Below are 226,778 nucleotides of genomic sequence, written 5' to 3'. Positions count from 1 at the left end.
ATTACCCCCTCGCAGAAATGCCGCTCAAACTCCTTCGGGAAGCCGGAATTAAAATTCGACAGATTTAATCACAGACCTGTTCCACTGAGTTGACTTCCTTTTTAACCTATTATAGCGTCCCCTGGACGAAAAGGAGGTTTCCCCCATGCCGTATGTGATTAATCAGGAGTGTCTCGGTGAACGGTACGCCGACTGTGTGGATGTCTGTCCGGTCAATTGCATCTACCCCGGAGATTATAAAGGTCAGGCCTTCATGGTGATCGACCCGGAGGTCTGCATCGATTGCGGGGCCTGTCTGCCGGAGTGTCCCGTGGAGGCGATCGTCGCCTCGGTTGATGAGGCCCCCGAATGGGCCAAGATGAATGCGGAGTATTCCCCTCAATACAAGGATAATGCCGCTATCACTCCCCGTCCACCCAATGATCCACCCAAGTTAAAACACCCTAATCCTGATCTGAAACCTTGAGCAAGACCACACCGAACCGTCTCCAAACCGATTGGGAAAGCGTCCAACGCTTTGTAAAGACCGAGTGGCCCCTCCTTACCGATTTTGATTTAAAAGAGATCGACGGGGAGTACGATCGCCTCGTCTTGAAAATTAAAGAACTCTACCACGGTCCCGCCTGGATTACCCAAGAAGCGGGGATTAAAGACAAGCTCCAGAATTTTTTAAATAGTTTATCATCCTGACTCTTATGGCGTTAATCACCAAAAATCCTTGCAAACTCAAGTTTGGGGATTCGGCCCCCGATTTTTCACTCCCCGGTGTCGATGACAAAACTTATTCCCTCGCCTCCTTCAAAGACAAAAAAATCCTCGTGGTGATGTTTACCTGCAATCATTGCCCCTACGTTCAGGCGTATGAGGAAAGGATTATCGCGGTACAACGAGATTATACCACCAAAGGGGTGCAATTGGTTGCGATTAACGCGAACGAGACCAAAAACTACCCGGAAGATAATTTTGAGAACATGGTGATCCGGACCAAAGAGAAAAGATACAACTTCCCCTACCTCCGTGATGAGACACAAAAAACGGCCAAGGCCTATGATGCCGCCTGCACGCCGGAAATTTATGCCTTTGATGAAAAGCGGCTTTTGCGCTTTCATGGAAGATTAGATGACAACTATGAAGAACCCGAAAAGGTCACGAAACAATTCTTGCGCCAAGCCTTGGACGAAATGCTCACCGGAAAACCGGTTTCGATACCGGAATCCCACCCGATCGGCTGTTCCATCAAGTGGGAGGGTTGACAGACCTTCCCCGTTTGTTTTAGGCTTCTCCCCTATCCGACGAAAGGGAAACAGACCATGACTAAGATTCAACTTGCCGAAAAATTAGACGATTTTGAGGGAAAAACCGCCGAGGAGGTTCTTGCCTGGGCCCTGAAAAAGTTTGGGGACAAGGTGGCGCTCGCCTGTAGCTTTGGGGCGGAGGATGTCGCCCTGGTCGATATGATGGTGAAGATTGACCCCAGGGCTCGAATCTTCTGTCTGGAGACAGGCCGTCTGAACCCTGAGACCTACGACGTGATGGACAAGATCCGCGACAAGTACAATATCACCATCGAGGTGATGTTCCCCAACACAACGGCGGTTGAAAAGATGGTCCGGGCCAAGGGGATGAATCTTTTTTATGACTCGATTGAAAACCGCAAGGAGTGCTGTGGCGTCAGAAAGGTGGAGCCGCTCAATCGGGCGCTGGCCACTGTCGATGCCTGGATTACCGGCCTGCGCCGTCAACAGTCGGTTACCCGAACAGCGGTCCCCAAGGTGGAGATCGACAGCGCCCATAACAATATTTACAAGATCAACCCGCTGGCGGAGTGGACGAGCGAGCAGGTCTGGCAATATATCAAGAAAAACGGCGTGCCGTACAATATCCTGCATGACAAAGGGTACCCCTCAATCGGCTGTGCCCCCTGTACCCGGGCGGTAAAACCGGGAGAAGATGAACGGGCAGGACGATGGTGGTGGGAAAACCCGGAAACAAAAGAATGTGGCCTGCATGTTAAAAAGTAATTTTAAGGAGGTAAAAATGAAAGCGGTTGTCCTTTCTGCAGTCGTCGTTGCCTTGAGTTTCTCGCCGACCCTCTTTGCCAAAGGCAAAACCGGGCACCCCGCCGGTTATCCAAAGATTTTCTCCGGAGGGGGGGCCAAGGCGGTTGGTCACAGCACCTTTAAATGGGAAAACCCTTCTGACGAGTTGATTGCCAAGGCGATGCACCAGCTGACGGCCAAACCACTGTTTGTGATTTACAACGAAAGGGTGACCAACCATCAGGACTGGGGCTCCATCTGCGAAAAGTTCAATGTCACCTATGAAAACCTCGAGGAAACCTTCAAAAATTTCCAGAAAACCTTTAGGGAAGAGGTGAAGGAGAAGGAAAAAAAGTTTGACGAGGCCTCTTCCACCCTCAAACAGGATAGAAAGGCCTGGAAGAAAAACCGCAAGAAGGCATGATCCCCGCCCCTACCGGCCTTTTCGATCCCGCCGCCCAGCATGATTCGTGCGGGACCGGGTTTGTCGCCAACATCCTGGGGTACAAGAGCCACGACATCCTGGAAAAAGGGCTGACGGCGGTCACTAATCTCACCCACCGTGGGGCAGTCTCTTCCGATGGCAAGACGGGGGATGGCGCTGGAATCCTGGCCCAGATCCCGACCAAGATTTTTAAGAGAGAAGTCAAACGTCTCGGTTACGAGTCTCCGGATGACGAAGATCTGGCAATCGGGATGATCTTTTTTCCCCGAAATGACCTGACCCGTGAGAGGTGCCGGCAAATCATCGAGGAGATTGTTGGAAAATACCAACTCACCCTCTTTGGTTGGCGACCGGTCCCGACGAACCCGGAGGCGCTTGGAGAAAAAGCGGCAAAAGTCCAGCCGGCGATTGAACAGATCCTGATCGGCCGTTCAGGTCCCGTTCCCAAAGCCAGCTTTGAACAGGTCCTTTTCACCATCCGCAAGGAGATTGAGGCCCACGTTCTGGAACTGTCAATCGACGATTTTTACATCCCCTCTTTCTCTTCCCGCGTCATCATCTACAAGGCCCTTTGCATCGCCCCTCAGCTTGCCGAATTTTATCTGGACCTCAAAAACCCTGACTTCGAAACCGCCCTTGTCCTCTACCACCAGCGGTTTTCGACAAATACCTTTCCGACCTGGGCGCTGGCCCAACCGTTCCGGTACTGCGCCCATAATGGAGAGATTAACACCATCGCCGGAAACCGAAACTGGATGAAGGCCCGTGAACCGGAGCTCTCTGTTTTTGAATGGTCCAAGACCCCAAAAACACTCCGGCCGATCATCCAGCCCAGGGGGAGTGATTCCGCCTCTTTCGACAATGCCCTGGAAACACTGATCATGGGGGGACGCAACATCCTCCATACCGCAGCCATGTTGATCCCCGAGGCCTGGGAAAACAAGACAGAGATGGATCCGGACCTGAGGGCCTTTTATGAATACCACGCCCTCTTTACTGAGGCCTGGGACGGCCCTGCCGCCATCGCCTTCTCCGACGGCCAGATCGTCGGAGCCCTCCTTGACCGAAATGGACTCCGCCCGGCCCGCTACATCGTCACCGATGACAATCTGATCATTATGGGTTCCGAGGTCGGTACGATTGAACTGGATGAACGCCGGATTATCAAGAAGGGAAGGTTGGGACCCGGAAAGATGATCGCCGTGGATACCGTCAGGGGGAAACTGCTCACCAATGAAGAGATCAAAAAACAGCTCTCTTCCTTCAAACCATACCGTCAATGGCTTGAGGAAAATCTCCTCGTACTCAAATCGAACGAGGAGACCTCAGCTCCCCCAAAAAAAGAACCGGCCGATCCCCTGACCCGCCGGCAGAAGATGTTTGGTTACTCGGAAGAAGAGATTCAATTGGTGGTCCGGGCGATGGCCATGGAGGCGAAGGACCCGGTCTTCTCTATGGGGGATGACACTCCTCTCGCGGTCCTTTCCGGTCGACCGCGCCTGCTCTACAGCTATTTCAAACAACTCTTTGCCCAAGTGACTAACCCGGCAATCGATCCGATCCGCGAGGCGATGGTGATGAGCCTCAACACCTACCTCGCCCCGCGCAAAAATATTTTTGCCGAGACACCGGAACATGCCCGGCGCCTGAAACTTTCTTCCCCAATCCTTCTGCCCCACCAGTTCGAGGAATTAAAAAATCGAAAGGAGACCGGGTTTGAGTCGGTCACCTTGCAGGCCCTCTTTCCTGTTTCAGACGGCCCGGAGGGGTTGGAAGAAACCCTCTTCGACCTCTGTGGCGCTGCCTCCCACGCCATTGAAGAAGGAAAAAGGATTCTCATCATTTCAGATCGTGACGCTGATGAACGAAGGGCCCCGATCCCGATGCTTCTCGCCGTGTCGGCGGTTCATCATCACCTGATCCGCGAAGGGCAAAGGATGATTGCAACGTTGGTCACTGAAACCGGCGATGCCCGTGACATCCATCATTTTGGCTGTCTGATCGGTTACGGGACGGCGGCAATCTACCCGTACCTCGCCTATGAAACACTCACCCATGAAATTGAAAGGGGGTTTTTACCCAATCTCGACCTGGCAACGGCCCAGCGGCGATTTCAAAAAGCGGTGGAAACAGGACTTTTGAAAATCATCTCCAAGATGGGGATCTCTACAATCAGCTCCTACCGGTCGGCCCAAATTTTTGAAGCGATCGGCTTACAGCGATCGGTTATAAACCGATACTTTACTGGAACCCCCTCCAGGGTCGGAGGGATCGGTCTGGAAGAGATCGCACGTGACACTTTGACTTGGCACAATCAGGCTTTTTCTTCTGACATTGTCCTTTCACTCGGCGGTTATTATCGTTTTCGCAGGGGCGAGGAGTACCATGCCTTCAATCCTGACGTGGTCAAGGCGATTCATGCCTCCGCCAAAAGCGGAGTCTATGAGGATTATAAAAAATACGCCAATCTGGTCCATGAAAGACCCCCTACCACCCTTCGTGACCTCCTCGAATTTAAGATCAGAGAACCGATTCCTTTAGAAGAGGTGGAACCGGTCGAAGAGATCCGAAAGAGGTTTACCACTTCTTCGATCTCCTATGGAGCCCTTTCGATCGAGGCCCACCGCGACCTGGCGATCGCGATGAACCGGATTGGAGCCAAAAGCGGGAGTGGTGAAGGGGGTGAAGACCCGGCCCGTTACAAACCGTTGCCGAATGGAGATTCCGCAAACAGCGCGATCAAACAGGTCGCCTCGGCCCGCTTTGGGGTCACGACCGAATACCTCCTCAATGCCAAAGAACTCGAAATTAAGATGGCGCAGGGGTCCAAACCGGGCGAGGGGGGACAACTCCCCGGGCACAAGGTCTCCGATGAAATCGCCCGCGTCCGGCACGCCCAACCGGGGGTAACGCTGATCTCCCCGCCACCGCACCATGACATCTATTCGATCGAAGATTTGAAACAGTTGATCTACGATCTCAAACAGGTTAGTCCCGAGGCCCGTATCGGGGTCAAGCTGGTCTCTGAAAACGGGGTCGGCACCATTGCGGCTGGCGTCGCCAAGGCCCACGCCGACGTCATTCTGATTTCCGGACATGAGGGGGGGACCGGGGCCTCTCCCGCCTCTTCCATCAAAAACGCCGGTTCCGCCTGGGAACTGGGGCTTGCCGAGGCCCAGCAAACACTCGTGATGAATGACCTGCGTGGAAAGGTACTGCTCCGTGTCGATGGCGGGATGAAGACCGGACGGGATGTCGTTGTGGCCGCCCTCCTGGGGGCCGAGGAATACGGTTTCGGTACCGCCCCGTTGATCGCTGAGGGGTGCGTGATGGCCCGCCAGTGTCACCTCAACACCTGTCCCGTGGGGGTTACCACCCATGATGAACAGTTACGAAAAAAATATGTCGGTACGCCGGAACGGATTATCCATTTTATGAACGGTGTGGCTGGCGAGGTTCGCGAGATTCTCGCCTCTTTGGGTTTTCGGTCTCTGGATGAGGTTATCGGCCGGGTCGATCTCCTCCAACCAAAAAAACGGGTCGAACAGGACAAGATCAAGCACCTCGATCTGTCGCCAATCCTGACCGATATCGACCCTGAAGGGAAAAGGGCCAAAAAGAGAAATACCCCCCGCAATAATTTCCCAATAGAACCGTCGCTCGATCAGAAGATCCTGCAGGATGGGCGGGCCGCCATTGAAGGCAAGGGTGATTCACCCAAGGGTGATCCACCCAAGGGTGTGTCACCCAGACGTTCCGTCAAGCTCTCGTACCCGATCCGTAATATCCACCGGACCGTCGGGGCCCGCGTTGCCGGAGAGGTCGCTAAACGATATGGAGACAAAGGCCTGCCCGATGGCATTTTGCTGGAATGTTCCTTTAAGGGAACTGCCGGTCAAAGCTTTGGGGCCTTTGCCGTCCCCGGTCTCCGGTGGATCCTGATCGGTCAGGCAAATGACTACGTCGGCAAAGGGATGACCGGCGGCGAGATTGTGATCCGGCCGCACCCGAAGGCCCGATACGCCTCCCACGAAAACGTGATTATGGGGAATACCGTCCTTTACGGGGCAACCGGTGGTTCCCTCTTCGCCTCGGGACAGGCGGGGGAGCGTTTCTGCGTCAGAAACTCCGGGGCCGTGGCCGTCGTTGAGGGGGTGGGTGATCATGGTTGTGAATATATGACGGGTGGGGTTGTGGTCGTTCTTGGGGAGGTTGGCCAGAATTTCGGGGCCGGCATGACCGGAGGGGAAGTCTACCTCTTTGACGAGCTGAAGAGTTTCGAATCCCGTTACAATCAGGAACTGATTGAACTCTCGCGCCTGGAAAACACCGAGGATGCCGACAAACTGCACCAACTTGTCCTGAAACATTTCGAATTCACCCAAAGCCCTCATGCCGAACGGATTTTAAAAAAATGGAACCGATTCCTCCCCCTCTTCTGGAAGGTTTCACCAAAAAACCTAAAACAGATCCAGAATCTTACCGCGGCTGTTGGGGAAACCGACCAACCGAAAGATTTTCAGCAAAATTTACGCGCCTGAAGACAAGGACCGATTCCACCGTCACCCCGAGGGCCAAAAACAAGAGGAGGAGTGCCACCACCCCGTTGATGATAGGGAGGACCCCAGCCGTTGCCTCACGAACCAGAACCTGCTGGTAGGCGACATCGATCTGTTTCAAGAGAGACCAGAAGGTGATGATCATCACAAAAACCATCGGAATCAGGGTGAACCAGTATCGCTTGCCGACCCGGTGGAGCCAGACGGTAATCGCCAGAAGGGTCAGGGAGGCGAGTAGTTGGTTGGAAGTTCCAAAAAGAATCCAGAAGAGTTTCCATCCCCCCTCCTGGGCATTCATAATAAAGAGGGCCGGGACCCCAACCGTCGCCAGTGTCGCCAGTGCCCCCGTTAACCGGTCAGTCCGACCGGTCTGACCGGTTCGACCGAAAAGCTCCTGCAGAATGTAGCGCCCCAAACGGGTCGTGACATCCAGTGTGTCGAAGACAAAAGTTGAGAACGCCATCGCCCCGAAGGTAATGGCAAACAGTAGATTTTCCTTACCGATCAATAGAGTCAGGAACTGACCGAGACCGGCCCCATAAATCGCACCGGGAGAACCTTTCACATCCCCCGGCGCCATGATCATAATGGTTGCCAGGGCGATCACCGCAACAAACCCCTCAAGCAACATCCCCCCATAACCGACCGGTTTGCAGTCCGATTCCCTGGCAATCTGCTTGGAGGTTGTTCCGGAACAAACGAGTCCATGGAAACCGGAGCAGGCCCCGCAGGCAATGGTGACAAAAAGAAAGGGAAAGAGAGATCCCGTCAACCCCGGGGCAGACCAGGTCTTGAACGATTCCTGCTGGATCTCATAACCGCCAAAGAAGATCCCGATCACCCCTAGAATCAGCGCCATATAAAGGATGAAACCACCCAAATAGCCGCGCGGTTGCAGGAGCATCCAGACCGGAAGGAGAGACGCAATAAAACAATAGACAAGGATGATCAGTCCCCAGGTCTGCTGGGAAAAGAGGAGCCAGGTAGAAATCTGGGTCCCAAACCAGACCACCGACAGGGTGGCCGGGACAAAGACGACCGTCAAGAGCCAGAGGGGGGGATTCCACCTCTTCTGGACCACCCCCATGAGGATCGCCAGCAGAAGATACATCGTGCTGGCCGCCGCCACCGCCCCTCCCCTTTCGAAACCGACCTGAACCCCTTCCAACTCCTCCACCCGGCCGACAAAGGTGCCCGCGGTGATGTCGGTGAAGGCGATAATGACATAGATGAGGGCAATCCATAAAAAAATCATCATCGCCAGCCAGGCCCTCTTGCCGATGTTCTGCTTGACAATCTCGGCGATGGAGTGGCCTCCATGACGGATACTCACCACCAGTGACGAAAAATCGTGGACCGCCCCGATGAAAACAACGCCGATGACGATCCACAACAGACAGGGGAGCCAACCAAACTGCTGGCAGGCAAGGATCGGCCCGGCAATCGGTCCGGCGGCGGCAATGGCGCTAAAATGCTGCCCTAAAAGATAAAACTTTTTTGTCGGTACAAAATCAACACCGTCATTCTGGAGGTGGGCCGGTGTCGGTGTAGCATCATTCAGGGCGTACTGGCGCGCGACAAACCGGCCGTACAAGGTGTAACCGACAAAAAGAAAAATGATAACCGCCCCGGCCAGAAGCGGAAGACTCAGCATAAAACCAACTTAGTAAAAAACAGTTTGCAAGAAAAGCCTTTTTTACCTTAAAAGGAGAGTCATGGGTTCCAGAAAACCATTGATCGGCATCATCGGGGCCTCCAAACCGAAAAATAATGACCTGAGTTATGCCCTTGAGGTCGGCCAGCGGGTCGCTTCCAACGGGTGGATCGTCATCTGCGGGGGACTCGAAGGGGTGATGGAAGCGGTCTCTCGCGGGGCCTCTGAAAAAGGGGGGGTCGTTGTCGGGATTCTCCCGCGGGGGAAGGCTTCTGAAGCCAACCGTTATGTCACTATTCCGATTGCCACCAACATGGGGTATGCCCGGAACGCCATTATCGCCCAGGCCTCTGATACCCTGATCGCGATCGGCGGCGGTCCCGGAACGCTCTCCGAGATCGGTCATTCCCTCGCCTTTAAGAAATTAGTCGTTGGGCTGGAAACCTGGCAAATCCCTGGTGTCATTCAATGCAGAACCCCTGCGGAAGCGGTCTCCCTCATTGAAAAACATCTGAAAAAGTCCGGTTTAATCTGATATAATCAGCAGGATGAAGCCTCTGATCGGTCTCGTCTTGTCCGGTGGCGGTGCCCGTGGCGCCTACGAGGCGGGCGTTGTCCACTTCATCCGAACGGCACTCCCCCAAAAAGATATCCGTTTCGACATTATCACCGGCACCAGTGTCGGCGCGATCAATGCCTGTTTCCTGGCGGCGACAGCCGATGATCCCCAATTACAGGGACGCGAGATCCGTCGGCTCTGGGAAACACTCTCCCCTTCCCGTATCTACAAGACGGGGGCCCTCTCTATTGGCAAGGCGCTCCTCCAGACCATCAAACATGACCTGTTGGGATGGATCAAGGAACGGCGTCGTGATGAAGCGGTCCCTTTCACCTTTTACAAATCGTTGCAAGATACTTCTCCCCTCCATGAGTTTCTGGGTCGTGAGATCCCCTGGCAAAATATCCCGCAAAATATGAAAAAAGGGGTCCTCGGGGCCCTGGCCCTTTCCACAACCGACATCCGGACCGGCCAACTGGTTATTTTTTTAGAAAAAACCTCTCCCCTGGCGTACATCGGGACACCGGATGCGGTGAAAACAACAATCACCGAGACCCATGCGATGGCCTCGGCCGCTATCCCGATTCTTTTTCCGCCGATCGAGGTCGATGGGGCCTATTATTGTGATGGGGGTCTCCGGCAAACAACGCCGATCTCGCCGGCCGTCGCCCTGGGGGCAGAAAAGGTGCTGATCATCGCGCTTCGCTATTCTCCGCTCCAACAAAAACCGGTAAAAAAAGCGGTTCCCCCTTCACTCGGGCATATTGTCGGCAAGGTTTTTAACTCCATTTTTCTGGACCATCTTGAATACGACCTGACGATGATGAAGAGGATGAACCGGATCATCGACTGGTCAACAAAATTGTACGGCCCCCAATACTTGGAGGAATTGAACAAGGCGATCGCCCAGGATGACATTCTGAAACATATCCCCCGCCGGGGAATCCGAAAGATCGAAGAGCTGACGCTCTACCCATCGGCCGATATCGGTTCAATGGCGGCCGACTTTGTCAGAAGAAACGGCTTCAAGATGGAGCTGGCCCTCTGGCACCGGATGTTTTTCAAGGCCACGCAAGCGGGTCAGGAAACCGAATCCGATCTGCTCTCCTACCTCCTCTTTGACCCGGCCTATCTCAAGGAATTGTTCGAACTGGGTTACGAAGATGCCCGGAGACAAAAAGACAAATTGATCCAGTTTTTTGAAGAAGAGGTTTTGGTTGGCAAGATCCGACGAGGTGAGACTGTTTTATAACAACCCCAATACCTTTCGATTAATGGAAGAGGAGGGGTAGTTGGCCAGTTGCCCGGGGGCGATCCAGCGAAAATCGGTATAAATGTTTTTCTGGGGCGTCCCGCCTTGAACCTCTCCCTTTACGACCGGAACTACGAACCGTTCGTTCATAATGGCATGGGAAACCTTGCCCATCAGAACGGTGTTCCGGATCCGGATCCCTAAAACCTTTTCGGTGATTGTGGAGAGCGAACCGGGGATCTCCTCATTTTTAAGATCAAAATTAGGAAACTCCCACAACCCTCCCATCCGTTTTTTTTGAGGCCTTTGGGCTAGAAGAAATTTTCCCTGCTTTTCGATCAAGGCTACCAAACGATACCGTTTTACATAAACAGTTTTCCATTTTTTTTCAGGAAGTTCTGCTTCGATTCCCAACCTTCTCGCTTCACAAAAGGATTGAAGAGGGCAAAAAAGACAGAGCGGCTCCTTCGGGAGACAAACGGTCGCCCCCAGTTCCATGAGGGACTGGTTGTGATCACCACACCGTTCCTGCGGCAGGAGAGAGCTCGCCCTGGTCCATAATTCTTCCAAAAGCGGCGTTTTTCGTGGATCCCCGCGGAGGGCAAAGAAGCGGGTCAAGACCCGAACCAGATTCCCATCCAGAACCGGAACTTTTTCATCGAAGGCGATTGAGGCGATGGCACCGGCGGTGTAACGACCGATCCCCGGAAGTTTCTGCAGCCCCTCCGTACCCTTTGGAAATTTCCCCCGATACTTTTTCACAAGGATACCGGCCGCCTTGTGCAGATTCCTCGCCCTGGAATAATAACCAAGACCGGACCAGGCGGTGAGGACCTTGTCCAATGGACTCTTCGCCAAGACCAGCAAGGTCGGAAATTTTTGCAAGAAGCGCTCATAGTACGGCAATACCGTCTTGACGGTTGTCTGCTGGAGCATGATTTCAGAAATCCAGATCCGGTAAGGATCCTTATTGGCGCGCCATGGGAGAACCCGCTGGGATCGGTCAAACCATTCCAGTAATTTTTTGGAAATATTAAAGGCCACTCGCTTGGGTATTGGAATCACGGCAGATCGAGGCAAATCCTGTCACAATCTTCCTGGCCATCTTTTGCAAACTGGAAAGATGAACCGGTGTCTCTTCCAAAATCCGCTCCACCTCGGTGGGAGTCAACTCTCCGTGCGACTCACCCACCCAGGTCCGGATCATCGCCTCGGTCATCTCTGGATGAAACTGGAGCCCATGAGCGTTCCCGTTAAAACAAAAAGCCTGACAGGGATAATGTTCGGATTTTGCCAGGCGATACCCTTCGACAGGGACATCAAAGGTCTCTTGATGCCACTGAAAAACAACCAATGGCTCTTTCAATTGGAAAAAGAGCGGGTTTCTCTTGGCAAACCAATCATCCAGGTGCACTTCATGCCAGCCGATTTCTTTTTTGGGCCCTTTGTAGACCTTCATCCCACAAGCCCTGGCAAGCATCTGGGCGCCAAGACAGATTCCCAGGATCGGCCTCTTTCGTTCCAGTGCCGCGACGATCAATTTTTCCTCGTTGGCAAGAAAGGGGTGCCTTTTCTGGTCATTGACGCTCATCGGCCCCCCCATTGAAACAATCCCGACGTAATTTTTGAAAAACTCCTCCTCCCCCGGAAGGGGGTCTCCCTTGTAAAGGTGCCGGACATCCAACTCAAATTTTTTCTCCTTCAACTCCGATTCAAGGGTCCCTAACCCTTCCGCGGAGGCATGTTGGAGGACAAGGAGTTTGGGCATCAAGGCTTCCCTCGATAAGCAGCGAAGGAGGTGTGCGTCTCCCAAACGCGGATTTCGGCCACAGGCAACCCTTGAGACTTGGCCTGGTCGTAAATTAGTTTCGCAATCGCCTCTGCGGTCGGATTCGTATCAAAAAGATAGACCGGTTCATCCAGTTTTTTAAGGGCTGGGACTAAAGGATCATCCTTGTGTAGGAGCATTTTGTGATCCAGTTCCCGGTCAATCCATCCTTTGACAATCTCCTTCAGGTCACCAAACTCGTAGAGGATGTGCCGTTTATCCAGTGTCTCGCTTTCAAGCTCGATATCGACCTTCGCATTATGCCCGTGGGGGTGCATACAGGGCCCGTTGTAGTTCATCAAACGGTGCCCGTAGCAAAAATGGATCTCTTTGGTGACCCTGTACATGAAGGTTTTTCTACCGTACCTTCCCCTGAATCGTCAACAGTCCTTTGAGCCTGGCATAGATAGTTGGATCGGGAATGCCCGCCTTGAGGAAATAGCGGTGTCGTTCTTCGCACCGATTGCAACCACCACAGTGTTTGCCTTTCCGCGGTTGGATGCAACTGAGTGTTAGGCCTAAAGGAAAATGCTGGCCCCGCCTGATAACAGCTTCTTTTGTCAAATGGGCGAAAGGACGTCGGATACCGATTTTACGGAGGAAGGCGATAGAGGCCAGACGTTCCAGTTGTTCAAAAAAAGAGTTTTGACTATCCGGATAGGGGTTGTTGGCAAGATGCCCCAGCATCACCAACGGGATCCCCTCCCGGGCCGCAAAGACTAAAACGGGAGGGACGAGTAACAGATTCCAACCCGGCAGGTAGACCGATTCATCAGAACTTTTGGCCAGAGGCACTCTCCAGCCGGACAAGGCCCAGTGGGTTGAGGGAAGAATTGTCGAGACAGGTAGCCGTAACTGGGTCAACGGTTTAATATTCTTATAAGGAAGGTGTCTTAAAAAATTTTGCAGGGCCTGAAACTGGGCCTTTTCGAACGAAACACAGGTTCTGACACAAACAGGATAAACCGTTTTCCCCTTCGCCGCCAACTCAGCAACGAGTACGGCGCTATCCAAGCCGCCGCTTGCCATGACAATAACAGTGTTGGGCCGCTGCCGTTTGAGCGCCTTCGATAAAACCCGTGCCATCAGTGGAGTTGCTGCCTTCATTTTCCTTTTGATTTTTCGGCCGCTCCCCTCTATAGCCTGAGAGAGAATGGATGTTCAAGATAAAATTGTTCTTGTGACAGGGGGGGCTCGAAGGCTGGGGCGCGAACTCACCATCGCCTTGGCGAGAGCAGGAGCCAAAGTGGCGCTACACTATCGTTCTTCTTTTAAGGAAGCCCAAGAGACGGCATCTCTCATCCGTCGGAAAGGAGGCACCGTTGAAATCTTTCAAGCCGACCTTTCCCAGAAAAGTTCTCTAGAAAAAATGGTTCGTGCCGTTGAAAAAAAACTGGGAGGAATTAGCATCCTCGTCAATAATGCCTCTATCTTTGAAAGAACTCCTTTTGAAAAAATTACGGAAAAGGATTGGGAAAAAAATTATAGGACCCACCTCCTGGCCCCCTTTTGGCTCAGCTATTTGGTTGCGCCTGGAATGAAAAAAAGAAAAGAGGGAAAGATTATCAACATTGCCGATCGTACTGTTTTTCGAACCTATAAAAATTACCTTCCCTACGTGGTTACCAAGGCAGCCATTGCCTCTTTGACCAAAACGCTCGCCCTTGAACTGGCCCCGGAGATTCAGGTTAATGCCATCGCCCCCGGTCTTCTTCTCTGGCCTGAAGAAAAACAGGAACTTTCCAAGAAACGTTATGTCAAAAACGTCCCCCTTCGTCGCATTGGCTCAGCCGACGATTTCGTAAAAGCTATCTTGGCACTGATTGAACTTGATTTTGCGACCGGTGCGATTCTGCCGCTAGACGGAGGAATCAGTCTTTAATATCCCTACCTGCTAGCTTCTGCTTATAATACTCCGCCTTTTCAGGCATCTTCCAATCATTATAAATATCGGCCAGACGGGCGACGACTTCCTGATTATCACCACTCTTCTCTAGGACCTTCTCCAGATAACGGGTCGCCTGGGCGTAATCCCCAACCTGCTGGGAGAGACGGCCGACCATCAGGAGGGAATGGGCATCGGTCGGGTTCCTCTCCGCCTTCCTTTTATAAAGTTCAATCAGTCGGCTCCGGCGTCCGTAATCTTCCGGCATGCCATGGGAGGTCAACCGTTCCACCTCTTCATCAAGGGGATCCTTGGGTAAAACCACTCCTTTGGAGATCTTGGAAAGAGAGGCCTCAACATTTTTTGGCTTTTCAATGTTAACTTTCTTCGGTTGTTCCACCGGTTTCGGCTCCGGCGTTTTCACCATTTCCGACTTCAGTTGTTCCAGCTCTTCAATCTTTCTCTGGTTTTCCTCCAGTGCCACGTTGACCTGCTGGAGAATTTCAGAGGTTTGCGAGGTCAGTTCTCCCAGCGACCGACTGCTCTCTTCCAGTTTCTGCTGGTAGCCCGCCAACAGGTGCTGGAACCCGTTGTAAGCCAGGACCACAAGACCGGCAATAAAGATCCCCAACACGAAGGAGGTCACCACCATCAAAAAGGAGGGCATCGCCCCTTTCTGGTTGGAAAGTGACGTCTTGATCTCTGCAGTCACCTCAGGTCTTTTGGGTTTCCACGGAACACCAGTGAGTGTCATACTTCAGGCGTCTCTATCGCCTACCAGCATTGTTTGTCAACATCGTTGACAATAGGGTGCGATCATTTATAGGAACGGGTCCTGTGAGAACAACAGAATCCGAACGGCTCTTTTCACAGGCAACTCAACTGATGCCCGGCGGGGTCTCCAGTCCCGTCCGTGCTTTTAAAGGGGTCGGCGGAACGCCACTCTTTATCAAAAAGGCCAAAGGCCCCCATCTCTGGGATACCGATGGCAACCGATATATCGATTATGTCGGCAGTTGGGGGCCGATGATTCTCGGGCATAATCACCCCTTCGTGATTAAAAAAGTAAAACAGGCGCTCAAACGGGGGACTAGTTTTGGAACTCCCACAGAATCGGAAATAACCCTCGCCACTTTGGTTCAAGAAGCCTTTCCCTCAATACAGAAAATCCGTTTTGTTAATTCCGGAACGGAGGCGGTGATGGGGGCCTTGCGTGTCGCCCGCGCCTTCACCAAGAGAAAAAAAATAATCAAGTTTGACGGTTGTTACCATGGCCATGCGGACACCCTTCTGGTCAAGGCCGGTTCCGGTGCCGCAACACTGGGGATTCCCAACAGCGCCGGTGTACCGGAAGAGTTTGTGCAAAACACATTGATCGCCCGTTACAACGACATCGCGGGGGTTGAAGAACTCTTTCAAAAAAATCCTGGGGCGATTGCGGCGGTTATTATCGAACCGATTGTCGGCAACATGGGAGTCATCCTCCCCCGCCTCGATTTTTTGAAAAAACTCCGGGAACTCTGCGACCGCGAGAAAAACCTTCTCATTTTTGACGAGGTGATGACCGGTTTCCGCGTGGCCTTCGGCGGAGTTCAACAGCTCTATAATATCCGGCCGGATCTGACAACATTAGGAAAGATTATCGGCGGTGGTTTTCCGGTTGGGGCCTACGGCGGCAAAAAAGAAATTATGCAACTCGTCGCCCCCGAAGGGCCGGTCTACCAGGCAGGAACTCTTTCGGGAAACCCGATCGCCATGGCCGCCGGGATTGCCACACTGGAGGCGCTGAAAAAACTCAACCCTTATGAGTCCCTCAGTCAAAAGACCCAAATACTGACCAAAGGATTCAAAGAAGCAGCCAGCCGATATGGAATCCCGGTTACCGTGGAACGGGCTGGCTCCATGTTTACCATTTTCTTTTCCGCAGGACCAATCACCAATGCTGAGGAGGTTCGAAGAAGTGATACCCAAAAGTTTTCAAGATTTTTCCATGCTATGTTAGATCAAGGGGTCTACCTCCCCCCCTCCCCGTTTGAGGCGGCGTTTGTCTCCATCAGTCACTCTGAATGGGAAATCAGCAAGACACTGGACAGCGCAGAAAAGGCCTTTCAGGCACTCTAGCGGCCGATGTACCATTCCATAAAAATACTGGCCCTGATCCTGGAAAGGGCGTAGAATAAGGTATGTGTTTTCTTCTCTTCGGCAAATCAAGACTATTGCTGGCCGGTGGCTTCTCGTAGGTCTCCTTTTCTTCTCGTTTGGTCTTTGGTTCCTCCCGTTTGGTTTTTGGGGGTGTGGTGGTTCAACCGAAGATTCGGAGGACGGGAGTACCTCCCCAGAAAAAGATGCTACCGCACCAACCCTTTCTACCCTCAAGGATTCCTCCGGTAACACCCTGGCCAGCACCGGCTCCACGGTCAGGGTTAGTTCCTCCTTTTTGTTCACATTCACCGAGGCGATGGACACCACTTCGCTCTCTACAAACACCGTCACCCTCTCCTGCAACGGAACCGCCGTGACTGGTAAGGTCGCCGCCTCTACCGACTCGGATGGGATTGCCGACAACGAATTCACCTTTGACCCCGATGCCAACATCTCCCAGCGACGTTCCTGTACCTTGACGGTTGTCGGAGGGTCGGACGGCGTCAAGGATGCCACAGGGAACCCTTTGGCGGAAAATCTTGCCTATACCATGACCAGTGGTTGCGGCAGTTCCGATGATTTTAGCAATGCAGAAACGCTGGCGAACTGTTTTGTCTTCAGCAATAGCTCCAACCAGAAGAATGCCGCCGGCGGTAGCTCCGGAGCAGCGATCACCCTGGCCAGTGAGCGTGTCAAGCTGGACCACTCCACCGATTTCATAAGTGTGGAAAACGGCTTCAACACGGTCCCCTCGCTCGCCAAGGAGGTTTCCGGTGATTTCAGTGCCGAGATTACCTTTACTTCGATGTTTCTGGAAGCAACAACTACCATCGTCGGCATCGGTGTGGCCCCAACAATGGGTGAGGGAACAAGCAATCTCCTCCTCTGCGGGCAGGTCGCCACCGGTTGTTCCACAACAACCTACACCAGTGGTACCCTTGCCGCCCAGGGAGGGAGTTCCTGCGCCCTCACTGAAGTTGCCATGGCTGGATCCATTAACCTTACCGTCTCGACCAGCATCACCTTGAGGGTCGTCCGGAGCGGGACAACTTTTAGTTGCTTCCGAAAGGCGGAGGGGCAATCTTCATTTACCCAGATCGGCAATAACATCACTCAGCCCAATCTCTCCGGCAATCTCTTCCTAGCCATCTATGGGGCTTCCTACGGCATGGGCGGAACCACAGAATTCACCGCTGATAATCTCACCTTTAATTCCGGAAGCGCCGTGGAGCAGGATTAAAACCTTTTTTTATTCAGTTCTTCCTCAAAATACTTCTTGTAGAGGATCTCCCACTCACGGCTCCCTTCAGCGATCCCTCGTCGCTGAGAGGTAATCTTGGCCCGGACAGTCTCGTCGATCGCTTCATCCAGGTGGAGATACTCCATCAACACCTTCTTGATTTCTCTCAAGGCCTTGTCCTCATCGGGATAGTCAACCAGGTCATCCTTGTAGAGGCCATCATGGATCAGATGGGCGAGATGCGTTAATCTGTCTTCGGAAAAGTGCATCGTGTCTTACGTAAGGGCGAGGTCACCTCGCCCCTACAGGATAAAATTCTTTTCTTTGGCGATCTGTTTCTTGATCATCAAAAACATTTTTTGGGGATCAACCTGTCCCCGGCTGATTTCGGTCTGGTACTTCTCCAGATATTTCCGGACCTGCTGGTCAATCGCCTCTTCCTCATCCATGTTTTTCAGGACCACCGCATCGGCCTTGGCCAGGATCTTTTCCTCAGAAACCTTGAAGACAACCCCCTTTTCCTTCAGGCGTCGTGTCACCAACGCGGCAATCCTGTGGATCTGTTCTTTTTTGAGTTTCATCAATCCTCCGATTAACACGGGATTTGCCGCTTGACAAGGAGCTTATCAACAGAAGAAAGAGAGATTGTGATCATCGTCATGAAAATCGGCGCCGGCAAGGAGTCGCTGGACGCCGTTGTTAAAAAGGTCGAAGAGCTCGGTTTCAAGCCGCATATCATCCATGGCGAGGAGCGAAATGTCGTTGCGGCGGTCGGGCATGACAAGAAAAAAACTGACCTCCTGGACCTCCAGAGTTTTGAGGGGGTGGAGGCAGTGGTGCCGATTTCCAAGCCGTACAAGCTCGCCTCGAGCGAGATCAAAAAAGAAAAAACGGTTATCAAGGTAGGGGAGGCCCGGATCGGCGGCAAGGGGATCTGTGTGATGGCCGGTCCCTGTTCCGTCGAGAGTGAAAGGCAGATTTTGGAAACCGCCCGGGCCATCAAAAAGATGGGGGGCCAGATCCTCCGCGGGGGGGCCTTCAAACCGAGGACCTCTCCCTATGACTTTCAGGGGTTGGAGGAAAAGGGGTTAAAACTGCTGGCCAAGGCCCGTGAGGAAACCGGGCTCCCGGTCATTACGGAGGTCCTCAATCAAAAAGATGTGTCGTTGGTCGCTAAATATGCCGATATCCTGCAGGTTGGGGCGAGGAATGTCCAAAACTTTTCCCTCCTTAAAGAACTGGGGGGGTGTGAAAAACCGGTCTTCCTCAAACGGGGGATGTCCACCACCATCAAGGAATGGCTCCTCTCCGCCGAATATATCATCACCGGCGGCAACCCGAATGTCATTCTTTGCGAACGAGGGATCCGGACTTTCGAAACAGCGACGCGCAATACCCTCGACCTGAATGCCATCCCGGTCCTCCGGAAGGAAACACACCTCCCGGTGATCGTCGATCCTTCCCACGGGACAGGTCATTGGGCTTATGTCATCCCGATGGCGATGGCCGGCATCGCCGCAGGGGCCGATGGGGTAATGGTGGAGGTCCACCCCTGCCCTGAAGAGGCGCTCTCCGATGGGGGACAATCCTTGACGTTTGCCCGTTTCGAAGAGTTGATGAGTAAACTTAAAACCCTCGCCCCCGTCATGGGACGAATTCTCTGATGGCCCTTAATGACAAAAAAAAACCAGACTCTTCTCTTATCGCCTTTGGTATTTACGGCGCAGTTGGTTTTCAGCTTGCCATCACGGTCGTTGCCGGTTTGATGATCGGGGCCTACTTCGATAAAAAATGGGGTAGTTCCCCCTGGCTCACCCTGACCGGTCTGCTGATCGGTTCGATCGGCGGCTTCTACAACCTGATCCGTCTCTTGACATGGAAGAACAACCGAAAGAAATAGGACTCGGTCGCCTCCTGATTGGTGTCAGTGGCCTCATGATCCTTGGAAGCCTCTGGACCCGATCGGTGGAGACCGTTGTCAGTCTGACAATTGGAGTCTTTGTTGGTTTGGCCAATTATTTTTTGATCCGGCAGATCGTCCGTAGTCTTTTGGGGCTCTCAACAGCAGGAAAGAGGCGGCTGGTGGTCACCTTTATCCTGAAATTCCTCTTCGTTTTCGTGATTATCGGCTTGATTCTTCTCAAGACCCATGTTACGGCAGTCCCGCTTTTGGTGGGGCTTTCCAACATCTTTATAGCCGCCCTCCTCATAGCTGTTAAGGATATACTTCATGCATGATTTTACCTGGTTTTCCCTGATTTCATCGGCGATTGGTCACCACAACATCCATATGTTCTCGGCCGGATTGGTGGTGTTGGTTATTCTCATCACCGCCTTTCTGGTCTCCGGGAAATTAAGACAGGTTGAAAAGAGGCTGGTGCCGGAAGGAGGGCTGAGTCTGGTCAACCTCTACGAGGTGGCTGTCGAAAATATCCTCTCACTGATGGAAGGGGTCATGGGGTCTCAAGCCCCAAAATATTTTCCCCTGATCGGCACCCTCTTCATCTATATTTTCTTGTGCAATCTCCTGTCGGTCATCCCCGGCTTTCTCCCCCCGACGGACAACATTAATACCAACCTGGCCTGCGCGATCACGGTGTTTCTCTATTATAATTACCAGGGAATCCGGGCCCACGGGTTTAAAAATTACATGAGGCACTTTATGGGGCCAATCGTCTGGCTCGCCCCGTTGATGTTTGTGATCGAGATGATCGGCCACCTGGTCAGGCCTGTTTCCCTGTCACTGCGTCTCTTTGGTAATATCACGGGGGATCATCTTGTCTTGGGGATCTTTTCCCATCTGGTCCCCTTTTTGCTCCCTGTCGTTTTTATGGCCCTCGCGGTTTTCGTGGCCTTCATTCAGGCGTTTGTCTTCAGCCTCCTGTCGATCATCTACGTTGGCTTGGCCACCGCCCATGAGGAACATCACTAAATTTTAAAGAAAGGAGGAAAGTCATGAAACGGTTTTTGATTGCTCTCACAACATCAGTAGGGAGTTTTCTGATCACAGCCGTAGCGTTTGCCGCAGAACATGAGGCTGCCGTTGCTGACGGAGGCAGTTTAAAATCAGCCCTGGCGATTGCCGCCGGTTTTGGCATCGCCATCGCCGCCTTCGGCGGTGCCTTGGGTCAGTCGCGTGCCGCCGCAGCGGCTCTGGAAGGGATTGCCCGCAATCCCGGTGCCGCGGCCAAGGTGCAGACGTCGATGATCATTGCCCTGGCGCTGATCGAGTCACTGGTCATCTACGCCCTGGTTATTGCGTTCTTGCTACAAGGCAAGATCTAGTAGTCCTGTTTGACTTTGAGAGAAGACCCGGCTATTCCTAGCCGGGTCTTTTTGCGCAAAGCACCTGTCCCCAAACTAGGGACAAGCGCTCGTAATCGCACCGGCCGCCTACGCGACCGCTGCTCAACAAGCGCCTGTAGCTCAGTGGATTAGAGCACTTGCCTACGAAGCAAGGGGTCGCGTGTTCGAATCACGCCAGGCGCGCATTTTTACTACTTCGGGCTGATTGTTATTTCCTGAATGCCCGAAGGGTGATCCACCCGAGGGAGATTTTTCAACTCCACGGTAACTCTGTCGGCCAGGCTGGACTGGAGTGTTGCCACTAGATCAGCAGGTTTTCCGGTAGAAGTCACTTCAAATTCAATCAACTGCGGTGTCTCAGAAACCGGGACCATTTTTACATTGGTCGCCGACTGCCGGATCTTCTGCCGGATTTCCCTGAAAAGACCATAATCGGAAATCCTGGAGATCACGACACGAAAGGGTGATTCACCCAAGGGTGTTTTTTCTTCGACAGGCAAACCGTAGGCCGCCCGAGAGAGAAGGAAAAACAGGCCCCAAAAAAAGAGTTTTCTCATCATCCTCACCCCTCCAGAATCTTAAAAGAGGTAATCCGTTCGATCTCCAAAACCGCCTTGTCCTCCCGATCCACCACCTGGATCGTCCCCTTCTCCCAATCGACCCCCTTCAAGAGACCGGTGTAGGAAAGGGAAAAGGCGATCACCTCCACCCTCTTGCCACAAGCCCGCTCCAGTTCCTTCAGGTCAATCTCCCTATCCATAAAAAAGATCTGCCGATCTAACTCTGTTTAAAAATGGTGTCAAGAATTTAGGGTTTCTAGCCTCCCCATTTATGGTACAATCATAATGAGAGATATATGGGTATAATTAGACTCACTAATTTGGGACGACTCGTCCTATTGGCCCCCCTCTTTTTCTTGCCGGGGCCGCTTTTTACCGGAGGGGTCTTGGGTGAACCACCCTTGGGTGAACCACCCTTGGCGAATTACTATGAACAGGGGCTTTTCGAGGAGCGGGAGGGGTGGAACCTCCTCGATTCGGAGCAACTCTTCTCCCCCCTCTTGGTAAAAGATCCCAACGCTGCCCCTCCGGTCAGGATTGTGATCAACATCCCTGCCGGAAGGCTTCATTTCGATGACGGGGAGGGGGGGATCAAGGATTACCCGATCTCCGTCGGGACCGTCGGTTACAAAACCCCTACCGGCAGTCGGGAAATTGACACCATTGTCTGGAACCCCTGGTGGCTCCCCCCGGATAGCCCTTGGGCCGCCGGGGAAAAACCGACACCGCCGGGTCCAAACAACCCGCTCGGACCGGCCAAGATGCCGCTCGGCGAATCGCTCCTCCTGCATGGCACCAACAAGGAGCAGTTCATCGGGCAGGCCGCCTCCCACGGCTGTGTCCGGATGAAAAAGAAGGATGTGATCGAGCTCGCCTGGTTCCTGCAAACCCATTTCTCGGAAAAAAAAGAGGCCTCCTACCTGGATCTCTACTCGCGAAACAGGACACAGACCTTTGTCACCAGACTGGCCAAGCCTGTCCCTGTGGAGGTGATCTACGACCCTGTCCGTGTGGTGGATGATTCCCTGGTAGTCTATCCGGACATCTATGGCCGAAGGCCCCCGTTATTCCCCATGATTTTGGAGAAACTCCTCTCCCTGGGGATCGACTCAAGGGATATCAATATGGAGAAGTTGGGCCCTACATTGACCCCCGCGAAGAAGGTAGAAATCCCCCTCGAAGAACTTCTTTTATAGATTACCAATAACGGACAGGGCCAACATCCACATGGACAAAGTGTCTCTGTGGGTAGTAACCAACGCCGCCGCTTTGAAGGCTCTTGGCGTAGTCTCGGAGTCGGCGGGCTGGGACACCGGGGAGTTGGATATCCATCGCCATCCCCTGCATATGAAGACTATGGCGGGCCACCCGGCGGCCACGCCTCCAGAGACTCTCATTTAAGGTCGGACTCCGGTAGCCCGAAAGGACGTGGACCTCACTCGCACGAAAATGATCCTGGATCCGGTCGACCAGTTCGATCAGCGCCAGCGGGATTTCGGCCTCCGTCCCGGTCAGGCGGCACCGGAGGAGGTGACGGATCTCCGCAATCTTCGCCAGATCATAGCGGCCATTCTCATCCCGGTAGCGGATATCCAGCTCTTCATGATTTTTCGGGTTGACGAGGTGAAGGTGCCCATCCCCCTCAAAATGCCGGGCGCTATTTTCTCTCCCCTGTTCCAGTTCAAACAGCAAAAATGGGTCTTTCAGGGCCAAGGCCCTGATCCCCCCAAAGCTCGGCTGTCGCGCTGACTCCTGGGCTATCGCCAGAGGGGTCAACAAAAGAAGGAGGGATGCAAAAACGGTCTTCATTGATCTCACGCGGAAAATCCTCCTTAAATATCTATTTATCTTGAGGAACGGGCCTATTATCGGCACCTGGCAACGGGGGTTGCTTCCTTTCTTTGACAAGATCATCGGTTTGTCAATATCAAAGAGCGGGGTGGACATCGGGATAAGGCGGCAGGCCTTCTAGCTAAATTCCTTTTCCACCGAGACAAAATTGACACAAGACCCCAAAATTTTTCCCAAAATTGAGGCAAAAATGGACCAGTTGCGGCTTTGCCGCGAGCCCGATCTGCCAAGAGGGAACCGGTTTCTTGACACACTATATCTTGTGGTTGTATATGCTTAAGCATACAATATAGAGTGTTTTTAAAGGGGGGGTCATGAAGCCAGCCGTTCAAGTAAAAAGAGAAGAAGTCGCTGGAACTGTCGGGAAAGGGGGGGTCCTCCAAGGGTGTGCCACCCAAGGGGCGAAATCCCTCCAAACCGTTGGGGAGGGGATGCGTTTTTCCCGGAAATTCAGCCAGCCTGGCTTGTCTCCCTTCGACCAGATCGAGTGGGAAAAGCGGTCTTCCGTTATTACTGAACCGGATGGAAAGGTTGTCTTCGAAATGCACAACCTGGAGATCCCCAAATCATGGTCGCAACTAGCCACTGATATTGCCGCCTCAAAATACTTTCGAAAAGCTGGGGTACCGGGGATGGAACGGGAAACTTCTGCACGACAGTTGGTCTATCGTGTAGCCCATACGATTCGTGAAGCGGGAGAGGGCCAGGGGATCTTTGCGAATGCCGAGGATGCTGAAACTTTTGAGATGGAACTGACCTCCCTGCTCATTAATCAGAAAGGGGCATTCAACTCCCCGGTCTGGTTTAACTGCGGTCTTTATCATGAGTATAAAATTGGTGGAAGCGGTGGCAACTTTCACTGGGATCCGATTTCTCAGACGATCCGTGAAACGACCGACGCCTATTCGCACCCCCAGTGTTCCGCCTGTTTCATCCAGGCGGTGGATGACGACCTGATGAGCCTCTTCGACCTCGCCAAAAATGAGGCAAAGCTTTTTAAGTACGGTTCCGGAACCGGGACTAATTTTTCAAAAATACGAGGCCATCAGGAAAAACTCTCCGGCGGCGGGACTTCCTCCGGCCTGATGAGTTTTCTCGAAGTCCTTGACAAGGGGGCCGGGGCCACCAAATCAGGTGGCACGACCAGGCGGGCCGCCAAGATGGTGGTCCTGGACATTGATCATCCCGAGATCACCGGCTTCATCAACTGGAAGGTCCGGGAGGAAAAGAAGGCAAAGGCCTTGATCGATGCCGGGTTCCCCGCCGATTTTAACGGCGAGGCGTATCATACCGTCTCCGGACAAAATTCCAACAACTCGGTCCGGGTCACTGATGAATTCATGAATGCCGTTCTTCGCGGTGACAAGTGGCAAACCACCTTCCGAACCACCGGCGAGGTCTGCGACACCCATGATGCCCGCTGGCTCATGCGTCAAATTTCGGAAGCGGCCTGGCACTGCGCCGATCCCGGTCTGCAGTTCGACACCACCATCAACGACTGGCATACCTCCTCCAATACTGATCGGATCCATGCCAGTAATCCGTGTAGCGAGTACATGTTCCTCGACAACAGCGCTTGCAACCTGGCCTCGCTCAACCTGATGAAGTTCCTGGATGACCAGGGACGTTTTCAGATCGACGACTTTCGTGACGCCTGCCGGATCTTTATCACGGCCCAGGAGATCCTTGTTGATTTCTCCTCTTACCCTACAAAAACCATCGCCCAGAATAGTCATGACTATCGCCCCTTGGGTCTCGGTTACGCCAACCTTGGGACACTTCTGATGTTCTGGGGGATTCCCTACGACAGTCCGAAGGGGCGGGCGATCGCCGGTGCGCTAACAGCGATTATGTGCGGTCATGCCTACCGGACCAGTGCCGAAACAGCCAAAACAACAGGTCCCTTCCCCGGTTTTGATAAAAACCGGGAGCCGACACTCCGGGTTATGAAGAAACACCGGGATGCGGCCTACCAGATTGATGCCCGTCTCTGCCCGTCTGATCTCCTCAAGGCGGCCAGGGAAGATTGGGACGAAGCGGTCCGGATGGGGGAAAATCACGGATATCGGAACGCCCAGACGACCGTCCTTGCCCCAACGGGAACAATCGGTCTCTTGATGGACTGCGATACCACTGGTGTCGAGCCGGAATTCTCTCTGGTCAAGTGGAAGAAGCTGGCCGGTGGTGGTCACTTCAAGATCATCAACCAGTCCGTTATCAAGGCCTTGGGTCAGCTCGGCTACGTAGCCAAAGAATGCCAGACGATTCAGGACCATATCCTGGAAAAAGGGACGATCGAAGGGGCCCCCGGACTCAAGGAGGAACACCTTCCGATCTTTGATTGCGCCAACAAAAGCGGTGACGGGGTCCGGTTTATCGAGCCGATGGGGCATGTCCGGATGATGGCGGCGGCCCAGCCATTTATCAGCGGCGCTATCTCAAAGACGGTGAACCTGCCGAATCATGTCACCATCGATGATATTGAAAGGATCTACATGGAGTCCTGGCGGCTGGGGCTCAAGGCGATCGCCCTCTACCGCGATGGCTCCAAACATTCGCAACCGCTCAATACCGGCACCAACAAGGCCCAGTCCAAGGGAGGAGAGATCAAAGAAGAGAAGATGGAACTGGTCCGTGGGGAAAGACGGGGTCTGCCACAAATCCGGAAGGGGTTCACCCTCGAATCGTCGATCCGCGGCCACAAACTCTTCCTTCGCACCGGTGAATATGGAGACGGCGCCTTGGGTGAAATTTTTATCGATATGTACAAGGAGGGGGCGGCTTACCGAAGCATCATCAACTGTCTCGCCATTGCTGTCTCGATTGGTCTCCAGTACGGCGTCCCTCTTGAAAAATTCGTCAACTCCTTCACCTTCACCCGGTTTGACCCACAAGGGATGACCGATCACCCGAATATCAAGATGTGCACCTCGCTCGTTGACTTTGTCTTCAGGGTTCTGGGGATGCACTATCTGGGGCGGACCGATTTTGTCCATCTCAAACCGAAGACGGTTGATGAAATCCCGGTGACAAATGGGAACGGACATTTACCAACGACGCCCGCACCTGCGGGAAAATTAACCGGTCCTGGAGATGAAGTGACTCAAGAGAGTGGTCCCTCAGAGATGGACACCGCGCTGGCCGAACTGATGGGGGATGCCCCGATTTGCGACATCTGCGGTCATGTCACCGTCAGAAACGGTTCCTGTTACAAATGCCTCTCTTGTGGAAATAGTGTGGGGTGTTCGTAAAGAAGCCGACCGAATAAATTCGGCGGCTCGAAGCGGTCCCCAAAGAGAAGTCCTTAGGTAAATTCCTCCCGGAATTTCGTAAGAGGGTTTTTTAGAGTCAGAGTCCTATGGGTTTTGATGATTTTTCTCTTGTATTTCCTATAGAACTACCCAAGATCACCCTGTGAAGTTAAACTTGACTCGATCCTACCATCGCCTTTTCTATCATCTCGTTTGGTCCACCAAAAACAGAGAACCATTCATTCAACCTGAGGTTGAAAAACGACTCTATCCGTTTCTCAGGAAAAAAACGGTTGAGCTCAATGGTGTCTTTCTAGAAATGAATGGGATCGAAGATCACCTTCATCTCCTTGTCCAGCTTCCCCCGACTCAAAACCTTGCTCGCTTTATGAAGGATCTAAAAGGGAGCAGTTCCCACTATCTGACAAACACATCTGGCTTGGGAGTAGATTTTAAATGGCAAGTCGGTTATGGAGTTTTTACTGTTTCAGAAGATGTTATTCCAAGGATTCGGCAATATATTAGGAACCAAAAGGAACACCACAGGGAAGGATCCACCCTTGGGGAATGGGAGAGAGACAACGAGATTGCGAAAGTAATCCACACCGCCGACCAAATAAATTCTGCTGGCTAAAATTAAAGGAGTCCAAAAATGATCGTCATTACTGCCGCTTGGAAGGCCAAAGAAGGAAAAGAAAAAGAACTCGCCGGTCATCTAAAAAAGATGGTGTCGGCTGTCAAAAAGAATGAGCCGAAGTGTCTTCAATACACGCTGCACCAAGGTCTCGAGGATAAAACTCTCCTCTATTTCTATGAGCGGTATACCGATAAGGTAGCCGTTGAATACCACAAAAACACGCCACATTTCAGAGAATTGATAGCTTCTACAGAAAAGTTGATTGCTAGACCTGTTGAAGTCGGCTTCTACGAAATCCTCGAGTAAGGAACAATTCCGGAAGGAATTAAAAAATCATTTAATGGTAAAAAATTAGCCGCGGAATTCATTCCGTCGGCAAAGGGCGATTCGCCCTAGGCAAAAGTTAGACCTTTGGATTGCCGATATCGCCGGGGTTGGAACGTCGGGATGAATGCCCCGCACGGATCCCCTCCAGACGGGTGAGATCCGTGGCATACCGGGCGCGGATTTCATCGGGGTTCCGGTCAGCGGTCACAGCCACTGGTTTCCCTGAAATGAGCGAAACCCCGCTTTCCTGATAAACAGGGGCTGGCTTTGGGTCGGTTGTGCGAATTGTAACCATAGCTACCTCTATTATCGCCCCTGTGAGAGGGCCCAGTTGCGTCCCTGTCTCACTTTTTCTAAGTCCTTGAAATCGTTTCCCCTTGAACTCCCTCCAAGGATAACATATACCCCCCCAAAATGAAAGGGGTGATTTACCCAGGGGTTTTTATCACCTTAGAGGGGGGAGAGGGATCGGGTAAGTCGGTCCTCTGCCAACGCCTCGCAAGACTATTCAAAAGGAGGGCCCTGGTTACCCGAGAACCGGGGGGAACCGCTGTCGCCGACAAGATCCGAAAGATCCTCCTGGTTCCCTCTTCCGAAAAGATCGCCCCGCTGACGGAACTCCTCCTTTACAGCGCCGCACGAGCCCAACATCTCCAACAAAAAATTATCCCTGCCCTGAAAAAAGGCAAAATTGTCTTTTGTGACCGTTTTACCGACGCAACCGTCGCCTATCAGGCGTATGGTCGGGGACTTGGCCTTTCTTTGATTCAGCAATGCAATCAGATAGCTACCCTCGGACTAAAACCGGACCTGACTTTTCTTCTGGACTGCCCGCCTGAAGTCGGACTCAAGAGGGCCCGTCGGAGATTCCAGAGACAGCGAGGGAAAAAAGAGGACCGGCTCGAGAGGGAAAAAATCTCTTTTCACCGAAGGGTGCGCCAGGGTTACCTGAAACTGGCGCGTGCCGAAAAAAAACGATTTCAGATCGTGGATGCACAGCAGGAAGAAACTGTTGTTTTTAAAAAAATCGTCGAGGGACTCAAGGCCTATGAAATTCTCTGACCTCATCGGCCAGGAAAAGGCATTGAACCGGCTGACTCTCTTGGTGACGCAGAACAAGGTTCCTTCGACCCTTCTCTTCCACGGGCCGGAGGGTGTCGGGAAAAAAACGGCGGCCCTCCTTTTGGCCCAAACAATCCTTTGCGAACAACACCCAAGGGAGGCCCGGGGGGCCTCCCAGGCCTGTGGTGTTTGTCCCTCCTGCCTTCGGACTGACAGGGGAAACCACCCGAACCTCCGCCTCCTCCTCCCCGAGGGGACAAGCCACAAGATCGAAACCGTCCGGGAGATTCTCCGTCAGATTTCTCTCAAACCGTATGGGGAAGGCTGTCTGATCATCATCATCGACCAGGCAGAAAAGCTGACGGAGGCAGCCGCCAACGCCCTCCTCAAAACCCTCGAGGAGCCTCCACCGGCCGTCCTCTTCATCCTCGTCACGGCGGCCCCCGGTTTGTTGCCGGCAACTATCCTCTCCCGTTGCCAAAAAGTCCCCTTTCAACCGCTCTCTGAAGACTGGGTTCAGAAAAAATTAACCGATGACGGGCTCCCGCAAGAAGAGGCCTCGCTGATAGCCAAGGCAAGTCATGGAAGCCTCGGCACCGCCCAGAATCTTGCCGTGACTCTCCATGACCAGGAGCTTTCTCTCGGCCAGTTTTTCTCCCGATTCCCCCATTTCACGGCTCGTGAAGTGACACAATGGACCGAAAAAATCGCCAAGGACCCAGAAACAACCAACACCTTTCTCCTCCTCCTCCGTCATTGTCTCCGGGAAAAGCTGCTTGAGGGAAAATCCCGTTTTTCGGTCTGGAACGCCGTTGATGAGGCGGAACGGGCGATCCAGGGACACTCTCCACGAAACCTCACCCTCGAGGTTCTTCTCCACAGGATCACCAGATGAGACAGCTCTACATCACCACCGCCATCGATTACGTCAACAACCTCCCCCATCTGGGAACCGCCTATGAAAAGATTGGTGCCGACGCGATCGCCCGTTTCCGGCGGATGGAGGGAGACAAGGTCCATTTTCAGATGGGGAATGATGAGCACTCCGCGGGTGTCAAGAAGGCGGCTGAGAAAGAGGGACTTCCCTCAAAAAAATACTGCGACGGGATGAAGGAAAAATTCACCTCAATCTGGGCCTCCCTTGGGATTTCCTACGACGATTTCATCCAGACGAGCGAAAAACGACACTATACCGCCGTTACCACCTTCATTGGAAAAATGAAGAAGGAAGACCTCTACAAAAAACGATACGAGGGATGGTACTGTGAACCCTGCGAGGCCTTTACCCTTGAAAAAGACTTAGTCGACGGGAATTGCGCGACCCACAAGAGCAAACCAAGGTGGCTTTCCGAAGAAAACTACTTCTTTAAACTTTCTGCCTACCAGGACAAGCTGCTCCAGCATTATAAAGAGCACCCTCGGTTTATCCTTCCGGAGATCCGTCGGAATGAGGTGAGAAACTTCGTCAAGGCGGGGCTTCAGGATATCAGTATTTCACGGGCGGGGCTCGATTGGGGGATCCCGTTTCCGGGAGATTCCTCCCACACGGTTTACGTCTGGTTCGATGCCTTGATTAATTACTTAACGGCAACCGGCTACGGATCGAAAACTGTTAACAAAAAAATAGGGAGGCTGAGCCTCTGGCCGGCGGAGTTGCATCTGGTGGGGAAGGATATCACAAGATTTCATTGTGTCATTTGGCCAGCAATGTTGATGAGTGCCGGTTTAGCGTTGCCCAAAACTGTTTTCGGGCACGGCTTTGTTTTTCTTAAAGGGGAAAAGATGAGCAAGACCTTGGGGAATATCGTGACACCTCTGGACATTATCCCCCGCTACGGGGCCGACGCCTTGAGGTATTATCTCCTGAGAGAATCCAGTTTTGGGGCTGATGGTGATTTCACCTGGGACAATTTTACAAAGCGCTACAATGGGGATTTGGCAAACGATATCGGCAATCTTCTGAACCGGACACTGGGTATGGCCAACAAATACCTGGAGGGTCATCTTGTGCCACTGAAGAAGACCAAGCCACTACCTGAGGATACTGTTTTAAAGGATAAAATAACCGGCGTCTTGAAGATTGTGCGTGAGGAAGTGGACTGGCAAAAATCAGGAGATATTAATTTTCACAAGGCCTTGGCGGCCATCTGGGAGGTTATCGGGGCCACCGATAAATATATCGATAGTTCTGCCCCCTGGCGACTCGTCAAAGAGGAGAAAACTGAAGAATTAAAAAAAACACTTTACAACGTCGCCGATTCACTTCGAAATATTGCCCTACTGATCGCCCCGTTTCTCCCCAAAACCTCGCGGGAGATCTGGTCACAGTTGGGATTGGAAAAGAAATTAAAATGGGAAAAACAGGTTTTCAAAAATATCGGCTGGGGGAAGACACCCGCAACTCAGGTCACTGCGGGAAAACCGATATTTCCGAGGATTGATATCTCCCCCTCCCTTCCCTCTGTCCCAACCAACAAGGAGAACAAGATGGAAAATCAAATTGAATTTTCTGAATTTCAAAAGTTGGAACTGAGGATCGCCGAGGTCAAACAGGCCGCCAAGGTGGAAAAGGCAGATAAACTTCTCGTCCTTCAGATCGATATCGGCGGTGATGAGCGACAGATCGTTGCCGGTATTGCCCAACATTACACGCCCGAAGAATTGATCGGGAAAAAAGTCGTTGTGGTCACCAATCTTAAACCGGCTGTCATCCGGGGAATTGAATCGAACGGGATGTTGCTCGCCGCCACCGATACCGCCACCGGCAAGGTCATCGTTCTGACGCCGGAAAAAGAGGCTGTTGCAGGGAGCAAAGTCAAATAAGCTAGCGAGGGAGCGGTTGTCTGCCCTGGGTCTTTCGCGGGGAGGGTTGTGTCGGCTTTTTGAAACCGTACCGATAGACCGGCAGGCCGCCGTTGGAATCGACCACCTCAATCATTCGCCCGGTCTGCTGTTCCCATTTTCTTAAACCTTTTTCCAAAAGCGGTTGGTTCATCGACCAAAGCTCCGTCCCTTCTTCCTCGAGCGTCTGTGAAGAAAAGAAGGTATACCCGATGGAAAAAGACTGAAACCCGGTCTCATCCGGTCCTCCCCAGATAATGAGAGAGGCCGGTTCCTGGATATGGATCCGGATCGGGTTGGACGGGTCCCAGGACTTCCGCAGGAACCCGATAATCCCCAGATTCAAACGGAGTGTCCAGATCGGTTCTTTCAATTTTTTCATCATCAGCATTAATTCATCCAGAAAGGTCTGCTGATCCAGATTTTTCTTCACCACCTTTTGGGTCGCATTGTAGGTGATGATCTCCAGATTGTCCGGGGCTACAAGACCAAAAAAGGCGCGCAAGAAATTAAATGTCTGCTCGAAAAACCAGACGTTATTCTCCTCCGGTTTCATCCGGGTAAAATTCAGGTTGGAATTGAAACCCCAGGAACCGACGACCTCGCCGCGATCGTAGCTGTCGGCGAGAAAATCGTCGAGCCCTTTGAGCATAGATTAGTAATCCAGAATAAACTGAAGCAGGGTCCGGACCATCGAACCGGTCCCCCCTTTGGGGCAATAATCAAGATCCTTTTCCGTCCAGGAGGGGCCGGCGATATCAATATGGGCCCAGTGTTTGTGGTCCCCGATAAATTCCTGGAGGAACAGCGCCCCGTTGATAGTCCCTCCCCATCGACCCCCAACATTTTTGACATCGGCGATTGGTGTCTTGAGTTCCTCCTTGTACTCCTCGATCAGGGGGAGTTGCCAGACCTTCTCACCCGTTTTTTCCCCGGCGGCAATGATCTTCCGGATCAGTGTGTCGTCATTTCCCAGAATGCCGGCACAAAGTTCCCCGAGGGCAATAACGCAGGCACCGGTTAATGTAGCGATATCAATCAGGAGATCCGGTTTTTGTTTGAGGGCAAAGGTCAGCGCATCGGCAAGGATTAACCGTCCTTCCGCATCCGTGTTAAGAATTTCAACGGTCTTCCCGGAGAGACTTCTGGCGATATCCCCAGGTTTGTCGGCAGTCCCGGAAGGCATGTTTTCCGTGGCCGGGATAAAACCATGGACGGTGACCGAGGGGTTCAGTTCAGAGAGGGCCCTGAAAACCGCGAGCACGGCGGCGGCACCGCTCATGTCATCTTTCATCGTCTCCATCGACTGCGCCGTTTTGAGGGAGAGCCCTCCCGAATCAAACGTGACCCCCTTGCCAACGAGGGCAACGATCCCGCTACTTTTTCCCTTCGGTCTGTATTGGAGATGAACGAAGACGGGCGGTTCGGCGCTCCCCTTAGCCACGGCGAGGAAGGAACCCATCCCGATCTTTTCAATATCGGCCTTCCCATAAACCTTCGCCGAAATCCGCGGGAGTTTTCCAATCTTTTCCGCTTCACGGCCAATAACCCGCGGGGTCATATCGGAGGCCGGCGTGTTGATCAGGTCCCTCGCAAAGTTGGTGGCTGTGGCCAATTTCTCTCCCTGACGAATCGCCCCATTAAAAGCGGCTGGTGCCATCCTCTGGCGGGAGGTGAACACCACTTTTTCAAGTGGGGAAACATGATTTTCTGATTTGTAACGACCAAAACGATAAGTCCCCAGAAGGACCCCTTCCACCGCCGCCTGGACGACGGCCGTCGATCTTTCCCGTGTCAGGGACGGCAATTCCAGGGCGAGGGTCTTCGCCTTGAGCCGCGTAGCCTCCTTGGCGGCACGGGCAACCCCCTTTCGAACGGTATCCAATGTCCCCTTTTTCGCCTCACCAGCACCGATGAGGAGCAGGTAGTTAAGAGGTTTACGATCGTAAGTTGGAAAGAGCTTGGTCTCCCCTATTTTTCCTTTAAATTCTTCTTGATGAAGAAGGCGGGAAAGCGCCCCTTTGAGATGCTGGTCCAGGCGTGCCACGGCACCACCCAAGGGTAAACCACCCTTGGGTCCTGAACTGAAATGAAAGACACCCAGGAGTTCGGCGGTTTCTTCAATCGGTCGGGTTGTCTGTTCCCACTGGATAGACATCAGAAGGGCCCACCCTAGCGTACCGGTCCAAAAGAAGTCAAGTCCGGCGTGTGAATCGGCGTGTGAATCACACTTGTGACTTTACCGGAATTATTGTAGAAATGAGACTGATGTCTTTTTTGAAGAAAATCTTTTCCACAAAGGCCCCTTCACCGGCCTCTTCAAAACCAGTCTTACCGAAGGTCAACCTCACTTTTGTGGATAAACTCCAAGAGATGATGACGGTTGCTGAAGAAAGAGAAATCCATCCGCGCATCCCGCTCCTCAAGGGAGAGCGGGTCTTGCATATGGCCGAGAACACCGGAACCCTCAATCCCCTTTTTCTTGAAAAGGGGGCCGAACTCATTTTTAATGCCTCACTGCAATCTTCTTCTGTTAAATCGAGCGATGACAAAATAATCCTGATCAAGATTGATAGCCGACGTCTCCCATTTCAGCAGGAATCAATCGGTTTCATCCTGGCCTCTCTGGATTCTCAACCGGCGGATCGTCTTCCCATGATGATTAAGGAAATGGGACGTGTTTTAAAAAAAGGAGGGAGGGCGATTGTCACTGACTGGCACCCCTTCAATCCGATGGCCAAGAAGGGACGTCCATCCTCTGACGGAACCGGGGGCTTGGATGAGGGGCCGATCGGTTTTGAAAAATACTTTAAACTCTTTCGTGAACAATCACTTGTAATTGGCAACTTGAAGGAAATCTTTATTGACGGGGCATTCCGTTCTCTGATGAAGAGTGAGGCCGACAAGAAATTTTTTCAGCAATACCATTCTAATCCCCTTGCACTCTTTTTCTTTTTGTCTAAGGGTGGCGCCCGTCATGGCGCCACCCCTCTCGATCGATCAACGACTTCTGGAACTGCAGATCACACTCCCTGAAGTTCAGTCGGCTGGTCTTTATCAACCAGCTGTCCGGTCCGGAAATCTCCTTTTTGTCTCAGGCCAGCTACCTCGCAGCGAAGGAAAGATCGCCTTCAAGGGGAAACTGGGTCAGGAGGTCAATCTGGAATCGGGGAGGAGGGGGGCACGGGTTGCCATGATCAATGCCTTGGCGGTCATCAAGGGAGAACTGGGGACGCTGGACAAGGTCAAACAGGTCCTCCGGCTGACCGGCTATGTGGCATCGGCCACCGGTTTTACGGATCAACCCAAGGTTATGGATGGGGCCAGTGAATTGCTGGTGGAGCTCTTTGGAAACGCCGGAAGGCACTCCCGGGCCGCCGTCGGGGTTGCCGAATTGCCCCTGGGGGCCTGCGTGGAGGTCGACCTGATCCTTGAGATCAAATAGAGTGATAATTAATATTAATTATGTTTAATAAACAACTTGACTTTAAAGGGACTTTTCGTTATAAGGGGCCTCAAGTTTGTAGAAAGCTAACTTTGTTCATCAAGTTTAAGGCGGCAATCAAGTTTCGGAAAGGGGGTGCTCTCCAAGAAACCGGCTCGCTTTAAGTAGCATCAAGCAGTTATTTTCAAATCCAAGGAGAGGAAAACTATGAAGAAACTACTTTCGTTAATCGTTGTTCTCCTTTCTGCCATTACCTTCTCCACTGTTTGGGCCCAAGAGGGTTCCGAACTGGAGATCTCTGGAAACGTAGATGTCGTCTCCGGGTGGCAGAGGGGTCTCAAGAATGCCAACTACGTCAGCACCGGGTTGCTGGGTGACGGCCTCCAAGCCGCTGCCGCCGCCAAAGGGACTGACCAGTTTGGTTTTTATGTCGATCAGGTCGAGTTGGACCTTGCCAAGAGCTTTGGCGAGAATATCCGTGCCCGCGCTGACCTCGACTTCAGTCCGCACCGATGGTCCGGGGATGGGACAACCTTTGTCAACATCGTTGGAACCACCGCCAATTTTGTGGGCGGCGGTGTCGGTGGCGTTTACGTCGAACAGGGGTATGTGACAGCCAATGTCCCGGCAGGAAATGGGATCGAGTTCCTTGTCGGTCGTTTCAATTCCGGTATCGGTTTTGATCCGATCGATAGAAATGAGTTGAAGACGGTATCGTTCTCAACGATCCATCGGACACTCGTCCCCCACAACATGACCGGTGCCCGCCTGGGGTATCAGGCGAGTGATGCCATCTGGTTTGACCTTTATGTGGTCAACAACCTGGTGGATTCGTTCCCAGCCAATACGGATCTCCCTTCAACGGGGGCCAATTTCAAGTATAGCTGGGGTGATGAAGGAGAGAAGAGCTGGGCGAAGATTTCAGCCGCCTTCGGTCCGGAACAGGCGACCAACACCAACTTCAGCTACTTCGGTGATCTCGCCGCCAACGTGGCGGTCTCCGACGGTTTCTGGCTCGGTGGTGAAGGAATCTTCCGTATCGATAATGGTGCCGCAGGGGCCAACAGCCAGTTGATCGGCGGTACGCTCCAGACCACCTATGCCTTCTCCGATATCTGGGATGGAACCCTCCGTTATGGTTTCACCTGGGATCGTAAAGGAACCATGAACGTGAATGCCAATGGCTTGGGAAGCTTCTTCAGCGCAGCATCCGCTGGAGCCGCCGCCCCGGCAGCGTTCACTGGCATTGGTGCCAAGGGCTCGTTGCATGACATCGCCCTGGCCACCAGCTACTCAATCACGGATGGAGCCAAGTTCATCCTCGAGGCTCGGGTTGATCTATCCCGTCCCTCCGGTGGATCGACAGGCTTCCACACCGGATTCGGTGGGCAGTTTGCCTATAGCTTCTAATTTAAAGAGGCTACGTTTTTAAGAAAAGGCCCCGGTTGATGGTTTAAACCGGGGCCTTTTTCTTTCCTTCTTTTTGTCCTTGTGTTAAAATCAGTCGTTGGCAGAAAGGGGGTCTCCTATGCCGTTGGGATTCAGACCGGTGGATGATGACGACGATGAAAAGGAGGAGGGTTGGGAAGAAGAGGAGGAGGAAGAAAATAACGATGAGCTAGAGGAAGAGGAAGAAGAATCTGAAGAAGAAGAGGAGGAGGAAGAGGAAGTCAAATACTATCAGAAGGGGTACCCAAACGAGAAGTGGAAGTGACCCCTCCCTTCACCATCGCGCTTGTCCAACTTGAATCCATAGTCAAAACGGAGTGGTCCCACAGGGGTCACGTAACGAAGGCCGAGGCCCGCCGAGTGTCTGAGACTTGACAGGTCAATCTCAGCAAAGCGATTGGTCAGACTCCCGCTATCCAGAAAGACGACCGCCTTGACGTTTTTGACCAGTTTTGTCTGGATCTCAAAATTATGGAGGAGAAGAATCCTTCCCCCTTCCGGCGTCCCATCAGCCGCAACCGGCCCCGCGGCATCCTGTGAAAAACCGCGGAGGGTATAATCACCCCCGGCAAAAAGCAGCTCCTGGATCGGGACCGCCTCACTCCCGAGGTTCCTGATTCCCTCCATCCGGAAACTGTTGGCAAAGGTCAGACGGCCGGCAAAGGTCTTGTAATGACCAAACCAGCCCCGCAGTTTCAGGAAACTGCTACCACCGCCAAGCATTGTGGCGGCGACATCCGCGCTATTCATCAAAAATAGACCGCGGGTCGGATCGGCAAAATAATCCCGGGTGTCATAGGTGAAGGAAAAACCAACTTTGGAGGTGGTATTATCCCTTTTTGTTTCATTATCCGCCGGGTCCTTGTCAGTAATGTAGGACCTTTTAAATTCGTAACGGCCCAGAAGACTTATCTCGGGATCAAATTCCTTTAATACAGAAAGGATACCGCCGCTCTCGAAGGCATCAAACGCCGGTTTGTTCTCATACTGTGAAAAACCGGTTCCGATGACCTGGAGATTGTAACCGGCAAAGTGGGGGTCGATCAGGTTGAACTCTCCCCTTTGCAGCTTTTCCCCCCCTTTGAATCGGAAGTTGCCCTGCTTCGCGAGGCCAAAGAGGTTGCGATGCGTCAGGGTAAGTTCACCGGAAAACCGTTCATAAGTATCAAAGGAGGTCGCCAAATCGGCAACCAACGTCTTGGACTCCTCGAGTTTGACCAGGAGATGAACGACAGATTCCTTTTCTACAAGGCCGATAACCTCGATATTCACAGTATTGTACGCCCCGACCCTTCTCAGATTGGCGGCGCTTTCCAGAACCTGGCTCTGGCTAAAGGGGTCTCCTTCCTTGAGAGAAAGAATTTTGCGAATGGTCTTCTCCCTCGTCAACTGATTCCCCAGGACAAGTATTTTCCCAACAGTGACCGGTACCCCCTCATCAATCTTGTAATGAATTGAAACCCTTCCCGTTTCCTCATGAACCACAGGAACCGCCTGTACCGTGGCGTAAGGAAAACCGTTATCGGTATAAAGAACCGAAATTTTTTCACGATCCTCTTCGAGACGACGGCGTTGAAAGACCTTTCCTACCCTTAAGGTTGTCTTCTTGAGTAATTTCTTTTCGGTAAAAAACCGATTCCCTTCAAAGAGCACTTCCTGCACGAGGCTCTTTTCTCCCTCAGCAATGCTGAGTGACACAAAAACCCTTTCCTTGTCCCGACTCCATCCCAACTCATCAGCAGTCACCTTGGCCTTGAGGTAACCTCGGTCCTGATAAACCTCAGGGAGGCGGTCCAGATCCTTTTTGTAGGAATCGGGGTTGAAAGGGGCCCAATGGAAAAAACCGGCTTCTCGAGTCTCCATTTTTTTCTTGAGTGCCCCTGGGGATAACTGCTCGTTCCCCCGGAAGCGAATCGAATGAACCTGGGTCCTGGGGCCCTCGTTGATCCTGAAGATCAAGACCGTTTCACCAGGACGAGGGGTTTGGCGGATCGGTTCGATCTCTGTTTCCAGAAACCCCTGCCTTCTATAAAAAGAAAGGAGCGACCTGCGGGACTGTTCGACCTCGTAACGATCGTAATCCCCTTCCTGTTCAAAGGTCAGGGACTTTCGCAAGGTCCGGTCCGACAGACGCCGGTTTCCTTGAAAACGGACTGCGACCCGGTCATGTTGATCGACCCTGATCCAGAGATCAACCTTGCCCCTCTCGGTGTCAAACTCAGTCTTTACCAGCTTGGCGTGGGCCTTGTAAAAACTGTTTTGCTGATAATCATGCCTCATCTTCTCCATCGCCTCTTTGACCCGCGGAGGCTGATAAGGGATCAAGGGATTGATCTGCGAGACAAAATAACCGTCAGGGAAATAGGTATTCCCCTCCACAAAGATCCTGTTGATTCTGTACCTCCTCCCCTTCTTGATCCTGAAAAGAAGCTGGAGATGCCCTTTTTTGCCTTTCTTTTCCTCGACAAAAACCTGCGTCCCGGCATACCCCTGCCCTTCAAAAAAACGCACAATCCTCCCCGTCTGCTCTTGAACCGTCTCTGGATGATAGATTTCTCCAACGTGTAGATTAATGACTGTCATGATCCGCCGCGTGAGGAAGGGATAATGCCCTTTAAGATGGATACGGGAGATCACGAGCCCCGCCTGGAGGTGGAAAATTAAAACGACACCCTCTTTTTCAACCTTTTTTTCGACATTCACCGTTTCAAACCGGCCCCACTGTTTCAAATAAGTGAGCGCCTGATCGAGCCGCCCCTGATCAAAAAGATCCCCCTCCTTGAATGGGAGGACCTGGCGCACCGTTTCTGCAGAGACCGTGGGACCCGGATCGACCACAATCTGATGAATGACAGGCTCCTTGCCAAAAAGGGAAGGCATCCATAGAATGGACACAATAAGAAATTTGATAATTTTTTTCTTCATCATCTTCCCTCAAAACGGAAGATCAGGTTAAACCGATAACGATTATTCACCTCGGCCGTCCGTGTCCGCCGGGCCGACAAAAGAATATGATCCGTCAGAAAATAGTTTGTCTTCACAGTCCGTTCAGCCGTTTCAGGCGCAAAATCGGTGGTGAATTCCAGATTCAAGCGGTCCGTTAAGGTCTTGCCAACAGTCACCTTTGAAACGGTCGCCTGATCAGCCCCCCCTGTTTCCAGTCTGAAGATATCCAGTCTGGCAGGACCTGTGAGTGACTCATCCACCAATGATGAAATCTGTTCCCCTACCAAAGAGGAGGCGATGGTCCCTCCGGACCTCTTGCTCCCGCCTTGTTGGGCCTCGCGACAAGTCACCCCGTAGAAGATAAGACAAGAAAAATCCCGTTGATCCGCGGTTGTTGTCAAGGGAACCAGTTTCAGATTGTCCATGGGGCCCGTTATCTTCAGACCCACCCTGGCCCTGTTGGCTGAAGTGATGTCATCAAGGTACTGCTGGGCCGTAATTTCCAGACGGGGGTTGATCCGGTAGGGATCGGAAAAATCGATCCGACCCTCGGTCACCTGAAAACGGGTCCCGAGGAGCCGGATGATCCCTTCCTCTCTTCCGAAGGCCTGAACGACATTAATGGAACCGGTCAGGACCGGATTTTTCAGGATTCCATGAAGATGAAGGTCACTCAAAAGCGACAGACGATTGACCAGATTGTTTTGTATCTTCAGATCACCGCTGTTTTTGACCTCAATGTCCAAACGGGAGGATTCAAGCCAGGAAGGCCAGGGGAAAACCTCTTCCCGTGAGGAACGGACCGGTTTGATCACTAGTTCACTGATGGTAAATTTTTTGGAATATTTCCCCTCTGTCAGATCAATGGACCCGCGAATCGTCGGGCTGGGCGTGGACCCTTTGACAGACAAGGTCGTTGTCAGTTCAAGCTTGAGCTCTCCAGGGATGACGAAATTGATATCCCTGGCCTTGAGATCAAGATCAAACCGGGTGGGAGAAAGTTCCTGCAGACCCACCTTGCCGGAGGCCGAAAAATCCCCTTCATCCAGCTCCCCCTGAACCCCTTGCAAAGTAACCTCTGAGCCATTCATCAAAAGCCGTCCTGTGAGGTTGGAAAACCGGCCTCGCAAGTTTCTAAAACCAAGGGAGGTTTTTTGAAATTCCAGAGAACCTTGGGCCGCCAGATGCGGAAAAGACCCCTTCAGACGAAAATCGAGGAGCAGGGCCCCTTCCCCTTCCTTAAACACCGATTCAAAAACGCCGAGATCGGCGGCCGGCAAGGGCCCTTTGAAAGAGGCCTCAACCAGTGCCGGGGATTGTATCGAACCAGAAGCCTTGAGAGAACCGTAAGGATTCCCGTAATCCAGGGAAGTCACCACCAGTTTCTTTTGATCAATCAGGTAATCACCAACAAAACTAAAAGAGGCCTTGGGCCTCGCTGTGATATGGACCTTTTCATCACCGACTTCAAGATGAACAGGATTTTCAAAGAGCCACTTTCTCTCCTCGGAGTGAATAACTTCCACCGAATCAAGGAGCCAGCTCCTTTCCTGTAGTTGGAGTGACGCGGTAATCTTCTGAATGGGGAAATGGGCTATCGTGACATTCTCCACAATACCATGTCCCGTCCCTTTCAAGAGGGCCCCCTGGTCAGCCAGGACCAAAGAGCCGCTCAAGGCCCCTGCCAGTTTGCCCTCCGGCAAGATTTTCTCCAAGGAGGCCTTGGAAAAGTGGACATCAATTTTCTCAACATGGCATTTGAGACGACCTGTTTTCGGGTTTTTCCCTTTGAAAAGAAGATGTCCCGTGGAGCCCCAGGCGGCTGATCCCCCCTGGTCCACCTTGGCCTCGTAGGAGAGGCGTGGCCAGTCTACAGCCACCTCGCCCGTTGCCTTTTCAGCGGCAATCGCCAGATGGCGAAAGTCGAGCAGAGTGACATTGGCCTTGGCCCTCAACTGGGGGAGTCGACCGGAGGCCTCTCCTTCGACAGTATCCGCCATGGCTACCGAGTGGTGAAGAATCGGGCTGGAGGATTTGCCAAAGATCGCCTGAAGCGGAAGATGCCGGGCGGTAAAGGGGAGACGATACTCTTTTTTGGCCAGATCGAAAAAACCCCTCCCTTCCAAGAAAGCCCCCCCCATCTGGGCCTTCAACTCCTGGATGAGAAATAACGAGGGTGGTTCACCCGAGGGTGATTCACCCTTGGGTGAACCACCCAGGGATGATGGTTCGGAAGAGGCCTTGAGACTGATCTTGAGAGGTTCCTGCAACACATTCGGGATCTCCAGACCGATCCGGAACTCCAGCTTCACCTTTTTTAAATCCCTAAAACGGGCCTCTCCTTCGAGATGACCAGCGAGTCCTTCCCTCGCCACCTTCAACGAGTCAACACGGAATCGATCCTTATCCAGTGAAACCGCGGTTTCGAAGAGTTTCAGGATCTCTTTCCCCTCTCTACCTATTTCATCCACGCGCAGGGTCAGATCCCACCCAAACTCGGTGAGGAGATGAGGACTGAGTGACAGCTCAATCGCGGCAATAGAAACAGGGGCTTGATCCTGAGAGGATAGGGTCAGGTTTCGGATCCTGGCATGATCTACAATAAGCGACCGCAAAAAACCAAGTTGTTCCAATTGCGAACGAAGAGAGGCCAGGGTGATTGGCCCAAGATCTCTCTTCGTTGCGGAACGGTTTTCGGGTAGCTGGAGACGAACCCCTTCCAGATCCAGTTTAGAAACAAGAAACTTTCCACGGAGGAGTGACAGCGGGCTCAATCGCAGGATAAGAGAGTCAACCTCAGCGTGAAGGCCCTGAGGGTTGGAGACCACTACTTTTTTAAGTGAAATCTCGCCACGGGCAATTTTAAACCGCAAGCGCTCAAAATCAATCGTGGGTGAACCACCCTTGGGTGAACCACCCTCGGGTGAATCACCCTTGAGTGGAACTGTGCGGCTAAAACTGTGGAGGAGCAGTTTTTGGAAGTGGGTCGAATTAACGAGCCCCTGGACGCCAAACACAAAAATGAAAAAGATCAGAAAAACAATAATGAGCTTGAGGTGTCTCTCCAAGGCCTTCACTGGAATCGTTCCTTCAAGGTTTCCAAAAGTTTGCTGTGAATCCCCCCGAACCCGCCGTTGGACATCACCAAAAGGACCGCAGGGGGAACAACCTCCCGAACAACCGTGGAGACGATTTCCGGAACAGCGGGGATAAACCGGGCCCTTGTTCCCCCCTGGGTGATATCGCCGGCCAGTTTTTGGGGATCCAGTCGTTCTCCTGCCGGAATTTTTTCGGGTTGGTACAGATCGGCAATAACCACCTCATCGGCGCCGGCCAACGATTGGACAAACTCCCCTTGAAAGATGTTCCGGCGGCTGGTATTCGACCGTGGTTCAAAAAGGGCCCAGAGAAAATGTCCGGGGTATCGACTGCGAATCGCCGTTATCGTTTCCGCAATCGCTGTTGGGTGGTGGGCAAAGTCATCGACCACAATAACATCGTGAACGGTTCCCCTCACCTCCTGACGCCGTTTCACCGACTCAAACCGGGCTAAGGCCCTGTTGATCTCCTCAAGGCAGAACCCGATGTTTGTTGTCAGGGCAATCACACCAAGCAAATTCTGGATATTATGCCGACCGGCCAGGGGGGACCGGACCGATCCGAGCCGTTTTCCTCTATAAACAACCTGAAAATTAGCCTCTTCTGCCGTGAAGGTAATCTGTTCGGCACGCCACTCGGCCTGAAGAGAGAAACCATAGGTGGTCTTGCGCCCGGAAAACAGGGAGGCCAACTTGAGGGTCTGCGGACTATCGGCACAGGCCACCAAAAATCCGTTTGGGGGGATCACAGGGATTAATTTCTCAAAGGCCCCCATGACGTCGTTCAAATCTTTGTAAATATCGGCATGATCGAACTCCACAGGTCCCAAAAGAACCATCTGGGGGGCATAATGAACAAACTTGGGCCCCTTATCAAAAAAAGCGGTATCGTACTCATCCCCCTCCACGACAAAGTACGGGCCTCCTCCGAGATGATACGATTTTTTAAAATTCTTCAAGATGCCACCAATCAGGAAGCCGGCGTCCCGCCCGGCATGATTCAGGATCCAGGCCAGGAGCGAGGCTGTCGTCGTTTTCCCATGGGTGCCAGCAACCACAAGCGGCGTTTTTTCTTTCAGAAAAAATTCAAACAACGCCTGCGGCATGGAAAGGGTTGGTATTTTCTTTTGGGCGAGTCGCCCCCCTTCGAGCAGGGCCGTCACCTCCGGGTTTGTCCTGGAGACCGCATTGCCGACAATGACCAGATCCAGGTTTGAAGAAAGGTTTTCAGGCCGGTACCCCTGATAGAGGGGGATCCCGAGAGATTCAAGCTGAGTACTCATGGGCGGGTAGATATTGTCATCCGAACCGGTTACCTCAAACCCTTTTTCCTTGAGGAGACCAGCCAGGGACCCCATCCCCATCCCGCAGATAGCAATCAGATGAACCTTTTTAACTCTTCCTAATGATTGTTTCGTAGGCGATATCATGGAAGAGCGGCCTCCACTCTTTGATCTTTTCATTGTTTCGTGACGGGTGAATCCGGTTGGTAAAAAGAATAATGTGAAAATTCTGCCCCAAATCAATCCAGAGGGAACAACCGGTGAATCCGAGGTGGCCAATCGATTGGGGTGAAAAATACCGCCCCGCCTGTGAATTTTCAGGGGATGGCGTGTCCCACCCCCCTTTGATCTTGTGTCTTGGGCCGATGAGATCCATCAGAAGATCGGGTGAGAAAAAGGAGCCTTCTCCCCGCAAAGCCTTTAAAAGGGCCCCAACAAAAAGATGACAATCCCGGGCCGTCTGAAAGAGGCCGGCGTGTCCAGCGACCCCCCCCATCGCATAGGCATTGTCGTCATCCACCTCCCCTACAAGAACCTTCTCTCTCCAAGGACAATCTTCAGTGGCGGCAAAAACTGCCCCTTCAGCCTCTGGAGCCTGATCCCCCAGCGGGTTGAAAAAACTGCCCCTCAAACCCAAAGGTTGGCAGACCTCGTTTGCAAAAAAGCGGTCCAGCCTTATGCCACTTATTCTTTCAACAAGTTCTCCCAAAAGCATAAATCCGAGATCGCTGTAGAGACGACGATACCCTGTAGGGATTTCCAGTTCTTCCTGACAGATCCTGGAAAGAACCCATCCCCGCGCGGCAGAGGTCCCAACGATTTCTGGCTGGCTCCGTCTCATCTCTTCAAAATAGGGACGCCACGCGGCAAGTCCTGAGGTATGTTTCAAGAGATGACGAAGGGTAATTTTATTTTTCCCTCCTTCATCAAAATCGGGGAGGAAATCAACAACGCGGGCATCCAGCCTTATTTTTTCTCGGTGCATCAGGAGAAGAAGAGCACTGGTGGTGACAATCGGTTTGGTCAACGAGGCCACATCAAAAAACGTCGCCGGGGTCACCTCGGCGGCCCCTCGTTCTGAAGAAGTCCTCCCCTGGGATGATTCAAAAAGGACCTCCTCCCCTGAGGCGACAAGACACTGGGCCCCAGGAAAAACCCCTTGACCAATGGCCTGTTGGATCTTTTCTTCAATCGCCGTTGTCATGAAAATGGATTTTTGAAAACCAAGCGAGAGGTTTTTGAATCCAGGGAAGCCATCACCCCGACCGGAAGCAAAACGGGATGGGAGGCATGGCCAAAGGGAAGACCAAAGACAACAGGTCCCTTGACCTCTTTGAAATACCCTTTAAAAACCTTCAAGAAGGGAGGAGGAAAACAACCGATGAGGAGTCCTTTCAGTTTCTTGAATTTGCCGGCATTCTTCAGGTGAGACAACATCCTGTCAACAGCATAAGGCTTCTCCCCCGTATCCTCAAAGAAAAGAATCGCCCCATCCGTATCAATCTCGAAAGGGGTCCCCAAGGTCCCGACAATCAATGAAAGACAACCCCCGATTAAAAGCCCCTTGGCCTTCCCACGCTGGAGAAATTGACCCTTCTTTAAAGGGATCACCAACCGCTCTCCTCTGAGAAAAGAGGCGACCCTTTTCAGATAAAAACCAGAGTTCCTGGCGCAGAAGTGGGGAAGAAGCATCGGACCATGCAGGCTTGGCAGGCCAAACCGTTTCCAAAGGTAGAGTTGGAGAAGGGTCATGTCACTATAACCGATCAATAACTTGGGATTATTGCGAATCACCTTTTCATCCAAGTAGGGGATGATCCGCGAGGAACCGTACCCCCCGCGAACAGCCAGGATTGCCTTGACTTTGGGATCCGCAAAGAGGCGGTTTAATTCCCCGGCCCGGCGCCGGTCGGGGCCGGCAAGATACCCTTGACGTGAAAAGATATCTTGTCTATAACGCGCCGCAAAGCCGATCCTCTGGATATTTTTGACACCTTGCCGAAAGAGGTCTTTATCGAACGGGCTCGCAGGGGCTGCAAGACCGATCAAGTCTCCATCACGGAGGGAAGGAAGGCGACGTCGCATCCCGGTCATTATAGTGTTATTTTCCTTGAGCGCAATTGGAAATTGCCTTAAAGGAGTCTTCCCTGTGCCAACTGAAGCTTGGCTTCAGTGCGCAGTCCGCCACAGGCGGACGAAGCAAATGCGGAGTTAAAAATGGCCCGTCACCTCAAGGTAGCAACAACCGAAACCAAAGAGACCAGCGCTATCCCGCGGGAGAAGCTCCTTTCGATGTATTATTACCTCCTCCTGACCCGGGAATTGGAAAACCGGGTTCTGACACTTTATCAGAACCAGAACCCTATGGATCCGTTGATCGTTGGGAAGGGGTATCTCTCGACGGGTCAGGAGGCGATCTCTGTCGGGAGTGCCTCGACACTGGAAACCGAAGACTGGTACTGCGCCTCACACCGGGATATGGGGGCCCATCTGGTCCGTGGATTCACCCCCAGGGAAATTTTCCTTCAATACGGATGCCGGGAAGGGTCCCCCACAAACGGCAAGGATGGCAATGTCCACTTCGGCGATACCAAACGGCATATGATCAGCTTTATCTCTCATATGGGTTCCAATCTGCCCGTCGGCAACGGGGTTGCCGCGGCCGCCCTTTATAAGGGAGAAAAAAGCGTGGTCATCGCCCCCTTTGGGGACGGGGCCTCTTCTCAGGGAGTCATCCATGAAACGATGAATTACGCCGGTGTCTTCAGGCTCCCTGTTGTCTTCGTCCTGAATAACAATCAGTGGGCGATTTCTACCCCCTTGAGCCAGCAGACAGCGGCCAAGAATCTTTATGACAGGGCGATCGGCTATGGATTTGCCGGCAAGGCGGTCGATGGCAATAATATTATCGAGGTCTATCGCGCCGTCAAGGAGGGGGTGGACAGGGCACGGAGTGGTGCGGGGCCAACCCTGATCGAGTGCCGAACGATGCGTCTCGCCGGTCACGGAACTCATGACCCGGCCACCTATATTCCCAAAGAGCAGCTGGAGGCCTGGAAGAAAAAAGACCCGATCCCCACTTTCAGAAACTACCTGACAGAAAATAATATCCTCTCCAATGAGGCAGATAGAAAAGTCCAGGAGAGGGTTCAGACGGAGATTGATGATGCGGTTGAGTATGCCCGGTGCCGGCCGATGATCGGCCCGTCTCCGGAACTGTATCAAGTTTTTTCGAAACCTTAACCTTCCTATGAGACAACTTTTTTACGGAGAAGCGATCCGGGAGGCGGTCCGTCAGGAGATGCGGGCCGATGAAAGGGTCTACATCCTTGGCGAAGATGTCGCTGTTTATGGCGGTGTTTATGGAATTTCCAAGGGGTTATTTGAAGAGTTCGGACCAAAGCGGGTGAAAAACACGCCGCTTTCTGAAACGGCGATTATCGGAGAGGCCATCGGGGCTTCGATTAACGGTCTTCGACCGGTTGCCGAGATGCAATTTTCCGATTTTATCACCACGGCCCTCTCCACCCTCCTGGATGTAGCCGCCCCTTTCTACTTCCGTCTGGGGACAAACCTTCCGTTCGTCCTCCGGTGCCCTTTTGGCGGGGGACAGAGGATCGGACCCTATCATTCCAAATGCCCCGAGGCCTGGCTTTTCCATACGCCGGGGCTCAAAATCGTTACCCCCTCGACCCCCTATGACGCCAAAGGGATGTTGATCGCCGCGATCCGCGACCCTGACCCGGTCGTCTACTTTGAACACAAGAAACTCTATTATGAACTCAAAGGGGAAGTACCTGAGGAGAGTTACGAAGTCCCCCTGGGAAAGGCGGCCGTTATCCGTGAAGGAAGGGATATCAGCCTTATCAGTTACGGAGGAATGATCCACACCGCCTTGAAGGCGGCGGGGTTTTTGGAAAAGGAGGGGATCTCCCTGGAGGTGGTGGACCTCCGATCTCTCTGCCCCCTGGACGAAGAGACAATGATCCGCTCCTTCAAGAAAACCAATAAAATAATCTTCCTCCACGAAGCCTGGATGCGAGGGGGTGTTGGGGCCGAACTACTCTCTATTATCTGCGAAAAGGCATTTGACCATCTGGCGGCCGCTCCTGTGCGGATTGCCGCAAAGGATACCCCTGTCCCCTACTCCCCGCTCCTGGAGGATGACTACCTTCCTTCTGTCGATAAGATTATCGACGCGGCGAGAAAGTTGAAGAGGTCCTGACATGCTCCTGGCCCTGCCAATGCCAGCGATGGGGGAATCGATCCGCGAAGGACTCCTGGTCCGGTGGATCAAGAAGGAAGGCCAGAGGGTGGCCGAAAAGGAACCGATCGTTGAGTTGGAAACGGAGAAGGCGGTCTCCGAGTATGAGTCCCCTTTTGAAGGGAAACTGATTGAATGTCTCGTTTCAGAAAGCCAGAAGGTCCCGATTGGGACCTCCTTGGCAGTCTTTGAGGTCACCGAAGAGAAGGCCAAAAAATACCTTTCTCTGGGTATCGGTATCCGATACGATACTAAAATAGTACCTGCTTCATCCGCGATACCTGCAGAATCTGGCATGAGACTTCCTCCTCTTCTCCGGAAAATTATTGAAGAGCACAAACTCTCGGATGACGAGGTAAAAACCCTGACAGACGGCGGCCGGCTCACCAAGGAAGATCTCCTTCACTATATTGAGACCCGAAAAAAAGGACCGCCCCTCTCTGAAATGATCACTCTCAGTCCGGTCCGTTTGAGAATTGCCGAAAACATGAGCCAAAGCAAAAGAACCATCCCCCACGCCGGGGCCATGGTCGAGGTGGACCTGACCCCCCTGGAAGAATGGCGCCGGGCAAACAAAGAGGCCTTCAAGAAGAAAACCGGTTCTTCCATCGGCTACCTGCCTTTCGTCATGATCGCCGCCATCAAGGCCTTAAAAAAGTTTCCTGTCTTTAATGGCTCTTTTAAGGAAGAAGCTGGGAAAAAGTGGCTGGAGATCTATAAACAACACAACATCGCCTTTGCCCTTTCGACCCCCCAAGGGTTGTTTGCCCCGGTGATCCATAACGCCGGCGCGATCGGTTTTATTGCACTTTCCAAAAAGATCGAAGAGCTCAAAAAGAAGGGGCCAGAGGGGAAGTTTGCCGTTGGGGAGCTGACGGGGGCAACATTTACCGTCAATAACCCGGGGGCCCTCGGCAGTGTCCGCTCCAATCAGATCATTGCCTACCCCCAAACGGGGATCCTTGCGATCGGTAAACTGGTCCGACGCCCATGGGTCGTGAACAATACCATCGTTATTCGACAAATCGCCTGTCTGGACTTTTCGTTTGATCACCGCGCCGCCGACGGGAACGAGGCGGTACAGTTCCTCGAAGAGGTCCGCAAGAACCTGGAACAGTTCAATTTGAGAGAGATTTTCTAAAAGCCAAAGATAAGATTCCAGGCAATCCGCCGGGATTCCTTTTGATGGGTCGTCGCCCCTACTTCCTGACCATAGGTCGCAAATTCCAGTTTGCCGTATTTGAGATCCGCCGTCAAACCACCGGTAACATACCCCTGATAGGCCCCGGCGCGAACAGCGGTATGGAAGAAACCGAGCGGGGGTAATTCAACCTCGTAACCAACCGCCAGTTTTGTCAGGAATTCGGACGACTGGTTGAGTTCCCGGAAATCAACCGCAAAATGACTGCCAAGACCGTCACCAAGGGGCAATGTCGGGTGGAGGGCAAAGCCGGTGCTGACCGATTGTTGCGTGTTGGAGACATTCCCTGAGAATCGGGTGTTGCCGATATCCTGATAGGTCAGACCAACGGTCGGCTTCAAATAGTCCAGGATCTTGTTTTCCATCGTCGGAATCTTTCCCTTTAACCCGAGATCAACACCAACCCCTGTCCCGCGCTCAAGGGTAACACCCAGGTCATTGGTATTCAGGATATCGTCCGAGGTGACCACCTCGCTAATTTCAAGACGGTGCAAAACTTTAAGATTGAGCCCTACCTGAAGCTGGTCATCCAAGAAGCCGTAGGCCCCTCCGATCACCCCTCCCCCATCGGAGCGGGAGAAGATCTCAAAATTGGTGAAGGCGGCATTCCGAAACGAGATCGTCGTCCGGGTATCCACAATCATCGCAACGCTAAACCACTGGTGATTGACCATCGCCGGGATGACACGGGCATTGACGGAATCAAAATCCCCGATCCGGGTCTGGACAAAGGTGTTAAAGGCGTTAATCTTCCCCTCTGTTGTCGCCGCCGCCTTGATATCGTCCTTGAGTTGGAGGACATCAAAGATCAACGGGATGGCGCCGGCAGAGATATCCCCTTGAACCCCCAAGAGATTATACCGCATCTTCTTTTCATAATCATGGATGGCCGCCGGGTTATAAAACCACTCGGATTCATCGCGAATCATCGCCGTCTGTGCCGGCAGGGCGATACCGGTATTCCCCATCCCCAACTGCCGGATCCCCTTGGCCAAGCTTGGATTTTCGGAGGCGATCGTTGTTGTTTCCGCCCAGAGACGGGGACTGATCAGAGTTAGAAGAAGGGACAAAAAGAGACCTGCAAAATAGAATAAATGTTTCATAGGACTTTTCCTCTTCCTTTGTCTATAAAAGGTCATTTGGTATCCTGTCCGCCACAGGTAGAAAGTGCTGTAGGGGTTCTCAATGTTGTGCAATCACCGAGCGAAAGCGCCCCATCACCGTTGTAATCCTGCTCCGGCATCGCGGTCCCTGAAAGGGTGCACCGCATCAGGTCTCGCAAACAAGGGGCCGTATACCCTGCCGTCGCCCCCAGGGGCGTCTGAAGGGAACAACGGCAGTAATTTTCACGGAGCGGCCTCAAGATATCATCTTTCGTGGTCCCACTGGCAATCATGTTGTTATCGGCATTGAGGAAGTCCTCTTTGACAGTGGTGGTGGTGGTAGCATCAATTTTGGCGACGTTCATGGCCCCAACGCCGGCAATCTTGACCGGCCGGATGAACGAATCAACCCCCTGAAGCATCCCCAGCTGAAAAAAAGCGGCCTTGTTGGTTTCATCCGGTGTGATACCCGTCAGCACGTCGGTGAGAGGTTTCTTCGAGGCATCGAGCTCTGCCAAGTCAATCTCTCGCCCGTTCTCGATTTCTGTATCTGTGACCAAAAGACGAAACTCCAAAAAGTCATCCTGATTGTCGTTCGTCAGGCCGGTCAGTCGTGCCCCCAGTTTGAGTGAGTTAAAACCGGCAAGACCCAAGTGGGCCGAAGACTCCAGGACAGCGGCATCGATATTGTTAGGATCCGTCGTCTGAATCTCGTCCATCTTTTCTAAGGTGGTCCGGCAACCATCAAGCGTGGTCGCATCCGTCGGCTTGCAACTGTCCATCAGGAATTTTCCCTCTTCGATCAAGGTGCCGTTCCCGCTGGCGCAGGCATAAACCAGCCCCAGGCTGACCAACAGGCCTACGATCACCCTTGTTTTTTTTCTCATAAGTCCCCTCTCGTCTTTCTCCTGCTACAATGTAAGCCAGCTACATAGCTGGCTTTTTTGACAAGGGCAAGGGTTTTTTGGTTTTTTGGTTTTTTTTACTTTTTGGGGGGTAAAGAAATATTTGACTCCGAAGAGGTTTTTAGTGGTAGAATAAGGTTCATTAAGGAGGGGGGGTTACTTATGAGAAACCAAAAGATGACCTTGAGGGCCTTGGGGGCGGTTCTGGTTGTCCTCTTGGTCGGTTGCGGTTCTTCGAGTGACACGACAACGGACGCCAATACCACGGCCAAAAATGATGCCTCCAGTGCGGAAACCAACTCCTTGACCGTTGTTTCAGACGCCATCAATACGGCCCTTAAGGCTGAGGGGAGTGCCTTGGTCAGTGCCTACACGGTGGATCAAAACAAGGCGGCCACACGTACCGTCAACAAGGATGTCGGCTGTCCCGGAAACAAGGAAGGAAGTTCAGTCACCGTAACAGGGACCGTCATTACTGATGACGATGCGGATGGAGGGGGTTCCTTTGACCTCTCGGCCGTCATCACCAACTGTCTCAGTATCAATGGAACGCCTACCGCGGTGGGCAGTTATACAGAAAGCAATGGCGTCAAGACGGCCACAGGGACACTCAACGGGACAATAACTGTCGGTGGTTGTGATACCACCTTCAGCGGCACAACGCTCTTGGTAACCGTTGATGCGACCAATACCGTGACCAGCGCACAGGTCAGCGGGTCTGCCTCGGCGACATGCGATGGGATACCAGTCAGTTGCAGCTACGCAACCCCCACTGATGTTACCAACCAGGTGGCTATCAATGCCGGTTGTAGCACTTAAAGTAAATTGAAAGATTGTTTGAAAACGCCAGCCTTTTTGGCTGGCGTTTTTGTTTGGATGAATCACCCTTTTTAAGATTTGCCTTTTGGGACCACCTTTGTTAGCAGGGTGGGTCCACAGATTATGTCAAAAAAACCCAAAAGACTGCGTTTGGGCCTCCCGAAAGGGAGCCTGCAGGAGTCGACGTTCCGGCTTTTTAAGAAGGCCGGTTTTAATATTACCGTCGGTTCGCGGGCCTATATCCCGACCATGGATGACCCTGAGATTGAGTGTCTCCTGATTCGAGCCCAAGAGATGGCCCGCTACGTCCAGGATGATCTTCTCGATATCGGATTGACCGGCCACGATTGGGTGATGGAACAGGAGGCCACTGTAGAGATCGTCAAAGAACTCCGTTACGCCAAGGCGGGACTTCGACCAATCCGTTGGGTTGTCGCTGTTCCCAATGATTCACCAATACAAACGATTCAGGATCTTCAGGGAAAAAGGATCGCCACCGAACTGGTTGGCTTTACCCAGCGTTACCTCAAAAAGAAGGGGGTGACCGCCAAGGTTGAGTTTTCCTGGGGGGCGACAGAAGTAAAACCTCCCCTTCTGGCCGATGCCATCGTCGAGTTGACGGAAACCGGCAGCTCCCTCCGGGCCAATAATTTGAGGATTGTGGAGACACTCCTTGAATCGGTCACCGTTCTTGTCGCCAACAAAAAGAGTTTTCAGGAGTCCTGGAAAAGGAGAAAGATAGAAAATATCGCGATGCTTTTGGAAGGGGCGATCATCGCGGAAGAAAAAGTTGGTTTAAAAATGAATGTCCCCAACGCCAAGCTGGATGCCGTTTTGGCCCAATTGCCGGCGCTACACACACCAACTATTTCTCCACAGTCCGACAAAAAATGGGTGGCGGTTGAAGTGATGATTGATGAAAAAAAGGTCCGTAACCTGATCCCGGAACTCAAGCGGGCCGGCGCCGAAGGAATTGTGGAGTATCCCCTGAATAAGGTAATCTACTAGTGATGAGCGAAGTTTCTTCACAAAAACCAAAAAATAAGGCCTTGGTCGAAAAAGATTCCTGTGTCGGTTGTGAATATTGCGTCCACTGGTGTCCCGTCCCGGAATGTCTCTGGATGGAGGGAGGAGAACAAGTTCAAGGAAGTCTGCCGTTGGTCCATGTGAATCTGGAGACCTGTATCGGCTGCAAATTGTGTGAACAGAATTGTCCCTATGACGCCATCCATGTCTACAAGCTGGTGCCTGATGAAATCGAGCGATTCAAGCCGGATGACGGGATCATCCCACTCCCCTATCATAAAATATAAAAAATAATTTATATTCAGTAGGTTATATTAAATAGATAAACCTAAAAATAGGTTTATAGTCTAATTGGCTTAAATATAGTCTCTATCTACCGCGTCTGAAAAATCAAAAATCTTTTGAATTTTCAAATAATTAGGCCTTATTTTCCCTTGACAGGACGCTCCTCTTTCATTTAGTATCCCACAAAGTGGTATAAAGTGGCATAAATTGGAGTAATTATGTTCCGCGGACGGTTCGAACACACCATCGATCCCAAGGGGAGGCTTTCCATCCCCTCTCGCTTTCGGGAAACCCTTGTCACCCATTATGAGGAAGAGAGACTGATCTTGACCAACTTTGATGCCTCACTCTGGGCCTACCCGCTCAAAGAATGGAAGCTGGTCGAAGAAAAAGTGGCGGCACTCCCCCAGTTCAAGAGCGAGGTCAAAACATTACAGCGTTTTTTCATCTCCGCCGCCTGTGAATGCCCCCTGGATAAACAGGGAAGAATCCTGATTCCACCAACACTCCGCGATTATTCCGGACTCTCTAAAGATGTTGTGATCGTTGGCATGACACGCCGGATTGAAATCTGGTCCAGAGAGCGATGGCAGAAAATCTTCTCCGACGCCGAACGAGATATCGAAAAAATGGGGGACAACCTTGCCAATCTCGGACTTTAAGAATTATTCTGATATTTCTGTTATTGAACCCACCGGAGAATTAGGCCGAAGAGAGATTGCCGAACTTTGCCAAACCATTGATTCCCTCCTGCAGAGCGATTGGGTTCGTATCGTTCTCAATCTTTCTCAGGTCACTCACCTCCACTATGCCGCCATCGGGCATTTGGTAAACTCCCTTCTCCATTTGAGACTGGCCGATGGTGATTTGAAATTAGCACATCTGGATCCCTACAATAAAAAAATTTTCCAGTTTGCGGGGATTCATAATTACTTCGAGACGTATGATTCTCTGGCCGAGGCCGTTTTAAGTTTTGAGAGGCCTCTTGAGGGATGAGCCTCTGTTTCAAACGAAGCACCAGCCTGTCCTCTGCGAGGAGGTTGTTTCCTATTTGAGGGTTTCCGGCGGCCAGGGTGGTTCGCCCAAGATTTATGTCGACGGGACGGTAGGAGAGGGAGGGCATGCCGCCCGGATTCTGGAGGCCAGTTTCCCCTCCGGAATCTTGATTGGTCTGGACAGAGATGAAGAGGCTATCCGTCGTGTCAGGGAGAGGTTGAACGACCTCGACAAAGAGCGCTCAAGACAAAGGATTATCCTGATGGCAGAAAGTTACTCTTCACTCCCTCTTCTCTTGGAGAAAATCGGTTTTACCAGTGTGGACGGTGTTGTTCTGGATCTCGGCCTCTCCTCCCGACAGTTGGGGGAGGCCAATCGGGGGTTCAGTTTCCAAAAAGAGGGACCCTTGGACATGAGATTTGACAACAAGACAAGACTCACTGCTGAACAGATCATCAACCGCTGGCCTGAAAACAAGATTGCTGAATGTCTCAACGAATTTGGTGAGGAAAGCTGGTCCAAGAAAATCGCCTCTGTCATCTGTCAGAGACGAAAAAAACAAAAAATCCAGACAACAACGGAGTTGGCCTCACTGGTTCGCTCAGCCATCCCCAGACAATTCCGATCCCGGAGAATTGATCCAGCCACAAAGACTTTTCAGGCTCTGCGTATCACTGTGAATCAGGAACTGAACGAATTAAAGCTGTTTCTCAATTCGCTCGAAACAGTTCTCAATGATGAAGGACGCGCCGCGGTGATCTCCTATCATTCCCTGGAAGATCGTCTGGTGAAAAATGCGTTTCGGGCCGGCGCCCAAAGAGGATTATTCTCCCTCATCACCAAAAAACCGGTGCTTCCTTCGGAACAGGAAAGGAACAGCAACCCAAGGGCCCGTTCAGCAAAACTCCGTGTCGTGGAAAAAAGGGAAAGCTTGAAATGATACAATCTCGCACAATCTTTCAGACACTCCACCATCCCATCCGTCGGGGCAACGAGTGGGGTCTCTCTCTCTTCCAGAAAAAACGGCTATTGAAAGATTTCACGGTTCTCATTGTTTCTCTCATGGTCTGCTCTCTTTTTTATGTCTGGTCACGAATCCAAACCCTTGAAAAGGGATACCGTCTTGGAGAGCTAAGAAAGACCCATGATGAATTAAAGGAAATTTATCACAGTCTCTCCCTGGAAGCCGCCACCCTCAAATCACCACAACGGCTGGAGACGATCGGCCGGGAACGTTTCGGTCTTGTTCCTCCACGAGAGAGTCAGTTGATCTTTCTTTCAGAAACCACCGGGCTTGGGGGAGATCCAAAACGATGACGAAGGAAAGGATCTTTATTCATGAAGTGGGACGTCAAGGGATCAAAAAACGGCTCCTGTTTGTCGGATTGGTCCTGACGCTGGGATTTGGCATTGTCCTTTACCGTTCCTACTCGCTCCAGGTGAGACCCCAACAGAAATTGGGTCGTCTCGCGGAACAGCAATATCAGAAAAAAGTCTCCAATGTCGTCGATCGGGGTTCAATTTATGATCGGAAAGGGGAAGAAATGGCAATTAGCGTCCCCAGTTACTCGGTGGGAGTACACCCCCGCCAGGTCAGGGAACCAGCCAAGATCGCCCAACAGCTCCAATCCCAATTGAAACTTCCCAAAAGAATCCTTTCTGGGTTGTTGAACAGTCCCCAAAAATTTGTCTGGCTCAAAAGACGCCTCTCCCCCAACGAAGCGTCCATCCTCCAAAACCCGCCAACGGATGGACTTCGTCTGATCAAGGAATCACAACGGTTTTATCCCAACAGGGAACTGGCCAGTCCCCTCCTTGGGGCTGTCGGGTACGACAACCAGGGGCTTTCCGGTCTGGAACTCTACTACGACAAGGTGCTGAAGGGAACTCCCGTACAGGAGGTCGCCTACCGGGACGCCCGTGGAGAGATCTTTGATTCACCAAAGGGTGATTCACCCAAGGGCGGGGCACCCAATGGGGTGTCGCCCAGGGCCCACCTCACCTTGACCCTGGACCAACAGATTCAGTTCGTCACAGAGAGGGAATTGCAGGCGACCGCCTCGCGATTGAAGGCCAAGGCCGGGGCCGCCGTTATCATGGACCCGACCAATGGGGCGATCCTGGCCATGGCTTCTTACCCCTCCTTTAACCCCAACAGCTACTCCTCCTATGACCTCTCCCTTTGGAAAAACAAGGCGGTGAGTGAGCTCTTTGAACCTGGCTCCACCTTCAAGACAATCGGAGCGGCGGCTGCCCTGGAATATGGCGTTGCCCGCCTTGAGGATCGTTTTTTCTGTGAAAATGGTTCGCTGAAGATCGGCAAGAACATCATCCATGATCACAATCCGTACGGCCACCTTTCCTTTCTCGAAATCCTCAAGGTCTCCTCTAATATCGGGATCTACAAGGTGGGGCAAAAGGTAGGTAGAGAACGATTCTACACAATGATCCGGGATTTTGGTTTTGGTGAAAGAACAGGAATCGATTTCCCCGGTGAGATTCAGGGAAAAATCTCCCCCCCGACAACTTGGAGCGATATTGACATGGCTGCTATTTCATTTGGGCAAGGGATCGGTGTGACAGGACTTCAAATCACCAATTCTTTTGCCACCATCGCCTCCGGTGGTCTTCGCTGGCGCCCCTACTTGGTGCAAAAGATTGTCGACGAACATGGAAAAGTGCTTCAAAACACGACGCCTCAAATCGTCAAGAGGGTTTTGAAGGAAGAGACGGCCAAGAACCTGACAGAAGTCTTAAAGAGTGTTGTTTCAGAAGAAGGGACGGGAAAGTTGGCACTCCTCCCCGGCTATACGATTGCCGGAAAAACAGGAACGGCACAAAAACTGGATCCAAAAACGAGGCGTTACTCCCACACCAAATTTTTGAGCTCGTTCGTCGGTTACCTGCCTGCCGAGGCACCACGCCTCGTAATCTTTGTAGCCATCGATGAACCGGTGGGGATCACCTATGGAGGGCAGGTCGCGGCCCCCATTTTCAAAAATATCGCCCTGGCCGCTGTCCAACATTTCGGGATCCCGCCGGATCAGGCTAAAGCCCCTATCGTAACCGATTCTGCCTCTCCTTCATCCGGTAAAATGGAATTGTTGAACAGAAGTCCTGTTGAAGAGGGGTCGCTGGCCACTATACCTGACCTGCATGGGCTTTCGATGAGGGAAGTTGTGACTCTTCTTGGAGAGCGGGGCATCAAGACGGAGATCCATGGGACTGGATTTGCCGTTAACCAGAGTTTAACGCCCGGCAAAACGGTACCCAGGGGGACGCTGTGTCAGATCACATTTCAGCCCAATTATTAGAGGATTATTCTTTGATAACCTTTGAGACCCTTATCGATCCATTACCTAAAAAAACAGCGGGAAATCTGTCTATTCCAGTTTGCGGGATTACCTGCCACTCTAAAAAGGTGCGGCCCGGTTTTATCTTTGCCGCGCTACCTGGATTAAAAACGGAAGGCAAACTCTTCATCGAGGAAGCCATTGATCGGGGTGCTGTCGGAATCTTGTCTCAGGACCCGCCTCCATCCCCCTGGAATACCCAGTTAGGTTGGGCCCAGGTCAAGGAACCGCGAAAGGCGCTCGCCCGGCTCTCTTCCAATTTCTATGGAGAACCCAGCCGCGCCCTAAAATTAATCGGCATTACCGGGACCAATGGCAAGACGACATTGACCTACCTTCTGGAATCAATCTTTGCTGCCGGCCATCAATCTTCCGGCATTATCGGAACTATTAACTACCGGTACGGGAAAAACCGCTTCACAGCCCCGACAACCACACCTGAATCGGCCGACCTCCAGGAACTCCTCGCCACCATGAAATCAGACGGCGTGCAGTATGTAGCCATGGAGGTCTCTTCCCATGCCCTTTCCCTCGACCGGGTCTCTGCCTGCCACTTTGATGTCGCCTGCTTCACCAATCTTTCACAGGACCATCTCGATTTTCATAAGGACCTCAATGACTACTTCGAGGCGAAGTGCCGTCTGTTCACCGACGTCCTGCAACAGAGCGAAAAAAAGACCCGGTTTGCCGTCCTCCCCGCCCCTGACCCCTGGGGAGAAAAGATTCAAAAAAGGATGCCGTCATCGGTCAAGGTTCTCACCTACGGCCTGGAGGCCCCTGCTCAAATCCTGGCAGAAAAAACCTCCCTCTCCAGCCGGGGGATCCGGGGCGTCATCAAAACACCTCGTGGCGAGGTGAAACTCGTCTCCCCACTCATCGGTGAACATAATCTCAAAAACATGCTGGCCGCTACCGCCTGTGCCGTTGCCCTTGAAGTCCCTTTAGAGCAGATTCAAAAAGGGCTTGAGGCCCTTTCCCTGATTCCAGGACGTCTCGAAAAAATCCAGAATAATAAAGGAATACACCTTTTTGTCGACTATGCCCACACACCAGAGGCCCTCCAAAAGGCCCTCGAGACACTCCGTTCGATCACTCATGGGCGTCTTATCGTCGTCTTCGGGTGCGGCGGTGACCGGGACGCCAAAAAGAGACCACTCATGGGGGAAGTAGCCGCCCAAGGGGCGGACCTTATCCTCCTGACCTCCGATAACCCGCGCACCGAAGACCCACAGAGTATTGTCAGGCAGATCCTCGCCGGAGTGACCAAAGCGGAAAAGGAGGCGCTTGTCATCGTCGACCGTCAGGAGGCGTTAAAAAGAGCCGTCGTTGTCGCAGAACCGGGAGATGCCGTTCTGGTCGCCGGCAAGGGGCATGAAGATTATCAGATTATCGGCACAGAAAAGAGACATTTTTCAGATCAAGAAGAATTAAGAAAAATTCTGGGGTGAACGAAAATAAGAATTGTGAATCATGAATCTTACCCAAAACGACATTTTAAAAGCTGTAAAGGGGAAATTTCTTTTTTCCGAAACAGGGAAAAGGGTCGCCGGAATCTCCACGGATACACGAACAGTCCGCAGGGGGGATCTGTTTATCCCTCTGAAGGGGGTTCACTATGAGGCCCATTCCTTTCTGGCGGAAGCATTTAAAAAGGGGGCAGTCGGGGCTCTTGTTGAAAAAAATAGCGGGAATCACCTTCGGTTCAGACACCGAGGCATTTTTCTTATCCAAGTGGTCTCGACACTCGAGGCGCTGGGGGATCTGGCCGCTTTTTGGCGAAGGCGGTTTAAGATTGCGGTCGTCGCCATTACAGGGAGCAATGGAAAGACAACAACCAAAGATATGACCTCTGCCATTCTTGGAGAAAAATACAGCGTCTTAAAAACGGAAGGGAACTTGAACAACCTGATCGGTCTGCCACAGACCCTCTTTCGCCTCACACAAAAACATGACGTGGCGGTGGTCGAAATGGGGATGAACGCCCCCGGTGAAATCGACCGTCTGGCCGAGATCGCGGCGCCCCAGATCGGTGTCATCACCAGTGTTGGGAGGGCCCATCTTCAAGGACTAGGAACCCTCCGCGCCGTGGCAAGGGCCAAAGGGGAACTCCTCCGCCATCTTCCCAAGACAGGAACTGCTGTTCTGAATGCCGATGATTCCGAGACTATTTTCCTTCAATCCCTCTGTCGTTCACGGCGGGTAACCTTTGGTTTCAAGAAAAAACCCACTTACAGGGCAAAAAAAATAAATTTCTTGGAGGACCAACTTCAATTCTCCCTGGAAAAGGGACAAAAAAAACAGGTCGTAAAACTCGCCTGTATCAGCGAGGCGGCGATCAGCAATGCCCTGGCAGCCTTGGCCGTGGGTGATCTTTTATCGGTCCCCTGGTCCCGAATGGCCAGGGCGCTTCACCGTTTTCATCCGGCCTCAAACCGGATGGAGCTCCTGTCGATCGGGTCTCAACGGGTCCTCAACGACACCTACAATGCCAATCCTGATTCGATGATCATCGCCCTTCAAACCCTCCACCGGCTTGCCTCAAAAATGGGGAGACGAAGGGTGATTCACCCAAAAGTCGCCATCCTTGGAGAAATGCTGGAATTGGGAAAATTCGAAAAAGAGGGGCACCTGGAAGTCGGCAGGATGGCCGCCCTTTGTGGTCTCGACCTACTCATCACCGTGGGCCGAAAGGCGCGGCTCATTGCTGAAGGGGCCCGAAGAGGGGGGCTTCCTCCGGAAAAAATCCACTCCTTTGATGACTATGAGGAGGCCGCCCAAGAGGTGCCCCAGCTTTTGGGCCCGAAGGATCTTATCCTCCTCAAAGGATCACGGGGGACCCGGATGGAACGATTTTTAGAACTGATCCCAAGAAAGAAGGCGACCTCTTAAATGCTCTACACCTTTCTTTACCCCTGGCACGAGACATTCAGTCTGCTGCATGTCTTTAAATACATCACCTTCCGGACCTTTGGGGGACTCTTCACCGCACTCTTTTTCTACTTCCTGATCGGCCGATGGGTCATCCGTTTTTGCCAACAGTCCCGATGGACTCAAGTTATCCGAAAAGAAGGGCCCCAGAGCCATTACCAAAAACAGGGGACCCCCACAATGGGAGGGCTTGCCATTCTTTTCGCAGTCCTTTTTTCCGCACTCCTCTGGATCGATCTGAAAAATCTCCAATTTTGGCTGTGTGCCGGACTGCTCCTCTTTTATGGATTGATCGGATTCTATGATGATTCCCGTAAAATCCGTTACGGTTCTTCACAGGGGCTCAAAGGACGGCACAAATTTCTCCTTCAGGTCATGGGAGCCCTGATTGTCGGGGTTCTCCTGGTCACCCTGTTTCCTATTGAAACGAAACTTTCCGTCCCGTTTTTCAAAAATTTCCAACCGGATCTGGGGCTCTTCTATCCCCTCTTTGCCGTCTTTGTGATTGTCGGTGCTTCCAATGCCGTCAATCTGACGGATGGTCTGGACGGACTGGCCACGGTCCCCCTGATCTTCTCGTTTGCCACTTATGGCCTCTTTGCCTACATCGCCGGTCACTTTGCCATCGCCACTTACCTCCAGATCCCTTACCTCGTCGGGACCGGCGAGCTCTCAATCTTCTGCGGAGCCATGATCGGGGCCTTACTCGGCTTTCTCTGGTTCAATACCTACCCCGCAGAAATTTTCATGGGAGACGTTGGTTCTCTCTCCCTGGGAGGGGTTCTGGGGCTGTTGGCGCTTTTGACAAAAAATGAAATTCTGCTGGCGGTGGTCGGTGGTCTGTTTGTCCTTGAGACAGTGTCGGTGATGACGCAGGTTCTCTCCTTCCGTTTGACCGGAAAGAGGATTTTCCGGATGGCTCCGATTCATCACCACTTCGAACTGAAAGGGTGGCCTGAAGCGAAGGTGAGTGTCCGTTTCTGGATCATCTCCTTCCTGTTGTCGTTGGTCGCCATCGCCACTTTAAAACTGAGGTGAGTCATGGAACTTAAGGGAAAAAAAGTTTTGGTCGTTGGGCTCGCAAAATCAGGGGTGAGTGCTGTCCGCTTCCTGACCCAGAAAGGAGCGGTGGTCACCGGTACCGATTTAAGAAAAGAGGAGGAACTGAAAGGTTCCCTCGATGCCCATTCATGGACCTCGCTCAAATCGGCCCCCGTCAAGCTGGCCCTTGGCGGTCACCCCCCCAAACTCTTTGAAGCGGCCGACCTGATCGTCCCCTCCCCCGGCGTCCCGATCGACCTCCCTGTCATTCAAAAGGCACTGAAAAAGAAAATTCCGGTCTGGGGGGAGATGGAGATCGCAAGTCGCTTTATCACCATCCCGATGATTGCCGTGACCGGAACCAATGGAAAATCAACCACGGTGACCCTGATGTATGAAATTTTGAAAAAAGGGGGGAAGCGGGTCCTTCTGGGAGGAAACATCGGGACACCGCTCCTTGATCTTGTCGAACCGGCCCGAAACAGCGATTTTGTCGTTGTGGAGGTCAGCAGTTTTCAACTGGAAACGATCCAGGCGTTTCATCCCAAGATCGCCGTTCTCCTGAATATTACGGAGGACCACCTGGACCGGTACAATCGGTTCGCCAATTACGTGAAGGCCAAGGCGAGGCTTGTGCAGAATCTGGATCGATCAGACCTGCTCATCGTCAACGCCGGAGACAAGACCTGCAGAGCTATTGCCAGAAAGACAAGGGCCAAGAAATGTCTTTTTAGTTCGGGAAAAAAGATCTCCGGTGGACTTTTTCTCAAAGATTCCGAGATCCAGTACCCGTTCGGCAAAAATCATGAAAATTATCTCGTCCGCAACAACCACTTGGCCGGCCTTCATAATAAAGAAAACATGATGGCCTCCATTGCGGTGGGAAGAACTCTTGGCGTTTCCACAGAATCGATCCAGATGACGCTGGATACCTTCCTGGGTCTTCCCCACCGGACCGAGTTTGTCCGCGAGGTCGGGGGGGTAACTTACTACAACGATTCAAAGGCAACCAACGTCAATGCCACACGAATGGCTTTGGCCGGTTTCCCTGACAAAAAAGTCCTGCTGATCGCCGGGGGAAGAGACAAGGGGTTCAATTATAAACCACTCGCCCCGTTTTTGAGAAAGAAGGTCAAACGGCTCTACCTCATTGGAGAAGCGGCTGAGAAGATTCGTCGCAATATCGGCAGTGCCGCACCGTCGGTCGTCGCGGAGACGCTGGAAAAGGCGCTCTATCTTGTCTCTGGAGACGCCTCGTGGGGGGATTCCGTTCTCCTGTCACCAGCCTGCGCCAGTTATGACCAGTTTCGAAACTATGAACACCGCGGGGAGATCTTTAAAAATCTGGTGATGCGCCTATGAGAAAGCCCTTTGACACAACCCTGTTTCTGGCCACCGTCCTCCTCGTGGGGCTCGGGATGACGATGGTCTTTTCGTCGTCAGCCATTTTTGCCAGGGAAAAATTCGGCCAGAATAGCTATTTTCTCAAAAAAGAAATCTTTTATGTCCTGATCGGTTTTGTGGGGCTTTTCGTCGCTCGAAAGATTCCCTTTGATTGGTACCGCCGTGGCATTTATCCCCTTTTCATCATCAGCCTTGGATTGCTCCTGGTCGTTTTCATTCCTTCGATTGGGCTCAAAGCCGGTGGGGCCCACCGTTGGATCAATCTCTTTTTCTTCTCCTTCCAACCCTCGGAACTGGCCAAATTGGTTTTGGTGATTTACCTCGCCTATGCGCTTTCCAAAAAGCAGGAAAAGATCCGTTCTTTCCTGATCGGTTTTGTCCCGCCAATGATTCTCTCTGGAGCCATGATTGCACCCATTCTTTTCCAGAAAGACCTGGGGAATGCCCTCCTGATGACGGCGACTGTTTTCACACTCTTCTTCGTGGCCGGGGCCCGTCTCTCTTACCTTGTCACTGAAGTCTTTTTGGCGATCCCTGCCTTCATCCTCATGATCGCCTCAGTCAATTATCGGCGCCAGAGGATTCTGGCCTTTTTGAACCCCTGGGAGCATCGCGAAACATCCGGTTTTCAGCTCATTCAGTCATTGGTCGCCTTTCAAACCGGTGGTTTCTGGGGACAAGGTCTTGGGGGAGGAAAACAAAAACTTTTTTACCTTCCCGAGGCCCACACCGATTTTATTTTTTCAGTGGTCGCCGAGGAATTGGGCTTCCTGGGAGTCTTGGGGATGCTGATCCTCTTTGGGGTCTTCCTCTACCGATCCTTCGTCATTGCCTGGAGGGCTCCTGATTTTTTTTCAACCTATCTGGCAAGCGGCATTGCCATTCTCTTTGGGCTCCAGGTTTTGCTAAATATCGGTGTCGTCATCGGGTTACTCCCGACAAAGGGGCTGACGCTCCCGTTCATCAGCTACGGGGGATCTTCACTCATCATTTCATTGATTGCGGTCGGTATCCTGCTCAACATCTCAAGCCAAGGACAGGACAATGATCACCGGAGAAAGAATTGAGTGTTCTTAAAATTATGATTGCTGGCGGCGGGACAGGAGGACATATCTTTCCGGCCTTGGCCTTGGCAGAGGCCTTTCGTGCAAGGGACCCAAAAATGGAGATCCTTTTTATCGGCACTGCCAAAGGACTGGAGCAAAAATTAGTCCCTGAAAGGGGTTACCCGATCAAATTGATCCCGGTCAAAAGACTCAAAGGGGAGTACTGGACGGACAGGATCCGAACAGTAACCGGCATCCCGAAGGCCCTCTTTGGATCAGCCCGTCTGATCAAGGGATTCCAGCCGGATCTCGTTGTCGGCGTTGGTGGTTATAGCTCAGGACCGGTCGTACTGATGGCCAAACTGATGGGGAAAAAAACCGTGCTCCAAGAACAGAATTCAGTAGCCGGTATCACCAACCGGATTCTTGGCCGCTTTGCCGACCGGGTTTTTACGCACTTCCCCGAAAGCAACCGTTTTTTCAAGAAACCGGTTTTCTGCCTCGGGAACCCGGTTCGACCGGATTTCTTGGAACAGTTCGCAAAGACTGAAAAGAGGGGCCTTCTTTTTACCGTTTTGGTCGTCGGCGGGAGTCAGGGGGCGAAAAGACTCAACGAGGCGGTAACAGGGGCACTCCGTCCCGATTTTAGAGACCGTATCCGATTCATTCACCAGACGGGAGAAAACGACTTCCGGTCGGTCGCCGAGGCCTATCACCAGGGAGGGTTCAAGGCGGAGGTTTTTCCCTTTAGCAACAAAATGGGGGAGTACTTTAAGGAAGCCGATCTCGTAATCGCCAGGGCCGGGGCAATGACAATCACCGAATTGGCTGTCTCCGGCCGCCCATCGATCCTTGTCCCCTATCCCTTTGCCGCCGACAACCATCAGCAGAAGAATGCGGAATATCTGGTCCAGGCAGGGGCGGCACGCCTTCTCCCCAACGATCAGGCTACAGGAGAAAAAATCGCAGAGATTTTCGACGAGTTTTTAAAAGACCGGGCCCTGTTGAAGACTATGGGTGAAAAGGCCAAAAATTTGGGCCGCCCCCTGGCGGCACAACAAATTGTGGAGAACTGTTGGGAATGGATACGGCATGTATAAGACCATTCAAAAGATCCATTTTGTCGGCATCGGGGGAATCGGCATGAGCGGCCTGGCCGAGATATTGATGAACTTGGGTTATCGGGTGAGCGGTTCTGATATCAAACGAACCCCTATCACCAACCGCCTCCGCCGCCGCGGCGTGAAGGTTTTCTACCAACACAAGATGCAAAACGTTGACGGTGCCCAGGTGGTTGTCACCTCCTCGGCCATTTCCAGACAAAATCCGGAAGTGCTCGAGGCAGTCCGGCACCACATCCCGGTGGTGGCCCGCGCCGAGATCCTGGCAGAATTGATGCGATTAAAATACGGTGTCGCTGTCGCGGGGACCCATGGGAAGACAACAACCACATCGCTCATCGCCGCTGTCTTGGAGGAAGGGGGGTTTGACCCGACAGTCGTGGTGGGGGGGCGTGTTCGAAGCCTCCGGTCCAACGCCAGACTGGGGAAGGGAGAGTTTCTTGTCGCCGAGGCGGATGAATCGGATGGTTCCTTTCTGAAACTTTCTCCCACAATCGCCGTTGTCACAACTATCGACCCCGAACATATGGACTACTACAGAGATTTCGCGAAGGTCAAAAGGACCTTTGCGGAGTTCTGTGCCAAGGTTCCCTTTTACGGTCTTGTCGTCTGGGGGATTGATCATCCCGTTGTCCGAACACTGGCCCATCAATTTCAGAAAAGGAGCCTGACCTACAGCCTTGGCGGAAAGATTGCCGCCGACCTCACGGCGACCCACCTGACACATAAAGAAAACCAGAGTGAAGCCCTCATCCATTTCCATGGGAAAAAGTTGGGGCGTTTGAAGCTCCAGATCCCCGGCCGTCACAACGTGAGCAATGCCCTTGCGGCCATCGCTGTTGGCCTGGAGTTGGGGATTCCTTATACCAAGATTGCCCGTGCCCTCAGGCGATTCAAAGGGATTTCCCGACGGATGGAGATTCTCTACCAGGACAAGAATACCCTCGTCATGGATGACTACGGTCATCATCCGGAAGAGATCAAGGCAACACTCCGGGCGGTGAAAGAGGGATGGGGGCGAAAAACCATCGTTATCTTTCAGCCCCATCGCTACAGCCGGACACGGGATCTCTTTGATTCCTTCCGGACCGCCTTTGGCCTGGCGGACCAGGTGATTTTGACCGACATCTATGCCGCCTCCGAGGAACCGATCCGGGGGATCACCGGAGAACGGCTGGCCCGGGCGATCAAAAATCCGAACGTCCTCTATGAACCTGATTTCGGGAAAATCATCGATTTAACAAAACAGAGGGTAGGGGCGTACGGCCATACTCCCCGACTCATTTTGACACTGGGGGCCGGTGATATCTGGAAGGTGGGGCGCGAAATCGCCCGACAACTTGAACATTAATGCAACAGACTGAACTTTCACAACTGTTTGGCGAATCGGTCCAGTTTAACGAACCACTGGCCCCCTACACCTCGATCAAGGTGGGAGGACCGGCCGACCTGTTTTTGACCCCCAAGGACAGGGATGAATTGAAACGGTTTGTCCTCTACACCCGCGAAAAAGAGATCCCACTCTTCATTCTGGGGGCCGGATCCAATCTCCTTATTCGTGATGGAGGGATCCGCGGGGCTGTGATTTTCCTTAAAAATTTCAGCCATGTTGAACTCATTTCGGAAACTTTTCTCACCGCAGAGGCTGGCCTCTTCGTCCCCAAACTGGTTGAATGGACAGCGAGTCAGGGACTGACTGGTCTGGAACCGTTGATCGGTGTGCCAGGCTCCTTGGGGGGCGCCATCGCCATGAATGCCGGGACACGCCAAGGAGAAATCGGTTCTCTCGTGGAAGAGGTCACCGGACTCACCAAAGAAGGGGAAGAAGTAAGAATTCCTAAATCAAAACTGGAGTTCAAATACCGTTCCTCCAAGATCCCACGAGGGGTGGTGATCCTCTCAGCCATCTTAAAATTGGAAAAGGGGGAGAGAACCGAGATTGAGAACCGGATCCGTGAGTTCAAGGAGTACCGATTAAAGACACAACCCCTGAATTATCCCAATTTAGGATCCGTTTTTAAAAACCCGCTCCCAGGGTTCGCGGGGCAGATGATTGAAGAGGCGGGCCTCAAGGAGGTCCGGATCGGCAACGCCCGGATTTCGCCAAAACATGCCAACTTTATCATTAATGAAGGGGGGGCCACCGCGAAGGATATCCAGATTCTGATCAACCTGGTGAAAGACAAGGTCAAAGACCGATTTAGTGTGAATTTAGAACCCGAGGTAAAAATTGTCGGGGAGGAAAGATAATAAATGGACTTTAAGGGTAAAAAAATAGCAGTGCTAATGGGAGGGATGTCGCGGGAAAGGGAAATCTCGCTCCGAACCGGTGCGGCTATCTCGAAGGCCCTTCAAAAACTGGGGTATCCCTTCGTCACTATCGATGTCGGCTGGGATATTGACCAAAAGCTACGCACCGTAAACCCGGATATCGCCTTTATCGCACTTCATGGACGGTACGGTGAGGACGGTTGTATCCAGGGGCTTTTGGAAATCCTGAAAATCCCCTACACCGGTTCCGGACCACTCGCCTCCGCCGCCGCCATGGACAAGGCGCTGACAAAAACACTCCTGTTACCAACCGGTCTGACGATGCCTTCTGACCAGATTTTTCTGGAAGGGGAAGACCTCAAGGGATTTTTAAAAAAGACCCCGGCCCTGCCACTGATTGTCAAACCGAATCGGGAGGGATCAACCATCGGGATGACGATCGTCCGTCAGAAAGAGGCCTTGGAACCGGCGGTCCGTGAGGCCCTGCAATATGATTCCACCATCTTGATTGAAAAGTTCATTGAGGGAACGGAGGTCACCGTCGGTGTCCTGAACGGGAGAGCACTCCCCCCCTTAGAAATTATCCCCAAGGGCGGATTTTATGACTACCAATCCAAATACACCAAGGGGATGACTGAATATATCGTCCCCGCGAGGATTTCTCCTGAGTTGACCAAAAAATTAAAAGAGGACAGTGAAATGGTCTGGCGGGCCATGAATCTCGCCGGTGTTGCCCGCTCCGATTTTATCATCAGCCGACAAGACGGAAAACCTTACTTTCTCGAAGTCAATACGATTCCCGGCATGACAGAAACAAGTCTCGTACCGAAAATGGCCGCGGCGGCCGGGATCAGTTTTGAACAGTTAACGGAAGAAATCCTCAAAGGGGCAAGCCTTAAGGTGAATCAAGTATGAGAAAGAAGACGACACTAGCGACGTTGAGAAAAAGATCATGGATCATGGCGGCCCCGATCATTCTGATCCTTTTAGTCCTCGGGGGACGGCAGGCCTCACGGAACTTCTTCACCCTCCGTGAAGTGGTGATCCGTGAAGCGACCCCTCACCTCACCGAAGAAGAGATCCTCAAACTCTCCGGCATCCAGCTCGGAGCCAACCTTTTGACCCTACGCCTCTCAGGGATCGAGGAGAATCTCCACCGCTTCAGCTGGATCAAAGAAGTTTCCCTCCTCAAACGATACCCCGGACGCCTTTATATCGAAGTTAAGGAGCAAGAACCGGTCGCCCTGGTATTTTTCGGCAACTGGTTCTACGTCAGCCCGGAGGGAACGATTTTCAAGAAACTCACCTCCGAGGATTTTACTAATTACCCGGTACTCACCGGGCTTGAGCCCAATGGGTCCGAATTGTTAAATCAGGCGGTTTCTTTCCTGACCGATTATCAAAAAACAACAGCCTCCCGCACCTTTGGGATTTCGGAACTCCATTGGGACCCCTCGGAAGGATTTTCGGTCTACACCCTCCGCCCCTCCTTCAGAATCCTTTTCGGGCAGGAGAATTTAAACAAAAGGCTTGCCCAGTGGGAGAAGGTTGGCGCCACCCTGTCAAGAAGGGGAGAAAACAGGCCACAATTCGTCGACATGACCTACAACAAACGTGTTTTTGTTAAAACCAGAACTACTCAAACCGAAGGGAGGAAGCAAGATGCCTAAGAAAGAAGATCGCGTGGTTGGCCTTGACATAGGCACGACCAAGATCTGCGCCATCGTCGGTCAATTGACAGACGATGGAATCGATATCATCGGGATCGGTTCTCACCCGTCCCGCGGCCTTCGCAAGGGGGTCGTCATCAATATTGAGAGCACGGTGGAATCAATCAAACGGGCCGTGGAAGAGGCCGAAATGATGGCTGGTTCCGAAATCACCTCGGTCTATACCGGTATTGCCGGCGGTCATATCCGCGGCATCAACAGCCACGGGATTGTCGCCATCAAAGAACGCGAGGTCCAGCAAACGGACATAGAAAGGGTTATCGATGCCGCACAGGCGGTAGTCATTCCCCTCGACCGGGAAGTCATTCATGTCATCCCTCAGGAATTTATCATCGATGAGCAGGATGGGATCCATGACCCGATCGGGATGAGTGGCGTTCGTTTGGAGGCCAAGGTTCATATCGTCACGGCAGCGGTCACCTCCGCCCAGAACATTGTCAAATGCGCCAACCGGGCCGGATTGAACGTGAATGACATCATCCTGGAGCAGCTCGCTAGCGCCGAGGCGACACTGACTCAAGAGGAGAGGGAGCTTGGAGTCGCCCTGATCGACATCGGCGGGGGTACTACCGACATCGCCATCTTTTCCGGAGGCAGTGTGGTCTACACCTCGGTCCTTTCACTCGGCGGCAACCACATGACTAATGATATTGCCGTGGGTCTGAGGACGCCCGCCGCAGAAGCGGAAAAGATCAAGCAGAAGTACGGCTGTGCCCTTTCTTCCATGGTGCGGAAGGAAGAGACGATCGAGGTGCCGTCCGTCGGAGGGCGAAGCGATCGGATTCTCTCCCGCCAGATCTTGTCGGAGATTATCGAACCGCGTGTTGAAGAGGTCTTCAACCTGGTCCGTCAGGAGATCACCAAATCAGGCTACGAAGATTTGATCGCCTCAGGGATCGTCCTGACCGGCGGGAGTACCCTGATGGAGGGGATGCCGGAGCTGGCGGAACAGGTCTTTAACCTGCCGGTCCGACGCGGCATACCGCGCGGGATCGGCGGGCTGGTAGAGGTGGTCAAGAGCCCGATGTATGCGACCGGCGTCGGCCTGGTCCTCTATGGAAGCCAACATATGGCCAACCGGAAATTCCGGATTCGCGACAACAATGTCTACAATAAGGTAAAAGATCGGATGAAAGAATGGTTGGGGGAGATATTTTAATTAATCTTTAAAATAAGGAGGCAAAAAACCATGTTTGAAATTATTCCTGAGCAGGAAAAAGAAGTCATTCGAGGCGCCAATATAAAAGTAGTGGGTGTCGGTGGTAGCGGCGGGAACGCCATCAATACCATGATCCAGTCGGGTCTCTCCGGTGTCGAATTTATCGCCGCCAATACCGATAAACAAGCTCTTGGGGCCTCGCTGGCCGGCCACAAGATCCAGATGGGAAAGGAACTGACTCGTGGTCTCGGGGCCGGGGCGAATCCGGACATCGGCCGTTCCGCTGCGATCGAAAACGAGGCAGAGATCACTGAAGCGCTCCAGGGGGCCGACATGGTCTTCATCACCGCCGGGATGGGGGGAGGTACCGGCACAGGGGCCGCTCCTGTCATCGCACGCATCGCCAGGGATTGCGGCGCCCTGACGGTGGGCGTCGTCACCAAACCGTTCGCCTTTGAAGGAAGGCGTCGGGCCCGTTTTGCCGAGCAGGGGATGGAAGAGTTAAAGGAATCGGCGGATAGTCTGATCATTATTCCCAATGAGAGACTCCTCACCCTTGCCGGAAAAGAGACCACCATGCTGGAGGCCTTCCGCAAGGCCGATGAAGTCCTCTTTCAGGCGGTCCGCGGCATTTCCGACCTGATCCTGATCCATGGCCTGATCAACCTCGATTTTGCCGACATCCGCACCATCATGGGAGAGATGGGGATGGCCGTCATGGGGACCGGTGTTGCGTCCGGAGAGAACCGTGCCGTTGAAGCCGCCACACGGGCCATTTCATCGCCGCTTTTGGAAAACATGTCGATCACCGGGGCCACCGGCATCCTGATCAATATCACCGGTGGGAAAAACTTAACCCTCTACGAGGTCAACGAGGCGGCCAAACTGATCCAGGAAGAGGCGGATCCTGAGGCCAATATCATCTTTGGGTCTGTCATCCACGAAGGGATGGGGGATGATGTTCTCGTCACGGTGATCGCCACCGGCTTCAATAAGGGGACTTCTTTTCAAGCAAAGAAGGTCTCTCTTTCTTCAATCCAGCCGCCAGCCCGTTTGAAATCCGTCACACCGGCGGTCCCAAGGCAGACCGGAGGGGTTGGGGGAGTGATTGATATCAAGAAGATCGCCCAGGAGATCGGAATAACCGAAACGGGGGAGGATGAATATGACGTCCCAACATTTTTGAGAAAGCATGCGGACTAGCGAGCCTTATTATATTTGACAGGAAGGGCCGACGAACGTTATATTCAAGGGGAGAGTGACTATGAAAACACGGAATCAATTCCTGGGATTAGCCGCTTTTGCCTTCCTTTTCCTGGCCGGTTGTTCCGGGGCGTCCAAATCCCCCGAAACAGCCCATAGAACGGACCACTCCAGGGTAGCGGACTTTGATATCCCGATCGTCATGAACGATAAGGTCCAGGGCTGGCTTGATTTTTTCCAGGGGGCGGGGCGGGAACGGTTTGCACTCTATCTGGAACGGTCCCATAAATACCTGCCGATGATGCGGGCGATTTTTAAAGAACAGGGCCTCCCTTCCGACCTGGTCTATGTCGCCCTCATCGAGTCCGGTTTTAATCCAAGGGCCTTCTCCAGGGCGAGGGCTAGCGGGACTTGGCAGTTTATGTACCGGACAGGGGTGCGCTACGGGCTCAAGGCGAATGCCTGGGTTGATGAACGAAGGGATCCCAAAAAGGCGACCCTCGCCGCTTCCCTGTACCTCAGGGACCTCTACGCCCTGTTTAACGACTGGTATCTTGCCATGGCCGCTTACAATGCCGGTGAAGGGAAAGTCGGCCGGGCGATCCGGCGTTATGACACCCTCGATTTCTGGGAGGTGGCCGGACACCCCTATCTCAGGGCCGAGACAAAAAATTATGTCCCGAAGATGATTGCGGCGGCGTTGATCGCCAAGAATCCCAAGAAGTTCGGTTTCAAACAGCTCAATTATGAGGAACCGCTGGACCATGAAACCGTTCTTGTCGACGGAATGATGGACCTCCGGGTCGCCGCCCGCCTTGCCGAAAGAGACTACGAAGAGCTCAAAGAGCTCAACCCTGAATTGAAACTCTGGCTGACCCCCCCGAACACAACCTATGAATTGAAACTCCCGACCGGGACAGCGAGGCGGTTCGAGGAAAATTATGCCGCCCTCCCTCCGGAGCAAAGAATCGCGGAAAAGGTCGTCGTTGTCAAAAAGGGGGAGACCCTGCACAGGATCGCCAAAAGGGAAGGACTCCCCCCCACCTATGTTTCAACGGTTAACGGAGCCTCTCCTGTTCGGCCGGGTCGGTCCCTGCTGATCCCGTACCCGCCCCCCGAGGGTGAGCGGTGGGCCCTGGTTGACGAGTCAAAAAGGAAGGTAAAGGCCCGTCACAAAGGTTCCCGGAGCCGCAAGATGGTCCTCGATTCGAAGTCCCCCGAAAAAAAACAGAAAGCCAGCAAACCCAAACCGGCCGCCCCCCGCGTCGCCAAAACAGACAAAGAAGTGTAGTTGACATCAAAATCGAAAACGATTATCAATTTCAGTTATGGAGTGTACGCCGACGACGATCCCGGCCGAGACCTTGCCACGCATCGCGCTTGTTGGTAATCCCAATGTTGGCAAAAGCGTCATTTTTGGCTTTTTGACCGGCCGTTATGTCACCGTTTCAAACTACCCCGGGACGACAGTGGAGGTCTCACGGGGAGTTTCCCGTCTCGATAACAAGGAAGTGCAGATCATCGACACGCCAGGGATCAACAGTCTGGTGCCGATGTCCGAAGACGAGCAGGTTACCCGAAACATCCTTCTCGAGGAACGCCTGGATGGGATTATCCAGGTAGCTGATGCCAAAAACCTCCGCCGGGCCCTCTTTATTTCTTTGCAACTTGCCGAAATAGGACTCCCCTTTTTACTGGACTTGAACATGGAGGATGAGGCGGCGGCACGTGGGATCACCATTCATAAAGAAAAACTCTCTTCACTCCTCGGGGTTCCCGTTGTCGGGACTATCGCCATCCAGAAAAAGGGGTTAAAGGAGATCCGAAAGAAGAGTCTTTCGTTGACACCCTCCACCCACCATTTTTCCTACTCCAAAGAGATCGAACAGGCGATCCAGAGGCTCGAGGGACTCCTGCCGGAGTCTTTTATCTCCCGCAGGGCGGTCGCCCTGATGATCCTTTCGGGGGACAAAAGTCTGAAAGGGTGGCTTGCCAAACTGAGTGATACCGCCATTGACTCCCTGGAACAGATTCGCGGGGAATTGGCGCGCCGCTACAGCGAGCCTCTCGCTTATATTATCAACCGCCAGAGGCTCCGATCCGCCGAAGAACTGCTATCGGTCATTGTGAGGCAGGAAGATTCTCGTCGGGAAGGATGGGCCTCCTGGGTTGGCCGGATGGCGATGCACCCCCTCTGGGGGCTTCCCGTTCTCGCAACGATTCTCTTTCTCATTTACGAATTTGTCGGTCAATTCGGGGCCCAGACGGCGGTGGGTTGGCTGGAAAATGGCCTTTTCGGAAAATTTCTCAATCCCTGGTCCATCACCCTTTTTTCAAAAATATTTTCGTTTTCCCCATTCCTTCGTGACCTCTTTGTCGGGGAGTTTGGAATCATAACGATGGCGCTGACCTACGCCCTCGCTATCATCTTGCCGATCGTGATCACCTTCTTCATGGCCTTTAGCCTGATGGAAGACTCCGGCTACCTCCCCCGACTGGCGGTCATGCTCAACCGGATCTTCCGGATGATCGGCCTGAACGGCAAGGCGGTGGTCCCGATGGTCCTGGGTCTTGGTTGTGACACGATGGCAACAATGACCGCACGGATTATGGACACCCAAAAAGAACGGATTATTTTGACACTCCTCCTTGCCTTGGGGGTTCCCTGTTCCGCCCAGTTGGGGATCGTCCTGGCGATGCTCGCCGCCCTCCCCCTCTGGGCCACTTTCCTTTGGTTGGGGGTGGTGGGAGGTGCCCTGATCCTGGTCGGATTTTTGTCGGCACAGATCCTCCCCGGAGGAAGCTCAGACTTCATGATGGAGATCCCCCCGATCCGAAAGCCGACGCTCGCCAACATCCTGACCAAAACCATGGCCCGACTGGAATGGTACCTTAAAGAGGTAGTCCCCCTTTTTATTATCGGAACCCTCTTTTTGTTTTTTTTGGACAAGCTGTCTCTTCTCCCAAAAATTCAAAATCTGGCCTCCCCCATTGTTGAGGGATTTTTGGATCTCCCCAAGGAGGCAACCGAGGCCTTTCTTGTGGGGTTCTTGAGACGGGATTACGGGGCAACCCGTTTTTTTGACCTCTTCGGACAGGGTCGTCTCAGTGTCGTTCAGGCGATTATTTCACTCATCGTGATGACCCTCTTTGTCCCTTGCCTTGCCAATACCTTGATGATTCTTAAAGAGAGGGGGGTGAAAACGATGCTGGCGATCGTCGGTTTCATCTACCCGTTTGCCTTTTTCGTGGGGGGTGTCTTAAACTGGGGGCTGAGGGTCTTCTAATGACTTGTCCTTTATGTCAGTATAATTTTGATGACAAAGGGGCTTGCCATGGCTGTGGCCTGACCGATGGCTGTACCATGATCAAGTGCCCTAACTGCGGGTATGAATTTGTCGAGCGATCCGTGATCGCTGACTTTTTGATGAAACTTTTTAGGCGATTCAGGAAAAGGAAGGAGAAGCATCCTCAATGAAATCTCTTAAATGCGGCGAGGCGGTCACACGCCCCCATGAGATGGACGAGCTCCTGGAAAGGGTCTGGACCCAGCGGGAGCAGGGGTATGAAAATCGATCATCACTCCTCGAAAATACACCGATTGAAGAGGGAGAGCGATGGTTGCAAGCCCTTGCTAACGAAAAACTGATCCGGATACAGGGGGAAAATGTGCTCCTGACGCCTGCCGGTGAAAAAGAGGCCTCGGCCATCATTCGGCGTCATCGTCTTGCAGAGCGTCTCTTCGCAGACGTATTAAAAACCAGCGAAGCTGTTTGGGAGCGGGAGGCCTGTGAACTGGAACACCCGGCAGTTTTGACTGAAGAGGCCGTCAGTGCCGTCTGCTCGTTCCTGGGGCATCCTCCCACCTGTCCCCACGGGAGGCCGATCCCCCACGGCCCCTGTTGTTCTGAATTCAAACGGGACATCGCCCCTTTTGTGATCCCCCTTTCCGAGGCCTCCGTGGCTGATCATTATAAGATCGTCTTCATGACGCCGGAAAATCACCGCCGGCTGGACCGCCTCGCGGTGTTGGGCATTATGCCAGGAGGTCTTATTCGGATTCACCAGAAGAAACCTTCGTACGTCATTCAATGCGGCGAGACCGATGTGGCGCTCGATGCCGAGGTTGTCAGGGATATCTACGTCAAGAAGGTTTAAGCCTTGGGTGAACCACCCTTGGGTGAATCACCCTTCAGCTGATGGAGGTGTTCATTGGCAAAGGCCACGAGGGCTCCCACCAGGACGACCACCCAGGTATAATAGATCCAGACCAGAAAAATCGGCACCATCCCCAGGGAGCCATACACCTTATAAGTGCTGACAACCTGTGTGGCATAAAGGGTGTAACCCCATTTGGCCACTTCCCAGAGGCTCCCCCCGATTATCCCTCCCAGGAGGGCGGAGCGGACACGGACTTTGGTGTTCGGCATAATCAGGTAAAGGGCCGTAAACATCCCGAACGTGACCAGCCAGGGGATCTTGGCAATGAGAAACCGCTGGGCCCCGCTCAAGGACAGGATATCATTGACCAGCCGGCTACTCTGCAACGCCCCGGTCAGTGAGAGGGAGATCCCGAGAAGGACCGGCCCGATTGTGATGATTGTCCAATAGGAGGTAAACCGCCGGATAAAGGTCCGGCTCTTTGGGATTCCCCAGATATCATTGAAGGCCTGCTCAATAGTCGCCAGCACCGAGATGACCGACAGGATGAGAAGCATAAAACCGACCAGCCCGACGGCACCGCTCCGGAAATTTTCGATGAACTGGTCGAGGTAGGTAATAGCGGCATCCCCGGTGCCGGTCGCCAGATTGGAGAGGACAAACCTCTTGATCGGCTCCATCGCCTGGTTCAGGCCACCGAACGCCTTAAAAAGGGAGAAGGTGACCGCCAAAAATGGGACAATGGAAATAAGGGTGGTGTAGGCCAGGGCGGTGGCCCTCACCGGGATCTTGTTTTGCCGGTACCCCTTCACGACCGTGGCCACCAGCCTGGCCAGATAGATCGGGATACGACGGTACCACCGAAGGATAGGGGTATCCATCTCCCAGAGGGTCTGGGTGAAGAAAGTCTTCACTCTTTGGAGAATCTTCAAGGCGGGTTTAAGCCTACCACTTTCCTTTATTCAAAACAAGCGGGGTTCGGGGCTTGAGGCACAAGGCATTCCTGCCAATAGGCCTCGTGGATAATCCCCTTCAGGGTGGTGCGAGAGGAGGCCAACAACTGCCCCGGAATACCAAAGGCAAAGGAACCGATCACCCCATCAGGGACCCAGGACAAATTGGGGTTTGTTTTCACCTCAAAGATAAATTCTGTCTCCCCATCCGCCTGTTCCGTCAAAACAATCTGTCCCTCAACAGAGTTTACTTCATGTTCCAACGGTTTTAACCGGTAAAGCCGCTCCTGATCCGGGGTCAATCGCCTCATCGTAATCGTGACTCTCCTCCTCCCACCCCCTGATCTCTGCTCCTCGAGGGTGATATGGGCATAGAGCTCCCTATTGGGGAGAAGGGGGACATACGCCTCTTCATAAACGGTCATCCCTCCTCGAATCAGGTGGACTCTTTCCCTTTCCTCGTCTTCCGGGGTCAAAGGGGGCAAGGTCACCTTTTCTACACGGGCAAAGAGTTCGGAAGCATACCGTGGCATCAGTTCAACCATCCGGTCGTAGAAAACATCCTTAAGGGGGTTGATATCGATCGGGGCCTTTTTCACCACCCTCGCCTGAATCACACTCCCCGGCAACTGACGAACCGTAATATTCCCCTTTTGTACCGCCTCTTCAGCCCAGTAACCCATCGCCCGATCGAGGGCCTGCAGGGCGACCGGCCTATTCTCCTGAACAAACCGACGGAGGTGAGTCCGCAACAGGTCAACCTCTTCGTCACTATCAATCGCCTCACCATTCGGGCCATTCCCATCCGCCGCTTCTTCCAAAGTATCTTCATAAAGATCACTAAAGAATCCTTTGTTTAAACCGGCACTTTGAAAGAACGAGTCATCAAAAATCCGGGAGGCCTTCGTCTTGACGAGATGGCGTGAGGAGGGAAAGACCAGGATTTGCCGGTGGAAATCAAACAACTCGGACGGGGTTATCTCCCCATCCGCAAGGAGTTCCCGGACCGCCGCCGGCTCCATCAGGAGTTCACCGATAAGAACATTGGTCACTTTTTCCCTGAAAGGGGGTGCTATACCGACAGGACTCGTCATGGTACCCCTCATTTCGCCGATCGCCTTGAAAAGTTGCCTTAAAAAAGGGTAAAAAAAACCACTTGCCAACCTTTGGCAAATCCCCTATCCTCCTTCTTGTCAAAGCGTTGTAGTACTGGAGTACGTAGGGTCTTAAAATGACAGTGGTGAGTCAAGAGCTCCCCTCGAGGCATTTCGCCTCAACCCTTCCGTTGCCCAAGGCACTACCGCAATAAAAGAAGGAGGACGTTTATGTCCAAGAAAAAAGGAACCGTCAAATGGTTCAATGACAGCAAGGGGTATGGTTTTATCACCCCTGAGGATGGTGGCAAGGATCTCTTTGTCCATCACACGGCCATTATGGGAGATGGTTACAAGTCTCTCTCCGAAGGTCAACAGGTCGAGTTCAATGTCGGCCAGGGTCCCAAGGGAGAGCATGCCACTGAAGTCACTAAGGTCTAACCTAGAACTTTAAAGTGCGATAAAAACCGCTCCAGTATTGGGTGAGGCACCCTTCCTGGAGCGGTTTTTTATTGTCTGAATCGTTAGTCCTTCAAAGAGCCTGGCAGGGTCGAGTTCAAGCGGGCAAGGGTGATATCCAGCGAAAGGTCTTCGGCAAAGGCGTTTCGGATGTATCGGATTGTTTGGCGGATACCGTTTACGGTCTTGAGGTCATCGGTCGGATCCAACGCGATAAAGGTACTGTCCAACCGGGTGGAAATGAGCTGATTCAACTGATGGAGCAGCCGTTCCATCTTCAACTGTTCCTCCCTTTTGAGGACAATCAGCCGGCGGGGGAGAAAGTCGGTTTCTTTTTGGCCTTGTTGATGGGCCAGCGCCAGGGCCTCCTTGAGATACCAGATCCTGTTACCCGCCGCCTTGAGGTGCGACTGGAGGAGACGCAATTCCGCGAAAACCGCTTCAAAGGTGCCCATTATTTATTCTCCGCTGCCCTTTTATCCTGATACTGTTTCACCAAGACTTCTTGTACGTTTCTGGGGACCGGGGCATATTTCAAAAATTCCATCTGGAATTCCCCCTTCCCTTGCGTACTGCCGCGCAGATCGGTGGAATAACCAAACATCTCCGAGAGCGGGACCTCGGCATCCACCTGGACATACTTGTTGACCGTCGCCGTGCTTAAGATCAGGCCGCGGCGCTGGTTGATCTGCCCCACCACAGACCCCTGAAACTCTTCGGGGGCCTGGGTCTGAAGCCGCATGATCGGCTCCAAGACAATCGGCCGACACTGGTGATAAAATTCACGGACCGCCGTCATCGCGCAAATTTTAAAGGCCATTTCGGAGGAGTCGACATCGTGGTAAGCGCCGTCGTTAATCACCGCCCGAAAGCCGACAACCTGAAACCCGATCAGAAGCCCTTTTTTCAACTGTTCCTGGAAACCCTTGTCGCAGGCGGGAATAAATTCACGCGGGATTCGACCCCCGACAATATCATCGACAAATTCATAGGTCGTTGCCGCATCGGGCGGGAGCGGCTCAAAATAACCGCCTATCTTGGCATACTGTCCGGCCCCACCAGTCTGTTTTTTGTGCTGGTACATGAAATCTGTCTTCTGCGTGATCGTCTCGCGGAAGGCGACCTGCGGCTTGCCGGCGATCACCTCGCAGGCATATTCCCTCTTCATCCGCTCGATATAGATCTCCAGGTGCAACTCCCCCATCCCGGAGATGATCGTCTGGGCGGACTCTTCATCCCGGTGAACCCGAAAGGTCGGGTCCTCACGGGAGAACCGGTTCAACGCCTTGGAAAAATTGGCCGAGGCCGCTTTTTCCTTCGGCGCCACCGCCAAAGAAATAACCGGGTTCGGCACATGCATGGAGGTCATGGTGTACCGGATGGTCCCATCGGTAAAGGTATCCCCTGAGGCACAATCGACGCCAAACATCGCCACGATGTCGCCGGCACTGGCCGTCGAGATGTCATGCATCTCATCGGCATGCATCCGGACGAGCCGCGGGATCTTGACCTTCCGTTCGTTCATGGAATTGACGATAAAATCTCCCTTCGACACCTTTCCCTGATAAATCCTCATATAGGTCAGCTGGCCGAACCGCCCGTCTTCCAGCTTAAAGGCGAGACCGACAAACGGTTTTTCGGGGACTGACTGCAACACCACTTTTTCCTCGTTTTTTCTCTGGTCATGAGCCTCATTGTGAGACTCAGCAGGATTCGGTAAATAATGGCCAACGGCATCCAGAAGAAGTTGAACCCCCTTGTTTTTGTAGGCGGAGCCCATCATCACCGGGATAAACTTAAGCGAGAGCGTCGCCTTTCGGACTGCCTTCCGGAGGAGTTCGTCAGAAACCTCTTTATCATCAAGGTAAAGGTGGGCCACTTCGTCGTCAAAATCGGCGGCGGCGGCAACAAGCTCATGACGCAGTCCCTTGGCCTGACCGAGAAGGTTGGCCGGAATCTCCTCTACACGAACCTTCTCCCCGTTGCCCCCATCATAATAATTGGCCTTCATCTCAATCAAATCAATGACCCCCTGAAATTTGTCCTCGGCCCCGATCGGCATCGCAATCAGGTGGGCATTGTGCCCCAGTTTGTCACGAAGCTGGTTCATGCAACGAACAGGGTCGGCGCCGGCCCGGTCCATCTTGTTGACAAAGGCGATGCGCGGGACATGGTAACGGGTCATCTGCCGGTCGACCGTGATCGACTGGCTCTGCACCCCGGAAACGGCGCAAAGGACAAGGACGGCGCCGTCCAAAACACGGAGGGCCCGTTCCACCTCAATCGTAAAATCGACATGGCCGGGGGTATCAATGATGTTGATTACGTACCCCCCCCACTCACAATAGGTCGCCGCGGACTGGATGGTGATCCCCTTCTCCCGCTCCAGGTCCATGAAGTCCATCGTGGCCCCGACACCAGACTTGCCGCGAACCTCCTCAATCTTGTGGATCTTCTTGGTGTAGAAGAGAACCCGCTCGGTCAGCGTCGTCTTGCCCGAATCAATATGGGCGGAGATCCCGATATTCCTGACCTTTTCAATCCCTGCCATAATTCCTTCTCCTTTGGAATAGAAGGGTGGGCTTCTAGCCTATAGTCAGTCTGTTGTCGAGGGCTTTTTATCCAGGAATTTCTCCATCTTCTCCAGGGTCTGGCGTTCGGCGGCAGTCGGGGCCCTTGTTGCCCCCACAGCGAGGTCTCCCAGATGGAACGGTCCGAAGGCGACCCGTTTGAGACGCAGGACCGGATGACCCACCCCCTCAAAAATCCGGCGGACCTCCCGATTCTTTCCCTCTTTCAGGGTGATCTCAACCCAACAGTTATGGGGATTGATCTTCATCAACCTGACTTTTGTACGATTGGTCGGCCCTTCTTTCAGGGGAATTCCTTGGCCAATCCGGTCCAATGTCTCTTTGGAAATAACCCCCTTGACCTTTACCTCATAGGTCCGCGGCACCTCAAAACGGGGGTGGGTCAGGCGGTGGATTAGGTCGCGGCGTGAAGTTAAAAGGAGGAGCCCCTCGGAATCAAAATCGAGTCGTCCTACCGGCAGCAGGGACAGACGGTGGTGCGTCTGTACAGAAGGGAGATCGTAAATCGTAGTCCTTCCTTCCGGGTCACGTCGGGTAACTATTACATTTCTCGGTTTGTGGAGGATCCAGAATTCTTCTCCCGCGGGAGGAGAAAGCGGCTTCCCATCCACCAGAATTTTGTCGACCATCGAAGCCTTGGTCCCGAGGGTCGCCTTTTCCCCATTCACCGAGACACGGCCCCGTTCGATCCATTCCTCGGCCTGACGCCTGGAACAAAGACCGGTGGCGGCGATGATTTTCTGAATGCGCTCCATATTAGTTCGCTAGGGTAAACAATTTACCCGATAAGTTCTAGACATTTTCTTTTCTCCGCATATGATCCTTTGAAGATGGAAACCTTGTCGCTTCCCCTCTGGTCTGCCCTTCCATTCGCCGGTCTTCTCCTCTCAATCGCCATCCTTCCCCTCAAAGCGAGTCATTTTTGGGAGAAAAATAGAAATAAGTTGGCTGTCGCACTCCTCTTTTCCGCGCCGGTCCTGGCCATTTTTGTCCCGCATCAGACCGGCCCACTCCTTCACTCGCTGGTCGAATACACCTCGTTCATCATCCTCCTGGGGTCTCTCTTTGTCATTTCCGGGGGGATCCGGCTTACCGGTGACCTGAGGGCCTTGCCGGCGATCAACACCACCTTTCTGGCAATCGGCGCCCTCTTGGCCAATTTTATCGGGACCACCGGCGCCTCGATGCTCCTCGTCCGGCCATTCCTCAAGACGAATAGTGAACGGCATCATGTTTTTCACATCCCTGTCTTTTTCATCTTTGTGGTCAGTAACATCGGCGGCCTTCTAACACCCCTGGGGGACCCCCCCCTCTTTTTGGGTTATCTCCGCGGCGTCCCGTTTTTTTGGACCCTCCGTCTCTTCCCCCAGTGGCTAGTGGCGGTCGGGTTAGTCCTTCTTGTTTTTTTTATCTGGGATAGCCTGGCTTACCGCAAAGAAACGGCTGTGGATATCGTTGAGGATGTCATCCAGGAACAGCCGCTTAAGATTGAAGGGGTCCGGAATTTTGTTTTCCTTCTGGGGGTCGTCGGTTCCGTGTTTCTCCAAACCCCTTTGAGGGAGATCGGTATGCTGTTGATGGCAGGACTTTCCCTGATTACTACCCCAAAATTGGTTCGCCAGGAAAACGGTTTTGGCTGGAACCCAATCAAGGAGGTGGCGATTCTCTTTTTGGGGATCTTTATCACCATGGTCCCGGCGCTCATCCTTTTGGAAAAACATGGGGCCGAATCGGGGATTACCCAACCCTGGCAGTTCTTCTGGCTGACCGGTGGGCTCTCCTCTTTGTTGGATAACGCCCCCACTTACCTGGCCTTTGTGTCGCTTGCCCAAGGGTTGCACCTCTCGCCGGAAGTCATTTCCATCCCTGCAAAACTTTTGGCGGCGATTAGTTGCGGGGCGGTCTTCATGGGGGCCAATTCCTACATCGGGAACGGACCAAATTTTATGGTGAAGGCGATCGCCGAGGAGATGGGGTTTAAAACCCCCTCTTTCCTGGGCTACATGTTCTATTCCGGCCTGATTCTTCTGCCAGTCTTCGGGCTGATCACGCTGATTTTCTTCCTGTAGGGCGATTCACGAATCGTCCCTACACCTTTTTAACCGTCTCCTGCCAACGGGCAAGGTGCCGGGCCACCTCTCTTTTATCCATCTGCGGCCGGAACCGGCGGTCTTCTTTCCAGCCGATCTCCAGGTCTTCCATATCCTTCCAAAAACCGACTCCCAGCCCCGCCAGGAAGGCGGCCCCCAAGGCTGTCGTTTCCACCATCCGTGGCCGGATGATTTCAACCCCTAAGAGGTCCGCCTGAAATTGCATTAAAAGATTGTTCGCCGAGGCCCCGCCATCGACCTTGAGGAGTTTTAGTTTTTTACCAAGGTCCGACGACATCGCCTTGAGGATGTCGTGTTGCAGAAAGGCAATCCCCTCAAGGACGGCGCGGGCAATATGTTTGGCGGTCGTCCCACGGGTGATGCCGTTAATCAATCCTTGCGCCTCCGGCCGCCAATACGGTGCCCCCAAACCAACCAGGGCCGGCACGAAGGTCACCCCGCCGCTATCCGGGACCTGAGAGGCGAGATCCTCAATCTCGGCCGACTCCTTAATAATCTTCAGGCCATCCCGGAGCCACTGAACCGCTGCCCCGGCGACAAAGGCGGAACCTTCCAGGGCATAAACAACATCCTCCCCCAGCTTCCAGGCCACCGTTGTCAACATTCCGCTCCTGGAGGAAATGATTCTCGAGCCGGTATTCATGACCAGAAAGGAACCGGTGCCATAGGTACATTTGACCTCCCCCGCATTGAAACAGGCCTGGCCGAAGAGTGCCGCCTGCTGGTCCCCTGCCATGCCGGCAATCGGGATCCCATCCGGTAACCCTTCAACCCCCCTGGTTTGACCATAAACCTCCGAACAGGAAACAATTTTTGGGAGAATCTTTTCCGGGATGGAAAGAATTTTTAAGAGGTCTGGATCCCAGGAAACCTCCGCCAGATCCATGAGCAAGGTTCGGGAGGCATTGGAGGCGTCCGTCACATGGACCCGGCCACCGGTCAACCGATAGACCAGATAGCAATCGACCGTCCCGAAGGCGAGACTCCCTTGCACCGCCTTCTCCCTGGCCCCCTCAATATTGTCCAGAAGCCATTTTATCTTTGTTCCTGAAAAATAGGGGTCTAACAGGAGCCCAGTCTTTTTCTGAAATTTTTTTTCAAGCCCCCTCTTTTTCAAGGCCTGGCAGATCGGGGCGGTTCGCCGGTCCTGCCAGACGATCGCCCGGGCGATTGTCTCCCCCAGATTCCGGTCCCAGAGGATCGTCGTCTCCCTCTGGTTCGTGATCCCGATCGCGGCGACCCGGTTGGCAGAAATTCCGGTTTCCTGCAGAAGCTCCTTGAGGGTGCGAAGGACGGTCTCCCAGATCTCGTTTGGGTCATGCTCCACCCAGCCTGTCTGTGGGTAGTACTGGGTGATCTCGTTCGTCTTTTTCCCCACAATCTGGAGGTCATGGTTGATGAGGAGGAGCGTTGTGCCGGTGGTCCCCTGATCGATCGCAAGAACGAGGTCTTTCATCTCTCTCTCCCTTTGGGTGAATCCTCCTTGTGACTGAGCGACTTGAAAAATTCAACCATTTTCCGGACAACCACCTCTTTTTCGTAATCCATCGAGATAATATGGCCCGACCGCTCCAAGATCAAGAACTCCTTTTGGGCCGGGATCTTTTCACGGAAAAACCGATTCGTCTTGCCGGAAATAAGCGGGTCTTTCCGGGAATAGATCACCTGAAGAGGCGTTTTGAATCCCCCCAGTGCCGGGCGGAGCTGGTCCTGAAGTTCACGGATGCTGACAATCGCCCGGATCGGCATTTTCGGGTGGCTCCATTGGCGGAATTGCCTCAACCCCTCGGGATCTTCAAGGCTCGCCTGCCCAAACTTGGGCTGAAACCGGTAAACTTCACGGACCGGTGTCTTCCAGATCACTGGCAGGAGAAATCGGGCCAGAAAACTGTCGAGATAAAGCGGAGTGGCGAGACAGGTTACCCCACGGATCGCCGGCCCAACATCCAGGGCCAGCTTCAAAGAGAGCAACCCCCCCAACGATTGGCCGGCCACAAAAATGGGGGAATACCGTCCCACCATCTCCCGATAGGCCACACGGACCGACTCATACCACTCCGGCCACCCACTCTCCTCATACCCCTGCCAGTCTCCCCCATGACCGGCAAGGGCCGGGGTCACCGTGAAAAAACCGGCCTCTTCCAGAGATTTTTTGAGAAACCCCATGACGGGGGGGGTAGCGGTAAAACCATGGATGAGTAAACAGGCCGGCATGAGAGGGGGAACTAACATCATTGATTCTCTTTGACAACTCCCCCATCACAGGGCTATCCAAAACCCCCATGATGGAACTCGCCCCAATTGCCCTCCCTGTCCGGGAAGAGCTGGAAAAGGTTGAAGAGCTGATGCAACTGAAGCTCCATTCCAGCGTCCCTTTTGTCCGGCATGTCACCGAATATGTCCTCAAAAACGGGGGAAAAAGGCTCCGGCCGCTCTTAACCCTCCTCTCTGCCCGAATTGCCGGTTCCCAGGGGGAGGCGGCGATCCAATCTGGTGCCGCCCTGGAGTTCATGCATACCGCCTCACTCCTTCATGACGATGTCATCGATAACGCCGAACTCCGCCGCGGCAAGGTCTCGACTAATGCCCGGTGGGGAAATCAGGTCAGTGTCCTCGTTGGGGATTTTTTCTACTGCCGGGCCTGTGATATCCTGGTCTCCCTCAAAAATCTCCAGATCCTGAAACTGGTGACCGATGCGATGATCGAAACCACCGAGGGGGAGGTCCTGGAGATCGCGAAGAGCAACAGCATGGATGTCAACGAAGAGGATTATTTGCAGATTGTCACCCATAAAACCGCCGTTCTGATCGCTACCGCCTGTCAGGTCGGGGCGATCCTTGGCAATATCTCTGAAGAATTCTCCGTCGCCCTGAGGAATTACGGGCTCTCTCTCGGAATCGCCTTCCAACTGGCCGATGACGTCCTCGACTACTTGAGCGAACAGGATAAATTCGGGAAACTGAAAGGAACCGACCTCCGCGAGGGAAAATTGACCCTGCCCCTGATTATCGCCCTCAAAAAGGCGCGGTCTGAAGAGGTCCGGATTATCAAAGATGCCCTGATCGCCCGGGAAGTGGGGGAAGGGCATTTAAAGGAGATTGTGAGTATTATCCAAAAATATGACGGGATCAGTTACACCCTGAACCTGGCCAAACGGTACGTCGAACGGGCCAAGGGGGAACTGGTCCTCTTTAAGCCTTCCATTGAAAAAGAGGCGCTGACGGCGCTGGCCAATTACGTCATCGACCGGAACCGGTAGCACCGGAGCCGGTAGCAAAATCGAACCGACGGTTCGAAAATCGAACTGTTCCCCCTAAAAAAACCAGGGAGGGGAGAAGTCTCTCGAACTGCCGGCGGTCCTTTTTGCCCCACAGCCGCAAAAAGTCCGCCTGCGCTCTCGACCCTCATGATTCTAAGGCTGCACGGTGATGAGGGTCTGCGAGAGCCACTTCTCAAGACCCCTCCCCTCCCTGGTTTTTTCCATTTGGCACGCCTCTTGCTTAGCAACCTTTTACAAAGGAGGTTTCTATGGAAGAGACAAATCTCAAAGATGTCTACACGATTACCGAGCGGGGTAGCGAGGAGAAAAACCTCTGGACCCGGATCGGGATCGGGTTTGTCAACAAGGACAACTCGATCAATGTCGTGCTGGATGCGATCCCGGTCAATGGCCGGATCCATATCCGTGACCGGCAAAATAAAACAAAGAAAGGAGGAGACTAAGATGAAGCTCTATCAGAAACTGACGATCTTCGCGGTTCTGGCTTCCCTCTTGGCAGGAACAGGCCCTGCCATGGCCAAGAGGAAAAAGAAGGTGAAGGAAGCCAAACCGAAACATCATCTCAAGGTCACCAACCCCGCCAAGGGGGAGTGAAGTTGAGGGTAGTTCGCTCAAGGGGAAAACGATCAGCCGGGGCTCTAGGCCCCGGCTGATCTCCTCCCCAAAGTTAACTATTGACGGATGTGTATATAAACTATAATATATACACATGGCTAAAATGAGACGAAAACAATTTATCTTGCCGCAGGACAAGTTGAACCAGGTCAAAAAGATCCTCAAGGCCAAGACGGATACCGAGGCGGTGGTCCTTTCTCTTGAAACCGTTTTGAGGCAGAAGAAACTTGAAAGCTTTGCCCGTTTAGGGGGAAAGGTTCATTTTACTCTCACACTCAAGGAACTTGAAAGGATGCGGCGTGATTCTGATTGATTCATCCTCATGGATTCATTTTCTTAATCAATCCGATCTTATCACGGCCGAGATTATCAGTGAACTCCTTCAGGCAGACCAAGTGGTAACCTGTGGGCCAGTTATTACTGAGGTCCTTTCAGGTGCTGAGAGGAACACTGAATACAAAGTATTAAAAGAACACTTCTCTGTCCTGCCTTTTCTCTCTCTAGAAAAAGAGGATTTCTTCGAAGCAGCATTGCTCAGAGGGTATCTCAGAAAAAAAGGGGTTGAAGCTAAAACAGTGGACAGTCTCATTGCGCAGTTATCAATGAGGACAAAGATGCCCCTGTTTCATCATGACTCAGATTTTAACCATATTGCGAGGCATACTGATCTAAAGATTCAGAAAGGTTCTCTGGGGTCCCCTCTCTAGGGGACAATCGCCCGGACAGGGAGTGGTTCTCGAGCCCCTCTTTCACCAAACCGCTCACGACCCTCTCGACCTCCCGCTTCGCCAGGAATCCCTGAGGCAGGGACTGGACCAAGGAGTCTCATTCCCCTCACAACGGCCCGTTCAAAAACCGCCGGTGTCATCGCAGCGTCAGACCCGCTCGCCACCAACACCGCCGCCAGGTCACGAGCGAGAAGGCCAACCTCGAGAGAACCGTTATCTACCATTGCCAAGCCACCGCGAACAGCGGCAAATTTATCGGCAGAAACACCATAGGCGGCCAAGAGTTCACCCCTTGTCGCCGGACCTCCAAGAGTCAATACCCTGAGTCGTTGACGAACCTCTGGTGACTCAGCAGCCAGCCCATCCCAGAGCGTGGCCCAAGCGGCAACATCATAGCTCACATTCGATTCATCGGGACCGATAGAACTAGCCGAAGCGGCCGGAGTTGCTGGCCCGCCTTGACTCGCAGGCGAGGCAGGGGCCACCGGTGCCGCTGAACCCCCTGCCGCAGTCGGGGTGGAAGGGGAACCAGGGCCATAGGGTGGATCCTGAAGAATGGCGAGCAAACCCCTCGCCCTCTCAAGATCAAATGCGCAGTCTGCCAACTCCTGATCCAGACCGGCAAGACCACTCGGGAAACCTCTGAAGAGATCTCTATCCCCCTTTTCGAGGAGCGGACGAACCCTTCGGAGCACCGCCACGTGACGATCCAAAGCGGCAATAAATTCTCGGAGGTGGCCATCCAAGGCGCCCCTTCCCTCAACAGAGACGAGCAGTTTCTCCCGGTGTTCTCTGATAAGGACACGAAGATCAGAGACGAGATCCCAGCCTGCTTTATCCCTCTGGTTTTCAAAAAACCGCTGTTCTTCGACAGGAACTCCTCCCGCTAACCGTCCTTCCAGATAACTGAGGCGACGTCGATCCCAAAAAATATTATCCGATAAACGAGCATAAGACCTTGTCTCCACAACCGGTCTTTGATCCATACGCGTCACCAACAAAGAGGGTGTTGTCCTTGCCTCTCCTCGGAGCAGAGCAACGGTATCCCTCTGACGATCCACCGAATAGGCGACAGAAAGGACGAGGCTCGCCAAGGCTGTATCAGGATTGGTCTGCGCTTCTTGAAGAAGATCCGTTAAGAAGGCGCGGCTTAATTCGAATTCCCTGGTGGCATAGGCCACGTTAGAATCGTCTGTCCTCGGCAACTCTACCCGCTGGGCCAGTTCTTCGATCTCTCTCAAGACCTTGGTTACCAGGGCGGAAGAATCCCCTCCCCCTCTAGCCACCAGCCGTCTCACAGCGGCAACAACGGAGGCACCAAAAAATGGGGTCGGCTCAAACCCCCGCTCACCGATCTCTCCCCCTCCTTCATAATCCTCAGGACGTTCAGGACCTCCAAAAGAAGGAGGGACGTAAGGTTGTAGGTAGGCATCCCCGGCCGGTGCCGCCGGTTCGCGGCTTTCCGGAAATTCTGACACAGGGCCATCCCCCGCCGGCGGGTTACCGGCTGTTTGCGCAACGACACTAGTTCCAACAAGGCTTGCGGCAACTGTTCCGACCGACATATCTCCTCCTTTTAAATCTGTTCCTGTGGCGGCATTATCGGCTCCTCCCAGTAATGGTTGCGTCCTTTCTGCATCTCCCGCAGGAGCGGCAGAAACCGGTTCGGCCAACGTCCTGTCCAAAAGGTCCAGGTCCCGTTCCATCTCAGTCATCATCCGCTCACCAACCGGTTCTTCACCGACAGCCCCGGAACTCCCCGCCACCGAGGGGAATTGGTGGGCCCCCCGCATCAGCTCGGCAAGATTCGTATAAAGACGATAAATCACCGCATGGATGGTGCCACTCACAGAACGGTAACGGCCTCTCGCGGCAATCATCAACCCCAAATGGGCCCGGAGTGATTCAAAGCGGGCAATGAGTTCAGGGGAAAGATCAATCAAAAGGGCCGCCGCAACGACCTCTCCCCAAGCCTGGTCAAGGTTTGACAAAAGCGTTGTCACCTCTTCCCAGGTATAGACCGTCTGTGGCTCGGGGCCGGGCCTTTGATCCAAGACCCTCCTTTCAATCAAGGCCCGGATCGCCTCCAGCCTTTCACGAACCACCGCCAGGATATCTGGCCGAACTCTCGTCGGGTTCCCAAGTCCCTCTTGAGGCGGGATCTGGTCCAGGAGTGAGAGAAGTGCCGCCGCCGCCCGGACCTGTACCCGGAGTCCCTGCCAGGTCTCCTCCGGGGTGTGTTCCATCGTGGTTATATCCCCATAGATGGCGGTCGCCGCGGTGTTGTACCGCTCAATCACGATCCGCAAAAGCATCGGGAGGGTTTCCAAATCATTGAGGGTCGCCCCGTAATAATCGAGCGTCACCTGCAGATAATCAGCCACGTCCGGATAGGCGGTGAGATACCGCTGGACAAGCCCCCGGACATCCAGACCATCTTGCTTCCTTTGAAGGGCCAAAAAGTGGTTCACCACCCGGTCAATCGCGGCGGCTTTGGCTCGAACCGCTTCCGGCCAAACCTCTCGGTGATCCCAGTAGAATCTCTGTAAACGGCGCATCGCCACCTGCCGGAACAGCGCCCGCCGCTCTCCCAACTGGGCGCGAACTCTTTTTTCCTCCTCGTGTAAATCCCCTTGGGTGGACCACCCTTCGGGAAAGAGCGGCCCCTCTCCCATCACCGCCACAGCGGCATGGTCCCCCACCAGGGCAAGGTCCCCAACCACCCCCCTTAATTCCACGAGAACCGCCGGGAGTTGTTCAAAACCATTCCTGACCTGTTCCGGATTTTCTGAAACGAGATTGACGAGTATGTTCGCAACATGGTGAAGAACTCTGAAAAAACGATTTCTGTCTCCATTCGTGGCATCCGAGATGTTATAGACAGAAAGCCCGTAAAAAATGATCTCCGCCTCGTTCGCCAGATCAAAGAGGAGGTGTTCTATCTCATCCAATCTCTCGACAAGCCTCGAGGGCTCCAGCCGACTCGTCTCGGATGTATTGGCCAAATAATATCGCGTATGGTCCACCCGTTGCATCATCTCACGAAGGAGGCGTCCAAATCCCTGTGGATCATAATGGGGAAGACGATCCAGAGGCGCCCGATCCGGGTGGGCTTCATAAAACATCGCGCCCGCCGTCTCCAGGTCGATTCCCCCACTCGCCACCTCCTGAAAGATCTGGGCCACCCCTTCCCAAAACTGTGTTCGCTGGGTAATCGCTTGACGAAAGCAGGCATTTCTCCCAGATCCATCATGAAGGGTTAGCGGAAACTCCGGTTCATACGGTCTTTCGAGGAGGAAGCGGGCCACGGCGGCGGTCACTTCCATCGCGGCCAGTCGGCGTTCCCCAGTGTCCGTCAAGAAGATCTCATGCTGACGACCGGGAAAGACGACATGATGGCGATACCCGCCAAAGTGATCCCTCAAATCGGCCAGTGACCGGTCATTGATGGCCGACCGGTCATCTCCTGCCAGGATAAAGAGCGCCGGGGTCTCCACCGGCCTTGCCGGCCAGGAATAGATATTGGCTGGAATCGGTTTCCCCAGGCGTTCCCAGGCGGCGGCATGTTCCTGAGTGATCTCGAACGCGGGGACCACCGCCACAAAACTAGAGACAGCGGCCGGGGACTCCTCCAAATAACGCCTGGCAATCACCGCACTGGAACTGCAGGTCACCAGGTGGATCCTTCTCCCCGGATTCTCGCCCCTCACCCGATCCAGAAAGCGGGAGAGTGTCCCGGTATGATAATCAATATCGAGGGAGAAGGGAGGGATATAGGTGTAGGTGGAAAAGCCGGCGCCGGTAAGCGTTTGAATCAAGATATGTGTGGAGAGATCGGTATGAGAATCCGGTCCTGTCAGATAGACGACAATATCTCCCGCCGAGGACGACAGCGGTGAAAACCGGAAGTATCCCCTTTGCATCCCGGCCCCATCTTCAAAAATCGCCTCCTCCACGGCCGGCGCGGCGGGGATTATTTCCCCCGTGGGACCCACCAGTAAGGCGCCGGTCCCAGAGGGAATAACAGGAGGAGCATCCTCAAGAGTCACCTCAACCCCGTCCGGCACCGGCAAAAAATGGTCTCCCGGCGAGGGGGGATCGGGGGAGAGTTCGACAAAACCCGAAGGATCGTTATCGCCATCCTCAACGGATGGAGGGGAACCAGTCGGGGCTTTAGGATCGATAGAACCGGGACCAGCCATGCCTGGAATATCGGCTTGAAGCAACTTTAAGTTGCTGTTAATTTTTCTAGAAATTTCCTACGATTACAGCTGGTTATTCACCCAACGCCTTCATGACGACCCGTTTTTTGCGCTGGCCGTCGAATTCGGCATAGAAGATCTGCTCCCAGGGGCCCAAGTCCAGTTTTCCCTTGGTGATCGGCAGGGTGACCTGGTGATGGGTCAGGGTTCTTTTGAGGTGGGCATCGGCGTTATCCTCGCCGGTTTGGTGATGGAGGTAGTCCCCGGCGGGGGCCAGTTCTTCGAGCCATTTCATTAAATCCTTCTTTAACCCCCCCTCTTCATCATTGACCCAGATCCCGGCGGTAATATGCATCGCCGAGACGAGACAGAGCCCCTCCTGGACCTCTGATTTTTTGACGAAATGCCCGATCTCCTCCGTAATATTGATCAGTTCCTTTTTGTTCTTGGTCTGGAACCAGAGGTATTCCGTTTGACAACGCATGACGGGACAAGACTTAAGACTTTTGAAAAGTTGCGTCAAGGGGTGATTGCCAATCGGCCCAAAACAGGCTAGAGGTCTTCCTGTGCAACATCCGTTGACACCGGAAGGGAGAAAGAAAAAAGCGGTCCTCTTTTCCGTCGGGGTCTCCGTGGCCCTTTTTATTTTAAAGCTGGCCGTTGGGGTGGCCAGCCATTCCCTCGCCCTGATCGCCTCGGCCCTCGATTCGCTCCTGGATCTCTTCAGTTCACTGGTCAACTACCTCTCGATACGGATCGCCGACAAACCGGCCGATGAAGACCACCCCTTTGGGCATGGCAAGGCGGAAGGGTTGGCTGGCCTCTTCCAATCCTTATTTATCTTTGCCTCGGCAGGGGCGCTGATCTACGCCGCTACCCAAAGGATGCTTCATGATGAACAATTAAGCCAGATCCCGCTCGGGATCGGGATGATGGTTTTTTCGATCGTGGTGAGCCTGATCCTTGTCCGATACCTCCGGAAGACAGCGGCAAAAACGGAATCTCTCACCCTGAAGGCGGACGCCCTTCACTACGCGACCGACATCTTTACCAACACCGGCATTATTGTCGCACTGGTCCTGATCCAGCAGACCGGATGGACACTCATTGACCCGATAGTGAGCCTCGGGCTCACCCTTTCTATCCTTTGGGGAGCCGGTCGTCTGGCCAAAGAGGCCTTGGATGAGTTGATGGACAAGGCGCTCCCGTACCACTACCGGGAAGAGGTGAATACCATTATTCGAGGCTACCAACCCCACATTACCGACTACCACGATTTTCGTTCCCGCCGCTCCGGATCACGGAAGCTGATTGAATTCCATATCGATGTCGACCGGGCCAAGAGTTTTGAAGAGGCCCATGAATTGACAGAATCGCTCCGGCTTGCCATCGAAAACCGGATCCCAAACTCCCACGTCACGATCCACTACGACCCGGCCGGGTATGAAGACAGAAGGGCAACGATAGAACAACGATTAAAATAAAACAGGCCCAAAGGGCCGTTGAGGGGGAGGCTCCATCCGGCTCGGCCGGTGGAGGGGGCGACGCGAGCCCCTGTTACTTACAAATCAAACGACTCACCGTATTTGGGGATAGTCGTTTTCCAACCGAATTTGGTTTTTATTTTCTGCTGAAGACTCTCCGCCGCCTCTTTCTCGCCATGGACAATATAGGTCATCCGCGGCGGTTTTTCAAAGTTGGCAAGCCAGGTGAGGATTTCGCGATAGTCCGCGTGGGCCGAGAGGCTGTCGATATGTTCGATGCGGGCATGGACGGGGATCGTCTCTCCGTGAATCTTGACCGCCGCCGCCCCCCCAATCAGGGCACGGCCGCGCGTCCCTTCCGCCTGAAAACCGACGAAGACGACCGTATTTCTGGCCTGAGGCAGTTTTTGCTTCAGGTGGTGCAGGATCCGCCCCCCCTCCGCCATCCCGGAACCGGAGATGATAATTACCGGCGAATTCAGACTGCCAAGCCTTTTGGACTCCGATGATTCATGAACGAAATGGAGATTCCCGCACTCCAGGGGGTTCGTCGCATGATCGGTCAGTAATCGCGGGCTGATCTTGTGCCCCTCCGGGTATTTACGAAAGATTTCTGTCGCATCAATGGTCAAAGGACTGTTCACATAAATCGGCAGGTCCGGGATTTTCCCCTTTTCCTTCAGTTGGCGGAGGAGGTAAATCACCTCCTGGGCCCTTTCGACGGCAAACGAAGGGATGAGGATTGTCCCTCCTCTGGCCGCAGTCGAATTCACAATCTCCTGAAACCGGTCCCGTACATCATCATCGGAATGTTCCCTGTTCCCGTAGGTTGATTCAATGACCAGATAATCGGCCTTCAGGATTTTGGCCGGCTTGATCATAAACGGAGAATGGGGACGGCCAAGATCACCAGTAAAGAGAACCCTCTTCTTGCCGTACTGGAACCGAAGCTCCACCAGAGAGGCGCCCAGGATATGACCGGCCGGATGAAAGGTTGCCTCGACTTCTTCGTTCACCAGAAAATTCTTTTCCATCGGCCAGGTCTCAAAAAACCGCAAAGAGGCCCGCGCCTCTTCCTCCGTATAGAGAGGAAGGGCCGGATGGTGTTTTGAAAAACCCTGTTTGTTGGCATACCGGGCATCTTCTTCATGAAGGTGTCCCGAATCCGGCAAAAGGATAGAACAAAGTTCCGCGGTCGCCTCCGTCGTCAGGACCTTTCCGTGAAACCCATGCTTCACGAGGAGGGGGATATAACCGCTGTGATCAATATGGGCATGGGTCAGGAAGACCGCCTTGACAGAAGCCGGATCAAAAGGGGGGGGGTCCCAATTCTTGACCCGGAGCTCCTTGGACCCCTGAAAAAGGCCACAATCAATCAAAAAATTGTTTTTGTTTTCGATCAGGAATTTGGAACCGGTGACTGTCTCTGCGGCGCCGTAGAATGTCAATTTCATCAGGATCTAAAAGTATTGTGGATCATCGCACCTCAAAGGTCAACGTGATCTTTTCACCCCGATCCGGGGACAGTGACTCTCAACAGGGCATTTGGAACACCAGGGAGAGGTCGGGTGACAGAGGTTCTGACCAAACGTGACAAGAATATCGTTGTAAGTTTTCCAATACCTTTTGGGCAACTGCCGGCGCAGGACCATTTCTGTTTCCTCCGGTGTTTTTGTCCTCACATACCCCCAGCGATTGCTGATCCGGTGGACGTGCGTGTCCACACAGATGCCGTAGTCATCGTAGCCAACCGTTATGACGAGGTTTGCCGTTTTCCGGCCCACACCGGGTAGGGCCAACAATTCTTCCATCTTCCTCGGAACCCGGCCCCCATGCCTTTGGATGAGGAGACGGCAAACCTCAATGATGTTTTTGGCCTTCGTGCGATAAAAACCGGCCGGGTAGATTAATTTCCGAATCTTTCCCCTCGAAAGCCGAACCATCTCCTGCGGTGTCTTGGCCTGATCAAACAGCCGAAGGCTGGCCTGTTCGGTCACGGCATCTTTTGTCCGGAGGGAAATGATCGTGCTGATCAGGACATGAAAGGCCCTATCTCCGGGACGCTCCGCCATCACCCCGACCACCGGAATCTTCCACTGCGGAAGAACCGCCTCCAATTTTTTTAAGACCAACCCGATCGTTCTGTTGTCCATGTAAAGGAATTTCTTGGATGCGGCACTAGAATTCGACAGCGATGGTTCCGCGAAGACCGAAGGCCCAGTTGGCCCCATCAAACGGGATGGTGTTGACGGCGGAGAGGTTGCCGGGATCAAAGACGTTCACATCGACATCATAGGCCGAACCGGGGAGGAGAAAACCGGTATCCAGCCGGGCCAGAAGGAAATCAAAGAACCGTCCCTCAAGGCTCGAATCTACTTCAATCCCATACCACCGCTTGCTGTTGGTCACCCTGGGGAGCCCCTGAATCCCGGTAATTTCGGAAAAATCGATGTTAAAGTTGGACTGGTGGGTCCAGCCAGTAATAACCTTGACACCGGCCTTCACATCCCGGCTCTTGGGGATCAGGCTCTGGATATTCAGGTGATGTTTGTAACCCAGGGCGGTGTAAATGGTATTATTGATGAAATTGCCGGTCACCGGGACTCCCCCCACCAGCAGGCGGCTCCCCTGGCCGTTGCCGTTGGCCTGGGTGATGGATGGCGAACGCCCCAAGGGGACATGAAACATCAACAGCCCCAACTGATAGTCCGGTCTAAAACCAAACTGGGTGATCTTGCTGGAGAGCGGGTCTGAATCGCCTGAGGCGAAACCACTCTGGAGCAGGAATTCGCCAAAATCGTAATTCGCCTCCGCCTCCATCGCCGCCATATGGACCTGAAATTTGTTTTGATCCGCAAGTTCATACGGCCCGAGGGCATTGGCCGGAAGATTATTAAAGGGAACGGCATCAATCGCGAGGCCTGTGGAGAGCTTGCCACCCAGGTAAACGTACTCCAGCTGGATCTTGTAGTGCCTCAAGAATTTTAGCTTGGTGTAGATATCGGCAAAATAGAGAAAGGTGTTCCCGTCATGACCTGCCGGGAGGGGATCGGTCAGCTGGGAATTCCCGCTCGCATCCAGATCGGGGATCCCGTTGTTGTCGGCATCCAGGACCCGACGCGCCGTTGTCGTCGTATCCCCTTCCTTCCCGTTGCGATAGCGGATCCCGGAAAAGGTCCCGAGTGAAAAGGCGGCGTTTTCCCCCTCTTTTTCATACATGAGGATCCCGGCGAACTGCCGCATATCCTCTGTCACCCCACGGATCGCCCCCCCAAGACCGCTGATCCTCGGATCTCGCTGATTGGCAAAGGTGATATCAGCCACTGTGCCAAAACTGAACGTCCCCGCCTTTTCGGTATCCAGGGCGGCCAGATAAAGGATCCGGTCAAAGGTATCGCCAAAGTCATCCTCAATCCCGTTGCCATCATTCTGAAAGATCCCAAGCCCCCAATGGGAGGGCTGACGTCCAAAACGAAAAACCCCCATCGGGGTCAAGAGATTAACCCAGGCCCTGCGGATATGAAGAACCTTGTTCTCCCCCGCCTCCCCCCCCACGACCCCCAAGGCCCCTCCGGAACCGGGGAGTTGGACGGTCCCGACAATCGGAGAGACAAAATCGAGCTGTTTGGTCTTCTCCGTCCCAAAGATGAGATTATCGACAATATCCATCTGCATATGAAAGGAGATGTTGTCATTGACCTTGAGCATCGGTTCCACACGAAGCCGATGTTGGTTGAAGAGGATACTGCCGAAACAGTCGTTGTCCCCCGGTTGACCAGCCTGTGAGGCATCCGGTTTGCATGGTTTATCCCCTAAGCCGGGTTGAGCGACACCACTATTGGGTTGTTGGGTATCCAGGTCGTGAAAGGTAACGGTCCGGTTCCGGTAATAGCCGTGGGCGGAAAAATCAACCGCGAAGAGCGGCGCCGGGGAGCAAAAGAGAAAAGCGGCGGCGACGGCCGACCCAGGGTGCTTCACCCAAGGGCGATTCGCCCAATGGAAACGACTCACGTGAATGGTTCCTTCCTTTTCCTAAAAGACAAAAGCCCCGCGCGCCGCATCCCTTCTAGCGCGTCGGGGCTTTTGAAGTCAATTGAATTATAGGAGCTTACATCATCCCGCCGCCCGGAGGCATTGGGGGCATCTTCTCCTTTAACTCCGGCTTTTCGGCAACCATCGCCTCCGTTGTCAGGAGGAGAGAGGCCACCGAGGCCGCGTTCTGAAGAGCGCAACGGGCGACCTTGGCGGGATCAATGATCCCGGCCTTCAACAGGTCTTCGAAACGGCCGGCCTCGGCATTGTAACCATAGGCCGCCTGCCCTTTCTTGACCTCCTCCACAACAATGGCCCCTTCCAGGCCGCCATTTTGTGCGATCCAACGGAGAGGTTCCTCAATCGCCTTCTTCACAATATTCACCCCGAACTGCTCCTCCGGGGAGATTTTCAATTTATCAAGAACCTGCAAGCAACGGATCAACGCCACACCACCGCCCGGGACGATTCCTTCCTCCACGGCGGCACGGGTAGCATGGAGGGCATCCTCCACACGGGCCTTCTTTTCCTTCATCTCCGTCTCGGTCGCAGCCCCCACATTGATGACGGCTACACCACCGACCAGCTTGGCGAGTCTCTCCTGCAGTTTCTCCTTGTCGTAATCAGAGGTGGTTTCCTCGACCTGGGCTCGGATCTGTTTCACACGCCCCTCAATGTCGGCCTTCTTGCCGGCCCCATCAATGATCGTGGTGTTGTCCTTGTCGATCGTGATCCTCTTCGCACGGCCCAAGTCCTTGAGCTCCACCGCCTCCAGTTTGAGACCCAGCTCCTCGGCAAGACACTTCCCGCCGGTTAAGGTCGCAATATCATCCAACATCGCTTTGCGACGATCCCCAAAACCAGGGGCCTTGACAGCGGCGCACTGCAAGGTACCACGGAGCTTGTTCACAACCAGCGTTGCCAGCGCCTCTCCCTCAACATCCTCAGCAACAATCAGGAGGGGACGACCGGAACGGGCTACCGCCTCTAATACCGGCAGAAGCTCCTTCATGGCACTAATTTTCTTTTCATTAATCAAAATATAAGGATCCTCGAGGACGACTTCCATCCTTTCCGGATCGGTCACAAAATAGGGAGAAAGGTAACCACGGTCAAATTGCATCCCTTCCACCACGTCAAGGGTGGTCTCCATCGACTTGGCCTCTTCCACCGTGATGACCCCTTCCTTGCCAACCTTGTCCATCGCCTCGGCAATGATATTCCCTATTTTTTCATCATTGTTTGCGGAGATGGTACCCACCTGGGCGATTTCCTTTCGGTCCTTGGTCGGCTTCGCAATCGCCTTCAGTTCCGTCGTCACCGCCTCAACCGCCCTTTCAATCCCGCGCTTCACCGCCATCGGGTTGTGACCGGCAGAAACAATCTTCGCCCCTTCGCGAAAGATCGCCTGGGCCAGAACAGTCGCCGTCGTGGTTCCGTCACCAGCCACATCGGAGGTCTTGGAGGCCACCTCCTTCACCATCTGGGCCCCCATGTTTTCGAATTTGTCCTCGAGCTCAATCTCCTTCGCCACCGTGACCCCGTCTTTGGTGATGGTCGGAGAGCCGAACGATTTTTCCAGGATAACGTTTCGTCCCTTTGGACCAAGGGTTACCTTGACGGCATCCGCCAGTTTGTTGACCCCCTTCAGGATCGACTCGCGGGCCTTCTGATCATAGATGATATCTTTTGCTGACATAGGTAGTGCCTCCTTAAATAATGTTAATTTATTCGACGATTCCTAAAATATCGTCTTCCTTCAAAATAAGATGTTCCTCCCCTTCAATCTTGACCTCAGCTCCGGAGTACTTGGAAAAAAGGATCTTATCCCCAACCTTGACATCCAGCGGAGAGATTTTACCATCTTCCAAGACCTTCCCCTTGCCGACCGCAATCACTTTCCCTTCTTGCGGCTTCTCCTTGGCAGAATCAGGGATAATGATACCCCCCTTGGTTTTTTCCTCCTCTTCCAGTCTCTTCACCAGGACCCTGTCTTGCAACGGACGGATCTTTAGTTTCTTCTCGGCCATAACTCCCTCCTTTTAAATTTAAGGTTGCTCTTAAATGACCTTTCAACAGCCTCTTTTAGACTTCTTCAAAGGCGGGGGGAATATAGTGATTCTTTTCCCCTTGTCAAGGGGGCCCTTGGCAAAATCACCATTGACGGAGGGGTTCAAAGCTGTATACTTTCGCCCCGCCATGAAAACCCGCGTTGGAATCAATGGGTTGGGACGCATCGGGAAAGGGATCCTCCGCGCCTGGGTGGAGGGCTCTTTTGACGATTTTGACATTGTGATGATCAATGACAAGATCGACCCGGCCGGTTTTGCCCACCTCCTCAAATATGATTCGATTCATGGGCGTCTTCATGCCGATCTCAAGGGGGAGGATGGTCATCTTTCGATTAATGGGAAGAGGATCCGGCTTGTCTCGCACCAGGAACCCTCCGAAATTCCGTGGAGGGAGGAAAATGTCGACCTTGTCCTGGAGTGTACGGGGAAATTTACCGCTCGCCCGGCGGCGGCAAAACACCTCGTGCAAGGTGTCAAGAAGGTTATCATCTCCGCCCCCGGTAGAGAAGCCGATGCCACCTTGCTGGTCGGGGTGAATGAGAAGACTTACGACCCGGCCAAACACCAGATTATTTCCAACGCCTCTTGCACCACAAACTGTCTTGCCCCTGTGGTCAAGATTTTGCATGAAAACTTTAAAATCCGCCGCGGTTTTATGACAACGATCCACTCCTACACCAACGACCAGAAAATTCTGGACAAGTATCACAAAGATCTCCGCCGGGCCCGCGCCGGTGCCTTGAGCCAGATCCCGACAACCACTGGCGCGGCTAAGTCGATCGGGGTTGTCCTTCCGGAGCTCAAGGGAAAACTGGATGGCATTTCAATCCGTGTGCCGACTCCCAATGTTTCATTGATCGATCTGGTTTGCGAAGTGGAACAAGAGGCCTCAATTCCCGCGGTGAACCGGGCCTTTGAGGTTGCCGGCGGAGGTCCCCTGAAAGGAATACTTTCCTGTTGCTACGAGCCGCTGGTCTCCATCGATTTCAACGGAAACACCGAGTCGGCGATCATTGACATGCTCTCCACCAATGTTCTGGAAAAGCACCTGGTCAAGGTGCTGGCCTGGTATGATAACGAAATCGGTTTTTCCTACCGGATGGTGGATCTGATCAAGATTGTTTCCAAGCATCTTTAAAAAACCGATGTCACTCAAATTCATCGACCAATTTGACCTGAAGGAAAAACGGGTCTTCCTCCGTGTCGATTTCAACGTGGCCCGCAATGATCAAGGTGACATTACCGACGACACCCGGATCCGGGAGTCGCTCCCGACTATTCGTTACGCCCTGGAAAACAAGGGGCGTGTTATTCTCGCCTCCCATCTGGGACGCCCCAAGGGAGGATTTCATGCCGAAGACAGTCTTGTTCGGATCGGTGAACGCCTCTCGGAACTCCTGGGGCAGGATCTCCTCTTCCCGGAAGATTGTGTCGGGGATGCGGTCCGGAAGTTGGTCTACGAGTTAAAAGAAGGACAGGTTCTTTTGCTTGAGAACCTCCGTTTTCATGAAGAAGAGGAAAAAAATGATCCGGCCTTCGCCAAATCGTTGGCCCTCCTGGGTGATATCTATATCAATGACGCCTTCGGCACCTGTCACCGGGCCCATGCCTCGACCGTCGGGATGGTCTCCCATTTCAAGGAGAAAGGAGCCGGATTTTTGGTCAAAACAGAGCTTGAATTTTTGGGAAAACTACTGGGCAAGGGTGATTCACCCAAACCGGCAAAACCGTTTGTTGTCGTCCTCGGCGGCGCCAAGGTTTCCGATAAAATCGGCGTGATCGAGAATCTTTTGGGCAAGGTGGACGCCCTCCTGATCGGCGGGGGGATGAGTTACACCTTTCTCGCCGCGGAAGGGGTTGAGGTGGGGGCTTCTCTCAAGGAAGAGGAGAAGGTCCACCTGGCCAGCAGGATCCTGGAGAGGGCCAAGACCCGAGGGATCAGGATTTATTTGCCGACAGACCATCGGGTCGCCGCTGAAGCCAGGGAAGGATCTCCGGTGGAGACAACCTTGTCTGCCAACATTCGGAAGGGGATGAAGGGGCTGGATATCGGACCGAAGACACTGGATAATTTCTGCAAGATCCTCCGTGAGGCAAAGACCATTTTTTGGAACGGACCGATGGGGATGTTTGAACTTCCCTCATTTGCCAAGGGGACCCTCACCATCGCCAGGGAGATCGCCGATTCCGGGGCGATTTCCGTAACCGGTGGTGGTGATTCACTGGCGGCCGTCAAGATGGCGGGTGTTGAATCAAAGATCACCCATCTCTCCACGGGGGGTGGGGCCACCCTGGAATTCCTGGAAGGAAAAGAACTCCCGGGGATCAAGGCCTTGGAGGACTAAATGACAAATCTCATTGTGGCGAACTGGAAGATGCATGGGACGATCGGTGATACGCTGAAGCGTCTCACCGAATTCCGTTTTAAACTGGCAGAGACCACCGGTCTTGAGATCGTTTTTGCCCTCCCCTTTACCACCCTCTATTCGGCGCATATCGCCCTCCAGGAAACCGATTTCAAGACCGCCGGTCAAGACCTCTATTGGGAACTGGAGGGGGCCTATACCGGGGAGATTGCCGGTTCCTTCCTGAAAGAGGCCGGTTGTCAGTACGTCCTCATCGCCCACTCCGAAAGGCGCCGCCTCTTCGGGGAAACCGACGAAACCGCCAACAAAAAGGTGAGAGCCGCGCTGATGCAGGAGTTGATCCCGATCCTCTGTATCGGCGAGACCGTGGAGGAAAGGAACGCCGGCCAGGCGATGGAGGTCCTTGAACGCCAGCTCAAACGGGCCTTGCAGGAAATTGCGATGACCGACCTCAAACATTTTGTGATCGCTTATGAACCGGTCTGGGCGATCGGAACCGGGAACAACGCCACGGTGGAACAGGTGGGAGAGGTCCACAGTTTTATCCGCAATACCCTCGCCAAGATTTACGATGCCCCAACAGCGGATCAGGTAAGAATTATCTATGGCGGTAGTGTCAAACCGGACAATGCAAAAGAACTTTTGAGGGTGAAAAACGTCGAAGGACTGCTGGTGGGTGGGGCGAGTCTCGTTGTTGACCAATTTATAAAAATCTGTCAGAGGTAGTCTACCATGGAAACCTTAATCACTGTCATTCATTTTATCGTTTGCATCCTTCTTATCACCGTTGTTCTTTTACAAGCTGGCAAGGGGGCCGATATGGGGGCCACCTTCGGCGCCGGTGGTTCGCAGGCGATGTTCGGGCCACGCGGGGCGGCAACATTACTTTCCAAAATCACGACGGTCTCCGCGATTGTCTTTCTGGTCACTTCGATTCTCTTGGCCCAGATGGCGAAACCAACCACCTCCAAATCGGTGCTGGATGATAACGTCCCACCCCCGGAAACCCAGCCTTCGAAATAGTTCTCTCTTGCACCGGACCACACATTCTTTTATAAGGCTCCGTACTGTAGATTGCCCGGGTGGCGGAATTGGTAGACGCACCAGCTTGAGGGGCTGACGGTAGCAATACCATGCAGGTTCGAGTCCTGTCCCGGGCACAGAAAATTTGGCGCAGACAAATTTTCCACGAAGAACGAAAAACGTCAACGAACTACGCCAAATTTCGTTCACGTTCTTCGTAATTCGTTTTTCGGAAAAAACTTATGAATGATCAGTTTGCGTTTGAAGGCTTGGATGTTTATAAAAGAGCTTTCAGTTTCTCCAAAAAGATTCTGACAATTACCAAAGAGATCAAAAACCAGTACAGTTGGTGCGATCAGCTCAATAGAGCTGCCACAAGCATCACTCTCAACCTTGCCGAGGGTTCTGGTCGTTGGCATGCAAAAGACAAAGCAAATTTTTACTACATTGCCCGAGGATCTGCTTTTGAATGTGTCCCGCTCATTGAACTGGGATTCGAACTGGGCTTGATAGTTGGGAACCAGAAGACTGAGTTACGAGACGATCTTCAAGCGATTTGTCAAATGTTGACGAAATTAGTGCAAAGTTTGAGGAATCAATGAATGCAAGTCAAATCAACATTCGTCCACTGGGCCAATCTGATTGGCCTATAGTGGCAGAGATTTATCTTGAAGGTATAAAAACCTGTCACGCCACATTTGAACAGGAAGTATCCACATGGGAAATATGGGATAAGGGTCATTTGAAAAAATGTCGGTTGGTTGCTGAAAAAGAGGGGCAAATTACGGGGTGGGCGGCACTCAGCCCTGTTTCGGAAAGGTGCGTTTATGCCGGTGTTTGTGAAGTGAGTGTTTACGTTGCAACTGTAGTACGAGGCAAAGGCATCGGCCATCTTTTGCTGAATGCTCTGATTGGAGCATCTGAAATAGAAGGTATTTGGACAATTCAGGCAGGAATTTTTCCAGAGAATAAAACAAGTCTGGCCTTGCACAAAGCTTGCGGCTTTCGAGAAATAGGAATCCGAGAAAAAATAGGTAAGATGGACGGATGTTGGCGAGATGTTGTCCTACTTGAACGTCGAAGCAAAACAATCGGCATCTGCTGAAGGCGACTTAGCACACTCATTTTTAAATTGTTCGGTCAGGCACACATTTATTGAATCACGTTAGCAGAGCGATTTTTCCTCTAGTCTGCCAGAAGGCGATCAGTGCAATCACACCGTTCCCCAAGATACCATTTATGAAATAGCTGTAGAGGGCTATGAGGAGAAAAACGGTGCCGATCGAACAAAGAACCCGAAATAACATAAAGTGTGCTATAGCTATTGGTGAGGGCCGATAATGTCAAAAATAAACTCTTTCTAAAAATGGTCTCTCTCGACAAAATCATTCAAGATTTTCTGATCGAACGCTACTACTTCCCGGCCAAGGGGAAGAGGCCTCCCTCTTTTCCTTACGGTTTTTTTGAAAAAGGGGTCGCTGAGCTCAGCCTGTCGTTCACCAGCGACAGGGGATCGCTCACCAAAAACTATTTTAATCAGAAAGAACTGCGTTCCGGCTACATCGCCTATTTTCTTTTGGTGAACGCCCTCAAGATCCCGCCGCTCCTTCGTCAGGCCCCAGCCGACAGTTGGCCAGACACAAAAGAACCGATCAAAATTTTGGACCTTGGGAGCGGGCCGGGCACCGGGCTTCTAGGGAGTCTTCTGTTTTTTACAAAAGCCTCCATTCACTATACCGCGGTCGATCAGAATAGCGCCATTTTGGAAGAGGCACGGCTCCTTCACCAAAAACTTTCACCCCATTTTCCCCTCCCCTCCAAGTTCCGTAGTGTCAAAACCGATCTCGAAAGAGAACCCCTGCCCGCTTTTCTGCACCACGACCGGTATGACTTGATCTTGATGGTCAATACCTTGAATGAGATATTCCATCCGGAGAAACGCCGGAACATGCTGATCCGGCTCCTCAATCATCACCTCACCCCCCAAGGAAAGATTCTTATTGTAGAACCGGCCCTCCGAAAGACAACACTCGAATTGATGGAACTCCACGATGCCCTCCTCAGTAGTGAGAACCCTCAAAATATCCCGATAACCATTGCCCCCTGCACACACCAGCGGCTCTGCCCGATGCTCAAAGAAAATCGGCGCGATTGGTGCCATACCTACATTGAATGGGAACCGACAGAGATGATCGAGGAGTTTGACCAGAGGATTGGCATTCGAAAGGATTATTTAAAATGCTCGTATTTGATTCTAGCAGGATCAGACAGGGACGGGTGGCGAGGGTCGGGCGCCCGGCCGAGCGGAACGGGTGAGCACGGCTGGGCGGAACCCGAGACAGGACCCGTCCCAAGTTGGCGTGTTGTTTCTTCGCTGATGAGATCCAACGGCAAATCGGAGGTTGTCTTGTGCGGGGAGGAGTCGGCAAAATCCGGTCAGCTCCTCCACACCGAAAGACTTGATCGCGATCGTTCTCCAATGAATACGCCATTCGATCGTCTTAAAAGGGGTTATATTGTTGAGATGGAGGCGATCAAAAGGGTCGAGAAAGAGACACCCCTAAAAATTATCAGCTAGCGCCCCTGGGTGACACACCATTGTGTGGCTCACCCTTGGGTGAATCACCCCTGGGCGAATCGCCCTTGGGTGGACCACCCTTCGCGCAGGCGATCGATAAGCCGTCGAAAATCACGGGGAGGTTCAGAAATTAACTCTATTTTTTTGCCGGTCACCGGATGACGGAAACAGAGGGTGTTGGCATGGAGCGCCTGACGCTTGAAAGACGACCCATCACGAGAAGCGGTCGATCCGTAGATCCGGTCCCCCAGGATCGGATGCCGGATTGCTGCCAACTGGACACGAATCTGATGGGTCCGACCGGTCTTGATCGAAATCTCCAAAAGTGTTGCCTTCCCGTAACGCTCTAAAACGGTATAGGTGGTGACCGCCCTCTTCCCCTTTCCCTTCGGAACCAGTTTTATCTTTTTACCACCGGGAAGATTGGCCTGAGCGAGGTACCCCTCCAAAACTTTTTTCTCCCCCTCTACCCTCCCCTCCACAAGGGCCAAATATTTTCTCACCACCGTTCGTTTTTTAAACTGCTCCGTAATCTTGTTCGCCTCTTTGGTCTTGGTATAAATAAGAAGTCCGGAGGTGTCGGTATCCAGACGATGAACCAGTCCGACATAGTGGGCCGGAAGATGGGGGTGGGTCTTTTTTAAATACTGATTGACCATCGCCACCATGGAGGGGCGCCAGGCAACCGGCGATTTTTCACAAGGGATCCCGGCATCTTTTTCCACAATGAGAAGGTCCGAGTCCTCATAAGCGACCTTCAAAAATTGGGGCTTGGTCTGGGAAGGATCTTCCTCGGACCTTTCTGAAAAAACCTGAAGTTTATCACCCTGATTGACCTCCCAGGAGGCGATCACCACCTTGTGACCGTTGATAAAAATCTTCCCACGGTCCAGGAGCGCCTTGACCCTTTTTCTGGAAAGGGAGAGTTTCTGGACAAGGTACCGGTCCAGTCTTTGATCGGCCTCGGAGGCAGAAATCCTAAATATTTCAGGTGGGTTAGCCATAACCGCCGGTGGGTAAGAGAACCTATTTAAGCCGGTTTGGCAAGAGGTGAGGAGCCGCAGAAGAAAATAACGAAACAGTAGCCGAAAACTACCGATAATACCTATGGATTTTTATGCCGACGATTCGAGAAAAATTGCAGGCGACCGTGACCGATGACCAGCTCCTGACTATCCATGAATGGAACCAGGTCGCCCCGGAGATCCTTGACCAGTGGGAGAGCGGCGGTCAAGAGGCCTTGAGCCAGTTTCTTAAAGAGGCTGCTAAAGACCTATCCTGGACGATCGCCCCGGCCATCCTAAGACTCCTCCAGGAGAAAAAGGTTGATCCCGAAGGGTCGGTCACCACGATCCAGAAGCGGCAGGAGGGGGCGGAAGAGGTCTACCGGCTCCTCCTTGCGAAAACAGTGGATGATAACAATTTCAGTAGGGAGGATCTGCAGGGACTGGCCGGGGCCTTGAACGTCTACAACAAGGGGAGCCGTCTCCGCGGGATGGTCTTCCTCCTGGATACCATGAGGAGTTCCGGGGGAAAATATCACCTTGATTTGTGGATTCGAAACTCCCTTGAAAAGGGAGAGGCCGCCCGCCGTGCCGTCGCTCCATCGCTCCTCGCCTCCATCCCCGATATCTTGCCCGAGATCGAACCACTCCCGGGCACGGTCGTTCCCCCTCCCGAAGCCCCCCCAACTCCTCCCGCGGGACCCTCTCCGCCACCACCAGTCCTCCCTGAGCCTCCCAGGGATTATCGGGCTCCGTTTGGTAAAATGGGGATCCAGATTATCGAAGTCGGGAAAAGACAATTTTCCAACGAGGAACTCCAAGCCGCCCATAAAATTATCGCCCGACTGAAAGAGGCCGATAGAAAACTCTTGAAACAGCTGGTCCGGAGGCCAAGACCGGTTCGTCAGGAAAACGGTTTTGTCGCCCACACCTTTGCCAACTTTATCGGCGAGAACGGGGAGACCCGGATCGAGATCTACGACAAGCTCTATACGGTAAACCGCCCCAAGATTCGTGCTGAAGCCAAGGAACACCCGATGATCGAACGATTTAAAGACTATCTGTGGCACGAAGTGGGGCACCTTCTGACCTACCGGCGCCTTCTGGCCTATCAGGATCTCTATGGCCCTCTCTTGCGGGGCGGCGGACCGGAAAGGGCCCTCCTCGCCTCCTCCCCCCTGGGGCAATGGGGGGAGATGGCCGGGTGGGAGACACGCCTTTCTACCCGGGAAAATCCTGCCCCGGATATTACTGGTCCAGGGCACGACCAGTTGACGATCCTTCGGCTGATGAACCGGGCCTTTGTCTCTGCCCCGCTCCTGGAGACTGTCTCCAAAGAATTCAGGGAGATTACCGACAGCAATCTGAGAATGGCCCGTGTCTGGTCGCAGAAAAAGCATGGTTTCTGCACGGATGAATACTCCTGCAAAGGCCACCCGGCCGAGAGTCTTGCCGAGGCGATCTCACTCCGATTCCGGGATCCAAAAGCCTTTGAGGAGAGAAAAAAAGAAGGGGGTGTCGTTCAACAACAACTGGAGTTTGTGGAGAGGGAGTTTTTCTCCGACGGGCCGGCACAGTATCAGGTTTGGGGACAATTTCTCGACGCCTCAGGGAATCCGTTCGAAGGAAAGGTGGAGGTTGGAAGGGTCTCTATCCCGATCGAAAAGGAGGGCTGGCTGAAACCGACAGCAATTTCGGAGGGGGATTACGATCTCTTGGTCAACGGTCGCAAGATTGACAGATTATCGGCCCGACAACACCTTTGGTTGGGGTATCGTTTTGACAAGGAACAGGCGGTCGGCCTGCTGAAAAAACGGTTCGGCATCAGTGTCGCCGAAGAAAGGGATCGCCCGTTTGAACCGGAACTTCTCTGGAGCGCCATCGAGATCCTGCAATCCCTCCCGCCCGAACAGGCGCACCTCGTCAAAAAACTGGTCCGGAGGGAAAAATGCCCTTCGGGCAAATGTGGGTTTGCCTCTACCAATGCTGAGAGTGGAGAAATTGAGATCTATGATGATATCACCAATGACACCTTTTACGCAGAGCACTTCCCTGATTTCCCGACCACTAACATCGTGGAACGTTTCCAGGAATCCTCCCCCATGAGATCGGTCATATCGTCGTTCATGCCAGGACACACCCCGAGTTTGAACGACTGAGAGACCGCAAACCGTCCCCGGGACTTAAATTTTTGGAGGCGACCGAGGAGGAAAACCGGTTGATGGAAGGGACCCTCATGGCCCGATGGTCGGCGATCAACGGGTGGACAATGCCAATCGGTATTGGGGCCGAGGTTGTTAAGAAAAACCGTGTCCTCCGCCATATGCAGGGGGAGCATGGGAAAAATCTGGCGCTCGCCGGGTATGACAAAAGTGATGAGAGGGGACACTTCGCCGCTCTCAACCAATGGGTTGTCGAGGAGCGAAACTGGCAGGTAGCGGATTCCTCCTTTGTCACCGCCAGCGCCGGGGACCTCAAGCGCGGCCCGGAACATGCCTTGGTCGAGATTTATATGATGTACGTTACTGATCGAGCCAGCTTTGAGGCAAAGGCCAAATCAAACCCAACTCTTCAAAAACAATACGATTTCATCCAGGCTGAATTTTTCGGTAATCCTTAAACCTGATAAATTCATAGCAACTCCCTTTCACCCTATCCGATAGAGAGGGCATCATGGCCGATTTCTGGGATCGCTTAAGGATAGGACTCGCCATCAGCCCGATTGCTGGTAATAGAAACGGGGCCACCCTCGATTCCGTCGACTTCGCTACTGTCCATCCCCGCCATCCGACAGCCCAATTTGTCGATGCCACCGTTGTTCGTGAAAACTCCGGCCCTCGTTTTGCGGCGGACTTGAACCTGAGATTCCTTGTCGGCGGCGGGCGGAAGTGGAACTATTCCCTCCTCGTCGAGGGAGACACCGCCTTTCACAAGATGGAAGACTGGCGGGCCTATGAAACGGCCGAGGCCGGTCTTCAGTTTAACCTTCAGGCGTTTTTTGTCGCCCTCATGGGGGGGCCGGCCTTCGTCATCGGCGGGGGACCCAAAGAGGGGGAAAAGGTTGGCGGGACCGGAAAGCTCCGGCTGGGGGTGGAAATCCCGACCGATTCCTTTGTCCACCCGGTGATTGCCTTCGAGGCGGGGGGGCTCTTTGTCGGCCGGAATGGGCCGGAGGTGACCGCCTATTATGGGGTGTGTGATGTTACCGACTACGGCTACCACGGGGGCCGTACCTGTTACACCACCACCCACCGTCTGGACAATTCGGGTGGTTTTGTCGGGCTTCTGGTCGGGGTTGTCCTGGATCCTTCTAAGATCAACTAATCTCGTCGTTTACAAACAGTGTTCGTGATGTTAGGGTAAAAAAGCTTATGCCAAAGATTGACCTTGCCGGACTGGAAGTGGTGATACCTGAAAATTGGCAGATCCAGGGGATGGTGACCCTGACCCTCCCCTCCCCGGACCCGAAGGTGAAACCGAACATCATCCTCACCCGGGAGAAACTCCCCCAGCCGATGACACTCCAGACCTATTTTCAGAAAATCAAGGAGGCGATCAGCCGCCGGGGGATCAAGGATTTCAAGATTTTGCAGGAAAACCAGATCGCCGTCAGCGGGATCCCCGCGATGCAGATGGTTTGCGTCTGGGACGTTGCCGCCATGAAGGCGATGATGGGACCGCCAGGGACTCCCCCGCCAGCCAAGCCGCAGGCCCCCCAGCTCGTCAAACAGATCCAGGTCACACTCCTGCGCGAAGATATGACAGCAGTCAACCTGACCGCCAGCTTCCCGGCAGACCAATTCGATATCTACAACCGGCCTTTTCAGAATTTCCTGAAGACCTTGAAGTTTTAAATATCGAGATTTTTGACATTCAGGGCGTTGTCTTCGATGAACTGCCGGCGAGGCTCTACCTGGTCCCCCATCAGGACGGTAAAAATCTGATCCGCCTCAATGGCATCATCGACCTTTACCTGCATGAGGGTGCGGCGCTCCGGGTCCATGGTGGTTTCCCAAAGCTGTGTTGGGTTCATCTCCCCTAACCCTTTGTAACGCTGGATATACTGCCCCTCCCGCCCGTTGGCCAAAACCCTTTCCTTCACCTGCTCCAGATTTTTAAAAAGTTCCCTCTTGGTATCAAAGACCAATTCAAAAGGGGCCTTCAGTGTGGCAAAATCGGCAACGAGTTTACGAAGCTCCGAAAATTCCGCCGAGGTCAGAAAACCAACATCAATGATTGTTTCCCTCGGGGCGTTATTGACCGCCGTCTTGTAAACAATCCTGGGGGTTTGATGCTCCGCATCTTCCTGGGCCTCCAGGTCAAAATCACTGAGGTCGGGGTAGCGTTTTTTCAGGTAGGCGGCGATGTTGTCCAATTCGGTGTCCAGTCTCTTCCCACTTTTAAGAGAACCTCTCTCAAGACCCGAACCAGCCACGACGGCGTCAATAATCCGCGGATCCCCTTCCTTTTTGGCCAAGTCCAAGAGACGCTGGTAACGGATCAGTTTTTTGACCAGTTTCTCCATCTCCTGGCCCACCAGTTCTTTCCCCTTGGGTGAATCACCCTTGGTTGCCAACCGGACGTGATCAACCCCATTTTCAATGAGGTAATCTTCCAGTGCCGTTTCATCCTTGAGATACCGTTCCGTCTTTCCCTTCTTGACCTTGTAGAGCGGGGGTTGGGCAATATAAAGGTGGCCCCCCTGAACGATTTCCGGCATATGCCGGTAGAAAAAAGTAAGCAGAAGCGTCCGGATGTGGGAACCATCCACGTCGGCATCGGTCATGATGATGATACTGTGATAACGAAGTTTGGCGAGCCGATCTACGGTTGTTGCCTCCTCTTTGTCTTCTTTTTCACCCTTGGGTGAATCACCCCTACCGTTGGGGCCTGAGCCGACCCCGACACCGAGGGCGGTGATCATGGTCCGGATCTCTTCGGAGGAGAGCATTTTGTCAAAGCGGGCTTTCTCAACGTTCAGAATTTTCCCCTTGAGCGGCAGAATTGCCTGATTCCTCCGGTCCCTTCCCTGCTTGGCCGAGCCGCCGGCGGAATCCCCCTCAACAATAAAAAGTTCCGAGTGAACAGGATCCCTCTCCTGACAATCGGCCAGCTTTCCCGGGAGGGCCCCCGCTTCCAGCGCCCCCTTGCGACGGACCAGATTCCGTGCCTGTCGTGCCGCCTCGCGGGCCCGTGAGGCATCAATAACCTTATTCACCATCTTTCGGGCCACGGAGGGGTGTTTTTCAAGATACTCGTAGAGCTTGTCATAGACCAGTTGTTTGACGAGTCCCTCCACCTCCGAGTTTCCCAGTTTTGCCTTGGTCTGTCCCTCGAACTGCGGATCCGGAACCTTCGCGCTGATGACCGCGGTCAGCCCCTCCCGGATATCCTCCCCCACCGGGTTTTCCTTCAAGTCCTTGAGGAGATTGTTAGCACTGGCAAACTGGTTGATCGCCCGTGTGATCGCCGACTTGAACCCGGAGAGGTGTGTTCCGCCATCGTGCGTATTGATATTATTGGCAAACGAGAAGAGGTTCTCCGCATACCCCTCATTGTACTGCATCGCTACTTCAACGATCGTTTTATCCTTCTCGGCGGAAAAATAGATCACTTCATGGAGCGGGTTTTTGCGCTGGTTTAAAAACTCAATAAAACTGATAATCCCCCCCTCATAGCAAAATTCATGCTTCTTCCCCTTTTCCCGTTCATCAGTGATCGATATCTTAAGACCCTTGTTGAGGAACGAGAGTTCTCTCAGTCTTTGAGACAGGGTATCAAAGGAATACTCGGTGGTTTCGAAGATCTGTGGGTCCGGTTTGAAGGTGACCTTCGTTCCTTGCTTGCCCGTCTTTCCGGTCATCTCCAAGGGGATTTGCGTCGCCCCCCGCTTGTACCACTGATGGTAGACCTTGCCATCACGGTAGATTTCCAGATCGAGCCTCTCCGACAGGGCATTCACCACCGAAACCCCAACGCCATGGAGTCCACCCGAGACCTTGTACGTGCTGTGATCAAATTTGCCACCAGCGTGGAGTTTGGTCAGGACAACCTCGGCCGCCGATTTCTTTTCTGTGGGGTGAAGATCTACCGGAATTCCACGACCGTTATCAACAACCGTGACACTATTATCGATATGAATAGCGACGTCTATCTGTGTGCAATAACCGGCCAAGGCCTCGTCAACTGAATTATCAACAACCTCAAAAACAAGGTGATGGAGCCCGGTTCCTCCCGTAGAACCGATGTACATCGCCGGTCTCTTGCGGACGGCATCAAGTCCTTCGAGAACCTTGATTGTTGCGGCATCGTATCGAGAACTCTCTTTTTTAGGGGCGACAGCCATTTTTGGGAGCTATATTCTCATCGGCATGATAAGGGAGAGAAACCCCCGGTCGAATTCGGAGCGGATAAGACAGGGGGAGACTTCATCCTTGAGTTCAATAACGATCTTCTCATCCTGAATGACCGCAAGGACATCCAAAAGGTACCTGGCGTTAAAGCCAACCTGGAACGATTCCCCCTTGTATTCCACCGGTAGTTCCTCGCGGGCCTCCCCGAAGTCCGGGTGGCTGGAGGTGAGTTCCAGATGGCCTGGGGAGATTGAAAAATTGACCCCCCTGGCCCTGTCGACGGAGACTAAAGAACTCCTCTTGAGGGCCCCTGTCAGGACCTCACGACCGACCGAGAGGATACGATCCAGCTTCTTGGGAATAACCTGCTGATAATCGGGATATTCTCCCTCCACCAGGCGCAGAAAGAGGGAGACATCGCCACGATTGACAGCGACCTGTTTTTCCTCCAGGGCCATTGCCAGATCCCCTTCACCATCTTCCACCAATTTTTTCAGCTCAACGATCCCTTTTCGGGGAAGGATGACCCCCTTGTCTATCTTCAAATCCCCCTTGATCTCCTTATCCACATAGGAAAGACGATGCCCATCTGTTGCCACCATCCTGAGGGTCCCCTCTTTTCCAGCCCCTTCCAGATAGACTCCATTAAGGGTTAAACGGGTTTCATTGGTTGAGACCGCATAAAGGGTCTTTTCAATCATCTTCTGGATAGTCTCTGGTTCTAACCGAAACCTTTTGTCTTTTGAAACCGGCAACGTCGGAAATTCCTCGGGGTCCATCCCAACAACCCTGAACTTTGACTGCCCCGACCTCAGTTCCAACCATTGATTCTTTTCCCCCTCAACCCGGATCTCCTCTTGCGGGAGTTCCCGCACAATATCATAAAGGTTTCGGGCATTAACAGCTACCTTTCCTGTTTTAAAGACCTCCGCCTTTACCTCAACAAGGACTGTTGTTTCCAGATCGGTAGCCGCAATCTTCAACTTCTTCCCAACTGTCTCTAACAGAATATTTGCCAGAATCGGCATCGTTGTTTTTCTCTCAACAATCCCCTGACTCCACTGCAACGCTTTAAGAAATTCTCTCTTGCCTATTTTAAATTCCATGCTCATCCCTTTCTCCTATCTTCTTAGTGTTAATATTTAAATATAGTAGTCGTAGTATTCCCTGTCTACAGGTGAACAACTTAAAAACTGGTTGAAACAAAAAGAAAAACAGCCGACCCTGTCTTGTAGGAAGGGCTGGAAAGTTCTCCACACATTCCGCCCTGTAAGTTGTCCACCATTTATCACCACGCTGATCCCCAAGGTTATCAAGAGAGATTCAGGCGGTCTTCCAAGGAGCTAATATCGTTTTTGAGTGAGCCGTCAACAGGGATTTTTTCCTCAATCTTGTGGACGGCATGGATGACGGTTGAGTGGTCCTTCCCTCCGAACTGATGGCCGATCTGCGGGAAAGAGGCCCGGAGGTGTTTACGGCAGAGGTACATGGCGATCTGCCGGGGGAGGGCAAACCCTTTGAGCCTCTTGGCCCCGGTGAGATCGTCAAGCCGGATCCCGTAATGATCGGCAACCGTCCTCTGTATCTTTTCAATGGTCAGTAGCCGACCCGATTCCCCAAGGATGTTTTTTAATACCTCCTGGGCCAGGTCGAGACCAAGGGGTACCCCGGCCAGGGAGGCAAAGGCAGAAACCCGGATGAGGGCCCCCTCTAGCTCTCGGACGTTGGACTGGATCCGGCTGGCGAGGTACATAGCCACCTCGTCACTCAAGGGAATACGATCCTCCTCCGCCTTTTTCTTAAGAATGGCAATCCTGGTTTCCAGATCAGGGGGTTGAATGTCCGCAATGAGCCCCCATTGGAAACGGGACCGGAGGCGTTCTTCCAAGTTACTGATCTCTTTTGGGAATTTATCACTCGTGACAACAATCTGCTTGTGGGACTCGTAGAGGAAGTTAAAGGTGTGAAAGAACTCGTCCTGAGTCATTTCCTTACCGGCGATGAATTGAATATCATCCATCAGGAGGAGATCACAGGAGTCCCTGTATTTCTTTCTAAAATCCCCCATCTTCTGAAAGCGGACGGCATGGATGAATTCATTCATAAAACGCTCTGTTGAGATGCAAACGACCTTGGCCTGAGGTTGCCGCTTGATCAGTTCGTTGCCAATCGCATTCAGAAGATGGGTTTTTCCAAGACCGACCCCCCCATAAATGAAAAGGGGGTTGTAACTTTCCCCGGGCTTATGCGCCACCGATTGGGCGGCGGCGTGGGCAAACCGGTTCGCGGCACCGACGACGAAGCCCTCAAAGGTGTATTTGCCAATAAGAGATTCATGAACCAGGCTCCTCTGCCTTTTGGCAACAGGGAGTGTTTCGTCCACCCGAGGGGCCTCGGGAACCCCCTTCGTTTTATCTTCAGGCTGGAGTCGGATCTGGAGGGTACAGGGGGACCCCGCAATTTCGGAGAGCTCTCTTTGCAGCACCTCAAGAAAGTTGTCATAGATCCAATCGCGGATAAACTTGTTGGGAACCTCAACAACAAGGCAGTTCTTGTCGAATGAAACCAACTTGGTTGGACGGATCCAGGTGTTGTAATGGAGTTCGCTGACAGTCCCCTTCAGGGATTCCTGGAGGCGGGCCCAAACTTCACTCATGACGAGATACCCACAAGGTTATCCACAACTGTTGAAAACTTTAAACGAGCCCGCCTCTTTCGACAAGATACTGACGAAGACTGTTCAAACGCGGACGGACTGTTAGCGGAAAGCTTTTTGACTGGCAAGATGAAACTGGAAAAATTTTTTTGGAAAAGAGAAGTCAGCGAAAGCCTTGACGAAAAAAATCGATCTTGACAAAGCCTGTTAAAGCTCCTTACTCTCGCGCGCGAAAATGTTTTTCGCAAAGTCTTTAACCGTGTGACTTGGATATGAAGAGAACCTTCCAACCTAGTAAAATCAGGCGAAAGCGGACGCATGGTTTTCGAAGCAAAATGAAAACTAGCGGAGGACAACGTGTTTTATCACGACGACGCGCCAAAGGGAGGAAGAGACTCACGGTGAGGACGAGTCAAAAATAAATTGTCTTTCGCCAAAAGCACCAAAAAATTTTCTTTGCCAAGTTTTGTTATTACTCTTCGGTCGAGATCGTTTCGGCCAGGATCGCAAAAAAATTCCAGGAAGACAGGACTGACAGTGATTGTTTCCAAGAAGTCGGTTCGCCTTGCCGTGGAAAGGAATCGGATCAAAAGGGTTATCCGGGAATACCTGAAGGGGCGTCATCTGTTGGGGCCCGATCAGGAACTCTCTTTTTGGATCAAGGCCGGGGCTGGGGAAAGGACAAATGCCGAGTTATTTTCAGAGCTTAGGAGCTGTTGGGGATAATTTTTTAAGGGGGCTTTCGCTGGGGGTCATTGCCCTTTATCGGGGGGTCCGCCCCTCTTTGGGGCTCCTCTTTTTTCCCTCTCATTCCTGTCGTTTTTGGCCAACCTGTTCCGCGTATGCCTGGCAACTGTTCCAAAAAGAACGATGGTCTCGGGCGATGGTCCTCTCCCTCCGTCGCCTTTTACGGTGTCACCCCTTTCAGGAAGGGGGGGTTGATCTTCCCCCCATTTCGTTGGAGAGGAGGTCTTAACCATGGAGACCCAAAAGAGATTACTCCTGGCCACCGTTCTTTCCTTTCTCATCTTTGTCGGGTGGTCTATTATTTTCAAGCCGACGGAAAAACTAGCCCCCGCTGAAACACCCACAACCTCTTCGACAATAAGTCACGACTCTTCTACCCCTTTGCCCAGCCTGTCTGGCGGCAAGGAGATTTTTCCCCTGGCAACGGGGGGTGGTGGGGAAGATTCAATCGAGACCGGTTTGTACAAGGGTTCACTGGCACGTCGTGGCGGAGGGCTTATTTCTTTTACCCTTTCTCGTTTTCAGAAACATCCCCTGATTAGTGAGGGAAAGGAAGCCGGTCTGCTCCTTGTTTGTGAAGGGTGTAATTTTAACCTTCCGGTTCAGCCCCTCTTTGAAAAAAAGAGCTCCTCACCCGGAGAGGTTGTCTACGAGTGGTCTTCTCCGGAGCTCCTCCTCCGGAGGATCTATCGATTTTCTGAGGGGAAATATCTTATCGACCTCGGGGTCGAGATCGAGGGGCGCAAACCAGGCGGTCTGACTGGAAAGCTGGGGTTGGCCTGGGTCGGTTCGGAACCGGAAAACAATTCCGGCGGTTTTCTTAGCTTTTTAAAGGGGCCGCCCGATCTCAAGGGGATTGTCTATCTGGCGGGCGGCCGTCTGGTCCATCAAGGGGTGGAAAAGGAAGGGGTGAATGGCACCGATTCCGGTCTGATCGCCTGGGCCGGCCTTGAAGACCGGTATTTTATCCGCACCCTTATTTCACGGGGACTCACACAGGAACAACCGATCACCTACTCCATTGACAAGAACTCGTCACGCCTGACGCTCTATACCCCCCCCTTCGCCATCCCGGCCTCCGGAGGGCAGGCCTTTCAGTTTTCGGCCTATCTGGGGCCTAAACAGATGGAACCGTTGAGGGAGTTGGGGATCAGTCTGGACAAGACGATCGATTACGGGATGCTTTCCTTCCTGGCGCTACCGATCCTCTATCTCCTCAAGTTTTTCCATAATTTTGTCCCCAATTGGGGTATCGCCATCATCCTTCTCACAATTTTTGTCAAAATTTTGCTGAACCCCCTGACACTCAAAGGACTTCGCCAGATGAAGCAGATGCAAAAGGTCCAGCCGGAGCTCACCCTTTTGCGCGAGAAGTACAAGGGTGACAAGCAGCGTCTCAATATGGAGACGATGAATCTCTTCAAACGGCACAAGGTGAACCCGTTGGGGGGGTGTCTCCCGATGATCCTGCAGATGCCGATCTATATCGCCCTCTACAAGGTCTTGTACAGTTCCATTGACCTTTACCAGACCCCGTTCTTCGGTTTTTACAAGGATCTCTCGGCCCCCGATCCCTATTTTATTCTTCCAATTTTCCTGGGTCTCTTTATGGTCCTGCAACAAAAATTGACCCCCAACCCATCCGCTGACCCGACCCAGGCCCGGATGATGATGCTCATGCCGATTATGTTCACCGGTTTTATGGTCTTCCTCCCGGTCGGCCTGGTGTTGTATATCCTGGTCAATACGGTGATGAGCGTCCTCCAGCAGTGGATGAGTAGCCGCGACATCCGCTGGCGGGACCTCCTCCGGGGCCGGATCGTTTCCAGGCCCGCTTGATTTCCGCGGGATTCTCTTGTAGGCCTCCGTCATGCCTTTGAAGAATAGCCTCGACGACACCATCGCCGCTATTGCGACCCCCCCAGGGTTTGGCGGGATCGGGATTTTGAGGGTTTCCGGGGAAAAAGCCATTTCTATCGCGGACACTGTCTGGCAATCTTCCCAAAAACTTTCCAAAATTCTGCCCCGGCAGCTGGTCACCGGCCAGATTTTTTCAGATACAGTCCTCGCCGTGGTGATGAAGGCCCCCCATTCCTACACCGGTGAGGATGTCGTTGAATTTCACTGCCATGGGAGCCCGGTTCTTCTCCAATCGATTCTGGCGGTACTCTTCAAAGAGGGGGCCCGGCCGGCCGAACCGGGGGAATTCACCCAACGGGCGTTTTTAAACGGTAAGCTGGATCTGACCCAGGCCGAGGCAGTGGCGGACCTGATTGAAAGTGAGACTGAAAAATCGGCAGAACTGGCGGCTCGTCAACTCTCCGGGGCCCTTTCCCTGGTTGTTGGTAAATTGCGGAATGATATGAGCGTCCTCCGGGCCCAGATCGAGGCGATGATCGATTTTCCGGAGGATGAGGATGTTCACGGGCTTTACTCCGAAGAAATTCAGGGGCGGCTTAAGGATTTGAAAAGACGGATCCGGACCCTTCTCTCCAGTTATGAAGAAGGGAGAAAATTTCGGGAGGGGGTCCGGGTGGTCATCTGTGGCCGGCCGAACGTCGGAAAATCAAGCCTGCTCAATGCCTTGTTGCAAGAGGATCGGGCGATTGTTCATGTAACCCCCGGAACTACGCGTGACCTGATTGAAGAGACGATCAACCTGAGAGGCTTGCCGGTCCGGCTTGTGGATACAGCGGGGATTCATGGGACGGGTGGCGAGGGTCGGGCGCCCAGCCGAGCGGAACGGGTGAGCACGGCTGGGCGGAACCCGAGACAGGACCCGTCCATCGTGAATGACCCTGTCGAATCCGAAGGGATCCGCCGGAGTTGGCAACAGGTCCGGTCGGCCGATCTGATTTTGTTTCTTGTGGATGCCAGTGTCCCATTTGGTTCCGAAGATGTTGCCCTGTATGAAAAGATCGCGGATAAAAAACCGCTGGTGATTTTTAACAAAAAAGACCTCTCCCCTTCCCCAGTCCCCCCTCCCCTCACACCGGTCCTATCAATCTCCGCCAAAAATCATGAAGGGATCGAGGAGCTCAAGGGACTCCTTTATGGGCGGTTGATCGGTTCTCCCTCGATGACCTCGTCAGAGATTCTCCTGACCAACAGCCGCCACAAGGACTGTTTGCAAAAGGCGCTTGTCGGCCTGGAAAGGGTGGAAGAGGCTGTTCAGGCCCGGATGTCGCTGGAATTCCTGGCGGCCGATCTCCTCATCGCGACCAACCATCTCTCTGAAATTACCGGGGAAATCACCAATGACGAGATCCTGGGGGAGATCTTCGCCCGTTTCTGTATTGGAAAATAAGGCGCAACCTTACCAAAGACCTGACGAGAAAGGGGCCAAGTTTATGGGCTCAGAGGCGCAATCACCATCTTGGGTCGTTCATTCCTCGGATCGTTCCTACCTATCGCGCCTGCCGGTGGTCACCGAAAAGGTTTTTCTCGAAGTAGAACCGGGGGATCAGGCGGGCGATGGGGAGGTCACCCTTCGGGTCCACCGGGGTCCGGATTGCACTGACAGCTATCAGGTCACCTATTCCCCTCAACAAATCAAAATAAACGGCGAGACCTGCCGGGGCAAACCGATTATCTCAACACACCCGATGGCCGACAGTCCCCCCGACTGGCGGTGGCTCCCAGTTATCTTCGAAAAATACGACCGGAATACCGCCGATAATATCGGTCAGTGGCGGCAGGAGATCGTGACCTTTGTTTCCCATCCGGGACAGGAGGGGAATCTCCGGGCCTTGACCGATCCGGTCTATGACCCGCTCAAAGAGTTCTGGGTGGCAACAAGGAGGATCCCCTCCAAGGAAAAGAGGGATTCATTAGTGGCGTTTGTCAATGGGTTAACTCCTCTTTTGGCTTCAGGGTCGTCGTGGAAGACCTTGGAGGAGGCGACCTTTGGGACCTTCGGCAGGGGTCACCTGATGCCGCAAACGGATGAAGAGGGGCTCCTCGCCTTCGCGAATTATTTTGCCTTGGAACGCCAGCCCGCAAGACTAGGGGATACCCCCTTTCGATCGGAGGATGAGGCCGCCTATTTTCTGACCTTGCCCGCCGTGAAGAGCCTCGTAGCAAAGGAATCTCCCGCCTTTTTTAAAGTCTTGGATCAGGCTCGGGGAGGAAAGAGCGAGGCCTTGGAGGCCTTTCGCACCCGTTACCGAGAGGCTTGGCTCCGGGCGGTCTCGGAAGACCCCGATGGGGCCGCCCGTCTTAAGGGGCTAAAAGGGCAGATGAGGGATACCGGGGGACAGAGTCCCCTTTCGTTTGTTGAGGAGCGATATAAAACAGCGTTGACGGTCATCATTGAAAGAACCCTTTACGGCCGGGAAATTGCGAGGAGTGAAATAGCGCTGGATGAACAATTGCTGGCTTTGGGAATAACTATCGACGTAGAGGCGATAGACGAACAGTTTCGGAAATTGTTTGAGGAACGACTGACTGCCCCGGAGGCTGATGCCGCGGAATTTGAGGCGATAAGGATTGCCTCCATCGCCCTCTACTTCTACAATGTCAGACGGGTGGAAGAGACCGTAGGCCACCTACTGACGCCGGAAGAGGTAATGAGATGGCGTTCTTTTTTTAGCCAGCGTTTTGATAAGGATGTAGTGGGGGTCGTTGCCCGGAAGATCATCTCTCTCGGGGAGACCCCACCCCTCGTCACCGCAAGGATCGCCCGTCTCTACCCGTTGCCGGAGGGGGAGACCCTGACTCCAGAGAAGATAGCGTCAGCAACAGAACCGCTCGTTTTGGAAAGGATCAATAAGGGGAGCCTGTCGATCGAGGCATTGCTCGCGACCACTCCTGACCCGGCCCACCCTGAGCAAGGGGAGGCGTTGGAGATCCTCAAAGGGGCGATCCAACAAGCGTCGCCGGAGGTTCCTTCTACCTTTACTCATTCTTGGGAAGATAGCCGGAAGGCGAGGGATCTCCTGGAGGAAAAGGTTGTGGGGAAGGGAGAGATCTCCTGGTTAAAAGGGGTTATCTTGATACTCCTGGAGGCCTCTCGCGGCGATCAGCTCCGGCTGGAACCGGATGCCCGTCTGGAGTGGCTCGATTTCCTGGCCAGTCATGGAGAGGTGGTCCGTTTGGGAGATGTTGAGGGGCCACCGTTACAGTCTGTAGTATCTCCTATGCCCACTGCTCGTGCCACAGGGTCGGCAGGACCAGCAGAGACCGCCCCTTCTTTTGGCTGGGGAGAATTTGGGAGTTCCTTTGGGGTTGCCGTTGCCGGGGCGGCCGGTGTTTTAGTGGCGGATCATAACCGGCGGGCCGATTGGGCCCAGATCGCGACAGGGGCGGCGGTGGCAGGCACCTCAAATCTCTTGACACAAATCATTTGGTATTCTTTGGATCCTAAAGGGGAGTCTCACAACCGGTGGTACCGTCGTTTAGGGGCCCTCGGTGTGGGGGCCGGGGTCTGGGGGGTCAGTTGGAGGATGGATCTCTTTACCCCTCCACGTCCATTTCAGCCCGGGAAACCGGCCGGTCCGGACAAACCGGGGGACAATCAACCCCCAACAGGGAATGACCACCGCCGTCCCCCGGAGTCGGGGATCGAGGGGGGGGATTAAACGATGAGAAATTTATCCAAAATCTTTTTTCTGATCCTCTTGGGGCTGACCCTTCTTGGCTGTTCTGATGATGAAAAAAGATTCTTTTCCAACCGGGGGCCGCAAAAGACGGTAACCCTCGCCTCCCCCTTTCAACCGACGACGGTGATTTTCCAAAAAGGGGGAAGTGGCCAGCGCACGGCAGTTTCCAAGGGTGATTCACCCAAGGGTGGTTCACCCACGGGTGGGGTCCAGGAGGCCGAGGTCGGGATTTTGCGAAGAAAGGGGTCGTTGGAAGGGAAAAAGGCCCTGGATCCCCAATGGCTCAAGGCCGCTTCCCTCCGGTGGGGGATGAGTGAGAAGAGGCTCTCTTCGCTCTGGAAGAAGGGGGTTTTTAAGCCGTACGAGGGGATTGATGACAAACTGCTGATCCAGCACGACTTTCGCCGGCTCTTCCCCTCTTTCCGCTGTTTCGCCTGTGACAAGATTTTTAATGATATCTGGGATCATCCCCTATTCCTGACGGGGGTCGCAACGAACCCTGTTTCTGTGGCGTCCGGGGGGAGTGAGCCGGATGTCGCCTATGATCCGGACAGGCATCACTATCTGATCGTTTGGAGTGAGGAAGGCCGGGCCGGGAGGCAGGATGTCTACGCCAAGCTGGTCGATCGGGACGGCGTTGCAGAACGGGTCTCTCGAAGGAGGATCAGTGTCGAACGCCCCACCCACGGTTGTCTCTACGACCGGTTTACCGAGGAGTTCGGCCTCACCAACCCGACCGACTGCCAGGAAAACCGGGAACCGGTTGCGGCCTACAAGAACGGGCGTTTCCTGATCGCCTGGACCCTAAAGGGAACAGCCAGTCACCCGAGAGGGGCCTCTTTTAGCGTCATCTTGGGGCAGATGGTGGAGGCCGAGACGTTGGAGCCCGTTAACACCAACTGGACCGAGGGGCGGCTCCTCTCCAAGATTCAGCTCTTCTCCAACCAGGATGGGGTTCGTCCGCGAAACGATGACGAGATCATGTCCTGGAGCAGTCACGAGAAACCCCATGTTATTGCCTTGAACAACGCCGATGCCTTTTTCACCGTCTGGCAGACGAACAAAGACACTATCTCCTGCGTGGATAGTGACCGGTGGCTCTCGCGGTCTGTTTACGGACGCGTCATCGATTTTGATTTTGGTCCGGGGCGTTCCCGCAACAATCCCAATAAAGACCTGATCCGGATCTATTCCGACAGTTCCAACAATCCTGATGATGATTCTCATCCTGAATACCGTGATCATTGTGTGCCGCGAGCCGATGTGGTGACAACCACCAATCCCCGTGTCGCCTTTAATCCCGATATCAACAAGCTCCTGGTTGTCTTTGAATCCAGGGTTCAAAGTGTGGAGGCCCGGTTGGCAATCGCCGGCCAGGTTTTTGGTCTCAGTGGTTCCCTGGACCCCCAGACCTTCAACCCCTGGAATGCAACGCCCATTGATTCGACCGATTCTGGGAATAGTAATAACCCGGATGTTGTTGCCCTGGACGACCGTTTTGTGGTGGCCAATGATCAGGACAAATCAGCCCTGATGTTACAGACCGTTCGTTACAGCCCAGCGGGCTTGGTGCGGGTAGGGACACCGGCGTTGCACAGGGTCTGCGATGGAGAACTAGACGGACGAGGGCTGTGCCCCGAGGACCAAATCAGTGTCGCCAGCCGACCACGGCTTCTGGTCAGTGCGAAAAATGATTCCGAAGAATTAATTGTAAGTTATGAAAAGAGAAGCCATGTCGGGGATACCGCGGCGGTGATTGAGGCGAGTGCCTTAAATGGGAATCTTGATTTCATCGAACGACCTGTTTCACTCGCTGCGCCGGATCGTACGATAAACATTCATCAGGAATTGGCCCCCGGAGAAAACAGGTTTGTGGCGGTCTGGTTTGCGAAGGGGGACGGTCGGGGGGATGTTTTTAGCTCCCTTGCGGAGATTGTGGCAACCCCTGTCAATGAGAGGCCGACCGCGCGCATTGAAACCGTCCCTTCGGGGATCACGGAAGTAAGGCCTCGGGAGAGGGTAAACCTGAGCGGGGGCCGAAGCAGTGATCCCGAGAATGGGACCACCGATCTGGTCTACCATTGGGAAGCGATCTCCGACCTCCCGGTAACCTTTTCTCGGAACAATACGATGGAGACCTTTTTTGTAGCCCCTTCCCTCGAATGTTCCCAGGGGGAGACCGAATGTGAGGCGCCGATAGAGATACGACTGACAGTGACCGATCTTAATGGTCTGCCGAGCGAACCGGCCTCGGTGACGATCCGAGTGAAACAGAGCGTCCTGCCCAATCAGTCCCCAATCGCTCGCCTGCAAGTTAGCACAATCAACGTTTCGGAAACCCAACCGGACGGGAGTCGAACAAGGGTAACTTTAGATGCCGGAAGCTCAACCGACCCTGAGGGGACTCCGTTACGATATATTTGGACGCCGGAAGACCCATCCCAGCTGTCGAATATCGATGATCGGGGCTCTACCTACTCCTTCTTGGTACCGGACGTTCACTACCAAAGCCCGCAGGAGCCGGAGGTTATTCATATTCAATTGGTTGTCAGTGACGGAGAACTGAGCTCCACCCCTGTTGAGGCGACGGTGACCGTTGACTTTGTCAACCGACCGCCCGTTGTCGATCTCGGTCCGGACCGGGAGGTGAACGAGGGGGAAGAGGTTATACTGATCGCCGATATTTCGGATCCGGACGACCCCCAACCGGTACCGTTTGCCTCTTGGGAGCAGGTTTCGGGGCCTCCAGTTTCTATTATTAATTTTGAAGGGGGAAGACAAATTTGGTTCACGGCTCCCTCGGTAGCGATGGATACCCCTCTTGAATTTGAGATCTCCGTCTTGGATGAAGGTCTTCTGGGGGCGACCGATCGGATACAGGTCCTTGTCAAGGATCGTATCAATGCCCCTGTCTCGCAACGCCCTGCCGATGGGGTAGTATTATCGCCGACAAGGGTTCTTCTTCAGTGGGACGAGGTTGAAGAGGAAGGGGTGGATTATACCGTCTTTTTTGAACCGGTTAATCCCCCGATGAGACCCGTAGGGGGTTGTGAAAACATAGGTCGTACCTACTGTGTGGTTGATAATCTTGCTCCGGAGACAACCTATTTCTGGCAGGTAGAGGCGAGAAAGGTTGGAGGCGGGCGGGCGGTGAGTTCCTCCTTCCGTGTTGTCACAGATAACTCTGTTGCCGGTTGGTGGCGGTTTGATGAGGGTCCCGGGTTTTTTATGTTGGGTGATGCCAGTGGTCACGGAAATAATGGGGCCCTCATGGGAGAAGACGGTCCTCCTCTCTGGCAACCGGGATTGATAGGAGGAGCTCTTTGGTTTGATGGTGTTGATGACCGGATCAGTTTGCTTTCCCACAACGGTTTTCCTCTCGCTAGAGAAGAGAGAGGTGTCTTTCTCTGGATTTCCTGGGAAGGGCCGGATGATGATCGGTGCACTTTCTCAAGTCCTTTTTGGTATGGATCTGCTTCGCCGGGGAGTGCTAATGCGATTGACATCAAAAGGGATTCAGGGGCCCTGAGGATTATTAGTGTTGTGGATGATACAGCCTTGACCCCAGTCGGTATTAGTCGTGCAACCTGGAACCAAGTTGGCTTCACCTATGACGGGACTTTGGTGCGTATTTACATCAATGGCGAGGAGGTTTGGTCTGAGGAGAAATCCTGGGATACCCTTTGGTCGGAAGGAGAATTCGGTCGTCGTTTTTCTGATTGTTACTTCCGTGGCCTGATTGATGAGGCAGTGGTCTATTCGAGAAGTATTTCTCCGGAGGCTATCAGAAGTAACTATTGTGTTGTTCAAATTCAAAGTGACGCTGGTCCCCTTCCCCCTCTTTGCCAGTAAATCTTCCCCCTGGGTGAATCACCCCTTGCCCTTTTGCCCTCCTTTGATTTAGAAACTCGTTCATGAAGCCCGCTGGAAAATCATACGACGTCATCGTGATCGGTGCCGGTCATGCCGGGTGTGAAGCGGCTCTTGCGGCCGCTCGGATGGGGCACCCTACCCTTCTCTTAACTTCCAATAGTGATAACATCGCCCAGATGTCTTGCAACCCTGCGGTTGGCGGGCTTGGGAAGGGGCATCTGGTGCGTGAGATTGATGCCCTTGGCGGTGAAATGGGGAAGAACGCCGATCTGACCGGGATCCAGTTCCGCCGACTGAATGCGAGCAAGGGGCCTGCCGTGCGTGGGACCCGCTGTCAGTCCGATAGCCTGGCCTACAAGCTCCGGATGAAACAGGTTCTGGAAAACCAACCTCATTTGGAGATCAAACAGCGGATGGTTGATGAACTTGTTGTCGAGAACGACACTATTTGTGGGGTTCGATGCCAGACCGGTCAGTTTTTTTCTGCCAAGGTGGTGATCATCACCACCGGAACCTTCCTCCGAGGCTTGATGCATATCGGTTTTACCAATCAACCGGGAGGGCGTGCCGGAGACCTTGCGGCGCGAAGGTTGTCGGGAAGTTTCTTGAACCTCGGTTTCGAACTGGGTCGTTTGAAGACCGGGACCTGTCCTCGGCTCGATGAGAAGACGATCCATTTTAACAAACTGGAGGTCCAGCATGGGGATGATCCCCTCCCCCGCTTTTCCTTCTCAAAGACAGAAATCACCATGCCGCAGGTTCCTTGCTACATTACCTACACAAATGAAAAGACCCATGCGATCATTCGTGGAGCCCTCGATCAATCCCCTCTCTATTCCGGCCGGATCACCTCCAGGGGCCCCCGTTATTGCCCTTCCATAGAGGATAAGGTTGTCAAATTTGCCGATCGAGGGCGACACCAGATATTTCTAGAGCCAGAGGGACTTTCTACCAAACAGTGGTACCCCAATGGTCTTTCCACATCCCTCCCGCTGGATATCCAGTTGGCGATGCTCCGGAGCATCCGTGGGTTGGAAGAGGCTGAGATCCTGAAACCGGGGTACGCGATAGAATATGACTACCTCCCGCCAACACAGCTCCAGCCAACCCTGGAGACAAAAAAGGTTGAGGGTTTATACCTTGCCGGTCAGATCAATGGGACGACCGGCTACGAAGAGGCGGCCGCTCAAGGGTTAATGGCCGGCATCAACGCGGCGCTCAAGATTAAAGGGCGCCCCCCCCTCCTCCTCAACCGTTCCCAGGCCTATATCGGGATTCTGATTGATGACCTGGTAACGAAGGGGGTTGAGGTTGAGGGAAGGGCCGAGCCGTATCGGATGTTTACCTCCCGCGCTGAATACCGCTTAGTCCTCCGTGAAGACAATGCCGACCTTCGTTTACGGGATATCGGCCATCAGATTGGGCTGGTTTCACCGGAGGATTATCAGGTCTATTGTGAAAAGAGGTCCCAAGTAGAAAGATTGCGGGCCTTCTTGGAGGCAACCCACGCCTCCCCTTCCCCTGAGGTCAATCAGAGGCTTGTCGCTATCGGGAGTTCTCCCTTGAGGAAGACACAAACCTTGGCCGAGATCCTGTCTCGTCCCGAAATGACGCTGGTGAAGATGAGAGCGATGATTAGCGGACCACTTTTTGATTCAGCTGCTGAAGTTCTTGAACAAGTCGAAATCCAGATCAAGTATCAGGGGTATATTGATCGGCAAACAACAGAGGTCTCCCGTTTTGAGAGGATGGAGTCGGTGGGCATTCCAAAAGATTTTTGCTACGAGGCCGTTTCCGGCCTCTCCAGCGAATTGATAGAAAAATTTAATAAAATCAATCCTTTATCAATAGGACAGGCGGCCAGAATTTCCGGGGCGACCCCTGTCGCCCTTTCTCTCTTGATGGTCGCCCTGAAGAAAAAGAAGGCTGCGTAGTGTTCCTATGTTTTCATCGGATGAAAAAAATTTTCTGGTTGGTGGCTTAAGGCCATTCGGGATTTCCTTGTCGGAGATAAATCTTCAGAAGCTGGCTTCTTTGGTCGAGGCCCTTCTTGAGTGGAACAGCCGGATCAACCTGACAGCGATTACGAAAAAAGAAGAGGTCTTGGAAAAGCACCTCATTGACTCTCTCGCCCTGCTCCCCCACCTTAATGATGGATCCCTGATGGATGTTGGGGCTGGGGCTGGATTTCCAGGATTGCCAGTAGCGATTATCCAACCTGAGAGAAGGATTGTTCTCGTTGAGGCGACGAGGAAAAAGGTCGAATTTATAAGAGAGGTGGTCCGGATTTTAGACCTTCCAGGCTGTGAGACGACTTGGGCCCACCTGCCAGATAAGAAGATCATCCTTAAGACCAACCAGATTGTTTCACGTGGAACATTCAAGGTGAAAGACTTTTTAAGGGGTACCCTCCCCTCTCTTGAACCTCACGGAAGGTTAATTTTAATGAAAGGGAAGCTCCCCTCAGATGAACTCAAGGGGATAGACCAATTGATCCATAAGGCTCGCTTGAGGCAGTCCATTGTCCCCTATCAACTCCCCTACTCCCGCGCCGAAAGAACCCTGATCATTTGGGATAAATTGATGGCTTGAGCCAGGGTCTTTTGGAGTACCTCCAAGACCCTGGCTCAAGTTATTCTATTGCACCTGAAATGTTCCACGTGGAACATTTTTCTTGATTTTGAACATATATCTATATTAATGTAGCGTCAAATCTAGTTAAAAAATACCTAAATGTCTAAAATCATAGCACTTTGTAACCAAAAGGGGGGGGTAGGGAAGACGACGACCGCTGTTAATCTTGGGGCCTCCCTTTCTGTCAGTGAAAAGAGGACCCTTATTGTTGATTGTGATCCCCAGGCCAATACTACCTCAGGGCTCGGAATAGATAAAAATTCATTAAAATCAAATACTTATGACTTATTCTGGGGGGAAGGGGAGGCCTCGGGCCTGATCCTTTCCGGGGGCCTCCCCTTTTTGGATATTATCCCCTCCGGTTCCAATCTTGTCGGTGCCGAGGTGGAGTTGGTTGGGGTTGAAGAGAGGGAGTATCGTTTGAAAAAGGCCTTGGCCCCACTCCTCCCCCGTTATGATTACCTCCTGATCGATTCCCCCCCTTCTTTGGGACTGCTCACCCTCAACGGCCTTGTCTCTGCCGAATCGGTCTTGATCCCGGTGCAGTGCGAATACTACGCGCTGGAGGGGCTCAGTGAATTATTGAAGACAATCGATCTTGTGAAACAATCTTTGAACCCAGATCTTTCGATTGCTGGAATTCTACTAACGATGTTTGATGCCCGGAACAACCTGGCCCGTCAGGTTGAGGGGGAATTGAGGAGTCACTTCGGCGAGACGGTCTTCCAAACGGTTATCCCGCGGAATGTCCGTCTCTCTGAGGCGCCATCGCATGGGAAACCGGCACTCCTCTACGATGTCAAGTCAAGGGGTGCCCAGAGCTATCTTGAACTGGCCGCAGAATTTTTGAAACGGATGGAGGGTCAAAACCAGCAGGTGGTTAATTTATAGGGAGAGCTTATGGAGAACCGGAAAGGGTTGGGACGAGGGCTGGCTTCACTGATACGGCCGGTGATGGTTGCTTCCGAGCCGTTACCACAGAAGGTGGAAGGAGGGGAGGGAAAGTGGGGCGTTGAGGAAACGTCAAGAAATGATTTGCCCCACGGGTATTCCTTCATTTCTGTCGACCAGATTCAAACCAACCCCCGACAGCCGCGCCATATTTTTGAAGAAGAGGCACTCCAAGAACTTTCAGACTCAATCCGGGAAAAAGGGATTCTTTCACCACTCATTGTCAAAAAGGGGATCACCGGTTTTGAATTGATCGCCGGGGAGCGGCGGTTGAAAGCGGCCAAGAGGGTAGGCCTGAGTGAGGTCCCGGTGCTCATCAAGGAAGTTTCGGAGGGGGAATCGCTTGAGCTGGCCCTGATTGAGAATATACAGAGAGAGGACCTTAACCCGATAGAAGAGGCCTCGGCATACCAGGTTCTCATCGATCGGTTTTCCTATTCTCAGGAAGAGGTTGCCCGTAAAGTGGGAAAGGATCGGACCTCGGTGACCAATATGCTCCGTCTCCTCAAATTGCCGGGGAAGGTCAGAAATCTCCTGGGAGAGGGAAAGATCACGATGGGGCATGCCAGGGCCCTACTGGGAGTTCCCGAGATCGAAAGACAGCTCTACTACGGTGATAAAACGGTCGCTGAAGGGTGGTCTGTCCGGGAACTGGAAAGTATCATCGCCCTGGCACGCCCTCTAAAAACGGGAAAGGGGGATTCATCCCGGGGGAGGGGAAGGGGGAACAAGGAACTCTCCCCCGGTTTGGCCTCACTGGTCAACGATATGAGAAGGGCCCTCGGAACCCAGGTCCGCCTCATCTCCTCCGGCAAGGGGGATTCACCCAAGAGGGGAAAGATTGTTATTGAATATTATACCCCGGATGATTTAGACCGTGTCTATCATCTGATTGTCAAAACCGCTTAAAGGTGGTTCACCCAAGGGCGATTCGCCCAAGGGTGAGTCACCCAATGGGGTGTTACCCAAGGAGGCTATCTATGTTCGGAGAAAAGGCAGTGAGGGAGGTGACCACCTCCATGAATGGACTGCTCGAGAAAGGGTGTGAGTTCGAAGGCAAGCTCACCTTCGAAGGGACGGTCCGGATCCATGGGAAGTTTACCGGTGAGATCTTCTCGGAAGGGACCCTGATCGTTGGTGAGGGGGCCGAGGTCGATGCCAAGATAGAGGTGGGTAGCATCATCATCCACGGCCAAGTTTCCGGCACAGTCACGGCCAAAGACAGGATCGAGATGCACTCCCCAGCCACCATTCGGGGGGATATCGGGGCCCAGACACTCGTGATTGAAGAGGGAGTCATCTTCGAAGGCTCCTGTAGCATGGGAAGACAGGCGACGGTTCATAATCTGGAAGCGGCTACCGCCACAAAGAGTTATTAGCCTGGAAAACTGTTCCTCCCCGCTTCTTGACAAGGTCTTAGCGGCATACTAGGTTTCCGCCTCTTCAATGATTGACCTCTTCCCCAATGCCACCTTTTTTGTCCAATGGGCGCTGTTTCTCATTGCTTTTTTGACACTGCGACAGGCTGTTTTTCTGCCAACACTCAAGATTTTAAAGGCCCGTCAAGAGAAGACCGATGGCGAACGGCAGAGGGCAGACCAGCTCGAAGGGGAAACGGAAAAAATGTTCCTGCAGATTGAAGCGGTTTTGGCCCAGGCGCGGACCCGAGGGTTGAAGGTGAAAGAGAGGCAAAGAGGGGAGGCCACACAGCATCAGGCCCAGGTGTTCCGGCGCGTGAGGGAAGCCGGTCAGAGGCATTTGCAAGAAGTCCAGAAACAGGTTGAAAGCCGTGGGCACGAGGTTGCCCTTCAGCTCCGCCAGTACGCCCAGCAACTCGGTCGGGATCTGGCCGAGAAAGTCTTGGAGCGGCCTTTATGATTTGGCCAATCATCAATTTTTTAATTTTTATAGGGGTTCTCTTTTTTCTCCTGCGAAAACCGGCCAGGGAGTTTTGGAGGAATCGCCGGTTGCAGATTTCGATGCGGCTTGAAGAATCGGCCCGCATGGTGCGTGAGGCCTCGGAAAAACACCATGGGTATCAAAAGAGGTTAAATCATATCGAGGAAGAAGCGGGACGGTTGGTCGAAGAATTGACAAAAGAAGGGGAGTTGGAGAAGCAAAAGATTTTTCGGGAAACGGCCGACTGGGAAAAAAGAATGGTGGGAGAATCGGCCAAGATTGCCGATCAGGAAGTCCGCAAGGCCAGTGCCGCCTTGCAAAAGGAGGCCGCTTTGCTGGCCACAGAAATTGCTGAAAAATTAATTCGAGATCATTTGAAGGAAGAAGACCGCCATCGGCTTGCCGACGGGTATCTCAAAAGATTAGAGGAAATTCAATGAATCCAGGGTCACTGGCCAGAAGGTATGGAAGGGCTTTTTTTCTTGTCGTGGAAGAGGCGGGCAAGATCGACCTCTTGGGGGGCGAGATTGAAAAGGCTGCGCTCTTTTTTCAAAAAAATCACGAAGTCATCAAGACCCTCGCGGATAATTTTTACCCTCTTTCAGAGAGGAAACAGCTATTCAGCCAATTTGCCGATCATTTGTCACTTTCCATCGAAACAAGAAATTTTTTAAATCTTTTACTGGATAAAAACAGGATTTCATTTTTTCCAGAAATTGCCTTTGAATTTGGACGGTTGTTGGATGAGGTTCGGGGGATTGTGCGTATCGAGGTTGCCAGTGCCGCCCCACTTTCCAGAGATTTTTTAAAGCGGGCCGGGCAGTTCTTGTCCCAGAAAACGGGGAAAAAACCGGTGATCGTGGAAAAGATCAATCCGGACCTCGTGGGTGGGGTTGTGTTGAGAGAAGGGGGCGTCTTGTACGACGGCTCTGTCCGTTCGGAAATCAGAAAATTGAAGGAACAATTAATCGGGATGGTTTAGGGTGGTTCACCCACGGAGACAAAAAGATGGAACTACGCGCTGAAGAGATCAGTTCGATCATTAAAAAACAGATCAAGGATTATGGGAAAAAGGCCGAGGCCTCCGAGGTTGGAACCGTCCTTTCCGTGGGTGACGGGATCGCCAGGATTCATGGTCTGGACAAGGTGATGGCGGGGGAATTAGTGACCTTTGAAAACGGGGTGAAGGGGATTGTTTTAAACCTGGAGGAAGACACGGTCGGTGTTGCGGTGATGGGAGAGGTTTTAGAAATCAAAGAGGGGGATACCGTTGCCAGGACGGGGCGGATTGCTGAGGTTCCGGTAGGGAAGGGGCTTCTGGGACGTGTGGTGAGCGCCCTGGGTGAACCGCTTGATGGTTTGGGCCCCCTATCGGCCAAGGAATATCGCAAGATTGAGATCAAGGCGCCTGGAATTGTCGCCCGCCGTGGGGTTCATCAACCGCTCCAGACCGGGATCAAGGCGATCGACTCGATGATCCCGATCGGCCGTGGGCAACGCGAACTGATCATCGGTGACCGCCAGACGGGGAAGACCGCCATCGCTATGGATACTATCGTCAATCAAAAAGGGGGGGACGTTTTTTGTATCTATGTGGCGATCGGTCAGAAGCAATCAACGGTGGCCCAGGTGGTCGATAAATTGAAGAGTTTTGGGGCGATGGAATACACCATCGTGGTGGCCGCCAATGCCAGTGATCCAGCCCCACTCCAGTTTCTGGCCCCTTACGGCGGTTGCACGATGGGGGAATATTTCAGGGACAACGGGATGCATGCCCTGATCATCTATGACGATCTTTCCAAACATGCTGTGTCCTACCGCCAGCTCTCTCTGATCCTTCGAAGGCCCCCGGGGCGTGAGGCGTATCCTGGTGATGTTTTTTATCTTCATTCGCGTCTCCTCGAGCGTGCCGCCAAGATGAGCGAGGAAAAAGGGGGAGGATCGCTGACCGCCCTGCCGGTAATCGAGACCCAGGCGGGGGATGTTTCTGCCTATATCCCGACGAACGTTATTTCAATCACCGATGGGCAGATTTATCTGGAGACCGATCTTTTCTACGCCGGTGTCCGTCCGGCGGTTAACGTTGGGCTTTCGGTTTCCCGTGTCGGCGGCAATGCCCAGATCAAGGCGATGAAGCAGGTGGCTGGGACCCTCCGTCTGGAACTGGCCCAATACCGCGAATTAGCCGCCTTTGCCCAGTTTGGTTCCGACCTGGATAAATCGACACAGGCCCAGTTGGCCCGGGGGGCCCGGCTGGTTGAGGTATTGAAACAGGGGCAGTACCAGCCGATGCCGGTTGAAAGACAGGTCCTTTCTATTTTTGCCGCGACCAACGGTTACGTGGACGAGGTTCCTACAGAGAAGGTTCAGAAATATTTAACCGAGATGACCCTTTTTATGGAAACCAAACAGGCTGGTTTGGTCAAGGAGATCAGGGAGAAAAAGAGCCTCTCGGAGGAGTGGAAGGAAAAGGCCAAACAGGCGCTGGATGAATTTAAGGGGCGCTTTGCCGTCTAAACCATGGCGACTCCCAAGACCATACGCAAAAGGATCGGTTCGGTGAAAAACACACAAAAGATCACCAAGGCGATGAAGATGGTGGCGGCGGCCAAGCTCCGCAGGGCCCAGCAAAGATTGGTGGCGGGACGCCCTTATGCTACGAAGTTAGACCAGCTGGTCCACGACGTGGCCGATCGCTACCGACAGGCCCAAGAGGAGGGGAAGACTGTTCTTGAAATCCCCTTACTCAGAAATCAGGCCCAAAGGAGGGCCGATTTTTTTATCCTCAGTTCCGATCGCGGTCTCTGTGGTGGTTTTAACGGGAACCTCCTCCGGAAAACGGAAGATTTTATTCGGCAGGGGAGGGGAACTTACCAGGAAATCAATCTCTCCGTCGTGGGTAAAAAGGGGCGAGATTTTTTCCGGGCAAGGCAGGTGGAAACTCCGAAGGTTTTGACCGGCCTCTATGATGGTTTTGACTTTGACCAGGCGGTCCAGCTGGCCCAGGAGGTTGCCGAGGGATACCAGAGCGGTCTCTTTGACACCTTTTTTATTGTTTACAACGGTTTTAAATCGGCGATCTCTCAGGAAATCAGAATTCGGCAGTTATTGCCGATTACGGAAACCGCTCACCCGGAAAATAAGTCCCTAACCAATTATATCTACGAACCCTCCGCCGAAAAAGTTTTAAAGGTGTTGTTGCCAACCTGGCTGGCGACGCAGATCTTTATTGCCTTTCTTGAATCGATTGCGAGTGAGCAGGGGGCCCGGATGGCGGCGATGGAAAATGCGACCAACAATTGCCGGGATATGATCTATCGTTTAACACTGCAACTGAACCGCATCCGCCAGGCCGCAATCACCAAGGAGTTGATGGATATTGTTAACGGAGCAGAAGCATTAAAATAAACAGGACATTTATGAAAATGATAACTATTGAAGGAGAAAAAGGTATGAAAGCCAAAGAATTATCACGAGGGAGAATCACTCAAGTCATCGGGCCGGTGGTCGATGTCCAGTTTTCGATCTCGGAACTCCCCGAAATCTACACGGCGCTCAAAGTCACCAATGCCTCCATTAATGACAAGCCGTGGAATCTGGTCTTGGAAGTGGCCCAGCATATCGGGGAAAACACGGTTCGCTGTGTGGCGATGGATGCGAGCGACGGTCTTGTTCGTGGGGGAGAGGTCCTGAATACCGGTGAACCGATCCAGATGCCGGTCGGGGCGGAGGTTTTAGGGCGGATTATCAATGTTGTTGGTGAACCGGTGGATGAAATGGGACCGATCAAAACGAAAAAAAGCTATCCAATCCACCGCAAACCCCCCTCCTTTCTGGAACAGTCCACAGCCGTCCAGATGTTTGAGACAGGGATCAAGGTAGTGGATCTTCTCGCCCCCTACGCGAAGGGGGGAAAGATCGGTCTCTTTGGCGGCGCCGGCGTCGGCAAGACGGTTATCATCATGGAGCTGATCAATAATATCGCCAAACAGCACGGCGGTTTCTCGGTGTTTGGTGGCGTTGGAGAGAGGACCCGCGAGGGGAATGACCTCTGGCATGAGATGAAGGAATCCGGTGTTATCAGCAAGACCGCCCTGGTTTACGGGCAGATGAACGAACCCCCCGGGGCCCGCGCCCGTGTCGGTCTTTCAGCGCTCACGGTGGCCGAGTATTTCCGGGATGAGGAGAACCAGGACGTCCTTCTTTTTGTTGACAATATTTTTCGTTTTACCCAGGCGGGCGCCGAAGTTTCGGCCCTCCTTGGACGGATCCCATCGGCCGTTGGTTACCAGCCGACCCTTTCCACCGACCTGGGTGAGTTGCAAGAGAGGATCACTTCGACCACGAAGGGTTCCATCACCTCGGTTCAAGCGATCTACGTCCCCGCCGACGACTTGACCGACCCGGCGCCGGCAACCACCTTTGCCCATCTGGATGCAACGACGGTTCTTTCACGGCAGATTGCAGAACTGGGGATCTATCCCGCTGTGGACCCGCTCGATTCGACCTCCCGATTACTAACACCGCAGGTTGTGGGTGAGGGGCATTATCAAGTAGCCCGCGATGTTCAAAAGATCTTGCAGAGGTATAAAGACCTTCAAGATATTATTGCCATTCTTGGGATGGATGAGCTTTCTGAAGAGGACAAGCTGACTGTCTCTAGAGCCCGGAAGATCCAGAAGTTCCTTTCACAGCCGTTCTTTGTGGCGGCCCAGTTCACCGGCCTGGAAGGAAAATATGTCAAGTTGTCCGACACGATCCGCGGTTTTAGGGAAATCGTGGAAGGAAAACATGACGATGTCCCGGAGCAGGCGTTTTATATGGTTGGAACGATTGAGGAGGTCTTGGCCAAGGCCCAGAAATTAGCGGCTTAAGTGGGTGTCCGGTAAAAAAGGAGAAAATCATGGCTGAAAAACTAAAACTGGCAATCCTGACCCCTGAGAAGGCGGTCTGTCTCGGTGAATCGGCCGATTCACTCACTGTTCCCGGTCTTCAGGGGGAGTTCCAGATCCTTCCCGGACACACCTTTTTTCTGACAGAGCTGGGGGAGGGGCGTTTGACCTATACCAGCGGCTCTGACACAAAGTCTTTCCAGATCTCCGGTGGCTTTGCCGAGGTGGCGGAAGACCGCGTGACCCTGCTCGCCCAGAAGATAGAAACGGTCGCCTAAAAAGGGCGCAACCAAATCCCTCTGTAGGCGATAAAACCCCGCAAGACGCCACTCCTATGACCGTTACCCTTTGCACAGAAGACCCTCTTCGTCGCGCGAGCTCCTGTGTGACGATTGATGAGAGCAATGGTGTTTTTTCGGCAGGGGCCCCTCCTGAAGTTGCCCTTCCCCCCGTTGACTCTTTTTCTTTGGGTCCCCCCAATTCGAGCGGCACTCCGCCATCCCCCCCCTCGGGAGACCCACTTGAGAGGAGGACCAAAGAAATCGGCCGTCAGTTGCTTGTAGAAGCAACGCGGTACAAGGATGAGGTCAAAGAGACCTGGTTCCAGCGGCTGGTCATGAATTTTATTGCGAGGGATCCGGAGCGGTTGCGACAGATCCTTTTTTTGACCTCGGCCTTTCCAACGATCGAAAACGATCCTGCCGTTGTAGCCGATCATGTCTACCAGTATGTTGTTGAGAACGACCCTGTTCTTCATACGATGGACAGGTTCTTGGGTCATCCGACCGGTTATCTAAAAGGTTTGATCACAAAGATGGTGCGGGCCCAGATTGTCTCGATGGGGCGTCGCTTCATCCCGGGCGAGAATCTTACCGGGGCCTCCCCGGAGCTGGACCGGCTGGCCCGCCATCGGATCTACGCAACCGTTGATCTCTTGGGGGAGGCGAGCCTGAGTGACGACGAGGCGAACCGCCAGGTCACCGCTTATGAAGAGATGATCAAGGCCTTGGGCCAGAAGTATGCCGGCAGGCCTCGGACCACGGGTGGTAAATTGCTTGCCGAGGTATCGATTAAACTGACCGCCCTGGAACCTCACCTCGATCCGCTTGACCGGGAAGGGAGTTACCAAAGGGTCGCCCCGCGTCTCACCAAGATTTTTGAAGCCTGCATGGAAAATGGCGTTGCGATCACCATTGACTTGGAACAATACGATATCGCCGAACTCTCCTATTATATTTTTATGAAGGTCCTTTCCCAACCGCGGTTTCGAGAATTCCGGGACGCCGCCATTGTTATCCAGGCCTATCTTAAGGATGCGGAAAATTACTTGAATCGTCTTGAGGGTTGGGTGCAAAGACCGGTCAATAAAGTTGATGACTGGGATCTTCCGGGCCGCGGCGGTACCCCGATCGGGATCCGTCTCGTCAAAGGGGCGAACTGGGATTTTGAAACATCAATCAGTGCCCAGAACGGTTGGGATTATCCGGTTTTTGTCAATAAATGGGAGACGGATGCCAACTGGGAGCATCTTGCGAGACGTCTGATTGCCAATTGGCGTTTCTTGCGTCCCGATCTTGGGAGCCACAATGTTCGGAGCCTTGCCAGGGGGATGGCGATTGCTGAAAGGTTGGGGGTCCCCAAAGAGGCGATCGATTTTGAAATGTTGGCCGGGATGGAAGGGGATATCTTGCGAGCCGCGGTCGAGGGGAGGGGATACAACGGCCGGTTTTATACCCCGGTCGGCCCACTGATCCCCGGCATGGCCTATTTTGTGAGGAGGGTTTTGGAAAACAGCTCAAACTCAGGTTTTGTCCAGAGCCGGCGTTCGAGACCAGATCCTGAAATCCTGCTCCGTTCCCCAACTGAGGTTGCCGCCCTCGCCGCCGCTTCTCAAGGGGTCAATCAACCTTTGGGTGAATCACCCTTGGGTGAAGCACCCTTTGCCGACGGTCCGTTTGGACCCTTCCGACCGGAACCGCTCCTCGATTTTCGTCAAGCCTCTGTCAGGGAAGAGTTTGAGCGGGTGGTGGCCTCTGCCCGTCAAAAAGAGATCGGTTCAGTTCCTGATTCAACCCCTGAGGTTGTCAATCATGCCATTACTATGGCGGCCGCGGCGGCCACCGGGTGGAACAGAACACCCCCCATGACACGGGCCGAGGTGATTCTCGGTTTCGCAAGACTCCTGAGGCGGGACCGTAATCGACTGACCGCCCTGGTGATGACCTCCGGAAAGATCCGGCGTGAGGCGGATGCCGATATCGCCGAGGCGATTGACTTTGCCGAATGGTATGCCCGTCTCCTGATGGAGGTCGATACCGATATTTACAGAGGAGGGGGGGTCGGGGCGGTCATCTCCCCATGGAATTTTGCCTCGATCGGTCTCGGGATGACTCTTCAAGAAGTAGCCGCCGGGAATGCGGCTGTCTGGAAGCCGTCGGAACGCTCCACCGCACCAATCATCGCGGCAGAATTTGTGGGACTAATGAGAGAGGCCGGTTTTCCACCGGGACTGGTCAATCTGGTTTTTGGGGCGGGGGATCTGGGAGAGCTGTTGGTCAATGACCCTCGCGTGACCTCAACCGCCTTTACCGGTTCTAAAGCGGTTGGTTTGAGTCTTTATGAGAGGGCGGTCACCCAGCCGTACCTCCCTTCCTTTGGGAGCAGTCGTCGGGCGGTGACCGAGATGGGGGGACGAAACGGGATCATCATCAGCAAGGATGCCGATATGGATGATGCCGTGCGGGGTTTTGTTCAATCGATGACCGGTCATGCCGGGCAGAAATGTTCCGCCTGTTCAGTCGTGATTATCCACGAGGACCGTTACGCCGAGTTCATGGCACGGGTTGTGCCAGCGCTCCGGAGCCTGAAGGTTGGAGACCCCTTTGACTCCGGAACAGAGGTGCCGCCGTTGATCGATGAGCGGGCAAGACGCACCATCGATGAGAATCAGTTAGGTCCGGCCCGGGAGAGACTGAGAGACACCGCAGAATTTTACAGTCATGGAGGACCAATGGAGGGGAACGGTGCCTATGTTTCCCCCACGCTTATTGTCCAGCCGCCACCTTCTGATCCTGTTCTCCGAGAGGAGATGTTTGGCCCTATCGCCTCTGTCCTGACGTTTAGCGATTTTGACGAGGCGCTCCGTTTGTTAAATGATACAGAGTTCGGCCTCACAGCAGGGCTCTACTCACGCAACCCGCGTGAGATCCGGCGTTTCACGGTCGAGGCGAGGGCCGGCAACCTCTACATTAACAGAAGGATTACTGGTGCCCGCGTTGGCATTGAACCGTTCGGTGGTTTTGGGATGTCCGGAACCGGTCCCAAGGCAGGCGGGCCAGACTCCCTGACCCCTTTCATGCGTGTCCGTCCGGAGAGGCGCCCAGAAAGGGCAAAGCGGTCCTATACCTCTAACACAATGATCCCAGTTGAGCTGGCCCAGAGGTCGGACAGTTTAAGGCGACGCCTTGTAACGGATGTTTCCCCTGATTTTAATGGGATCATTGAAAGGGCTGAGATAAGCCAAGCGGCAGAGTTCCGATGGGAGACAAGAGAAAATTCGCTGAATCGTTTGGCCGCCTATGTTGCCGGGCATGAGGATGAACTGGTGGCGTTGCTCGCGACGGAGTATGGGATCGGCTATCTCGATGCCCAAGAAGAGGCCGTCGGTGCGGCAACGGTGATCCGGCAGATGACTGTTAGTGCCGCGCGGCTTGTCGAACCCCAACCGACCTCTTTCAATCCCGGTGAAAGGACAGAGTTGAGGTACCGTCCAAGGGGGGTTGGGCTTGTCATCGGTTCAGACCATACACCACTTCCATCACTGGCGGCCCTTTTGTCCGGGGCCTTGGCTGTTGGTAATAGTCTGATTTTGACCTCCACAGAAAAAGGGGACAGACTGGTGGCCCGGTGGTTTGCCGATGCGGCCCGAAGGTTTGGATTACCGGTCCAGTTCCATGCGCCGTCGGCCGGTTCAGCGGCCCAACTGGCCATGCACCCCCGTTTGGGTTTTGTCGCCTATGACGGGACACCGGAGGAGGGGACGGCGGTGTTGCGGGAGACGGTTCGTAATCTTCCTGTGCGTGGGGCTCACGGAATCCCCGCCTTTATCGGAACCCCCTTTGCAACGGTTCCTGAGGCCGATGATTTTGTCCGGCGTTTTGCCTTGGAAATAACGGTGAGTGAAAATTTGATGAGTCATGGGGCGAACCTCGGGCGCCGTGAACTGCCGGTGCCGAATAAAGGGGGGCCGACGCCTCCTCGCGGTTTGACCCCTTCCATCCCAACGGCGGCCCTTAATTCCCCAGATGGTAATTCACTAACGGCCCAGCCGGGATTAGAGGCCCTCTTGGAAAGGGGTGGCTATCCTCTCCCCCCTTCGGAGTCCCCTGTGGGGTTGAGGGAAGCAGTTATTGATCGGATGATGGAGGGGAGGGGAGATCCCGCACTACCACTCCCAGCGACATGGCCTGTGACTGAAAGGAGCCTTCTTCCAAAGGTTATTCCCTAACAATCGGATATCTCTTCATTTTTCTATTTTCCGCATCTTTCCCCACAACTCCGCCCGCCTCCTGACGATAATACTGCTGAATTTAAAAGGGGGTTTTTCTTATGGGTGAACCAGGATCAACAAGGACAATCGGCTTTCCAGGAACGCAACCGGTGACCTATTTGGAGGATCTTCCTCTTCGGCAAGATGTCGAAGAGGCGCTGGCCGGTCAGGTTGGCTTTTATTCCGTTTGCGTCAAAGGAGAGGTAGAACTTCCGGAGATGCCGCCGGACCAAAGTCCTCTTGTCCTTCCCTCCCCGACAGTCCAGGAAGATGTTGTCCTGATGGTGGGGGATCTCCCGTGTGCCAATAGTTCTCTCACGAGACTGACCGGTTCTCTCCGGGATGTTTCAAGCCCGGATCTTTTACTGCCTGGTTGGAATGACCAATGGGTCAAGATTCAACGGGGGGTGATTGACCCTGCGGACACCGCCTACCGGAGTCCGTTGATCGCGATGGCGAGGGATGATTTAACAGGACGGGTCTTTCTGGTGGCGGACCGGGTCAATGACAGGACCAAGAATTCACTGGCGGTCAGGGAAGCGGACGTTGAGATACCTTACTCCTTTCGAACGAACGAATCATGGGAGGCGTTGACCTATGCCGCCTGGGGAAGGATCCAGGGGGACTATCTCCGAAGGCAGGGGGGGGCGTTACTCGTAGGAGGACTGACGAGGGATCAGTTTGAGATCTGGCGGGAAAATCTTGTCGGGAAGGGGATCGGTGATTCCGGGGTCAATCTGAGGGAGATGGTGGAGGCCAAAAAGGCCGGTGGTGAAACAGGATTGGCTGCGTTACGGGCAAGATTACCGGAACACCTCCGCAATCTCCCGATTGAGGTGGACGACCCGGCAAGGGTGGAAGAGTTTGCCAAGGCGCTCATGAAGGTGGCGCCAAAGGCGCCAGAGGGGGCCCCCGGGTGGGGTTGGCTTGTCTCTGTCTTTGTGGTGGGTGGGGCGGTGGCGGCCGTCTTTGGTCATGGGATCATTGAGGGGCTCCGGCATTGGTGGAATAACCGGAGAGGTCCTCCCGGTGGTGGTGGCGGTTTTGATCGTGAAGCAGTTCGTGTTACGGTTGTTGAAATTGTTCGTGAGTTAGCCAAAGAAGGGGTTCCAGTCAGGACCATTGATACCCCTCCGGGAGCTCCGGCATTGCCGGGCGATGGTTCGCCTGGTGGTCGTGCCCTCCCACCGGGAAATGGGGCCAAGAGGATTCTTGTTGAAGGACCTTCTTTTTGGAAAGAGCTGGTTACCACCGCCAGAAACGATTGGGAGGTGATCCGGGGGACCGCCGTTGAGGTCCCGGGGACGGTCGTGGCGGCCACCGCCGCGGTTCTGGGTGCGGTAGCCGTCGCCTCTCGAGTCGCTCCCCTTGTCCTTCAGGAGGCGGCGGCCGGGTTTTTGATTGTCCCTGCGAATATTCTACAACCGGAAACGGTTCCTTCAGAAATCTGACACCTAGGGAACCACCTCTTCTGATTCTGTTGCCAACTGGACCGCATGCGGGTCTTGGGCCTTCGCCGTGGAAAGGCCTGTGATCGCGACCGACTGAAAACTGAAATTTTCCCCTTGATCCTTGCTGATCCCGACGATTAAGCCCGAAGAGCTGGAACCGGTCCCGTCCTGAACATAAAGGTAAACCTTACTGCTATTTGTTTTGACTGCGGATGGGGCGGAGGCCTGATCGCGAACAACATTGGTCGCCACCGTTTTGAAGTTTGAGCCTTCTGTCTTCTTGGCGACCCCAGCGGTGTAATCCAACCCGTCAGAGGATTCTGCGGCGTAAATTTTCTGTTCCGCCGCATCGGTACTCGTCTCCGAAGGGGCCCAGCGGTAGAACATCAGAAAGGTCCCATCCTCTTTTTTGATGACGGTTGGGTCACAGATGACCCCACTCCCGTGGCTGTTCACCAGGGCCCGGGCATTAACCGAAAGAGACCCCTCGCTGGTGCTATAGTTAGATCGTTTAATAATTCCGTCGGCGCAGTGAAAGGTCACTATCGTGGTTGTGGTCTTGCCCGATTCATCTTGGCCGGTGGCGGTGATGGCGTGGGTGGAGGAGTTTCCCCCCTTGTCCCAGTCAAAGGTTGTCTCTTCGGTAAAGGTGCTGTTCATACTGTCTGCAGTCGCCTTGAAGAGCCGGTTTTCCTTGGTGGTAAAGAGGACAAACTGGTTGGAAACCGGTTCGAAGAGATCGGGGTGACGGGCGCCCGTTTTTTCAAAGCGGGTCCCCGATTCCTCCGTAAAGTTGACCCCGTCGGCCGAGGTGGCGGAAAGGATCTTGCCGGTTCCGGACCCGACATAAAAGAGGCGGACAAAAGGGACCTGGATTGTGACGTCGCCGGAGCCGCAACCAGCAAGGATGAGAAGGAGGAGGGGCCAAAATCGCTTCATCCCCGAAAGGGTAGCGCGAAGCGGGGAGGGGGGCAACCGAAAAATCAATTGTCCTTTCCCCCCCTTTTCGCTACTAAGGCCTCTGTGAGGTTCCTCGTTCTGGTTCTCTTGTTGGGGGTTGCCCCTGCGGCCTTTGCCCTTCCACCGGTAGTGGCCTTCCCCCAGGCGAGGCGGTATCTCCCCTTTGTGCTTGGCAAAAAGGAGCCTTACAAGGCCAAACCGATTTCCGAACCGGAATGGAGCGGGGGAAAATCCCACTGCGAATCGCTCCGTCGTCAGTGCGTCCTGATGGAAAATCAGGTGGCCGATACCCATAACAAGATGGCGGTGGTGAAGTCTGTTTCGGAAAGGGACCGGCTCCACCGCAAGATTGAACGCCGCCAGAAACAGATGCAGGGGTGTTACCAGAGGCATAGGCGATGCCAAGGGACCGGTGGAGCGGCCGATGAATAACCGGGTCATTTACAGTCTTCTCCTGGGCCTGATCGGTTTTTCTTTTAATAGCGATGCCACCAGTCTCTCTCTCCCGCCGGGGCATGGCCGTTTCTTTCTTGAGGGGGATGGGACTGTTTCACTCCAGGAGTGGGGGAGTCACCGTCGATTGAAGGTCTCCTACCGGAACAAGGAGAAGGATTATTCCGAAGAGGGGAGGAAGGCGATCAATCAGTTCTTTGGCGCCGATCAGTACGGAGACCGGATCGCCCTCCGGTTGATTGCCCTTTTGGACTACCTGGAAGATAACTACCGGATTCGCCCGATCCAGATCCGCTCCGGCTACCGGAGTCCGGAGGAAAATGAACAACTCCGGAAGGCCGGGAAGATGGCCGGGAAGGCAAGCCTTCACAAAGACGGTCTGGCGGCTGATCTGCAACTGAATTACAATCTGGCCCGGAAAATATGGCAGGAACTTCGGGATAAGGACTGTTGCGGCCTCGGTTTTTATCACACGAAGACGCTTCATCTGGATACCGGAAAGCCCCGTTTCTGGGATGAAACCTCCTCCAAAACCGGAACCACGATTGCGGACCACAACAAGAGGATCTTCCTCACCACTGATTTTGACCGGTACCCTCCCGGTCAACCGGCAGAAATTTCCTTCGTGCAGGTGACCGATTACCCGTTTGGGGTGAAAGAGGTCAGTCTGGTCTCAGAGGGGGGAGGAAAACAGCCTCTTTTTAGGCCCAAAGAGGGGTGTGCTCTGGTCAAGGAAAAAGGAGAGACTTTTTCAGTGTTGTTACCCGGAGATGTTTCTTTAGGCAGGGCTCGCCTACAGGCACTCTTCTGCCAGAAACCATTTGCCGAGATGCCGGATGAGGTTACCTCGAATTTTATAGAGATCGAAAGGAAAAACCAATGAGTGCTACCGTCTGGAGGTATCTTTTGTTTGGTCTTGCCGGCTGGATCGGGGAGATCCTCTATACCGGTGTGAAGGATAGGGTCAAAAATAAAAGCTGGCGGCTTTCTGCCAACACCTCTCTCTGGATGTTTCCGATCTATAGTCTTATCGCCTTTCTCTTTGAACCGGTCCATAATCAGCTGGTCTATTACCCCCTCCTCTTTCGGGCCGTTGGTTATATGCTGGTCTTTTTTGGGGTGGAACTGGCGAGCGGTTTCCTCCTCAAGAAACTGACCGGCGACTATGTCTGGCACTACAGTTCCCGGTTTTCTCTCGGTGGTTATATCAAACTCTCGCATGCCCCGGTCTGGTACGTTACCGGCCTCCTGGTCGATACCTATTACGGTAACATTGTCTGGCTCTCAGAGCTGTTGGCCAAGATGTAGTTTCAACCCCCCGGTTCAGGGGGTTGAAGACCCCCCTTGTTTCAACCCCATTATCTTTAACTAGCTGTGATCACTTAACTTTATTGATCCGTGGATTGGCATGGAAACTGCAAGATTATCCCTTGGTATGCTCTTGCCCAAACTCAACCCATATGGTTCTGCCCAAAAGGTGGACCGTTCTGAAAAGAGTCAAGTGGGGTCTACTAAAAAGGAAGGGAGTTTTGCGGCCCTTCTTCAGGAAACTTCTTCCAAACCAAAAACCGGTATTTCCGAACAAAAATCGTTCCGGCCCCTCAGTGCCAAGGAAGAGGAACAAGAAGAAATTAATCTTGCCGTTCAGGAGGCTTCCTCAAAATATAACCTGCCGCCCGAACTGATTAATGCGGTTATCAAGCAGGAGAGTCATTTCAACTCCCGTGCCGTTTCCCCCGTTGGGGCTCAAGGGTTGATGCAACTGATGCCTTCCACGGCGAGAGAAATGGGGGTTAAGAATTCATTCGATATTAGGCAGAATGTGGATGGCGGTTCCAAATACCTTCGTCAGATGATCGATCGTTTTGATGGAGACCTACCAAAGGCGATTGCCGCCTATAATGCCGGTCCGGGAGCGGTTGAAAAGGCGGGAGGGATTCCCCCGTACGCCGAAACCCAAAACTATGTACCATCAGTATTGAAAAACTTCTTTGCCGAACTGGGGACCCAGAGTGGCTACTGGGACAAGGGATTTTCAGGTTTGAAAGAAAGCGGCCTGGCGCTCTTGGGCGAATCGCCCTTGACGGGTCTGATGCCGCAACCCTCCTCCAACGACACCCCCCAGAACAACGGGCAGGACCGCCTTCCCCCTCAACAAAAGGTTTTTAGACGGGTTTAATTCAGTTAACGGCCGGGTTGGTGGTTCCGACAAAGCGCGACATCTGATCAAAGACAAAGCCCAAAAACTTCTTTTTGTCCTTCTCTTCCATATGCCGGATAATCGCCCCGGTTTCAAAACTATTTTCAGAGACCTGATTCTGCCAGACCACCTCACCGCTGGCGTGGATGGGGCTCCCCTCCTGCTCCGGGGTAAAGATTTCCAGGTCGAGGGTCGACCCATTCTGGAGGGCAGCCGGGGTCATCAGTCTTAGGCCCCCGGCGCTGATATCGCTGCTGATCGCCTCCGCGTAGGGACTGAGCTCACCATTACCGGAAACAACGGCGTAACTAACGGTGACGGCAATATCGAGGCGGGCGTACTTCCTTCTTTCCCTTCGGGCCGTACTTTGGTTTTTATCCATCGTTTCCCTCCCTCACCCGGGACTTATCGGAGGGGAAATGGCAAAAGTTGCCTTAAAAACTGGGGGGCTAAACGGCCCCTCCTGAACCGGTACCGGGGAAGTCGCGGTCCATCACCGTCTTCCGCCCCTCCTGCTGGGCCGTCTGGATCGCCTGGTCACAGGTCTTTTTAACGATCTCGGTCAAGGCCTGGAGTGTGGAGGCTGAGGTGTTCATCCCCGATTTCTCACGGATGTATTGTTTTACCTTTGAGGCTACAACAAGCATGTCGCTCATGGCTTCTCCTTTGGTTAGAAGCAACCTCTTGTAGCAGAAACTTTTTAAATATCAAGGTTGAAAAACTAAGGCTGGAAAACTTTAGTGGCCCCATATTCCCGCCGGAAAAGGCCGGTCTTGGCCTGGGGGCTCTGGTGGGTTTGGCGGCAGTCATCCGGGACAGATTGGTCATCGGCGCATTTGACGCAGAGCCAGTACTTATCCAGACTCCTCTTGCGATGTTGGTAATATTCCACGTCCGGGGAACTTTTTTGGCACTCCTCACACAAGGTGCGGATGTGATGTTCATGGACTTTCTCAACCGGCTTGGGGGGTCGTGGGGTCGATGGTCTCACCGCTTTTTTTGGGGGATTGGGACGGCCCCTTCTCTTTGAGGCCTCTTCGGCTGCCTTGATTTTTTCCTTGGTGATCAGTCCTGTTTTGAGGAGGGCTTCTTTGAGCGACTGCATCGGTTTTTAATATGTCTTATGGTGAGAAAATCGTCAATGATCCTCTTGCAAGTTGGTGATGCTCCGGTATAGTGCCTTTATGGCCAACACGGTAACTCTGGGACTTGTCCAGCGGGCCTGCAGTGGGGACCCCCGGCGCAATTTTTCACAGGCGGTGGAAGATATTAAAAAATTGGCCGACCGTGGGGCCCAGATCATTTCTCTTTCAGAGCTTTTTCTCTCCCGTTATTTCTGTCAGGTAGAAAACAAAAAGTTCTTTGAGCTGGCAGAGAGGATTCCCGGGGATTCAACCGAGAGACTGTCAAAGGTGGCGGCTGAAAAGAAGGTTGTTTTGGTCGCCTCCCTATTTGAGCAGACAGAAAATAAAGTTTATTACAACACCGCCGTTGTTTTTGATGCCGATGGCTTCCTGGTTGGAAAATACCGGAAGACCCATATCCCGGATGACCTTACCAATTATTACGGGGAGCGGTTTTATTTCTCACCGGGCGACCTGGGGTATAAGAGTTTTCAGACCCGCTATGCCCGGATCGGTGTTTGCGTCTGCTGGGATCAATGGTTCCCGGAGGCGGCCAGACTTCTTGCCCTGGATGGGGCCGAGATTATTTTTTACCCCACAGCGATTGGATGGCCCGTTCAGAAAAAAGGTCAGCAGTCGTTGAATGAGAAAGAAAGACAAGCCTGGATTACCATTCAACGAAGTCATGCCATTGCGAATGGTGTCTTTGTCGCCGCGGTGAATCGGGTCGGGGAGGAAGACCACCTCCATTTTTGGGGGAGCTCTTTTGTGTCCAGTCCGTTGGGAGAGGTGATTGCCCTGGCGAGTGATCGCAAAGAGGAATTGCTCTTGGTTCCTTGTAATCTTGCAGAAATCAATGCCGTCCGCAAGGACTGGCCCTTTTTGAAGGCCCGCAGGACTGATACGTACAGCCGGTTGGTCAAATAATTTTCATGCCTGGAACACCGCCACAGTTAACCTACCGAATGCCGGCCGAATGGGAGCCGCATGAGGCGACCTGGCTCGCTTGGCCGCACAATCCGGAGACCTGGCCCGGGAAGATGGACAAGATTCCGGTCGTTTGGGTGGCGATGGTAAAGGCGCTCTCTCCCCGGGAGAAGGTCCCTATTTTAGTAAATGATGAGAAATCAGAAAAACAGGCCTTGGGGCTTTTGCAAAAAGGGGATGTTCCGATCTCTGCCAATATTATTTTTCATCGAATCCCAACCAATGATTCCTGGATCCGTGATTTTGGACCTATTTTTATAAAAAATGGAAAAGATGTTGTGGTGACCGACTGGATCTTTAATACTTGGGGAGGGCGGTGGGAGCCACGGCCGCTCGATAATGCCGTACCTGAAAAAATTGCCACGCTAACGGGGCACAAAATTTTGTCGACGAACATCGTTCTGGAAGGGGGCTCAATTGATGTGAATGGGAAGGGAACCCTTTTGACGACCGAGTCCTGTCTCTTAAGCCCGACACGCAATCCGAATCTTTCACGGGGAGAGATTGAACAAAAACTTTTAGAATATCTCGGGATTAAAAAAGTCATTTGGCTTAAAAGTGGGATTGCCGGGGATGATACGTCGGGGCATATTGATGATATCGCCCGGTTTGTGAACCCGACGACCGTTGTTTGCATTTCAACCAAGGATTCCAGGGACCCCAACTACGAGATTCTTCAAAAAAATCTTGAACTCCTCAAGGAGGCGACGGATCAGGATGGGAATCGTTTAACGGTCATCCCGTTGCCGATGCCGAAACCGATCCCGGGCCCGAAGGGGATCGGGTATCAGGACGACTGCCTCCCGGCCAGCTACGCCAATTTCTATATTGCCAATGGGGTTGTGTTGCTCCCGGTCTTTGGGCAGGAGACCGATCGGGAGGCGACCGCCATTTTGCAATCGGTTTTTCCAGACCGTAAAATTATCGGGATCCGTGCCGAAGATCTTGTCTGGGGTCTCGGTGGAATTCATTGTGTGACGCAACAGCAACCTTTGTGATCCATTTTTCTTTCATCCTTGTCTCTCCGTTGTATGCCGGCAATGTCGGCTCTTCCGCTCGGGCCTTGCACAATATGGGGTTTGCCGATCTTCGTTTGGTTAGCCCGCGTTGTGATCCCCGCAACTTGGAAGCGGTGAAAATGTCGATGGGGGGAGGGGAGATTCTCAAAAAGGCCAAAATTTTTAGGACCATCCCTGAGGCAGTGGCCGATTGTCATTTTGTAATTGGCACCTCCTGTGAGCGGGAAGATCGAAATCGGAGGCAGATTTCGTCTCGCGACCTTGTTACTTACTTAAAAAGGGAGAAGCCAGGTTCCAGAATAGGGATCCTCTTTGGACCGGAGGAGATCGGTCTCTCCAACGAGGCGGCCGCCTATTGCGACCGGATCGTTTCGATCCCGGCCAATAAAAAAAATCCTTCCTTGAACCTCTCTCAGGCGGTCTTGTTGATCGCCTATGAATTGTCACTGTTGCATGATTGGAAAATAAAAAAACCGGCGAAGCCGGCTGTGGCAACAAGGAAGAGTTTTGAGGGGATGATCGGTCATTTAGAAGAGGTCTTACGGGCGATCCAGTATCTGGACCCCCAGAACCCTTTTCGGAATATGGTGGTGATCCGGGATCTCTTCCGCCGGGTCCGGCCGACTGAATCCGATATCTTCCACCTCCGAGCGATTTTCCGGAAGGCGATGTACCTGGCGCGGAAGGGATAATGATCAAGTTACAAATAGGCCTGATACCTGTTTTTACCGTTGACATATTTAACATATTGAATATTTGTTATAATGAATGTATACTGTTCTGGAGCATAAGGAGGTTGCCAAGGTATTTAAACGGGCCCCCGTTGAGATAAAAAGAAGCTACCTCGCCTGGAAGCGCATTGTCGAACTTGAGGGGCCACAGGGGTTAAGGTTGATGAAGGGGTTCCATGATGAAGCCCTTAGAGGAGAGTGGGGCGGGTTTCGCTCCTCTCGTCTGAACAGGCAATGGAGGGTGATTTATAAAATAGATAAGGACCAATTAACTGTTTATGTCGTGGAGATCAATCCACACAGCTACTAAAGGTGATCCGATGAAGAAAAAGATCAATAAAAAGGATTTCGTGGTAGGGGAAGATCCTGCTTCAATGACGCCGGGGGAAATGCTGGCTACACTTCGTAATTTACAGGAGCTAACTCAAGGGGGGTTGGCCAAGTTAACCGGCATGACCCAGGCCAATATTTCCAATATGGAATCAGGTCGTCAGCAGATTGGTCGAGACAGGGCGCTCGTCTTGGCGAAGGCCCTGAAAGTCCATCCCGCTGTGATTATGTTTCCGAACTACAGCGTTGAGGACGAAGCGGCCTAAGATTTCCAATCATTCCCCTCCTTGACAAGCCGGTTTTAACGGACCTACACTGGCCCTTAAATAAGGAGAAAAACCATGTTTGAAAAATTGACCAATCGTTTCAAGGGTGGTTCACCCGAGGGTGATTCCCCCGAAAAGGAAGAAGGCAAAAAAGGGCTCCCCAGTTATGGCGCGTCGAAGCCAGCGGCCGGGTTGCCTACCTATTCTTCGCCCAAGGATGTTACACCCAAGGCTGAAACAAAGCCATCCATCTCCGTTTTCCCCGAGCCGACGCCGAACCCTTCCAGCGTGAAATTCAGTGTGATGGGAAAGACAATCCTGCGATCGGGCGGACTTGATTTCCCAAACGTGGCTTCAACGACTGAAGCCCCTCTAGCACGCGAACTTTTTAAGGTGACTGGAGTTGGCGGTGTTTTTCTGGGGACGAACTTTGTGACGATAACCAAGACCCACGAGTTAAGTTGGCCGGAATTAATGGATAGTGTGATTGACAGCCTCAAGGCCTATCTGGAATCGGACAAGACTATTGCGAATGTCAAGGAGCCGGCCATCTCTACGAGTGAGACCAGTGAGATCGAAACTAAAATCCGTTCCATTCTGGACAATGAAATCCGTCCGGCGGTGGCTCGGGATGGGGGAGATGTGGTGTTTCATAGTTATGAAGATGGCGTAGTTACCTTAACCCTTCGAGGTTCATGCAGCAGTTGTCCGAGTTCGATCATGACCCTGAAGATGGGGATCGAGAATCGACTGAAGGCCCAGATCCCGGAAGTAACTGAAGTAAACTCGCTTTAATGTCTGTTCCTCTTTCCCAGATGGCCCGCGTGGCCGGCTATGTCGTCTCCCAGAAGTTGAAGGGGAGGAAACGTTACCCGCTTGTCCTCATGTTGGAGCCCCTTTTCCGCTGCAACCTGGAGTGTGCTGGATGCGGCAAGATCCAGTATCCTGAAGAAACCTTGAACAAAAGACTGAGTCCCGAAGAATGTTTCAAGGCGGTTGATGAGTGTGGGGCCCCGATGGTGAGCATTCCGGGGGGAGAGCCATTGATCCATCCGGAAATTGAGCAGATTGTGACAGGGTTGGTAGAACGAAAAAAATATATTTACCTTTGCACCAATGCGATCCTTCTTAAACGAAAACTGGATCTCTTCAAACCCTCAAAATACCTGACCTTCAGTATTCATATGGATGGCATTAGGGAGGATCACGATCATGCGGTCTGCCGTGAAGGGGTTTATGATGTTGCGGCAGAGGCGATCCAGGAGACTCTCAAGAGAGGTTTCCGCGTTACCACCAACACGACCCTTTTTGACGGGGCCAAACCGGAGAATGTCCGCAGGATGTTTGATGAGATGATGGCACTGGGAGTTGAGGGGATGATGATTTCCCCGGGTTATTCCTATGAAAAGGCCCCTGACCGTGAACACTTTCTCAAACGGAACCGGACCCGTGAGCTCTTTTCCAAGATTTTGCACAAGCCGAAGAAGCACTGGAAATTTAATGAATCGCCACTTTTTCTTAAATTCCTGAAGGGGGAGATCGATTATCAATGCACCCCTTGGGGGAATCCCACTTACAATGTTTTTGGCTGGCAGAAGCCCTGTTACCTTCTTCAAGAAGGGTATACGCATTCCTTCAAGGATTTGATGGAAGGGACGGAGTGGGAAAAATACGGGACCGGCCGATTCGAAAAGTGCGCCGACTGCATGGTCCATTGCGGCTACGAGGCCTCAGCGGTTGACGATACCTTTAGCTCTTTCAAGGGACTCTTTCGCACCATCCGGGCGATGGTTTCTCATTAAAAAAGGAGGATCTTTTCAGCCACCTCAGTTTGAGGAGGGGTAGGGTAGTCGGTGGCGAGCGTCCGCAGGCGGGCGAATTTCTCCTTCAGGTTCCACTGTCCGGTATGATCCAGTTTGGGGAACTGATCCAGGATGAGACCGACAAGGGGTGTTTCACCCAAGGGTGATTTTAACCCCTCCAGTTTTTTTTTGAATCCCTCAATAGTATGCATCCGGGCCGCCATCACCAGGGAATAGGCCTTTTCGCGAGGGAGAGAGAGTTTTTGGCCGTCACCAACGATCTCAAGAGTCCCGTTATTATAATTGACGAGTTCGATCATATTGCTTACTTAGCAGGGTTATGGGGGAAATAAAGCCTTTTTTCCGCTATCACCTCATCCCGCAGGTTTTTTTCTTTACCGTCGGATTTCCCAAGGGGTCTTTCATCTCGGTGGATGTGACCGATCAGTGCAACCTTCGGTGTGCTCACTGTTATTTTTTTGAACAGGAACAGGAGGGAACCCTTGATGCCGAAGGGTGGGAACAGAGAATTCTGGAACTCAAAAAGACCTCCAAATTCCTCCATAGTTGTACCTGGGTCGGAGGGGAGCCGCTGCTTCGGAAAGGGGTTATTGAAAGGTGCAAGAAACATTTTCTCCATAACCTGATTGTGACCAATGGGACCATCCCGCTACCCGACTGGCCGGATCTCTTTTTTCACCTTTCCATTGACGGTAACGAAGAGGCCCATGAAAAAATGCGCCGGCAAAAGGGGCTTTATCAGGAGATGAAGAAAAACTGCAGTCGTGAAAATCTCCATGTGACCGGGGCGATGTGTGTGACCTCGTTAAACAAGGATACCATTGAAGAGGTCCTGGAAGATTGGCGGACAACAACATTTCTAAAAGGGATGATGTTCGATTTCTACACCCCGATTGAGGGATTGCCCGATGACCTCTGGATCGGCTGGGAGGCTCGCGATGCTGTTATTCAGAAGCTGCTCCGGCTGAAAAAAGAAAAATATGGGGATTTTATTGCAATGCCGGAGGGGGTTTTGAAGCTGATGCTTTCTGAAAACTCTCGCAAGGTAACCGACAACTGCATCTTTGCCAGCAAAGGGTATTCGCTTACGACCCACGGTGAGGTCAAGGAAAAGTGTATGTTGGGTCCCAAGGCCGATTGTGATCGTTGCGGTTGTATTGTTCCTTACTACCTGCACTACCGGATCGATAGAAAGACTATCGTTCAAACAACCGGGCGGGAGATCAAACAGCGCTTCCAGAAGGTCATGGTGGACTTAAATTTTTGATTTGCCGGTCAGCTGGCGGAAGGCCTCAAAGTATTTCTCCGCTGTTTTTTTAACTATTTCTCCTGGAAGTTCCGGGGCCGGTGGTTTTTTGTTCCAGCCGGTTGCGTTGAGGTAATCCCGTACGAACTGTTTGTCGTAACTGGGGGGCGAGAGTCCGACCCGATAATCATTTTTCGGCCAAAAGCGGGAGGAGTCGGGTGTCAAGACCTCATCAATCAGGATCAATTCGTTGTTGAAAAGGCCGAACTCAAATTTGGTATCGGCAATCAGGATCCCCCGTTTTTCAGCGTAACGAGCGGCATCCGAATAAATTTTAAGGGTCGCCTCTTTGACTCTTTCCAAGAGTTCCCGCCCGATGATTTTGACCGCTTCCTCGAAGGTGATATTTTCATCGTGAGTTCCCTGGGGGGCCTTGGTGGAGGGGGTGAAGATCGGTTCGGGGAGTTTTTGGGCCTCCTTCAATCCTTTTGGGAGAGAAACACCGCAGACCTTGGGGAAACCACTCTTTTCCGTTTCCTTGTAATCATTCCAGCCTGATCCAGCCAGATATCCCCTGGCTACGGCTTCTACGGTCAAGGCCCTTGTCTTTTTGACCAGCATCGACCTTTTTTCATAGAGAGAAACCTCTTTGGGATCTTTAAAGAGGGACTTGACCGGTTTTTCGGAAAGGTGATTGGGCAGGATCCCCTTCATTTTTTCGAACCAGAAGAGGCTCATCTGGGTCAGGATTTCTCCCTTCCCGGGAATGGGGGTTGGGAAGACAACGTCAAATGCGGAAAGCCTGTCTGTGGCGACCAGGAGGAGTTCGTTACCGCAATCGTAAATGTCACGGACCTTTCCTCGGAAAAGGAGTCTGAGATGCGAAATTTCCGACTGGTAGAGAGGTTGTGTCATCTCTTCTTCATAAAAGAGCCTTGAGGGTGCTGTCAATTTGTTTGTTTTTATGAGAGAAACGAAGTAAGGAAATTACTAATAATGAAACCTCGCATAGTGATCGGTATCCCCTTGGCGACCCCGTTAATCTATTGGCAAGTAGTTTCTGCCGTTTTGGAATTGAAACGACCCCTTCAGTCTGAGTTAATGGTCTTTCAGGGGGCCCTTGTGGACCGGGCCCGCAATTACCTGATCCGGAAGATGCTGGAACACCCGATCGGGGCGACGCACCTCTTCTTTTTGGATGCCGATATCCTTCCAGCCCCGGATACCCTGACTAAACTTTTAAAGGTGAACCAGCCGATTGTGAGCGGCCTCTACCGGAAGCGGACCATTCCCCATGAGTTGATGGCTTTCAGCAAAGACAAAAACGGGAATTACCAGCCGGTTCTACTAGAGAAGAAAAAGAAGCCCCTCACGGTTGATGTTGTCGGTGCCGGCTGTCTCCTGATCCACCGAGAGGTGTTTGAAAAAATGAAGCCCCCCTGGTTTACCAGTGAGTGGCAGGGGTTTGGGAACCTGAGTGAGGATTTTTCCTTTTGCGAGAAGGCGAGGAAGAAAGGTTTTAAGATCGTTGTAGAGACCTCCGTGCGACCGCTCCATATCGAACCGCTTGGGGTTGGTACCGATCCCAACGGCGCTGTCAGCTATTTTCCTTTGGGTGAATCACCCTTGGGTGAACCACCCTTGGACTAGTATTTTCCACTAACTGGCGCAGGTAATCGAAGCTGTAAATCCCGGTGTCATGCCCATCCCCCCAACGGAGGCCGATCGCATAGCTCCCTACTTTAAAGAGGTCCTTTGGAACTATTTGCTCACCACTGGCCAAGCCAGATGGTTCGCTTTGATCGGAGGGAGATCCTGCTCTCCCTCCGATACCTCCCATCGGGTCAAACGGGAGACGCTCTCCCTTACAAATGGCACAGGGGCACTGCTGGCGCAGGGTTGTAAAAGGAATAACGCCCTGAAAACCATCCGACCATTCCAGGAGGAGTCCCCGAGGGTTGTCTGAAATTTTAATCGCTTTCATGGTTGCGGGCAGGGCCACATCCGTTTATATAGTATATTACTATAAGTATTTCTAACTTTTTATCTGCATAAAAAGTTGAAATGCTATACAACAAATTATGAAGAAAGAGACAAGTCCCCTTGTGGGCAGTGAGTGGTTGGGCCAACACCTGCAGGACAATGATTTGCGGATTGTCGATTGCCGTTGGATGTTGGGAAAGCCGGGAGAGGGGAAGAAACAATATGAAGAAGGACATATCCCGGGGGCGATCCATCTGGATGTTGACGGGCCTTTATCGGGGAAAGAAGGCCCGGGGCGTCATCCGTTGCCGGACAAGAGGGGGTTTCAGGCGGTTCTTGAAAAGAGTGGGATTGGTCATGAGACTGTTGTTGTCGCCTATGACAACGGGCAAGGGGCTCCAGCCTCCCGTCTCTGGTGGCTCTTGAGGTATTATGGGCATCCCCATGTCTCCGTCCTGGACGGCGGTTGGAACAGTTGGATCCGGTCAGGGGGGAAGATTTCGCGGGAGATTCCCGTTTATTCACCGGCAACTTTTATCGCCAGACCCAAAAAAAAGTGGGTCGTGGATAAAAGAGTCGTTGAGGCGGTGAGGGATGATCCCGAGGTCTTGCTGATCGATGCCAGGACTGCGGAGCGGTACCGGGGGGAGATTGAGCCGATTGACCCAAGACCCGGCCATATTCCAGGGGCGATCAATCTTCCTTTCACAGAGATAATTGATCCGGAGACAGGCCTCTTCCTAAAGCCGGAACAACTGAGGAAAAAATTTGAACAGATCGGGGCCGATCAGGTCAAAACAATGATCTGTTACTGCGGTTCCGGGGTTACCGCCTGTACCAACCTTCTGGCCCTCCGGATGGCTGGCTTTGAGGGGAAGCTCTACGAAGGATCGTGGAGCGATTGGAGTGCGGACAAAGAACTGCCGGCGGCTCAAGGGTGATCCACCCAAGGGTGATTCACCCAAGGCTGACCGTCTCTCGCTTACTGAGCCGCGAAACCGAAGTCGGGAGGCTCCATACCGCACTGTGTCGCGCCTTGAGAGCCTGTTTGTTGCTCACCCACCTTATTATCCGTGCCAAAGGTGAAGGTGCCGGTCAGATCGGCGGAGACGACGATATCGTTGGCTAGTTTGAAACCGTTGGTGCTGTCCCCGTCCTGGGTGGGTGGGGCAAAGGCGTTGTTGTCCTGACTTCCGGCCGCTGCCGTTGAAAAACGGCTGATGTAAACATAGATGGTGTCCTCACCGCTGGTGCACGTTGTTTTGGAGCCGTCGTCAGGATTGGTCACCTGAGGGACTTGCCCGTTCCCGTAGTCCCGGCAGACATCCATCGTATAGGAGGTCCCCGCAACACAGGCGGTTCCCTCATTGGCAGAAGGGGTGAAGGAGACATTGTCCGATATCTTGATGATGAAGCACTTGTAGGTCCCGGCGGCGATGGAACCGGTTCCCAAGGTCGGGTTTGAGGCAAAATCAAACGACTTCCCGCTCGGCTCATTGATGAAGGCAACGGGGCTTGAACAGTCCCCGTTTAGGGAAAGCCAGGCCTTGAACATCTTGACGGTGGCCGAAGAGGTCCCTGTGGCCGCCCAAACCGGGGCTGAAATCATCAACACTGAGAGGAGAATGATGAGTTTCTTCATTTTGAGGCTCCTTTCAGGGTGATGGTGTGGTTGGTGGTGGAAGAGCTGTCATCCGATGAACTCCCACAGGCATGAAAAAAAAGGGGGAGTGACGCTAAGCCGATCAATACGATCCCCAAGATTCCCCACTGTAAACGCCTATTCCTCATAAATCTCTCCTTTCATTGATAGCGGGGGGCATCATAAACCGAAAAATCATGATCTTCAAGAAAAAATGTTGAGAATATTTAAGAACCCTAACTTGTTTCATTAGGAAACGGTAATTTCTCGGTCGATTCTTCAGGCGCCGTCTCCTCTTGGTCAGGCTCTTCCGGGGAAACCCAGTCGATCCGTGGGGACTCCGGTAAGAGCCCCATCTCATGGGCGCGGGAGAGAAGTGTAATCACCGACTTTCTTCCCTTGTGGCCATAATCAAGCGTCCAGTGGTTGACATACATCCCGATGAACTGGCCTGCCTTTTCCGGTTCAAGACCACGGGCAAAGGAAAGGGCATAGGCCACCGCTTCTTCCCGGTGATCCAAGGCGTATTGAACGCTTTGCCGGATCAAACTGGCCAGCCTTTTTTGAACGTCGGCTGGGAGATCTTTGCGGACGGCGTTGGCCCCGAGTGGGAGTGGGAGTCCTGTCTCATCGTGCCACCATTTGCCAAGATCGATCACTTTGAAAAGCCCCATTGCCTCGTAGGTCAACTGCCCTTCGTGGATCACGAGACCAGTCTCCGCCTTTCCCTCCTTGACAATCTCCAGGATTTTATCAAACGGCCGAATGACATAACCGATCGTCGGTTCAACCATCCGCATCACTAGAAAGGCGGTTGTCTTTTTGCCCGGGATCGCCATCAACTTTTTCTTGAGCTGGTGGGGCTTCATTTTCTTGGCGGCCACTACGATAGGGCCATAACCATCCCCGACAGAGCCGCCGACTGTCATCAGCGCATATTTATCAGCCACGGCCGGGTAGGCGTGAAAGGAGAGGGCGGTAACGTGGTAGAGCCCCTGTTCCGCCTTTTGATTCAGGGATTCGATATCTTCTCGAACATGCTCAATCATGAGATCCCCGGTCGGGACCTTTCCGGTCTCCAGGGCATAAAACATGAAGGCATCATCGGCATCCGGACTATGGGCCAGTTTAATTTGCATTATCCACTACAACACTTTTTGGTCATGGGGCAGAATTTGGCGTCCAGTCCGAGACACCCTCCCGCCTTGCCGACGATGAATGCAATACCGCAGATAATCATGGTGATATTCAGCCCGATTGAGGCCGGTCCGAAATTCCAAGTCGCCAGCAGGTAGTTAAGGCACATGATAATGACGCCGACCGAGGATAAAATGGTCATGAATCCCAAAAGGAGACTGAGACCCGCCGCCAATTCTCCAAAGGCGGTCAGGATGGAAAAAATTTTGGCATGGGCCAGCACACTGGCGAGACAGGTTTTGTAGAAGCCAACGCTTCCCGCCTCCATGAACTTCTGAACGTACCCTTCAAAACCGCCGCCGGTAAGATAGGCGGCGTTCAGCTTGCTATACCCGGCCCAGAGGAACCAGATCCCGGCCCAGAAACGTATGAGTGTAAGTCCACAACAGGCCCCATGTTTTTTCTCGTCCATGATTCCCCCCTTGTTTAGCGGCAGTATTCTATCTAAAGAGGGTGAAAAGTCTATTTAATTTTGACGTTGTAGTAAGTTGCTTCCGGGTGGTGGAAGATCAGTGCGGAGGTTGATTGTTCCGGGATCATCTGAAAGGCGGAAGTCAGTGTAACACCGATCGCTTCTTCTGGTTTCAGAATTGAAAAAAGTTTTCCCTGGTCCTCAAGATTCGGGCAGGCGGGGTAGCCGAAGCTGTAACGCTTTCCTTCCTCTTCTTTAAGACCCAAGGCGCTTCGGATCTTTTGATGGATCCAGGAGGCGAGCCCCTCGGTGGCCTCGACTGAAAGGCCGTGGAGGTAATAACTTTTTGAGTAATCGCCCCTTTTGTTCAGATCTTCACAAACGTTACTGATCTTCTCCCCCATCGTGACCAGATGGAAGGCGATGAGATCGATCAGACCGGAGTCGACCGGGTTGATGTAATCGGCGAGACAAAGGTGGCCGGCATCCGGTTGCCTCGGGAATTCGAAGCTGGTCAGCCTCTTTTTGGCATCCAACGGGTCGTAGATATGGATCGTCTCCCCTTCAGATTGACAGGGGTAAAAGCCGTAGAGGACCTTCGGCATGAACCACCCTTCCCGCAGAACCTCCTTTTGGAGTTCAAGCCGCAACGGCTCAAATTTTTCTTTTAGCATTTTTTTGTACTCTTCACTATCACGAGTCTTGACCCCCCAGGAGAGGCGGTAGAGGGAATTAAAATCCATCAAGGGAAAAACCTCACGGAGGTCGATCCGGTCCAAGACCCGTGTCCCCCAGAACGGTGGTTTGGGGATTATTTTTAGCGGCTGGATGGTTGAACGGGGGATTTTGATTGTGACCGTTGTTTTTGAAGCTTCTTCCGTTCCCTTGCCGGCGACCTCTAGTTTTGCTTCGTGGAGGACTTTTTCATAAAAGGCCGGTTGTTGATCCTTGCTCGTCAGGATGTTCATGATATCCAGCCCTTCAAAGGCATCCTTGGCATAGAAGACGCCTCCGGAATAAGGTTGTCCTTCCACAAAAAATATTCTGCGACCAAATCTTCGATTGATCGCAGCGCCGCCGATAATAACAGAATATTTCATCCCCCTCTTGTACAATTCCTCGATACAGGCCGGCATCTGTCGGGAGGTAGAGACGAGGAGCGCCGAAAGACCGATCGCATCGGCATTCACCTCCTGGGCCTTGTCCAGGATCGTCTGGATCGGGACCTGCTTGCCAAGGTCATGGACCACGTAACCGTTGTTGGAGAGGATTGTCTTGACCAGATTCTTGCCGATGTCATGAACATCACCATAAACCGTTGCAAGGACAACGGTTCCCTTGGTCGTCGAGGCGCTCTTTTCCAAAAATTGCTCCAGATGGGCCACCGCCTTTTTCATCGCCTCGGCCGATTGGAGAACAAAGGGGAGGATCAATTCACCAGCACCGAATTTATCCCCGACCTCCTTCATCGCCGGGAGCAAGACATTGTTCAAGATGTCTACCGGGTCCCGGCGCTGGCGGACCTCATCGATCAATGCTTCTATCCCCTCCGGTTTCCGGTGCAGGATTTTATAATGGATTTTTTGCTCCGGTGAGAGGTTGACAAAGTTTTCATCCTCTTTGGAAGGGGTGGCCGGCCCGACGGTTTTATTCTCGAAGGCGGTAATCAGTTTAGGCAGTGCGTCCGGGCTTCTGTTAAAAATAAGGCCGTCCGCCAGGATTCTTTCTTCTTCCGGGATTTCGAAGTAGGGCAAAATCTCGGCCGGGTTGACGATGGCGGTATCCAGTCCTGCCTGGACGGCATGATGGAGAAAGACAGAATTCAAAATCCGTCGGGCCGGCCGGCCGAGGCCGAAAGAGACATTGGAAACCCCGAGAGTTGTATGGACCTCGGGAAGCCCTGCCTTTATTTTTCGGATCCCCTCCAACGTTTCCACCGCCGAATTTTTGAATTCGTCATCTCCGGTCGACAAAGTGAAGGTAAGGGCGTCAAAGATCAGGTCTTCCGGCCGGATTTGGTAGTGAGAAGTGACATAGTCATGAATCTTTTTAGCCACTGCAAATTTAGTTTCTGCCGTCTTCGCCATCCCTCCTGAGTCTTTATCGATTGTGAGGGCGACGACGGCGGTGCCATGTTCTTCCACGAGCGGGCAGACCGCCTTGATCCTCTCCAACCCATTTTCCATGTTGATGGAGTTGACCACCGGCCGACCACCGTAAACCTTGAGACAGGCCTCAATCACTTGGGCATCCGTGGAGTCGATGACCAGTGGGGCCTCGACCTGTTGGGCCAACTTTTTTGCCAAAATCTTTGACTGGACCGCCTCATCATCCCGTTCCGTCAGCGCGAGACAAAGATCCAAAAGATGAGCCCCTTCATCGACCTGTTTCCGACCGATCTGGCAGATGGTGTCGTATTGGTCGGTCAGTAACAGCTCCTTCATCTTCTTGGACCCTTGGGAATTCATCCTCTCCCCAATCAACGTTGGCGCCGGCTGCTGGCGCAGGGCAGTTTGTTTCATAGTACTGGCTACATATGATTGCGAAGTTACCGGAGACCTCTTTTTTCTCGTTTGGGTGGAGCCCCCTTGTCCTCTCAACGCTTGGGTAACCGCCTTGAGGTGTGCCGGGGTGGTACCGCAACAGCCGCCGACGATCTCGACCCCGAAATCGGCAACGAATTCCTTTAGACTTTTGGCGAGACCGTCAGGGTCCAGCGGGTAGAAGGCCTGGCCATCCTTGTTCAAAGGGATTCCGGCGTTCGGAATAATGGAAAGGGGGAGCGAACAGTTCTCGGCGAGGAAACGAACCGAATCCCTCATCTCCTGAGGGCCGGTAGAACAGTTGAGACCAATGACATCGACACGGAGCCCTTGGAGGATGGTCACCACCGCCCCGATATCTGTGCCCAAGAGCATCCGACCGGTCGGGTCAAGCGTAACTTGGGCCTGGATGGGTAAAGGCTGACGCCCCTTTGTTTTGAAGTAGCGACGGATGCCGGTGATGGCGGCCTTCACCTCCAAAATATCTTGGGAGGTTTCGATCAGGAGAAGATCAACCCCCCCTTCGACAAGCCCTTCGGTCTGTTCAGCAAATATTTTGACCAGTTCATCATAGGTGATCTTTCCCAAGGCCGGGTCATCGGTGGAGGGGAGCATCCCGGTTGGACCGATCGAACCGGCGACAAAACGGGGGTGTGAAGGGGTGCTGTACTGGTCGGCAACCTTTCGCGCCAAACGGGCCGCCGTCGAATTATACTCGAGGACTCTTGGGCCGGCGCCAAACTCATCCAGCTTGAGGCGTGATCCCCCAAAGGTATTGGTTTCGAGGACGTCACAACCGACCTCCAAAAAGGAGGCATGGACCTCTTCAATGACATCGGGTCTCGTGAAGACCAGATTTTCGTTCCAGCCGTCATGCCCGCCATAATCTTTTTTGGTCAGTTTTCGCGAGGGGTCGCTCGAGAGCTGACGAATCTGGATATTCGTCCCCATCGCCCCATCGTAGATCAGGACCCTTTCTTTCGCGATTTCCAGGTAACGATTCATTTTTCCCCTCACCCTAACCCTCTCCCACAAGGGGGAGAGGGGATACTCATAACAAAAGGAATGAAAAGAGCAAGAGAGGACGACAGTTGACGAAGGGGGCAAAAACCGGTAGGAAGCGCTCCGTATGGTCATCCAATCGATCCAGACCGCCCTGATGTTGTTCCTCTCGGTTCTTTACGCCGTCTTGATCCTCCTCCTTTTAATCCCACGAAAACGTAGTGGCGTCCGCCTGAGGCCGGACGCCACTACCTATGCCCCCCCTCTTTCCATTTTAATCCCGGCCTACAACGAGGGGAAAAATATCGGCCCCACACTTCAAAGCCTTTTGAAGGCGGCTTATCCCAACGAAAAAGAAATCATTGTCATTGATGATGGTTCAAGAGACCGGACCGTGGCGATTGTTGAAGAGTTTCAGAGGAGGGGGCCGAACATCCGGTTGATCCAGACAAACCGTTTGGGGAAGGCGCGTGTCTTGAACGCGGCCTTGAAGCAGGCGACCCATGAGGCGTTAATTGTCCTGGATGCCGACACGACCGTTGCGCCGGAGGCCCTTCTGGCGATTGTTCAACCTCTTTCATCCCCCGAGGTGGCGGCGGTGGCGGCCAATGTTCGGGCGATCCCAACCCGAAAATTCCTGACCTGGTTTCAGGAACTGGAGTACACCCTTTCTTCCGCCTGGCGGGCGGCGCAGCATACCCTCAAGACTGTTTCCGTGGTTCCGCAATTTTTTGCCGCCAAGAAATCAGCACTAGAAAAAATCGGGGGAATTCCGGCAGAGACCGCGACCGAGGATTTTGATGTCTGTCTCGAACTGACACGGGCCGGGTACCGGATTGCGATGGAAGAGGAGGCGGTCGGTTTTACGGCGGTGCCTGAAACGATCTCCGGTCTCTTCCGCCAGAGGACCCGCTGGGCCCGCGGTACCTTGCAGGTGATTGCCAAACACAGGGGGCTTTTTCTCAAGAAAGATTTTTTACCGCTCTGGCTTTTTGTCCTGCCGGTGGTCCTTTACTGGTACCTCCATGCCCTTCTTTACCTCCCGACCACTTTTTACAAGATTGGCCACGATTATTGGTTTTACTTCCTGCACAAGGGGCAGTTTTTTTCTTTTGAGGTGATTAAATATTTCCTCGGCTGGTTTACCCTCTTTGGGGTTGGGCGGATGATTTTTCAGATTATTACCGGATGGCTCACCCCCACTTTTTTTTATGGGGTGGTCTTGCTGGTTTGTACCCTGAGTTATTCACTGACATTCCTCTCGGTCTTTCGTTTCTCTGGTGGGATTTCCAAACGACAGGCGCTGGCGATTTTTTGTTTTTTCCCCTATTGCCTGCTGACCCTGTCGGCCATTTTTTACGGGTTGTTCAGGGAATGTGCTTCTCTGGGCAGGGCTAAGATCATCGAAAGCCGTGTCCGCTGGGAGAAAAGTCTCTAAACTTTCACCCTCCCCTTCATCCCCTCCCATCAAGGGAGGGGAAATTTTATTAAAAGATATTTCCCTCTCCCCTGGCGGGAGAGGGTCAGGGTGAGGGGGTTTAATTCCCCCCATACCGGTACAATTCATCGGTGTGCCGATCAAATTCCTTAAAATTAAGGCCCTGTGCAAAACCGCGATGCTCGGCATGGCACCGGTAACAAACGAGCATCCAGGGGCTTAAGTGAAAGAAGATAAAATCGATCAGCGCCACGACGAGTAAGGACAAGCCGTAGGTCCAGAAGCTCGCAATAATGCCGATCACCACAATTGGAATCCCGATCTTTCGGGGAAAAGTTTTTTGCAGGTAGAGATCCTTGGCTCCGCAGTCACGGCAGGTGGTGATTGATTCTCTTTTGTCGTTGGAGGAGAATTTTTTCACAACGGGATCGCTGAAAGAAGGAACAGATACCGTGCCGCCAGTTCACCGATAAAGATAAAGGCGATCCCGACATACATAATCCCTGTTGCCGACTGGTTCGATCCCCCCCGTGCGGTCGACCAGACCATCACGGCCGCAATCGCAGGGATCACAAGCCCCACAAGGACCCTCTGCCAGAAAAAGATCCCATGGCCGGCGAGTGAAATCAGGTTCTCCATAAAGTTGGTTTCCGGGTAGACCAGTTCCTTATAAAGGAGGAGGGTGACTGCAATAGAGAGGACCCGCAGGGCGAGGGCGCCGATCAGGATCCAGGCCATCTGCAAGAGGAGTTTTTTTGGCATCTCCGTGTCGATCAAGTACCAATGGCCAAAGATCATCCCGGCCAGGAAGGAACCGAGAAGAAGCGCCGACGAGATAAAATTGAGCGGCAGGTTGATGGTGGAGACCCAGAGCGGATTGAGCTGGGGTCGATAGATCAACGCCTCCACACAGAGGAGCCCCAGGGCGAGAAGGCCTGCAAACCGGATAACAATAAAGAGCCGCAGGCTCCCCCATCGGGCAAACATCCAAAAGAGAAAACAGGTTGCGGCCAGCGTAACCCCTAAGATGTTGGCGATGTTGAGGAGTTCCGTTGAGGGTTGGGCGAATCGCCCTTGAGAGACCTTGAACGGGAGCGGGAGCGAGAAGGCGTAATGCCTTTCTAAAAGGAGCGCACTTGCTAAGAACAGAAAGGACCAAAAGCTGATCGATTTGAAGAAGCGTCTGTCAATCCCCGCCTCAGGAAGAAACAAAAGTGTGATCAAGAGACCACAGGCTAAATGTGTAAGAAAAAGGATGAAAACGAAGGTAATGTTCATTCTTTCCGAGTAACAGCTTGAATCTCTTTTGTCAAAATCGTAAGTATCCCAGACCTCCCCCTTTCTCCCCCTCCTTAGCTAAGGAGGGGGTTGGGGGGCGGTCTGATTATGAAGATCTCTCTCCTCATCTACGATCTCGATGGCACGCTGATCGATTCAAAACAAGATATTGCCAATTCCGTCAACTGGACCTTGACCCAGTTGGGTCTGCCGACTGTTTCCAACGAGGTTGTTTATAGTTATGTCGGCAATGGCGTCCGACCACTTATCGCCAAATCAGTGGGGGAGGAGGGGGGAGCGAAGTTTAAAGAGGCGTTGAAAATATTTAAAACTCATTACCTCGAACACCTGCTGGACCAGACGCAACTTTTTGCAGGGGTGAAGGAAGTTTTGCATCACTTTAAAGGGAAAACGCAGGCGGTTTTGACCAACAAGCCGGGGGTTTTTAGCCTTCCGATCCTCAAGGGGCTCAAGGTGGACCATTATTTCTCGGCGATCATTGGGGGGGAGGATGGTTTTCCGAAAAAACCGGACCCGGCGGCGATTCATCACCTCTTAAAAGAATTCAACTGCCCCCCGGCCCAAGCGGTGATGATTGGGGACAGCCGGGTTGATATCGAGACCGGAAAGAATGCCGGGATCCTGACCTGTGGGGTGACGTACGGGTTCCGGGGTGAGGAGGAAGTCCACGCCAGTCAGCCGGATTTTCTGATTGCGGAACCACATGAAATTATTCTACTTTTCAAGTAATCACCCACTAAAAATTAAGGGCAACCCACCCCCCCTTTTTGCCGATAATAAAGGCAACGATGGCCCCCCCGCGACCCACAAAGTCGGTTTGTATTCAAATCCCTGTGGTGGAGACTCCCCGAGTCGAGACTCCTCGCGTTACACCCAGGAGTCTAGAGGAGACAATCGCTCTTATCGCACTTGGAATAGGAAGCGACGTGAAGGAGGTTCTTCATACCGCTCCGTTGGATCCTCCACCCCCTCGCGGTCAAAAATCAGATTCCTTTCGAGATCATTATATTGTTTTTAAGGACTTACCGGGAACAGTTCCCGGTCCGGATGAGAAAGATTCCTATCTTCTCTACGAAAGGACCTGGTATGAGGCCAAGGATCGGTCCACTTCTACGGCAGGGAGCCGGCTTGTCCGCCGGTTGAATTTTGACGAGACGGTTTCTTTTCTACTTAATCGTTCAAAAGTTGCCGCCGATGCCTGGGATGACAAAGCGATTCTACCGGTTCCTTACCGTTGTTCCGTGGAACAACCGCATTTGACGGAGGAGAATTTTTCGTCCATTGGTTCCAACGGCCGGCTTTATGGGGTCCGTGAATTTAACCGGTTTGTTCGAATTGCGAGCATTTCGTTGTCCGTTGCCGGGGTCCCCCTGGATCAGCGGTATCATTTCTACAGGAAGGTGGAAGAAGCGGTTTCTGACCTGAAGCAGAGGGAACATTCCTACCCGGGCCCTGTTTTTTATCATGGGAAGCTGGATCGTCAAACGACGGGATTGGTTCTGGGCGCGATGCGGCAGGCAAAAAAGAACCTTCAAGCGGCGCTTCAATCACCCACGACTGATTTAGAGCTCAAGGAACGACTCCAGAAATATATCGCGTCGATTGATTCCATCCTGGACGATCTGAACGGAAGGGAAGAGATCTATTTCTTCCTTCCGGATCGCTTTCATGAAAAACCAAAAGAAGATTCATTCTCCTTTTTTAAAAGATCCGCTGACTATGGGACACTTTCCCGTTTTACCCTCGCGACGAGTTTCAATGGAGAGGTCGAAAGGGTCCTCCGGTCGCTTGCTTTACGGGGGTCCATTGTTGTTGATGCGTCAACGCCGGAGACAGAAAAGGGGTTTCTTGCCCGGGCGACCGGGCTCAATCCGGATCTCATCCATCCTTCCTCCTCTGTGGATACGACTCCGTATGCCTTTTCTTTTTCTCCCCTGATGGAATTCAACGGGTACAGGGTGCCTATCCCCTCGGAAGTGACTCTTTGGAAGATCATTTCCGGTCTCCGGTCGGCGGGACTTACCAAGAAGAGACCGGTTCCCAAGGGTGAGTCACACAATGGTGTGTCACCCAAGGCATTTCAACCAATCGGCCTAGCCGAGGTAGCGGGAGAAAAGATTCCTGTCCTGGTCGATCCCCAAGAGCCGAGGCTCCATTCAGAAGAAGGGTTTGGCAATCGCCTCGTTTCCTTTACGCAGGAAACCCTTGGCCGGTACCCCCCGGGATTAATCGCACAGGTTGGCAAGGAGGCCTCTCAACCGACTGTCAATTTTGTTACCCGAGAAACCTTCTGGAATGTTTATTACAATCATGCCGTTGATCTCCTCGAAAGTGGAGAGAGCCTTCTTCGCGAAGGGAAGTTCCAAGAGGCCAGAGAAAGGATTACGGAGGCCTATCGGAGTTTTGAACGAATCGCCGCAGGGGATCTTTTTGGTTTTATACTGGATAACAGCCGGATCTATCTTGTCTGGGATGAACAGTATGTTGCCCCTTTGCGCCACGAGTATGCCCATGCCATCTGGGGCAGTCTGATCCGGAACAAGGTTGTGGATGAGACCTCTTTTAAGGCGGCGAGTCAGGCTGTGGGTGCGCTCTGGCAGAAGGAGAGTGGCCGTGATCCGAAGGCAATAGGCGGTTCTCTCTTTGATGACGTGGAAAAGGGCGGGCTTGAATGGTTGACGGATGCTCTATCGGCTCTCTTTAGTCCTTACCGGCAAGAACCGGAATATTATTATACGTCGAATGAAGCGACCTTTCAGGCGTTGTTCGGGCTCTTCATTGTGTATGATGAAGGGACCCAAAGATACTCCCTGCGCTCCCTCTCGGAACCTTTGGGTGTACCACCCTTCCCTCTGGATTCAGTGACGGAAGTGGCCCAAAGGCGTCTTGATTTCCTTAATGCCGTTCCTCCGAAGGACACCGAATAAGTTTTGAAAATAATTTCCGGTGTCTGGCCACAACCCTGTAAAACCACTCGCTCGTTGTCGCAAAGATATAGAATCTTTCGTAGGATTTGAGGAAGTTTCTCTTCCATCCGGGTGCGTAGGATAAAACTCGAAAGACCGCCTCAGCGCCGTTATAAATCTTTCCGTCAGACTCCACCAGTTGAACTGCCTCTAGACGGGTTGGCGAGGGGAGGTAATCGATGCGATTACCGGTCGCTCGTTGCCAACGCTGGACGGAACAACGGCAAAGGTGACACATGTCATCAAAGTAAAGGACCGGTTTTTCAGGCATGAGACCTCTCTAACCTTCAATTTTTCTGAAACGCAACGACCAGATCGGGTTGATGTAAGGGCCGAACGCCTTTGAAAGAAAGGAACGGCTCCTTTCATCCAGCGAGCATTCCGGGTGGCTTCGTAAAAAATCGAGAAAAAATAGGACCCCCGCCCGGCGATCGGATTGAGGGATCCCCTCCAACGAACTCCAAAAGGCGCTGATCTCACGCATTTCCAGACGCTTATCATTTTCAGTGGCTTGACGAAAGGCGGTGTAAACTGTTTCTGCCGCTTTTTGCCGTTCAGCGATGATAGCAACCTTTTGGGGTTCGATCCCGATTTCGTGCAGTTTCCTGAGAATAGCCGGGGCGATCACCCAGTTTCTGTTGATGACCGCATCCTCCAAAAATTGGGAGAGGGTGGAGACCCCGTTTTTCTCCCAATTTTCTAAAATCCAGGGAGACAACCGATTCCATTCATGGATGGTCAGCAAGTCATCATCCGTGACCGCCTTCCAGAGTTCCGGGAAGGGGGTGGAATTGACCACAAAGAGTTGCGGCATCCTGTTAGGACTACCTGCTTTTCTTGGAACAAGATCATTCGGTATTCCTAAAGAACGATGACGGAAGGCCAGTTGCGTCGAAGGCCCTCCATCCAGATTAATGGCGAAGCGACTTTCGTGCCGGGCCAAGAGTTCGGCAAACTCGAGCGGCGTCGGCCCGGAACCATTCGGCTCTTTGCCCGGTTCGAAGGCGACCGTAAGAGATACAGAACCGTCTCTATTCGCCGAGAGGGCCGAGGCAAAATCGGCGACATCATCCCTGTTTTCGTCGGCATGACCATCCAGAACGAGTACCCGGTTGGATTGCACGACCAGCCGGTATTTCTCCCTTGGTTCACAATGACCTTGGGAACAAAACTTGTCGTTGAGATCGCCAAAACCGAATTCTTTTTTGGGTACAAAGCTTGGCACCCCTTGTTGGTCGAACAGGAGATAACCGCCGGATTCAAAATTTCCCCGTTCGTAAGAGAGGGCACCGTTATCAAAGACGAAACCATCCGCCTGCCGGGTCCTATCGCCACCAAGCCAACTGATTCTTTCATCATCGGTAGCAAAGTAGATCCCGCCCACTACGAGGACGGCAGAAGGAAGCTCTTTTAAAACCTCGACAGCGGTTCCCCCATCCGGATTAGCGGCGACACGGCCGGTCAGAAGTGCCTTGAACCCCTCGACGTCAAACTGTTTTTCCAAACGGGAAAGGGTGTTGGCACGATCGATATTCATATCGAAAACGGAAAGGGTGTTGAGCGGGAAGGTGGCTTGCACAAAACGGACCGTTTTGTCCGGTTGATCTCCGTCGCCGATGGTACAATTTTCCTCTGTCAGAGTGACGGGACCGAGGGTGGTACTGGGTGTGGCGGCTGTGCAATGGTAGGTCTTGGCCATGTCACTTTCTTACTGAGGGTATCGGTTAGAGACCAGAAATGTTGCGATATTTAAGAGGATTTTATGAATCGGTCACCGCCCCTTCGGAGGCGGAAGAGACATTCTTGATATATTTGTAGAGGGTCCCTTGGGTCGCCTTGAGCGGCGGGGCCTTCCACCGGCAGAGCCGGTTGTCAATTTCTTTTAGGCTCAGACTGAGATTGATCTCATGCTTTTCGGCATCGATGGTGATCTTATCTCCATCCTGGACAATCGCCAAGGTTCCACCAACCTGCGCCTCCGGGGTGATATGACCGACCACAAAACCGTGAGTCCCGCCGGAGAACCGACCATCGGTGATCAGTGCGACATCCTTCCCAAGACCGGCCCCCATCACGACCGCCGTGACCTTCAACATCTCACTCATCCCGGGCCCCCCTTTGGGTCCTTCATAACGGATGACGAGGAGGTCCCCCTTCTTGATCTTTTTGGCCTGAAGCGCCGTGATCGCCTCTTCTTCACTGTCAAAGACGCGGGCGGGACCGGTAAATGAGTTCCCCTCTTTTCCGGTGATCTTGGCAACGGCCCCTTCAGCCGCCAGGTTTCCGTACAGAATCTGGATATGACCTGTTTTTTTGATCGGGCGGGAGAGTGGGGTGATAATCTTCTGCCCTGTTTTTAGATCGGGCAAATTCTCAAGATTTTCGGCAATGGTCTGTCCCGTTACCGTGAGGCAATCCCGATGGAGCAATTTTTCTTTGAGGAGGAGTTTCATCACCGCCGGGACACCGCCGACCGCCGAGAGGTCTTCCATGACATATTGTCCACTCGGTTTAAGGTCGGCAATAAAGGGGGTTCGGTCGCTGATTTTTTGAAAGTCGTCGATCGTCAGTTTGACGCCAACCGTTTTGGCCATCGCGATCAGGTGCAAGACGGCGTTGGTCGAACCGCCGAGCGCCATTACGATCGTGATCGCATTTTCAAACGCCTTACGGGTCATGATGTCGCGCGGCTTGATATCTTTTTCCAATAGATTGCGGAGTGCCGCGCCGGCCTTGAGGCATTCGGTTCTTTTTTCCTGACTCACGGCGGGGTAAGAGGAACTGTACGGCAGGCTCATCCCAAGCGCTTCGATGGCGGAGGCCATTGTGTTGGCGGTGTACATCCCGCCACAGGCACCAGCCCCGGGGCAGGCATGTTGCAGGATCCCTTTCAGGTCATCTTGGGAAATTTTTCCGGCGAGGCATTGCCCCAACCCTTCAAAGGCGGAGACGATATCCAGGGTTTTTCCCTGAAAGTGGCCCGCCTGGATTGTCCCCCCATAAACCATGATACTGGGACGGTTCAAGCGCCCCATCGCCATTACGGAACCGGGCATATTTTTATCGCACCCGACTACTGAAATGTTGGCATCATACCAGTGGGCCGCCATGACTGTTTCGATTGAGTCGGCGATAATTTCGCGCGACTGGAGTGAATAATTCATCCCCTCGGTCCCCATGGAGATCCCGTCAGAGACGCCGATCGTGTGAAAGATAAGTCCGGTCAACCCCGCCTCATGGCACCCCTGTTTGACGAGTCGGGCCAGGTCATTCAAGTGCATGTTGCAGGGGTTCCCCTCGTAGCCGGTCGAGGCGATCCCGACGAACGGTTTGGCCAGATCTTTTTCAGTCAGACCCAAGGCGTAGAGCATCGCCTGCGAACCGGGCTGGTCCAGATTCTGTGTGATCCGGGCACTGTAAGGGTTCAGTTTTTTCTTTTGGCTCATACTCTCACCACAATCTTTCCGAAGAAGTCTCGCGACTCAAGCTTTTTTTCCGCTACCGCCACCTCTTTTAACGGAAAGGTCGAATCGATCGGGGTCTTGATTTTTCCAGATTCTATCAATGGCAGGAGAGCTTCCAATTCTTTGCGTGTCCCCATGAGGGAACCGAGTATCGACAGTTCACGAGAATAAACATAACGGAGGTCGGTTTGGACCGTTGGTCCGGTGGTCGCACCGCAGGTGACGAGCGTTCCCCCCTTCACCAGTGATTTTATACTTTTGTCCCAAGTCGTCGGGCCGATATGCTCATAAACAACATCAACCCCCCGACCGCCGGTGATTTTTTTGACCCGTTCCAAGATGTCTTCTTTGTTGTGGTCGATCAGTTCATCCGCCCCCAATTTCTTGACCCTCTCCAGTTTATCTGCAGAACCGGCGGTGGCGATCACGAACGCCCCTTCCGCCTTGGCGATCTGGACGGCGGCGGTACCGATGCCACTGGAGGCCCCCAACACAAGGACCGATTGACCTTTCTTAAGATTGGCACGGGTTTTTAGCATATGCCAGGAGGTGAGGGTGACTAGTGGAAAGGCGGCCGCCTCTTCAAAGGAGAGGTTTTTGGGTTTTCGAAAAAGATTCTTGGCCGGCACCAGACAGTATTCGGCAAACCCGCCGTTGGTTCCCGCCCCAATGATCGTGTAACCCTTGCAGAGGTTCTCCCGGCCCGATTCACACGCCTCACAGATCCCACAGGTGATCCCCGGATAAATCAGGACCTCATCCCCTTTTTTCCAGTGGCTAGCGCCACCCGCTGTTTTTTCGATAACCCCGGAGATATCACAGCCGGAGATATGGGGAAAGGTCGTCCCGTAGGCGGCGATCCCGTTCCGGATCCAGATGTCCAAGTGATTGAGGGAGGAGGCCTTGACCTTGAGCAGGACCTCCCCCGCTTTCGGTTCCGGTGTTGGGAAGTCTTCGACGTATTTCAGTTTTTCCAACCCGCCCGGTTCGTCAAAGATAATCGCTTTCATTTCCCCCTCACCCCTCCGCTAAGAACATCTTCCTTGTCAAAAATCAACCCTTCCCTTAGCCTTGTCTCATGGACCTGGTCTCTCCCCTTTTTCTGCTGTGGGTTTCTGGTGCTACATCTCTCGCAACGGTCTTCCTGATTCTTGCGGCTTCTTCAGGGGTTGGATGGGTGGTTGTTCTGATGCGTCTTTTGTATTTTCCTTATCTGGGCCTGCTTTTCTTTGCCTTCTTTTGGTTTTGGGCCGGGGATGAGATGATCAATCTGGTGCTGGTCCCTCCTTCTTTTGTCGGTTTTTTCTATCTTTGGAAACGGATGGTGAAATCCCGCTTTCCCGCCAGATGGCGAGCACTGGAGGGGATTCTCTGGCTCGGCGTCTTGTCGGCCTTTTCCACAGTCATCTTTGCGGTTGGCATTCACGCGGTGCTTGGGCGACCGTTGATCATCGAGTGAGCGAGGAATCAACATCTTTCTTGTCAAAAATCAGTGGGGGAGTTATCGGTAAAGGGAAAGGGGCAGTAGCTCAGCTGGGAGAGCGCCTGGTTCGCAATCAGGAGGTCGGGGGTTCGATCCCCCCCTGCTCCACAATGACCGAAAAGGAAAAATTAGCCTACCAACTTGAGTGTATCCAAATTCTCGAAAAGGCTGCCCATCGTTTTGCTGTTGTAATTGGTAAGCCACTTTCCCTTGAGGAAAGAGGCAAGGAACGATTTCGATATGCAAATCCTGACTCTCGACACTTTCAAGCGTTGAAGGCTGTTCGAGTTATAAGCGGCTTGTATGCAAGTATGGCCCTACTGCGAGTTGGACACACTCAAGAGGTTGGAGTCCTACTTCGCACAATTCAGGAATTTCTTGAGGATATACAGTTCGTTCAGGAAGCTCACGAAACAGGCCAACAAACCGTGCATCAACAAAGGATCATAGATGTTTTCTTCGACAGTGATCTTAAATCAACCGAGGAAATGCTGGTAGACGACAGTCGGGTAGAACGTATTCCTCGAAAAAAGAAGGTTGCGTCGCAGGGTCGGTATTTTGAACCAATTGAGAATCGAGAACGCACTCGTAGAGTGCTTGACGCCATTGGCAATTGCTTGTCGGGTTATGTTCATGGAGATTATCCCCAAGTCATGGAATTATATGAGGCGAACTTCGACGGAGGATCAGAGCGCTTTCGCATGAGAGGAATGATGGGAACCCCGAAGGTGGTGCCGTATAGACAAAACCTTGGGTGTTATATTCACAGATCCTTCAACATTTTCTCAGTCGTTGCAAAAGTGCTGGGTCTGAATGAGCTATCAGAATCGCTTGTTGAAAAGCGGAAAGAATTTGAGAAGACCCCCGCTTACAAGGAATAGTGTTTCAAGCAAATTTCAGGCAACTAGTCCAACTTTTGGAGTCCTCGTGAGCGAATCCTCTAAAATTTCTTGGACTGGTATTCTCGCTGCGATTCAACCACGCATAAAACTCCTCCGTTCGTTCGACCAGAGAAGTCACAGCTATTTGGGATATGTGCTTTATCTCCAAGGCCAGATCGGCGGCGAAGAAAGGTATTTCTCCGTAGCGATCGGTGATGTGACTCAAGAAAAGTTCCAGTTTCAAGCGGGTGACGAAATCAGCGGTGAATCGGTTCCGGTTACTGACCCAAAGTCAGAGGTGGCGGAACAGTATAAGGCCAGCCAGTTTGGCTTTCCCACAGGGAAATAGCCCCCACACAGCGGATGTTACAGTACGGAAACGTGGTTATGGAAAAACTCCCGAAGAAGCAAGAGCACGTCTGCAAAGGGCGATTCAAGGTTATTGTGAGGGAAAAACCTGCACACCCATCGGTGAACCCAAAATTGAGCTATCCGTTGTCATAATACTCCAAAACTGGTTAGCGGGTCTCTGGTCCTAGAAGTGTAGCGATAAATCCGCCAAGTTGATAGACGAATCGGTGATGTCCTCGTCCGAATACGCGGAAGAACTGGACCGGCGAACAGTGTCGAACATCTTTTTCACGTCTTTTGAACAGTTCTGAATTTCAACCGCCGGATGGGTTTTTTGGAACCGCAGAAACTCATGGGCAAAAGAACGTGAGACAAATTCCACTTCGTCAAAATCAATCACTACTTTGGAAGTTTTGGAGGGAACGTATTTTGCAAACTCCTGCACCGCCTGGCGCGTACTGACCGTTGTGCCAAATAATTCTTTGACGGCAACGCTCTTCGGTTTTGAATTTCTATTCAACATAGGGGTAAATATCCACGGGCTTGCTGACCCGGTTGATCCTGAACGCTATTATAGCACCATCCCATTGCCAAGCACCCAAATTTAACCATGTTTGCTTTTGCGGGTCAGCATAATAACCAAAATTGCCTGATATTATGAGGAATTTACCATTGATAGGGGATTGTGTCACAAGGGCCTTTGTGGTCCGTAATCCTTTGCCCCGCTCCACATCGTCTTTGACAGAGTGTCCTTCCAAGGCTCGTCGAATTGCCTCTTGATGGGTGTATGTTTTGCCGTGGGCCTCCTCATACGTTTTTCGAAAACCCCTTCCTTGGTCCAACACCACGACATCCAAGAAACCTTTGGCGGGCCAGTATTGTGCGTGTAGCCATCCTAACGAACTCTGGGAATGTTCAGCGATGTTGGTCACCAACTCTGCAATTGCGTAAAACCAAGCATTGCGGAGATGTTCCCCCGCCGATCCTAAACTTTGCAAAACAAGTTGGGCAAAGTGATTGGTGAATTGTTCCAAGTGTGGAATTGATTTTGTAGCGAAACGGGCAATCGGCAAATAGGTTTGCCCCGTTTGAAATCCGCCGATTTGATCCGCACCATCAGGAAATCGAACAGTTTGTAAATAACTTCCCAAACCCGAAACCAGTTTTTTCTTTGCATGAATATGAGCCGCCAAAGGAAGCAAGGCTAAAGGAGTCACCCAATCCAAGAAAGAACAGTCGATGGGACCTGACGAAGCATCGATGGTCCGAAGATTTTGAATCAGGGCTTTTAGTTGAGGACCGAAATCATCAGATTTTTCTGAAACCAAAGACATGCCTTCTCATTACCGGTATCCCATCCAGCATGCAACGCCATTTCTCAAAACAAATATTAGTATTTTTAAACAGTAAACGAAGTGCCGCAACCGCAGGAGGCCTTGGCGTTCGGGTTGGTGACGTTGAATCCGGAGCCGCGAAAGTCATCCATAAAATCGACGGTCGACCCTTTGAGGTAAGGGAGGCTTGTCGGGTCAACGAGGACCTCGATATCGCTGGCAGTGACCACGGTGTCCCCGTCGCGCCTTTCGTCAAAGTTAAAGCCGTACTGAAAACCGGAACAACCCCCCCCCTGCACATAAACCCGAAACCCCTTCTTGCCGGCCTCCGGATCCTGAGAGGCGAAATATTTGACCTTCTCGATCGCCTTCTGGGTCAGTTGCAGGACCTCACTCCCAAAAGCCGGCTGATTCGGGCTGGGTGTTGATAAGGCGGTATCTGCGGTTGGTTCCATGATCTAGTACTAATTTAGTCAGACTTTTAAGCCCTTGTCAAGAACCAGGTATTCCGAGTATCCCCTGGGGCATGAAGATCCTTGTGACAGGGGGGACCGGTTTCCTGGGGGCCCATGTTGTCCGTCTCCTTCTTGAAGAGGGGCATCGGGTAAAAGTCCTCCTCCGCAAGAGTTCTCCCCGAAGGCTTCTGGAAGGGATGAAGGTCGAGGAATTCATCGGGGACGTGACCGACCGGAAATCGGTTTTTGAGGCGGTCCGCGGGATGGAGATAGTTTTTCATGTTGCCGGCTACATTTCCTTTTGGCGCGGCGAGAAAGAGATCCAGACACAGGTTAATGTTGAGGGAACCCGGAATATTGTCGAGGCCTCTCTTGAGAACGGCGTTGGGAGACTTATCCATACCAGTTCCATTGCGGCCTTGGGGCGTGTTCCCGATGGGGCACTCGGTGACGAAACGCTCCCGTTCGATTGGTGGCCGTACCGGATCAACTACAACAATAGTAAATACCTCGCGGAAAAAGAGGTAGAGAAAGGAGTGGCCCAGGGGTTGAGTGCGGTGGTCGTGAACCCGGCCACGATTTTCGGTCCCGGGGAGATCCATGCCCATTCTGGCCGGCTGATACTCAGTATAAAAAAAGGACGGGTCCCCTTTTATGTCCCTGGGGGTTGTTGCACCTGTGATGTGAGGGATGTGGCACGGGGGCACCTCTTGGCCTGGAAGAAGGGAAAGGTTGGGGAGCGGTACATCTTGGGTGGGGAGAATTTTACCTGGAAGGAAATCATGACGGTGGTGGCTGATCTGGTCGGGGCAAGGCCCCCTTCCTTTCAACTCCCAACTCCTTTGTATAAAGGGATGGCCCGGCTCTTGGAAGGGATTGCCCTTTTCACCAAAAAAAGGCCTTCGATCACCACTGAAACGGCCCATTACCTCGGCCACTGTTTTTATTTTTCATCCGAAAAGGCGATCCGGGAACTGGGGTATACGATCACCCCGTTCCGGAAGACGATTGAAGAGGCTTACCGCTGGTTTTTGGAAAATGGCTATCTACAACCTTGAGATTTCTCTCCCACTCTTTCTGTTTAATCCGTGGCACCGGACTTTGAGAGCCGATCAGTGTTTCAAGATGCGGGGCGACTAGCCCTTCTCTGGGGTAGAACCGTTTTTCGGCGGTGACCGGAATTTTTTCATTGTAGGGGCAGACCTCCTGACAGATATCACAACCGGCGACATTTCCTTCCAGCTTATCAGCAAACTCCCCCAATTCTCCGCGATACTCGACGGTCAGGTAGGCGATACAGCGACGGGCATCGAGCAGATACGGTTCCACCAGCGCCCCGGTCGGGCAGGCATCGAGGCACTTGTTGCAACTTCCGCACTGGTCAAAGGTTGGTTTGTCGTAGTCGAGTTCGAGTGTTGTCAGGATTTCCCCCAAAAAGAAAAAAGAACCGATCCCGTTATTGATGAGGCAACTATTCTTTCCGATCCAGCCGAGACCGGCACGGGCGGCATAACTTCGTTCGAGGATCGCCCCGGTATCGGTATAACTTTTAGTTTTGACCGTGGGGCCCGCTTCCTGATGGATGAATTTCTCTAACTTCTGGAGCTTGTCGCCGACGAGCTCGTGATAATCTTCCCCCCAGGCGTAGGCCGAAATCCACCCCCTGTCGGGGGATTTTTGATCAATGGAACGTTGCTGACCGGTATGGTAATTCATCCCACAGCAGATGACCGACCGGACGCCTGGCAGGATTTTTTCGGGATCGGCCCTTTTTTCCATTCCCTTTTCCAAATAAGTCATCGTTCCGTGGTAGCCGCGGGAAAGCCAGTTCTGAAAAAAGGTGATATCGGGGACCGGCTTCACTGGGACGATGCCAACCAGTTCAAAGCCCACTTCGTGGGCCCTTTCTTTAATTATTTTTGTATTTACTCGCATTTGAATCTGGTGTTAGCGTCGCATGGATGAAACAGACTTGCAATATTGATCAAAAAGGGAAGAAGGTGCGGATCATCGCCGGTTCGGTGCTGGCCGGTTTGGGTCTGCCGCTTCTTTTGATCCCTCCGGTGGGTTTGACGATGATCGGCCTTGGGGCCTTTATGATCTACGAGGGGAAAAAAGGGTGGTGTGCCCTTCGAGCGATCGGGATCAAAACACCTTTATAGAAGGATGCCCCTCGAGCCGATCACAACCCGGTTGGAAAAGGTGGTTGAGCTGACGCCCACCGTCCGGACCTTCCATCTCCACTGTCCGGAGGGGAAGTGGGTGTCCTTCAAGGGAGGGCAGTTCTGTTCCATCCATATCCCTCAACCGGGAAAAATCCTCCGCAAACCGTATTCGATCGCCTCAGCCCCCTATGAAACGGGAACCATTGATCTCTGCATTAAACGGGTCGAAGGGGGGGCCGCGACAAACTGGTTCTGGAGTTTAAAGAAAGGGGATAAGGTGGTGATCACCTTTCCTTACGGCGGGTTTGTGATAAAAGAGCCGGTCGATTATAATCCGATTTTCATCGCGACCGGGACTGGACTGGCCCCACTCCGGAGCATGATCCTGGAACTTTTCCATAAAAAATGTCAGAGAGAGATCACTCTTATTTTTGGCGTTCGTTACGAAAATGAAATTCTCTACGATGAGGAATGGCGGAAACTTTCAGCGTTTCACAAGAATTTTTGCTATATTCCTGTCGTTTCACGGCCCCAAAAACAGGGGCCGTCGGGGTGGGCCGGGGAGGTTGGTTATGTGCAAGATGTTTTGAAAAGGAGGGTCAGACCGGAAGGAAAACAGATCTACGTCTGTGGCCTTATCCCGATGATCACGGCTGTCGAAAAAGCAGCCGCAGAGATCGGCTTTGACAAAGGGCATGTCCATTTTGAGAAGTATGTTTAGACTGGAAACGCAACAGCAGTAGATAGAACAACCTAATTATGCTTGCCATCTCGTATGATGCTATCATCAGTAAACAGTCAAACGTACTGAGTAATTCATATAAACTGGTATATTTTCTTTCAGGACTTGATGCGACCGTTCTAGGTTTCCTATTTACCCAATCGCTCCTTGGACACCTTGCTGGAGTGAGTTCTCTGCTCGAGTTTGTATGGTGGGGCTTTGGCATCTGTTTCATGTTTAGTCTACTATATTTATGGAGAACAACGGTGATTGATGCCAAGCTTACTGAATTTTACAATTGGTATATTGAGGAAAATCTGAGATTTGAAAGACTCTTGTTCGATAACCAAAATAACCCTAGCCTCAGCGGAATGAGCACTGATCAAAAGGGAGACTATTTTTACAAAATAGATTCTCAATTGAAATATTTAGTTGATACAAAAACCAATATTGCTAAGGCTTTCAAAAAGAAGTCGAATGTAATACTGAACACAACACTCTATTGGGGATTGGTTGTTGTCACTGTTATGACGTATCTATCTTCGATATATTTTGGTGCAAAATTCATAACGTCCAAAACTGCCGCAGCTCAGTCAGCTTTGAACTCAGAAACAAGACCTTTAGAATAATTGGGGCATATAACTTCCTTTTTATCCTTAATTCCAGTTGAAATTCCCTTAAAATTTTCCCTCCCTTGACGGGAGGGAATGAAAGGGAGGGTGGTCCCGGAAGATTCTTTCACTCTATTTTTCTTATCACCCTCTCCCTCACCCTCCCCCATCAAGGGGGAGGGGAAAGAGGTGCGGAATTGAGGTTTATCATTCCCCAGCTACATTCACGCGGCCAGGTTAAATTTGACCGTGTCGTATTCGACAACTGGTCTTTTTACTGTCCGTCCAGAAACTTTGGACGTTTTGACGCTGAGGGCACCAGCTTTTTCAAAGAAGAGGATGATCTTATTCAAGTTCGAAACATCCATCCTTGTAATCTTTGCTAGTTCGTAAATCGATTTTGGTTTGAAGATAAGAATGTACTTCAGCACGTGCAAGTTTCTGGCAAAGCGATCAAAGTCGTTTTTGTTGTCAAAGCTGATTTCATAATGAGGTTGTTTAAAACTTCCCTTCTTTGCTTTACGAAACGCCTTTTTGAAATCATCCAAGACCTCATCAGCGGTTTTCAGTGATACGATGAGATGTTTCATATCTTCACCCCCATGTTTTCCAATACCAAAGCCTTGAAATCTTGAATCAATTTTTCCTCATCACTGTATTGATAAGGTATTTCTTGACCATTCAAATGAATATGAGGGCCTTTTGGGTGATGATTATCCATCAGGACCCTTTTGCCGCTACGTAAGTCGGTTAAAATAAGCCCGTACTTGACGCCATCCGGGTATTTTACCGAACGACCAACACTGTGAATCTCCATTTCAAGCACATACCGGCCGTGAAGTCTCGCTTTGTGCCAATAGACCAGGACGGCCTTCATATTGGTTGAATATACCTATATCAGAAATTGTTGTCGAGGTGTATTTTATCGAAAAAAACAGCGGTCGAGATCGGTTTTGCCAAGGAGCATGTTCATTTTGAGAGGTATGTCTGACAAAGTCAGTTTGTTTTTATTGACACGGTCGGGTTGATCTGGCAGATCAGAGGCCGGATCCTAACAAATGGGGGTGTTGCCATGGCAATGGATATCATCCAATCAATATTTCGGTGGTTTCACGTGGTGGCCGGTATTATCTGGATTGGTCATCTCTATTTCTTTAATTTCGTGAACGGCCCGTTCGCTGGGACGATGGATGGGGAGACCAAGAAAAAGGTAGTTCCGGAGCTAATGCCACGGGCCCTCTTTTGGTTCCGCTGGGGGGCCGCCTGGACCTGGGGCACCGGTGTTCTCCTTTTGATGGTCGTCTTCTACCATGGGGGGGCGTTGTTCAAGGATGCCGGTACCGGTTGGGGCCTTCCAGCCTTCGTCATGATAGCGGTGACTTTCCTTAGTCCGTTTATTTACGAAGCCCTCGTTAAAAGCCCGCTTGGCAAAAATATGAAGATGACAACAGTGGCGGCGGTTCTCTTGACCGGCGTTGTTCTCTACCTGATGGACTCCTGGGCCGGTTTTGGATTCCGAGGTTATACCATTCATGTCGGGTCGATGTTTGGAACAATTATGGCCTTCAACGTCTGGTTCCGGATCTGGCCGGCGCAGCAAAAGATTATTACTGCCGTGAAAAGCGGTCAGGCCCCGGATGCTGCCCTTGTTGCCATGGCTGGCCTTCGTTCCAAGCAGAACACCTATCTTTCCATCCCGCTCGTTTGGGCGATGCTCAACCAGCACACCACCTGGACCTCCGGCTGTTGGTTTTACCTGCTCGGGGTGATGCTTGTTGGCTGGTTCATCCTGACCCATCTCTACAAGAGGGCCGGCAAGGTCAAAGGGTTCTAGCAAAATTTGACAATCGCCTGATTGTCTGACAGAAAAGACCCGAATGTCTGTTCGGGATCTCCAGCCGGAAATCTATCACGTCAAGACATCCGATGATTGGAATCTGGCGTTGTATCGGTATCGCGGAAGGTCATCGAAAAAGTTCCCCATTTTGGCCATTCATGGCATCGGGACGAACCGGTACTCGCTCGATTTCGTGGAACCGCGTCTTTCCATTGCCAAGCAGCTACACGCGGTCGGCTATGATGTTTGGGTGATGGAACTCCGTGGCACCGGTGGGAGTGCCAAGCAGGGACCCCTGGCCTATTTTGCCAACTGGAACTTTGATGATTATGTTTTCAAAGACCTCCCCGCGGTTGTTTCTTTCATCCAGAAGGCGACTGGACAAAAGAGACTTCACTGGTTGGGGAACAGTCTGGGAGGAACCGTTGCCTATGCGGCGATAGAAACCTTGGGCAACGACGTTTGCCAAAGTTTGATCATTGTCGGTTCTTCCATGAGTGCCGAGGCTAAGCCTGGTTTTGTCAAACTGCTCCTTGCCTTTGATTGTGTTCTGAAACACCTGGTTGTGACGCTACCCAACAAGTTGTTTGCCAGGGCCGCCGCCCCCTTTTTGAAATATATCGTCCCTTTTGAAGATAATTTTTATTTCTGCCTGGATAATATTGAAAAAACGACGCTGGCCCTGGCCTGCCAGTATTGTGTGGAGAACTCCCCTCCGGCGCTGGTTCTGCAACTCCACGATTGGTACAAGCACAACCATTTCAGGAGTGTTGACCACCGGTTCAGTTATCGTGATCACCTGAAAAAAATAACCGCGCCAACGCTGATCCTTGCCGGCTCTACGGATGGCCTGACGCCAGTCCATGACTGCCGCTATGCCTATGACAAGATCCGCTCCAGGGACAAAAAATTTGTCACCTTTGGCAGGGATTACGGGTGCAAGGCGGAGTACTCTCATGCCGACCTTCTGCTGGGGCGGTATGCCCCGCAGGAAGTCTATCCCGTCATCCGTCAGTGGTTAGCTAAACATTAGGAGACGTTTATGAACCCACCCCTCTCGCTGGTTACCGGTGCCGCCGGTTTTATGGGGACCCACATGGTCGAGATTTTGAAGGAAGCGGGACATCAGGTCCGGGCGACCGATCTTCCGTTTCGCTCCGAACAGGATGACCCGAAAACCGGGCGCTATCCGAGTCTCTTTAAAAAGTGGGGGGTCGAATTTGTCCCTGCCGATATCACCAACAAGGAGTCCTTGCGGGCAGCGGTTCATGGGGTTGATTTTATCTTTCATATCGCCGCAGTCTTCAGTTATTCGGCACCGTGGGAACTCCTCTATCAGGTGAATGTTCAAGGGACAAAAAATCTCTGTGAACTGATTGTTGAAGAGGCCCCGGGCCTGAAAAGATTGGTGCTTTGGAGCGCCGCCGGCCTTTATGGCCTGCCGCCCCGGGATCAGTTGCCGATCAGTGAAAATTTTCCTCTTCAGGGGATGAACCCTTATCTCCAGTCCAAGAAGGAGCAAGAGGAGTTCGTCCGTCAATTTTGTGCGGCAAAGGGAATCTCTGTCTCCATGATCCGACCGGCGGCACCGATCGGCCCACGGGCGGTTTATGGCGGGGCCCAGCTGGTAACCCAGTTTGGCAAATCAAAGAAGGTCATGATCCCCGGAAATTTCACGAGCCTTGTTCCGATCGCCTCGGTTCGCGACATCTGCGGGATCGCTTTTTTTGTCTCCCAGAAGGAAGAAGCGAAAGGGGAGGTCTACAACACCGACAATTTTGCCCTCCCGACCATCGAGATGGCCCGGATGATTGCCGAGGCGGCGGGACATCGGTTGGTTAAAATCCCACCTGTCCCGGTCAGCCTTGTGCGGGGGATCGTTTCTGCTTTGGCTACTTTGAATGACTGGTGGATCAAAGGTTTTTCAAAAAAAGCCAGGAGGCTCTTCGAAAAAGATTCTGCCAAATATATCGGGCATGACGTCAGTTACAGTTGCGACAAGATCAAGGCCCTTGGCTACCGGTATCAGTATCAGGATCCTAAAAGGCTTGTCCAGGATACAGTAAGGTGGTACAAGGAGAATAACCTCATCTAATAAGGGGGTGGTTCCAACATTTATCATTGACTGGCCGTTCCTCATTTTTCTTGGTCTTCTTTACGGGTTTGCCCTGAAAAATCCGGAGGGGAGGCCGCTATTTCGCACCCGCGCCTTCGTCGCAGGGACACTGGTTCTCTTTCTCTTCATCGTTGTCGTCTTTTGGAGTTACCGGATCGCCCCCGACTGGATGTGGATGTATTTTGTGGAGGCGATGAACGTCCCAGGCTGGATTGTCGGGCTCATCCTGTTCGGTTATTATCTCACCTTTCTGTTGGGATTTCTTCTCAAGTTTGAATTGGCAAAACTGGGCAAGGGATTTCCAGGAGGTGCCCTCGTCTTGAGTGTTGCCGCCTCCGGAATGATCATCCTGCCGGTCAAAGATCGTTATCTGAATGTGACGACGACCTATGGTTGGCGGGCCGGGATCCTGGGAAAACCGCTTCCCGAATCGGATGTCGCCTCAGCCATGAACATGGCCGTTGCCGGTCTCATCGTGATCGGCCTCCTCCTCTTCCTCTGGGCCCGGCGGGAGAAGACCTGATTTTCATTATTTTGTAAAAAAATCCGGGACTCACCTTCAGGAGGGCGATTGCCCTGTAAGGCCTTTGTCGGGCATGGGCCAAGGCCGCCTTAAAAATTTCGGGCAGGTACTCCCTCAGTTTTTTTCCTGATTGATAATGAAAGGTTTCACGATAGAAAGGATGGTTTTCATCCATCAAACCCTTCTGCCGGATCACTCTATAGAGTGTTGCGATACCGATCCCCAGAATTTTAGCGGTTGGTTGTGGCCTGAAATGACTAGCCTGATAGGCCTTGGCGAGGATCAGAGTTTTGTAATCATCCCAACACTTCGTGGGATCGTAGGCGGTTTTATCTTCGATTTTTCCTTTCAGCGGGAGAGAAGGAGAGAGGGGGATAGAAAGTTCCAAGACCTGTCCCGCTTTTATAGAGAAATCCGGATTGAGTGTCAGTGTGCCGGCAATCTTGCCGTTTATTTTTACCGGAATAATCCTTTTTGAGGAATGACCCCCAATTTTTTGAAGGAGTTCTTCAAATTTTTGTTGTTGTCGTTCTTCTTGGATTGATTCTTGGACCTCGGCGAGTAGTGCTTTAGCCTCTTTTTTCTTTCCCTGTTCCAAAAGAAGTTCTACCTTGGCCTGCAAGATCCAGAAGACCTGGCCTTTCATCCCTTCAGCATGGCGGACCATGACAAGTGCTTCGTCGAGAGAGGCCCGGGCCTTGTCAAAGTTGCCGGTTTGACGCTCAATATCGGCCTGTTCGAGGAGTCCCCGCGCCAGCGAATTCCAGTCAAAGGCTGATTTCAGCCGCAATTTCTTGAAGAAAAAGAGGGCCGGTTTCAAGGAACCCAATGCCTTTTGAAAATCTTTTCGCTTGTTTTCAATGATCGCGAGGTTGATAGAGATGGAAGAGGCGCTCCTCAGATCCCCCATTTTTTCAGACAGTTCCAGACCCCGCTGGTAATGCTGGGCGCTGTTATCCTCGTCGTGGATCATGTTGTAGACATTTCCCAGACCATTGTAGGTCCTGAACAGGAGTTCCCAGTTCTCTGTCTTTTGGGTAAGGGGGATCACCTTTTTGTAGTGGTCGATCGTTTCCCCGTATTCTTGAAGCACAAAGCAGGCCTCGGCGATATTATAATGATTTCGGGCCATGAGCAATTCATCCTGGATGGAGGTGTAATAGTCCAGGTCTTCGCGAAAGATCCGCAAGGCCTCATTGGTTTTCCCTTCGGTGAGGGTGACCAGCCCAAGATCGTTGTTCGTGACCCTGGCCTTTTCCGCGGTGGACAATTGCTGATGCCAGCTCTTTCTCGACTCCAGAAAAACGGATTCCGCCTCCTTCAGTTTTCCCTCCTGGAAGAGAATGGCCCCTTCAAAGTTGGCACAGATCAACCGGTGGACGTGGTCTTCCTTGAATTCTTGGAGTAATTTTCTCGTCTTGGAGAAAAATTCCTTGGCCTTTTTGTTGTAACCGGTCTTGAAATAGGTCCCGCCGATCCTCAGGAGGTTGTCAAGACGCCGGTTGCTGGTTGAATTCTCCCGGGTAAAAATGGCCTCGGCCTCTTCGAGTGTCTGAAGGGCCTTCGGGTACTCTTGATGGATCAGATAGGCTTCTCCCAACTTCATCAGAAATTCAGGCCGTCTTGGGTCTTTTGGCGTCAGTCGTTGCAGTCCCCAACCGAAAGCCTGAGTGGCCTGGTGACCGCGTCCCCTTTCCAGATAAAAATTCCCCAGCCGGATCGTTTCCAGGATCGCCTTTTCAGGATCCCGGACATGGGCCTTGTGAAAGGCCGTTTCCTCCGGGGAGACCTCACCTCCTTGCGATTCGAGAAAACCAGCAATTTTTTCATGCCAGGCACCCGACTCCTCTTGGGAAAGCTGTTTGTAAATCACCTCCCCCATCAGGAGGTTGGTCCATTCATAAACAATCTCCCGCTTTGAGAGGGTCCCTCCCTGAACCAGCCTGGAGAGGGGAAGAACGACATCCTCGGTTTCTGCCACGCCGGCGATTTCAAGGAGTGACACCGGACGCCTAAAAACGGAGATCACCTGAAGAAGTATTTGGCTTTCAGGGGGTTCGGTACGGTAACGGGCGAACAAGAGCTCTTCGAGATTTTCGGGAAGATCGATTTTGGAAAAGTCAACACCGACATCCTCGAACATTGTCTCCTTCCACCGCCCACCGGCATCAAAAAGCGCCCCTTGGCGGATCAGCGATTTGAGAACTTCAGTCACGAAGAGAGGTGTGCCACCCGTTCTTTTATAAAGACCGCTCCGTAACAGGGGAGGTGGGTTATCCAGGCCGGTGAGGGAAACAATGTAGTCGCTGAACTCCTCTTTGGTGAACGGTTGCAAGGGGATCACTTTTTCAACAAATCCCTCCAACGAATCGTGCAGGAAGGGGTTTCCGGCCTCAACACCCACCAGGACAAGGGTTCCTGAAACCGCTTCTCCGGCATGGTAAGAAAGCCGGGAGAGACTTGCTTTCAAAGAAGTGAGCCACTCCTCCTGATTTTGCAAAAGCTCGGCGTCATCCAGAATAAAGAGCCGTGGCGCAGTGTTTTTTTCAGAAACCAGTGACAGTTGTGCCAGCCAGTCGGGGATCTGTTCTTTTTCACGGCAGGAAGCGGCCTGAACGGTCACCTGCTGAAGTTGTGCATGGTATTTCATCTCTTTGAGGAGACGGCTCTTGCCGCAGCCCCTCTCAGCCGAGATCAGGATTATTTGAGAACGAGACGGCTGTTTTTTATAAATTTCCTCGAAGATTTCTTTGAGAGTCTGGAGTTCACTTTCACGACCGATGAAGCGCCCTTCTTCAGGGATATAGGAAAGGAGGGTTTCAGCCGTTTCCAGGGGGAATTTTTTTGGGGAGAGATGGTTGATCTCCCGGATGACCTCGGTGGCATGCGGGAAACGGTTGGCCGGGTTCTTTTCCAGGAGGCGCATGAGGATTGGATCTAAAAATCGGGGAAGGTGTTTGTTGATCTTTGAGGGAAGAGGAGGGGTCAACATCTGTTGGCGTTGAAGGGTTTCTTCAACCCCGCTGGCACGAAAAGGGTTTTGACGGGTGAGGCAGTAGTAGAAAAGGACACCCAGGGAGTAGAGATCGGCTCTTCCGTCAGGCCGTTCCCTGTTGATAATCTCGGGGGCCATGTAGCTGGGAGTCCCGATTCTCTTATCGGGAGGCCTCATCGAGGCGAGACCGAAGTCGATCATCTTCAAACTTTGGTCTGATCCGACGAGGAGATTGGCCGCCTTCAGGTCAAAATGATGGATGCCATAACTGTGAAGATAGGCCAGCGCCCTCAGGGCCTGGATGATCCATTCCAGGATCTGTTCGAACAGCCTCCCTTCTGTAGCAGCAAAGAGGTCCTTTCCTTCGATAAATTCACTGGTGAAATAATACCGCTTCAGTTTTTCATCATACCCAAAGTCAAGGATTCGGGTGATATGGGGGTGGTTGAGATTCTTGAGGACGGTGAACTCGTTTTTGAAATCGGCCAACATCTCCTTTTCCCTTTGGGGGTCAAGCGGACTTTTGAGGAGTTTCAAGGCACAGGGACCACTCTCCCCCTGAACGAGATAGACCTCGCTAAAACTCCCTCCCCCTAACTTTTTAAGGACAGGATAGCGACCGATCGGTTCATGGGGAATAATATCCATATAAGATATAATATATATTTATATGATAAATTATATATTATTTTGATATTAAAAGACAAACAATTTCCTTAAGGGGGGATCAAAGGGGTATACTACCTCTATGTCTTTCTGGCGGTTGAAGGCTGGTTTATTTCTAGTCCTTCTTTGTTTTGCCTCTTGTAATCAGGGAACCACCCCCGGTGGAGGGCCTGCCGACGACGTTTCCGGTGAAGTCTCAGGGGGGACGAGCAGTGGTACTGCCGCCGATGCCCCTCCGGTCTCCCTGCCGGCCCCTGTCTTGGGGCGGATGGTCCTCTCGCCACCCGATGAAAACGGGATCGTTACGATGACGGGGGAGGCCGGTGCGGTCCCCGCCTCTTCGATGGTCCTCCTGATCAACGAGGGGTCCGGTGGAAGCGGCTTTTTGCAACAATTCCTGGTTCGTGAGGCGTATGCCCGGGAGCGGCGGGATCCGGATAAAAAGGTTGTGAATCCGACCAAGGATGATTCATCCGGGGCTGTTGGCAACAGGGAGGGAGCAAGAGAGGAGGAGAGCGGTTCGGTTTCCAAGATAGAGATGGCCGGCGAGAAGGTCTCCGTCCTTGAAAAAGAGGTTTGCAACGCCTTCCGTCGTTCCTGTACGGAGGCTGATCCGGAAGGGCAGTTTGTCGGCAGGATCGCGGCCAGCATCGATGACACCATTGCGGTGGTTATCATTCACAAGGAAGAGGGGAATGAACTGACGAGCCGTTCCCGCAAGAAGGTCCCAAAGGATACCGGCGCCGTTGAGGGAGAGGCCCAGGTTATGCCGGGGGCCACCAAGAGTTAAAATACTATACTTCTCAAAATATGGCGGTTTGTCTTTATTGTCAGATCAAGGCTGGTTTTTTAAAGAAAATCTGTCCCGATTGTCTGAAACTGGCCCAAGCCTTTCGACAACTCGAGGCCTCCGGTTCTTTTGGCTATAACGACCTGCTCGATACGCTCCTGAATACCGGCGTTTCAACGGAGAAAATCGACCGGTTTTTGGAGGCGGATATTGATGGAACAGGGTCTGCCAGAAACAAGGTGACCGCCCGGATGACCAATGAGGTGATGGGGTCGCTCGGGATCCCCTCCCGGATGGAGGCGGCCGACGTCAAAAAAGTTCGTGAGACGATGGAAGAAAAGAAGTAGGGGCAGACCCCCGTGTCTGCCCTTAATGGACCGAAGGAACCTTGGCGGAGAGTTCTCTCATATATTGTTCAATAATCTCCCGGTCAACGGCCCCCGGTTCGCAGACAAGGTAATTCTTGAAATCCTCAATCGCCTGTTGGTAACAGCCGATCTGTGTATAGAGAATACCCCGCTCTTTAATTTCCTGGCTTGCCTTGGGATTAAGACTGACAATATGACTGATCATCCGGAGCGCCTTTTCAAAATCTTTCCTGGTCGTATAAATAGCCTTGAGGTTAGTCAGCATTCGGGTCAGAACCTCCTTCTTCGTGGCCGCCCGGAAAAGTTTTTTGTCAAAACGCAGTTTTTCACCAAACATCCGGCGGAGCTGTTCCGAACAATCCTTCTCAGACAAGATTCTGCCCTGATGGAAGGGGTCGAGGACAATCTCCTCCCCCTCGTTTGAATATTTTACCAGGAAGTGTCCCGGAAAGGCGACGCCCTGGAGCGGGATTCCGGCCCGCCGCCCTGTTTCGATATAGATGACTGAGAGGGTTATCGGAATTCCCGTCCGGTGATCGAGGACATCGTTCAAAAAGCTGTTGGTGGGGCTGTAGTAATCCTCTACGTTGCCATGAAATCCCTCTTCCTTGAAAAGGTAGTTGTTGAGTCCTTCAATGATCTGCCGGCCGCCAACCACCTGACCTACCCGTAGGCGAGCCCTTTCCCCCATTTCATCGAGCTTCGTCAGGTAAGAAGAGACATCGAGATCCGGGTACTGTTCCTTGGCGACGAGCAGGGCCGCCTCGGCCAGTTCGATCTCTTCTTCAGGCAAATGGGCAATATCCGAGAAACGTTTCAATGGATTCCTTGGGTGAACCACCCTTCCAGTTTTTCGATCTTCCGCCGGAGATGGGGAGGGATTGGAAAGCTTCGCTTTTTTTTGTAATTATACATCACTTGAACCGATCGGCCAAGGGCTACCGGACGGCGGCTCTTTTTTTCCAGAACCTCGTATTCCATAACAAAACTTTTGGTCTTTATCTCGCTGATGCAAGTCTTGATAACGAGCGTTTCATCAATGGAGGCCGGAGACCGGAAGGTGCAGGAGACCTCGGCGACGATAAAGGCAAAGGGGCTGGAGGCGTTCATCTTTCGGAGATCGAGTGCCTTCAGTTTTTTATAGTACTGCATCCGGGCATACTCGAAAAAGGTGAAAAACCGGGCGTTGTTGCAGTGGTTCATCGGGTCGCAGTCGGAGAAATAAACGGTGACCTCGGCTTTGACGGGAAATTTTTTCTTCATGATCTAACCTCCAGTCCCCTCGGATGGGTCCTGTCTCGGGTTCCGCCCAGCCGTGCTCACCCGTTCCGCTCGGCCGGGCGCCCGACCCTCGCCACCCATCCTTATAATCAATTCCTCGATAACCTGCCGGTCCGCCGCCGGGAATTCATATTTGGCAAACTCTTCGGGTCGGATCCAGGTCGGGTCGGCACATTCAATCGGCTGGGGGTCTCCGGAGACGAGGCGACAGAGGACAAAGTGGAGAAAGACTTTGACATCCGGGTATTCATACCGGACCGCCTTGAGATAGCGGACCGGTTCAATAACAACGCCGATCTCTTCCTGGCACTCACGAACGGCACACTCTTCGACCGTTTCTCCATTTTCTCTTTTGCCGCCCGGAAATTCCCAACAATGCCCCAGGTGAGACTCCTTAAGCCGTTTTGTGATCAGAAATTTGCCGTCCTGTTCTATCACCGCGGCGACCGCTTCAATCTCTTTTGTCATCCGAGGCTCCTTCGGACCCGGGCGGCGCGGAGGATCTCTTCGGCTAACAACCGTGGGTCTCTTTCGGCCCGCCAGAGGTGATAAATATTCGAAGTCATGTTTCTGTGGGTATACTGATCGGTTGTCTTTGGTTCCATCCGGGTCCCCAAGTAAGACTCCAGGAAAGAGACATCTTTTTTTATGAATTGCCAGGCCGGGTCTTTACGGCTCAAAAATTCAAGATTTTCCCGGTTCAGGTAACCACCGACTTCTTGCAATTCTTGAGGAAGCGATGGAAAAAGCCTGTCCAAGAGCGGGCCATGCCGTTCCTTAAGGGCCTTCTTCAACCCTCGTCCGGTCCCGATAAGAGAAGGGGGGATACCGAGGGAGGCGAGAGTGGCGGTAAAGGTAATCGCCCGCGGGAGAGACTTTTTTGACCGGCCGATTTTGCGGGAGTAACCAAAATGGCCGGTATGGAGAATCCTCTCCCGATGTTGGGGGATGAATGGGGAGAGTTGATTGATGGTTCCAGCCAGATTTTCGATCACCGGCTGGTATTCAGCGGCAAAAAGTTGGGCGATCTGAACCATTCTTTGCAAAATTTTGGGGTCGACAATCACCGCCCTTCGCCGCGGCAGTTTTTCCTTGAGGGTCCGGATCGCCCTTTTTACCTTGTCCAACGGGTAATCGTACCGGAAGGCGGATTGAATGGTGACGGTGCGGACACCGGCATACAGCTCCATGAAACTCTCCAGGTTATCCGGGTTCAACCCGCCGCGGAACGGGAGGGAACCGACGCCGATAATCGGGAAGACACGAACCCCGCTCTTTTCCTCGAACCGGTAATATTCCGACAACGCCCCCTTCGCGCCGAGGAGGGCCGGGATATAGCCGGAGTCGAGCGCCGGGTCCGAGCGGGCGATAAAGGGACGGATGGTGGAAATTTTTTGTCGGTACAGTTTTTGAATTTTTTTGAGGTAAGTCGCCAAAATTTCGCCCGATTGAAGGAGGGTCACGCTCCCTTCGATGAGCGGGATCACTTCAAGAAACGGTTTTTTCGTTGCGGGGGCTCCAAAGACCATCCGTTCGTACTGAAAGGCATGGTGGTACCGTTCATGGATCGCGATCAACTGGTCCGGTGAGGTGGTCATCGGCAGGATGACCTCGAAAATGGGGGGGCAGTGGACTTTATAGTCACGGGCGGTATGGGCGGCGGTCAGGATCCCCATGTAGGAACGGGCCAGGCGGTGATGGGCCTTTTCCTTCCAGATGTTCGGGATCCGAAAGGTCAGGAACTTGTCTCTTCCCAACTGGTTTTTTCGGAAATAGGGGAGGTAGTGATTCAAAAGACGGTCCACGACCGCTTCATCGACAAACTTTCCCTCCCAGTCCCACATATATTCGTCGATGCCCAAGTCGGCAAAACAGCGGTACGCCTCTTCCACCTCTTCTCCCGTTGAAATAAAAGGGGAGGTTCCCCAATAGGGGGCCTGGGCGTTATCCGGATGCTGGGTTGCCATCGTCGCGGGGATCTTGCGCATGGGGGGGATTGTATCGCCAATCAGGTTTTTCGCAATCGGATAATCGCGATGCAGGAGGCGACGGTCAGGAGGGTCCCGATGAGGGAATAGCGGTCGGGGATCTCGCCAAAAAAGAGAATCCCCCAGAGAAAGGCGAAGAGGACGGTCGTATAGATCAGAGAAGTGATCCAGGAGACCTGTTCGTTTTTATAGGCTTCACAGAGGTAAACCTGTCCAAAAGTGCCGCAGACCCCCATGAAGACCAAAAACCAGCGCTCCATCCCGACCGGCATCTGGAAATTGATCAACATCAGGGGGAGCGAACCGAAGGAGGCGACGACCGCAAAGTAGAAGGCGATGGTGAGAGAAGACTCCGTTTCGTGGAGTTGGTGGATGATGACAAAAGCGATGGCGGCAAAAAAGGCGGCGGCCAGGGCGACCAGACTGGGAATGTTCCACCAATCAAGAGTTGGTTTCAGGATAAAAAAGATTCCGATGACGGAAAGAAAGAGGAGAAAAAGAAGGCGGCCGTTCAGTTTTTCTTTGAGAAAGATCACCGAGAGGATAACGGCAAAAAGGGGGGAGCTGTTTGTCAGGACCGAGGCATCGGCCAAAGGGATTTTGGAGATGGCATAAAAGTTACAGAGGAGGGCCAGGAAGCTGGCCAGCCCTCGTTGGAGGAGGACCTTCTCGTTGAAACCCCTGAGGGACTGGTGCCGCCTCTTGATGAGAATTCCTAAGATCAGAGCGCTGATGATGGAACGGAAAAAGACGACTTCGAACAGGGGGAGGGTCCGGGTGCTGAACTTGACCCCAACCCCCATGAGCGAAAAAAAGAGGCAGGAGAGGATCATCGCAAAGGCGCCGCTCCGCACCCAGCCAGGGAGTCTTGAAGTCAAGACAGTGTCAAAATTACGACGTGATTTCGGTGAAATGGGCAATTTTTAACCCCCTCTCCTGAATGACAGGCCTCCAACATACACAGAAATTTCAAAAATATCAAATAGTTGAAAATTAGCGGCTTGGTGACTCCGATGGCACGGTGATTGCTTACTTGAGATAGGGGGTACCTTTAAAAGGAGGTTTTTATGGGTTCTGTGAATGGTTTGGACCGAACACCGCCGCCGCTGTCGGCCTTGGCCCCGTCTCGCGATCAATACCGCCAGTACAAGAATGGCGGGCTTATTTATTATCATCGGCATGGAGAAATGGGCCTTTTGAAACCGGGGGACCATGTCGGTTTTAAGGATGCCAAAGGGATCCTGCGGTACGCCGAGGTGAGGGATGACGAGGATGCGCAATTTTGGGGGGAGGTGGGGAATGGACAGAACGAATTTTCAGGCCCCAAGACAGTTGATTACAGTCTGGGGACAAAGGCTACCGCCCAGTACGACCCTTCCACAGGGGATTTGAAAAATCTGGTTTTTGAGTCCGCTGAACAACCGGCCTTGGCAGGGGGTGTTCGAGAACCGGGGACCGCTTACAAACCACCAGCAGAGACCCTGAAGGGGTTGGAAGGAGGGGGGAAGATGCCGGTCGTCGCTGATAGGCCAAACGTGATGGAAGGGGTTAATGGGAATACAAGGGTTCGTGCTGATGTCACGCCGTCCGATCAAGATGTCCTCTTGGAACTTCCCCCTCGTGGTCAAGAGATCCCTGTCAATACCTTCCGGGTTTTTGTGAGATACAAGACAGCCGATATTAACAATGGAGAAGCGAGAGGGATGGTCTTTCAACCAACCACTCCGGAGGGGCGCGTGGTGGCAGAACAGAACCCCTCTGTCCGGACGGTGAACATTATGGGAAGGCTCTATTACTACTACAAAGAGCCTCGCAGATCGGATCCGTTCGAGGCCTTTTTGCCTAAAAAGCCCTAATCTTCCTTGTGCCAACTCTTCCACCGGTCGTAGAGCCGACGACCGACAGGATCATCCGGATTAAGACGGATCCCGGTCAGGAGGTGTCCTTTCTCAATCCTTTCGGCCTCAGCGACGGAGGCCGGTTTTGGGCCAACCCAGGATTCGACCCTGGCCGGTTGTCTTTGGACGGCGTTGAAATGGTGGTAGGAAAGGGCCACACGGCTCGTGATCGGTTGATACCCCGTCGCTTTGGGTTGGGCGACCCATTCAGGGTTTTGCCGAGCATCAATAACGACATGGTTATCAGGATCATTGGGGTCGAAAAAGACCTCAATGGCGATATGATCGATCGCGTTTCCTTCTTTATCCAGGGCCCGGACAAAGCGGGAGTCGATACCAGCCATCAAAAAGAGGGTCCGGAGGAGTTTGGCGAATTCAAGACAGACGACCTTTTTTACCTTAATAATCTCACCCAGATCCTTTTCCCTCCAGCTCCCATCAAGGAGTGATTGGAATCGGTCATCATTTTGGATACCCAACCCTCCTTCCGATTCCGGGAGCCTTGTCCAGCGGTAAAGTTTGTTGGCAAGATCTCTGCGGAAGAGGGGGGTTCCAGGGACCAGGCCTTGCCTTTGCAGATCCAAACCAACCATTTCTATCTTTTGGTTTATTTTGACGAAGAGGTCTCCGGATGGGAGCCAGGGAATCTCTGTTTGATACTCTTGCTGGAGCCGCGCGCAAAAGGGGAGTGAGTGGTGATCAACTCCGGAGGAAGGGTCCCCACCAAATTGGGTCCTGAGACGGAGGGCCGCCCGATAGAACTCTCCCTCACAGGTATCAATAGAGGCCTGATAGACTTGGGGGGCGGAAGGGTTGTCCCCTGCCATTGAGAGTGCCCCTGCCAATTCCGCCTGCCCACAAAGCCCGGCGGCAATTGAGTCGGAAGCGGCAAGATGCTGGCAGGAAGGGCCCATAACGGCCCCCTTATCGGCACCAGCCGCGGAGAGTTGCCCCGAAAAAGTGAGGTTTTGATCAGCGATACACAGTAGTGATGAGGGTCACGTCGGGAGCGGTATCAGGAGCGGTATTGGGCGGGAGATCGGTTTGCCTCCTGCCTCGGGTCGTATAGACAGAACCATCGTACGGCCATCTTGGTTTCAGTTCCAGGCCGGCAAACCGGACCTCTTTTACACCCTGTTCTATTGTGGAACCGTAAAGTCTCACACTGGGGGGGAGGCGATTCGCCATCGGATTCATCAGATTAATCCCTTTTTCTCGCCCCCGACCGACAGAACAGCCGATGACCAACAACTGGCGTTTGAAATACCGACCAAAACGGGCAAAGGTCGGTTTTTCGAAATCATCAACATCCAGCGCCGCTTCTTCTCCATCACCAGGATAACCGTAGACCTGCTCATGGGAATTTGAGTGCGCCGCCAAGAGACCGGTGTGGACCGGTTCACGGCCCCAGTTTGTGTAGTGGTCGAGGATGGCGACAATATCCGCGTCGCGATCCGCTTCAAAATAAATAGTCCTGAATCCGTCGTTTCTCGCAAACCGTTCTATTTCCGGGGAGTCCTCAAAGGCCCCGTTCCAATCGATTGCCGGGTAGATCAGGAGGGCGGTTTCTCTGGTGTCCTCCGGTCCCCGTTTTTCCCTGTTTTGGATCAGTCGGTAGAGGGTGGCAAAGGAACGGAACCGTTCCGGATGGGAGATGCCGTACTGTTTTTTGAGTCCGGCATGGAAACTTTTTTCATCCGTCTCTATCTCCGGAGGGAACCAGGCCCCCTCGGCGTGCAAGGCCTCAATCACCGTTTTCCAGATTTTATCTCTTGTCGCACCTGCATTTTTCAGGACGGCGCGGGTGTTGACCACGGCGGCACGGGCGATATATTCCACCCCCTGCGCCTCCAGGTCGATTGATTTGAAGGCAGAGTCGTTATCCTTGGCGGCGGCGAGGGCGATTTCCGGCTCTTCGCGTAAAGAGAAGGGGAGGAGATCGTAATACCGGCCATCCCGCTGGACAAGGGCCATTGCAAACCGACGGTCTTGCAGGGAATCCCAAACAAAGGCGGTTGCGTCCGGGTTGTCCTGAATCGCCTGATCCACCGCCTCAGGATTTTTCCAGGTGGTCGGGTTGGCATAAACGGAGCCGGCCCCGTAGAATTTTTCCAGGGCGATCCTGAACAATCTTTCATTTCTAAAACGGTCGTCGACATATCGGTAGGCAAGCGGGTTTTGACGGATGGCGATCTCCGAGAGTTCTTCGGTGGCGATCGGGTGGTCGTTGGGGGGGTCATACCGGGGGGCCAGTCCGAGGGCCAGTCCATTTTGGGCAATGGCCTCTCTAAAGATCACCGGGTTTTCCCTGAGAGGGTAAGGGAGGTGGCGGATCGAGAGGCCGTCAATCGCCGCCATCCGGCGGCCAAAATCGGGATCGTTCAATCTATCCGCGGCAAAGGGTCTTGCCCTTTTATCCAGATCCAATGCCTCGATGACCGGCCCCGGGTCTTCCCAACTCTTTGGGTCGGCGTAGAGAGAATCTCCATAGATCTGTTGGAGGGCGCTGTTGCGGATCCTTGGGTCACTCTTCCGTAAGCCGGCATCAACAAGCGGGTAGGCCCAGCCGTTTTGACCAACGGCGGCGAGGGCGATTTCCGCGTCTTTCCCCCACTTTGAATTCAGGAGATTAAGAGCGGTCCCATCGATCTGCACCAACTCCAACGCATAGGCATGGTCTTCAGAAAATCTTTTGATGAGGGCCTTGGCATAAAGAGTACGGGCCTCGTCTTTTTCCTTTTCAAACATCCGGAGGGCCCTCAGGGCAAGGCGGGGGTGTTGCCAGAGGTAGGGGTTGGCAGAGGTGGTCTCCCAAAAGGCCGCCTTTAAAATGACGCTAAAGAGGGTGTCATCTTCAAACATCCGGTCCGGGAAGCGGGATAAAGCGGTCTCCTCTGGATTCCAGGGTCTGAGGAAGAGGTCTTGTTCCATCCCCTCAAAGACCTTCCGGGCCGCCGCCTTCATCGTTGGGATGTCACTCAAGATTGAATCAGGGGCCTGGTAGAGGATGTTGATCGCGGGATTCCCGACGGCCGCCAGAAAAAAATCGGGTCTTGCCTTCAATCGTTCGCTCGCCGAAAAATAGACGGCCCCTCCAAAAGGGGCATGGACGGCGATCGAAACAATCTCGTCATCATCCTGAAAGGCCCTGGCGTAATTGAGATAACCCCCGTATGTGCCAACCATCTTCCGGACGAAGTCCCGATTTTGCCACAAGGAAGGATCGACAACATTGCCCTTAACAATGGTCCCTGCCTCGGCGAGAGTTAGTATGAAATCGGCATCTTTCAAAAGCCCTTCATCGGCAAACCGGAGAAAGAGGTCAGGAAATCTTTGGCAGGCCAAGAGCATGAACTCGCGGTCCCGGCGCAGGATTCCCCAGGCCTCATTGGCGAATTTCCGGTCATTGGTAAAATCGGCCGACGGCCGGTCGGCAAACTCCGGGGACCGCAGTTGGGCAAGGCGTTCCTTGGCCTTTTGCAGCAGGTCCGGGTCGTCAACGTTGATAATGACTGTTGTCAGGAGCTGTCCATCGTCCGCTGATTTTTTGTCTATCCAGAGGATATTCGACGGGTTCATTCGTATAGCCCTCAAGTAGCAATCCTGCGGGTCCTCAAGAACACGGCAGACCTTGACGCCGGTCCTTAAGTCGGTTATTTTCTCCGCCATGGAATAGCCGTGACGTTTCAGAATCCTGTCAATGCTCGGGAGGAAGGTTCCCATCTGGCTCCAAGGGATCGCGGCGAAGTCCCTGATCGTGAGCTGGGAGTCGTTATCAGGATCAAGCAGTTGGTCCAGCTCTGTCCTTGTGATGCGCGAGACCCCGTCAGGGTCTTCAGCAAAGACCGCTTCTGTCGGGTGGCCAAGTTCTTCAAACATCCCCTTCAGCCGGAGGAACTCTTCCTGAGTGCTCCTTTGACCGTTGATTTCGTAAAGGCTCATGGGGCAGGTTTTTTGACCTCGGCCGGCACCGGGATCTCTCCCCTCAAGAGGACATCGAAGGGTTCCTTCTGTCGGTCCAGTCCCTTCCGGACGATTGCCGGCAACTGTTCAAAAGAGACCCCCTCATCAGGGGCGGTTGTCCGGACCGATCGGAAAAGAGAGGCAAATGGGGGGAACAGACAGCCTGTTGAACCACCGGTCGGTCGGTTGGCCTCCCTGAATTGTTGGGTCATGGAATCTGCCGCATCACTGGCTTCTCCGAAGGGGGCATCGAGGCCGTTTAAGATTGCCTCTATCTCGAGGCGAGAGGCCTCCATCATTTTAAGGTATTTCATTTTTTGGGAAGGGTCCGCTTTATAATTTTTATCAGCCATTTGGACCGCGTAGCTTTTAAAGGCCTGCCCGAACGCCTCGATCCTTGTGCCGATCCTCAGGCCTTGGATGTAGAGACTGACTCCGGCCCATCTTTGGATTATATCATCAACCGCTGACGCCTGATCTCCCCCATCTCCATCCTTTAAAATGTCGCAGAGCCCCTTCCCGCTATCTTTGTAGGCAGAAGAGCAGAAAAGATTCGGATGATTGGCAACCTCGGTGAGGTTGGCATTGGTGTAGGTCGCCGGGTCACACCACCAATTTTGGTGAGGGTCACCGCAAACCTGGTGGATTGCGGCTTCCACTTTTTGTCGGATCTGAGCATCCTTAAAACCCTGGAGTCCCATGGTAAACCCCTTTCTCAAAAGATGTCGTTATTATCGGCAGTTGAGGGGCAAAGTTGCCATCAAAATAGCCGGTGGACAATCCCGGTAGCCGAGACTAGGATTACGACCCCAATGACAAATTCCCCCTTCCTTTCCGAACCGCCGGTGGTGACCCTTGAAGGGGTGATTGAGCAACCGTACAACCTGGCGGTGGCGACCGCCCGGACCTGTTATTCCTCCAGGGGGATTGTGAGCCTTGACGACGTCACCAAGGATGAAAAGGCATTAGTGTTGCGGGACAAGATCGCCCAATCGACCCTCCATGCCGGGCACCTCACGACACGCCAGCATGCCACCTTTGTCTTTGCCCTGGACAAGATCAGCCGGCAGTTCATCTGGTCTTTTTTGCACAGCCATCCTTATTATAATTCGGAACAGGTGAGTCAGCGGTATGTGAAGGTGGCCCGTGGGCATTACACCATCCCTGGACTTTCGGAAAAACAGGCCGAGCGGTATGTGACGGTGGTTGACGGCCTTATGGAAAAATACAACCAGATGATTGAGATCCTTTTGCCGGAGATCCGGCGTCGGTTTTACAAGATCTTTCCCCAGAGGGAAAAGGTTGCAGGGAAATACGAAAACGCCCTGAAGAAAAGGGGGTACGAGGTGGCCCGCTACCTCCTGCCGGTGGCGATCCATGCCTATATGTATCATTCGGTCAGCGCCTTGACGCTGATCCGCTACTGGCGCCTCTGCCAGCTCTTTGATACGCCAGAAGAACAGCGTTACGTGGTGGAGAGGATGGTTGAGGAGGTGAAAAAGATCGATCCTGATTTTGAAAAGGATTTGAAAGACCCCCTGCCGCTGGAGGAGACACCGGAGTTTAAAATTTTAGAACAGTTTCAAACCACCGATCGTTTGAACTCCTCGCAGAATTTTATCGACGAGTTTGACCGATCACTGGAAGGGCATGTCTCTAAATTGGTGGACTATAAAAAAAATGCCGAAGAGAGTCTGGCCCAGTCGGTCCGGCAGCTCTTTGGGCTGACACGCGAAAAACTCTCCGATGACGAGGCGATCACCCTCGCGATGGACCCGGCCCGAAATTCCTACCTTGGCGACACCTTAAATATTAACAGCTTGAGCAAACTCTCCCGGGCGATGGTGCACCCGCATTATACCTTTCAGAAGAAAATCTCCCACACCGCCGATTCTCAGGACCAACGCCACCGGATGACGCCCGCTTCGCGACCGATCCTCAAGACCCATTACACCGGTCGTCCCGATTATCTCCTCCCGATGCTGGTTAAGGAGTTTGACCCGGCCCGGGAACTTTTTGAAAAAACAATGAGTGGTCTTTTTTCCGAGATCAATCGGTTGCTGGACGACGGGGTTGAACCGGAAAAGGCGCTCTACCTCCTGCCCAACGCCTTTCCGATCCGCTTCACGGAGTCGGGGGATCTCTTGAATCTCCACCATAAGTGGCGGACGCGGGCCTGTTACGACAGCCAAGAGGAAATCTTTTTTGCGACCATCGATGAAATCAGTCAGGTCAAAGAGATCCATCCCCGGATTGCCGGGCATATCCTGGCCCCCTGCTATCTGCGAAAGAGGGCGGGGGAGACCCCGTATTGCCCCGAAGGGGATCGTTACTGCGGTGTGCCGGTTTGGAAGCAGACCATTGAACAATACCAGAGAGTCTTGTGACGCCTCAGCCGATCGCCATCATCGCCGCCCTGCGTGATGAACTAAAGGGATTTACCGGGCGGGTGACTCCACGGCATGTCGTGAACCAACCCCCATTGACGATCGTCGAAGGGGAGTTTCAGCGGGTTCCTATTCTCCTCGTCCGGACCGGTATGGGGCGGGGGAATACCTTCAAGGCGCTTTCATTCCTTTTTGAACGGTATGCCCCCAGTCTGCTCCTTTCGACCGGTTGTGCCGGGGCGACTCAACCGGCCATCACCTCGGGTGATCTCATCTTGGCGACCGATGTCCGTGTCCTGAATCCGGATGTTGAGGTCGTGGCCCGATCCACTCAAAAATGGCTCAATCTGGCCAAAGAAGTGGCTGAGGCGGGAAAACTGCCGTACCATCAGGGCTCTCTGTTGACCGTCGACAAGATTATTGCGAAACCACACGAAAAGGCGTTTTTGGGGACGCGGGCTGAGGTTCTGGCCTTGGAAATGGAAACGGCCGAGGTGGCCCGTTGGGCGGTCAGGAAAAAATTGCCGTTTCTGGCGGTCCGGGCGATTTTCGATCCGGTGTCGCAGGCGCTCCCCGATTTTGAACAGTTCTTGAGGCCCGATCTGTCCATCAGTCCGATCAGGGCGGTCCAGTTCCTGCTTCAGGAACCGGGAAAAATTTTTGAACTTGTCCGCTTCCGGAAATTCGCCAATTCCGCCAAGACCGCCATCTCACACTTTCTGGAACTGTTTTTGCCGAGGGTCTAGGGTTGAGATGAAATCAGTCTTGGCAAAAGGGAACTTGTGGTATAATCGCTATGAGAGCCGGAGGTCTTTGGGGGATGGAGGGCAAACGGACCATTTTGGTGGCGGATGACGATCGGGATCTTGTCCGTACCCTTCGCGACGGACTGGAGAGAAACGGTTTTGAGACCTGCGTTGCCTATGAAGGGGTTCGTACCATCGAGCTGGCCCACAAGAAGAAACCGGACCTTATCATCCTCGACATGCGGATGCCGGTGGGAGAAGGGGCCACCGTTTTGGATAATCTCCGTTCTCACCGGGAGACCGAAAAGATCCCTGTCCTGGTTCTGACCGGTGTTGATAGGGCGGGTCTCGAAGAAGAAGTCAAAAAATTGGGGGCCAGGGAATTTATTAAAAAACCTTGTGACCTCGATTTTCTCATCATCAAAATCAGGAAATATCTTTCATGATCCAGAAAGTGAATTGTCGGGACGCGGGGATTTGAACCCCGGACCCCCTGCTCCCGAAGCAGGTGCGCTACCGGGCTGCGCTACGTCCCGTTTCTAACGGCGGACGGACCCTAACCAAAAAAATAACAGAGTTCAATGAGAGATTTTTTGCCTCTAGCTAATGGACCTGCTAAGGATTTCACCATGCTTTTTGTCGAAGTCGCCCTGCCGATTCCTAAAAACCGGACCTTTACTTACCGGCTTGCGCCGGGCCAGTTATCTCCAATAAAGGCTGGATCGAGGGTACTGGTCCCTTTTGGCCGAAGAAAGATGGTCGGGATCGTCCTCTCATTCCCATCAACAACTTCTATCAGCGGGATTAAAGAGATCCTTGAGGTTTTGGATCCGGAACCGGTTTTTTCTGAACGGATGCTTGCCTTATTAAAGGAGGTCTCTCGGGAGGTGCTGAGCCCGATTGGCGAGGTCTTGAAGGTTGCCTTGCCAGCGGTACTTGGTCGACCACGATTTCGGATACGGACGGGTCCTGTCTCCGGGTCGCCCTCGCCGAAGGTCTTCGGCACTACAGTAAGGTACAGCCTCCGACCTTTCGTTGAGGGCTCCCCATCGCCACCCGTCCTTAACTTAAATCCTCACCAGAAGTCTGCCCTTGCCAAAATTGATGAGGCCCGCCGGTCGGGGGAAAGGCTTTTTCTCCTCCATGGCGTGACCGGCAGTGGTAAAACAGAAGTTTACCTCCAGGTTATTCAGAAACTCCTTGAAGAAAAAAAACAGGTGCTCCTCCTGACGCCGGAGATCGGCCTGACCCCTCAATTAGTGGAAAGGGTCAGGGATCGATTCGGTAACCAGTGTCTCCTCTACCATAGCGGTCTTTCCGATGGGGAACGGTTGCAGACCTGGCAGAGGGTTTATCACGGAGAAGGCTCTCTCGTTGTCGGGACTCGTTCCGCTGTATTTTTACCATTTTCGAACCTGGGACTGATAGTGATGGATGAAGAACAGGACCCCTCCTACAAGCAGGAGGACCGCCTTCGTTATCATGCGCGGGAGATCGCCCGCAGGCGGTGTCAAAAGGAGGGGGCTTTTCTCCTCCTCGGCTCGGCGACCCCCTCCCTGGAATCATTTTACCAATGCACTACGGGCGCCCACAGCTATTTCTTCCTCCCTGAAAGGGCAACGGGGGCCTCCCTGCCAGAAATTGTCATTAGTGACATGCGCAAGGAGGAAAAAACCTCCATTTTTTCAAAATCTTTGCTGGCCGCCCTTGCCGAAAACCTTTACCGTCATCAACAGTCCCTCCTTTTTTTAAATCGCCGAGGCTTTGCCAACTTTTTGGTCTGTCATTATTGTGGGGAGTATTTCCCTTGCCCCCGTTGTCATGTCTCCCTCACGCTTCATCAAAAGAAACGGCAATTGCACTGTCACTACTGTGACTGGCGGGTCGAGGCCCCGACCCAATGCCCCCAGTGCGGCGGCGATCGGATTCGGGAATCCGGTTTTGGGACGGAAAAGGTAGAGGAAGAGGTCAGAACGATTTTCCCGGAGGCCCGTGTAGCCCGATTGGATCGCGACACCATGACCCGCAAAGAGGCCTGGCCTGAACTCCTGGCAAGGCTTCAACGCCAGGAGATTGACATCCTGATCGGGACACAGATGATTGCCAAGGGGCACGATTATCCGGGGATCACCCTCGTTGGGGTCCTGAATGCCGATACGATCCTCAACTTCCCTGACTTCCGGGCCTCGGAGAGAACCTTTCATCTTCTTTTGCAAGTCGCCGGACGGGCCGGGCGCGGCTCCGACCCGGGGCGTGTCTTTATCCAGACCTATCACCCGGACCACCCCTGTTTTGAAAGCCTGCCTGCCCACAACATCCTGGAATTTTACCGGAAGGAATTGATGGAACGCCAAGAGCTCAACTACCCACCATTCTCCAGGATTGTTCGGTTGGAGTGGAACGGCACCGATCGGGAGAAGGTTGAAATCACGGCGGTGACGATGGCGGGACTCCTCAAAGAGAAATTGCCGCTGGCGGTCACCCTCCTCGGTCCAGCCCCTTGCCCGCTGGAAAAATTGAGGAACCGGTACCGCTGGCATCTCCTGGCCAAGGTCAAAAAAATGGGGGAGTTTCAAAAATTGCTGAAGGAACTCCTTGACGCCGGAGAAGGCGGTATTTTACCATCCGGCCTGCGGTTGATCGTTGATATCGATCCGCTCAACCTCTTGTAAAATGGCACTCCTTCCGATTGTCAAATACCCGGACCCGGTACTGAAAAAAAAATCGTTACCGGTTTCTCCCTCGGACAAAACCGTGGGGCGGCTTATTGATGACATGCTGGAGACGATGTATGCCGCGCCGGGGGTAGGACTGGCCGCCCCTCAGGTGGCGGTTTTAAAAAGGGTTCTCGTGATTGATATTGGTCAACTTGAGGGTGCTTCACCCAAGGGTGAGAAAAGAAAACCGGACCCCAAGGCGATCATTAATCCGGAGATTGTCCATCGGGAGGGGGAGATTCTCTGGGAAGAGGGGTGTCTTTCCCTCCCGCAGTTGATTCTCCCGGTGAAACGCTCCGCCAAGATTATTGTTCAGGGGTTTTCCAAAGAGGGACGTCCGATCCGGATCCCGGCAGAGGAGTTATTGGCGGTCGCCTTCCAGCATGAAATTGATCACCTGGACGGGATTCTTTTGGTGGACCGTCTCTCGCGCCTCAAACGAGACCTTTACAAAAAGAAATTGGAGAAGGGTGATTCCCCCAAGCATGAAGAGTTTGAGGAAGTCCCGTCCACTTCGAAACGGGCCTATATCGGATGAAGATCCTTTTTGCTGGTTCCCCAGAAATTGCCCTTCCCAGTCTTGAGGCGCTCCTTGCTTCTGGTGAAGAGATCATAGGGGTTATCAGCCAGCCGGACCGGCCGGTGGGGCGGGGGCGAAAACTTTCGTCCCCCCCCGTGGCTACCCTTGCCAAAAAGAGCCAACGGCTCCTTTTTCAACCGGAAAAATTAGACGACTCTTTTCTCCGAACGCTAACTGAATTATCGCCGGACCTGATTGTTGTGGTTGCCTATGGGAAAATTCTGCCAAAGAAAATGTTAATGATCCCACCTCAAGGGTGTCTCAACCTCCATTTTTCACTCTTGCCAAAGTATCGTGGGGCCGCCCCTGTCCAATGGGCGCTGATCAACGGCGAGGCGGAAACCGGGGTGACCACCTTAAAGATGGTGGAAAGACTGGACGCCGGCCCGATCTATCTTCAAAGAAAGGTTCCGATTCAGGAGGAGGATAACAGCCTTCTTTTGGGCAAACGACTGGCAAATATCGGGGCGGAACTCCTTGTTGAGACGATTCAACGGTTGAAGGAAGGGAAGTTGCAGGCCTCTCCTCAGGTTGAGGAAATGGTGACTTGGGCCCCTTCCTTAGAGAAAGAAGACGGTCTGATTGACTGGAATTGTTCGGCGAAGGCGATTTTTTGTAAAATTCGGGGGACGAATCCCTGGCCGGGGGCGTATACCTTTCTTGACACCCAAAGGCTTAAAATTTACACTGCCTCGGTGATCCCTGAAAAAAATAAAAAACAGAGGCCGGGAGAAATTCTGGCGACCCACCCTTCCGGGATTGATGTTGCTTGCGGTCACGGGATTCTCCGTTTGGAAGAACTGCAACTGGAGGGGGGAAAGCGGCTTTCCGCCGCGGAGTTTTTGAGAGGGCACCCGCTTGAGGTGGGGACAAAATTAGGGTCATGAAACAGATCGCCCCGTCCATTTTATCGGCTGATTTTTCCAAACTGGGTGATGAGGTCAAGGCGGTGACCGAGGCTGGCGCCGACCTGATCCATGTCGATATCATGGACGGCCACTTTGTCCCGAACCTCACCATCGGTCCGGATGTTGTTCGGGCGATTCGCCGCGTGGCCACCATACCGCTGGATTGTCACCTGATGATTGAAAAACCGGAGAAGTATATTTCCCTATTTGCCGAGGCGGGAGCCGATATGATTTCAGTCCATGCCGAGGCCTGTCCCAATCTTGGTTTGGTGGCGGAAAAAATCAGGGCCTTAGGCAAAAAGGCCGGTGTTGCGGTGAATCCCGATACTCCTGTTGAAACGATCATTCCGCTGTTGTCAAAAATCGATTATCTCCTAATCATGACCGTTTACCCCGGTTTTGCCGGGCAGAAGTTCCTTGAAGCAGGGATCCCCAAGGTGGCGGCCCTGAAGAAAATCCGTGACGAAAAAAAACTTTCCTTCCTGATCGAGGTCGATGGGGGGATCAAACCGGAGACCGCCGGGGCGATCTCCAAGGCGGGGGCCGATATCTTTGTCGCCGGGTCTGCGATTTTTGGGGCCAAAGGGTATCAACAGGCGATCCAGGCCCTCCAGAAGGCGATTCTGATCTAGAAAATAAAAAAAGATTGACACACTGTGTCTTCTCTGACTTAGGCTCCTTCCACGGGCCTTGGGTGAAGCACCCGTCGCCTCGGGGGTCTTGTTAATGAGGAAAGTGGTTTTATTATTCCTCTCCCTTTTTCTCCTCCTCGCTTCCTGCGGAGGGCTTGAGAACCTCGATTTAAAATCGGATGAGGTGATAGAATCCACTCCCGTTGTTGGCAGTGCCACCCCGGCTCTGCCCCCTTCCTCCGAGTATCAAGATGTCCCTCTCCAGGCGCAGACCTTAACCTGTTCCAATGTTCAGATGTCGACCATCGGGGGGGCGGTAACCAACTCCCAAAGCGGCGTTGGTATTTCGGGGGCCTCGGTTAGTTTTGGCAACAGTTGTCCCTACGGTGCGATGACCACGACGAATTCGGCCGGTAGCTGGTCCCTGACCTTGCCGTCAAACTACACCTACCCTGTGAGTGTGAGCGCCAGCGGTTATAACACCCTGAGCACCACGAGGTATGTGGGCCCACCGGCATCTTATGTCCAGAACTATTCCCTCGTCCCCAACCTCACCTCAGCCTCTTTTGGTGGTGAATCCCATCCCGACGGAACTACCCTTAATACCAGTACCAATTTTACCAAGCAGTGGACGATTTACAATAACGGGACCACCGTCTGGCAGAGCAACTATTACCTCCGCTACGTCAGCGGTTCGATGTCCACGAGTACTAATAATATCCCGATCGGATTTAGCGTGAATCCGGGTTCCGGCGTCGTCTTTAGTGTTTCGATGCGGACCCCGGCCACTTCTGGGACCTACCGGGATGACTGGCAGTTAAAAACTTCAGGGGGGTCGACAATATTGGTTGGTGGTTCTTCAACGGTTTGGGCCTCGATCAATGTGGTCTTGCCCCAAGATTCGTATGAGCCGGACAATACTTCCTTAACGGCCAAACCACAGTCTCTCAATACGACAACAACCCACAGCATTGTTCCGACGGGTGATGTTGACTGGATCTGGTTCCGACTCGACACAACTTTGGATGTCACGATCGAGACATCGGGGGCGAGCGGCTACGACACGGTCCTGACCCTCGAACAGGCCGCCGGCGGTGTCATTACCACAAATGACGACATCGGGGGAGGCAACTACTATTCGCGCATCACGCGACGATTAAATCCGGATACCTATCTTGTCAAAGTTGAAGACTATGGCAATGATGGTCAGATCCCCAGTTACAATCTGCAGTTGACTGTGACTGCTGTAAACAATCCCCCCAATGACTGTACCCTGACCTCTCCCTCCCACGGGGCGACCGGTGTCAGCCGATCGGTAACTCTGGATTGGGCCTGTAGTGATCCGGATGCGGGCGACAGCATTGTAAATTACTATATCCAGTTGGATGATAATAGCGACTTCAGTTCCCCTTTAATGAACGGTTGGACCAACAGCACGGCGACGGCCTGGCAACCCTCGGCCAACGGGATCAGCCTTAACTATAACACCACCTACTATTGGCAGGTTTTTGGGTATGACGGCGAGGCCCAAAGTCGTAATTGGACGAGGTGGGCCTTTACGACGGAATCACCCCCCAACAATCCCCCGACAGCCCTGATCATTTCACCATCGGATGGCACGGTAACAACAGCCCCGTATGTAACAATCGACGGGACTTGTAGTGACCCTAACAGCAACCTGAGTTCGGTGCTTGTTCAAAACAGCACCGCTGGTTGGAACAGTAGCCGGTCCCTTTCCGGTGGTTCCGCCTCCTTCAACGCCGATGTTCAACTGGTGCCGGGTTGGAATTCGATCGGCATCATTTGTTATGATAGTAACGGGGCCACTGGTAGCCACTTCATCAATGTGAACCGTGACGTTTGTCCCAATGGGAGTCTCAAGGATAATATCGGCGATGCCTGTAACCACAATGAAGACGGCGATGGCCGTGTTGACACTGCCGACAGTTGCCCCTTTGATCCGGATGATTCGATTGGCGATCCCTGCAACCACAACGACTGCGGCGATTTTACGGCAAGGGATTCCGTTGGAGATGCTTGTGTGCATAACGATTGTCCGGATTTTTCCCCGCGCGACTCCTGGGGGGATGCCTGCGTGCATAACGATTGTCCTGATGGTTCTAATCAGGATGCGGCTGGAGACCCCTGTGATCATGGCGATTGTGCCGATCCGGATACGGTTGGTGCCCCTTGCAACCACAGTGATTGCGCCGACCTCTCGCTCCAGGATAATGTTGGGGATGCCTGCAACCACAGTGATTGCGCCGACGGTTCGCCCGAGGATGATACCGGTGATGTTTGTAGTCATAACGATTGCCCCAACCTCTCCCTGCGCGATTCTTATGGGGATGCCTGCAATCATGATGAAGATGGGGACGGCATTACGGATGGGAGTGATTTATGTCCCTTTTATACGAATGACGGGATCAACGATGTCTGCAACCCGGATGACAATGCTAATTTTGTCTTCACCGGGAGTCCGATCCAGATCACGGTTTTGAAAGGAACGGTCAACCAGACCCAGCAGGTGACGGTTACCAATACCGGGACCGGTCCACTTTACTACAACGTGAGTGCCACAACTCCAACCCCATGGATGACTGTGGTGAAAAACGGCGGCGAAACTGATACTCTTGTCCGGTCAACCCATCTCTTGGCGGCCGGCCAGACCGATCAACTTCAGGTAACGGTTAACACCGCAGACCTTCAACCAGCGGCAACCGTAGATACAGTTCTTCAAGTGGCCAGCAGTAATGATCCATCCGACGGTACCGCGACGGTTCCTGTCACCTTAAGCGTCCAACAGCCGCCTTACTGTGACGCCATCTGTCGCTCTATGGCGAATGAAAAATTCGGCAACAAGAGTCCGACGGTCCAGAATGTCAGCGACCCCGTCAACACGGCAACGGGAAATTACGCCTACCATCACACAGACCTGCTCCTTTCAGGGCGCGGATTTGGCCTCAATTTTGCCCGGACCTACAATAGTCAGGACAAATATGTGGGGCCCCTTGGGTTTGGCTGGACGCACAACTATAATATTGTGGCGACCGAATGGGGGGATGGGTCGGTACAGATCCGGTGGGGGGATGGTCGTTCGGAGACGTACGCCTCGAACGGTGACGGGACCTATCAGTCTCCTCCCGGGATCTTTTCTTCACTGATCAAGAATGATGACAATGGTTTCACCCTGGCCACCAAGGACCATTCCACCCTTCACTTCTTGGCCAACGGCCGTCTGGATCAGGTCACTGACCGGAAGGGCAATAGACTCTCCCTCTCTTACGATCTGAAGAATCGTTTGACACAGGTGACCAGCTCCACCGGCAGGAGCCTTGTTTTCGCCTACGCGAGTGACGAAGAGTTCAAGATCGCCTCGGTCACCGACCCTGCCGGCCGGTCGGTCCAATTCGGGTACACAGGAGAGGACCTGACCGGTTTCACTGATGTCCGGTCCGGAAGTTATACCTACCGGTATGACCCTCTCCATCAGATGACGGAGGTGACCGACCCACGCGGCAACAGGTTGGTCAAGAACAGTTACGATGATCTCTCCAGGGTGGTGGCCCAGGAAGACGGCCGGGTCCACCGGACGCAGATTTTGTACGAGGTCGACGGACAGCCGGGGCGGGTTTTGGTCACCGACCCGCTCGGTCAGATGCTCCGTCAGGTCTATGATGATTCTTTAAGGGTTGTGGAGAGCCAGGATCCGCTGGGCCGTCCGATCCTGTACGAATACAATGTTGATAGCCTCCGTTCCGGGATGACGGACCGAAAAGGAAACCGGTTAAGTTCCACCTACGATGCACGGGGGAACCTGGTTTCCCTCACTGATCCGCTTGGCAATGTGACCCGGTTTGAATATAATCTGGAAACCGATGATCTGGTCAAGACCGTCGAACCAACCGGTCATGAGCGGAACCTGGAATATGATAGCGAGGGGAATCTGACACGTGTTTGGGAGGTTGTTGGGGAGCAAACGGTTGAAAGTCGTTATACCTACAACGAATTTGGTCAGGCCACTGCCTTTACCGATCCGGAAGGCCAGACAACCACTTTTGAATACGACAATCAGGGGCGATTGATCACAACGACCGATCCGACCGGAGGGGTGACACGGCAGACTTATGATGGCGCCGATCGTGTCGCCACCATGACCAATCCACTCGGCCAGACCACCACCTTTGCCTATAATCCGGACGACCAGCTCAATTCAGTGACGTCGCCGGACGGCTCGGTGGTTCGTTATGAATATGACACCAATGGGAACCCAGCGCGGGTCATTGACAGAAACGGCAATGCGATCGAGCTCCGCTGGAACGCCAACGACTTTATGGAGTCCATTCAGGACCCGTTGGGGAACCAGACCACGTTTACCTATGATGCCTTGAACAGAAAAACTGCTGTGACCGATGCCGAGAACCGGACGCTCCGGATGACCTACGATGCGGCGGGGAATCTTTCTTCCATGACCGATCCCTCCGGCCGGGTCAGTAGTTTTGTTTATGATCAGGAAGGGAACGTGACCTCACGAACCGACTCCTCCGGTCAGACCTGGAGTACTCGTTATGATTTGCTGGGTCGGCTGACGGAGGCGACCGACCCCTTGGGAAATAGAACAGTGCGGCAGTACGATCCGGTCAGTGGTTTGTTAACACAAATGACAGATGCCGGTGGACACGTCACTCAATTTTCTTACGATCCCCTCGGCCGGTTGACATCACTCATTGACTCCATGGGTCAGACCACCTCCTTTGCCTACAATCGCACTGGCCATCTGACCCGTCTGACCAATGCCGCCAGCCATGAGACGACCTTCACCTACGATTCGTCGGGTCGCAAGACTGGCCAAACCAACACCTTGGGCGAGGAGGAACAGTATTTTTATGATCTGGCCGGGCGTTTGAGTCGGATGGTGGATGGCAAGGGGCAGACGACCCTTTATGATTACAATACCGCGGGACACCTTTCCACCATCCATCTGGCTGACGGGACGACGGTCGACTCTACTTATGATGCCAACGGTCACCGTTTGACCCGGACCGATTCCTTGGGAACGGCTCGGTATACCTATGATGCCGCTGGTCGTCCCACCTCCTTTGTCGACCCGAGGGGTTTCAATCTCAGTTATGGCTACGACCGGACCGGACTCCTGACCCAACTCACCTATCCGGGAGACCATACGGTCCAGTATGTCTACAATCCCTCACGTCAGTTGACGCAGGTGACTGATTGGCTGGATCAGGTCACTCATTACCGCTACGACACTGGCGGCCGGCTGAACGAGGTGACCCTCCCCAACGGATTGACGACAACCTATGGTTACGATGAGACCTCACGCCTGACCGATCTCACCAACGACAAGGCCGATGGGTCAGTTCTTTCCAGTTATCATTATACGCTTGATCAACTGGGCCGCCGGACCCGTGTTGAAAAGGAAGAACCGCTGACTCCCTGGATTAGCCCGGAGGAGGTGGGCGCCACCTACAATGAGGAGAATGAACTCCTGACACTGGGTCCGCTCAATTTTGATTATGATTTGAACGGGAATCTGATCTCTGGCGGCGGCATTTCCTATTCCTTCGATGCCAAAGACCAGTTGAGTGAGGTGACCAGCGCTGCAGGGACGGTGGTCCTCGGTTATGATGGTGACGGCAACCGGACCTCTCTCACACAAAATGGCGAGACGACGCAATTCCTGGTTGATGACAACCGGGGGCTTCCTGATGTCGTTGCGGAGGCGGATAGCGCCGGTGCGATACAGAATTATTATGTTTATGGCCTGGGGCTGGCAAGTCAGATCAGTGCTGATGGATCGCAGGTACGATTCTACCAGTATGACCCGCTTGGTTCAACGGTCGCCCTCTCTGACCCTTCCGGGACGGTGACGGATCAGTACCTCTATGACGAGCTAGGCCGACCGAACAGAAAAACCGGGACAACCGCTAATCCATTCCAGTTTGTCGGAAAGTTTGGTGTCCAGAATGACCCGACCGGTCTCTACTCCATGCGGGCCCGCTACTATGATCCGGTCGCCGGACGGTTTATTTCGAGGGATCCGTTGGGATATTCCGCCGGTTTGAATCTTTATGCCTATGGGAAGGGGGATCCGGTTCAGAATATCGATCCCTCCGGAAACTGCCTTTGGGATGGTTGCGTGGTAGAGGCTATTGCTGGAGCTTGTGCGGTCGGAGGAGCCTTTGGGTTCGTTGGAACCGGCGTTGCCGACATAGCAACAAGCATCTGGAATTGGGAACCCTCCGTATCCAGCTGGCAGACTTACGCGGGGAACACCATTGGCGGCTGTGCCGGTGGTGTGACGACTCTTGTCACCGGGGGGAATGTGATCGTCGGCGGCGCTGTGGGAGGGGGTGTGAGTGATGCCTCAACACAGACGTTGAATATGGCTACAGGTGTCCAAGAACCGTTTGACTACAATTACAACTCGATAGGAATGAGTACGGTGATAGGAGGCGGGACTGGATATCTCTCTAGCAAGATCAAGATTGGTGATCCCAAGGCGCGTGGTAATTATGTTGAAGAGGGCACATTGAATAATATGGGTCTTGAACCGAATACTAACGGCCGTTACAAGGTTTATGCCCCTGGTCAGCCGGGGTGGTATGAGCCTGATTCTTTGAATCCCCAATCTCTGCAGGGAGGGACGATCGACCTCTATGAGATCAAATCGGGGGCTTCCACCTTAAAATCTGCCCCTTCAGGGCATGACGGCAAACAGCTCCAGATCCTGACCACACCAGGGTCCTATCTTTCCGATACCCAATTGAAGACCAGTTATCCGGGAACTATCGTACCGAATTATTATGTGGAGTACGGCAAGGGGGTCTCGCCGAGCTTCCAGTCGACGGTTCAGGCGGCTGGCGGGACGATCAGGAACGCCCCGTTTGTCCCCAATGAATTTTATGGCAGTCTTGTTGTCAACCCATCGGCTAACAGGATGGTTAACAATCTTTGGTCGACCCCGGATTTAGGGGGAGGGAGGGCTTCAGGAGCCAAGTGAGTTCATGATGAAGAAATTTTTTGCCATGGCCCTGTTTTTTCTTTTCCTGAACCCGCATGGGGGAGAGGCGGCCACGCTTTCTTATGCCCGTGACGATCTCGGTCGGATTACAGGAATCACCTACAGCAACGGCATTACCGTGACCTACACCTACGATGCGATGGGGAATCGTCTTCAGAAGACCGTGACGATTCCGCCAACGCTCGATACCGATGGCGATGGCATTCCGGATCTTCAAGACGCCTGCCCGTTTGACCCGAACGATAATGTTGGTGATCCCTGTAATCACAACGATTGTGCCGATCGTTCGATGTCCGATACCGTTGGTGATGCTTGTAATCACAATGACTGTGCCGATCTTTCGGCCCAGGATGGGATCGGTGATGCCTGCAACCACAATGACTGCTCTGATCTCTCGGCTCAAGATGCCGTTGGTGAGCCCTGTAATCACGGTGATTGCTCTGATCTTTCAGCCCAGGATGCGATTGGTGATGCCTGTAATCACGGTGATTGCTCTGATCTTTCAGCCCAGGATGCGATTGGTGATGCCTGCAACCACAACGACTGTGCCGATCGTTCGATGCCCGATACCGTTGGTGATGCCTGTAATCACAATGACTGTGCCGACCTTTCAGTGCGTGATGCGATTGGTGATGCCTGTAATCATAACGACTGTGCCGATCTCTCGACCCAGGATGGGATTGGTGATCCCTGCAACCATGATGAAGATGGAGATGGTGTGGCGGATAACTCCGATCAATTCCCACTTGACCCGAACGAATCGGTCGATACCGATGGGGACGGTTTGGGGGACAATGTCGACTGGGATGATGACAATGACGGTTTTTATGACTTCACGGAGATTTATTTTGCGACAAACCCGCATGACGCCTCTTCGGTCCCCCCCGATCTGAACCAGGATGGCGTCGTGGACACTGTTCAAGGGAGTACCCCAGGGACGCTGCGGGTCGTGATCACCGGTGAGAAGTCGCTCAGCTTCGCTATCTCTGAAATGCATGGACCGGTTTGGTGGGAGGCGGCCGAGTACCACTCCGGCCCGGAGGCGGTCTTTGATAACGTCCCGCCGGGACTCTATCGGGTGTCGGCCTGTTCCAACGAGGAGGGGAGCTGTCCGGAATCCGGTTGGATGACCGATAATCAGACCATTCTCTGGGGGCTTTCGGCCAATGGGGTTCCGTTGACGCATCCTCTGATGGATGATTCGGGCCATCAGCATTTGATGGTGATGGTGATGCCGGATGGACGGGTGCTGGATGCCACCTCCCTCCCTGTTCAACCGGCGGTGCCAATGGTCTATCCAGGGGCCAACCCAGGAACATTTGATATCTACGTGACCTCCGACCGGCCAGTGCTTTCCGTTATTTCCGATATGTCGTCGTCGGATGAATGGTGGAATGACGGGCGGAGTGGCTTCCCGGTGCTCTTTGAGGGTGTGTCGCCCGGCATTTATCAGATGAATGCCTCCTACCATAAGGTTTATGCCAGCGCCGGTGAAAGCGATTGGGCCGCTTCTCGTGACGGGGATCAGGCGATAATCCACCGTTCTTTGAACATCAATGGTACGACTTTAACCGGAGCCCTGCCTGATCCATGGTCTGCCGGGAGCGCCAACCTTATCTTTGTCTTGACCGACACCGGACAGATCCTGAACTTGAGCGATCTCCCGGCAGACTATGACGGAGACGGGGATGAGGTTCCGTTTGATCAAGATAATTGCCTGTTACAGCCGAATCCCGATCAGGCCAATTTTGATGGCGATCCCTACGGCGATGTTTGCGAGCCGGATGACGACAATGATGGGGCTCCGGACATTTCGGATGCCTGCCCGTTTGATCTGAATGACGCCGTGGGGGATCCTTGCAACCACAATGATTGCTCTGATCTCTCAACGCGCGACTCTGTGGGGGACGCCTGCAATCACAACGACTGTTCTGATCGGTCGGCACAAGATGGTGTGGGGGAGGTCTGCGATCATGACGAAGATAACGATGGCATCGCCGACAGCGATGATTCCTGCCCTTTTATAGCCGATGATGGGATCGGTGATCCCTGCAATCCAAACGACTGTGCCGATCGTTCTTCACAAGATAGTGTGGGTGATGCGTGTAATCACGACGATTGTGAGGATGGTTCCTGGCAGGACGGGGTTGGGGATTCCTGCGTTCATAATGATTGCGCCGACCTCTCTCTGGAAGACCCGTTAGGAGATCCTTGTATTCACAATGATTGTCCTGATTTCTCGGAACAGGATACCGCGGGTAATGTTTGCGATCACAATGATTGTGCCGACGGTTCTGCCCAGGATAGCACCGGAGATTCCTGCCTGCATAACGATTGTGCCGACGGTTCCCTGCAAGATGTTGCCGGCGAGCCCTGTAATCATGGGGATTGTGCCGATGGTTCCCCGGTCGATGCAACAGGGGAGGCCTGTGTCCACAACGATTGTGCCGACCTCTCATTGCAGGATGCGGTCGGCGAGCCCTGTAATCATACGGATTGTGTTGATGGTTCGCTACAGGATAACGAGGGGGATCCCTGTAATCATAGTGACTGTCCGAACGGGACCCCGTACGACCTTGTCAGCGATCCCTGCAATCATGACGAGGATGCGGATGGCGTGGCCGACGAGTCAGACTCCTGTCCCTTCGAACCGAATGATGAAGTGGGAGACCCTTGTAACCACGATGACTGTCCCGACTTGAGTTTGCGCGATACCGTGGGGGATGCCTGCAATCATTCCGACTGTTCCGACTTCACATTGCGCGACAATCTGGGGGATCCTTGTCTCCACAATGATTGCGCCGACGGTTCGCTTCAGGATGGGGCTGGGGATGTTTGCAATCATGAAGACTGTTTTGACGGTTCGCCGGGGGATGCGGTCGGCGATGCCTGTGTTCCTAACGATTGCCCCGATCTTTCACTCGAGGACGCCGTCGGGGACGTTTGCAACCACAACGATTGCGCCGACGGTTCACTACAGGACAACGAGGGGGATCCCTGTAATCACGAGGATAAAGGGAGCGGAAAACCGGTCTGCAAAGAGGGGAAGGTTACCCTTTGCCACTTGGCAGGGAGGCCACAACAACACGAAATTTGCGTCGCTTCGGCCGCCGTGGAAGCCCATTTGGCCCAAGGGGATACCCAGGGGGATTGCGTCAAGGATGGGGAAAATCCAGGGCCGGGAATCCCTGAGGAGCCCAAAAAACCGGAGCCGGACCAATCGGCCCCTGCCGGTGATACTACCAGTGGTGCCAATGATAATGAAGGTTCCACAACAGGTTCTGGAGGAAACCCTGGTTCAGGAGGCGCTCTGCCACTAGCTGGCTGTTCCCTGATAGACCAATAAAAAAACGGTTGCCCCCCTTGGGGGGGTATGTTACGACGCGGTCGGGCTTAATTGATGACGCACCTCCTTGGAAGTCTTGCCATTGATTTTCCAATCCGCCAGGCCGGTTTTGCCGGGCTGGGGCCGTGGGAACTGGCCATTATCCTGGTCATTGTCCTGGTGGTGTTCGGGGCCGGTAAACTGCCGACCGTCGGCGGGGCGATAGGGCAGGCCCTCAAAAATTTCAAGAAGGCGGTCCAACCCGACAACAAACCGGAGAAAAAGGACGAGGAGCCGAAATAATGGCCGCCTCCCTCCTCGATCTGACCCTTCTTTTGGGGAATTTTTCCAAACTGGGTAACGCCAGGGCCCATGTTTTAAAGGCAACGCGGGAGATCCTTCTGGCTGTCGGGGAGGTGCTCGAGCTCGCCGGCCGGACAGTTAATCAGACAACGATAGACAATAAACAGGCCTTAGGTTTTTTGATTGCCAACCTTCAAAGAGTCCTTCATCGGGTCGTGAGCCAGATTCCGCATGAAGAGGAAGAGGAATTTCACGAGATCCGCCAGAAGGTCATTTCTTCCATTATTGGTGTTATCAATGGAGAGCTGGCGCGAACCTCGCAAGAGAGTGCCACCGAAAAAAATCGCTTCAAGATGGATGTCCTTTTGTCAATCAAGAAGGTTTTGGAAAATGCGGGGGAGGAAGGGGCTCTGCAATCCTCTTCCCTGCGCGCGGAGAAAATCGCCTCATGACCTTAAAAACGAGGACCATCAAACGGTACCAGAACCGCAAGCTCTATGATACGGCGCAGAGTTGCTATGTTACCCTGGACGATATTGCCGGGCTCATCCGTGCGGGGGAAGATATCAAAGTGGTCGACAACAAGAACGGCGAAGACATGACCTCGGTAACCCTGACACAGATTATTTTTGAACAGGAAAAAAAGAAGAGGAGTCTTTTACCCATCGAAACCCTCAAGAATATCATCGGAAGCGGCGGTGAAAAGATCGCCTCCTTTGTCCATAATTCGATCGAAACCGGCGTCAGTTCCATTTCCCACGTGAAGGATGAGGCGGAACGGACCATTAAAGATTTTATTGATGAGAAGTTGAAAACGACGATTGAATCTGTTTCTTCTATCCCTTCCGTCCAGTCGGAAGTCCGTAATCTTCACAAAAAGATCGAAGAGCTGGAAAGAAGGCTGAAAAAGTACGAGAAGTAAATACCCTTCATGATGGATCCGCCCAAACTCCTCATTGTCAGCGGGAAGGGGGGTGTTGGCAAAACCACGCTGAGTGCCGCCCTGGCCCTCTCCCTGGCGAAGCAGAAAAAAAAGGTGCTCCTGGCCGAGATCCAGTCCCAGGACCAGGTGGCCCACCTCTTTGGCCGCTCCCCCTTTGGTCCTGAAGAGACACCACTCCTCCCGAACCTGCAGGCGATCAACATCTCTCCCAAGAAGGCGTTTGAAGAGTATGTCTTGAGCCAGATCAAATACCGGTCGCTCTACACGGCTGTTTTTGAAAACCGGTTTGTCCGTTATTTTCTGGATGCGACACCGGGACTGTCGGAACTGATGAGCTTGGGCAAGATCTATTCCCTCGTTTCCCGTTATGACTGCGTCGTGGTGGATGCCCCGGCGACCGGTCACGGGGTTTCACTCCTTCAAGTCCCTGGCATCGTGGCCAGTGCGGTTCGGGTTGGTCCGTTGAAGGAGAACGCCGAAAAAATTGCCGGTCTCCTGCAGGATCCGGAACAAACATTGCTTTGTCTGGTCACCTTGCCCGAGGAGATGCCGATCAAGGAGACGATTGAGATGGCCTCTTTAAGCCGGGAGAAATTAAAAATCCCTTTGGGCCCCGTTTTTATCAATGGGGTGGTGGACCCCCTGTTTTCGGGAAAGGAGGAGTCTCTCTTTGAAAGCTGGAGTGATCCGATTTCGAAAAAGTCGCCTCTTTACCCTCTCGTTGCGGCGGCACGGGTCCGTCAAAAAAAAGCCTCTCTTGTTCAGGAGGCCTGTGAAGAACTCAAAAAAGAACTCCCCCGGGCCTCTTTTATCAGGCTCCCTTTTCTTTTTTCCGACTCTTTCGGGTTAAAAGAGATTCGGGAGTTGAGTCGTTGGGTCGAAAAGGGGGACCAACCGTGACATCCCCACTTGTCAAATTGGTGGAAGAAAAAAAGATCCTGATCTGCTGCGGGAGCGGCGGCGTCGGCAAGACGACGACAGCGGCGGCGATCGCCCTGGAGGCGGCCCGGCGCGGCAAAAAGACAATCGTCCTGACGATCGATCCAGCCAGGCGACTCGCTAGCGCCATGGGGCTAGATACCCTTTCAGATGAGCCGCAGAAGATCCCCCTTCAAGGGGGATTTCTGGACGCCATGATGCTCGATACCAAGCGGACTTTCGATGCCCTGATCGAAAAATATTCCCCTTCCCGGTCGGTGCGCGAGGCAATCCTGGCGAACCGTCTCTACCAGCACCTCTCCAGCATGCTGGCCGGTTCCCAGGAGTACATGGCGATGGAAAAGCTCTACGAGATTGCGCAAAAGGACTATGACCTGATCGTTCTGGATACCCCGCCGACACGCCATGCCCTCGATTTTCTGGAAGGACCTGAAAAAATGGTCAATATTGTGAACAATAGCCTGCTCAAGTGGTTTTTAAAACCGTCTCTCTTCATGGCAGGAGGGGGATTTAAGCTTCTCCGCCGGGGGGGAGAAAAAATCTTGTCGGTCTTTGACAAGCTGGCCGGTTTCAGTTTTCTCCATGAATTGTCGGAGATGCTTGTTTCCATCGCGGGGCTTCTCGGCGGTTTTCAAAACCGGGCTTCCGCCGTTTATGATCTTTTGAGAGACAAGTCAGTCGGTTTTCTGCTGGTGACCAGCCCTGAAACAATCCCGATCCAGGATGCCCTTTACTTTTTCAAGGAGATCCGTCGTTTCAAACTCCCTTTTTGCGGGTTTATCGTAAACCGGGTTCATACCTCCTTTTTGGGGGTTCATGGATCAGTTCCTGAAAAAGAAATTCCGGACCGTTTGAGAGAGCCTCTCCTTCAAAATCTGGAGGAGATGGAACTCTTGGCGGAACGGGACCACGAAAATCTTTCACTCTTGGAAGAGGTTCCGGGGAAAAACAATTTTTGCCTTCAGGTCCCGCAATTCACCGCAGACATCCATGACCTGAAGGGGTTGGGGGCGATGGCTGGTTATCTCTTCTCGGAAGAATCGGCAAGGTAGTGATTGATCGCCTCTTTCGCTTCATCCGAAAGGTCCAGAAACCGGACCCCCATCCCCAAAATGACCAGTGAGGCGGCCGTTTCTTTTTCGAGGCGAACCACTTCAGCCGTTGCCTTAATGGCGCTCTCCCCCTCGTTCAGGCTGAACGAGAGAAAGACCTTGGTCCCCTGTTTCAGAGGGATCTCCGATTCCAGGAAAATCCCGCCCAAAGAGATATCGGTGGAATAGAAGTAGACGAATCCTTCTCCCCACTCATCTTCGAAGACAATACGGGTCCGGAGACGCCGCCGGGGATAAAGCCGTTTTTCAGCCCCGCTCATAGGGTTTCCTTTTTAAGGGTGAAGCACCCTTGGGTGAATCACCCAGGAGACGGTTCACTTCTGAAAGAAGATCGTAGGGGTAGAAAGGTTTTTCGATCAGACTGACTTGAAGGCTCCCCCCGTATTGTTCCTTGAGGTCAAAACGATCTCTGGAGACAAGCAGGATCACCGGTACGGAAGGGGGGAAGCTGACCACTGTCCCTTGGGGTATCGTATTACTGTTCACAATGAGGAGGTCCTGTTTTTTCTTCTCTGACAAAGGCTGGGCGTTTTCCCAATAATCCAATTCACAGGCCGGGAGTGCAGAAAAAAGGGTCCCGTACATATTCTTGGCGAGCAGTGAACTGTCGACTACTACCACTTTTTTGAGGATGGTTTTTTTCATCGGAGGCGGCTTGAATCCTAGCTTCAAAAGGGTCAAAAGACAAGACCCAAAGCTTCCGGCTCCTCCTCCCAGGGGTAGCGGTCTTTCCCCACAAAATTCCAGAAAGGGCGACCGGATTTCCGCCAGCCGTCGATCAGGATCCCGTTTTCGAAATCCCCCCCTTCAGAGGTAATGACCAGTGTGTTGTGTTCCCTGAAACCTCCCCGGCGGGCCGAAGCCCAGTGAAGGGTGAATTGCCGGAGGGGAAGGGGTTTGAGCCGTTCGTAAAAAGCGGAGGTCCAGTGGTAACAATACCCTTTTTCACGAAGTCTCCAGTGGATAAAAAGGTTGTGCAACCAGGGAGGGCGGAGCATCCGGAACTCGCGGTGGATTTCCTCAAAACCCTGAATAATTGTCAGGGCCAACAGGTCTACTTCCTGTTCTACCTCTTTTTTGGTGGCGGTCTCCGGTGGGAGGAGTGAACGAAGGTCATTTTTGAGGAGTTGAACGGCCTCCAGCCGGTTCTTGCCATACCCGGAAGTCGGCAACAGCCACAAAACAAAGGCCCCCAAGATAAGGACTCTTTTGGTGAGACGGATCATGTTTTTCGGGGACCAGCATAAATGAGACAGGTGGCGGAATCAATACCCTCGCAGGATCGGACTTCATTGAAATTTCTTGACTTTTGTCTGATAATTCTCTAGTGTTCGATCCCACAAATCAGCTCTGGTGGTTTTTATTGAGTTTTTAACCATTAGCTCAAAAAGGAGGAGGGTATGAGGAAGATTCTGGTAGGTCTGGTGGTGGTGGGGTTGGCGTTCACGTTGGGCGCCTGCAGTCAAACCAAAAAACCGAAGGCGGCGGCAGCAGCCAAGGCGGAGTTGCAGAGGATTCACTTTGATTATGACAAGTCTGACATCAAGTCGGAGTCCCGGGGAACCTTGGAAGGGAATGCCAACTGGCTGAAAAAGAACAAGGGAAGTGATGTTGTTATCGAAGGGCATTGTGATGAGAGAGGGAGTGATGAGTACAACATCGCCCTCGGTCATCGTCGCGCCAATAGCGCCAAGAACTATCTTGTCTCTCTGGGAGTTGAGGCCAAGCGGATGACCTCCAAGAGCTATGGTGAGGAGAAACCTCTCGAGAAATGCTCCAACGAGAGTTGCTGGTCGAAGAACAGAAGGGCCGAGTTCAACAGGAAGTAGTTTGTAGGGGCGGTTCTCGAACCGCCCTTACCTTAAAAAAGTTAAACAGGGCCGCGGAGGAATTGGGTGAGCCACCCTTGACTTTTCGCGGCCTTTTTTTTATGGAATGGACACCATGCCCTGGTTTCTTGCCCTTCTCTTTTTAATCCCTTTTTCGGTTTCTGCGGATAGCCTTTCTGACCGGGTGAAACTGCTCGAAAAGCAGGTGGGGGACATCCAGAGGGTCGTGGAGACAAATAACCGGAATGTGGCTGAGGCGCTCGCCACATTTTCGCAGGTTCGTTCCGAATTTCAGTCCTTGAAAGGACAGTTGGAGGAGAACCGGCATTTCTTTGATCAGTACAAGGCGGAGTCGGGGAAATTTTTTGAAGATATCGATCACCGGATCTCCGGTCTGGAGGACCGGCTCTCTCTCTTTGCCGGCCAGTTAAACGAATTCCTTACGACAAGAGGGACGGCGGGAGGGGGAACGAAGCCAGGGACCAAGAAAGAAAATCCGGCCGCCACAGTCCTTTACAACAAGGGGCTGACCGCGGTGAACAATCGTCTCTACAAAGAGGCGATCGCCTCTTTTAACCAGTTCATCCAGCAAAGCCCGAAGGCCGAACTGGCGGACAATGCCCAGTACTGGATCGGCGAATGTTATTTTGCCCAGAGGGATTTCAAGACCGCGATTGCTGAATTTCAAAAAGTTCTTGAAAAGCACCCGATGAGCCCCAAGGCGGCCCCGGCGCTCTTGAAACAAGGGTATGCCTTCTACGAGATGAAGTCCTATCCGGAGGCGGAGGCGTTCCTCAAAAAGGTGATTGCCAAATACCCCAAGTCGACTGAGGCCGGTAAGGCGGAGGAACGGCTCAGGCGGATGGGAATGACCGCGACTCCCGAGAAAAAAGGATAATCTCTCACAAAAAATGATAGAAGCCATTGAAATCACAAAAGACTATGGTTCCTTAAGGGCGGTGGACCGTGTCTCTTTCAGCGTTCCAAAGGGACAGATTGTTGGTCTCCTGGGGCCCAATGGGGCCGGAAAGACCACAACGATGCGGATCCTGACCGGTTATATGCCCCCGACCTCAGGGACCGCCAAGATTGCCGGGTTTGATCTCTTTGAGGCCACGGATGAAGCCAAGAGACGGGTCGGTTATCTCCCCGAGACGCCGCCGCTCTACCCCGAAATGACCGTTTTGGAATCCCTCAATTTTGTCGGGGGCTTGATGGGGATCCCCAAGAAGGGACGGAAAGAAAAGGTGGAAAGGGCGATGGAACGGGTCGGTCTCGCCGAGGTTCGCCGCCGGCTGGTCGGTCATATTTCCAAGGGGTTTCGCCAGCGGGTGGGGCTCGCCCAGGCCCTCGTTCATGACCCTCCGGTTTTGATCCTGGACGAGCCGACGATTGGGCTCGACCCCAAGCAGATTTTGGAGATTCGGGGGCTGATTCAGAAACTTGCCGGTGAAAAAACGGTCATCCTTTCCTCCCATATCCTTCAGGAAATCCAGACCCTTTGTGAGAGAGTGGTGATCATCCACCATGGCCGGATTGTGGCCGATGATTCGATTGCCAAGCTAAGCCAACAATGGGGCAAGAGCCGTCTTTTAGTCACCTCTTCGGAGTCTCAGGGGGTGATGAAAAAAAGACTGGCCGAGGTCAGTGGGGTTGAAGAGGTGAGGGAAATCGGTTCCAGCTTGGAAGAGATTTTTTTGAGTCTGACGGAAGGGTGAGTCACACAATGGTGTGTCACCCAAGGGTGATTCACCCAGGGACAACCATGACCAGTTTTCTGGCACTGATCAAGAAAGATTTCAGGAGTTATTTCAACTCACCGATCGGACTGGTGGCGATTGCCCTTTTTCTTTTTATCACCGGTTTTGCCTTTACCGCCCATCTGACACAGGTCAATCCCCACAACCTTCCGGAGGCCTCTTTGCGCGGGATTCTTTATTTTATGGCGGTCATCCTCCTCTTCATCTGCCCCTTCCTCTCAATGCGGGGTTTTGCCGAAGAAAGGAAGAGCGGTACGATAGAACTCTTAAAGACAGCGCCTCTCACGGATACCGAACTGGTTTTTGGCAAATACCTCGCCTCGCTTTTTTTTCTGTTCCTGCTCTTGCTGGCTACGGTCGAATACCCGTTAATCCTTCTGGTGACCGGGGCGCCGGACAAGGGGCCGCTCTTTTTGTCTTACCTGGGCCTGTTTCTCGTCGGTGCCAGTTTTCTCGCCGCCGGTCTTTTTGCCTCGTCACTGACCCGGAGCCAGATGATGGCCGCCGTGGTGACCTTTGTCCTGCTCCTGACCCTCTGGTTCTTGGCCGATGTCGGGGGCGAAATCGGCGAGAAGATCTCGCTCATCAGTCACTTGCAGAGTTTCAGCCTCGGGGTTTTCGACCTGGCCGATATTGTTTATTATCTTTTCTTCATCGCCTTCTTTTTGTTTCTCACGATCAGAAATCTTGAATCGGAGCGGTGGCGATGAAGATCGAGTCACTTCGCAAGTTTAAATATGGAGCCAATGCCATAGCCCTCACGATTCTTGTGGGGGCTGTTATGGTTCTTCTTTTTGGACTCATTGATCGGCATGACCTCCGGTGGGATTTTACCGCCAACAAGGAGCTGAGTCTCTCCGATCAGACCGTTCAGGTGTTAAAGAATTTGGATCAGGAGGTCCAGGTCACCGCTTTTTTCCGGCGCGGGGAAAGTCCGGATGACTACTTCATCCGCCGGAAGGTGGGTGACGTCCTCAAGGAGTACGCCTATCGCTCCCCCAAGGTTCATTATGAGATGGTCGACCCGGATCTCGAGGTCCAAAAGGCGATTGCGGAAAACATTACCACGGATGGGACCATTGTCTTCCGGAGCGGTTCCCAAAGGAAGGATGTCTACAAAAGTCAACTCTTCAACTATGACCGGTTTAGCGAACAGGCGTTGCCTGAGTTCACCGGCGAGGGACTCTTTACCAACGCCATGGTGGCCATTACCGGGGAATCTCGAAAAACCGTCTATTTTCTCACCGGGCATGGGGAGAAAAACCTGGAGGAGACAGGCCCGAATGGCTACCGCCAGATCAAGGATTACCTGACCAAGGAAAACTATGAGGTTAAGACGCTGAATCTGCTGACAGGCGGGACTTCGGATTCCGCTTCCCTTGAGGATTCGAATCTCCTCATTATCGCCTCGCCCCAACACCCGTTTCCCGAAGGCGAAGAGGAACTTTTGATTTCTTATTTAAAGAAGGGAGGGAATCTTTTGCTCCTGCTTGACCCACTCCTCCCCAGCTCATGCCCAAGGATCCTTGCCTTTCTGGGTGTTGCCTTGCAGGCTGATCTGGTCCTGGACCCGAAGCGGCACTTCCTGCTCGGGATGCATTACCCGGTGCCGTTCCTCTCCGAGCATGAGATCACCAAACCGCTCAAGGACAAAGGGATGAATCCGGTTTTGTACCTGGCCCGCGGGCTCACCCTCAAACAACCGACACTGTCAACCCTTAGGGCGGAGAAATTATTTGAAAGTTCGCCGGAAGGGTGGGGCGAGACAACCTTGAACCAAAAGGCGGATGCGAAATTCGACAAGGAAAAAGATTTTGCCGGGCCGGTGATCCTGGGGGTCACTGTCGGCCAATTATCCAAAAAGAAAGAGGAGGCAGAGTCGGAACCTGCCTCGCCTGAGCTTCAGCAAGGCGGGCCTGCCTCTCAACCTGTGACAGAAAACAAACAGCCGAGGGCTGTTGTTGTCGGTGATTCCGACTTTGCCACAAACGGGATCATCCAGGTCCCCGGCAACATGGATCTCTTTCTCAATATGGTCTCCTGGCTTGTCGGTTCAAAAGAGGCGATCAGCATCCGCCCAAAGACGCCAGAATTCCGAAACATCTCACTCACCGAAGGACAGGCCCAGTTTATTTTTTGGTTTACACAGTTCGCCTACCCACTCCTCTTTCTGGGGATCGGTGGGTTCGTTTGGTGGCGCCGGCGGTTGCTATGAAACGGTACCTTCCCACCATAGCGGTGGTGATCGTCCTCATCGGGGTGCTCCTCTATACCCGGTTTTTTGAACCGGAAAAGAAACTCTACCCGGAGATCCCTCTTTATCAAGTTGCCGAACAGGATGTGAGTGAGGTCGAGATCTCAAGCGCCGGCAAAAAGATTCGTCTCACCAAGGGAACAGACTGGCAGATCACTGAACCGGAAAGTCTTCCGGCCGATCCGGGCAAGATTGCTTCCCTTCTTAAAACTTTTTCTTCCTTCAAGGCGGAGGCCCGATTGGCGGATCAGGTGGATGCGTTGGAACCGTATGGGCTCGATTCACCGTCACTGGCGGTGACCGTCAGGACGGCCGGTGAAACGCATACGCTCAAGTTTGGCAAAAGGACGCCGGTCGGGGGGAATCTCTATCTGATGGAGGAAGGGAAACCACCCCTTTATACGGCGCCGGCCTTCCTTGCGGAACAAAATCGCCCGGATCTGGAAGTCTTTAGAAAAAAGATCGCGGAATCACAGCCGTAAATCAGTTTTGATTTTTAAGTTCCGCTTCGATCACTGCCTGGAGTTTTTCGGGGCTGGTCCAGTCCTTGAGAAGGTGGCCATTGACGTAAATCGCGGGGGTTCCATGAATATCCAGTTGATTCCCTGCGGCGATATCCTCCTGAAGCTGTTTGGCGACCTCGTCGGAGGCGAGGCACCGGTTGAATTCATCTTCGGAGAGCCCCACCTTGTCTGCAAGCCTTGAGAGCAGGGCATGGGAGAGACGCCGCTGATTTTCGAAAACAAGATCATGATACTCCCAGAATCTCCCCTTCTGGTGGGCACAGAAGGTCGCTTTGGCCGCCAGACAGGAATATTGGTGGAGTGGCCTCTCCATGTTGGGATTGCAGGCCATGTCGAGCGGGTAGTGGAGATACAGAAAACGGACCTGACGCCGGTATTCCCCTAGAAACGGTTTGAGGCTGAAGGCGGCTCGCCGGCAGAACGGGCACTCAAAGTCGGAAAAGGTCACAATCGTGACCTTGGCATCTGGATCCCCCCAAAAAGGACGTCCTTCCGGAAGTTTCACTTCCTGTTTTGGAGTGGCGAGGTAGGCCCTGACGAACCCCTCCTTGTTAAACGGTCTCGTCCGCCCATGGAGTGGCCGGTTCAGGCCGACAAAAAAGAGGAGACCGATCCCAAACAGGAGCCCAAAGGCCAGCAGGTGACCCCCCAGTCTTGAAGAGCCGTCTGCTCCTTTTTTAAAAGTGTCTTGCAGGTAGTGACCGATAAAAGAAAAAATCTTCACCGGTCGGAGTCTAAGCGCCATCAGACTGAGAATCACCAGTAAAATAATCGCCAGGTAGAGGCCAGTGCAGAGGAGGCAGAGGACATGGAGTTTAAAGAAGGCGATGTACGCCATGTAGGCGGCATAGGCGAGGGCGACGAGAGCGGAACAAAAAATAAACGAGAGGGTGGTTCGGGTCGCCTTCTCCGAGATGAGGGCGTAGAGGGAGGCGAGGGTGACAAAGAGGAAAAAGAGGAGCCCCAGTTCAGAGGTAGGAATCCCGAAGACTTTTGAGTAGGGACTGGCAATCGCGACGTCACAGTCGACAAATTCGGAGAGGGAGCAGAAACTTTTTTCTTCAAAACCGGCGGCGGCGATCTTGTAGTGGTGGGAAGTAGTGATCCCTGCGATCAAAACGCCGACAAGCCCGACAAGGATCAACCCGACAATCGCCCCTTTTCGAAACGGACTCTCGGTCACAAAACTTGTTTACTGCAGGAAGGGGGTAATATCAAGGGAGATGTTTTTCTTTCAGAGCCTTAACAAAATATTGATACTTTTTTAAAGACCTTTCTTTTTCAGACCATTTTTTAACTTCCTCTAGATTTATTTTCCTCGTGTGGCAAATAAGTATCGCTTGTTCCAGATTTGTACTGGTGTTTCTCCAAATGAGAACAAACAAGGGCGCCG

At 52.9% G+C, this 226,778-nt stretch carries 222 protein-coding genes and 4 tRNA genes (1 of these 226 running past the window's edge); 148 read left to right on the top strand and 78 right to left on the bottom strand.

The features are described from left to right. The 7 genes from HYS22_06610 to gltB form a co-directional block, all read left to right on the top strand. A protein-coding gene (locus HYS22_06610) for a hypothetical protein (protein ID MBI1909824.1) crosses the window boundary here: on the top strand, positions 1-68 show its 3' portion. 619 nt of this gene lie to the left of the window's left edge; only the last 68 of its 687 coding nucleotides appear in the window; the start codon falls outside the window, past its left edge; it ends in the stop codon at positions 66-68. 77 nt (positions 69-145) lie between these two features. Further along, the gene (locus HYS22_06605; GenBank protein MBI1909823.1) at positions 146-466 is read left to right on the top strand and encodes a ferredoxin family protein; all 321 of its coding nucleotides are present in this window, start codon (positions 146-148) and stop codon (positions 464-466) included. Next, positions 463-690, top strand: coding sequence for a hypothetical protein (locus HYS22_06600; protein MBI1909822.1), 228 nt, complete (start codon positions 463-465; stop codon positions 688-690). The genes HYS22_06605 and HYS22_06600 overlap by 4 nt, the downstream gene beginning before the upstream one ends. 5 nt (positions 691-695) lie before the next feature. Next, positions 696-1,253 (top strand): thioredoxin family protein, encoded by a 558-nt coding sequence (locus HYS22_06595; protein ID MBI1909821.1) that lies wholly within the window; start codon positions 696-698, stop codon positions 1,251-1,253. A gap of 57 nt (positions 1,254-1,310) precedes the next feature. Then, a complete protein-coding gene (locus tag HYS22_06590) occupies positions 1,311-2,021 on the top strand; it encodes a phosphoadenylyl-sulfate reductase (GenBank protein MBI1909820.1) in 711 nt (236 codons plus the stop codon). Between the two features lie 16 nt (positions 2,022-2,037). Further along, positions 2,038-2,463 (top strand): hypothetical protein, encoded by a 426-nt coding sequence (locus tag HYS22_06585; protein ID MBI1909819.1) that lies wholly within the window; start codon positions 2,038-2,040, stop codon positions 2,461-2,463. Next, positions 2,460-7,025 (top strand): glutamate synthase large subunit, encoded by a 4,566-nt coding sequence (gene gltB / locus HYS22_06580; GenBank protein ID MBI1909818.1) that lies wholly within the window; start codon positions 2,460-2,462, stop codon positions 7,023-7,025. Before HYS22_06585 ends, gltB begins: the two co-directional genes overlap by 4 nt. On the opposite strand, the gene HYS22_06575 is transcribed toward gltB, so the two are convergent. Then, positions 6,964-8,694: a carbon starvation protein A gene (locus HYS22_06575; GenBank protein MBI1909817.1), complete on the bottom strand. Its 1,731-nt coding sequence runs from the start codon at positions 8,692-8,694 to the stop codon at positions 6,964-6,966. The genes gltB and HYS22_06575 overlap by 62 nt on opposite strands. A 64-nt stretch (positions 8,695-8,758) precedes the next feature. Between HYS22_06575 and HYS22_06570 the strand changes: the two genes are divergently transcribed. Beyond that, positions 8,759-9,232, top strand: coding sequence for a TIGR00725 family protein (locus HYS22_06570; GenBank protein MBI1909816.1), 474 nt, complete (start codon positions 8,759-8,761; stop codon positions 9,230-9,232). A 13-nt stretch (positions 9,233-9,245) separates the two neighbouring features. Then, on the top strand, positions 9,246-10,508 hold the full coding sequence (locus HYS22_06565) for a patatin-like phospholipase family protein (protein MBI1909815.1): 1,263 nt from the start codon (positions 9,246-9,248) through the stop codon (positions 10,506-10,508). Here HYS22_06565 and mutY read toward each other — a convergent pair. The 4 genes from mutY to HYS22_06545 are packed head-to-tail and all read right to left on the bottom strand — an operon-like array spanning position 10,503 to position 13,443. Beyond that, a complete protein-coding gene (gene mutY, locus HYS22_06560; protein ID MBI1909814.1) occupies positions 10,503-11,552 on the bottom strand; it encodes an A/G-specific adenine glycosylase in 1,050 nt (349 codons plus the stop codon). The two genes, HYS22_06565 and mutY, sit on opposite strands and share 6 nt — an antisense overlap. Beyond that, positions 11,542-12,276, bottom strand: coding sequence for a type 1 glutamine amidotransferase (locus HYS22_06555; protein MBI1909813.1), 735 nt, complete (start codon positions 12,274-12,276; stop codon positions 11,542-11,544). The genes mutY and HYS22_06555 overlap by 11 nt, the downstream gene beginning before the upstream one ends. Beyond that, positions 12,276-12,683 carry a 6-carboxytetrahydropterin synthase gene (locus HYS22_06550; protein MBI1909812.1) on the bottom strand — a complete coding sequence of 136 codons (408 nt, stop codon included), beginning with the start codon at positions 12,681-12,683 and terminating at the stop codon, positions 12,276-12,278. Before HYS22_06550 ends, HYS22_06555 begins: the two co-directional genes overlap by 1 nt. Positions 12,684-12,693: 10 nt before the next feature. Then, entirely contained in the window at positions 12,694-13,443 is a 750-nt protein-coding gene (locus HYS22_06545; GenBank protein MBI1909811.1) for a 7-cyano-7-deazaguanine synthase, read from the bottom strand. A gap of 46 nt (positions 13,444-13,489) precedes the next feature. On the opposite strand from HYS22_06545, the gene HYS22_06540 reads away from it, so the two are divergent. After that, positions 13,490-14,218, top strand: coding sequence for an SDR family NAD(P)-dependent oxidoreductase (locus HYS22_06540; GenBank protein MBI1909810.1), 729 nt, complete (start codon positions 13,490-13,492; stop codon positions 14,216-14,218). Here HYS22_06540 and HYS22_06535 read toward each other — a convergent pair. Beyond that, the gene (locus HYS22_06535) at positions 14,208-14,975 is read right to left on the bottom strand and encodes a hypothetical protein (protein MBI1909809.1); all 768 of its coding nucleotides are present in this window, start codon (positions 14,973-14,975) and stop codon (positions 14,208-14,210) included. The two genes, HYS22_06540 and HYS22_06535, sit on opposite strands and share 11 nt — an antisense overlap. An 83-nt stretch (positions 14,976-15,058) precedes the next feature. Here HYS22_06535 and hemL point away from each other — a divergent pair, with 83 nt between their 5' ends. Beyond that, positions 15,059-16,342 (top strand): glutamate-1-semialdehyde 2,1-aminomutase, encoded by a 1,284-nt coding sequence (gene hemL, locus HYS22_06530; protein ID MBI1909808.1) that lies wholly within the window; start codon positions 15,059-15,061, stop codon positions 16,340-16,342. 64 nt (positions 16,343-16,406) lie between these two features. Continuing rightward, the gene (locus tag HYS22_06525; protein ID MBI1909807.1) at positions 16,407-17,603 is read left to right on the top strand and encodes an Ig-like domain-containing protein; all 1,197 of its coding nucleotides are present in this window, start codon (positions 16,407-16,409) and stop codon (positions 17,601-17,603) included. Here the strand turns inward: HYS22_06525 and HYS22_06520 are convergent. Both HYS22_06520 and HYS22_06515 read right to left on the bottom strand, forming a co-directional pair. Next, the gene (locus HYS22_06520; protein ID MBI1909806.1) at positions 17,600-17,872 is read right to left on the bottom strand and encodes a DUF507 family protein; all 273 of its coding nucleotides are present in this window, start codon (positions 17,870-17,872) and stop codon (positions 17,600-17,602) included. The two genes, HYS22_06525 and HYS22_06520, sit on opposite strands and share 4 nt — an antisense overlap. Before the next feature lie 33 nt (positions 17,873-17,905). Further along, the gene (locus HYS22_06515) at positions 17,906-18,184 is read right to left on the bottom strand and encodes a DUF507 family protein (protein MBI1909805.1); all 279 of its coding nucleotides are present in this window, start codon (positions 18,182-18,184) and stop codon (positions 17,906-17,908) included. A gap of 66 nt (positions 18,185-18,250) precedes the next feature. Between HYS22_06515 and aroF the strand changes: the two genes are divergently transcribed. From aroF to HYS22_06485, 6 genes are all read left to right on the top strand, one after another. After that, positions 18,251-19,267: a 3-deoxy-7-phosphoheptulonate synthase gene (gene aroF, locus HYS22_06510; GenBank protein MBI1909804.1), complete on the top strand. Its 1,017-nt coding sequence runs from the start codon at positions 18,251-18,253 to the stop codon at positions 19,265-19,267. Then, positions 19,267-19,503 carry an AtpZ/AtpI family protein gene (locus HYS22_06505; protein MBI1909803.1) on the top strand — a complete coding sequence of 79 codons (237 nt, stop codon included), beginning with the start codon at positions 19,267-19,269 and terminating at the stop codon, positions 19,501-19,503. Before aroF ends, HYS22_06505 begins: the two co-directional genes overlap by 1 nt. Beyond that, on the top strand, positions 19,479-19,841 hold the full coding sequence (locus tag HYS22_06500; protein ID MBI1909802.1) for a hypothetical protein: 363 nt from the start codon (positions 19,479-19,481) through the stop codon (positions 19,839-19,841). Before HYS22_06505 ends, HYS22_06500 begins: the two co-directional genes overlap by 25 nt. After that, positions 19,834-20,535 (top strand): F0F1 ATP synthase subunit A, encoded by a 702-nt coding sequence (gene atpB / locus HYS22_06495; protein ID MBI1909801.1) that lies wholly within the window; start codon positions 19,834-19,836, stop codon positions 20,533-20,535. Before HYS22_06500 ends, atpB begins: the two co-directional genes overlap by 8 nt. A 23-nt stretch (positions 20,536-20,558) precedes the next feature. After that, entirely contained in the window at positions 20,559-20,888 is a 330-nt protein-coding gene (gene atpE, locus HYS22_06490; GenBank protein MBI1909800.1) for an ATP synthase F0 subunit C, read from the top strand. A gap of 130 nt (positions 20,889-21,018) precedes the next feature. Continuing rightward, positions 21,019-21,092, top strand: a tRNA-Arg gene (locus tag HYS22_06485). A gap of 8 nt (positions 21,093-21,100) precedes the next feature. Here the strand turns inward: HYS22_06485 and HYS22_06480 are convergent. Next, positions 21,101-21,469: a hypothetical protein gene (locus tag HYS22_06480; protein MBI1909799.1), complete on the bottom strand. Its 369-nt coding sequence runs from the start codon at positions 21,467-21,469 to the stop codon at positions 21,101-21,103. A gap of 2 nt (positions 21,470-21,471) precedes the next feature. Then, a complete protein-coding gene (locus tag HYS22_06475; protein MBI1909798.1) occupies positions 21,472-21,669 on the bottom strand; it encodes a hypothetical protein in 198 nt (65 codons plus the stop codon). 120 nt (positions 21,670-21,789) lie between these two features. Here HYS22_06475 and HYS22_06470 point away from each other — a divergent pair, with 120 nt between their 5' ends. Then, positions 21,790-22,665: a L,D-transpeptidase gene (locus HYS22_06470; GenBank protein ID MBI1909797.1), complete on the top strand. Its 876-nt coding sequence runs from the start codon at positions 21,790-21,792 to the stop codon at positions 22,663-22,665. Position 22,666: 1 nt separating this feature from the next. Here HYS22_06470 and HYS22_06465 read toward each other — a convergent pair whose 3' ends face one another. Next, positions 22,667-23,278 carry a YcbK family protein gene (locus HYS22_06465; protein MBI1909796.1) on the bottom strand — a complete coding sequence of 204 codons (612 nt, stop codon included), beginning with the start codon at positions 23,276-23,278 and terminating at the stop codon, positions 22,667-22,669. Between the two features lie 356 nt (positions 23,279-23,634). On the opposite strand from HYS22_06465, the gene HYS22_06460 reads away from it, so the two are divergent. The 3 genes from HYS22_06460 to HYS22_06450 all read left to right on the top strand — a co-directional run bounded on the left by HYS22_06460 (position 23,635) and on the right by HYS22_06450 (position 27,514). After that, positions 23,635-26,571 (top strand): vitamin B12-dependent ribonucleotide reductase, encoded by a 2,937-nt coding sequence (locus tag HYS22_06460; GenBank protein MBI1909795.1) that lies wholly within the window; start codon positions 23,635-23,637, stop codon positions 26,569-26,571. A gap of 175 nt (positions 26,572-26,746) precedes the next feature. After that, the gene (gene tnpA / locus HYS22_06455; protein MBI1909794.1) at positions 26,747-27,205 is read left to right on the top strand and encodes an IS200/IS605 family transposase; all 459 of its coding nucleotides are present in this window, start codon (positions 26,747-26,749) and stop codon (positions 27,203-27,205) included. Between the two features lie 18 nt (positions 27,206-27,223). After that, the gene (locus tag HYS22_06450) at positions 27,224-27,514 is read left to right on the top strand and encodes an antibiotic biosynthesis monooxygenase (GenBank protein MBI1909793.1); all 291 of its coding nucleotides are present in this window, start codon (positions 27,224-27,226) and stop codon (positions 27,512-27,514) included. A 97-nt stretch (positions 27,515-27,611) separates the two neighbouring features. Here the strand turns inward: HYS22_06450 and HYS22_06445 are convergent, their stop codons facing one another. Further along, the gene (locus tag HYS22_06445; GenBank protein ID MBI1909792.1) at positions 27,612-27,830 is read right to left on the bottom strand and encodes a hypothetical protein; all 219 of its coding nucleotides are present in this window, start codon (positions 27,828-27,830) and stop codon (positions 27,612-27,614) included. 119 nt (positions 27,831-27,949) lie between these two features. On the opposite strand from HYS22_06445, the gene HYS22_06440 reads away from it, so the two are divergent. The 3 genes from HYS22_06440 to metG are packed head-to-tail and all read left to right on the top strand — an operon-like array spanning position 27,950 to position 31,420. Beyond that, on the top strand, positions 27,950-28,597 hold the full coding sequence (locus HYS22_06440; protein MBI1909791.1) for a dTMP kinase: 648 nt from the start codon (positions 27,950-27,952) through the stop codon (positions 28,595-28,597). After that, entirely contained in the window at positions 28,584-29,492 is a 909-nt protein-coding gene (holB, locus tag HYS22_06435; GenBank protein MBI1909790.1) for a DNA polymerase III subunit delta', read from the top strand. Before HYS22_06440 ends, holB begins: the two co-directional genes overlap by 14 nt. Then, on the top strand, positions 29,489-31,420 hold the full coding sequence (gene metG / locus HYS22_06430) for a methionine--tRNA ligase (GenBank protein ID MBI1909789.1): 1,932 nt from the start codon (positions 29,489-29,491) through the stop codon (positions 31,418-31,420). The genes holB and metG overlap by 4 nt, the downstream gene beginning before the upstream one ends. A gap of 1 nt (position 31,421) precedes the next feature. Here the strand turns inward: metG and HYS22_06425 are convergent, their stop codons facing one another. Both HYS22_06425 and HYS22_06420 read right to left on the bottom strand, forming a co-directional pair. Beyond that, positions 31,422-32,090 (bottom strand): hypothetical protein, encoded by a 669-nt coding sequence (locus tag HYS22_06425; protein MBI1909788.1) that lies wholly within the window; start codon positions 32,088-32,090, stop codon positions 31,422-31,424. Between the two features lie 3 nt (positions 32,091-32,093). Then, positions 32,094-33,596 carry a leucyl aminopeptidase gene (locus tag HYS22_06420; protein MBI1909787.1) on the bottom strand — a complete coding sequence of 501 codons (1,503 nt, stop codon included), beginning with the start codon at positions 33,594-33,596 and terminating at the stop codon, positions 32,094-32,096. 110 nt (positions 33,597-33,706) lie between these two features. Between HYS22_06420 and HYS22_06415 the strand changes: the two genes are divergently transcribed. The 4 genes from HYS22_06415 to HYS22_06400 all read left to right on the top strand — a co-directional run bounded on the left by HYS22_06415 (position 33,707) and on the right by HYS22_06400 (position 36,597). Beyond that, positions 33,707-34,474 (top strand): class I SAM-dependent methyltransferase, encoded by a 768-nt coding sequence (locus tag HYS22_06415; GenBank protein ID MBI1909786.1) that lies wholly within the window; start codon positions 33,707-33,709, stop codon positions 34,472-34,474. Continuing rightward, a complete protein-coding gene (locus tag HYS22_06410) occupies positions 34,416-34,883 on the top strand; it encodes a RidA family protein (protein MBI1909785.1) in 468 nt (155 codons plus the stop codon). Before HYS22_06415 ends, HYS22_06410 begins: the two co-directional genes overlap by 59 nt. Positions 34,884-35,090: 207 nt before the next feature. Continuing rightward, positions 35,091-36,293 carry an outer membrane beta-barrel protein gene (locus HYS22_06405; protein MBI1909784.1) on the top strand — a complete coding sequence of 401 codons (1,203 nt, stop codon included), beginning with the start codon at positions 35,091-35,093 and terminating at the stop codon, positions 36,291-36,293. 118 nt (positions 36,294-36,411) lie between these two features. Then, positions 36,412-36,597 carry a hypothetical protein gene (locus HYS22_06400; GenBank protein MBI1909783.1) on the top strand — a complete coding sequence of 62 codons (186 nt, stop codon included), beginning with the start codon at positions 36,412-36,414 and terminating at the stop codon, positions 36,595-36,597. Here HYS22_06400 and bamA read toward each other — a convergent pair. The 5 genes from bamA to HYS22_06375 are packed head-to-tail and all read right to left on the bottom strand — an operon-like array spanning position 36,564 to position 45,744. Next, entirely contained in the window at positions 36,564-39,260 is a 2,697-nt protein-coding gene (gene bamA, locus HYS22_06395) for an outer membrane protein assembly factor BamA (GenBank protein MBI1909782.1), read from the bottom strand. The two genes, HYS22_06400 and bamA, sit on opposite strands and share 34 nt — an antisense overlap. Then, on the bottom strand, positions 39,257-42,355 hold the full coding sequence (locus HYS22_06390) for a translocation/assembly module TamB domain-containing protein (protein MBI1909781.1): 3,099 nt from the start codon (positions 42,353-42,355) through the stop codon (positions 39,257-39,259). The genes bamA and HYS22_06390 overlap by 4 nt, the downstream gene beginning before the upstream one ends. Further along, on the bottom strand, positions 42,352-43,806 hold the full coding sequence (gene mpl, locus HYS22_06385; protein ID MBI1909780.1) for a UDP-N-acetylmuramate:L-alanyl-gamma-D-glutamyl-meso-diaminopimelate ligase: 1,455 nt from the start codon (positions 43,804-43,806) through the stop codon (positions 42,352-42,354). Before mpl ends, HYS22_06390 begins: the two co-directional genes overlap by 4 nt. Then, on the bottom strand, positions 43,769-44,863 hold the full coding sequence (locus tag HYS22_06380; protein ID MBI1909779.1) for a serine hydrolase: 1,095 nt from the start codon (positions 44,861-44,863) through the stop codon (positions 43,769-43,771). The genes mpl and HYS22_06380 overlap by 38 nt, the downstream gene beginning before the upstream one ends. Next, complete coding sequence (locus tag HYS22_06375; GenBank protein ID MBI1909778.1) at positions 44,860-45,744, bottom strand: LD-carboxypeptidase; 885 nt, start codon at positions 45,742-45,744, stop codon at positions 44,860-44,862. The genes HYS22_06380 and HYS22_06375 overlap by 4 nt, the downstream gene beginning before the upstream one ends. A 132-nt stretch (positions 45,745-45,876) precedes the next feature. Here HYS22_06375 and HYS22_06370 point away from each other — a divergent pair, with 132 nt between their 5' ends. From HYS22_06370 to HYS22_06360, 3 genes are read left to right on the top strand one after another with little or no spacing between them, the layout of a single operon-like run. Further along, on the top strand, positions 45,877-46,902 hold the full coding sequence (locus HYS22_06370; GenBank protein MBI1909777.1) for a thiamine pyrophosphate-dependent dehydrogenase E1 component subunit alpha: 1,026 nt from the start codon (positions 45,877-45,879) through the stop codon (positions 46,900-46,902). A 7-nt stretch (positions 46,903-46,909) separates the two neighbouring features. Beyond that, positions 46,910-47,884: an alpha-ketoacid dehydrogenase subunit beta gene (locus HYS22_06365; protein ID MBI1909776.1), complete on the top strand. Its 975-nt coding sequence runs from the start codon at positions 46,910-46,912 to the stop codon at positions 47,882-47,884. Between the two features lies 1 nt (position 47,885). After that, complete coding sequence (locus HYS22_06360; GenBank protein MBI1909775.1) at positions 47,886-49,064, top strand: 2-oxo acid dehydrogenase subunit E2; 1,179 nt, start codon at positions 47,886-47,888, stop codon at positions 49,062-49,064. On the opposite strand, the gene HYS22_06355 is transcribed toward HYS22_06360, so the two are convergent. Together HYS22_06355 and HYS22_06350 are read right to left on the bottom strand one after the other, a co-directional pair. After that, positions 49,061-50,227 carry a hypothetical protein gene (locus HYS22_06355; GenBank protein ID MBI1909774.1) on the bottom strand — a complete coding sequence of 389 codons (1,167 nt, stop codon included), beginning with the start codon at positions 50,225-50,227 and terminating at the stop codon, positions 49,061-49,063. The genes HYS22_06360 and HYS22_06355 overlap by 4 nt on opposite strands. 32 nt (positions 50,228-50,259) lie before the next feature. After that, positions 50,260-51,114 carry a hypothetical protein gene (locus HYS22_06350; GenBank protein ID MBI1909773.1) on the bottom strand — a complete coding sequence of 285 codons (855 nt, stop codon included), beginning with the start codon at positions 51,112-51,114 and terminating at the stop codon, positions 50,260-50,262. 180 nt (positions 51,115-51,294) lie between these two features. Here HYS22_06350 and HYS22_06345 point away from each other — a divergent pair, with 180 nt between their 5' ends. From HYS22_06345 to HYS22_06235, 23 genes are all read left to right on the top strand, one after another. Further along, on the top strand, positions 51,295-51,951 hold the full coding sequence (locus HYS22_06345) for a hypothetical protein (protein MBI1909772.1): 657 nt from the start codon (positions 51,295-51,297) through the stop codon (positions 51,949-51,951). Positions 51,952-52,074: 123 nt separating this feature from the next. Further along, on the top strand, positions 52,075-52,959 hold the full coding sequence (locus HYS22_06340; protein MBI1909771.1) for an ATP phosphoribosyltransferase: 885 nt from the start codon (positions 52,075-52,077) through the stop codon (positions 52,957-52,959). 2 nt (positions 52,960-52,961) lie between these two features. Continuing rightward, positions 52,962-53,264 (top strand): 4Fe-4S dicluster domain-containing protein, encoded by a 303-nt coding sequence (locus tag HYS22_06335; GenBank protein MBI1909770.1) that lies wholly within the window; start codon positions 52,962-52,964, stop codon positions 53,262-53,264. A 216-nt stretch (positions 53,265-53,480) separates the two neighbouring features. Next, complete coding sequence (gene mraZ, locus HYS22_06330) at positions 53,481-53,924, top strand: division/cell wall cluster transcriptional repressor MraZ (GenBank protein MBI1909769.1); 444 nt, start codon at positions 53,481-53,483, stop codon at positions 53,922-53,924. Further along, entirely contained in the window at positions 53,905-54,258 is a 354-nt protein-coding gene (locus HYS22_06325; protein MBI1909768.1) for an STAS domain-containing protein, read from the top strand. Before mraZ ends, HYS22_06325 begins: the two co-directional genes overlap by 20 nt. Further along, complete coding sequence (gene rsmH, locus HYS22_06320) at positions 54,248-55,198, top strand: 16S rRNA (cytosine(1402)-N(4))-methyltransferase RsmH (GenBank protein MBI1909767.1); 951 nt, start codon at positions 54,248-54,250, stop codon at positions 55,196-55,198. The genes HYS22_06325 and rsmH overlap by 11 nt, the downstream gene beginning before the upstream one ends. Beyond that, the gene (locus tag HYS22_06315; protein ID MBI1909766.1) at positions 55,195-55,575 is read left to right on the top strand and encodes a cell division protein FtsL; all 381 of its coding nucleotides are present in this window, start codon (positions 55,195-55,197) and stop codon (positions 55,573-55,575) included. The genes rsmH and HYS22_06315 overlap by 4 nt, the downstream gene beginning before the upstream one ends. Then, the gene (locus tag HYS22_06310; protein ID MBI1909765.1) at positions 55,572-57,572 is read left to right on the top strand and encodes a transpeptidase family protein; all 2,001 of its coding nucleotides are present in this window, start codon (positions 55,572-55,574) and stop codon (positions 57,570-57,572) included. The genes HYS22_06315 and HYS22_06310 overlap by 4 nt, the downstream gene beginning before the upstream one ends. Then, positions 57,542-59,059, top strand: coding sequence for a UDP-N-acetylmuramoyl-L-alanyl-D-glutamate--2,6-diaminopimelate ligase (locus HYS22_06305; GenBank protein MBI1909764.1), 1,518 nt, complete (start codon positions 57,542-57,544; stop codon positions 59,057-59,059). Before HYS22_06310 ends, HYS22_06305 begins: the two co-directional genes overlap by 31 nt. Positions 59,060-59,081: 22 nt before the next feature. Further along, on the top strand, positions 59,082-60,500 hold the full coding sequence (gene murF / locus HYS22_06300; GenBank protein MBI1909763.1) for a UDP-N-acetylmuramoyl-tripeptide--D-alanyl-D-alanine ligase: 1,419 nt from the start codon (positions 59,082-59,084) through the stop codon (positions 60,498-60,500). After that, positions 60,501-61,577 (top strand): phospho-N-acetylmuramoyl-pentapeptide-transferase, encoded by a 1,077-nt coding sequence (locus HYS22_06295; GenBank protein ID MBI1909762.1) that lies wholly within the window; start codon positions 60,501-60,503, stop codon positions 61,575-61,577. Positions 61,578-61,580: 3 nt separating this feature from the next. Next, on the top strand, positions 61,581-62,942 hold the full coding sequence (locus HYS22_06290) for a UDP-N-acetylmuramoyl-L-alanine--D-glutamate ligase (protein MBI1909761.1): 1,362 nt from the start codon (positions 61,581-61,583) through the stop codon (positions 62,940-62,942). Continuing rightward, positions 62,939-64,051: a putative lipid II flippase FtsW gene (ftsW, locus tag HYS22_06285; GenBank protein MBI1909760.1), complete on the top strand. Its 1,113-nt coding sequence runs from the start codon at positions 62,939-62,941 to the stop codon at positions 64,049-64,051. Before HYS22_06290 ends, ftsW begins: the two co-directional genes overlap by 4 nt. Continuing rightward, a complete protein-coding gene (murG, locus tag HYS22_06280; protein ID MBI1909759.1) occupies positions 64,048-65,130 on the top strand; it encodes an undecaprenyldiphospho-muramoylpentapeptide beta-N-acetylglucosaminyltransferase in 1,083 nt (360 codons plus the stop codon). The genes ftsW and murG overlap by 4 nt, the downstream gene beginning before the upstream one ends. Beyond that, complete coding sequence (locus tag HYS22_06275; protein MBI1909758.1) at positions 65,123-66,502, top strand: UDP-N-acetylmuramate--L-alanine ligase; 1,380 nt, start codon at positions 65,123-65,125, stop codon at positions 66,500-66,502. Before murG ends, HYS22_06275 begins: the two co-directional genes overlap by 8 nt. Beyond that, the gene (murB, locus tag HYS22_06270) at positions 66,502-67,401 is read left to right on the top strand and encodes a UDP-N-acetylmuramate dehydrogenase (protein MBI1909757.1); all 900 of its coding nucleotides are present in this window, start codon (positions 66,502-66,504) and stop codon (positions 67,399-67,401) included. Before HYS22_06275 ends, murB begins: the two co-directional genes overlap by 1 nt. 3 nt (positions 67,402-67,404) lie before the next feature. Next, positions 67,405-68,337 carry a D-alanine--D-alanine ligase gene (locus HYS22_06265; protein ID MBI1909756.1) on the top strand — a complete coding sequence of 311 codons (933 nt, stop codon included), beginning with the start codon at positions 67,405-67,407 and terminating at the stop codon, positions 68,335-68,337. Then, positions 68,334-69,092: an FtsQ-type POTRA domain-containing protein gene (locus HYS22_06260; protein ID MBI1909755.1), complete on the top strand. Its 759-nt coding sequence runs from the start codon at positions 68,334-68,336 to the stop codon at positions 69,090-69,092. Before HYS22_06265 ends, HYS22_06260 begins: the two co-directional genes overlap by 4 nt. Further along, positions 69,085-70,311, top strand: coding sequence for a cell division protein FtsA (gene ftsA / locus HYS22_06255; protein MBI1909754.1), 1,227 nt, complete (start codon positions 69,085-69,087; stop codon positions 70,309-70,311). Before HYS22_06260 ends, ftsA begins: the two co-directional genes overlap by 8 nt. Before the next feature lie 30 nt (positions 70,312-70,341). Then, the gene (gene ftsZ / locus HYS22_06250; protein MBI1909753.1) at positions 70,342-71,514 is read left to right on the top strand and encodes a cell division protein FtsZ; all 1,173 of its coding nucleotides are present in this window, start codon (positions 70,342-70,344) and stop codon (positions 71,512-71,514) included. 61 nt (positions 71,515-71,575) lie between these two features. After that, on the top strand, positions 71,576-72,805 hold the full coding sequence (locus HYS22_06245; protein MBI1909752.1) for a transglycosylase SLT domain-containing protein: 1,230 nt from the start codon (positions 71,576-71,578) through the stop codon (positions 72,803-72,805). Positions 72,806-72,842: 37 nt separating this feature from the next. Beyond that, on the top strand, positions 72,843-74,801 hold the full coding sequence (feoB, locus tag HYS22_06240; GenBank protein ID MBI1909751.1) for a ferrous iron transport protein B: 1,959 nt from the start codon (positions 72,843-72,845) through the stop codon (positions 74,799-74,801). Positions 74,802-74,988: 187 nt separating this feature from the next. Then, positions 74,989-75,672: a metal-dependent transcriptional regulator gene (locus HYS22_06235; GenBank protein ID MBI1909750.1), complete on the top strand. Its 684-nt coding sequence runs from the start codon at positions 74,989-74,991 to the stop codon at positions 75,670-75,672. Here HYS22_06235 and HYS22_06230 read toward each other — a convergent pair. Both HYS22_06230 and HYS22_06225 read right to left on the bottom strand, forming a co-directional pair. Then, complete coding sequence (locus HYS22_06230; protein MBI1909749.1) at positions 75,669-76,589, bottom strand: YihY family inner membrane protein; 921 nt, start codon at positions 76,587-76,589, stop codon at positions 75,669-75,671. The genes HYS22_06235 and HYS22_06230 overlap by 4 nt on opposite strands. A gap of 44 nt (positions 76,590-76,633) precedes the next feature. Beyond that, positions 76,634-77,722, bottom strand: a complete 1,089-nt coding sequence (locus HYS22_06225) for a hypothetical protein (GenBank protein ID MBI1909748.1) — start codon at positions 77,720-77,722, stop codon at positions 76,634-76,636. Between the two features lie 231 nt (positions 77,723-77,953). Between HYS22_06225 and HYS22_06220 the strand changes: the two genes are divergently transcribed. Then, positions 77,954-78,163, top strand: coding sequence for a cold-shock protein (locus HYS22_06220; GenBank protein MBI1909747.1), 210 nt, complete (start codon positions 77,954-77,956; stop codon positions 78,161-78,163). An 83-nt stretch (positions 78,164-78,246) separates the two neighbouring features. Here HYS22_06220 and HYS22_06215 read toward each other — a convergent pair whose 3' ends face one another. The 3 genes from HYS22_06215 to HYS22_06205 are packed head-to-tail and all read right to left on the bottom strand — an operon-like array spanning position 78,247 to position 81,527. After that, the gene (locus HYS22_06215) at positions 78,247-78,636 is read right to left on the bottom strand and encodes a hypothetical protein (protein MBI1909746.1); all 390 of its coding nucleotides are present in this window, start codon (positions 78,634-78,636) and stop codon (positions 78,247-78,249) included. Then, positions 78,636-80,732: an elongation factor G gene (locus tag HYS22_06210; GenBank protein MBI1909745.1), complete on the bottom strand. Its 2,097-nt coding sequence runs from the start codon at positions 80,730-80,732 to the stop codon at positions 78,636-78,638. The genes HYS22_06215 and HYS22_06210 overlap by 1 nt, the downstream gene beginning before the upstream one ends. 45 nt (positions 80,733-80,777) lie before the next feature. Next, positions 80,778-81,527, bottom strand: a complete 750-nt coding sequence (locus HYS22_06205) for an rRNA pseudouridine synthase (GenBank protein ID MBI1909744.1) — start codon at positions 81,525-81,527, stop codon at positions 80,778-80,780. 75 nt (positions 81,528-81,602) lie between these two features. On the opposite strand from HYS22_06205, the gene HYS22_06200 reads away from it, so the two are divergent. Further along, positions 81,603-82,841, top strand: coding sequence for a sodium:proton antiporter (locus HYS22_06200; GenBank protein MBI1909743.1), 1,239 nt, complete (start codon positions 81,603-81,605; stop codon positions 82,839-82,841). A 19-nt stretch (positions 82,842-82,860) separates the two neighbouring features. Here the strand turns inward: HYS22_06200 and glpK are convergent, their stop codons facing one another. After that, entirely contained in the window at positions 82,861-84,339 is a 1,479-nt protein-coding gene (glpK, locus tag HYS22_06195; protein ID MBI1909742.1) for a glycerol kinase GlpK, read from the bottom strand. Then, positions 84,336-85,097 carry an alpha/beta fold hydrolase gene (locus HYS22_06190; GenBank protein MBI1909741.1) on the bottom strand — a complete coding sequence of 254 codons (762 nt, stop codon included), beginning with the start codon at positions 85,095-85,097 and terminating at the stop codon, positions 84,336-84,338. Before HYS22_06190 ends, glpK begins: the two co-directional genes overlap by 4 nt. Before the next feature lie 68 nt (positions 85,098-85,165). Here HYS22_06190 and HYS22_06185 point away from each other — a divergent pair, with 68 nt between their 5' ends. From HYS22_06185 to HYS22_06165, 5 genes are all read left to right on the top strand, one after another. Continuing rightward, on the top strand, positions 85,166-86,143 hold the full coding sequence (locus tag HYS22_06185) for a polyprenyl synthetase family protein (protein MBI1909740.1): 978 nt from the start codon (positions 85,166-85,168) through the stop codon (positions 86,141-86,143). A gap of 269 nt (positions 86,144-86,412) precedes the next feature. Continuing rightward, entirely contained in the window at positions 86,413-86,607 is a 195-nt protein-coding gene (locus HYS22_06180) for a hypothetical protein (GenBank protein ID MBI1909739.1), read from the top strand. Position 86,608: 1 nt separating this feature from the next. Then, positions 86,609-86,758 carry a hypothetical protein gene (locus HYS22_06175; protein MBI1909738.1) on the top strand — a complete coding sequence of 50 codons (150 nt, stop codon included), beginning with the start codon at positions 86,609-86,611 and terminating at the stop codon, positions 86,756-86,758. Positions 86,759-86,873: 115 nt separating this feature from the next. Next, a complete protein-coding gene (locus HYS22_06170; protein MBI1909737.1) occupies positions 86,874-87,092 on the top strand; it encodes a hypothetical protein in 219 nt (72 codons plus the stop codon). Continuing rightward, a complete protein-coding gene (locus HYS22_06165) occupies positions 87,079-87,486 on the top strand; it encodes a PIN domain nuclease (protein ID MBI1909736.1) in 408 nt (135 codons plus the stop codon). Before HYS22_06170 ends, HYS22_06165 begins: the two co-directional genes overlap by 14 nt. Here HYS22_06165 and HYS22_06160 read toward each other — a convergent pair. Next, positions 87,483-91,709, bottom strand: coding sequence for a hypothetical protein (locus tag HYS22_06160; GenBank protein MBI1909735.1), 4,227 nt, complete (start codon positions 91,707-91,709; stop codon positions 87,483-87,485). The two genes, HYS22_06165 and HYS22_06160, sit on opposite strands and share 4 nt — an antisense overlap. Before the next feature lie 73 nt (positions 91,710-91,782). Continuing rightward, positions 91,783-92,193, bottom strand: a complete 411-nt coding sequence (locus tag HYS22_06155; GenBank protein MBI1909734.1) for a YjbQ family protein — start codon at positions 92,191-92,193, stop codon at positions 91,783-91,785. An 82-nt stretch (positions 92,194-92,275) separates the two neighbouring features. Here HYS22_06155 and HYS22_06150 point away from each other — a divergent pair, with 82 nt between their 5' ends. Further along, positions 92,276-93,193 carry a cation transporter gene (locus tag HYS22_06150; protein ID MBI1909733.1) on the top strand — a complete coding sequence of 306 codons (918 nt, stop codon included), beginning with the start codon at positions 92,276-92,278 and terminating at the stop codon, positions 93,191-93,193. 77 nt (positions 93,194-93,270) lie between these two features. Here the strand turns inward: HYS22_06150 and HYS22_06145 are convergent, their stop codons facing one another. The 5 genes from HYS22_06145 to groES all read right to left on the bottom strand — a co-directional run bounded on the left by HYS22_06145 (position 93,271) and on the right by groES (position 99,255). Then, on the bottom strand, positions 93,271-94,647 hold the full coding sequence (locus tag HYS22_06145; protein MBI1909732.1) for an MBL fold metallo-hydrolase: 1,377 nt from the start codon (positions 94,645-94,647) through the stop codon (positions 93,271-93,273). Positions 94,648-94,686: 39 nt separating this feature from the next. Continuing rightward, positions 94,687-95,346 (bottom strand): endonuclease III, encoded by a 660-nt coding sequence (locus HYS22_06140; GenBank protein MBI1909731.1) that lies wholly within the window; start codon positions 95,344-95,346, stop codon positions 94,687-94,689. Between the two features lie 25 nt (positions 95,347-95,371). After that, positions 95,372-97,171, bottom strand: coding sequence for a hypothetical protein (locus HYS22_06135; GenBank protein MBI1909730.1), 1,800 nt, complete (start codon positions 97,169-97,171; stop codon positions 95,372-95,374). Between the two features lie 130 nt (positions 97,172-97,301). Then, entirely contained in the window at positions 97,302-98,924 is a 1,623-nt protein-coding gene (gene groL / locus HYS22_06130) for a chaperonin GroEL (GenBank protein ID MBI1909729.1), read from the bottom strand. 28 nt (positions 98,925-98,952) lie between these two features. After that, a complete protein-coding gene (gene groES / locus HYS22_06125) occupies positions 98,953-99,255 on the bottom strand; it encodes a co-chaperone GroES (protein MBI1909728.1) in 303 nt (100 codons plus the stop codon). A 169-nt stretch (positions 99,256-99,424) separates the two neighbouring features. On the opposite strand from groES, the gene gap reads away from it, so the two are divergent. The 7 genes from gap (at position 99,425) to HYS22_06090 (ending at position 103,791) form a co-directional block, all read left to right on the top strand. After that, positions 99,425-100,435: a type I glyceraldehyde-3-phosphate dehydrogenase gene (gene gap / locus HYS22_06120; protein MBI1909727.1), complete on the top strand. Its 1,011-nt coding sequence runs from the start codon at positions 99,425-99,427 to the stop codon at positions 100,433-100,435. Positions 100,436-100,442: 7 nt separating this feature from the next. Beyond that, complete coding sequence (locus HYS22_06115) at positions 100,443-101,642, top strand: phosphoglycerate kinase (GenBank protein MBI1909726.1); 1,200 nt, start codon at positions 100,443-100,445, stop codon at positions 101,640-101,642. After that, complete coding sequence (locus tag HYS22_06110) at positions 101,643-102,389, top strand: triose-phosphate isomerase (protein MBI1909725.1); 747 nt, start codon at positions 101,643-101,645, stop codon at positions 102,387-102,389. Between the two features lie 6 nt (positions 102,390-102,395). Further along, positions 102,396-102,686, top strand: coding sequence for a preprotein translocase subunit SecG (gene secG, locus HYS22_06105; protein ID MBI1909724.1), 291 nt, complete (start codon positions 102,396-102,398; stop codon positions 102,684-102,686). 53 nt (positions 102,687-102,739) lie between these two features. After that, positions 102,740-102,823, top strand: a tRNA-Leu gene (locus tag HYS22_06100). Between the two features lie 105 nt (positions 102,824-102,928). Further along, positions 102,929-103,288, top strand: a complete 360-nt coding sequence (locus HYS22_06095; protein ID MBI1909723.1) for a four helix bundle protein — start codon at positions 102,929-102,931, stop codon at positions 103,286-103,288. Next, positions 103,285-103,791, top strand: coding sequence for an N-acetyltransferase (locus HYS22_06090; GenBank protein MBI1909722.1), 507 nt, complete (start codon positions 103,285-103,287; stop codon positions 103,789-103,791). Before HYS22_06095 ends, HYS22_06090 begins: the two co-directional genes overlap by 4 nt. Before the next feature lie 55 nt (positions 103,792-103,846). Here HYS22_06090 and HYS22_06085 read toward each other — a convergent pair whose 3' ends face one another. Beyond that, positions 103,847-103,993 carry a hypothetical protein gene (locus HYS22_06085; GenBank protein ID MBI1909721.1) on the bottom strand — a complete coding sequence of 49 codons (147 nt, stop codon included), beginning with the start codon at positions 103,991-103,993 and terminating at the stop codon, positions 103,847-103,849. A gap of 20 nt (positions 103,994-104,013) precedes the next feature. Here HYS22_06085 and HYS22_06080 point away from each other — a divergent pair, with 20 nt between their 5' ends. Then, positions 104,014-105,264 carry a methyltransferase domain-containing protein gene (locus HYS22_06080; protein ID MBI1909720.1) on the top strand — a complete coding sequence of 417 codons (1,251 nt, stop codon included), beginning with the start codon at positions 104,014-104,016 and terminating at the stop codon, positions 105,262-105,264. Positions 105,265-105,308: 44 nt separating this feature from the next. On the opposite strand, the gene HYS22_06075 is transcribed toward HYS22_06080, so the two are convergent. Continuing rightward, positions 105,309-106,268, bottom strand: coding sequence for an RluA family pseudouridine synthase (locus tag HYS22_06075; protein ID MBI1909719.1), 960 nt, complete (start codon positions 106,266-106,268; stop codon positions 105,309-105,311). 113 nt (positions 106,269-106,381) lie between these two features. On the opposite strand from HYS22_06075, the gene HYS22_06070 reads away from it, so the two are divergent. Genes HYS22_06070 through HYS22_06055 form a run of 4 tightly spaced genes read left to right on the top strand, consistent with a single transcriptional unit; the run spans position 106,382 to position 110,122 of the window. Beyond that, a complete protein-coding gene (locus tag HYS22_06070; protein MBI1909718.1) occupies positions 106,382-108,427 on the top strand; it encodes a hypothetical protein in 2,046 nt (681 codons plus the stop codon). Positions 108,428-108,459: 32 nt separating this feature from the next. Next, a complete protein-coding gene (locus HYS22_06065) occupies positions 108,460-108,888 on the top strand; it encodes a hypothetical protein (GenBank protein MBI1909717.1) in 429 nt (142 codons plus the stop codon). A gap of 53 nt (positions 108,889-108,941) precedes the next feature. Further along, complete coding sequence (locus HYS22_06060; GenBank protein MBI1909716.1) at positions 108,942-109,592, top strand: hypothetical protein; 651 nt, start codon at positions 108,942-108,944, stop codon at positions 109,590-109,592. Between the two features lie 47 nt (positions 109,593-109,639). Continuing rightward, positions 109,640-110,122: a DcrB-related protein gene (locus HYS22_06055; GenBank protein MBI1909715.1), complete on the top strand. Its 483-nt coding sequence runs from the start codon at positions 109,640-109,642 to the stop codon at positions 110,120-110,122. Here the strand turns inward: HYS22_06055 and gyrB are convergent. The 3 genes from gyrB to dnaA form a co-directional block, all read right to left on the bottom strand. After that, the gene (gene gyrB / locus HYS22_06050; protein MBI1909714.1) at positions 110,119-112,614 is read right to left on the bottom strand and encodes a DNA topoisomerase (ATP-hydrolyzing) subunit B; all 2,496 of its coding nucleotides are present in this window, start codon (positions 112,612-112,614) and stop codon (positions 110,119-110,121) included. The genes HYS22_06055 and gyrB overlap by 4 nt on opposite strands. Before the next feature lie 9 nt (positions 112,615-112,623). Next, positions 112,624-113,727, bottom strand: coding sequence for a DNA polymerase III subunit beta (dnaN, locus tag HYS22_06045; protein ID MBI1909713.1), 1,104 nt, complete (start codon positions 113,725-113,727; stop codon positions 112,624-112,626). Between the two features lie 206 nt (positions 113,728-113,933). After that, the gene (gene dnaA / locus HYS22_06040) at positions 113,934-115,277 is read right to left on the bottom strand and encodes a chromosomal replication initiator protein DnaA (GenBank protein ID MBI1909712.1); all 1,344 of its coding nucleotides are present in this window, start codon (positions 115,275-115,277) and stop codon (positions 113,934-113,936) included. Positions 115,278-115,549: 272 nt separating this feature from the next. Here dnaA and rpmH point away from each other — a divergent pair, with 272 nt between their 5' ends. The 21 genes from rpmH (at position 115,550) to HYS22_05935 (ending at position 141,873) form a co-directional block, all read left to right on the top strand. Then, positions 115,550-115,699 (top strand): 50S ribosomal protein L34, encoded by a 150-nt coding sequence (rpmH, locus tag HYS22_06035; protein ID MBI1909711.1) that lies wholly within the window; start codon positions 115,550-115,552, stop codon positions 115,697-115,699. Positions 115,700-115,733: 34 nt separating this feature from the next. Next, a complete protein-coding gene (locus HYS22_06030; protein MBI1909710.1) occupies positions 115,734-116,003 on the top strand; it encodes a ribonuclease P protein component in 270 nt (89 codons plus the stop codon). Further along, positions 115,963-116,253, top strand: coding sequence for a membrane protein insertion efficiency factor YidD (gene yidD / locus HYS22_06025; GenBank protein MBI1909709.1), 291 nt, complete (start codon positions 115,963-115,965; stop codon positions 116,251-116,253). The genes HYS22_06030 and yidD overlap by 41 nt, the downstream gene beginning before the upstream one ends. Positions 116,254-116,255: 2 nt before the next feature. Next, positions 116,256-117,863, top strand: a complete 1,608-nt coding sequence (yidC, locus tag HYS22_06020) for a membrane protein insertase YidC (GenBank protein MBI1909708.1) — start codon at positions 116,256-116,258, stop codon at positions 117,861-117,863. Positions 117,864-117,894: 31 nt separating this feature from the next. Then, positions 117,895-119,331 (top strand): tRNA uridine-5-carboxymethylaminomethyl(34) synthesis GTPase MnmE, encoded by a 1,437-nt coding sequence (mnmE, locus tag HYS22_06015; GenBank protein ID MBI1909707.1) that lies wholly within the window; start codon positions 117,895-117,897, stop codon positions 119,329-119,331. Positions 119,332-119,374: 43 nt separating this feature from the next. Continuing rightward, a complete protein-coding gene (locus tag HYS22_06010; protein MBI1909706.1) occupies positions 119,375-121,603 on the top strand; it encodes a hypothetical protein in 2,229 nt (742 codons plus the stop codon). A 3-nt stretch (positions 121,604-121,606) separates the two neighbouring features. Continuing rightward, positions 121,607-125,476, top strand: a complete 3,870-nt coding sequence (locus tag HYS22_06005) for a hypothetical protein (GenBank protein ID MBI1909705.1) — start codon at positions 121,607-121,609, stop codon at positions 125,474-125,476. Positions 125,477-125,538: 62 nt separating this feature from the next. After that, entirely contained in the window at positions 125,539-127,431 is a 1,893-nt protein-coding gene (mnmG, locus tag HYS22_06000; GenBank protein ID MBI1909704.1) for a tRNA uridine-5-carboxymethylaminomethyl(34) synthesis enzyme MnmG, read from the top strand. A 7-nt stretch (positions 127,432-127,438) separates the two neighbouring features. Then, entirely contained in the window at positions 127,439-128,089 is a 651-nt protein-coding gene (gene rsmG, locus HYS22_05995) for a 16S rRNA (guanine(527)-N(7))-methyltransferase RsmG (protein MBI1909703.1), read from the top strand. A 141-nt stretch (positions 128,090-128,230) separates the two neighbouring features. Further along, a complete protein-coding gene (locus HYS22_05990; GenBank protein MBI1909702.1) occupies positions 128,231-129,022 on the top strand; it encodes a ParA family protein in 792 nt (263 codons plus the stop codon). 9 nt (positions 129,023-129,031) lie between these two features. Beyond that, positions 129,032-129,991, top strand: coding sequence for a ParB/RepB/Spo0J family partition protein (locus tag HYS22_05985; protein ID MBI1909701.1), 960 nt, complete (start codon positions 129,032-129,034; stop codon positions 129,989-129,991). A gap of 44 nt (positions 129,992-130,035) precedes the next feature. Continuing rightward, on the top strand, positions 130,036-130,461 hold the full coding sequence (locus HYS22_05980) for a polymer-forming cytoskeletal protein (GenBank protein ID MBI1909700.1): 426 nt from the start codon (positions 130,036-130,038) through the stop codon (positions 130,459-130,461). Positions 130,462-130,528: 67 nt separating this feature from the next. Then, positions 130,529-130,960 carry an ATP synthase F0 subunit B gene (locus HYS22_05975; protein MBI1909699.1) on the top strand — a complete coding sequence of 144 codons (432 nt, stop codon included), beginning with the start codon at positions 130,529-130,531 and terminating at the stop codon, positions 130,958-130,960. Next, positions 130,957-131,421: an ATP synthase F0 subunit B gene (locus HYS22_05970; GenBank protein MBI1909698.1), complete on the top strand. Its 465-nt coding sequence runs from the start codon at positions 130,957-130,959 to the stop codon at positions 131,419-131,421. Before HYS22_05975 ends, HYS22_05970 begins: the two co-directional genes overlap by 4 nt. Further along, positions 131,418-131,963 carry an ATP synthase F1 subunit delta gene (gene atpH / locus HYS22_05965; protein MBI1909697.1) on the top strand — a complete coding sequence of 182 codons (546 nt, stop codon included), beginning with the start codon at positions 131,418-131,420 and terminating at the stop codon, positions 131,961-131,963. Before HYS22_05970 ends, atpH begins: the two co-directional genes overlap by 4 nt. Positions 131,964-131,989: 26 nt before the next feature. After that, on the top strand, positions 131,990-133,498 hold the full coding sequence (locus HYS22_05960) for a F0F1 ATP synthase subunit alpha (GenBank protein ID MBI1909696.1): 1,509 nt from the start codon (positions 131,990-131,992) through the stop codon (positions 133,496-133,498). A gap of 3 nt (positions 133,499-133,501) precedes the next feature. Next, complete coding sequence (atpG, locus tag HYS22_05955) at positions 133,502-134,389, top strand: ATP synthase F1 subunit gamma (protein MBI1909695.1); 888 nt, start codon at positions 133,502-133,504, stop codon at positions 134,387-134,389. Between the two features lie 44 nt (positions 134,390-134,433). Continuing rightward, the gene (gene atpD / locus HYS22_05950; protein MBI1909694.1) at positions 134,434-135,855 is read left to right on the top strand and encodes a F0F1 ATP synthase subunit beta; all 1,422 of its coding nucleotides are present in this window, start codon (positions 134,434-134,436) and stop codon (positions 135,853-135,855) included. A gap of 29 nt (positions 135,856-135,884) precedes the next feature. Next, positions 135,885-136,151, top strand: a complete 267-nt coding sequence (gene atpC, locus HYS22_05945) for a F0F1 ATP synthase subunit epsilon (protein ID MBI1909693.1) — start codon at positions 135,885-135,887, stop codon at positions 136,149-136,151. A gap of 56 nt (positions 136,152-136,207) precedes the next feature. Then, on the top strand, positions 136,208-140,380 hold the full coding sequence (locus tag HYS22_05940; protein ID MBI1909692.1) for a bifunctional proline dehydrogenase/L-glutamate gamma-semialdehyde dehydrogenase: 4,173 nt from the start codon (positions 136,208-136,210) through the stop codon (positions 140,378-140,380). Positions 140,381-140,481: 101 nt separating this feature from the next. Further along, positions 140,482-141,873, top strand: coding sequence for a hypothetical protein (locus HYS22_05935; GenBank protein ID MBI1909691.1), 1,392 nt, complete (start codon positions 140,482-140,484; stop codon positions 141,871-141,873). A gap of 3 nt (positions 141,874-141,876) precedes the next feature. On the opposite strand, the gene HYS22_05930 is transcribed toward HYS22_05935, so the two are convergent. Further along, complete coding sequence (locus HYS22_05930; GenBank protein MBI1909690.1) at positions 141,877-142,812, bottom strand: hypothetical protein; 936 nt, start codon at positions 142,810-142,812, stop codon at positions 141,877-141,879. 84 nt (positions 142,813-142,896) lie between these two features. On the opposite strand from HYS22_05930, the gene HYS22_05925 reads away from it, so the two are divergent. From HYS22_05925 to HYS22_05910, 4 genes are all read left to right on the top strand, one after another. Beyond that, a complete protein-coding gene (locus HYS22_05925; protein MBI1909689.1) occupies positions 142,897-143,265 on the top strand; it encodes a hypothetical protein in 369 nt (122 codons plus the stop codon). Continuing rightward, the gene (locus HYS22_05920) at positions 143,258-144,169 is read left to right on the top strand and encodes a DUF882 domain-containing protein (protein MBI1909688.1); all 912 of its coding nucleotides are present in this window, start codon (positions 143,258-143,260) and stop codon (positions 144,167-144,169) included. Before HYS22_05925 ends, HYS22_05920 begins: the two co-directional genes overlap by 8 nt. Next, positions 144,166-144,594, top strand: a complete 429-nt coding sequence (locus HYS22_05915; protein ID MBI1909687.1) for a hypothetical protein — start codon at positions 144,166-144,168, stop codon at positions 144,592-144,594. The genes HYS22_05920 and HYS22_05915 overlap by 4 nt, the downstream gene beginning before the upstream one ends. 100 nt (positions 144,595-144,694) lie before the next feature. After that, on the top strand, positions 144,695-145,465 hold the full coding sequence (locus tag HYS22_05910) for a lytic transglycosylase domain-containing protein (protein MBI1909686.1): 771 nt from the start codon (positions 144,695-144,697) through the stop codon (positions 145,463-145,465). Between the two features lies 1 nt (position 145,466). Here HYS22_05910 and HYS22_05905 read toward each other — a convergent pair whose 3' ends face one another. The 3 genes from HYS22_05905 to HYS22_05895 all read right to left on the bottom strand — a co-directional run bounded on the left by HYS22_05905 (position 145,467) and on the right by HYS22_05895 (position 146,591). After that, positions 145,467-145,868, bottom strand: a complete 402-nt coding sequence (locus HYS22_05905; protein MBI1909685.1) for a PilZ domain-containing protein — start codon at positions 145,866-145,868, stop codon at positions 145,467-145,469. Between the two features lie 67 nt (positions 145,869-145,935). After that, a complete protein-coding gene (locus tag HYS22_05900; protein MBI1909684.1) occupies positions 145,936-146,142 on the bottom strand; it encodes a hypothetical protein in 207 nt (68 codons plus the stop codon). 65 nt (positions 146,143-146,207) lie between these two features. Beyond that, entirely contained in the window at positions 146,208-146,591 is a 384-nt protein-coding gene (locus HYS22_05895) for a hypothetical protein (GenBank protein MBI1909683.1), read from the bottom strand. 79 nt (positions 146,592-146,670) lie between these two features. Here HYS22_05895 and HYS22_05890 point away from each other — a divergent pair, with 79 nt between their 5' ends. The 7 genes from HYS22_05890 (at position 146,671) to hpnH (ending at position 151,745) form a co-directional block, all read left to right on the top strand. Continuing rightward, positions 146,671-147,537 carry a carbon-nitrogen hydrolase gene (locus tag HYS22_05890; protein MBI1909682.1) on the top strand — a complete coding sequence of 289 codons (867 nt, stop codon included), beginning with the start codon at positions 146,671-146,673 and terminating at the stop codon, positions 147,535-147,537. Positions 147,538-147,542: 5 nt separating this feature from the next. Beyond that, positions 147,543-148,595, top strand: coding sequence for an agmatine deiminase family protein (locus HYS22_05885; GenBank protein ID MBI1909681.1), 1,053 nt, complete (start codon positions 147,543-147,545; stop codon positions 148,593-148,595). Beyond that, positions 148,592-149,308 carry an RNA methyltransferase gene (locus tag HYS22_05880; GenBank protein MBI1909680.1) on the top strand — a complete coding sequence of 239 codons (717 nt, stop codon included), beginning with the start codon at positions 148,592-148,594 and terminating at the stop codon, positions 149,306-149,308. Before HYS22_05885 ends, HYS22_05880 begins: the two co-directional genes overlap by 4 nt. A 76-nt stretch (positions 149,309-149,384) precedes the next feature. Beyond that, positions 149,385-149,657 carry a type II toxin-antitoxin system mRNA interferase toxin, RelE/StbE family gene (locus HYS22_05875; protein MBI1909679.1) on the top strand — a complete coding sequence of 91 codons (273 nt, stop codon included), beginning with the start codon at positions 149,385-149,387 and terminating at the stop codon, positions 149,655-149,657. A gap of 10 nt (positions 149,658-149,667) precedes the next feature. Continuing rightward, positions 149,668-149,943 (top strand): helix-turn-helix transcriptional regulator, encoded by a 276-nt coding sequence (locus HYS22_05870; protein ID MBI1909678.1) that lies wholly within the window; start codon positions 149,668-149,670, stop codon positions 149,941-149,943. 75 nt (positions 149,944-150,018) lie between these two features. Further along, positions 150,019-150,738: a NifU family protein gene (locus tag HYS22_05865; protein MBI1909677.1), complete on the top strand. Its 720-nt coding sequence runs from the start codon at positions 150,019-150,021 to the stop codon at positions 150,736-150,738. After that, positions 150,738-151,745: an adenosyl-hopene transferase HpnH gene (gene hpnH / locus HYS22_05860; GenBank protein ID MBI1909676.1), complete on the top strand. Its 1,008-nt coding sequence runs from the start codon at positions 150,738-150,740 to the stop codon at positions 151,743-151,745. Before HYS22_05865 ends, hpnH begins: the two co-directional genes overlap by 1 nt. On the opposite strand, the gene HYS22_05855 is transcribed toward hpnH, so the two are convergent. Further along, positions 151,742-152,065, bottom strand: a complete 324-nt coding sequence (locus HYS22_05855; GenBank protein ID MBI1909675.1) for a hypothetical protein — start codon at positions 152,063-152,065, stop codon at positions 151,742-151,744. The two genes, hpnH and HYS22_05855, sit on opposite strands and share 4 nt — an antisense overlap. Positions 152,066-152,085: 20 nt before the next feature. Between HYS22_05855 and HYS22_05850 the strand changes: the two genes are divergently transcribed. Further along, the gene (locus HYS22_05850; GenBank protein ID MBI1909674.1) at positions 152,086-153,033 is read left to right on the top strand and encodes a radical SAM protein; all 948 of its coding nucleotides are present in this window, start codon (positions 152,086-152,088) and stop codon (positions 153,031-153,033) included. On the opposite strand, the gene HYS22_05845 is transcribed toward HYS22_05850, so the two are convergent. Beyond that, positions 153,022-153,927 carry a phosphoribosylaminoimidazolesuccinocarboxamide synthase gene (locus HYS22_05845; GenBank protein MBI1909673.1) on the bottom strand — a complete coding sequence of 302 codons (906 nt, stop codon included), beginning with the start codon at positions 153,925-153,927 and terminating at the stop codon, positions 153,022-153,024. The two genes, HYS22_05850 and HYS22_05845, sit on opposite strands and share 12 nt — an antisense overlap. Before the next feature lie 81 nt (positions 153,928-154,008). On the opposite strand from HYS22_05845, the gene HYS22_05840 reads away from it, so the two are divergent. Next, complete coding sequence (locus tag HYS22_05840) at positions 154,009-154,662, top strand: hypothetical protein (protein ID MBI1909672.1); 654 nt, start codon at positions 154,009-154,011, stop codon at positions 154,660-154,662. Here the strand turns inward: HYS22_05840 and HYS22_05835 are convergent. Next, positions 154,610-154,996: a DUF971 domain-containing protein gene (locus HYS22_05835; protein ID MBI1909671.1), complete on the bottom strand. Its 387-nt coding sequence runs from the start codon at positions 154,994-154,996 to the stop codon at positions 154,610-154,612. The genes HYS22_05840 and HYS22_05835 overlap by 53 nt on opposite strands. Before the next feature lie 97 nt (positions 154,997-155,093). On the opposite strand from HYS22_05835, the gene HYS22_05830 reads away from it, so the two are divergent. Further along, positions 155,094-155,936, top strand: coding sequence for a sulfurtransferase (locus HYS22_05830; GenBank protein ID MBI1909670.1), 843 nt, complete (start codon positions 155,094-155,096; stop codon positions 155,934-155,936). Positions 155,937-155,977: 41 nt separating this feature from the next. On the opposite strand, the gene HYS22_05825 is transcribed toward HYS22_05830, so the two are convergent. The 5 genes from HYS22_05825 to metH form a co-directional block, all read right to left on the bottom strand. Then, positions 155,978-156,637, bottom strand: a complete 660-nt coding sequence (locus HYS22_05825) for a hypothetical protein (protein MBI1909669.1) — start codon at positions 156,635-156,637, stop codon at positions 155,978-155,980. Then, positions 156,634-156,786, bottom strand: a complete 153-nt coding sequence (locus HYS22_05820; GenBank protein MBI1909668.1) for a hypothetical protein — start codon at positions 156,784-156,786, stop codon at positions 156,634-156,636. The genes HYS22_05825 and HYS22_05820 overlap by 4 nt, the downstream gene beginning before the upstream one ends. 87 nt (positions 156,787-156,873) lie before the next feature. After that, positions 156,874-157,776, bottom strand: coding sequence for an ABC transporter substrate-binding protein (locus HYS22_05815; protein MBI1909667.1), 903 nt, complete (start codon positions 157,774-157,776; stop codon positions 156,874-156,876). Beyond that, positions 157,776-158,246 carry a DoxX family membrane protein gene (locus HYS22_05810; protein MBI1909666.1) on the bottom strand — a complete coding sequence of 157 codons (471 nt, stop codon included), beginning with the start codon at positions 158,244-158,246 and terminating at the stop codon, positions 157,776-157,778. Before HYS22_05810 ends, HYS22_05815 begins: the two co-directional genes overlap by 1 nt. A gap of 50 nt (positions 158,247-158,296) precedes the next feature. Next, a complete protein-coding gene (gene metH, locus HYS22_05805) occupies positions 158,297-161,794 on the bottom strand; it encodes a methionine synthase (protein MBI1909665.1) in 3,498 nt (1,165 codons plus the stop codon). 124 nt (positions 161,795-161,918) lie between these two features. Between metH and HYS22_05800 the strand changes: the two genes are divergently transcribed. Further along, positions 161,919-163,229 carry a glycosyltransferase gene (locus HYS22_05800; GenBank protein MBI1909664.1) on the top strand — a complete coding sequence of 437 codons (1,311 nt, stop codon included), beginning with the start codon at positions 161,919-161,921 and terminating at the stop codon, positions 163,227-163,229. Positions 163,230-163,329: 100 nt separating this feature from the next. Here HYS22_05800 and HYS22_05795 read toward each other — a convergent pair whose 3' ends face one another. Together HYS22_05795 and HYS22_05790 are read right to left on the bottom strand one after the other, a co-directional pair. After that, entirely contained in the window at positions 163,330-163,650 is a 321-nt protein-coding gene (locus HYS22_05795; GenBank protein MBI1909663.1) for a hypothetical protein, read from the bottom strand. After that, positions 163,647-164,507: a hypothetical protein gene (locus HYS22_05790; GenBank protein ID MBI1909662.1), complete on the bottom strand. Its 861-nt coding sequence runs from the start codon at positions 164,505-164,507 to the stop codon at positions 163,647-163,649. Before HYS22_05790 ends, HYS22_05795 begins: the two co-directional genes overlap by 4 nt. A gap of 108 nt (positions 164,508-164,615) precedes the next feature. Between HYS22_05790 and HYS22_05785 the strand changes: the two genes are divergently transcribed. Together HYS22_05785 and HYS22_05780 are read left to right on the top strand one after the other, a co-directional pair. After that, complete coding sequence (locus HYS22_05785; protein ID MBI1909661.1) at positions 164,616-165,257, top strand: HAD-IA family hydrolase; 642 nt, start codon at positions 164,616-164,618, stop codon at positions 165,255-165,257. A gap of 197 nt (positions 165,258-165,454) precedes the next feature. Beyond that, positions 165,455-167,455, top strand: a complete 2,001-nt coding sequence (locus tag HYS22_05780) for a hypothetical protein (GenBank protein MBI1909660.1) — start codon at positions 165,455-165,457, stop codon at positions 167,453-167,455. Here the strand turns inward: HYS22_05780 and HYS22_05775 are convergent. The 4 genes from HYS22_05775 to HYS22_05760 all read right to left on the bottom strand — a co-directional run bounded on the left by HYS22_05775 (position 167,424) and on the right by HYS22_05760 (position 171,968). Continuing rightward, entirely contained in the window at positions 167,424-167,765 is a 342-nt protein-coding gene (locus tag HYS22_05775; GenBank protein ID MBI1909659.1) for a DUF393 domain-containing protein, read from the bottom strand. The two genes, HYS22_05780 and HYS22_05775, sit on opposite strands and share 32 nt — an antisense overlap. A gap of 9 nt (positions 167,766-167,774) precedes the next feature. Continuing rightward, positions 167,775-169,193, bottom strand: a complete 1,419-nt coding sequence (locus HYS22_05770; protein MBI1909658.1) for a phosphodiester glycosidase family protein — start codon at positions 169,191-169,193, stop codon at positions 167,775-167,777. A gap of 61 nt (positions 169,194-169,254) precedes the next feature. After that, positions 169,255-170,940 (bottom strand): dihydroxy-acid dehydratase, encoded by a 1,686-nt coding sequence (gene ilvD, locus HYS22_05765; GenBank protein ID MBI1909657.1) that lies wholly within the window; start codon positions 170,938-170,940, stop codon positions 169,255-169,257. Beyond that, positions 170,937-171,968, bottom strand: coding sequence for a zinc-binding dehydrogenase (locus HYS22_05760; protein MBI1909656.1), 1,032 nt, complete (start codon positions 171,966-171,968; stop codon positions 170,937-170,939). The genes ilvD and HYS22_05760 overlap by 4 nt, the downstream gene beginning before the upstream one ends. Before the next feature lie 68 nt (positions 171,969-172,036). On the opposite strand from HYS22_05760, the gene HYS22_05755 reads away from it, so the two are divergent. From HYS22_05755 to HYS22_05740, 4 genes are all read left to right on the top strand, one after another. Further along, the gene (locus HYS22_05755) at positions 172,037-172,417 is read left to right on the top strand and encodes a hypothetical protein (GenBank protein MBI1909655.1); all 381 of its coding nucleotides are present in this window, start codon (positions 172,037-172,039) and stop codon (positions 172,415-172,417) included. A gap of 59 nt (positions 172,418-172,476) precedes the next feature. Next, a tRNA-Ala gene (locus HYS22_05750) sits at positions 172,477-172,549 on the top strand. 2 nt (positions 172,550-172,551) lie between these two features. After that, the gene (locus tag HYS22_05745; protein ID MBI1909654.1) at positions 172,552-173,322 is read left to right on the top strand and encodes a hypothetical protein; all 771 of its coding nucleotides are present in this window, start codon (positions 172,552-172,554) and stop codon (positions 173,320-173,322) included. Positions 173,323-173,476: 154 nt separating this feature from the next. After that, entirely contained in the window at positions 173,477-173,671 is a 195-nt protein-coding gene (locus HYS22_05740) for a hypothetical protein (GenBank protein MBI1909653.1), read from the top strand. 186 nt (positions 173,672-173,857) lie between these two features. Here HYS22_05740 and HYS22_05735 read toward each other — a convergent pair whose 3' ends face one another. The 3 genes from HYS22_05735 to erpA all read right to left on the bottom strand — a co-directional run bounded on the left by HYS22_05735 (position 173,858) and on the right by erpA (position 175,462). Then, complete coding sequence (locus tag HYS22_05735; protein MBI1909652.1) at positions 173,858-174,196, bottom strand: DUF4325 domain-containing protein; 339 nt, start codon at positions 174,194-174,196, stop codon at positions 173,858-173,860. Beyond that, positions 174,186-175,007 carry a hypothetical protein gene (locus HYS22_05730; GenBank protein MBI1909651.1) on the bottom strand — a complete coding sequence of 274 codons (822 nt, stop codon included), beginning with the start codon at positions 175,005-175,007 and terminating at the stop codon, positions 174,186-174,188. The genes HYS22_05735 and HYS22_05730 overlap by 11 nt, the downstream gene beginning before the upstream one ends. Positions 175,008-175,072: 65 nt before the next feature. Continuing rightward, positions 175,073-175,462 carry an iron-sulfur cluster insertion protein ErpA gene (erpA, locus tag HYS22_05725; GenBank protein MBI1909650.1) on the bottom strand — a complete coding sequence of 130 codons (390 nt, stop codon included), beginning with the start codon at positions 175,460-175,462 and terminating at the stop codon, positions 175,073-175,075. 71 nt (positions 175,463-175,533) lie between these two features. On the opposite strand from erpA, the gene HYS22_05720 reads away from it, so the two are divergent. Beyond that, a complete protein-coding gene (locus HYS22_05720; protein ID MBI1909649.1) occupies positions 175,534-176,520 on the top strand; it encodes an SDR family oxidoreductase in 987 nt (328 codons plus the stop codon). Here HYS22_05720 and queG read toward each other — a convergent pair. After that, positions 176,450-177,355 carry a tRNA epoxyqueuosine(34) reductase QueG gene (gene queG / locus HYS22_05715; GenBank protein MBI1909648.1) on the bottom strand — a complete coding sequence of 302 codons (906 nt, stop codon included), beginning with the start codon at positions 177,353-177,355 and terminating at the stop codon, positions 176,450-176,452. The genes HYS22_05720 and queG overlap by 71 nt on opposite strands. Positions 177,356-177,423: 68 nt before the next feature. Between queG and HYS22_05710 the strand changes: the two genes are divergently transcribed. The 3 genes from HYS22_05710 to HYS22_05700 are packed head-to-tail and all read left to right on the top strand — an operon-like array spanning position 177,424 to position 178,977. Beyond that, positions 177,424-177,624 (top strand): DUF2892 domain-containing protein, encoded by a 201-nt coding sequence (locus tag HYS22_05710; protein ID MBI1909647.1) that lies wholly within the window; start codon positions 177,424-177,426, stop codon positions 177,622-177,624. 4 nt (positions 177,625-177,628) lie between these two features. Next, positions 177,629-178,348 carry a hypothetical protein gene (locus HYS22_05705; GenBank protein ID MBI1909646.1) on the top strand — a complete coding sequence of 240 codons (720 nt, stop codon included), beginning with the start codon at positions 177,629-177,631 and terminating at the stop codon, positions 178,346-178,348. A 38-nt stretch (positions 178,349-178,386) separates the two neighbouring features. Continuing rightward, on the top strand, positions 178,387-178,977 hold the full coding sequence (locus HYS22_05700) for a hypothetical protein (protein ID MBI1909645.1): 591 nt from the start codon (positions 178,387-178,389) through the stop codon (positions 178,975-178,977). 206 nt (positions 178,978-179,183) lie between these two features. Here the strand turns inward: HYS22_05700 and HYS22_05695 are convergent, their stop codons facing one another. Beyond that, positions 179,184-179,549 (bottom strand): hypothetical protein, encoded by a 366-nt coding sequence (locus HYS22_05695; GenBank protein ID MBI1909644.1) that lies wholly within the window; start codon positions 179,547-179,549, stop codon positions 179,184-179,186. Next, on the bottom strand, positions 179,546-179,836 hold the full coding sequence (locus HYS22_05690; protein MBI1909643.1) for a hypothetical protein: 291 nt from the start codon (positions 179,834-179,836) through the stop codon (positions 179,546-179,548). The genes HYS22_05695 and HYS22_05690 overlap by 4 nt, the downstream gene beginning before the upstream one ends. Positions 179,837-180,031: 195 nt before the next feature. Between HYS22_05690 and HYS22_05685 the strand changes: the two genes are divergently transcribed. From HYS22_05685 to HYS22_05670, 4 genes are read left to right on the top strand one after another with little or no spacing between them, the layout of a single operon-like run. Continuing rightward, complete coding sequence (locus tag HYS22_05685) at positions 180,032-180,793, top strand: urate hydroxylase PuuD (protein MBI1909642.1); 762 nt, start codon at positions 180,032-180,034, stop codon at positions 180,791-180,793. Between the two features lie 43 nt (positions 180,794-180,836). Then, positions 180,837-181,829, top strand: a complete 993-nt coding sequence (locus HYS22_05680; GenBank protein MBI1909641.1) for an alpha/beta fold hydrolase — start codon at positions 180,837-180,839, stop codon at positions 181,827-181,829. 9 nt (positions 181,830-181,838) lie between these two features. Next, positions 181,839-182,891 carry an NAD-dependent epimerase/dehydratase family protein gene (locus HYS22_05675; protein MBI1909640.1) on the top strand — a complete coding sequence of 351 codons (1,053 nt, stop codon included), beginning with the start codon at positions 181,839-181,841 and terminating at the stop codon, positions 182,889-182,891. Positions 182,892-182,898: 7 nt separating this feature from the next. Further along, positions 182,899-183,435 (top strand): hypothetical protein, encoded by a 537-nt coding sequence (locus HYS22_05670; GenBank protein ID MBI1909639.1) that lies wholly within the window; start codon positions 182,899-182,901, stop codon positions 183,433-183,435. On the opposite strand, the gene HYS22_05665 is transcribed toward HYS22_05670, so the two are convergent. After that, entirely contained in the window at positions 183,383-187,078 is a 3,696-nt protein-coding gene (locus HYS22_05665) for a tetratricopeptide repeat protein (protein MBI1909638.1), read from the bottom strand. The genes HYS22_05670 and HYS22_05665 overlap by 53 nt on opposite strands. A gap of 100 nt (positions 187,079-187,178) precedes the next feature. Between HYS22_05665 and HYS22_05660 the strand changes: the two genes are divergently transcribed. Together HYS22_05660 and HYS22_05655 are read left to right on the top strand one after the other, a co-directional pair. Beyond that, positions 187,179-187,886: a hypothetical protein gene (locus HYS22_05660; protein ID MBI1909637.1), complete on the top strand. Its 708-nt coding sequence runs from the start codon at positions 187,179-187,181 to the stop codon at positions 187,884-187,886. Between the two features lie 20 nt (positions 187,887-187,906). Further along, entirely contained in the window at positions 187,907-188,233 is a 327-nt protein-coding gene (locus tag HYS22_05655) for a hypothetical protein (GenBank protein MBI1909636.1), read from the top strand. Between the two features lie 22 nt (positions 188,234-188,255). On the opposite strand, the gene HYS22_05650 is transcribed toward HYS22_05655, so the two are convergent. Genes HYS22_05650 through HYS22_05630 form a run of 5 tightly spaced genes read right to left on the bottom strand, consistent with a single transcriptional unit; the run spans position 188,256 to position 192,443 of the window. Further along, positions 188,256-189,074, bottom strand: a complete 819-nt coding sequence (locus HYS22_05650) for a transglutaminase family protein (GenBank protein MBI1909635.1) — start codon at positions 189,072-189,074, stop codon at positions 188,256-188,258. Then, positions 189,071-189,517 carry an acyl-CoA thioesterase gene (locus HYS22_05645; protein ID MBI1909634.1) on the bottom strand — a complete coding sequence of 149 codons (447 nt, stop codon included), beginning with the start codon at positions 189,515-189,517 and terminating at the stop codon, positions 189,071-189,073. Before HYS22_05645 ends, HYS22_05650 begins: the two co-directional genes overlap by 4 nt. A gap of 3 nt (positions 189,518-189,520) precedes the next feature. Beyond that, the gene (gene mutT, locus HYS22_05640) at positions 189,521-190,003 is read right to left on the bottom strand and encodes an 8-oxo-dGTP diphosphatase MutT (GenBank protein MBI1909633.1); all 483 of its coding nucleotides are present in this window, start codon (positions 190,001-190,003) and stop codon (positions 189,521-189,523) included. Continuing rightward, entirely contained in the window at positions 190,000-191,523 is a 1,524-nt protein-coding gene (gene ppcA / locus HYS22_05635; protein ID MBI1909632.1) for a phosphoenolpyruvate carboxylase, read from the bottom strand. Before ppcA ends, mutT begins: the two co-directional genes overlap by 4 nt. Positions 191,524-191,543: 20 nt before the next feature. Then, positions 191,544-192,443: a DMT family transporter gene (locus HYS22_05630; protein MBI1909631.1), complete on the bottom strand. Its 900-nt coding sequence runs from the start codon at positions 192,441-192,443 to the stop codon at positions 191,544-191,546. A gap of 147 nt (positions 192,444-192,590) precedes the next feature. Between HYS22_05630 and HYS22_05625 the strand changes: the two genes are divergently transcribed. Then, entirely contained in the window at positions 192,591-193,379 is a 789-nt protein-coding gene (locus tag HYS22_05625) for a hypothetical protein (GenBank protein ID MBI1909630.1), read from the top strand. On the opposite strand, the gene HYS22_05620 is transcribed toward HYS22_05625, so the two are convergent. The 3 genes from HYS22_05620 to HYS22_05610 are packed head-to-tail and all read right to left on the bottom strand — an operon-like array spanning position 193,376 to position 198,085. Continuing rightward, complete coding sequence (locus HYS22_05620) at positions 193,376-194,335, bottom strand: hypothetical protein (protein MBI1909629.1); 960 nt, start codon at positions 194,333-194,335, stop codon at positions 193,376-193,378. The genes HYS22_05625 and HYS22_05620 overlap by 4 nt on opposite strands. A 58-nt stretch (positions 194,336-194,393) precedes the next feature. After that, positions 194,394-197,363, bottom strand: coding sequence for a DUF4116 domain-containing protein (locus tag HYS22_05615; protein MBI1909628.1), 2,970 nt, complete (start codon positions 197,361-197,363; stop codon positions 194,394-194,396). Continuing rightward, positions 197,360-198,085 carry a hypothetical protein gene (locus HYS22_05610; protein MBI1909627.1) on the bottom strand — a complete coding sequence of 242 codons (726 nt, stop codon included), beginning with the start codon at positions 198,083-198,085 and terminating at the stop codon, positions 197,360-197,362. Before HYS22_05610 ends, HYS22_05615 begins: the two co-directional genes overlap by 4 nt. Before the next feature lie 111 nt (positions 198,086-198,196). Between HYS22_05610 and HYS22_05605 the strand changes: the two genes are divergently transcribed. From HYS22_05605 to HYS22_05595, 3 genes are read left to right on the top strand one after another with little or no spacing between them, the layout of a single operon-like run. Further along, on the top strand, positions 198,197-199,771 hold the full coding sequence (locus HYS22_05605; GenBank protein ID MBI1909626.1) for an FAD-dependent thymidylate synthase: 1,575 nt from the start codon (positions 198,197-198,199) through the stop codon (positions 199,769-199,771). Next, on the top strand, positions 199,768-200,517 hold the full coding sequence (locus tag HYS22_05600) for a hypothetical protein (protein MBI1909625.1): 750 nt from the start codon (positions 199,768-199,770) through the stop codon (positions 200,515-200,517). Before HYS22_05605 ends, HYS22_05600 begins: the two co-directional genes overlap by 4 nt. 50 nt (positions 200,518-200,567) lie before the next feature. Further along, positions 200,568-200,963 carry a response regulator gene (locus HYS22_05595; protein MBI1909624.1) on the top strand — a complete coding sequence of 132 codons (396 nt, stop codon included), beginning with the start codon at positions 200,568-200,570 and terminating at the stop codon, positions 200,961-200,963. 16 nt (positions 200,964-200,979) lie between these two features. Here the strand turns inward: HYS22_05595 and HYS22_05590 are convergent. Further along, a tRNA-Pro gene (locus HYS22_05590) sits at positions 200,980-201,053 on the bottom strand. Between the two features lie 93 nt (positions 201,054-201,146). Between HYS22_05590 and priA the strand changes: the two genes are divergently transcribed. The 11 genes from priA to HYS22_05535 all read left to right on the top strand — a co-directional run bounded on the left by priA (position 201,147) and on the right by HYS22_05535 (position 218,958). Next, on the top strand, positions 201,147-203,189 hold the full coding sequence (gene priA, locus HYS22_05585; GenBank protein MBI1909623.1) for a primosomal protein N': 2,043 nt from the start codon (positions 201,147-201,149) through the stop codon (positions 203,187-203,189). A 1-nt stretch (position 203,190) separates the two neighbouring features. Continuing rightward, positions 203,191-203,772: a peptide deformylase gene (gene def / locus HYS22_05580; protein MBI1909622.1), complete on the top strand. Its 582-nt coding sequence runs from the start codon at positions 203,191-203,193 to the stop codon at positions 203,770-203,772. Beyond that, positions 203,769-204,701 (top strand): methionyl-tRNA formyltransferase, encoded by a 933-nt coding sequence (locus HYS22_05575; GenBank protein ID MBI1909621.1) that lies wholly within the window; start codon positions 203,769-203,771, stop codon positions 204,699-204,701. Before def ends, HYS22_05575 begins: the two co-directional genes overlap by 4 nt. Next, positions 204,698-205,354 (top strand): ribulose-phosphate 3-epimerase, encoded by a 657-nt coding sequence (locus tag HYS22_05570; GenBank protein ID MBI1909620.1) that lies wholly within the window; start codon positions 204,698-204,700, stop codon positions 205,352-205,354. Before HYS22_05575 ends, HYS22_05570 begins: the two co-directional genes overlap by 4 nt. Positions 205,355-205,448: 94 nt before the next feature. Beyond that, entirely contained in the window at positions 205,449-212,375 is a 6,927-nt protein-coding gene (locus HYS22_05565; GenBank protein ID MBI1909619.1) for a thrombospondin type 3 repeat-containing protein, read from the top strand. Positions 212,376-212,379: 4 nt separating this feature from the next. Further along, on the top strand, positions 212,380-215,742 hold the full coding sequence (locus tag HYS22_05560) for a thrombospondin type 3 repeat-containing protein (GenBank protein MBI1909618.1): 3,363 nt from the start codon (positions 212,380-212,382) through the stop codon (positions 215,740-215,742). 54 nt (positions 215,743-215,796) lie between these two features. Then, positions 215,797-216,024, top strand: coding sequence for a twin-arginine translocase TatA/TatE family subunit (locus HYS22_05555; GenBank protein MBI1909617.1), 228 nt, complete (start codon positions 215,797-215,799; stop codon positions 216,022-216,024). Then, positions 216,024-216,476 carry a hypothetical protein gene (locus HYS22_05550; protein ID MBI1909616.1) on the top strand — a complete coding sequence of 151 codons (453 nt, stop codon included), beginning with the start codon at positions 216,024-216,026 and terminating at the stop codon, positions 216,474-216,476. The genes HYS22_05555 and HYS22_05550 overlap by 1 nt, the downstream gene beginning before the upstream one ends. Next, a complete protein-coding gene (locus tag HYS22_05545) occupies positions 216,473-216,946 on the top strand; it encodes a hypothetical protein (GenBank protein ID MBI1909615.1) in 474 nt (157 codons plus the stop codon). The genes HYS22_05550 and HYS22_05545 overlap by 4 nt, the downstream gene beginning before the upstream one ends. Positions 216,947-216,955: 9 nt before the next feature. Then, complete coding sequence (locus HYS22_05540) at positions 216,956-217,867, top strand: ArsA family ATPase (protein ID MBI1909614.1); 912 nt, start codon at positions 216,956-216,958, stop codon at positions 217,865-217,867. Continuing rightward, the gene (locus HYS22_05535; GenBank protein ID MBI1909613.1) at positions 217,864-218,958 is read left to right on the top strand and encodes an ArsA family ATPase; all 1,095 of its coding nucleotides are present in this window, start codon (positions 217,864-217,866) and stop codon (positions 218,956-218,958) included. Before HYS22_05540 ends, HYS22_05535 begins: the two co-directional genes overlap by 4 nt. Here the strand turns inward: HYS22_05535 and HYS22_05530 are convergent. Genes HYS22_05530 through HYS22_05520 form a run of 3 tightly spaced genes read right to left on the bottom strand, consistent with a single transcriptional unit; the run spans position 218,928 to position 220,244 of the window. Next, positions 218,928-219,278, bottom strand: coding sequence for a TIGR02266 family protein (locus HYS22_05530; GenBank protein MBI1909612.1), 351 nt, complete (start codon positions 219,276-219,278; stop codon positions 218,928-218,930). The genes HYS22_05535 and HYS22_05530 overlap by 31 nt on opposite strands. After that, positions 219,265-219,663 (bottom strand): hypothetical protein, encoded by a 399-nt coding sequence (locus tag HYS22_05525; protein ID MBI1909611.1) that lies wholly within the window; start codon positions 219,661-219,663, stop codon positions 219,265-219,267. The genes HYS22_05530 and HYS22_05525 overlap by 14 nt, the downstream gene beginning before the upstream one ends. 32 nt (positions 219,664-219,695) lie before the next feature. Beyond that, on the bottom strand, positions 219,696-220,244 hold the full coding sequence (locus HYS22_05520) for a hypothetical protein (protein MBI1909610.1): 549 nt from the start codon (positions 220,242-220,244) through the stop codon (positions 219,696-219,698). A 174-nt stretch (positions 220,245-220,418) separates the two neighbouring features. Between HYS22_05520 and pal the strand changes: the two genes are divergently transcribed. From pal to HYS22_05490, 6 genes are all read left to right on the top strand, one after another. Next, positions 220,419-220,847, top strand: a complete 429-nt coding sequence (gene pal / locus HYS22_05515; GenBank protein MBI1909609.1) for a peptidoglycan-associated lipoprotein Pal — start codon at positions 220,419-220,421, stop codon at positions 220,845-220,847. Positions 220,848-220,962: 115 nt separating this feature from the next. Next, positions 220,963-221,745, top strand: coding sequence for a tol-pal system protein YbgF (ybgF, locus tag HYS22_05510; GenBank protein MBI1909608.1), 783 nt, complete (start codon positions 220,963-220,965; stop codon positions 221,743-221,745). 13 nt (positions 221,746-221,758) lie between these two features. Beyond that, a complete protein-coding gene (locus HYS22_05505) occupies positions 221,759-222,565 on the top strand; it encodes an ABC transporter ATP-binding protein (GenBank protein ID MBI1909607.1) in 807 nt (268 codons plus the stop codon). Positions 222,566-222,573: 8 nt separating this feature from the next. Next, positions 222,574-223,317 (top strand): ABC transporter permease, encoded by a 744-nt coding sequence (locus HYS22_05500; protein ID MBI1909606.1) that lies wholly within the window; start codon positions 222,574-222,576, stop codon positions 223,315-223,317. After that, positions 223,314-224,822, top strand: a complete 1,509-nt coding sequence (locus HYS22_05495) for a GldG family protein (GenBank protein ID MBI1909605.1) — start codon at positions 223,314-223,316, stop codon at positions 224,820-224,822. The genes HYS22_05500 and HYS22_05495 overlap by 4 nt, the downstream gene beginning before the upstream one ends. Continuing rightward, the gene (locus HYS22_05490) at positions 224,819-225,343 is read left to right on the top strand and encodes a DUF4340 domain-containing protein (GenBank protein MBI1909604.1); all 525 of its coding nucleotides are present in this window, start codon (positions 224,819-224,821) and stop codon (positions 225,341-225,343) included. The genes HYS22_05495 and HYS22_05490 overlap by 4 nt, the downstream gene beginning before the upstream one ends. 1 nt (position 225,344) lies before the next feature. Here the strand turns inward: HYS22_05490 and HYS22_05485 are convergent, their stop codons facing one another. Further along, complete coding sequence (locus HYS22_05485) at positions 225,345-226,568, bottom strand: thioredoxin domain-containing protein (protein MBI1909603.1); 1,224 nt, start codon at positions 226,566-226,568, stop codon at positions 225,345-225,347. Positions 226,569-226,778 lie beyond the last annotated feature (210 nt).

It is taken from the genome of Deltaproteobacteria bacterium (assembly GCA_016177765.1).
In the GTDB taxonomy this organism is placed as follows: domain Bacteria; phylum UBA10199; class UBA10199; order JACPAL01; family JACOUP01; genus JACOUP01.
Note: the sequence above shows the minus strand (reverse complement) of the source record. Positions and strands in the feature narration are given on the sequence as shown.

Excerpts from the sequence above, each read along its gene's own strand:
- HYS22_06605 (MBI1909823.1), top strand. The coding sequence starts at position 146 with ATGCCGTATGTGATTAATCAGGAGTGTCTCGGTGAACGGTACGCCGAC.
- HYS22_06595 (MBI1909821.1), top strand. The coding sequence starts at position 696 with ATGGCGTTAATCACCAAAAATCCTTGCAAACTCAAGTTTGGGGATTCG.
- HYS22_06590 (MBI1909820.1), top strand. The coding sequence starts at position 1,311 with ATGACTAAGATTCAACTTGCCGAAAAATTAGACGATTTTGAGGGAAAA.
- HYS22_06585 (MBI1909819.1), top strand. The coding sequence starts at position 2,038 with ATGAAAGCGGTTGTCCTTTCTGCAGTCGTCGTTGCCTTGAGTTTCTCG.
- gltB (MBI1909818.1), top strand. The coding sequence starts at position 2,460 with ATGATCCCCGCCCCTACCGGCCTTTTCGATCCCGCCGCCCAGCATGAT.
- HYS22_06570 (MBI1909816.1), top strand. The coding sequence starts at position 8,759 with ATGGGTTCCAGAAAACCATTGATCGGCATCATCGGGGCCTCCAAACCG.
- HYS22_06565 (MBI1909815.1), top strand. The coding sequence starts at position 9,246 with ATGAAGCCTCTGATCGGTCTCGTCTTGTCCGGTGGCGGTGCCCGTGGC.
- HYS22_06555 (MBI1909813.1), bottom strand. The coding sequence starts at position 12,276 with ATGCCCAAACTCCTTGTCCTCCAACATGCCTCCGCGGAAGGGTTAGGG.
- HYS22_06550 (MBI1909812.1), bottom strand. The coding sequence starts at position 12,683 with ATGTACAGGGTCACCAAAGAGATCCATTTTTGCTACGGGCACCGTTTG.
- HYS22_06545 (MBI1909811.1), bottom strand. The coding sequence starts at position 13,443 with ATGAAGGCAGCAACTCCACTGATGGCACGGGTTTTATCGAAGGCGCTC.
- HYS22_06540 (MBI1909810.1), top strand. The coding sequence starts at position 13,490 with ATGGATGTTCAAGATAAAATTGTTCTTGTGACAGGGGGGGCTCGAAGG.
- HYS22_06535 (MBI1909809.1), bottom strand. The coding sequence starts at position 14,975 with ATGACACTCACTGGTGTTCCGTGGAAACCCAAAAGACCTGAGGTGACT.
- HYS22_06520 (MBI1909806.1), bottom strand. The coding sequence starts at position 17,872 with ATGCACTTTTCCGAAGACAGATTAACGCATCTCGCCCATCTGATCCAT.
- HYS22_06515 (MBI1909805.1), bottom strand. The coding sequence starts at position 18,184 with ATGAAACTCAAAAAAGAACAGATCCACAGGATTGCCGCGTTGGTGACA.
- HYS22_06505 (MBI1909803.1), top strand. The coding sequence starts at position 19,267 with ATGGCCCTTAATGACAAAAAAAAACCAGACTCTTCTCTTATCGCCTTT.
- HYS22_06500 (MBI1909802.1), top strand. The coding sequence starts at position 19,479 with ATGGAAGAACAACCGAAAGAAATAGGACTCGGTCGCCTCCTGATTGGT.
- atpB (MBI1909801.1), top strand. The coding sequence starts at position 19,834 with ATGCATGATTTTACCTGGTTTTCCCTGATTTCATCGGCGATTGGTCAC.
- atpE (MBI1909800.1), top strand. The coding sequence starts at position 20,559 with ATGAAACGGTTTTTGATTGCTCTCACAACATCAGTAGGGAGTTTTCTG.
- HYS22_06480 (MBI1909799.1), bottom strand. The coding sequence starts at position 21,469 with ATGATGAGAAAACTCTTTTTTTGGGGCCTGTTTTTCCTTCTCTCTCGG.
- HYS22_06475 (MBI1909798.1), bottom strand. The coding sequence starts at position 21,669 with ATGGATAGGGAGATTGACCTGAAGGAACTGGAGCGGGCTTGTGGCAAG.
- HYS22_06465 (MBI1909796.1), bottom strand. The coding sequence starts at position 23,278 with ATGAAGACCGTTTTTGCATCCCTCCTTCTTTTGTTGACCCCTCTGGCG.
- HYS22_06460 (MBI1909795.1), top strand. The coding sequence starts at position 23,635 with ATGAAGCCAGCCGTTCAAGTAAAAAGAGAAGAAGTCGCTGGAACTGTC.
- HYS22_06450 (MBI1909793.1), top strand. The coding sequence starts at position 27,224 with ATGATCGTCATTACTGCCGCTTGGAAGGCCAAAGAAGGAAAAGAAAAA.
- HYS22_06445 (MBI1909792.1), bottom strand. The coding sequence starts at position 27,830 with ATGGTTACAATTCGCACAACCGACCCAAAGCCAGCCCCTGTTTATCAG.
- HYS22_06440 (MBI1909791.1), top strand. The coding sequence starts at position 27,950 with ATGAAAGGGGTGATTTACCCAGGGGTTTTTATCACCTTAGAGGGGGGA.
- holB (MBI1909790.1), top strand. The coding sequence starts at position 28,584 with ATGAAATTCTCTGACCTCATCGGCCAGGAAAAGGCATTGAACCGGCTG.
- metG (MBI1909789.1), top strand. The coding sequence starts at position 29,489 with ATGAGACAGCTCTACATCACCACCGCCATCGATTACGTCAACAACCTC.
- HYS22_06425 (MBI1909788.1), bottom strand. The coding sequence starts at position 32,090 with ATGCTCAAAGGGCTCGACGATTTTCTCGCCGACAGCTACGATCGCGGC.
- HYS22_06420 (MBI1909787.1), bottom strand. The coding sequence starts at position 33,596 with ATGTCTATCCAGTGGGAACAGACAACCCGACCGATTGAAGAAACCGCC.
- HYS22_06415 (MBI1909786.1), top strand. The coding sequence starts at position 33,707 with ATGTCTTTTTTGAAGAAAATCTTTTCCACAAAGGCCCCTTCACCGGCC.
- HYS22_06410 (MBI1909785.1), top strand. The coding sequence starts at position 34,416 with ATGGCGCCACCCCTCTCGATCGATCAACGACTTCTGGAACTGCAGATC.
- HYS22_06405 (MBI1909784.1), top strand. The coding sequence starts at position 35,091 with ATGAAGAAACTACTTTCGTTAATCGTTGTTCTCCTTTCTGCCATTACC.
- HYS22_06400 (MBI1909783.1), top strand. The coding sequence starts at position 36,412 with ATGCCGTTGGGATTCAGACCGGTGGATGATGACGACGATGAAAAGGAG.
- bamA (MBI1909782.1), bottom strand. The coding sequence starts at position 39,260 with ATGATGAAGAAAAAAATTATCAAATTTCTTATTGTGTCCATTCTATGG.
- mpl (MBI1909780.1), bottom strand. The coding sequence starts at position 43,806 with ATGATATCGCCTACGAAACAATCATTAGGAAGAGTTAAAAAGGTTCAT.
- HYS22_06380 (MBI1909779.1), bottom strand. The coding sequence starts at position 44,863 with ATGACAACGGCGATTGAAGAAAAGATCCAACAGGCCATTGGTCAAGGG.
- HYS22_06375 (MBI1909778.1), bottom strand. The coding sequence starts at position 45,744 with ATGCGACGTCGCCTTCCTTCCCTCCGTGATGGAGACTTGATCGGTCTT.
- HYS22_06370 (MBI1909777.1), top strand. The coding sequence starts at position 45,877 with ATGGCCCGTCACCTCAAGGTAGCAACAACCGAAACCAAAGAGACCAGC.
- HYS22_06365 (MBI1909776.1), top strand. The coding sequence starts at position 46,910 with ATGAGACAACTTTTTTACGGAGAAGCGATCCGGGAGGCGGTCCGTCAG.
- HYS22_06360 (MBI1909775.1), top strand. The coding sequence starts at position 47,886 with ATGCTCCTGGCCCTGCCAATGCCAGCGATGGGGGAATCGATCCGCGAA.
- HYS22_06355 (MBI1909774.1), bottom strand. The coding sequence starts at position 50,227 with ATGAAACATTTATTCTATTTTGCAGGTCTCTTTTTGTCCCTTCTTCTA.
- HYS22_06350 (MBI1909773.1), bottom strand. The coding sequence starts at position 51,114 with ATGAGAAAAAAAACAAGGGTGATCGTAGGCCTGTTGGTCAGCCTGGGG.
- HYS22_06345 (MBI1909772.1), top strand. The coding sequence starts at position 51,295 with ATGAGAAACCAAAAGATGACCTTGAGGGCCTTGGGGGCGGTTCTGGTT.
- HYS22_06340 (MBI1909771.1), top strand. The coding sequence starts at position 52,075 with ATGTCAAAAAAACCCAAAAGACTGCGTTTGGGCCTCCCGAAAGGGAGC.
- HYS22_06335 (MBI1909770.1), top strand. The coding sequence starts at position 52,962 with ATGAGCGAAGTTTCTTCACAAAAACCAAAAAATAAGGCCTTGGTCGAA.
- mraZ (MBI1909769.1), top strand. The coding sequence starts at position 53,481 with ATGTTCCGCGGACGGTTCGAACACACCATCGATCCCAAGGGGAGGCTT.
- HYS22_06315 (MBI1909766.1), top strand. The coding sequence starts at position 55,195 with ATGATACAATCTCGCACAATCTTTCAGACACTCCACCATCCCATCCGT.
- HYS22_06310 (MBI1909765.1), top strand. The coding sequence starts at position 55,572 with ATGACGAAGGAAAGGATCTTTATTCATGAAGTGGGACGTCAAGGGATC.
- murF (MBI1909763.1), top strand. The coding sequence starts at position 59,082 with ATGAATCTTACCCAAAACGACATTTTAAAAGCTGTAAAGGGGAAATTT.
- HYS22_06295 (MBI1909762.1), top strand. The coding sequence starts at position 60,501 with ATGCTCTACACCTTTCTTTACCCCTGGCACGAGACATTCAGTCTGCTG.
- HYS22_06290 (MBI1909761.1), top strand. The coding sequence starts at position 61,581 with ATGGAACTTAAGGGAAAAAAAGTTTTGGTCGTTGGGCTCGCAAAATCA.
- ftsW (MBI1909760.1), top strand. The coding sequence starts at position 62,939 with ATGAGAAAGCCCTTTGACACAACCCTGTTTCTGGCCACCGTCCTCCTC.
- HYS22_06275 (MBI1909758.1), top strand. The coding sequence starts at position 65,123 with ATGTATAAGACCATTCAAAAGATCCATTTTGTCGGCATCGGGGGAATC.
- murB (MBI1909757.1), top strand. The coding sequence starts at position 66,502 with ATGCAACAGACTGAACTTTCACAACTGTTTGGCGAATCGGTCCAGTTT.
- HYS22_06265 (MBI1909756.1), top strand. The coding sequence starts at position 67,405 with ATGGACTTTAAGGGTAAAAAAATAGCAGTGCTAATGGGAGGGATGTCG.
- HYS22_06260 (MBI1909755.1), top strand. The coding sequence starts at position 68,334 with ATGAGAAAGAAGACGACACTAGCGACGTTGAGAAAAAGATCATGGATC.
- ftsA (MBI1909754.1), top strand. The coding sequence starts at position 69,085 with ATGCCTAAGAAAGAAGATCGCGTGGTTGGCCTTGACATAGGCACGACC.
- ftsZ (MBI1909753.1), top strand. The coding sequence starts at position 70,342 with ATGTTTGAAATTATTCCTGAGCAGGAAAAAGAAGTCATTCGAGGCGCC.
- HYS22_06245 (MBI1909752.1), top strand. The coding sequence starts at position 71,576 with ATGAAAACACGGAATCAATTCCTGGGATTAGCCGCTTTTGCCTTCCTT.
- feoB (MBI1909751.1), top strand. The coding sequence starts at position 72,843 with ATGGAGTGTACGCCGACGACGATCCCGGCCGAGACCTTGCCACGCATC.
- HYS22_06235 (MBI1909750.1), top strand. The coding sequence starts at position 74,989 with ATGAAATCTCTTAAATGCGGCGAGGCGGTCACACGCCCCCATGAGATG.
- HYS22_06225 (MBI1909748.1), bottom strand. The coding sequence starts at position 77,722 with ATGACGAGTCCTGTCGGTATAGCACCCCCTTTCAGGGAAAAAGTGACC.
- HYS22_06220 (MBI1909747.1), top strand. The coding sequence starts at position 77,954 with ATGTCCAAGAAAAAAGGAACCGTCAAATGGTTCAATGACAGCAAGGGG.
- HYS22_06215 (MBI1909746.1), bottom strand. The coding sequence starts at position 78,636 with ATGGGCACCTTTGAAGCGGTTTTCGCGGAATTGCGTCTCCTCCAGTCG.
- HYS22_06210 (MBI1909745.1), bottom strand. The coding sequence starts at position 80,732 with ATGGCAGGGATTGAAAAGGTCAGGAATATCGGGATCTCCGCCCATATT.
- HYS22_06205 (MBI1909744.1), bottom strand. The coding sequence starts at position 81,527 with ATGGAGCGCATTCAGAAAATCATCGCCGCCACCGGTCTTTGTTCCAGG.
- HYS22_06200 (MBI1909743.1), top strand. The coding sequence starts at position 81,603 with ATGGAAACCTTGTCGCTTCCCCTCTGGTCTGCCCTTCCATTCGCCGGT.
- glpK (MBI1909742.1), bottom strand. The coding sequence starts at position 84,339 with ATGAAAGACCTCGTTCTTGCGATCGATCAGGGGACCACCGGCACAACG.
- HYS22_06190 (MBI1909741.1), bottom strand. The coding sequence starts at position 85,097 with ATGCCGGCCTGTTTACTCATCCATGGTTTTACCGCTACCCCCCCCGTC.
- HYS22_06185 (MBI1909740.1), top strand. The coding sequence starts at position 85,166 with ATGATGGAACTCGCCCCAATTGCCCTCCCTGTCCGGGAAGAGCTGGAA.
- HYS22_06180 (MBI1909739.1), top strand. The coding sequence starts at position 86,413 with ATGGAAGAGACAAATCTCAAAGATGTCTACACGATTACCGAGCGGGGT.
- HYS22_06175 (MBI1909738.1), top strand. The coding sequence starts at position 86,609 with ATGAAGCTCTATCAGAAACTGACGATCTTCGCGGTTCTGGCTTCCCTC.
- HYS22_06170 (MBI1909737.1), top strand. The coding sequence starts at position 86,874 with ATGGCTAAAATGAGACGAAAACAATTTATCTTGCCGCAGGACAAGTTG.
- HYS22_06160 (MBI1909735.1), bottom strand. The coding sequence starts at position 91,709 with ATGGCTGGTCCCGGTTCTATCGATCCTAAAGCCCCGACTGGTTCCCCT.
- HYS22_06155 (MBI1909734.1), bottom strand. The coding sequence starts at position 92,193 with ATGCGTTGTCAAACGGAATACCTCTGGTTCCAGACCAAGAACAAAAAG.
- HYS22_06145 (MBI1909732.1), bottom strand. The coding sequence starts at position 94,647 with ATGAAATTGACATTCTACGGCGCCGCAGAGACAGTCACCGGTTCCAAA.
- HYS22_06140 (MBI1909731.1), bottom strand. The coding sequence starts at position 95,346 with ATGGACAACAGAACGATCGGGTTGGTCTTAAAAAAATTGGAGGCGGTT.
- groL (MBI1909729.1), bottom strand. The coding sequence starts at position 98,924 with ATGTCAGCAAAAGATATCATCTATGATCAGAAGGCCCGCGAGTCGATC.
- groES (MBI1909728.1), bottom strand. The coding sequence starts at position 99,255 with ATGGCCGAGAAGAAACTAAAGATCCGTCCGTTGCAAGACAGGGTCCTG.
- gap (MBI1909727.1), top strand. The coding sequence starts at position 99,425 with ATGAAAACCCGCGTTGGAATCAATGGGTTGGGACGCATCGGGAAAGGG.
- HYS22_06115 (MBI1909726.1), top strand. The coding sequence starts at position 100,443 with ATGTCACTCAAATTCATCGACCAATTTGACCTGAAGGAAAAACGGGTC.
- HYS22_06110 (MBI1909725.1), top strand. The coding sequence starts at position 101,643 with ATGACAAATCTCATTGTGGCGAACTGGAAGATGCATGGGACGATCGGT.
- secG (MBI1909724.1), top strand. The coding sequence starts at position 102,396 with ATGGAAACCTTAATCACTGTCATTCATTTTATCGTTTGCATCCTTCTT.
- HYS22_06095 (MBI1909723.1), top strand. The coding sequence starts at position 102,929 with ATGAATGATCAGTTTGCGTTTGAAGGCTTGGATGTTTATAAAAGAGCT.
- HYS22_06090 (MBI1909722.1), top strand. The coding sequence starts at position 103,285 with ATGAATGCAAGTCAAATCAACATTCGTCCACTGGGCCAATCTGATTGG.
- HYS22_06085 (MBI1909721.1), bottom strand. The coding sequence starts at position 103,993 with ATGTTATTTCGGGTTCTTTGTTCGATCGGCACCGTTTTTCTCCTCATA.
- HYS22_06075 (MBI1909719.1), bottom strand. The coding sequence starts at position 106,268 with ATGGCTAACCCACCTGAAATATTTAGGATTTCTGCCTCCGAGGCCGAT.
- HYS22_06070 (MBI1909718.1), top strand. The coding sequence starts at position 106,382 with ATGCCGACGATTCGAGAAAAATTGCAGGCGACCGTGACCGATGACCAG.
- HYS22_06060 (MBI1909716.1), top strand. The coding sequence starts at position 108,942 with ATGGCCGATTTCTGGGATCGCTTAAGGATAGGACTCGCCATCAGCCCG.
- HYS22_06055 (MBI1909715.1), top strand. The coding sequence starts at position 109,640 with ATGCCAAAGATTGACCTTGCCGGACTGGAAGTGGTGATACCTGAAAAT.
- gyrB (MBI1909714.1), bottom strand. The coding sequence starts at position 112,614 with ATGGCTGTCGCCCCTAAAAAAGAGAGTTCTCGATACGATGCCGCAACA.
- dnaN (MBI1909713.1), bottom strand. The coding sequence starts at position 113,727 with ATGGAATTTAAAATAGGCAAGAGAGAATTTCTTAAAGCGTTGCAGTGG.
- dnaA (MBI1909712.1), bottom strand. The coding sequence starts at position 115,277 with ATGAGTGAAGTTTGGGCCCGCCTCCAGGAATCCCTGAAGGGGACTGTC.
- rpmH (MBI1909711.1), top strand. The coding sequence starts at position 115,550 with ATGAAGAGAACCTTCCAACCTAGTAAAATCAGGCGAAAGCGGACGCAT.
- yidD (MBI1909709.1), top strand. The coding sequence starts at position 115,963 with ATGCCGAGTTATTTTCAGAGCTTAGGAGCTGTTGGGGATAATTTTTTA.
- yidC (MBI1909708.1), top strand. The coding sequence starts at position 116,256 with ATGGAGACCCAAAAGAGATTACTCCTGGCCACCGTTCTTTCCTTTCTC.
- mnmE (MBI1909707.1), top strand. The coding sequence starts at position 117,895 with ATGCCTTTGAAGAATAGCCTCGACGACACCATCGCCGCTATTGCGACC.
- HYS22_06010 (MBI1909706.1), top strand. The coding sequence starts at position 119,375 with ATGGGCTCAGAGGCGCAATCACCATCTTGGGTCGTTCATTCCTCGGAT.
- HYS22_06005 (MBI1909705.1), top strand. The coding sequence starts at position 121,607 with ATGAGAAATTTATCCAAAATCTTTTTTCTGATCCTCTTGGGGCTGACC.
- mnmG (MBI1909704.1), top strand. The coding sequence starts at position 125,539 with ATGAAGCCCGCTGGAAAATCATACGACGTCATCGTGATCGGTGCCGGT.
- rsmG (MBI1909703.1), top strand. The coding sequence starts at position 127,439 with ATGTTTTCATCGGATGAAAAAAATTTTCTGGTTGGTGGCTTAAGGCCA.
- HYS22_05990 (MBI1909702.1), top strand. The coding sequence starts at position 128,231 with ATGTCTAAAATCATAGCACTTTGTAACCAAAAGGGGGGGGTAGGGAAG.
- HYS22_05985 (MBI1909701.1), top strand. The coding sequence starts at position 129,032 with ATGGAGAACCGGAAAGGGTTGGGACGAGGGCTGGCTTCACTGATACGG.
- HYS22_05980 (MBI1909700.1), top strand. The coding sequence starts at position 130,036 with ATGGGGTGTTACCCAAGGAGGCTATCTATGTTCGGAGAAAAGGCAGTG.
- HYS22_05975 (MBI1909699.1), top strand. The coding sequence starts at position 130,529 with ATGATTGACCTCTTCCCCAATGCCACCTTTTTTGTCCAATGGGCGCTG.
- HYS22_05970 (MBI1909698.1), top strand. The coding sequence starts at position 130,957 with ATGATTTGGCCAATCATCAATTTTTTAATTTTTATAGGGGTTCTCTTT.
- atpH (MBI1909697.1), top strand. The coding sequence starts at position 131,418 with ATGAATCCAGGGTCACTGGCCAGAAGGTATGGAAGGGCTTTTTTTCTT.
- HYS22_05960 (MBI1909696.1), top strand. The coding sequence starts at position 131,990 with ATGGAACTACGCGCTGAAGAGATCAGTTCGATCATTAAAAAACAGATC.
- atpG (MBI1909695.1), top strand. The coding sequence starts at position 133,502 with ATGGCGACTCCCAAGACCATACGCAAAAGGATCGGTTCGGTGAAAAAC.
- atpD (MBI1909694.1), top strand. The coding sequence starts at position 134,434 with ATGAAAGCCAAAGAATTATCACGAGGGAGAATCACTCAAGTCATCGGG.
- atpC (MBI1909693.1), top strand. The coding sequence starts at position 135,885 with ATGGCTGAAAAACTAAAACTGGCAATCCTGACCCCTGAGAAGGCGGTC.
- HYS22_05940 (MBI1909692.1), top strand. The coding sequence starts at position 136,208 with ATGACCGTTACCCTTTGCACAGAAGACCCTCTTCGTCGCGCGAGCTCC.
- HYS22_05935 (MBI1909691.1), top strand. The coding sequence starts at position 140,482 with ATGGGTGAACCAGGATCAACAAGGACAATCGGCTTTCCAGGAACGCAA.
- HYS22_05930 (MBI1909690.1), bottom strand. The coding sequence starts at position 142,812 with ATGAAGCGATTTTGGCCCCTCCTCCTTCTCATCCTTGCTGGTTGCGGC.
- HYS22_05920 (MBI1909688.1), top strand. The coding sequence starts at position 143,258 with ATGAATAACCGGGTCATTTACAGTCTTCTCCTGGGCCTGATCGGTTTT.
- HYS22_05915 (MBI1909687.1), top strand. The coding sequence starts at position 144,166 with ATGAGTGCTACCGTCTGGAGGTATCTTTTGTTTGGTCTTGCCGGCTGG.
- HYS22_05910 (MBI1909686.1), top strand. The coding sequence starts at position 144,695 with ATGGAAACTGCAAGATTATCCCTTGGTATGCTCTTGCCCAAACTCAAC.
- HYS22_05905 (MBI1909685.1), bottom strand. The coding sequence starts at position 145,868 with ATGGATAAAAACCAAAGTACGGCCCGAAGGGAAAGAAGGAAGTACGCC.
- HYS22_05900 (MBI1909684.1), bottom strand. The coding sequence starts at position 146,142 with ATGAGCGACATGCTTGTTGTAGCCTCAAAGGTAAAACAATACATCCGT.
- HYS22_05895 (MBI1909683.1), bottom strand. The coding sequence starts at position 146,591 with ATGCAGTCGCTCAAAGAAGCCCTCCTCAAAACAGGACTGATCACCAAG.
- HYS22_05890 (MBI1909682.1), top strand. The coding sequence starts at position 146,671 with ATGGCCAACACGGTAACTCTGGGACTTGTCCAGCGGGCCTGCAGTGGG.
- HYS22_05885 (MBI1909681.1), top strand. The coding sequence starts at position 147,543 with ATGCCTGGAACACCGCCACAGTTAACCTACCGAATGCCGGCCGAATGG.
- HYS22_05875 (MBI1909679.1), top strand. The coding sequence starts at position 149,385 with ATGTATACTGTTCTGGAGCATAAGGAGGTTGCCAAGGTATTTAAACGG.
- HYS22_05870 (MBI1909678.1), top strand. The coding sequence starts at position 149,668 with ATGAAGAAAAAGATCAATAAAAAGGATTTCGTGGTAGGGGAAGATCCT.
- HYS22_05865 (MBI1909677.1), top strand. The coding sequence starts at position 150,019 with ATGTTTGAAAAATTGACCAATCGTTTCAAGGGTGGTTCACCCGAGGGT.
- hpnH (MBI1909676.1), top strand. The coding sequence starts at position 150,738 with ATGTCTGTTCCTCTTTCCCAGATGGCCCGCGTGGCCGGCTATGTCGTC.
- HYS22_05855 (MBI1909675.1), bottom strand. The coding sequence starts at position 152,065 with ATGATCGAACTCGTCAATTATAATAACGGGACTCTTGAGATCGTTGGT.
- HYS22_05850 (MBI1909674.1), top strand. The coding sequence starts at position 152,086 with ATGGGGGAAATAAAGCCTTTTTTCCGCTATCACCTCATCCCGCAGGTT.
- HYS22_05845 (MBI1909673.1), bottom strand. The coding sequence starts at position 153,927 with ATGACACAACCTCTCTACCAGTCGGAAATTTCGCATCTCAGACTCCTT.
- HYS22_05840 (MBI1909672.1), top strand. The coding sequence starts at position 154,009 with ATGAAACCTCGCATAGTGATCGGTATCCCCTTGGCGACCCCGTTAATC.
- HYS22_05835 (MBI1909671.1), bottom strand. The coding sequence starts at position 154,996 with ATGAAAGCGATTAAAATTTCAGACAACCCTCGGGGACTCCTCCTGGAA.
- HYS22_05830 (MBI1909670.1), top strand. The coding sequence starts at position 155,094 with ATGAAGAAAGAGACAAGTCCCCTTGTGGGCAGTGAGTGGTTGGGCCAA.
- HYS22_05825 (MBI1909669.1), bottom strand. The coding sequence starts at position 156,637 with ATGAAGAAACTCATCATTCTCCTCTCAGTGTTGATGATTTCAGCCCCG.
- HYS22_05820 (MBI1909668.1), bottom strand. The coding sequence starts at position 156,786 with ATGAGGAATAGGCGTTTACAGTGGGGAATCTTGGGGATCGTATTGATC.
- HYS22_05815 (MBI1909667.1), bottom strand. The coding sequence starts at position 157,776 with ATGCAAATTAAACTGGCCCATAGTCCGGATGCCGATGATGCCTTCATG.
- HYS22_05810 (MBI1909666.1), bottom strand. The coding sequence starts at position 158,246 with ATGGACGAGAAAAAACATGGGGCCTGTTGTGGACTTACACTCATACGT.
- metH (MBI1909665.1), bottom strand. The coding sequence starts at position 161,794 with ATGAATCGTTACCTGGAAATCGCGAAAGAAAGGGTCCTGATCTACGAT.
- HYS22_05800 (MBI1909664.1), top strand. The coding sequence starts at position 161,919 with ATGGTCATCCAATCGATCCAGACCGCCCTGATGTTGTTCCTCTCGGTT.
- HYS22_05790 (MBI1909662.1), bottom strand. The coding sequence starts at position 164,507 with ATGAACATTACCTTCGTTTTCATCCTTTTTCTTACACATTTAGCCTGT.
- HYS22_05785 (MBI1909661.1), top strand. The coding sequence starts at position 164,616 with ATGAAGATCTCTCTCCTCATCTACGATCTCGATGGCACGCTGATCGAT.
- HYS22_05775 (MBI1909659.1), bottom strand. The coding sequence starts at position 167,765 with ATGCCTGAAAAACCGGTCCTTTACTTTGATGACATGTGTCACCTTTGC.
- HYS22_05770 (MBI1909658.1), bottom strand. The coding sequence starts at position 169,193 with ATGGCCAAGACCTACCATTGCACAGCCGCCACACCCAGTACCACCCTC.
- ilvD (MBI1909657.1), bottom strand. The coding sequence starts at position 170,940 with ATGAGCCAAAAGAAAAAACTGAACCCTTACAGTGCCCGGATCACACAG.
- HYS22_05760 (MBI1909656.1), bottom strand. The coding sequence starts at position 171,968 with ATGAAAGCGATTATCTTTGACGAACCGGGCGGGTTGGAAAAACTGAAA.
- HYS22_05755 (MBI1909655.1), top strand. The coding sequence starts at position 172,037 with ATGGACCTGGTCTCTCCCCTTTTTCTGCTGTGGGTTTCTGGTGCTACA.
- HYS22_05745 (MBI1909654.1), top strand. The coding sequence starts at position 172,552 with ATGACCGAAAAGGAAAAATTAGCCTACCAACTTGAGTGTATCCAAATT.
- HYS22_05735 (MBI1909652.1), bottom strand. The coding sequence starts at position 174,196 with ATGTTGAATAGAAATTCAAAACCGAAGAGCGTTGCCGTCAAAGAATTA.
- HYS22_05730 (MBI1909651.1), bottom strand. The coding sequence starts at position 175,007 with ATGTCTTTGGTTTCAGAAAAATCTGATGATTTCGGTCCTCAACTAAAA.
- erpA (MBI1909650.1), bottom strand. The coding sequence starts at position 175,462 with ATGGAACCAACCGCAGATACCGCCTTATCAACACCCAGCCCGAATCAG.
- HYS22_05720 (MBI1909649.1), top strand. The coding sequence starts at position 175,534 with ATGAAGATCCTTGTGACAGGGGGGACCGGTTTCCTGGGGGCCCATGTT.
- HYS22_05710 (MBI1909647.1), top strand. The coding sequence starts at position 177,424 with ATGAAACAGACTTGCAATATTGATCAAAAAGGGAAGAAGGTGCGGATC.
- HYS22_05705 (MBI1909646.1), top strand. The coding sequence starts at position 177,629 with ATGCCCCTCGAGCCGATCACAACCCGGTTGGAAAAGGTGGTTGAGCTG.
- HYS22_05700 (MBI1909645.1), top strand. The coding sequence starts at position 178,387 with ATGCTTGCCATCTCGTATGATGCTATCATCAGTAAACAGTCAAACGTA.
- HYS22_05695 (MBI1909644.1), bottom strand. The coding sequence starts at position 179,549 with ATGAAACATCTCATCGTATCACTGAAAACCGCTGATGAGGTCTTGGAT.
- HYS22_05690 (MBI1909643.1), bottom strand. The coding sequence starts at position 179,836 with ATGAAGGCCGTCCTGGTCTATTGGCACAAAGCGAGACTTCACGGCCGG.
- HYS22_05685 (MBI1909642.1), top strand. The coding sequence starts at position 180,032 with ATGGCAATGGATATCATCCAATCAATATTTCGGTGGTTTCACGTGGTG.
- HYS22_05680 (MBI1909641.1), top strand. The coding sequence starts at position 180,837 with ATGTCTGTTCGGGATCTCCAGCCGGAAATCTATCACGTCAAGACATCC.
- HYS22_05675 (MBI1909640.1), top strand. The coding sequence starts at position 181,839 with ATGAACCCACCCCTCTCGCTGGTTACCGGTGCCGCCGGTTTTATGGGG.
- HYS22_05665 (MBI1909638.1), bottom strand. The coding sequence starts at position 187,078 with ATGGATATTATTCCCCATGAACCGATCGGTCGCTATCCTGTCCTTAAA.
- HYS22_05660 (MBI1909637.1), top strand. The coding sequence starts at position 187,179 with ATGTCTTTCTGGCGGTTGAAGGCTGGTTTATTTCTAGTCCTTCTTTGT.
- HYS22_05655 (MBI1909636.1), top strand. The coding sequence starts at position 187,907 with ATGGCGGTTTGTCTTTATTGTCAGATCAAGGCTGGTTTTTTAAAGAAA.
- HYS22_05645 (MBI1909634.1), bottom strand. The coding sequence starts at position 189,517 with ATGAAGAAAAAATTTCCCGTCAAAGCCGAGGTCACCGTTTATTTCTCC.
- mutT (MBI1909633.1), bottom strand. The coding sequence starts at position 190,003 with ATGACAAAAGAGATTGAAGCGGTCGCCGCGGTGATAGAACAGGACGGC.
- ppcA (MBI1909632.1), bottom strand. The coding sequence starts at position 191,523 with ATGCGCAAGATCCCCGCGACGATGGCAACCCAGCATCCGGATAACGCC.
- HYS22_05625 (MBI1909630.1), top strand. The coding sequence starts at position 192,591 with ATGGGTTCTGTGAATGGTTTGGACCGAACACCGCCGCCGCTGTCGGCC.
- HYS22_05620 (MBI1909629.1), bottom strand. The coding sequence starts at position 194,335 with ATGGGCCCTTCCTGCCAGCATCTTGCCGCTTCCGACTCAATTGCCGCC.
- HYS22_05615 (MBI1909628.1), bottom strand. The coding sequence starts at position 197,363 with ATGAGCCTTTACGAAATCAACGGTCAAAGGAGCACTCAGGAAGAGTTC.
- HYS22_05610 (MBI1909627.1), bottom strand. The coding sequence starts at position 198,085 with ATGGGACTCCAGGGTTTTAAGGATGCTCAGATCCGACAAAAAGTGGAA.
- HYS22_05605 (MBI1909626.1), top strand. The coding sequence starts at position 198,197 with ATGACAAATTCCCCCTTCCTTTCCGAACCGCCGGTGGTGACCCTTGAA.
- HYS22_05595 (MBI1909624.1), top strand. The coding sequence starts at position 200,568 with ATGAGAGCCGGAGGTCTTTGGGGGATGGAGGGCAAACGGACCATTTTG.
- priA (MBI1909623.1), top strand. The coding sequence starts at position 201,147 with ATGCTTTTTGTCGAAGTCGCCCTGCCGATTCCTAAAAACCGGACCTTT.
- def (MBI1909622.1), top strand. The coding sequence starts at position 203,191 with ATGGCACTCCTTCCGATTGTCAAATACCCGGACCCGGTACTGAAAAAA.
- HYS22_05575 (MBI1909621.1), top strand. The coding sequence starts at position 203,769 with ATGAAGATCCTTTTTGCTGGTTCCCCAGAAATTGCCCTTCCCAGTCTT.
- HYS22_05570 (MBI1909620.1), top strand. The coding sequence starts at position 204,698 with ATGAAACAGATCGCCCCGTCCATTTTATCGGCTGATTTTTCCAAACTG.
- HYS22_05565 (MBI1909619.1), top strand. The coding sequence starts at position 205,449 with ATGAGGAAAGTGGTTTTATTATTCCTCTCCCTTTTTCTCCTCCTCGCT.
- HYS22_05560 (MBI1909618.1), top strand. The coding sequence starts at position 212,380 with ATGATGAAGAAATTTTTTGCCATGGCCCTGTTTTTTCTTTTCCTGAAC.
- HYS22_05555 (MBI1909617.1), top strand. The coding sequence starts at position 215,797 with ATGACGCACCTCCTTGGAAGTCTTGCCATTGATTTTCCAATCCGCCAG.
- HYS22_05550 (MBI1909616.1), top strand. The coding sequence starts at position 216,024 with ATGGCCGCCTCCCTCCTCGATCTGACCCTTCTTTTGGGGAATTTTTCC.
- HYS22_05545 (MBI1909615.1), top strand. The coding sequence starts at position 216,473 with ATGACCTTAAAAACGAGGACCATCAAACGGTACCAGAACCGCAAGCTC.
- HYS22_05540 (MBI1909614.1), top strand. The coding sequence starts at position 216,956 with ATGATGGATCCGCCCAAACTCCTCATTGTCAGCGGGAAGGGGGGTGTT.
- HYS22_05530 (MBI1909612.1), bottom strand. The coding sequence starts at position 219,278 with ATGAGCGGGGCTGAAAAACGGCTTTATCCCCGGCGGCGTCTCCGGACC.
- HYS22_05525 (MBI1909611.1), bottom strand. The coding sequence starts at position 219,663 with ATGAAAAAAACCATCCTCAAAAAAGTGGTAGTAGTCGACAGTTCACTG.
- HYS22_05520 (MBI1909610.1), bottom strand. The coding sequence starts at position 220,244 with ATGATCCGTCTCACCAAAAGAGTCCTTATCTTGGGGGCCTTTGTTTTG.
- pal (MBI1909609.1), top strand. The coding sequence starts at position 220,419 with ATGAGGAAGATTCTGGTAGGTCTGGTGGTGGTGGGGTTGGCGTTCACG.
- ybgF (MBI1909608.1), top strand. The coding sequence starts at position 220,963 with ATGCCCTGGTTTCTTGCCCTTCTCTTTTTAATCCCTTTTTCGGTTTCT.
- HYS22_05505 (MBI1909607.1), top strand. The coding sequence starts at position 221,759 with ATGATAGAAGCCATTGAAATCACAAAAGACTATGGTTCCTTAAGGGCG.
- HYS22_05500 (MBI1909606.1), top strand. The coding sequence starts at position 222,574 with ATGGTGTGTCACCCAAGGGTGATTCACCCAGGGACAACCATGACCAGT.
- HYS22_05495 (MBI1909605.1), top strand. The coding sequence starts at position 223,314 with ATGAAGATCGAGTCACTTCGCAAGTTTAAATATGGAGCCAATGCCATA.
- HYS22_05490 (MBI1909604.1), top strand. The coding sequence starts at position 224,819 with ATGAAACGGTACCTTCCCACCATAGCGGTGGTGATCGTCCTCATCGGG.